The sequence below is a fragment of the Persicobacter diffluens genome, from assembly GCF_036244895.1.
In the GTDB taxonomy this organism is placed as follows: domain Bacteria; phylum Bacteroidota; class Bacteroidia; order Cytophagales; family Cyclobacteriaceae; genus Persicobacter; species Persicobacter diffluens.
This window is the reverse complement of the sequence record NZ_BQKE01000003.1, coordinates 461,374-692,059: the sequence shown is the minus strand read 5'-3', so window position 1 is coordinate 692,059 and position 230,686 is coordinate 461,374. Positions and strand designations below refer to the sequence as shown.

The window sequence follows — 230,686 nt, the reverse complement described above, 5'->3', positions numbered from 1 at the left end:
CCAAAATCCTTATATTTTCCGCTCATTTTTTCTGCATAAATCGCTAGCGTACTCATGGAAGCTAATAAGTTTCCGGTATGAATAACCAAAGCATATACTTCATCAATCCGGCGCTGTTTTGATTTTGGCTCCGTAAGCATTTGGTGAAATGCCACATTAAGTTTGCTCTGTGCCAACTGCACCTGCTTACGATCAAGCTTGTAAGTCTCCTGTGTTTCCCCTTGTAAAAAGCTTTTGGAAAAAGAAGCCAAATATTTTCTCATGGAAACCACCATGGCCTGAACATGACTGGACATGGACAATTTTTGAAAATTCGGCAGGACCAGATAATTAACCCCAAAGGCAATGACAGAGGCTATCAAGGTATCCCAGAAACGTACTCCTATGAGATGAAAGCTTTGCTCATCTACAAAGGAAAAAAGGATCAAAACGTAAGGAGTCAGGAACAAAACGCCAAAACCATAATTTTTTCCCAACCACATGAAGGAGCCCATTGACAAAATAGTCAGGCAAAGCAGCAATACGATGGGATTCCCTTCAAAAATAGTCAATAAGAGGGAAGCAATTCCACAGCCAAGAACCGTACCGGCAAACCGCTCAAAGGTTCGTTTTTTGGTCTCTGAAAAATTGGGTTTCATTATCACAATGACGGTCAACACCATCCAGTACAATTGTTCCATCCCTAAAAAGTGGCCCAATACCATACAGAAAAGCACTGCTACCGACAACCGAATAGCATGGCGAAAAAATGGAGAGTGAATATTCATTTCCGCCAGAAAACGATCACGCGGAGCGGAATCTGTAGCAAATTTCTTAAAATCAATAGCTTCTTTTTCCAAAGAAGTATCACCCGTGCTAATCCTGCAAATGCGATCCAAACGCCAATTTATTTCGCGAAGATTGCGAATAATATTTTTTGTCGCCACAAATTCCTCTACCGCCAGTTCCTCCAGATCGTTGAGTTTATGTCGATTTACTTCGTCAAAAATATGATCCAGACATTCATTCTTGTCCTGATATTTAGAAAAAGCCTTGCCCGCCGGAAGGAGGTCCCCCAATTGTTGCAGGCTTTGCGCATATTCATAAATCACCCCTTCAAGCTGACTCATGATTTTTGTGCCTACAAAGGTGGTATGCAATTTTTTCAAGTCAATATGGGTAGCGGACATCATCTCAAAAATGTCTACCAAATGCCAGAGTACCAACCCGAGTTTATGCCCTCTTTTTGTTCCACCCTTCAATCCTTTTCTTCGGTCCAATAATTCCGTTCGACAACGATTCAGGGCATTGATCACTTTAATTCTTTGATCTAAAATTTCCTGATCCTGCGCCGGCTCCTTCCCTAACTGGCTCGCCCGCAGCAATGCAAAGGAACTAAGGGTATCAAAAGCAGACTTTAAACTCTCCTCCGCTCCTCGATAACGCCCAAATCTACCCAAAACAATACAAATCAACCAATAAAATGTAGCACCGGCGATCATCCATTGGGTCCAGAATACCGTCCCCTCCACCGTTTTTCCTGTGGACATTATATAGCTCGCCCCTATTAACATGGCGTTTCCCATTACAGCATAGCGGTTGCCATATACCGCCATCATTGCCCAAATAAATGCCCCGAAAACCATCCAGATCACCAAAAACCAAAAGGAACTACTTAATAAACCGGTGATAAAAATGGTAATTCCTAATAAAAAGATATTGAGCGTCAGACCTAAAATACGCTCTTTAAAAATTCCAGGAGAATCCGATAGTCCCAACGCCAGCGCGCCCAAAGTAATGGGCACAGCGGTGTTCCAATCCGAGGAATAAAAGCCCCAAAATACTGGTAATACTGTCGCTAAAGTAATCCTAACTCCCAAAGCAAAATTACCCTTTTTCAGGGTATTCATATCCATAAAATTCCGCATAGGGCGCAAAAATACAAGTTATTGGACTATGAACAAATGGAATTGATCTTTACTACAGCAGCCCCTTTATCCCAATTTAATATGGAATTAGCCAAAATATTGAAGCAACTATATTCTGAATACATCCTGACTTAAAGCTTTGTATTAAAAAAGAGAGGATTACAAAAGATATTACATGCATTCGTCAAAACCAGGACAACAACGAAAACAGCAAAACGTTTTGAAAAAGAAATTAGATTGGCTTTAAAATGACAAAATTTTAGCCCGATATAATCCACCAAATTCAAACATTATGAAAACGAATAAAATCATTACTGCTTTTATTGTTAGCATTTCGGGGGCAGTGGCGGCAGTTACCGGGCTCATTATGCTGGTTAGTTGATTTTTTTAAAATTGACTAAAGCAATATCCGGAATTACTGAAGTTCCATTCCCCAAGGGTGCATCAATAATTAATTCGATGGCCAAAGGAGGTTCAGACGCGTCATTGGGAGACCCATAGCTCAGCCCATCATCCGTACCGGCATCGTAGGCATAAGCCACTACCGTTCTGTCTTCAATAAATTCCCCGGCGTTCACCAAATTAAGATTCACCACGGCCACATACCAATCCGGACTAGGTGCGATCATGGTGGCCAAGGTAACGTTGGGATAATTTTTTGAAATCGTAAATTCAACCGTAATCTCTCCTGTACCAGAGGATAGGCCACTTCCCAAAATCAACTCCTTTCCTTCTCCTGAATCAATACGATCATTTATTTCAGATTCCAGGGTGGAGGTCGCACCGGTTTCGGCCATGCTTTTTATGCCTGGGGAAGCCAGTGTTCCTATGGCGAAAAAATTGGTATTAGTGTTATGGGACCAACCCACTAAAGGAGAAAAATGTGCTCCTCCGGGGTAGTCGGTAGGATAATTGTCCGCAGACCAATTCATCGTAAAAGTGGCCTGATAGCGTGCTTCATCTTCAGGCAGACTGGGGTTATTATCCCCTTCGTCATCAGAGCTACAAGAAAAAATGCCTATAAATACGAACAGGCTCAGGAGGTTAATTATTCGGACCATCATAAGTTTGGTTTAAGCGCTAAAGGATATAACTATTTATTAATTCGGAATAACAACAGGGAAAGTTCTGAAAATATCGAAGATCTAAAGGGTGAAAAAAGAATAATTCACAACAATATCATACGCGGCTTGAATTTTCCGCCTTAGCAAATGACTTCCCTTTAAATCATTTTATTTTTGCATTTGAACCGCCTTCTGAACACTTCTGTCAAATTCCTTACCTAAAAAATCGTAAAAAATGCAGCCCCAACCTAAAATGAATACCACTAATTCGAGGGAAGGTCGGCTGATTTACACACAAAATTATGGTACCCCTGTTTAGGTAAGAGGGTGTTTATAAACCAAAATGCTCAGCGAAAATTTGATGATTGCAGCAGCGATAAAAGATTATTTTGAAAAAATAGCATCGCTAAAGTTGAGAAAATATCCCAATCGCTTCCAATAATTCGAATTTGCAGCCGGATGATGTGCTTTTAAACATCCTCCAAAGTGATGAAACCTGAATTCCTCAACGCTGACATGGGAAGATTATTCCTGTGAATTAGTTATCAACGCCTTACGCTTATTTTTGCTAATTTTCAACTGTACCCAATTTGATTAGGCTTATTCTCTCCTCCTTCCTCTGCTTCGCTGAAAAAACTCGAAAAAGTAAATTATGTCGTCACTTTTACCTGCCTTGTAGCTAAACAAGGATTTAAAACTGAATAATCCGACTTAAATTTTAGTGTTTTCGAACTTGGAAGATAATCGACCTTACATCATGAAGTTTGGTTAACACGCCAAAGCAGGGAGAACCTATAGATAATTTATTATACCACTGTCAACAACTGCCGTATACAAGCAAAAGATATCCCACTTCATGCCCCACCTTTTTCAGCACTACTTACTATCCTTTCAGGGATTAAAAAGAGAAATCTGGATACTCGCTGGAGTTTCCTTAATTAACCGTGCCGGTGCCATGGTTATCCCCTTTCTATCTTTATACCTCACCGAAAAAATGGGATTTACTTACGGGCAGGTGGGCTGGATCATGACCTCATTTGGAATAGGGTCTGTATTAGGGTCTTTGGTGGGAGGAAAAATGACCGACCAAATTGGCTTTTACCCCGTGATTCTCCTCAGTCTTTTTGGAGGAGGTATTGGCTTAATTTTCTTGAAAAACCTGGAAAGCCTTCCCTCACTGTGCCTGGGATTCTTTTTGGTGAGTTTCTTAACGGACCTGATTCGTCCGGCACTTTTTGTAGGCATAGATGCCTATAGCAGGAAGGAAAATAAAACCAGATCCATCACCTTAATCCGCCTGGCTATCAATTTAGGCTTTTCTATTGGCCCGGCAACTGGTGGCTTGCTGATCAGTCAATGGGGATATTCGACTTTATTTTGGGTGGACGGTATCAGTTGCATGCTGGCTGCCATGTATTTTGGGATTGCTCTTCAAACTAAAAAAGTAAGAAGTAATGCAAAATATGAAAAACAGGGAAGTGCTTCCCCTTACCGGGATCAGCCCTATTTGGTTTTTATGCTTTCACTCGCATTATTCAGCATTATTTTCATTCAATATTTCAGTACGGTCCCTTTATTTTACAGAGAAAATCACCTTTTTAGTGAAAAAACCATTGGTCTATTAATGTCCATGAACGGATTAATAATTTTTATTTTGGAGATGCCTTTGGTCAACGCACTGGAAAAGAATAAAAAGCTTTCCAAGCTACTGATTATGAATATTTCAGGCTTCATGGTGATCGGTAGTTTTCTGGTATTAATATTTGGACCCAATTTTGCCTGGCTAGCCGCAGGTATGGCATTATTAAGTATTGGAGAAATGCTCATGTTTCCATTCTCTAATGCGGTGGCCATGGAAAGGGCGGCAGGGAAAAAACAAGGAGAATATATGGCTTTATATGCCATTGCTTTTTCCTTTGCTCATTTATTCGGCCATAATTTGGGTTTGCAATCGATCAAACTTTTTGGATTTTATACCTCTTGGTGGATAATGGTTATTGGACTCCATATCAGTTTTGGACTACTCTACCTCTCCTTCAAAATGAATAAACGGCAGAAAAAAAAGCAGGGTACTCGACTGCCATCCAAACAAAAAAAGTTGCAAGAGCCCCCTAAAATAAACTCCCCTGAATAAAATTCAATTCAGGGTAATTCACTGGGTTCATCACTTCCGGACCCGCCGCATCCGAAGATTTCAAATTCAAAGCTACAGGATGAGCTCCCATTTTACCTTCATATGGTTTCATCATAGACTGAATGTTGGAATTGGAAAGGCTTTGGTCTAACCATGCTTTTGTTTGATCAAAAGGCAAGATGAGGGGCATCCTTTTTTTGGTGTTGTGAATATCTTCCATTAACTCATTAGCAGGAGTGGTAACGATGGAAAAAGTCACTGATAAATTATTCTCCTCGGAAAAGGGAGATTTCTGATAGATTCCACCAAAAGCAAAAATGGATTGGTCTTTACAATAAATGAAGTGAGGAAACTTCTTTTTACCGACCAATTTCCATTCAAAAAAACCTGTAGCAAATATTAAACAACGCTGTGGCCCTACCGAATCCCGAAATGATGCTTTTTCAAAAATAGATTCTGATCGGGCATTTAAGGTTTTTGACCTTATCGCTCGTGCATCCTCTGCCGATTTAACCCAGGAGGGAATCAATCCCCAGGCAGCAAGGTTTAATTTTGTTGGCGCTTCCGACAATGCTACCGGCAAATTGGGGAAACGAAAGCCGGAAACATGAAAAAGTTTGGGAAAATGAAGCCCCATGGGTATTTGTAGGTCAAATCGCTCACTAATCTGTTGAGCGGAGGCTTTTACATTAGCATGGAAACACATGAGCTATTTAAACTTTAGAGTAAAAATAAGTTCGAAATTTAATATGGCACGCCTCATGCAATATAAAAGAATACACACACTAATTAAAGTTTTTCAAAATTTGAGGCAAGAAATACATATTTATACAAAATCATGATAATTTTTTCTTATTTACAGCCAAAAAAAATACTTCGAAAAACAGAGACTTCAGCGACCCAAAAAACGTAATATAAGCAACAAACAACAACAATATATGCTAGATCAACAATCCAGATGTTCTGTAAAATTGCTGCTCGATCAAATAATCACAAAATATGAGAACTTAAAAGGTGAAATCAGTCATCAATCCAATTCCAGCGCTATTCGACTTAACCGAAAAGGAGAATCCGGACCGGGAATTGTAATTAATTTCACCGGAGACCTCAACTCCAGAATTGATACTGTTGAAATCAGTGGTCCAAGGGGTTTATTAATTAATGAGTTGAACATGATTAAGCGGAGCAAAAAATTTTGGCAATTTGAGGTCATTGACTATCATTTCAACGATACTTTATTCAGTCCTACAATCGATTTAGTCGTGCGGAAATGTCCCTAAGGGCATTGCCCCAAGCAAACATTAACCTACTCTTTAATAGCTACACCGCAAAAAGGAATATCCAATCGGTTAAAGAAATTGATTAACAAATATGCAGATATTTCAATTTTAAATAGGACAGTTTATATAAATAGTATTTTTTTACTTATAAATGTTTACCTGTCAATAAAGTCTCCTTAATTCGCTTCATATTTCGCATCACTACATGCCTTGGACAGGCAATATTCATTCTTTGAAAATCCATCCCCTCCTTCCCAAAGGAAGCGCCAACACTCAGCCCAACCCCAGCCTCAATGAGGGCTCTCCGAATGCTGGCCGGATTTCCGAATGCCTCAAAGTTAAACCATACCAAATAGCCTGCCTCGGGTCTCATTAACTTTAAATCTGGTATTTCGCGTTCCACATATTCCTCCATCTCTAATATGGTTCCCTCTAAATAAGCAGTCAAATCATTTAGCCAAGTCTCTCCCTCTTTATATGCCGCTATGGTAGCCTCAATCCCAAAAACATTTCCAATGAAAAGGTGAGTGGCCTCCAGCATTTTGTAAAATTGATGCCTGATTGAAGCATTAGCAATGACGGTATAAGCACAGGATAAACCGGCTAAATTGAAAGATTTACTCGCTGACATGGCCGTAATCGTTCTTTCTTTTAAAACTTCACTCACGCTGGCAGTGGGCACATGCTGGTTTCCCCAAAGGGTTAAATCAGCATGAATTTCATCAGAGACCACCAAAATATCATGCTTTTTGCAAATTTCCCCTAAACGGTTTAAACTGTTCTGATCCCACATTTTCCCGGAGGGATTATGAGGATTACACAAAAAAATGATTTTCGTTCGGGCTGTAATTTTACTTTCCAAATCCTGAAAATCCATACGATATTGATCATTTTCGAGGGTTAAAGGATTTTGAACCAATTTCCTGTTCAGCCCCTTCACCACATCGAAAAAAGGAAAATACACCGGAGGTTGAACAATGATTTCATCCTCAGGAACTGAAAAAGCTAAAGTGGCCACCACCAAAGCAGGTACGACTCCCGGAAGATTATGTATCCAATCGGTTTCAATTTTCCATTGGTGCCGGTTTAAATTCCAATTCACAATTGCCCTCTTAAATTCATCATCAGCGATGGGATAGCCATAAATAGGATGCGCAGCACGCTTCATCACCGCCTCCTGCACCTCCTTGGGGCAAGCAAAATCCATATCAGCCACCCAAAGCGGATCCACATCCTCTTTGCCAAAATAAGCTTTTCGCAATTCATATTTTACCGTTCGGGTATTGGAACGATCGATTTCCTGATCAAAAATGGCGCTGCCCATAATTTTTAGTTTTTGCTTATATTGAACAAAATAAATAATTTATCCTTATGAGAAAACTATATATACTATTTGCCTTGCTCGTTTCTTCCTTAAGTACGCTAGCACAGCAAGATGACATTATAAGGGTAATGAATCGCTGGCATCAGTATGCCAGGGAAGCCAATAGTGAAGGCTACTTCAAACTAATGAGTCCCAATAGCATCTTTATTGGAACAGATGCATCAGAACATTGGACCAAAGCCGATTTTAAGGAATTTGCCCAGCCCTATTTTGACCGTAAACAAGCCTGGGATTTCAAACCATTCGATCAACACGTCTTTTTCAGTAAAGACCAAAAAACTGCATGGATGGATGAAAAATTATATACCTGGATGGGCGTTTGCCGCGGATCGGCTGTATTGGAAAAATTAAATGGAGAATGGAAAATTGTCCATTATCATTTATCCGTCACCATCGCCAATGATTTGATTCAGGATTTCATTAACCTCATTAAAAAAGATCCTGATAATGCTTATCTTTTAACTGAGGGTAGTGACTGAGAGCGTGTCTAAAAAGCGAAAATTTGAATACTAACAAAAGCGATTTTGGCTAATTTCTCAACAATAGCAATGGTATCCTTTTCAAAATAATCGAGAATCGCTTCCAATAATTCGATTTTGCAGCCAGATGGTGCGCTTTTCAACACGCGCTAAGCGCACAGGCTGTACGCCTGATTTAAAATCTTCACGCGCTCCGATTCAATGTCAAAGGTCCTCCGGTATTTTTTCCACGATAGGTCCTTCTTCACCACCTTCCATCAATTTTACCAAAAGACTTGTTCCCGGAACCATTGAAATCAACATTTTAAAAATCACCATTAAAGGGACTGATAGCAACATACCCGTAATTCCCCATATGTATCCCCATAAAACCAGACCAAATATCACCGTCACGGTGTTTAAAGATAAACTTTCTCCCTGCATTCTTGGCTCCAATACATTTCCAAAAAAGAATTGAATGGCGATCAGGATGGAAGCAAAGAACACCAGGCTCAAAGTGGAATCAATTTGAACCAGCCCTAATAAAATCGGTGGAATGGTCGCGATTATGGAGCCAATTGAGGGAATGAAGTTGAGCACAAAAGCCAAAAATCCCCAAAAAACCGCAAAGTCTACCCCAAAAAACCACGATAACAAGCCCACACAAATCCCGGTGCACAAAGAAATTCCGGACTTTACTTTTATATAGGTCACAATAGATTTCTGTAAACGATCAAAGTTCTTAGCAAATACGCCATCATCATGCTTGTGTTCCTTCTCTGAGCTTTGCAATTTGTTTAAATAATTTTGATACTCAATGGAGCCCCCTAAAAGCGCCATCAGGTATAGAAGCGTCATCACAAAGGAAGAACCAAAATCCCCTACTGCTCCCAACAATACTTCCGCACTATTCCATATTTTTTCAAATGAAATCAGATTGGAAATTTCTTCAAAAATCGAACTCAAATCCAGCTCATTAATCCCGGGAAAGCGCTCAATTCCCCCAACAATACTATCGAGCTTGTCGCGAATTTGACGAAAGTATTTGGCCCTCTCCTGTCCAAATTGCTGACCGGTATTCACTACCACTGCTCCAAATGATCCCATTAATAAAATGAGCATTGTCAATATCAGGCTAATGGAAAGAAAAGTGGGGAATTTCCATTTACTGAAAAGATCCATCAAAGGCTGTAACAAAATCCCCAAAAACAACGCCATTGCCAGCGGAATAAAAAGAGAGGAAAGGCTACTAAGAACCACAGCGATTAAGACAATTGTAATAATCACCAAACAGTTACGAATAATCCGAAGGTTTTCTTCCATATATTTTTTAAATGAGCGGTCCATATATAACCTATACTCATCATACCAAATTTAATAATGTCCAAAAATTACTGCATATTTTCTAAAATACCTGCTATTTCCTGAAAAATCATAGCGTTCCATAGGCCGGATTATACATTCTTAAATGCTCGTTTAGCCACGAGGCGGAAAAATGAAGGAAATTTTTCTATTAACAGTTTTATCAAACGAAACCGTTGAATAAGGAGAAAGCAAGTTTACCCCAATTCGAACTAATATCAAGCAAGAAAACAACTATTAACAATGTGGTTATAAGCCACTTAGATTAAGGCAATTAATTTAGGGGTGAATACTTCGGGTTAACGGGAATCAAAATAAATATGGAATTATTAAACGCACCCTTTAGCTTCGAAATCAGAAAAGGGAAGCATCAATAAAAATTGAAATAAAAATGGCTTACCAACAAAAGATACTTGTTATCAATTAATTATAATCACCAAAATATTCAAACCCAGATTCTCCTTTGGCTTTATGCTTGTAAAAATGAAGTAATTGTACCCTATTTCGAGTTTATCCCAAAAAGCAGATGAATGAGAAAAAAACAAGCTTATCCAAATTTGGACTATTAAAATATAAGTAAAATCAACCTCAACCCCTTGCAAACAAACCTTTTAGGCGGTGAATTAAATATAGTAGTGAATAATTCGCCTTAAAGCAGGCTGTTAAATTAATGAAGCGCACAGGTGATTTTACCTGAATAAAAACCCGAAGCACACCCAAACCTGAGATTGCTTTTTGAATTTTGATATTTAACAGCCTGATTTAAAGAACCCCTTAATAATTATGCGGCTCCTTGTTCCCCTCCTGATCTTCCCAGACAGGTAAAGCTCTTTGCGGATCATTTTGCAGCGCATTACGGTAATAAGATTCGCGACCTTTTTGCTGTCTGATCCGTAATTCCTGATCTTTTACATAGCCATCGTTATACTTCATGATTAAAAACTCTCCCAGGGCTTTCCAGGAAGCCATCACCTGCTGCGCTTTCTCCTGAGTATAGGCTGTTAGCATTGCTATTGCTTCTTCCTGATTATTTTGTTGAATTAAGACTAGGGCCCGAGCTTCAAGGCCCAATTGCGACTTCAATAATTCGGTTTCCAATTTGCCCTGTTCCTTTTGAACATCCAGGATCATATCCTCATAACGTAAATTCACATAGTTTCCTACAAAATTAAAAACCCACCAGGCAGACTCCCAAGAAAATTTATTGATATCACCATTATTAAATGCTTCCGGCATCCTGGTTGATGCCACATATACCGGCAAATAAACATTGATATAATTATTATCTAAACCATACCACATAATTCCCCCTATTTCATTGGGCAGATGGCCTCTCGCTTGGGCAATAAAACTATAAGCCGTTACGGGTGTGGAAATCGGTCGCTCCCAGGAACAAGCCTGCCCATCCACTTCCCAGGTCATGGGTCGGGCATAATTTGGAGAACCATATGGCCCCGCGGCTACTCCTTTGCGCATATCCCAGGGGGTTCCTTCATAGTGGTCGCGCACCAGATGCTTTACATCTTCCAGACTAAGCGATTCATCAGGCTGAATCCAAAGCGGATAGGCCTGCGCTCCCTGAACCCCACGGCAATAATCGGTAGATAATTGGAGGGAGGGTGCTATACGATTATACAGGCTCCACACCCGACTTTCACAATACCTCAGCTTGGCCGGATTCACCGGATCAAAAGCGGTATTAAATTCAAAAGCTTTGCCCGCTTTCGGGTTAAAATAGCCTTTTTCAATCGCAAACTCGATAATGTCCGCTGAATACAAACAATTCTCGGGATCATCTAAAGGAAAGGTACCGATTCGACTGTGATTCGCATGCGCCAACACGGTCCCATCAGGAATGCGTTGTGCCACATACAAAGCGCCATCTTCCCCTTCCCCACGACCAATCATCTCCAATAACCAGGCTTCATTCGGATCAATAATACTAAAACTTTCTCCTTCGGAACCATAGCCGTATTGCGCAACCAGATCAATAATGACCTGCACCGCTTCTCGCGCCGTTTTGGCTCTACGCACTGCTTCCTCCATTAAATGCCAGTACTCTTGCGCCACCTTCTTATTGTGCAATTCATGACGCCCCCCAAAGGTCGTTTCACCAATGGCCACCTGGTATTCATTCATATGGTAACCTACTGCATGAAAACTATTTTTTGGTTGATGAATATTACATCGAACACCATTTGGCCATGAAATCAGTTCCAGACTATCTGACTCGCTCCATGTTCCGGCTTTATGAATGGGCAATACGGGAACATATTCCCCATCATTGGCATAAAAAAGCATGGTCGAGCCATCAGTGGAAGCCCCTTTTGTTACAATCAAATTGGTACATGCCCAAAGGGGTTTGATCCCCCCTAAAAAGCCGAGGATTAGAAAAAATAAAAAATTGAATTTGCTCATGAGAAAAACTTTAAAACTGTCCTCAAAATAAGCGGGTGGTTAAAAAAACGGGCAAACATTTGGCTTACTAAACAGATACATTTAGTAAAAGTATCGGATTCCTTAAAAATCGACTTGTTTTGAATAAAAGACATTTTCAGCCGATTTCCCACATATGGTCATTCATCAGATTTTCCCTTCCTTCACGGATAAAATTTATTTTTGTCGGCAGAGTTTTTATCTTCATGAAATACAAAACTTACACATGACGCTTTCTCGCTTCTTTTCCCTCCTTTTTTTATGCCTGACGCAATTCGCTTATGCTCAAAGTGGTAGAATGTCTAAAAAAGGGTATGCTTATCATACCTCCCCTCGCAGCCCATTTAAAATAAATCTTACTGTTGGCCTGAACACCTATTATGGAGAATTTGGAAAGCCTTATCAGCCTGCAGCCCAGAATAATTATTTGAATCCACGTTTAGGGGTAGGATTGGAATATGATATTTCCAATCGGTTCAACCTTCGGCTGGATGGAAGTTATTTCAATTTGCAATTAAGTCAAATCAATAATCAGGCAAATGAGATTAAAGTCAACACCAGTGGATGGGATGCCTGGGTGGGATTTAATCAACACATTTTCAATAATCTCCAACATCTAAAAAGCAGGCGCTATTTTAGTTTGTATTTTTTCGCCGGTATAGGTTATATGTCCTATACCCCGAAAAGGACGGTCAATGGGGAACAGGAAATTATCCGAAAGGAGGATGGTGCCCCGATTAATTTACCCGTGGGAACCATTATGTTTCCCCTCGGTGGAGGAATTACCTACAATATCAATGATATTTGGAAAATCAGTGGAGAGGCTGGTATTCGCATTTCAAGCACTGATCTCATTGATGGTCGAGAACAAGAAAGCAGATTACCAGATTTGCTCCTTCCACTCACCTTGAAAATCTCCTACCGCCTGCAAGGCCTTGGCAAGAGTGATTATTTGTACAAAAGGTACCGGCAGGACCGCCTCAATGGAAAATGACACGGCTATTTCACAAAATAACCAACAGACCATAAATAAGAAAGATCCAATTCCACTAAAGGTTATTTGTGATTGGAGTGCTTGTTTTGCGTTGGGCTACTTTTCTGAACAGTAGTAATGACTTCACATAGCAATATTTTTCCCTTCAAGCGTACGGCCCTGATCACTCGGCGAAAAATCATGAGTGTTGCTTTCGAGCGCATTTACCTCCACCTCTATTATACCATTTTTTCCGCTTTGCACTCCAATTGATCAAAACGCATTAATGGCAGCAGGCTTGTCGGTTTACCAGAATCGAACCCCCACTTGATCTTTTATTTCTTTTTTTAACAGGAATAAATGAAAATGGAGAGACCGAATAGTAATTAAAATGTTTTGAATGACCGACCTGGCTTATTATGGTAAAGCCCATTGAAAATGATGAGCATTTCAGGCCTTTGGCTTAAAATTCCACCCTTATAAAAACTCCATTTCGTTCTTATGCTTTCGTTCATATTCCTGCAGTTTTTTATTGAAAGCATTAACGGTTCCAATTCTCAAATCCAAAATCTTCGCCAATTTATCCTGGGTAATGTCAAACTTTGAGTTTACCACATAGGCAATGTAAAAGGCTTTTTGAATCGAAAATTTAACCCCCTGGAAAGCCGTATTGGTCGTTATTGATTCATTATAACCACACTTGGTACACCTCCGGGCAAATTTCTGACTGCCTTTAAAGAATTTTTCATTTCCACATTTTAGACATTCATATCCCTCGCTCCATTTAATGTTCTCCAAATGACGATAACAGGCCAGTTCATCCGGAAATAATTCCAAAAACTCTTCATACTCCAGTCGTTTGGCCTTTACCCGATTACTCCGCTCTTCTTTCCATTTCTTTTTCAACTTATAGTTATCGGTGTCAAGCAAGATATTCATTTGGTGGATTTGTTCAGCCTGCTTCGCCAACTCCTCATTGGCCAATTCTAGTTCATCCTGCTTTGCTTTAATCTCCGTCGTCCGTTCGGCCACCTTTTGTTCTAGCTCTTCATTTACCTTATTGGCCAATTTTATGTTTTCCTGTTGCTGCTGATTAAGTTCCTCCAGGGCAGCCGCCTTATCCATCTCTTCCTGATTTAACTTGATCAAAGCTTCCTTCTGGGCCAATTTGGCTAACCTCAAACGATCCCCTAAAGCCACAAATATCATGATCACGTGGAATAGGTAAGCAACCCTGAAAAAATAATGAGTATAGAAATTAAAGGGAATAATCCCGTTAACAACCCCTTCATTAATCAACAAACTTGCTCCCAAAATAAAGATACTGATCGCTAAAATTTTAAAAGCACTATTCGACCTCCTGAAGTTAACAATTGAGAATAACACCAGAATAAAGGGCGGAACCCAATCAAAGATATAGGACAATATTACCAGTGATTCCGCATAATTCGCGACAAGGAAAATCACGGTCCAAATCAATGAACCCATCCAAAAAAATCGCCAATAATTCTTAACAACCCCTTCCACCTTAAAAAAGTAAAGGTAAAATGCCCCGCCAATGATGATTCCAACATACTTGGCCATATTTAAGGAATAGACATTAAATATTGGGAACGAAGGCCAAAAATATTGAAAACCCAGCCCATCACGACTCGAAAAATAGATGCCGAGCATGATGATATAGCCTAAAAATAAAAGGTACAAACGCTCCCTTAAGCCAATGAAAGAAGCCAGACAATAAATAAATAAGAGAAAGAAAATTCCATAGTACCCTCCTAAAAACACATATTCTGAAACGGCCCTTTCCAAAAAACCTTCATAAGTTTTAATCGCAAAATGGGTATCCACCTGATAGGGGGAACTTATCTTTACGAAAATAACCTGGTTTTCTCCATTGGAAGCATTCAAAGGAAAAGTGAAATTTTTATACCCCATTTCCCGATCATGCCATTTGATGGAGGAACCCTCTTTAACCGAGGTATAGGAACCATCAGGAAAAACTTGATAAAATTCCAATTCATAAATATTATGATCGTGCATTTCCAAAATGCGTCCAACTCCTACATCATCAGGGAGTTTAATATTTAATTTTGCCCAATAATTAATACCGGTTCTAAACTGACGCTTAGCGAATTTTTCATAATCTGTGAAAATCAAATTATCCTCTCCTTCCAAAATATCGCTAATCGTCATTTCATTAGAGGCATCCAAAAAAACAGGGACATCTGCTAAATCATAAACGGTTCTTTTTGCCTCCGGTGAAGGAGCCAACCATTCCTCTTGATCCAATGACCAAAAATTCAAACTGGTAAAAAGCAAAAATATTAAACTCATTAATCTAAATATCAATATCATTTTTTAGCGACCCAAATTGGAATAATTCACCAAAACCTTGCCAGCAAAGAATTCCAGGGTTGCAATGCCTATTCTTTAAGATCCAAAACTAATGTAAAAACTGCATTTAGAAAACATTCGCCCGAGATCAAATGCATTCTTTACCGCTATATAATAAAATAGCACACCTAAATTTAAGAAGACTTCAACCTCAAGCTTATTGCAGCATATCTCAAAAAGCCACAAAACGCAAGGATAATACGCTGTATCGACTTTTTTCCTATTTTTTATCATCTACATTTTGAAAGACACTTCTCCGGTTATTAAAATTTGATTATGTTTGCGAAGCCTTTTAACCCCTTCACCACTATTGCTTAATGGATTTTTTACCCAAAACCATCCTAACCATCTGCTGCATAGGTATGCTAATGAGCATTATTGGCTGGTTCGGTCATTACCAAGTGGTGACTGAATTTCAAAAATCCGAAGAAATCGAAAACCTGGAAGTTGCTACTTTAGGTGAAGTGAAATTTTTGTCCCAAAAAATTGCCACCATTTATAAACAACATCCTTCCTTTGGCGGGAATAGTTATTGGCATTGGGAATTAGCCCTTGAGGATGATTGTAAATTACAGGAAATAAAAGCTTTCATGAGCCAACCTCAAAATTTGGAACAAGAAATAGAGGAGGCTTATGCGAGCATTCATCAACAAATCCTACCCCTGATCCCAAGAATTAACCAATTTTCAAAAGGAGAAATAGCCGCCTTCAATTATTATTTTTCATTGGAGATGAAAGGCATAGTTGAAAATTCTGAAGCTTATTGGTATGAATTAATAACCAAAAGATACGCCTCTGACTTTTCAATAACAAAACCACAAAACAGTACGGAAGGTAAAGGAATTTATGCATCGCAACGATACATTGCATTGGAAAATATCGAGCGGATTGAAAAATTCAAAGCTTATTTACAACAGGAAGATAAACTTCAAAAAGACATGGATTTAATTCAGCATCAAGAGGGTTTATGCTTTCCAAAAACTCAAAAAATACAACCCCTACAAAATCAAATCATTGAGGTATCCTCCTATGAAGTTACCGATCTATTCAAAGTGGATATCGCTTTTGTTACATCCGGAATGGCCAGGCGATACCGTTGCCAATACGCCTATGATGGAGAAAATTTTATTCTCCAGTCGCACAAAGAGCTTTTAGGAAATTCACCTGTTTTAAAAGCCAGTATTAAAAGCTAGTGTTAAAAGCTAGAGAGCACCTGGGTCGAAAATTTCGTCATTTGTACTTATCAAAAAGCTCATTTTCCCATAAAAGAATGGAAGCGAAGCCCTTCCTTAAGCCGGATTATTTATGCTTCAATCCTCTTTTAGCTGCAAGGCGGAAAAAATGAAGGAATAGTTTCCTATTTCAAGTTTTTTCCAACGAAACAGATGAATGAGGAGAAAGCAAGCTTACCCCAATTTGGGCCATACAAAAATCAGCAGATATAAATGTAGTGAGATGATAATAAGTCAGTTAAAGCAATTCACTAAGTCTAGCGGTAAATAATTCGGCTTAAGTCACTTAAGTCAGACCACATAATGTAGCGGTGAATATTTCGGCTTATAGGATAGTGTAAATAAAGCGGCCAATATCAGTCACTCCTTCAACAAATAATATTTCCACTTTTAAACCCAATCAAATAGATTTGATGGTTTTTTAAGCGTTTTTTATTATTTTTCGCCTTATTTTAGAGAATTACCTACACTTTTTTCAATCATGAAACTAGAAATATTGGACACCACCCTCCGAGATGGGGAACAAACGTCCGGAGTGGCCTATACGCCGGGAGAAAAGTTAACTATCGCCAAATTGCTGTTGGAAGAAGTTGGGGTGGATAGAATTGAAATTGCCTCCGCCCGTATTAGTGAAGGAGAAGCCATTGCGGTCACCAAAATTACAGAATGGGCTGCCAACAATGGCTATTCAGATCAAGTAGAAATTCTAGGTTTTATTGATGGTGGAAAGTCCCTGAACTGGATTCAAAATGCTGGAGGCCGGGTGATAAATTTACTTTGTAAAGGATCGCTTCACCACCTGAAAAATCAATTAAAAAAATCCATTTCCGAGCATATAGCAGATATAAAGCGGGAGGTCAAAGCTGCGGTAGAGGCCGATATGATTGTTAACCTTTACCTTGAGGATTGGTCGAACGGAATGAAAAATTCCCCGGACTATGTTTTTGAATTGATGGAGGCATTGCGGCATGAACCCATCAAAAGATTTATGTTACCGGACACCCTGGGTATTTTAAATCCCCTATTAATGGCAGAATATTTAACGGCTATGCAAAGCCGCTTTCCGGGAATTCATTTTGATTCTCATTGCCATAATGATTATGATTTAGCGGTAGGCAACACTTTTGCGGCGATCCAAAATGGTATTAATGGCCTGCACTGCACGGTAAACGGACTTGGAGAACGTACCGGAAATACACCCCTGGCTTCCATTATTGGTTTAAGGGATCACCTTGATTTTGAATGTAATGTTCAGGAAAAAAAACTGAATAAAATTTCTCAGATGGTCGCCGTTTTTAGTGGTATTGAAACCCCGCATAATCAGCCTTTAGTCGGAAAAAATGTATTTACCCAGGCTTGTGGGGTGCATGCGGACGGGGATGCCAAAGGGAATTTGTATAAAAACGAATTACTGCCTGAGAGATTTGGCCGGAAAATGGAGTATGCACTGGGCAAAACTTCCGGAAAGGCTTCCATTCAAAAAAATCTGGAGGATTTAGGCATCAGCCTTTCGTCCGAAAAAATGAATAAGGTAACCCGCCGGGTAGTGGAATTAGGAGATAAAAAATCCATCATTACCCAGGATGATTTGCCATATATTGTATCCGATGTTTTGGGTAATGGAGTGGAAGGCAAAGTAAAGATATTAAACTATTACTGTACCCTGGTTCACAATATGCACCCGGTCACGATGTTAAAAATTGAAATCGATGGCAAAGTATATGAAGAAACCGCCACAGGAGATGGTTTATATGATGCCTTTATGAATGCCGTTCGAAAAATCTACGAAGGCCTGAGCATTAACCTACCTATTCTGACTAATTATCGCATTCATATTCCACCAGGGGGAAATACTGATGCGCTGGTAGAAAACATTATTACCTGGTCCGATGGTAAAAAAGAATTTAAAACCAGAGGTTTGGAGGCGGATCAGCAGGCTGCGGCCATATCGGCAACCTTGAAAATGCTGAACAAAATCCATGGGGAGGATTTTAGTTTCTAGCGACCAGACCAAAGCTATTTAAAAAGCGAACAAAAAGATCCCACCTAATATATTTGTGAAAGCCCAGGAGATCATTTTACCTGGGCTTTTTTTTAAAATGAGTAATGGGTGCTTAAATTCAAATTATTCATACTTTAATCCTCATTTAGCCGCAAGGTGAGAAAAAGGAAGGACTGTTTACTATTTTTGAATTTTTTCCAGCGATGCTAAAAAATGAGGAGAAAGTTGGCTTACCCCAATTTGAACCGTTAAAAACCAAAGAAAAGCACCCTTAACAAATTGAGAACAGCCCCTTTGAGTCACCCCAATAAATTCAACAGCAAATAATTGGGTAAGCGCTTCCTTTAGCTGTAGTGCGGTAAAAATGAAGGAATTTTTGCTACTTCGATTTATCTCCAACCAGGCTGATCATACAGAGTAAGGAAACTAGCCTAAATTTGGCCTATTAAAACCCAAAACAAGCCTCTTTAGTAAAATTAACTAGCCTAACGGTGCAGAATTCGGCTTAAATAATAATTACAACAGTAGCTGGAATTCCGGATGTCGTAATCACCGCACGAAAAACCCATATTAGGATGTCATCATTATTACCTCAATAACCTAAATAATTTCCAAATACAGGAAGGAGATAAAACCGAGGAAAACATATTAAGAGAAATTTGGGGGCAAAATACAACCACCTGAGACCTCCATTATAAGCTAAGGAGCCTAGCTATATCAAAAACACAAGGACTATGCATTTAACAAAGTAACTAAATATTGAGCTATAAATATTTGACCAAATGTAACAGTTTCCAAGCCTCATTCTTAAGAACTAGCCATTATTCAATTTCTTAATAACGCACCAAAAGCTGCCCAAAAATGAGACTAACATTTTATATCTTTTTTTATTCATTCGATCAAATAAAGAGCAAAGCATTTACCCTTCGCTTGGAGATTAAAAAATCATAAGAGTCTTTTTTGGGTGGAATGAATTTTTACAACTATTTTCCCATTTTTTGTTACAACCGCCCCCGCAGAATTAAGGACTCTTTTTTCGAGAAAAATCCAAACAAAAAACGACAAAAAGGCCACCCAAACCAAATAAAGTTCGCTAGATTTTTAAAAGTGAAAACTTTTTAGTTAATATTGTTCCGAGACTCAAACAATTACTAAACTTATCCTACAATCATAACAGAAATTATTCCCGGGAATTTCTAACTGAATTGTAATTCGTTTTTTATAACTAACCTTTACTTTATGACGCATTCTTTAACGAAGAAAGTCGGTAGGTCTCTCCTGTTGACCTGTCTGATTTATGGTTGGATCTGGCAATGGGCCGCAGCCCAAACCACCGACTACGAGGCAAATCGATTAAGGGTGAAATTCACCGAGGCAGCCGTACAACAAATGGAAAACGCCCCTATGTCTTTTTCCACTGACGGCACAGTGTTAACCTCCATGCCGCAGGTTAATCATTTAAATCAACAATTTCTGGTAACGGATATGAAGCGGGTTTTCCCACATGCAGGAAAACATGAAGACCGCCACCGCAAACATGGCCTGCATTTATGGTACGAGATGGATGCAGGAACAGCCGTGAACCTGCAAGCTGTCAGTATAGCTTACCAGGAATTGGGAGATATCCAACTGGCAGAACCGGTTTACAAAAAGGTTTTACTGGATGAAGGAAAACCGGTATATCTAGAAGCAATGAAATCCGCTATGGCGGATAGTACAAACCTTCCGACTAATGACACCTACCTTCCCTATCAATGGCACTACGAAAATGATGGTAGCAGGCAAGGCGCCCTTGCTGGTGCAGACATCAATTTATTCAAAGCCTGGGAGGTGGAAACAGGGAAAAGTGAGGTCATCATTTCCATAGTGGATGGTGGTATAGATACCCAACACGAAGACCTGCTGGCTAATCTTTGGGTGAATGAACTGGAACTAAACGGCACCCCGGGAGTAGATGACGACAATAATGGTTATATCGATGATATTTACGGATATAATTTTGTGATGCGTACCGGAGAAGTTTCGGCCCATGACCACGGCACGCATGTAGCAGGAACGGTAGGAGCGGTGAATAATAATGGCATAGGCGTAGCTGGTGTGGCAGGTGGTAGTGGCCAGGGTGACGGCATCCGGCTGATGAGTGGTCAGGTATTCAGCAAGGAAGGCAGCGCGAGTAATTTTGCCGCAGCCATTGTTTACGGAGCAGATAACGGTGCGGTCATTTCCCAGAATTCCTGGGGGTATAGTTCCCCTAACTATTTTGACCAATCCGTTTTGGATGCCATCGATTATTTTATTGAGGAAGCGGGAATGTATCCTGGTAGCCCTATGCAGGGAGGTATCGTAATTTTCGCTGCGGGTAACTCTAACAGTGATGCTATCCGGTATCCGGGAGCCTACGAACCGGTATTAAGTGTGGGTTCCACCAATCCGGCTAATGAACGCGCGTGGTATTCCAATTTCGGCCCCTGGGTGGATGTGATGGCGCCGGGAGGAGAAACAGATTTTATGGAGGAAAATTGGGGAGGTGTGGTCAGCACCATGCCCAATAACACTTACGGTTACATGCAGGGAACTTCAATGGCCTGCCCGCATGTTTCGGGTATTGCAGGTCTAGTAGTTTCCGCCTACGGAGGACAAGGCTTTACCAATGAAGATTTAAAGAAAAGATTACTGAGCGCCTGTACATCCATTGATGAATATAATCCGGATTTCATCGGCGCCACAGGCCTCGGCCTGATGGATGCCTATGAGGCGGTACGAAAAGACGGTGGACTGGCTCCGGTAAAAATGGTGGATTTCAGCTTGGCAGAGATCGGGCAAAATCAGGCTCGGCTGAACTGGACTGTACCAGCAGATGAAGACGACGAAAAGCCAGCCGCCTACACCCTGTATTACAGTCTGGAAGCTTTTTCCGAAACGAGCAAGCAAACAGCCCGCCAGTTAGAAATTAAAAACGAATGGGCTGCCGGTGAATTGGTAAACAAGACGATCAGTGGTTTAATGGCGGATACATTGTACTACTTTGCCGGGGAAGCCACCGACCGTTGGGGAAACACCTCCCCCTTGTCTGCTGTAATCAGTGGCCGGACGACAGAAGGCGCCAAAATAGTACTCAACCCCTCCAGCCTGGACATTGAAGTGAACACGGAAGCCACTGACACTGAAAGCAGTACACTTTCCATTATAAATGAAGAGGCCGGAAATCTGAACTGGGAAATTTCCGCCAGAGCCACCTCCCATTATTACTCGTCTTCCGCTTTTCCCAATATCCCGGAGGCAGGCACGTCAACCTTTGATTACGGGAAGGTAACCATTATGGAAAAAGCAGCCGATAATGCTCCAGAGCGCCTGCTCGAAATCAGTAAAGCTCTCCCACATGCTACGGAAAACGGCACCATAGATTATGGTGATGGCCGGTATGCAGGCTTTTTCATTGGAGAATCGGATGTGGATCTGCCCCACTCTATGGCCACCAAATACATGATTACACAACCGGAAGGCTTTAACATTACCAATTTTCAGGTTTACCTGACCATTGACCCGGAATTCGGGCCGGTGGAAATTGAATTTTACCAGGGCGCGCAAATGAGCCGTGATAATTTAATTTATACGCACACCCATAAAGTCTATCAAAAATCCTCGGGATATCAACGTATCAGCTTGAACGAACAACTCTTCATTCCCTACGGAGAAACAGTTTGGGTGGCGGTGCATGTACCCGGAGGAAATGAGCGGCCTCTAGGCGTAATCCGTTCCCAGAATGAAAAATTTGCAGATTATACCCTGCTGAGTTTCGATGAAGGTAAAAAATGGGTGAAACTTGGGGACCTTTTCGGCTCAAACGCTTACGTCTGGGACATGTGGATAGAGCAAAAATCCCCACACTTTACCACCTACCTGCAATTTGATCCTGCTACCGGAACCACTGCCAGTAAAGACACCACAGAAATTGAATTCACGGCCAATGCTGCTGAATTAATCAACGGGACTTACCGTTCCAATATTGTTGTACACTCCAATGATGACCAATCCCTCAATACCCGCATTCCACTGAAAGTTACTGTAAAGGGGCAACAGCCGGAGATGTACACAGAAGAGTCCTATGATTTACCTAATGTTTTCGTTGGGGAAACGGGTACCATCCGTATTCCGGTTGAAAATCATGGTTTAGGTAATTTCTTAATTCAAGATATTATTTCCAGTCATCCTGCCATCACAGTGACGGATCGTCCCAGGTCCAGAATTTCAGCCCGATCGGTAGAGGAAATAGAATTGACCTTTGCACCAGAAACAGTCGGGAATGTCAATGCCACCATCAATCTGCAAGATAAAAATGGCAGCATGCATGCTTTTAGTGTCTTTGGGGTAGGAGTAGCGCCGGCAGAGATTTCAATTAATAATATTGAAAATGATTTGGGGCAAATATCCTTGGGCGAGCCGCTTTCTTCTGAGGTCATGCTGACCAATGTAGGAGAATATCCTTTAAGATATGCTTTCCCAAAATTCGTAGATAATCCGGAAGACTGGGTGAATAGTGCGGAGTTTTTACATCGTGCGGGCTATTCTTATAGCATCATTCAGGACCCTGAGGCCTATGAATTTGAGGATATTAGTACCACCGGTGAAGATGTCACGGACTATTTACAAGGTACAGGCTATAGAGGCATCTTCCATCAGGTAGATATTGGGTTTGGCTTCCCTTACTTCAATGAGTTCTATGAAAAGATTTATATTAGTAATCATGGTTTATTGTCTTTGGATGACAACTCCTCCTTCAATAAAACACCGATGGATTTCTTGGATACCTACAATCCTTCCGGGACAATAACCGCTTTAGGTTGGCGATATGATCTAGGGATAGGCGGGAAAGTTTATATGAAAAGAACCGCAGGTAAATTGGCGGTGCAATATTCAGATGTAATACGCTTTGGAGATACCACCAATGGCAAAACCACCTTCCAGATTATCCTGCATGATAACGGAAATATTGATTTCGTATATCAGGATTTCACCAATTACTCCAGCTACAATAGTGGGAGAGTATTCGTGGCGATTGAGAATTTCGATAAAACCGATGGATTGCTGATTCAGGATTTTAACAATAAAACCACCTTATTTGGTAAGGATCCATTTAAAATCGCCATCAAGAGTCCGGGTGTAGGATTAGTAAATCATGTAAGTACTGCACATGGTATTTTGCAACCAGGCGAATCGGTGAATGTAGAGGTCGGCATTACTTCTGAAGGCGTTGCCGAAGGATTGAGTTATGATGAAAGCCTGACCTTATTAACGAACGACCCTCAAAATACCATCAACTTCTTGCACTTTAAGTTCGATGTTGGCGGTGGTGGCGCTTATGGTTATGAAGTCAGCCATGAGGCTTTGGATTATGGCACCCTTTTCCGCAAAGCGAGCAGAAGAGAAATTGTGGCTTTGAAGAATACGGGGAATAAGCTTATCCATGTCAATGCCGCTACTTTTGAAGGGGATCGTTTCCATTTGACCAGGCCTTTTGAAGCGGTACAGATTGCGCCTCGCCAAATCACTTATTTTGAGATTGAGGCCGATACCGAGAGTCTTACTGATGGACTGGCACAAGACGCCCTGACGATTTCTTTGGGACAGGGAGAGGATATTGTTTTACCTCTTCAAGTGGAGGTAGTCGAAGGTCCTGCCATTGCGGTTAATCCTGGATCCTTCACCAAAACACTGACCGCCCAAGCACAGTCCACGGAGGAGCTGACCATTGAAAACAATGGCGGAGAGCCTTTGGAAATGTCCATCCACGGGCCCCTATGGGCGGAGGTGTCGGAAAAAGCGGCGATGGCCAACATTCCGGACTTTACCTACTCTTACCGTATTGGTGATGAAGAGGGAGGGCCTCAGTTTAAATGGGAGGATATGTCTGGAGCGGAATCTACGGATCTAGGTTTTATAGACTTTGAGTATTGGCACTCTATTGCCATGCCTTTCCCATTCGAATTCTATGGGGAACCACAGGATTCGCTACATTTCCATGTAGGTGGAGTTTTGACCTTTGATCATCAAAACAAGCACCAAACGCCTTTCCTCACCAACAAAGTATTGGGTACCGTGAAGGAAGAGGAGAATGTCGATAACCTGATCGCAGGGCTTTGGGCCGTGTATCAACCTGATTATTTCCTGCCACGACATAAGTCCGGATTGTTCCTAAAAACATTCGAGGATCGTATGGTGGCGGAGTATAGAAATTTTAATGGTCCGGGCTCTCCTGATCATAGTTTGCAAATCATTTTGTATAAAAATGGAAACATTAAAATGCAATACCGATTTGACGATTTCTATCACCTGACCAAGGCTGGAATTGTAGGGCTTGAAAATAAAGGATCTACATTGAGCACGCAGGTATATTATAATAGTACCGCCCTGCATGATAAGTCGGTGATCGAATACATCCCTACTTGGAAATATGAAATACCAGCTGGAGGAAGTAAAACTTTCTTGGTGGATTTCAATGCGAGCAGTTTGAAATCTTCTACGGTGGAAAGTAGCATTGTGATCAATAACAATACTGCTGATCAGCCTTATTTCACTGTTCCGCTTAACCTGACAGTGGAAGGAATGGCCGATTTGGCCTTCAACAAAGACGATTTGGAAATGGGCGAAATTTTGGCCTATGAGTCCTCTTTTGGTTTGGCCAAAGCCTATGAAGAGTTGATTACCATTACCAATTCAGGAGAGGCCGATGTAGAGATTTCTGGGATAACCCTCCAAAATGGCATGTCGGAATTAGTGATGGAATACTATAAACTAGTGGATCCATGGTGGGGTACTTGGGACTGGGTAAGTGTTGATCAGATGGAGTATCCTTTGAAGCTGGAACCGGGAGAAAATTTCGAATTTCGTCTGACGATTACTCCGGAAGTACGAGATTATCTGATGGAAGACGCTATCTTGATTTCCGGAACGGTAGAAAAATCGATTCCTTTCTCAGCGCATGCGGTGATGAAGCCTAATGCTGCAGTGGACTTCGAAGATTTACATCTGATGGCCAAAACCAAGGCGGAAACTTTCAGCTATGCCTTCAATATTTCCAATGCCGAAGGGATGTCTGCTTTGAATTATGATATTGAGATCAATTATGAAAGGGAGGCCGTCAGTACTGATGCTTTGCGCATGAATGTGAGCGAGGGTATGCCTGCGGCGATGGCAGCAGAAAAAGTGGAAGAACTTCAAGTACTTAGTGCTGCCCACATGAGGGAGAATACCTATAACAGAACGATGGAAATTGTGGAGGGTGCTAGCTGGGAAGATAATTTTGGATATGGTCCTGGCTATATTTTTACCTCAGCCACCAGATTCAATGCCGGGCAGGAAGGATTCAAACTTTCCCATTTTAGAACCTGGATGAATATGAAAGGCCTGACTTCCGCTTCTATCAATTATGAGATCCGGGTAGGTACGGAAGCCCTTTTTGGAACGACTGTGGTCGCTAAGGGTTCCTACCAATATGAGAATGAAGATATGCCGGAAAACGGACAGTTGGTGGATATCCCATTGGAAGAACCACTGGCCCTCTACCCCAATGAGGTTTTCTATATCATCATTGAGTATCCTTTTGGCATGTGGTTTCCACAGGGAACTTTCGTGACGGAAAGCCCGATCACCAATACCTTCTTTATGGGCTACAATGGAACCTATAATGATTTTACCGAGTATAATGGGAGCAAAGGATTTATGGTAATGGCTTTGGAAGAGGCATATGAGGACAATGCCTGGCTGAAAATATTGACACCAGCTAGCGGACAGGTAGTCGCAGATGATGCCCTGGAGGTAGCGTTGGAGCTGTATGCAGCGAATGCCCAATATGTCAATAATAATGCACGTATTACGGTGCGGACCAATGATCCGGAGAATATGACGCATCGGATGAATCTGCAAATGGCAATCAATCAGGCAGCGAAACTTCAACTGCGTAAAGATCAATTCTTGAAAGTCCATGAGATGGATACCCTGATGTTGTATTTCGATCTTTTTGATGAGGAGGATAGTGTGACTGTTCAGCTGAAAGAGGATTATCAATATGCGGAAGTAGCCATTTCAGAGGAAGATGAAACCGAGGTGGTATTGTCTTTTACCCCAGATTATGATGGTGCAGGCGTTCATGCTTTGGAAATTTATGCGGAAGATAAGCACGGCGTAGGCAGTGCGTATATGCTCGAGATTGAGGCCTTAAATGTCAATCGTGCACCGGTGGCTTTGGGGAATGAATATACGCTGGAAACTCGCATGAAGCAGCTAAATACGCTTCCTGTTTCGGAACTATTTGAAGATCCTGATGGTGATGAAATGACCTTTTCCGTGAGCCCTTCCCCGGAAATGAATGAGTTAGCCACCATTATGCTTTCTGCTAATTTGCAACAAATGCATATTGAAGTTAAAAAACCGGGAAATGCGGAAATAATGATTACTGCCAGGGATAGTCATGGAGATGAAACGGCCCAGTCATTCACCTTAAACTTTGATGTCCTCACCGGAATTAATAGCGGATTGGAGACGATCTTTAAAGCTTATCCGAATCCGGTAAGTCAAAAAGTTCGTTTCGAGTTTTTAAGCGAACAAAGCCAGATGGCTGCCCTTAAGATTTACAATCCGAATGGGCAAATTATCTACCAGCTTTCAGAAACAGCCATTTCTACTGGAAAACAAGATATTGATGTTGATTTAAGTCATCAGTCACCAGGTATTTATATCTACCAAATTTTACTAAAGGACGGTAACCGATATCAGGGAAAATTGATAAAAGAATAAATTAATCTTTAACAAATTAAAAATGCCGGCACGATGTCCGGCATTTTTTTTTAATTCTTCAACGATAGATTTAGAGTTACACCCTAAGCCAAATTATTCACCACTTGATTAAGTAACTTATCTTAAACGACCTATTTCAACCCTGATAAGCTTGTGTTCGCTCATTTATTAATATCCCAAATTTAGGCAAGCTAGCGATCTCCTCCTTCATTTGCTTCCTTGGGAAAAAAAAGGAACTATTCTTTCATTTTTCCTGCCTTACAGATTAAAGAGGATTTATGCAGAAACACTCGGGGCTAAGGAAATTGAAGATCAGGCTGTTGCGATTGCATTTACTGATGCTTCAATTACCCAAATACGGCAAAGCTTACCTTCTCCTCATACATTTGTTTCCCGCGCAAAAGCTTAAACGGTTAAAAACTCCTCCCTCCCATTCCCGCCTATTCGTTAAATAAGATTTCAAGTCTGCATAATTCCGTTTAAGTGTTTCTTAAGATTCCAACACCCCATCCTACTTCAATTCGACATAGGAAAGAACCTTTCTGCACACTATGAAAATGATTATGGTGATGAATGTCACTACCGGATTTTAATAATCATCCTCTAAAATTTCCTGAACTCTACCCACTTCACCCGTCTCCAGCATCACTTTAATGCCATGAGGATGCTGCGGGGATTTGGTTAAAAATCTTTTGATCACTCCTTCTGTTCTTTCCCCACTTCGCTGATTATGCTTTTCAACGATCGCCACATACATACCGATGGCCAAGTCTTTACGATTTTTTCCGTTCATTATTTTTGATTTTTAAATTCCCAGATTGAATTAAGTCTGAATCCGTTACACAGATCATTTTTTAATCCGGTATTTTTGAGACCTTTTCAGGACAAAAGTATTGATCTTCTAAAATATTTTTCAGCAGTTCCTGAAATTTTACGCCCATCGATGGCTTTTATTACAAAATTTCGAGGCAATTCCCTCCCCTTGAACGCCCTGCATTTTAACCGTGAGTTTCTATCCTTAAAAACCGCCTACTTTCCCATCCAAAATGAAATGTAAATAAACCGATTCATCGAATATAGAAATGTTAAAAAATACCTTCCATCTGAGGTAAACTCTTTATCAAACGGTCGTGAAATGACTTTTGTCATTTCGACCCATGACATTGTAACTATTTTGAGATTATTTGGACTATATTCCAATTTTTACCTAACTTTAATTAGAATAATTAAAAATAAAAACTAGGTTTGCATCATTACACCACTATTAAAAAGTAATGAGAAGTACTTTTGCATTTATATTTTTTATACTCTCCATTTCGGTATTCGCTCAAAAAAAAGCATGCCTTCATGGCATCATTTTAGACGATAAAAATCAACCTATTGTCGGGGCCACTATTCTGCAATCCGGGACCCAAAATGCCACCGCAACAGACCAAAAAGGTGAATTTGATTTACATTACATGGTGAATGCACCACATCAGGTCAGGGTATCTGCCATTGGCTACAAAACCCTTGAAAAAGAATTTGATACTCACCAACACCCCAAAGCCTGTCAGGAGTTTCAACTGACAGAAGATATCCTGGGCTTGGATCAAGTGGTAATCACTGCCACTAGAAATGAAATGAGCCGTAAAGAAGCGCCAGTGGTAGTCCAAATCACCGACAGCAGAACGCTGGAATCCGTTCAAGCCGTCTCATTAGTAGAGGGTTTGGCTTTTCAGCCAGGTCTAATGGTAGAAAATAACTGCCAGAATTGTGGTTTTACCGGAGTACGAATGAATGGTTTGGAAACCGCTTATACTCAAATTGTCATCGATGGAAGACCCATTTTTAGTGCTTTAAATGCAGTATATGGCCTGGAACAAATCCCTACTAATATGATTGAACGGGTGGAAGTAGTGCGGGGAGGAGGTTCTGCTCTCTACGGCGGAAATGCTATTGCGGGGACGATCAATGTCATTACCAAAAAACCCATGAGCAATGACGCAGAAGTGAGTACCAATCAGGCCATCAATGATGATGGCGCTAAAGATCAAAGTTATAGCTTTGGGGCCAACTTAATTAATAAAAATTATACCTCAGGCTTATCTTTTCAGGGGTTTCACCGGGAGCGAGAAAGCTGGGATGCAGATGGAGATGGCTTTACAGAAATTGGGGAACTGAATGCCACCGCCCTTCACCTCAAAGGATTTTATCAAGCATCTGACTACAGTAAAATCACCCTCAATGCTGGCTATACTTATGAAGACAGAAGAGGAGGAAATAAATTGGATCAACAAGCTCACGAAGCAGATATTACCGAGATGACCACCCATCACATCAAAAGTGCAGGCATCAACTTTGAGCAATTCACCAAAAATAGAAATCACAAATTTTCCGCCTATTATTCCCTACAACAGACCGACCGGGATTCTTATTATGGTGCAGGGCAAGACCCAAACGCTTATGGGTATACTGAGGGTTTCACGGGCGTAGGAGGTTTGCAATATGTGGGAAGTTTTGAACAATTTCTGGGAGGATCCGCCATATACACTTCGGGGGTAGAAGGCCAACAAGAAAGGCTGGAAGACAGAATGCCGGGCTACGACCGCCATATCGATCAGGAAATTCAACAAATTGGTTGGTATAATCAACTGGACTGGAAAGTAACGGATAAATTTAAGGTGAATGCCGGTTTACGTCTGGACGGCCATAGTGAAGTGAAAAACGCCATCATTAATCCCCGTTTAAGTTTTTTATATGAGGTGAATGAAAATCTCCAGGCGCGTATTGGCTATGCAAGAGGATTTCGCGGCCCTCAGGTTTTTGATGAAGATTTACACATTACCGCCGTGGGTGGAGACATGCAGCTCACCTACAATGCCGATAACCTGGAGGCAGAGACCTCCGATAGTTTTACGGCCTCCTTAGATTATAATTATAATTGGGGAGCGCATCAGTTAGGCCTCACTATCGATGCATTCTATACCGAGCATAATAATGCTTTCATCGTAGAAGCCAACGGGCATGATGAAAATGGGCACCAACTTTTTGAAAGAAGAAATGGTTCTGGAGCCACTATTAAGGGTATTTCTTTAGCTCCAAAATATGCTTATGGTTCAGAAGTATTGTTACAAGCCGGAATAACGTACCAACAATCATTTTACCATCAGGCAGTACAATGGGCAGAGGAAGAAAGCCTGCCGGGAGAAAAGCAATTTTTAAAAACGCCCAACCTTTACGGTTTTTATACCCTCTCTTATATGCCCAATGAAAAATTCACCCTCAACCTTTCCGGCAATTACACCGGGAAAATGTTGGTAGGACATTATGCCGGTTATATTGAGCAGGATCAGCTGGAAGAAGTGGAGGACTTTTTTACACAAAACATTAAATTATCCTATATATTCGAATTCAACAGCAGCAGGCTGACCCTGGAGGGTGGTGTCCAGAATATTTTTAACCAATTTCAAAATGATTTTGACCAGGGAGAAGACCGCGACGCTGGTTATGTCTACGGCCCACTAAAACCACGGACCTATTTTATTGGCTTGAGGTTTAATCTTTAACCCCAATATCCCATGCCTAGCGCGTGTTTAAAAGCCTCAATTCGCAGTGAAAATTTGAAGCAAAACAGAAGCGACAGCCGATTATTTAGAGAGAATAGCATCGCAATTATTGATAAATTATCCGAATCGCTTCCAATAATCCGAATTTGCAGCCGGATAGTACGCTTTTAAACAGGCCCTAATTCCCAGTTTAAATTCAATACATAAAAATTTGCAGCCTGATGGTGCGCTTTTCAACAGGCGCTAAAACCCAGTTTTGAATACCATTCAAGTTTCCCCTCGCAAAATCACCTGTTCATTCAAAATATTCAATGGCCTGATTAAAATAGTGGTCTGAAATAGAATATTACTACGCTATTGATTTGAAAATCATTAACTTAAACCCGATTCCTCAGCCTTTCTTAAGTAGATCTTAATCTTAGGCATTATTTTGGATAGTAAAATGTTAAGGGAGAAGTTGACGATGCCGGATGGCTTGTCATTTATCATTGAAGTATTCTTTTTATTAGGGATCTGTTAGAATTTTTAACCGGGAGATATGAAGTATTTAACCATTTTGATATGCCTCGCCATATCGGTAGCCATGACTGCCTGTGTAGAGCAAGAAATAGAACTTGTTTCTCCCCAAGTGCAGATCGAAAGTATTCATATTCCGGACTGGGTTTTAGATGTTGAAAATATCCGTCAACAAGCAACTCAATATGAGCTCAATGTTTTTGAGCATTTTCAACTAATTGGAACTTCCTCCATTATAAAGGATCAACAGCCATACCAAACTTTTACCGCGGTTTCTAATAATGAAATAGTGGTCATCATTTTTAATAAAAATAATCATAAACTTATTGCCATTGACAATACACACATTCCTCTTCAAACGGATTTTAATTATGAAGCGCAAAGTCAGAATTCGGAAAAAGTGGATGCGGTATGCATTGAAATTAGCGATATCGCAAAAGGAGCGATACAATTGACCTTTCGAGGGGCAAATTTTAAAAATCGCCACAATCTGTATATCAAAAATAAAATGGGCCAATTTCAGCTCATAGAAACGGATTTCAATTCTTTTTTAAAACCTTCTTTTCAAATGAAACCCTGGTTTAAGGAGTCTTATATTGTGATCGGAAATGAACAGACCCGGGTCTATGACCAGTGGGGAAACGTGCTGGCCAAAACACAGGAGGATCACTTTACCTGGGCGATAATTCAGGGGCGTTTACATACCCATTATGAGCCCATAAGCTTTAATAAGTATGTGCTGATCGGCAATGATTTAGATATTACCATTGAAAATCTTAAAACCGGAAAGACAGAAAAAATCATTCAGGTGAAAGATGAATTTAAAGGCGTGAAAATTCAAAAAACTCAACTTGAAAAAAAGACCAATCAGGTCGATATCTCCTATTTTGGAGTGGATCAGAAAGGGCTGCAATTTACTGCTACAATAGTTTTGAATCCATACAATAATCAGTACCGATTAGAATTATAATGAAAGTCGGGTAGTGAGAAAAAAGCCAACTTATACCAGTTAGGCCTTTAAAGAAATCAGCGATATAGCTCCTAATACCGCTATTTTCAGGATTTTAGATCCGTCACCGGAATATTGCGGTGAAAAATACTTGATAAAGACGCCCCTAATTTAAAGAGAATCAGAGCCGAGCAGTTACCTCCTCAAATTCTTACAAATTTCCGAGCCCAAAGAAGCATTAATCTAATCTACCATCTTTTTATTATGTAAGAAAATTCTATTTTTGCAATCAATAAGCGGGATTGTTCGGACTTTTGTCCAATTTAGTCTCGGGAATAAAAGATGATAAAAGATGAGTGTTGAAAAAGAATTAAAGGCCAGAAGTGAAGCCAAATGTGAATTATGTGGTAATCCACATGATCTAAATGTATTCCCGGTAGGACCGGACTCCGATGGAAGTGCAAACCAAAGCATTTATGCCTGTAATACCTGTGCCGAACAATTAAATGATCATAGTAAGATCGATCCTAACCACTGGAGATGTTTGAATGACAGTATGTGGAGCCCGACTCCTGCTGTTCAGGTGGTGGCCTACCGAATGCTACATTTGCTAAAAAATGAGGGTTGGCCTCAGGATTTAATCGACATGATGTACCTGGAGGAAGAAACCCGCGAATGGGCGGAGAAAGAAATGGAAATTGAAGATCCGGATGCAATAAAACATATTGATTCCAATGGTTCCGTTTTAGCTTCTGGAGATACCGTAGTTTTAATCAAAGACCTGAATGTAAAAGGCAGTAGTTTTGTGGCAAAAAGAGGAACGGCTGTTAGAAATATTTCTTTGGTTTGGGATAATGCAGAGCAAATTGAAGGGCGGGTGAATGGTCAGCAAATTGTTATTCTAACCAAATTTGTCAAGAAGCAAGGCTAAGGCAACACCGCTTTTTATGATATCGCCTCGATAAAATTTGAAATAAAATGGCCGATCTTTCAGAGCGTGTTTAAAAGCCAAAATTCGCAGCGTAAATTTGATTTATGCAGAAGCGATAAAGGATTATCTTGATAGTAAAGCCGTGCTATTGTTGAGATATTCTCCAAAATCACTTCCAATAATTCGAATTTGCAGCCGGATGGTGCGCTTTTGAACACGCTCCTATTAATCGGCCATTTTTCATTGCTTTTCAAAAAGCCCAAAAAGAAAATTTTGAAAAGTATCAAATGGTGTGGGATGATCGGTCCGCTGAAAACCTTTCACCATAAAATTACCTGGCACTAATGTTTCCATCTCCTGCTCTGTATACCGACTTACGGGAATACCACTACATTTTTCCGGTCCCTTGTCCGAAAAAGTTCCTAAAGAGAAATAGCCCCCGACCTTGATCAACGACTCCGCCAATGCCATATATTTCATTTTTTGTGATGCCTTTCCTAAAAAATGAAAGGTGGCCCGATCATGCCAAAAATCCACCGCAGGAATTTCTCCTAAATCCAACACATCAGATACGATCCAATTCACCTGAGCCGCCTGCCCCGCAAGCCGCTTCTTCGCCCGCTCGATGGCATTACTGGAAATATCTAAAACAGAGATATTGGTATAACCCATTTTCAAAAGGTGATCCACCAAAAAACTATCTCCTCCACCAATGTCTAATATGTGGGCCTCTTTATCCGTCACATATTTTTCAATCAATCGAAGGGACAAATGCGGTGTTTCCTGAAACCAACTCATTTGAGGAAGTGGTTTATCTGCATAAACTTTTTCCCAATGATCTTGAAAACGTTCGTCCATAAGTATCTAAATTTATTAATCACTAAATTAAACCCATAATAAATCGAAAATTTAATTATTTCAAGCTTCTCTTCCTTATTTAAGCTGTTCTTAAAAGTAAAAATTCATAATGAAAAATATAAATGCTGAAGTAATTCTGGACAGCCTTTTACAAAAAAGGAATGAAAATGGAAGAGCATAAAATATGGTAAACTCCTATGCGGTGAAGGAGCATGAAGTCAAATCAATAACGCTTATATCCTCGTGTAGACGCAAGGTGGGAAAAATGAAGGGATTTTGCTTAGCTGAGTTTTTACCAAATAGGGAGATGAATGAGGAGAAAACAGTCCCACCCCCATTTTGAGCGATTCCTCCACCAGCAATCACAACCGTATTAATCTGAACCCAAACCATCCAGCTAAATTCCGAATTATGGGAAGAGATTTTTGATTATTTCTCAAGCTAACGATACTATTCACTCAAAATAAGCGGACAGCGCTTTTGCTATTCTCAAAATTTTCGCTACTAATTTCAGCTTTTGTAAAACGCTCATAACAAGTAACAAAGAATACAAATGAATGGTATGTGAAAGAAATTAGCCATATCCATCATGGGAGCATATGTACGCAATTTCGGATTATCCTGAACGTATAGCATATCAAAGACGGAAAAAATAGCCGAAATAACCTCCCATCTTTTGTGTTTCTTTTATGTGATATGTTTTAGAGGAAATAATTCAAAATCGCTCCCGATATTTCAAATTTTCGCTGCGAATTTTGGCTTTTAAACACCCTATACATACAGCTAGACATTTTTGCCTAAAAACGTAAAAAGCGAATCAACAATAGTAACTTTGGGTTCCAACGCCAACAAAGATCTATGTTCAATTCGCTTCACAGCAAACTTACGCAAGAATTTCCAAAATGGGGTAAAGCTTGCTGGAAAAATGTACTCGCCCTAAGTTTAGGCATCATCCGAAAAGGAACCGTATGTCTTAATAAAGTGAAAGATTCCATCGGTAGCATTTTAGATAATCAGCGTACTTCCGCCTCTGGCCATTACAAACGCTTAACCCGCATATTTACGGAATATTCTGACACCAATTTATGGAGTGATCTATTGCAATTATCCGCCATGCATATGCACAAAGGTGGGGATTTTTTGATGGTCGATGGCACCAGCTGGACGCAAGGGGATCGTACTTTTCATTTCATGACCTTGGCCATTTTGTATAATGGAGTAGCGGTGCCGATCTATTTCATGAATCTGGAAAAGAAGGGCATCAGTAATCAGGAAGAAAGAATTCAGTTGCTTGAAGAGGCGTCAAAGTTATTCAATCTTGAAGGTAAAATTCTCTTGGCTGATCGTGAATATGCAGGACAGAAATTCATCAAATACCTTGAAGATAACGGCTTTAAATATGTGCTTCGGGTAAAAGAATGCAACTTTAAGACTCAGTGGAATGAAAAATCTATGACGAAAGCGCAAATGATTTCAAAAGTCACCAATAGTAAGGTGAAAGGTAAAACGATGTCCGCTAAAATGAAGTTTGAAGCTGGAGACAATTGCCGGATGGTCATCAAGAAAAGTGAAGATGCGGAAAAGGAACCTGTGATTTTCCTTTTGACAAACCTGTCTAAAAACGCATATAAAGTGGCTGAGGACTATCGGAAGCGATGGCAAATTGAGACATGTTTCAGACATTTGAAGACCAATGGTTTTGACCTTGAAAAAATGAATGTTCAGGGAGCAGATAGATGCCGGTTAATGATGGCTATTGTCGTTTTTGCATATTCGGTATCCATAGCTCATGGGTTAAAAAAGTACAAAAATGTTCGTCTGAAAACTTATGCCAATGGTAAAAGGTACAGATCCATTTCCGTTTTTCGAAAAGGAGTCGAATGCATCGCAGAAGCTGGTTACAGAATAGAAAATTGGGGCGAGTATATCCTGAATCACTTCTTGAGTCATGATCGGAAAATTTGCCCCAAATCAATAAATGTCTAGTTGTATGCACCCTATAAAAAAATAGGGGTTGATATTCCCCCTAAATAATTTCCTGTTCCATTAACCAAATCCGCACAAATGTAGTCCAATCTTCACCAAAATCATTCTCCTGCATTCCAAAACCATGTCCCCCACTTTGCATCTCGAAATATTCCACATCCACTCCTTGATTTTCGCAGGCCTCCATATACAAATCTGAGTTTTTGGAAATCACCGCCTTATCATCCTGCGCATGCACCAGAAAAGTTTTCGGAGTTCTTTCACTCACCCGCTTTTCCGCTGAATATTGCTTCAATAATTTTTTAGTCGGATTAGCGCCTAATAAATGCCATCGACTCCCCTTATGCGTAATGGCATCTTCCATAGAGATGACCGGGTAAACCAAAATAGAAAAATCCGGTGCAGGCTGCCCTGCTTCCAAAGGGGAAGAAAGACAGGCGGATAAATGTCCTCCAGCGGAAAAACCTATAACCCCTATTTTCTCCGTATTCAAGCCCAAATTTGAGCCCTGCTCCTTTAACCATTTCAAAGCAAACTGCCCATCCTCTACCGGAGCCAGCTGCGGATGGTCAAAAGGAGCAACCGGTAATCGGTATTCTAAAACAAAAGCCGAAAGCCCTAAACTGTTACACCATTTGGCGACTTGCCGTCCTTCTTTTTCAATAGCAAGCTTACCATAACCTCCACCGGGACAAATCAATACCGCCGGCAAATTAACACCCCCGGCCGGATAATACCAAAGACGTGCCTGCCCCACTTCATGTAACAAATCTGGTGGATTCATGATGGCCATTAAACCAGGGGAAGCCACCTCTACCTGTTGCTCTAAAGCAGAAATATTGTAAACTTTCGGGCCCTGGCAGGCCATCAAGGTCAAAAAAGAAAAAAAATAAAGCAATTTTCGCATGGGATTTCAATTCAGATAGCTAAAGTCAGATTAATCAGTACCTTAACAATTTCGCCATTAGATAAAAAAATGTAAGGATTAAATAGTAGTATTAATTGAAGCAAATTACTTCAGGAATTCGCTATAAAAAAAATAAATAGTCCAATAAAAACATAAAAAGGACTTAAATCACTCACAATACAAAAGGCATTGCTATCTTGCGATTAGATTAAGTACAAACATGCTAAAAACATCGAAAAAAGAACTCATCATTTTATTCCTGATAAGCTGCCCTATTTCCGCTTTGTGGACTATTTCCTTTTATCATCAAAAACCTATTTTTAGCCAATTTTTAATTTTCAGCGGACTAACGATATTAATCATGGCTATTGTCAGTCCCTTTAAGACCATTATAGACATTCTCAAATAAAATCAATCCTCTAATCTTAGAGGATTTTGTTTTTTCACTCAAATAAAATCCACGGAGCGAAAACCAGAACAGGTCTGTAAATAGAGCATAAAAAATGGTGTTAAGCATACAACCATTGTTTTTATAAAAAGCCCATATTATTTCATTTCATATTTTTTGAGGTGGATCCTTTTGAATTAGACCGGATTACTCATGCTTCAATCCTCTTTTAGCTGCTAGGCGGGAAAATGAAGGAATAGTTTCCTATTTTAAGTTTTTTCCAAAGAAGCAGATAAATAAGGAGAAAGCAAGCTTACCCAAATTTGGGCTATAAAAAAACTGTAGACAAGAATGTACTGATTTGATAATAGGTCAGTTAAAGGAAATTACTAAATCTAGCGCTGAATAATTCGGCTTAGGCAGCCTGCGAGCATTTAAGCCCGAGCAGATCTTCGGCACCCAAGCCTTTAATTTAATGCTGATATTAAATAATAGACGCAGGACGCCCTGTTCCTGAAGCGTTTGTTTTCAAAAGTAACAGAGATGATGCCGAATTTTAATTAATCATTTCCATTCGATAAAAACCGAAACAAAAAAATCAGGGACAGAATCGCTTTCTGTTCGCTATTTAAGCTGAATTTTCATGCTTAAATCTTCGTATAGCGGCAGGTAGGAAAATATAGGGATTTTCTCTATATCAGTTTCTTTCTATGGAGCAGATGAATAAGGAGAAAACAGACACACTCCAATTTGGACAATAAATAAATGGGCAAACACCACCTTATTGAACTGAAAATTAACCACCTAAACCCACCTGTAAATTTAGTAGTAAATATTCAGGCTTATTCTGTCCCCAAATAGCATCAAGGCAATATGGAATGATGAATGAAGTTATTTGTGCCCGGACAATCTTCTGTAAACTACCTCCTGACTATCACCCAAATGGTCAGGACCGAAATTACCTGGCGAGGGTGAAATTATGGCACAAAAAAAAGAGGCCTCAGCCTCTTTTAATTATACTTTTCGAACTACCTCTTCATAAGGTAGTCGGTGTCTTTTCCCCCAAATACCTTCAGGTTTTCCTTTTCCACAGGCAATGACCATCGTAACCTCATCGGATCCTTTCAGTTTCAATAATTTCTTCAACCTTTTACTATCAAAACCGCCTAATGGGCAGGTATCATATCCCTGTGCTTTCATCGCATACATAAAAGTCATGCTGGCCAAGGAATTCGAACCGTGAATGGTGGCATAGGTATCGCTCTTTCCCATTTCCCGAACCATAGGTTTGAAAAGTCCTACCGCAGCGCCCATCAATTTCCTCAGCCCTCCAATAATACCGAAATAGTCATTCCGATAAACCATCGGCATTAGTTTGCCATAATAATCCTTTACTTTTTGGAAAGCTTCAGAATCCTCTCCATACTCGGCTTTCAATTGATTAAAATTAAAAGCGGCCCGTTCTTTATATACATTGGCACGACCGACCACCACCACAAATTCAGAGGCGGTCTTTGCAGCAGATTGATTTAAACAGATCGGAGCCATGGCCGCGCGCATTTCATCCGACCGCACCCTTACAAATTCCCACATTTGCATATTGGAACTATTTGGAGAACGCAAAGCGGCTTTCAACGCATTTTCCACAATCTCCTCCGACATTTGATGATCGGTATCAAAAACACGAACAGATCTCCGCGCCTCAATAATTGTTTCAAAATCTGCCAAAGAAGCTACTGCTGCTATATCATTCATAATATTAGGTTTTATTTAATGCAAAGGTACATAAATATATCGCAAGCGATATGATTGAGGCGGTTTTTTGCTATCAATAAACTCTATATCGAAATTGAGTTCCGTTCCACGATTTGATTGACCACCAATTCCCCATGAATAATAGAATTTTCAATAAACCAGGTATTCGTTTTCATACCACCGCAAACTACTCCGGCGAGAAACAATCCAGCAACATTAGTCTCATTGGTACTAGGATTATAAATTGGAAAGCCCTCTTCGACCTGAACACCCAATTTTTTTAGAAATTTGAAATCAGGCTGATAGCCCGTCATGGCTAAAACGAAATCATTCTCAAGATGCCGTATGCTCCCATTTTCGTCTCTTAGGACAACTTCCTTTTCCTTCACCTCCATAAGCTCGGCATTAAAAAAAGCCTTAACACTGCCCTCCTTAATGCGATTTTCAATATCCGGCTTTACCCAATATTTTACCCGATCACTAATTTCATTTTCTTTGATAATGAGCGTCACCTCCGCCCCTTTACGATAGGTTTGTAAGGCAGCATCTATGGCAGAATTAGCAGCACCAATCACAGCCACCTTGGAAAAAGCGTACAAATGAGGATCATCATAATAATGTTTCACCTTGGGTAAATCCTCCCCCGGAATGTGCATTAAATTAGGAATATCAAAGAAGCCGGTGGCCACTACTATGTTCCGGCTAATGTAAACACTTTTCGAGGTCCTGATATGAAAATTGTTATCTTGTTTTTCACTGCCCAGCACCTGTTCAAATAGATGAATATCCAATTCCCAAAGCGTTTGTACCCTCCGATAATATTCTAAAGCCTCCGCTCTGGTGGGGCGGGGGTTATGAGAAACAAAAGGCACCCCCCCAATCTCCAGTTTCTCTGAAGTAGAAAAAAAAGTCATATGCTGAGGATAGTGGAAAAGCGAATTCACCAGACAACCCTTTTCTATAATCTTATATTTCAGTCCCGCTTTTTTTGCGGCAATACCGGTAGCAAGGCCTATAGGTCCTGCCCCAATGATGATTAAGTCGAACATAGTTAGATTTTAGTATTCAATAACGCTTTGTAGAGGTATAACGCAAGTATAAGGAAAACCTCAGGCTTCCGCACCCAATCAGCCCTATTTGAATCATTGCTTTTATAAATAACCCAATAGTCCAGTGCCGGTATCGGCAAAAAATTCCTTCTTTAATCCATAGGCATTATGTTAAATGCCCGATCATTACGACCACTTCAGGTGGTGGCAATCCAAAATAACCAATAACCGAATACCTCCCCTTTCTGTATTGCCTGATATACTAATTCACCCGCAAAAATTAGATCATTTGATTATTTCCCCAAGCTTCTTATGTTAACCCGGATTATTCACGCTTCCATCCTTGTTTAGCTGTAAGGCGGAAAAAATGAAGGAATAGTTTCCTATTTCGAGTTTTTTCCAACGAAACAGATGAATGAGGAGAAAGCAAGCTTACCCAAATTTGGGCTATTATAAATCAAAGAAAATAAATTTTAATGATTTGAATTTAAGTAACTTACGCATTGTTGCGTGAATTTAGCGGTGAATAATTCGGGTTAAGGCTCAACATAAGTGAGCTTGCCTTCCCTGCTAAAGCGGTTTCCTTGATCCAACTCAAAAAAACGAATCGTTTATGATCCAACCTGCTTTTTAAATTAGGAAACCTTCATAAAACTTACCGCAAAACACATAGTACCAGCTGGGGGACTCCATGCGCTCAGGGGTGTAGTTCAAGCGGGAATATTCGCTGGGTCTTGCAGACCTCTCGTATTCCTATTAATTAGCAAATGTTTTATTCCTTGATTGAAAATGATTGGTTCTATGAAGACAACAATCGGAAGATATTCTAAGAATGATTTTGCACCCCCATTTTGAATACCAATTAGGTAAGCAATCCCTATTATCACCCAAATGATAGAAGGCAGGTCAAAAGCAATTCTCGCCTTATTTCTTCTTAGAAGGACAAAAATTGCAGAATTGATTATCATGTTCAAAAGCCCAAATACAATGGCTGTAAAAACGGATAATACAATTCCTGATTTTCCAAGTTCTGACCAAGTTTGAGAATAAGGCAAAGATCTTAAAGTCTCAAATACCACAAAAGCAAGTATGGTTATCAGCCCTGTTTGTATAAAATAATATGCTTTTATTTTTAACTTCATTAATATTTGCTTACGGTAAATTGTATGGTGTTATAGCGGATTACGTGAGATTCTCTTGCATATAACCTCTAACGTTCGGGCGAGTGACAATGTTAAAATCTGCACAGAACCTGCTATGCACTATACAAAAATGATGAACTAAATCCCTTCGGGATAGCCCGTCACTAAAGATAGTCATCATACCGATTTTTATAAATTAATCCTTTCACATTTTTCACCTAAACAAAAAAAGATGAGAAAAAAGAAAGGATTAACCAGCGTAGAGCAGGCCATCATTGCTGTTCCGAAATGTGCAAATGTATGTAAGAAAAAGGCGACTCATGACAGTGCTACCCAGCCAAAGTGAAATCCTCTTTCATTACTAAATACTATCGGACAGGTGGTCAAAAAAAGACCATTACGATCACTGAGGTTGAATTCCTGAAAAGATTTTGTCAGCATATCCTGCCAAAGAGTTTTGTCAAAATCAGGTATTATGGAATTTATAACCCGATCACCAATCGCAATTTAAAACTGCAATTTCAGCCAGAGCAACATCCAGTCGAAAAGAAAATTCAGCAGCGCAATGAAACTGCAACGGAAGTGATCCATCGCATCGCAGGTAAAGATTTCAAAAAGTGTCCTCACTGCGAGCATGGTTAAATGATTATAGTTCGGGAGCTTCAAAGAATTCGTTCTCCGGCCATTGCTATCAGCACCTTGTTCTACAGGGCCTTGCAATAATTTTATATACCACGAAAAAAGCCGCATATTCATGTGGCCTGGAACCGAACACACCAAACCACAGAGATTCAGCTGAAAATCGGAAAATCATCATGGAAATCACCTTTTAGGAAGCCAATATTTGATGATCTTTGGCTTCAAATTTTTGTAAAAAAGGCTGAGGGATAAAGAAATCCTGGAGAAACTTACCGCAAAACACATAGCATCAGCTCGAGGGTTCCTTGCGCTCAGGGGTGTAGTTCAACCAGGAATATTCGCTGGGTCTTGCAGACCGATCGTATTCCTATTTATTATGAGAAGTTTTTTTTATTCAATTTGAGATTTTAAAGTATTTACTTTTTTAATCGCATTGTGTATATTCAGAGAATAGTCATGAATTAGCTGATATGTTTGTCTCTCATTCGTCAATACTTTAGCAAGTCGTATTTTATTAATTTGCTGTTTGGGGTCAAAAAAGTCTGAAACACTTTGGTAAAAATTTATGCTGTTTGAAGCAATTACATTATAATCATTACGAATAAGTTGTAATTCAGCATATATATCTTGAAATTTAGTAATGTCAACAATGTCAATCTTTTTATAGCTTTCCAAATTTGAAACCCATATTGTTTTATTGATGACATATCTTGAATTATCAAGGTCTGCTAAAGAATTCAAGGTCAAAAGTGTTTGATTAATCGTTGCTCTTATTGTTTTCCCAGCTTCATCAAGCCTATCCATTTGAAGCTTATTCTCGTGTAGTTTGTTTTCAATTATAAAATTGAAAGAATTATTTGCTAAATCTATTGTGTTTACGGTCGAATCAAGGTCTAAATTTATATCGGGAAACATTAAAACCATTAATTCAATTCCTTCAGTTCGAATAACACTTGATAATTGAATATTTATATTTAAGAAATTCTCAGTGTTTAATTTTAATTCATTAAGTGTTTTGAGGTTTTCATTTAGCTCTGAATTCAATTGATTTATAATCACAGCTTGTCTTTTTTTTGACATCTCTGAATATTTTAAACCAAACCCAAGTCCCATTAAGACTATGCCAAAAATAAAACCATATAATAAAATAAGTTTTAGAAAAGAAAATCCATCCTTCTTAGTCAAAGTTGGTATTATGCCCTTCTTAATTATAAATCTTAAAAGGAGAAAGACAACAAAAATGAAAAAACCTATTAATACTATAGGGTCTTCAAGATATGGAGCAATTTTTTCAAAGTTTATCATAATAATCCATTTTATGTGTTATTCATTTTGCAGCTAGGTACGATTTTAAAATTTTGCATAACGGCCTGCGGTATGAAATGTTGCGCATTTCGAAGCACAAACTTATCAGCCTGCTAAGTCGTTGATTAAATGTTAATTCGTTCAATTTTAGCACTATCCGCGCAATGTTTTATGACCGCTTGTTAGCCCCTGGCCTTTTTTACAAATCTCTATATAATTCATCAAACAGTTTATTCTCAATTCCATTTACAAAATCTTTTGCAGTAAAATTTCTTAAAATCAATTCTTTTAAATCTTTTCTGTTAAGCCTCATAAATATGTTTCTTTGCTTATCACCTTCAATTTCCACAAAGATTGACAACACAAATGAGTTAATATCAATTCTAATCGTGGCTATACTTTTATATAGTTCAAAAGCATATTTTTCAACTGCATCTCTAGTTTGAAACACATCAGAATCTTTTATTCGAATGTTTATTACAAAAAAAGCTTCTGAATAATCTCCAATTCTCAAATTATTAGTTAGTTCTCCATCAAGAAATGGCTTTGGTGCTATGGGATTCAGCTCATTGTATCCATTCTTAATCAATGCTATTTTTAATGTTTCTAATTCTCTCTTATAATCAATGTCAATTTCAGGCTTATTATTAGTGTCATTCTCGGACTCAACAATGTTCTCAAGTTCTTGAATTGAGAAACCATAAAATTCTGGAATGATGCTTATCAAATAATAGATGCTATAAATAAAAAGAGACGCGGTGCTAAGAAATGCGGATTTTTCGGTCAACCAAAAGCACCCAGTATCTAGTTTTGCTATCCATATTGGATATATGACAATAATGAAAATAGCAGTCAACAGAATCACATTTTGAATTAATCCATTATTCCTTATATATCTTAAATATTTTCTTAATCTGCCTTTATACGGATTGTACCTTTTCGAAAAAAGAGTCTTTATATAACCTTTATGGCTATACAAATCAAGGATGCTTTTTATAAAAACCAGTGAAAATATAATGTGAATAATCAGAAGCAATTTTGAATAATTTGAAAAATATTTCTGTGTGATTGAAATATAAATCATATATCCGAATCCATAAAACAAGAGTTTACTCAAGTTCGAATAATGCTTTAAAAACATATTTCGATTGTATTTAAACGAAGTAAATCCATTTTGTAGAATGAATGTACTTGCGGCAATCAACAATCCTAGTAAAGTCGCCACTAATCCTAGAAGAGTAGAAAAATATTCGCTATAATCTATGTTTATCTCAATGTTCATCATTGTCGTTGCGTCTTTGGCTTGGGGCTAACGATTGTATAAACTCAACTCCCATTGCGTATATCCCCCTTATTTACACAACCGTATTTGTATAAGGTATTTATTTACCAATATAATCATATTGACCGGCAAACTCACGAAATTTTGATTTTTTTAAGAATCACAATGTTTCAACTCCCCCCCTGCCTAGGGATTCAAAAGTGTGATAACTATTGTAAATAATCAAGCGCTCTGAATCTACTAAAAAAAGAAACCTACCCACTAGCAGTGAAGATAGGCTACTATTGACTACCCCATTACATCCAAGAAAGAAAATTAGGCTTTACTAGGAGTCGCTAATTCCAAAAAATCCAGCCTCCATAATGAAATTGTACTTTTCGCACTTTGAGCAAGGAATTATCCTGCAAGAGATTGATTCATTTGTTCACCCTACAACAAAACACAATTGCGTATATCCGCAGTATACGCCAACAAATTACAAATTTCACCCCCTGTCCCTAATGAGCCTAGGCCTAACCATCCAAGCTGAAGGTCAGCTCATCCAAAATTCACCATCAAATAGCGTCCATAGCGTTTTCACATCCATTTTAACCAATAGACCAGAATACCTATTAGAAGTGATTTATTCAAATATTATGCTAGCTCATCCTCAACCATATAGTACTGATAAATAAGCGAATTGCTACTCCTTTGAAATAATTCAAAAATTTAAAAAAACTCACGACTCCCACCCGAAACAATCTCCACCCCTGCAAGCTATTCCTATATGGCACTAAACAAGGGGCACAGAAATATCATCGAAAGACTGCTGAAGGCAGGAGCGAGCAAGAGTGAAATTGCACGAGCTTTGGGCGTGCACCGCAGTACGGTAACGCGGGAATTACAGCGGAATTCTAATCCGGGAGGCGGTTATGATGCGCAGGTGGCGCAAAGACTGGCTCGGGTGCGGAAGATTCTGGCAGTGCCTGGCACTAAAAATCCTATCCCGCTACGCCACCTGCGCGGAAAAACCTTAAAGCAGCAATTATACCATCGCCCCACTCCCTACCACCATTGGTTCACGTATTATCGGGTGATCGAATGGCCCTCTTACTTTTTAAAAAGCTATTTGCGGGTGCGAAGCGAATTTCCGGATGCCCATTGTGGGCTCTTTAATCGAAAAGTCACCAGGGGCAAATATTTCAAACCCCTGACCTTACTCACCTATTACCGCCCCCTCTTTGAATGGTATTGGGCCTTCCTGGATAAGGTGGCAGCCAATATGCAATTTGACCGACTGATGTCGGATATCCTCGCAGGTAAAATGCTGACGGCCGTACATTCCCTTGATACCAAACGGACTTCACTTGCTCTCGCAGGATAGCTATGTCCAAAATGGGCTAATCCCGCTTTTTTCCTGAAAATCTGGACGAATTTCTGCAAAAACTGACGCCTTCTACCACTTTTCAAGCTGGTCCATATTTATTCCTCATTCCCTCACTTTTTTGTGCCCGACAAAAGGGTCCATATTCGCTTTTTCCCATTTGTTGCGAATGCTCACGTGAAGGATTTTTTTTCAAAAAAAATGAATCGCACCCTTTACTTGTGCAAGAAGCATTGATTGCTGATGGACCTGTCTGTTGCTCAAAATGGGAATGGATAGTAGGAGAATCCGTTTTGCTTTCGCCTCTCCTATTATAAAATCTAATATTGACCCTAAAATGGTGTAGTGAAGGTAGCTCGCTATGCATTTTAACGCGTGTTAGCGTGAATTCAACTTTCAAATTGTATTAATTTAAATATAAAAATTAAGATAAACACTAAAAAGAAGAATCCAATAGTATTTATATACATCATTTTACTTGTTGAACTTTTTATCTTCACTATTGCCAAATAGCCAATCACAAATACTAAAAGGCAAATAATTAGTCCTCCTAATTCAAAAGTGAAAGGCAATACAAGGCTTGGAATTGCCAGAGCTAAAATTACAATTATTAAAGCGTTTTGAATTTTATCTTTTTGAGGTTTAGGGATATTTTTCAACACTACAATTCCGGCAATGAAAAATGGAGCACTTATTAGCAAGTCTATAAGTAAATAGAAATCCCCCCAGGCCAATGGTTTTATCCAAATGAATAAAATCAAAGAAAGTGTTGATAAAGAAAAACCTATGATATTTATCCAGCTTGAATATATTAATATTTTTTTCATATAAATTCACGCTAAGGATTAGTATAAATTTCGTAGCCGATTGAATGCCTCCTTCTTGTCGAACTATATGAATGATGTAGCGAGCTACATTCCTTGAAAACATCACTATACTGGCTATGAAATTTATACATTGTTATGTGGTATTTACATTTTGTATTCCATATAAAAGATTTCCTCTTTATCAGAATAGGGATCGATAATTAGACTAAATTCATTGGATTGAATATCACGAATAATCGCACCTGACAAATATAAATAATCATTCCCCTTGTTATCAAGAGCATCAATCTTATATCCAAAAATTCTAAAGCCTTCATCGGTTACATTACCAAACTGAGGATCAGCTTTCTTTAGATTTTCAATCAATTCATTCTTATCATATTCAACTACTCTTCTATCATTCAATAGAGGCAATAGATCATCATATTTATTTTCACGGATTATGTCGACTACTTTATTGAGAAATGGTACTCTTTTATCAACCACCTCAAGTTCCCATGTGCTAAACTCAAATTTCTTTTCACTGCCATCGGAAAACACAATTATTGGATTAATGTGAGTATACTCATTCCGTTTTTCCTTATTAAGATTTCTATAAAATCTGTATGCAATATTGGATGCTGCGAATTTAGGGTTATTAGTAAAGTGTTCAATAGCCTCACTATCAAATAGTCTTAGTTCGAAGTACTTTTTACTTTTTTCTCCTGTCAATACAGACATTCCAATCGAGTATTCGCATTTTCCGCCAAAGAAACCCAATACATCCTTGACCCCTGCATCTTCATCATCTGAAATGTCAACAAAATAAGATAGTAAGCTAGTTTTATATTCTCCATCTCTTCTGTTGCAATTTGAGAAAATTAGGCATGTCAACATTATTAAAATCAATATTCTCTTCATGTTACTTTGATACTATTATTCCACACAACGATTGTGTAAACTCAACTCCTATTGCGTATATCCCCCTTATATGCACAACCTTATTTGTATAAGTTAATTATGTGCTAATATAATCATATTCACCATTGATCTAAGGGACTTTTAATTCTTTTAAGATTCTTATTGGTTACGTGGGTGTATATTTCAGTAGTCTTGGGGGAATTATGGCCTAGCAGCTCTTGTATAAAACGAAGATCAGTACCTTGTTCTAACAGGTGAGTTGCAAAACTGTGCCGGAGGGTATGTGGAGTAGCCAGTGGGTTTATTTTAGCACTTTTTTTAGCCTTTCTGAAAATAGATTGGATGGAGGTGGCCGAATAAGGTTGTCCGTCCACCCCTTCAATTAACCATTCCGTGGGTTTATATTGCCTATAATACAGTCGGAGCATCAGAGGCATTATTTCAGACAGTATGGTATATCGATCTGTAATCTCCAACCAAATCAGCCCGCCCCTTGCAAGCGAAAAGGGCACCATTAAAATCAATAGGTAAATGGCCTCCTTTAAATCGGATAATCCGAGTATTAATCCTCATTCAGCTGAAAGGCCAGAAAAATGGAAAAATAATCCAGGTGAATTTTAATAACAGCCTTTCTTTTGCCTCATTATCTACTTAAAAGGCTGAGTACTCCCCTGCAAATAGGCCTATTGGTGTCTCCCATTTTTTGACCCATGTAGAAGACCACCGTTGAAAAAGACATTTTTCACTCCCTTATCGGGCTTAACGAAAATCAATCAAGCTTTTAACCCCTCTTTAATTCTTGAAGCTGATTTAAAAGCTACATTTGTTTAATATTATATTTATTCATTTGAGATTCTGCAGATCATATCATTTTATCATATTTTGGCTTGTCATGGCCATCCACCTGTTAAATATCAGTGTGGACGTTAATGATATGGATGAATTTTCGGCGGAAGTGATCTGGGGTCAAAAGGTTGAAAATCGGATCGAAAGTTTCGTCGAGCTGGCCATCAGTATGATTTATCCCGACTGGGCTATTGAAGATAGTCAGCAAGGAGAAGATGAATCAAGGATTGTTAGCCACCTGCATGGGCCTTCCATTTGTGATGCCCCCTCCATGATCTCTTTATCCTCTCAAAATAAATGGAGAGCGCATAGTTTTTCCGCTGAGCCTTTCCAATTTTATAACTCCACCTATTTGGAAGTCATTTCTCCTCCCCCCCAATCCTAGCATCCGCAATTGAATCAGACAGCTTTGCTCCTAAGCTTGTGCTATTAGGCGGCTTATTCTTACTTAAATCCTCTTTTAGCTGCATTGCGGAAAATTGACGGAATATTTTCTATTCTTAGTTTTTCCAATGAAACAGCTATAGGCGTATTTAAAAACAGACTATCCGGCTGCAAACTCAAGCTATCAGGCATGACTTTGGATAATTTTCCAGAGCATTTCTTGCTATGGCAGGAATGGAATCCTTTATCATCGCTGCCAAACATCAAAGTCCATAAATAAGGCTGGATGTAAAAAAGTGCTTTGAATGGCAACGGGAGCTCCTTTATTTCATAAGCAATATGCTGATTCAATTCCTCCACGGAGCCAGTAAAGATTATTAGAGACATCACCCGCTCTTGCTAATCTTTCTGATTTATTTCTCGCCTGTTTAAAATCCAGAGCGCATCAGGATTTTCAAATATTGCCTAAGTAATATTTGATGATTTGCGGCTATGCACCACTTTCTCCTGTAGGCTACGGATTTAAACGAGCGGATATTATTATTTTATTTATGGTGCTTTAGCAGATACTACAGCAATGAAAAAACTTTTCGCACTGCTGCTGGGGATGGGTACGTCCACTTTATTGTGGGCTCAAACAACTGACAAATTAACCCTTTCCATGGCCGCAATGGAGCAAATATTCCTAAAAAATAACCTGGAATTGCTCGCAGAGGAATACAATATCGAACTGGCAGAAGCGGAAATCATTCAAGCCCGGCTTTGGCCTAATCCTGAAGTTAATATCGAATGGGCCGTGTTTGATACTGATGATCGTGTTTGGTTCAGAAATGATAACGATGCACAACGTGTCGCAGAGATTAACCAGTTGATTGAAACGGCTGGAAAACGCAGGAAACGTGTAGAGGTGGAGCAAATTAACAAAGAAATCACTTCACTGGAATTTTATGAGGTATTGCGCTTATTAAAATCCGATTTGCGACAAAATATGGGAGAGTATTACTTCCTTCAAAGCAAATTAGACCGTTACCAACGAGGCATAGTTCCCTTGAAAAATCTGGTAAAAGTATATCAAAGCCAGTTTGAGAAGGGGAATATTGCACGCTCAGAGCTCACCAGGCTTAAAACCTTATTGATCAGCATGAATAAAAATATGCTGGCACTCAAACATGAACGCAATGAAGTAGCGGCCGAATTAAAAGATTTACTTAACATCAAAGAACATATAGCCATTCAGTTAGAGGGGAACTCCGATGCTATTTGGCTCAGCCGGGATATTAGCGGGCTTAATCCCTATGACTTTCTGGATGCTGCCCTTGAAAACCGACTTGATTTTAAAGCTGAACAGGCACGATTAAAACTCGCTGAGGCAGGCCTTAAACTAGCAAAATCAGAAGCCGTCCCCGACCTTTCTATTGGGGCACTTTACGATCGACGTGGAGCGGCCCAAAACGATTATTGGGGGTTATTGGTAGGTTTTGACATCCCTCTTTTTGATCGTAACCAGGGAGTTGTCAAGGCTTCGAAGGTAGAAATTTTACAAGCCCAAATCAGACAGGAGCAAAAGCAAACCGAAATTTCCAATGAAGTATTTCTGGCTTTTGAAAATTTAGTAGCCACCATGGAGGTGGCCGAGGAAACCGACCTGCAAATGCTCCAATACCTTGATGAAATGCTTGATGGTGCTTTGAAAAATTACCAAAGTCACCAACTCAGCCTGATTGAATTTATCGACTATTATGAGTCATTTCTGGAAGGCGTAGAAGAATGTCTGGACTTGCACAAGCAGGTGTATACGGATCTGGAAAAAATCAATTTCGCTATTGGCCAAAATTATTTCAATCTATACTAAGTCTATCATGAAATCATATCATCTCTATATTTTAAGCAGCCTGTTCTTTGCAATGGCCTGCAAGGGCTCAAAAGAGGATAAGCAGCCCGTACAATTACAAAGCTTGGCTCCACAGTTAAAAACCACTCAGGTGAAGCTGCAAATTCCGCAAACTTCAAACCACTTTACCGGTAAAGTGGAACCTTTGCCGGATCAGGAGCTGGAAATTCCTTCTATGTTTCCGGGCAAGGTGGAACAGGTAAATGTAAACGTGGGCGAACAGGTGGCCAAAGGTCAGGTGTTGGCCACTATTCGCTCCTCAGAAATGGCCGAACTGAGCAAAGATTTACTCTCGGCCCAATATGAAGTACGAAAAGAGGAAAAGGAATATGCCCTCACCAAAGATCTGTATGAAGCGGGAATGGCTTCAGAAAAAGATTTGATTGTCGCCGATGGCGAACTCAGATCAGCTCAGGCGGAAGTGCTACGCATGGAACAAATGCTGCAAATACTGGGTGATGCAGACGGGGGAATTCAAAAAATAAAAGCGCCAATTTCCGGCATCATTACCGAGCGCAATCTAAAACGCAATATGCTTATCGGGGAAGACTTTGACGCTCCGCTGTTTGTGGTGGCAGACCTGTCTGAGGTTTACGTAAGCCTTAATATTTACGAGTCCGACATTCGAAAAATTGCCCTGGGCCAGGAAGTAAAGCTATCCTCTATCTCCTACCCGGATGAAACCTTCACCGGGAAGATCTCCCAATTTGTCCGGGTACTGGATGAGGAGACCAAAGTGATGAAAGCCAAAGTAAAGTTAGAAAACGGGGACTTCTTGTTGATGCCTCAGATGTTTATGGATGCCTATGTGGTGCGAAAAGGGGACCAGCCACTGGCCACAGTCCCCTCCTCAGCGATTATCTTCGAAGATAACCAGCACTATGTCATTACCAAATCCGGAGCACAGTGCCAAAAACAGCCGGTGCAACTTTGGGGTGAACATCAAGACAAGGCCTTTATCCAAAGTGGCTTGCAGGCGGAAGAAGAAGTCGTGATTTCCTACCCTTTAATGGTCTATAATCACTTACTCAAGGAGGAAAAATTTGGCAACCAGTAAGCAATTATATCCATGCGAAAATTTGTAGAATTTATCATCTCATTTTCATTGAGCAATCGCTATCTGGTGTTCTTTATGACTGCCATATTGATAGCAGCAGGGGTAGTCAGCTACCTGAATACTCCTATTGAAGCCTTCCCCGATGTGACCAACCCCAAGATCCGTGTGATCGCACAATGGCCGGGAAGAAGTGCTGAGGAAATCGAAAAATTTGTCACTATCCCGGTAGAAATTGAAATGAATGCCGTACCGGGGAAAACAAACGTGCGTTCCATTTCTTTGTTTGGGTTGTCAGTGGTCACGGTAAGTTTCGGAGATGAAGCGGATGGCTTTCAGTGTTACCAGTGGGTCTTAAATCAAATCCAGAGTGTGGAGTTTCCCGAGGATGTGGATTTTGAGATCGAGCCACTTTCGGGTCCCACGGGTGAAATCTTTCGTTACACCCTTCAATCCGACCACAAAAGTTTACGGGAAATGAAAACCATACAGGACTGGACGGTTGAAAAATACTTAAGGTCCGTACCGGGAATAGCGGATATTGTCAGTTTTGGTGGCGAGGTAAAAGTATACGAAGTATCGCTAGACCCCCTCCGACTACAGCAATATGATATCACCGCTCTGGAGGTTTTTGAAGCGCTGGAAAACTCCAACGTTAATGTTGGGGGAGATGTGATTGAAAAGAACGGACAAGCCTATGTGGTTCGTGGCCTTGGTTTATTGGAAGACAGGCAGGAAATTGCCTCTATCATTGTGGATAATATCGATGACACACCTATCCTTTTACGTCAGGTAGCCACCGTTCAGGAAACACACAAGCCCCGATTGGGGATTGTCGGGCTTGATGATAAGCCGGATGTCGTACAGGGTATAGTGGTAATGCGACGCGGAGAAAACCCGAAACAGGTAATAGAAAACCTGAAGGCTAAAATCGACCAACTCAATATAATGCTGCAAAAGGAGGATGTGCAAATTGTACCGTATTATGATCGCTCGGACCTGATCTCCTATACCACTTCTACCGTAACCAAAAATTTAGCGGAAGGAATTTTCTTCGTAGTAATCTTTGTATTGCTCTTTATGGCGGACTGGCGTACCACGGCCATGGTAGTGATTATTATTCCGCTATCCCTGCTATTTGCATTTATCTGCATGCGGGCAAAAGGCATGTCAGCAAACTTACTCTCGATGGGCGCCATTGATTTTGGAATCATAATCGATGGCGCTGTGGTAATGGTGGAGGGACTGTTTGTCGTATTAGATAAAAAAGCCCACAAGTTGGGAATGGAGCGTTACAACCGCCTATCCAAGATGGGGCTGATCAAAAAAACAGGTTCAGAGCTTGGAAAGAACCTTTTTTCCAGCCAATTAATCACCATCCTGGCGCTGGTACCCATTTTCGCCTTTCAGGAAGTAGAGGGCAAAATGTTCTCTCCTTTGGCTTATACTTTTGGCTTTGCGCTTTTGGGCGCCATGATTCTTTCTCTGACGCTGGTGCCGGTGATGGCGAGCTTCTTGCTTAATAAAAATGTAAGGGAAAAAGATAACCTCTTTGTTCGCTTATTACAAAAAGGGGTGTATGGCACGTTTATGTGGGCCTATAGTCACAAAAAAGCGACCCTATCTATAGCCTCGGCCGCCTTATTATCTTCCCTCCTATTGGCCTCCAAAATGGGTACTGAATTCTTACCCCAACTCAATGAAGGAGCCATCTATGTACGTGCCTCAATGCCACTGAGTACAGGGCTGGGACAGTCCAATGAAATTACGCAAAAGATCCGGACGGACTTGCGCGCTTTTCCGGAGGTGAAGGCCGTCCTCTCGCAAACCGGACGCCCAAATGACGGAACGGACCCCACGGGCTTTTTCAATATAGAATTTCATGTGGAGTTACTTCCTGCTGAAGAGTGGCCACGCGACATTTCCAAAGAAGCACTCATTGAGCAGATGGAACAAACCCTGGCCTCCTATCAGGGTATAAATTTTAATTTCTCCCAACCCATCATGGACAATGTGGAGGAGGCGGTTTCCGGGGTAAAAGGTGCTCTGGCTTTAAAAATTTATCACCCGGATTTAGAAAAGCTGGAAGCCTATGCTGAGCAGGCTTACGGTGTGCTTAAAGAGGTAGAGGGCATTGAAGACCTGATGGTCGTTAAACTGATCGGTCAGCCGGAATTGCGCATCAAATTATTAGAAAATAAAATGGCGATGTATGGGGTCACTATTCAGGATGCTAACTCGGTTATTGAGATGGCCATAGGCGGGAAAGCAGCCACCCAGATGTATGAGGGCGAAAAACGCTTTGACATCCAACTGCGATACAAGGAAGAATACCGTCAGGATGCTGCCGCTATTGCGGATATGATGGTCCCCACGATTCAGGGGCAACAGGTTCGTCTGGGCGAGATTGCAGAGATTTCCCTAAGAACCGGTCCAGCCTTTATCCATCGCTCAGACATGGATCGTTTTATCGCCCTGACTTTTTCGGTCAGAGGGAGGGATCTTGGCGGTGCCATTGCCGATGCGCAAAATGCTTTTGAGGAGCAAATCAATTTGGAAGAAGGGATGCAAGTGGCCTGGAATGGGGAGTTTGAAAATCTGGAACGCGCTCAAAAAAGGCTGAAGCAGGTCGTACCTATCGTATTTCTTTTGATTTTCCTGATTCTGCTAAGCACTTTTAATAATAAGCTGGATGCCTCACTGGTGATGATGAACGTTCCCTTTGCACTGATTGGTGGCATTATTGGATTGCTTATTATGGGCGTAAACTTTAGCATTTCTGCCGGCGTGGGATTTATTGCCCTGTTCGGGATATGCGTTCAAAATGGCGTGATTTTATTAAGCAAATTCAAACAGAACCTCCGCGAGGGCATGGACCTGGATTGGGCCATTAAAGATGGGGTGAAAAGCAGAATCAGACCAGTACTCATGACTGCCACTACTGACTTTGTAGGCTTGATCCCGGCATCGCTTTCCGTAGGTATCGGATCAGAGTCTCAACGACCATTAGCCACCGTAATCGTTTGGGGGATTGTCTCCGCTACATTGCTGACATTGTTTGTCTTTCCAATCCTGTTTCAGCAGTTTTATAAACGGGCTTATCGGGAGCAATAATTTTATTAATAAATCACCCACCCAAATGAATGACTATTTGGGAAAACAGAAATAACTGAATATGATTGAAAACAGGTCGTTGAGCATTGGCAGCAAAACGACCTGTTTTTTTAAAGCCTGTTTAAAAGCCAAAACCAGCAGCGAAAATTTGATTAAGGCAAAAGCGATGCCCGGATATTTGGAGAGAATAGCATCGCTATTGTTGAGAAATTATCTAACATCGCTTCCAATAAGTCGAATTTGCAGCCGCATTCTGTGCTATTAAGCCAGGCTTGTAATTAGGGCAATATTCCTCAGCATGTCCCAAAGCCGAATGGCCATCCGTTTGAAAAAACCTAATGAAAAGGCTGTCAGCCAATCTCACTTCCATTACACAACGGCTTAGGCACTTCCCGGGCTACTGCTCTGCCAGATTGAATTCCAATTTTAATCACGCCCGGAAATCATTCCGATAAAAAATATAATTAATTATTTCTATATTCACATAATGGCAGATTCCAATAATTCCCTGAGAAATGGCCCAATGTTGGCGAGTTCGACCATAAAACCAATATGGAGGAAAGTTTTTACCTATGACTGGAAATTCGGCCTATTCTTGATACTGCTCATCTGCATCCCTCGTTTCTTTTTAGTGCTGATGGCTAATCAAACCGGAAACTATGGTCCTATTGGGGCCATCATGTTCGGCTCCGCATTGATCCCTTTTATTTTCCTTTCCGGAACAGGCAGAGCTGAAATTGGCATTAAAAGCCCCAAACGACCAAAAATCCTATTACTTGGGCTGATTGCCGGCATTATTTTTAGCCTTGTGCTGTATTATATCGGGAAAACCCTCTTTGATGGCTCCCTTCAAAATTGGTATGTATATATCGGCCAATCCTATAATATTCCGGAGCAAATCTCCGCGGATGATAAACGGATTTTATTCGGCATTATGGCCTCCACCGGGATGATCTTTAGTCCCATTGGAGAAGAATTATTTTTCAGAGGAATCGTCCACGGCACTTTTGCTCGCTCAGTGGGAGACAAAAAAGCGTCCAATATTGACAGCACTGCTTTTGCCCTTACTCATATCGCCCATTTTGGATTGGTCTACCATAATGGCCATTGGGACTTTTATTTCCTGCCCACCCTTTTGTGGGTTTGTAGTATGTTTTTGGTTAGCCGGCTTTTTTTCAAAATGAAGGAGTTATCAGGCTCCCTGCTGGCTGCCATTGTATGTCATGCCGGTTTTAATTTGGGGATGATTTATAGTATTTTTTATTTATTGTGATGCTTTTGGGAATAAGCAGCTTCTACAATACCCTGGGAAATATTTGTTAAAATCCGCCAAATTTAACGATTACCAAAATCAAAGCTAACCCACGGATCTATTTGAAATTTCATCCATTTTAGCTAAACCTATCTTCCACAAGGCAGGGACTCCTCTCTTTCCTGCTAAGAAATAATCCATTAAAACCAAATGGCTGTAAGGACTTCTCAAAGTAGGGAATCGTGGTTTCAAAACCGGGAACGGAGAAGAATTGAACTCAAACATTAACGACTATAAGGCTTAGTAAAGCTTTTAATATTGGAATTGACGCCTTAAATCATCCTTATCAATTAAAAATCAAAACCGGTTTTTCCCTTTCAGGTATAAATGATTTATTCTATCATTTTCCTCTTTAATTTTTTGTAAACCACCCTTTTGTTTAAGATCAAAATCATAATGTTCATTGGAGTCAGTAAAATGCATTAAATTACTTCCATACTTTCTTTGTATTTCCGCCATGGGGACATCAGTCTGAATTTCACTTCCATTAATGTCATAATAGGTGTACTTTTTTCCCTGCCGTGTCACAATCAATGATTTTTCCTTTTTCAATGGAAGATCGAGATCTTCATCATCTATAAAATCAATTTCGAAATAGGGAATATCTAAATACAAATGATCATATATGCATGGCAGGATCACTTGATTACTCGTAGACACAAGCCCGAATTTACCATTTTTGCGGACCGCACAAACCCCCTTCGCTGGCAATCCAACATATTCATACGCTATTGAAATCAACACCTTACCTTCAGGAGAAATTAAACCATATTTACCGTCTTTTTTAGCAAAATGACCCATAGGTCCATATTCCACCCAACCGGAAAGTCCATCATAGATGAGGGGAATGATAACATTGTTATCATCATCAATTGTACCTATTTTCCCACCCTGCTCCACGATATAAGTATTCTTATTGGGAAAAAAATTGTCATACCAAGTAGGATAAATAGCATCATACTCAAATGGAATTTTTAAACGTCCGTGCTTATCAAAAATCCCACATTTGCCCTCCAAATCAACAAAGACGTTATCATAAATATAGCTGTATTTAAATGGCTGAATGATTTGGTTTTCGGCCGTTAACATCCCATACTTCCCCGCTTTGGTGGCAATATATTTTTTTCCCCTGCCAGCGCCAGCATATAGGGTATCATAAAGGAAAGGAATCTGCTGATGACCTTCATAATCAATAAGGCCTTTCTTCTTAGCGGTATTGGTCACAATAATACTTCCCCCGCTTAGGTCATAATCAATAATGCGCTCCGATGATATGTTGTTTAATTGTTTATCAAATATCGAAACTTCACTTCCCTTTCGGACTAAAAAAATATTAGAATAGTTACTATAGTGATAGGGCCTTTCAATAAACTCATAAATCAGTGGTAGAACCACTGCTCCCTGATCGTTAATAATACCATATTTCCCATTTTTTCCCACAATGGCTTTACGGCCAAGACCGAAATTCTTTGCTTTATCAAATCTACCAAAAGGCACCACCTCATTTTGATGTTTATCCAAATAGGCAAATTCGGATTTTATCGAATCAGCATTAAAATTATTATTCCGTGCATTTTTTTGAAAATTCCTTTCAACCAAAATTGGTAAATCTTTACTATTTGCCGGTAGCCGGCTGGAATAGGAATCCGACAAAATACGATAATTACAATAACCTGATAGGGGGGATCCTGAAGGAGTAAAGCAAGTCCACTTCCCTCCTTTCCAGGCCGTAATCATTCCGTGCTTTCGCCAATGCTTCATTTCATCAAACTCAAATGGAATAATCGTTTCATTGAGGGCATTAATAACCCCATACTTCCCATTCTTTTTAAGGACAGCAATTCCCGGCGCATAAAAGTAAACAACTCTGGATATATAATCATATTCCAGGGGAATAACGAGCTCTCCTTTTCGGTTTATAAACCCCTGTTTATTCCCCTTAGCCACCGGGGCCAAAGCCGTGGAATGAGAAAAAACGCCAACATCATCATAAAGAAAAGGGATTATAATATTTTCATTTATATCGATAAAGCCCTCTTTATTCCCTTTTTTGGCGAGTATCATGCCTTCTTCATCCATTGGGTTAAGGAATTTATATTTATTCAATGGAATCACAATATCTCCGGATTGATCAATAAATCCCCATGAGTTATCATTGTAAATCCTTCGATATTCAAGATTCTTGAGGATAATCATTTTGCCAGTGCTATCCTGATCATACTCCACTTCCCGGATTTTGTATTTCCCCTCCTGAGCAAAAAGTGTAACAGCACTACCAGTAAAAAACCAAACGGCTAAAAAAAATCTCATCCAAATCATATATCAAAAAACATTGCCTGAATATAAAATAGCGATTACCGAAAATATTAACAAGAAACCAAAATTAATTATGAAAGTAGCAAAAAAGATTCAATTAGACTACCATTCGGTAAATTTGAGACATTTACGAAAGAATCACAGTACCAGAACCGTCCTAATTTGATTCACATAAAATAATATAGCAAATACTGTATTTCCCGATTTTTACAGTCTAAACCCACGGTCAGAATATTCCATGAATAAATACCATAAAGAAGCAAAACCACTGGCACATCTTTGACGCGAGATGAAGTGTTATCATTTATAAGGCAAACCCGAGACCGCCTGTCCGCTAAAACAACTATTCAGAATTTAAGCTGCCAATGGGAGGAACTTAATGTGGTCCATTATTCCTTTCGAAAAATTCAAAAGCTAAACCAATCCTTCAATTTTCTAACCACCGGAATTGATAATTTAAACTAAATAATTCCGGCTTAATGATGCAAGGCTTTCTGAAAACGCTTTTTTTTCTCTTCATAAATACGGACCCCTTCCTTCATATTGGCCAGCTTCTTTTCCGTTTTCTGAACGATGCGATCCATCGTAATTTTGATCAGATAAGGGAATATCAGTCCCAGATTCAGGGCATAAATCCCCACCAAAACACTGTAATTGCTGAAATGCCATAGCCCGGAGGCCAGCAGCAGACACAACAATATGGAAGGCCATGCCATAAGGCGAATGTTTTTCAGGGTCCACTCTGCAGCCTGAATTTTTACGGACAGGTCGTGTAAAACTTGTTCGACCGTTTGCAGATGTCTTTCTGCGGAATTATTCATCTATCTTTTTAATCGTTTTTTAAGGGTGGATTTCCATGACTTCCGTCTGCGCCAGACATACTCATAACCACCGGTAATGCACAAAACAACAAAAAATATACCTAACAGCGGGTTGACCAGGATCACCCATTTGGATAACAGGGGTCTGAATAGTCGCGCATTGTGCAATTCGAACATAAAATTCCACAGGGGCATGCGATATTCAGTGGCTATTTCGGCCGGCATCGGATATTCGGATTGTAAAAAAGGGTTCATGGGAAGTAGTCCCTGCCCATAGGCGGAAAGGTACGCTACCCCTTTGGGATCAATAAAGAACCCTGTAGTCATCAGGCGGTTAGGGCGGAAGTTCCAGTCCTCGGGATAAACGGGCTTTTGGGTGAGCAAATCCAGGGCAAAATCATCCCCCTGACGGACATTATGTAAACCATAAAAGGAACCCAGCAGGAAATCACCATCCCCTTTATAATCAAAAACAGTAGCGCCCATCGGGAAAATATGCGCCGGCCAGTACGCTTTTTCAAAAGGCTGCTGCCCCTCTGCCGGTCCCTGATACAAGCCTTTGCTGGTATCAATGATCAGTTCATCGGTCTCCGGAATATAAGTAGCATTCCGAATGCTGTGGTACCATGGATTCACCATGACGGTGGTTTGCAGCCAGTGCCCGCCCACCGCTTTGTCCATGAGTACCCCCAGTAAAGGCGGCCGCATGAACAGGCCGGTACCTCCGATGACCAAAAGGAAAAAGAGAGAGGCGAAACCAATTTGGTGATGATAGCGAATATTCCACGATAGCCAACGTTTTTGCCGGATTGAAAGCTTCACTTTGCGTTGCTTGATATAAAAAACCAGCAGAGCACCCAGCGTCAGAAAAATTAACAGCAAACCAATGACATCCACGACCAATCGTCCGCCGCTCCCCCACAACCAACCCGAATGCAAAGCAAAAAAGAAAGAGATGAGGTCCATTTCTTCCAAACCGGCCTGCGTTAACCTTCGTGGATGGAATGCTGTGGGTTGATCCAGGGGGGCTACCCACAAGCCCGATTTGGAAAATGCCAGCAATTCTCCTTTTCGCTGAAGAATTTTTACAAATTGTTCACGTGCATATTCTCCTGCTGCCAGGCGCTGCCATTTCTCCTGTTTTAAATCATACAACCAAAGCCCACCATAGGTGGCCGCCAATAGTTTTTGCTGATCGGGCAAAAGAAACAGATCATTGGTTTTTTTATAATATGGCGCAGGTTCAAATCCTTTGTCACTAGCATTTTGATAAGTGGCCCCACCATCCTGACTTTCCCAAATGCCTTGCTTACCGGCAAAGAAGAAATGCTTACCGGACAGAAATAATGCATCCGACAATACCCCCCTGTTCCAGTTTTGAGGAGTATATTCTTCCGGCACCCAATCCTTATGCACTGACAATTCCGCAATCAAATCCGGGTGATTCAATAAAATACCGGAGACACTCATCCAAAGGATGATAACAGACAAGGCCAGGCCTAAATACTTGTGCCACGCTTTGAACTGCTTATACAGTTTGCTGAAAAAACCTTTATTTCCCATTCCGCTATTTTGCCTGCAAAAAGACTGCCCCTTTTAGAGCCTGTTAGGGTTAAAATCAAAATAGACCTATTGATCCAATAATTGTCTTAGCTGCTGACGGGTTTTGGGAAACAGCATATTGTTTTCCAAATGCACATGCTGATGCAGATTGTCCTCAAAATCCTTTAACATCGCATAAGTCTGCTGATAAGTAGGACAGGCATCTTTGGGAGGAGTGTAGGCATTCGTAATACGGGAGATTTCCTTAAAACGGTTGCCTTCCCCATCATGCTCCTCTTCCATTTCCGCCAGTGGGCCGGACAAATCCTTTTGAGATAAAGTCTCCGCATCCGGATTTTCCGCTATCTCCCGCACAAAAGGAAACAGAATGATCTCCTCTTTTGCTAAATGAGCCGTCATTGCCTGAGCACATCCTTCAAAAAGGTTCTGAATTTCTGCAAGATGCGGCTCATGCTCACCGTGTACCTCTACGATCGTCTTTAATAAAGCCTGAATTTGCGGAATCTGTTGTCTGACATAGCGGTGATGAGTCTTCTCAATATAATCTGCCAGTAAATCCAAAGGCCAGCGGTCAAAATCTATCTGCTCTCCTTTTGGTGCACGCATTACCTCCGCCAATTGGCCCGTCAATTCCTCTTCTGAAACCCCGTCTCTTTGGCAGGCCTCCTTAATGGAAATATCGCCACCGCAGCAATAATCCATTTGAAAATTTTTAAATACCGCGGCCAGGCGATAGTCCTGAGCGACTAATTGTCCGATTTTTTGATTTGATAAACTGGCTTCCATGAGCTTATGATTTATAGTAAAAGACTTTTTTATCCTTTATAGGTTCAACCGATGACTGATATGGTTCAAAGATATACATCGCAAATAAAAGACCAAAAGATCTTTTATTATTTTTTAATTTTTTCCCCTACCTTTGAAAGCAAACAGCAAGCGCAATTATGTTTTCAAAAGCATGCAGTTACGGCATCAGAGCATTGGTATTCATTGCCTCGAAAAGTCAGCAGGGAGAACGCACCGGCTACAAAGAGATTGCCCGTGCCATCGAATCTCCGGAACCTTTTACCGCCAAAATTTTACAAAACCTGAGCCGGCAACGGCTGGTAGAATCTTTCAAAGGTCCCAAAGGCGGTTTCTTTCTGAACCAACAACAGCTGGAAACCAATCTTTACGAAATTGTGGAAATTATCGACGGCCCGCAGCTGATGCATGGCTGTGGCCTTGGTTTTGAAAAATGCTCAGATGAAAAGCCCTGTCCCCTGCATTTCCGCTATGAAAAAGTCCGGGCCTCCTTTACCTTCATGCTGGAAAATACGGATCTGAAAACCCTGAGCCAGGAAGGATTCTCTGAAAATTTCGATCCACTGAACAACGAGCAGAACTTTAAGTAAAACGGATTAATCAGCGAGGGATTAGGCTGTCGAATATATTGATCTTACGTAGGTGATTTTGAGATAAAAAACACCTGTATCGTTCGAAAAATGGGTTTTAAAAAATTAAAAAAACGATTTTCGACATGCCACCAATGGATATGGGCACCCACCTAAAAGGACGTCATAAAAGCATACCGAAGAACTTTATTACTTTATATAACTAATTTAAAATTACTATTTATTCTACCCATAACACTTTATATATTGCGTGAAATAAAGTAATAATGAAGAAAATATTTTTATCAATAACTGCACTGGCAGCTGCATTAACGGCTTGTACCTCCGAAATGGAACACCCCAACCCTGAAAATGGCATCACCTATTATATCCGGCTGGAACAAGAAAATTTCCTAAAAAACAATCAGTACCGCTTCAGTTATCCTGAGGAGGAAAGTGATGATCCGGAGGATTCCATCGTATACAACCGCGAATACCGTTATGATATTGAGCTCACTACGGAGAACGGTCGAACATTTCAATGGAATAATATGCAATATCTTTCCGGAAATACCGAAGACCATTTGGAGGGCTGGGGAATTCATTTGGATGAATCTCCTTTTACATCACCCATTACCCACCTGAAGGTGATCAAGGTGGCCGATACTTTATGGCATTATCCGAATCAGGAAATTGTTCCGGTGATTGATCAGGCAATTGCAGGGATACAGCCGCCAGTAAATGCTCCACAGTGGATTGACTTGTTGGTCGAAGAAGTGAATCATGAAGATGTCACTAATCAGGGGACAACAAAGTACTATTCAGTGGCTTCTGGTAAATAAGGAGAATTTTGGAGCCGGAAAATACCGGCATCTGTTAAAGAGCGTGTTTAAAAGCACACCATCCGGCTGCAAATTCGAATTATTGGAGGCGATTTTGGATAATTTCTCAAAAATAGCCATCCTATTCTCTCAAAATAATCCTGCATCACTTTGACGATAATCAATTTTTCGCTAGAAATCTTGTCTTTTAAACACACTCTTAAGCCGAATTATTCACCGCTAAATTTATTAACTGATCGCAAGTGGCTTAATTTCGGTTCATTATAATTAATTTTCTTTGATCTATAATAGCCCAAATTTGGGCAAGCTTACTTTCTTCTCATTCAACTGCTTCGTTGGGAAAAACTCGAAATAGGAAAAATTCCTTCATTTTTCCCGCCTTACAGCTATACGAGGATTTAAGCAAGAATAATCCGGCTTAAGATTCGGAGACAAAAACAAAAAAGCCGTGACCCTTTAGCAGGACCACGGCACAAACATCAAAGACAATTTTTTATCTCAACAAATTTTTTAAAACAAATCAGCATTTATTCTGCAGCAGAAAGCTTCTTTTCCAAACCGGCCAAGGCCGCAATCTGGTCCACCACCTGTAACTCACAACGTCCACCCTGCTCACGCGCAGCAACGAGCGTTTGTACAGCGGCTTTTTTCCAGCTGCCATTTTTCTTTACATTTTTATCCATGGCATCCAAACCTACCTGAGCTACTGCCGCCAACCGCTGAGACAAATCCGACACTTCCTTCAGTACCGGGTTCTTTTCAATCACCAACTGAAGGGCAGCATCATTGGATTTCCATAATTCCAGGTACTTTTGAATCTCCGCCGCATTGCCCTGCTTACCGGCCTGATAATCCTCCACCAAATAACGGAAAGCCAAAGCATCCGGCGCATCCGCCACACAAGCGTCCGCAAATTTTTGGAAAGAGAAATAGCTGTTGTACATGGTACCGCCCGGGTTACGGGTATAATTTTTTAATGGCGCGGCAACATTAATCAAATTCCATAGTGGCTGGGTATCCCCGTATCCGGAAAGCAATCTCACAATACCCTCGCGCCCTTTGACATGCTGCAAGCCAACAATTTCCAACTGATTACTTACGATCTCCAAACGACGGTACATGTCACGGACATCCCGCACCTCCGTAGCAGACCAAAGGCGCTCCGCAATGGCAGCAGTGCGTGGCCAAATTCGGCTATCCACCGTCACAGGCGTCACCAGCTCCGACCACATCGTCGCCTCTCCACCCAAAATCAAATCCTTCTCCTCCTGCTTCGTCAGTTGCAAAGGCATCACCCGATTCAGGTAATGGTCTTCCGCCTTCCATAATAAATCAATATAAAAACCATTTGACAATACCGTCGGGTAACCTTTTTGTACCGCTTCCACCAGGCTCTCACCCGGAGCCATTTGTTCATTTTCCCCTCTCCAGGAATGAATCACCGCCGTCGTTGGGATCGCAGGCTCCATAATCTCCTCCCAGCCCATCATTTTCTTTCCATTCTTCTCCAATATCGCCTGCACCTTCACATTGAAATAAGCCTGCAATTCATGGTTGTCTTTCAGCTCATGCTCCTTCATAAAAGCCTGGATATCCGCATTGGCTGTCCAGTGGTGTCCTTCATTTTCATCCCCACCAATGTGGAAATAAGCGTCCGGGAACAATGCCGCCATTTCTCCGAACAGCTCCTCCAGAAACGGATACAAATCCTCATTCGTCGGATCCAAAGTCGGGTCAAAAATACCGGCATTTACCTCTCGTTGATATTCCGTAATGCTTGGATCAGAACCAAACTCCGGAAATGCCGCTAAAATCGCGGTTGCATGTCCCGGCACATCAAACTCCGGCATCACACGAATACCTCTTGCAGCAGCATAAGCTACTATATCTTTAATTTCGGCTTGCGTATAAAATTCTCCATCCGATCCCTTCTCGGTCAACTCCGGAAATTTCTTCGACTCAATTCTCCATCCCTGATTATCCGACAGGTGGAAGTGCATCACATTCATTTTCACAAAAGCCATCCCATCCAGATTGCGCTTAATCACATCCACCGGAAGGAAATGGCGCGCTACATCAATCATTAGCCCACGCCATGGGAATCGCGGCGCATCCTCTATCGTCATGGTAGGGAAATAATACCCCTCGCCATCCGATTCCACCAATTGTAGTAGCGTCGCGTAGGCATGCATCGCACCAAAATCCGTTGCGGCCTTCACCTGAATTTGCTCAGGCGTAATAGTAATCGAATAGGATTCATCCTCTCCCAATTCCAATTTCCCGGCACGCCCCATACTTACCTGCATCGGGAAAGCGGCATCCGTTGTATTCGTCTCAATAAAATGCTGTGGAAACCAAAGGCCCGTACGAGCATCCAGTGCTCTTAAAAAACGACCCGAGGCCGCTGCCAGATGTTCATTAGCACCATTTACGCTCAACTTCAAATCAGAAGTCAGGCGGTATTTACCATTATTCAATTTTACCTCCTGCGGAAGCGGCATCACATCCACCGCAGACTGGGCAATAGCACTCCAAGAATAAAAAATACTCATAGCCATTACCATTAATAATTTTCCAAATCTCATATTGGGGCAATTAAGAATTAAAAAGTGTGTGTTTCACACAAAAATAAGATAAAAACTTAATTTTACTAAGCTCACCCCCATTTTCAAGAGTAGTTTTTAATAAAAATTGAAAATAAATTTATTTTTAATGATAAAGGTTATTTATTGAACCCATTTTATCACCCCTCTCAATAAATATTAAGCTTCCTTCACAGCCAACTGCCCCTAATCAGACTGCCCCAACCCTACATTACCCCCACATTATTATTAATACAGACCATGGATCAGAAAAATGGCCTCTCACTCTCCCACGCCGGTAAAGACACATCGCATGCGTCTTTATCCGGTGCATCTTTATCGCATGCGTCTTTATCAGGTACATCTTTATCCAATGCGTCTCCACTATACGTCTAGATCAACTGGCCATAGACCACCACAACACCAATAAGCCCGAAGTTATCTCACCAAACAGCCTTAACCATAGCCCCAAAAAGCAAAAATAAAGAGAAGCTATTTTATACGGGGCCTGCGCCACAGCGCACCGGGCTTTCGGCGGTCGCTTTTTCCGATAGGCACCATGGCACCATCCCGTGAGTATACCCTCGGAAAAGAGCTCCACAACCGGCTACGCCTCCGCCTCTATCCCTGGCCCGGGGGTTCGGTGGTAATGGTAAGTTCCAAAGTTATATTAAATACATCAGCCGCTTTAATTCCTTCAAAAAATCTAAGCGCATGTACCCACAGCAAGCTGATCCCGGCGATTCAACCCTTAGCTTAATTATACCCCGCTAAATTTATCACCTCTTACCAAGACACTTATCACCAGCTCAATAGAGGGGGCTACCTTAAATTTGTAATAGCCAAATTTAAGGTAGAATGCTTTCCTTTCATTCATATGCTTCATTGGAAAAAACTCGAAATGGGGAATTAATCCTTCATTTTTGCGCTCCTGCAGCTTAAGGAGAATTTAAGGATACATCATTCAGGTAATTCCCATTGGATATGGAAATCAGTCCCAGCATCTTGTAAAAAAATAATGCTAATCCGCCGTATAAATCACCCCTTTGAAGCTTACACTGCCTGGCCCGAGATGCCCGGCACTTATCCATTCACAATAGGTGACCACCCCCGCCTCCAATGCATTTGCAAGCATTTCCCGATGTTTTTGGGCAATTTGATTACGAATACCATTCTCGGAAAAATCAGCCATAGAAAGCCGATCGTCAATTTTTTGTAATTGTCGTTGCCTCACAGAAATGGCATCCATAAGCGGAACCAGTATATCTGCCTCTTCCGTGGCACTTAATTTCTGCCGCAACACTTCCAATGAGGCGGCAAGCACATCTCGCTCATTAATTAATACCTGTCTGACCTGCAATGCCTTTCGATTTTTAACGGAACCGGTCAGTTCTGCTGCGCGGAATTCATCAGCAAGCCGCGCAAAGCGATTAATTTTAAATTGTGCACGCTCTGTAGTATCGGCAAAGTAAGGGAAATTTAAAGGATTAAAGATATCGGCCAGGTCATACTGAATAAGGGTGGTCATTATCGCGGACTTTATTGTTGAAAGGGTGCTCACCTTGATTAATGAATTATTTGAATAAAAAGATTCAAACAATGGGGAAATTTTATCACTTATGTAAGAAAATGACCAACATATGTATCTTACTTATCAGGAACGTTGTAAGCTAGCCGCCTGGCATCATCTTGGAATGAGCAATGCCACCATTGCCCGCATGCTGAAGCGGCATCCGGCAACTATTGGGCGCGAGCTAAAGCGTAACCGGGTATTCGGAACCTATCAGGCCCGGCTGGCTCAGCGACGTTATGAATGCCGGAAAATTTTCGTTGGTACTAAAAGTTTTATGTGGTGTGGCTTTTTTCGAAATACCCCCTACCAGATGGATGCCTTCCAAAGGCGCATCACCCAATGGTTTTCAGATGCCTTCGATGACTATGCCCGCCTCCGGATGGACAATTGGGGAAAGGTCAACTTCAATTTAATTTGGCGGCATCAGGTCAGGATGATGAAAATAAAAGGACCTCTTTGGTACGGACAAATGGCACGGTGGATACATAACATATGGGATCTGGAAGAGGAAGCCATTCGTCGGCGGAAACAGGAAGAAGAGCAGGAATTGGCCGGGTATGAAAGCCTTTCCAAAATGATCGACGAAACCAAACAGGGCATCCGGGAACTCATTGAACAAATCGACAAAGCCCTATCCTCCTCCAAAACCACCGAAGACTCTCCTCTTCGGGCAGCTTAGTGTGCCCGATAATCCAATCTCCACCCAACAACAATCCTGACTGAAAGGATCCAGTATTCCAACAAAGCGTTTTCCTCCCGGGCAACGCTTTTTTTGTGCACTTTCTTTAATAATCCTAAAAAAAATAAAAGTTTCTTTCATCAAAAACCGCAGATGTAAAGGATTGCATTTGCTCACGTGCAAGGTTTTATTTCGAACACCAAAGAAAAAATATCCAAGGCGTTACTAAAGCCGGCGACATCTGAATGATTCCTAAACCCAATTGATCCATCCTTAATTCTTCGTTTAGCGGCAAGGCGAGAAAATGGAAGCATTAGCGTCTGATTGTAAAAACTTCCCAATGCAACAAACAGGAAAAACGCGAGCTCACCCACAATTCGGTAAAAAAATCGGAAAAACAAACCACAAAAAAATAAGCATTCGCCCATTGGTATCGCTAGCGAAAACTTGCAGTGAAAAATTCGGTTCAAAAGCAGAGACGTCCAATGCCCTGTTGCTTACTCAGATTAGCCATCAGATTATCAGAAAAATTCACTTACAAACATTCGATCAAAACAAAACACTTTGGAAAAGCTAATGAAAACAAAACGCATCCCAAAGCCAAATAGGCTATAGGATGCGTTTTTCAAATCCTTTTTTCATGCTTTCTATCCTTTATTGAGTTTGTTTCGGACAGTGTCCAGTTTCCCCTCAATTTCTTCTCTAAAAACTTTCCATTCCTCCTTTGCCTCATGCTGAATTTGTTCAAGATCTTTACTTAAATAGCGCTTCATTTCCTCAAGATCCAATATCACCTGCTCTGCTTCAGCTTTTACACTATCTGTTACCGGTTCCATTTTATCATCTGTTGCAGTGGCGCCATCAATGGGATGTTCCGCCAGCTGGCCCCCTTTCTCCTCTTTTCCCCCAATGTCCTGAGGGCTTTGTTTTTCGGTTTTGCTCCTGTAATATCTAATCCGGTTATCGATCTCCCCGAGGGTACGTTCAATCTCAGATTTCAATGCCTCTTTTTCCAACTCCGTTTTATCCTGCATAAATTGTTCACAAGATGCCACCAGCGCAATGATAATAGCCAAAAGAAATACAGAAAAGTTTTGATTGATTTTCATATAATGAATTATTTGTTTCTAACCTGATAGAGAAAAAACTATTCCATAGAGGCGGATTTGCCCTCCCTCTTCTCTTATAATGGCTTCCGGGAGCAATTCGCAGCATTACGATTTAATCTGGCTGGGGAATAAATTCCGCTATGGCGCCATCAGAATCCAAAATCGTGGAAATAATTCCCCATCGATTTTTAATAAACACACCAGACATGGCTGTTTTTTAAGCTCATCAGGACACAATTCCTCCTACTGCAGGAAGTTCCAAAAAGCATACTACACCCTTCAAATCATCAACGAATAAACTCCTTATGTATGGATCAATATCAACTTGATCTAAAAAAACTATCTCACAAAACATCTAACTACCTGATAAAATCTACAATCAAGAATAAACCGCACCACTATGCCCGATCATGGCTATTCTGTTTTCACACAACGGAATCCTATGTCCTGTTAATGAGTAGTTGAAGGCTCCACAGCATAAAAAACGTAATCAGACTAAAGCGAGTGTTTGGTATGCAACAACCCCAAAACAGGCAATTCAATGATTTAAAGGTTGGTGAAAAAACCGAAGCCACTGTATCTCAAAAACATAGAGAGCCCTTCAGGAAAGGACATTTGTATTATTCTACCCCAAATTATGAACGATTTTTCTCCAAAGCTTAGGTAAATTAATTAAGACAATCAGCATCATATCACCCTTAACCCCAATCAATTATAATTTTTTACGCAAAGATTTCAGACAAAAAAAGGGTGAAAGATGACTGAACGAATTTTCCAACCCAAAATTTACAAACATGTTAAATTTTATTTACCTAAAACACAGCCATCAAATGAAATTCAGATTTGACAGATGGAGTTTTATTGTTGCTTGTTTAACATTCTTCACCATTACCCTTTGCAATACCAGCAATGCGGAGCATATTCAGGTGAATAATGCTCAACAACTGGTGAATGCCTTAAAAAATGCTAATACCGGGGACGTCATCATTCTGGCCAGTGGCACCTATCTCACCAGCCCTACCACTTATTATTATCCTTTGGCGGGCTATTATGAACCCTTAGAAGGAGACATTGCCGGAAGAACGGCCTATTTCAGGGGAAGTCAGGATAATATTACTATTCGAAGTGCTGATCCTGCTCAGCCCGCCATACTTTCGGGAAATAACTGGAATGAGGAGGGTTACGTGCTGCACATCACCGGTAATAATTGGACGATCCAGGACCTCAAATTAACCAATGGTGCCAAAGGACTGATCCTGGACAACGCCAGTAACACACTCGTCCGAAATGTTGAGATCTATAATATCGGCCAGGAAGGATTGCACATCCGGGACCACTCCCACGATTGTGTGGTGGATAATGTACATATCCACGATGTAGGGAAAAAGAACGATGGTTTCGGAGAAGGTATTTATATTGGTTCAGACAATTCCGTATGGTATGAAGGAGATGGTACCGATACAGGAGAAAAAGGCAAGCGCTACCGTCGGGCATGTCACAACAATTGGATTAAAAACAGCACCTTTGGCCCAAACATAAGTGCCGAGCCCGTAGAAATAAAGGAAGGATCCGAAAATACGATAGTTGAAAACTGTATCATCAGGGGAAGCGGCATCTCCGGGGCCAATTTTGCGGATAGTCACCTGGATATAAAGGGCACTTTCACCCAGATCCGCTACAATCACTTTTATCAGGATGGTAATTACACCATAGACCAATCAATCATGGTGGTTCCCAGACAAAACGCAGGGGTGGAACAACAATATACGGCCCACGATAATTACATCTACGGCAATACCTTTGATTTAAATGATGACGGGGTAGAAATGGTGGTGGCCAATTCAGGTTCTGAAGCCATTTTCGCCTGGAATAATACCCGAATTCCTGCTTCAGGAGCAACCTATAATAGCCGGGTAGAAAATTACCATCCGGGAACCCTAAAAACCGGAACAGGAGCCAAAGGCAGTTCCTGCCACCTTGCGGTGCCGGAAAAATCCTATCAACTAGACGGAGGCGCCGGAAGTTTGTCTTTTGAAATCATCACAGAGGAGTCCTTTAGCGTAGGTACCAATCAAAATTGGGTATCTGCCAGTCGTTCAGGCAACATCATTACCCTCACCTACCAGGCCAATACCTCCGGTGGCGAAAGAGCTGGAGAAATCCAGATCAATGGTTGTCTGGATATCGAAATCGCTTTAACACAATCTACCGGAGAGGCCCCCTGCAGCCTGAAGCCTGAGAGCAGTACCCTCAGCTTTACGGCAATTTCGGGTACCGCCACCATACTGGTGGAAAGCTCAGAAAATTTTACCGTCAGTGATGATCAAAGCTGGATTACGGCTACCCAACAAGCCGGGGCGGTGGAAATTAGTGTTTTGGAAAATAACAACGCCGGTACTCGCTCCGGAACGGTTACACTTTCCGGCTGTGAAACGAAAACCATCACGGTAAGCCAGTCAGGTATTGAAAACAGTTGTTCACTGGTCCTCTCGAAAAACACACATCATTTCTCGGATCAAGCAGGAAGCGTTACCGTACAAGTCACCTCCAACGAAAGTTTTACGGCTAGTGCTGACCAAAGCTGGATAAGTACCAGCATCAGCGGTAATGATTTGATCGTGTCAGTTAGCCCCAATGAACAGAGTAGCAGCCGGAGTGGGACCATCACAGTGAATGGTTGCGAACAGCAAACTTTACAAATTACACAAGCGGGTAAACCCACAACGGGTAGTGGTGTGGTGATCGAAGTAGCGGAAGATGCCTACGTAAGGGAAGATAAGCCGACCAACAATTATGGCACTGCCACTTCCCTAAGGGCAGAGCAGTTGCCCGCTGAGGACCAGGAGATCTTCCTGAAATTTGATCTATCCGCTTATGCTTCCACAGACATCAGCCTCGCAAATTTACGGCTTTATCCTTATTCCGGCAGTGGAGCAACCAATAAATTATACATCGCGAATAACAGTGCATGGAGTGAGCAATCCATTAATTGGAATAACAAACCAGACTTCGGTTCTGCCATCAAATCCTGGTATGTGGATAACGATGACCAGTTTTTTTATATCGATATCACTTCTACGATAAAACAGTATGCGGGCCAGGACATTACGCTGGTCATCACAGGAGCGGCTCAGGACGATATCCGCTATAGGAGTAAAGAGGCAGGGGTCAATATCCCCATGCTATTATTAAACAATCCTCCGGAGGATTTTAACCAACTCAGAAAAGAAATTTCTCCAGTCCCCGCAGCCTTTCGTATATTCCCAAACCCCAACCGTACGCGCTACCTCAAAGTAGAGGGCGGGCAGGGAGAAATACGTATTTACAATCTTCAGGGAGTATTGGTTAATTCGGCTCATCAGTCAGTTATTGACATTTCCTCCCTGCCAGCAGGAGTTTATATCGTGCAGTCCGGCAGGGCTACAAAAAAGTTCATCCGCCAATAAGGAAAGGCGCTATTTATTAAGAAGTATGAGTACTCATTGACCTATAAGGAGGTGAAAGGATATTTCACCTCCTTTTTTATGAATTGATGCATGATCAAAAAATGTACAAATGATTTCCGGAATCAATCCAACAAGATCTCAGAAACCCTCCCCTTCTGAACGAAAGGCATCTCGCATTTCAGGCATCCACTGAATAATAGGATGATTAAGTATTAAAACCCTCTAATCTTGCACAAAACACGAAAGACCCCTATTTTAATGGGATATTAAAAATTGTGACTCAGATAGCGAAGCTGTGGCTGGGGAATGGGGAGGTATTGATCATAGGACGTTTTGATTGGCCATCGATCATTGGGATTGCTGATGTGCAATTATTGGGCTTCATTGAAAAACGGCACTACCATAAAATATGATTAAACTTTATAAAACCATTGATAACGAACTTCATTATTGGGAGACCTGGGATGATGAGAATAATTCTGCAATTATTCATTGGGGTAAAGTCGGATTCAGAGGGGAAGTAAAAGGAGTTAAATCAGGACTATTTTCAAATTTTCGGAAAGTTGTGCAAAAAGAGATTGATAAAAAAGTAAATGAAGGTTATATCCAATTTGAAGATTCTGATTTGACATTTATTGAGATTATCTATCCTATCGATGGAATGGGGACTGAGGAGGACTTAATTAAAAGACATTCTTTAGAAAGTAGGATAAATGAATTACTTGGCTGGACCGGATTAGGGCACGTTGACGGTGGAAGTATTGGTAGTGGAACTATGGAAGTTGGATGTGAAGTTGTCGATTTTGAAATAGCAAAAAGAGTGATTGAACAAGACTTGAAAGGTTCGGAATTTGAGGATTTTATGGAAATAAAGGCAATTGATTATGAACTTGAACCAGATATGATATTAGCTGAATTATTTGAAACAGTTCCTCGTGAAGTATTGAACGTAAATATCGTAGAACCAGAAAATATTGAAGAGAGAATTTCTGCAGTTGGAACTATTTGCACAAATATAATTGGAGTGAACGAAGCTTCGATTGAATTTATTCCCAATGACAATCCACCTGCAATGAGAGAAATCCTATCATGGATTTGGACTTTTAGACCTGACTTAGGTGCAGAAATTTTAAATTACGATATTGAACCTGAATTCATTAAACTGATTGAAAGTTATAAAACAGGAAATATGGATGAATTTTGGAAATATATAAAAGAAAAATAAACAACGAAAGCCCAACATTAGCTAATCTCCATCCATCGGTCGACACGCCCGCTGGTCGTATGTTAGCTATTACGTTGTGTTTAATTTTATAAGCGAAACCGTTTAAATATTAAAATGGATTTGGTAATTGAAGAGGACTTACATCCGATTTGGATGTATTTAATGGATGAAGAGAACGACAATAAAATCATATTGGACGGATTTACCTGCTCAAATGGGTCAGTTGTTAAAAATACATCTGATGTGAAATAGTTATGGGATATAAAAACGTATGTTTAAACTGTAAAAGAGTCGAAAACTTAGGGACTGATTTCAATAAGTTTAAAACAAGAAAGTGTCCAATTTCCGAAACAGATATGATTTTTGTTAACCAGAAATTCCGACCACCCAAAAAGACTGATAAAAAAGGTTGGCAACTTGCGGCGTTTCTAATTCACCATGGATTTGTTTTTCAGCGAATAACTGATGAAAATCAAGCTTACCTTTCTTATCCAAAAAGTATGGAAGAAGCAAAATTATTTGTAGAAAAATACAAACATAAAGTAAAAAAATAACATACACAACATTGGGCGTATTGCACAGTCGGGTGGAAAGTAACTCCTCTGCGACACTATGCCTGAGTCAGCCTAATTAAGAAAAATGAAAGTATTTCCAACCACAGAAAAAGAATTTATCTTAACCGATAATCAGGAGGAAACTTTGTACAGACTAAAAAGAAGAACAGATTACTCTAAAAATTTGACTTCTCAGTATACTGATAAGTCATTCCGAGGGGAAGTCAATGAAAATAGATTTAATATCATCTCATCTGCCATTGGAAGTGGTGCTTTCTGCATCTTGAAAGGTGAAATTTCTTCTAAAAAAGGGATTGTAAAAGTTGAAATTCATAAGATGTTTAAAGCTCTTTTGAGCGTGCTTCTTCTATTCCCCTTAATTGGGTTGATTGTGGAAATCCTCAATAGAAATGAAGACTTTTCTCCAATTTTCATTTTGATTGTAGTTATACAGTTTCTATTCATCAGATTCGGTTTCATTGAATTGGCATTTAGATCTCTATGTAAATCAAGTCTCAACAGATTACGAGATGTTTTGGATATTGAATGGAAAAAATAATAGACACAGTCGAGTAGCCCAAGGGAATTTCACCACTGATTGCTCACAAAACCGTACGCGCATTTCTCCATTCATACGACTCTTTTCATACAGACCTTTAATAGAAACTATAGCCCAGAGGCCAGTGATAGCATATTTGGAATAATCCCTCGCTAATCTTTTGAGCAAATTGGCCGCTTTTCGGCACCTGCTCTTTTTCTTCCCCAAACCTCGTCAGCCCTCAAAGTCCGAACTGCTTAATTGAATGCTGATTTTGCAAAGCGCCTACGATAACCTCCATGGAATTTAGGGGAAGGTTCTGGTGTTCCTCATATCGCTCGCTCTAACTAGAAGAGCAGAGTTTGTCGTAGGGTCACAGTCTCCTTTCTTTTTTTTGAGCTTGATAAGCTACCGCTTATGGCAATTTCAGTGCATACCTGACGGAAAACCACCCTTCGGCGGAGTTCAGGCCGAAGCCTTATGAATGCGAATGCTTCGGGGTCTTACCGCTGTGCTTAAGGAACTTGCACCCTATAGAATAATATTTTATATTTAAAAAGAAAAATGACGCCCATGTTGGGTATACACATCGGCTATAGCAAATTCGGGCTGACTTCTTATAAATGAAGAGATTGCAACTAAATAAAATTTGGCCTGTGGGACAAAGATTCGGTTTCTAAATCCCGAACTTGCCACAGGAAGGATCGTGGCACCTCATAATAATCAACATCATTTTGCTGTAATAAATTTGAAAGAACTATGAATTCATGAATGACGAAAAACAGCTTTGGAGAAAACGATGGCTTAGCGCTATCTGTAAATTAACTTCATTGGAACTTCAAAAGGCATCATGGCTGGATAAAGCAAATACAACAAATCCACATTGGTCATTCGTGGAATTTAATTGCTGTTATTTTGATGACCTAGGAATTGATAATGACTACGAATATCAATTAAAACAAGAGTGGATTACGAAAAATGAACTTGATACAATTCAACCTTGGCATGAACTACTCGACAGGTACACTCCACCAGCAAACGATCATTATGATGTTAAAGCCATTTTATTTGATAAGAAATGGCTGTCCATTATAGAAGAAGGAGTAAAGGTAAAAAATAAGTTAAGTAAGATAATAAGTAAAGAAGAGAATGAGATTTTGCTTGAGGAAATCGACCATACTCAATACTTATAATTAAAAATAATGAAAGCACAATATGGGGCTAAACCCCATCCCTTCTGCAACACCATGCCTAATTCGTCCCATACCAGAACCAAATACTAAAAACTACTTCAAATATTAAAGGAGCATCTGCAACGGTGTTCATGACGAATAAGGAAATAGCATTTTGGATGTGTCCACCTATAACAGCAGATAAAGTCGGTTGGTAAAAAATGTAATGAAATAATGGGATTGTCTCAGTAAAGATACCTTTATGAGACTTTGAAAGTCCTCGACAAGTTTAATATTTAATTCAAAGCGTTTCTATTTAAAAGACAAGGAATTAGTTCTTTCCTATCCGCATTCACCATAGCTGAGCATTAACTAGCAATCCTGCAACATGAAGAAAAGCATTCTCATTTGCAACTGGTCAGCAAGCTGAAATGATAATTTATGAGGGAGATACTCTTCAACTTCTTTCCTTGCCATTAGAAGAGTTTTTGGGAGAGAACGAAGAACGAGAAAAGAAATACCCATTTTTTAAACTAAGCTGTTCCACTGCTTTATGGAGAGGCTACCAGGGCCTTTGGAAGTTAGAAAATAATGAATTGTTTCTTATTGACGTGTTCCTGTGTGCAAGTAAAGAAAGAAGCCTATTCAGGGAACTTTTTGATTCCGAATCTCCAATAAGGGCGAACTGGTTTACAGGGGACTTATTTATCCAACATGGCAAGATGATCAAGTATCATCATTCAGGTTTTGAACGCTATTTTGAGGAAGAAACAAAAGTTAATATCGTTCAAGGATCCATAATGGAGATACAACATTTTGTCAACGGTTATCAAGCTAGCGACATGAACTTCCCAAGCAACCCTGATTCTATAATGGCAGAAGTTCATAACCAAATCAACTGGAAGGCCTTACCAAAACTGTCTAAGGATTATAAAGTGTTCGTTAACATCAAGATGGGTGTTACAGACAGCTTAACCATAATTCACAGTAAGGCTCCTGAACTTTATGTTCAGGAAGTTCAGAGCGTGCTAAATGAATTCCCCAAACTAAGGAAATTCTATTCAAGAGACGAACCATTGGAAGAGGAGTACACTTTCCCCGTGATTTTCAGCAATGCCCAACGAAAAAGATTCGCTCACTAACAAATGTAATGAACGAATGGGGTTGAATCGATCAGGAAAGTTTGGTGAGGGTTGGAATATAAGTCACATTTGTTAAATTTAAATCAAAGCGTGGCTATGTGCGAGACGAGCGGTTAGTGATTTTTAATCTCGCCTCACCATCACTGGTGGTTAGCATTCATTGTCTCAATGATATCGTTAGGCACATTTTTTTACCCGTATATCGGGACAATCCAGGATTAACTCAATTTTTCAACCAATGAGAACGCCTTTCTTTTTAATTTTTATGGTCTTTGGACTTCCTGTTTTCGGTCAGGATTCAAGTGAAAGTCGTCTTGATAAATATCTACAAAAGAAAGTAAGGAAGATGGGACTGATCGGGATGCAGGCTAGTTTTGTTACCGATACCTATATTTGGCAGGGGAACTATGGAATAAAGGATTACAAGACCAAAGTACCGGTCAATACAAATACGTTGTTCATGATTGCTTCTTGCTCAAAACCAGTCACTGCCATGGGCATTTTAAAATTACAGGATGCGGGGAAATTAAATCTCGATGACCCTATTAATCACCACCTTCCATTTCACGTAGCCAACCCCAATTTTCCAGATGAGATAATTACTATTCGTATGCTGCTTACTCATACGTCCTCTATAAGAGATAATTGGGAAATCCTAACACCACTCTATACCTTACCTGAAGGTGGGGATTCCTCATTACCACTTCTTAAATTCTTGCCAGAATATTTATTGGAGCGTGGAGAATGGTATGACCGGGAAAAAAATTACGGGAAAGACCAAGCAGGATTCTCCTTTCAATATTGCAACGTTGGTTACGCGCTACTCGGTCTCATCATTGAAGAAGTTACAGCCAAACCATTCAGTGAATTTATAAAGGAAGAAATTTTTATACCGCTAAAAATGGAGCAGGCATATTGGTTTTTGGCAGATATCCCACACCGAAACATTGCTCGTCCCCACGAAATGCCTAATAAGCAAACGGACTTTAAAGCACCGAAAGTACTGAATCACTACGGATACCCGGATTATCCGGATGGTCAAATACGTACAACTACTTCGGACTATAGTCGTTTCCTACAGGTATTTTTAAATGAAGGAGTCGTTAACGGTGAAAGATTTTTATCTAAGGCCGCAATCGATGATTTCCTGAAGGTACAATACCCTGAAAAATTCAAATATCAGGCGATTGCCTGGAACTATAATGAATTTGAAAACTGGATTTATTATTTGCTTATGCCCCGACTTCCGTCGCATACCGGAGCAGATCCCGGAGTAGCCACCGCGGTATCCTTTGATCCCGAAAATAAAATTGGGGCCATCATATTTACCAATTCTCCACCTCAGGGTTTTATCAATCAAAAACGTTTTTATCAGGAAGTTATGAAGAAACTACTTAAAGCGGCCAAGAGGCAGGTTAAGAAAGACAAACAAGCTAAAAAGCATGCTATAAAGTAAATGCCTCTGTCATTAAAGATAACGGAGGCAACCGCACACACCACCGTACAAACGGGAGCTTCGCCTTCCCTTCGATTACTTTAACCCGAATTATTCACGGCTAAATTACGCAACCCACCTTAACTGATTTATTATCAAATCAATACATTCATTACTGCTGATTTTTTTATCGCCCCAATTTGGGCAAGCTTACTTTCTACTCCTTCATCTGCTTCGCTGGAAAAATCTCGAAATAGGAGACTATTCCTTCATTTTCCGCGCCTTGCAGCTAAAAGAGGATTGAAGCATGAATAATGCGGGCCAATGAATATCTGGAGGAAATTGGAATTGCGGAAAGTATGGGCGCTGGATGACCGCCTTGGCCAATGATTTGTGAATAAGGAAATGATCATTTTAGGGGCACCACCTAAATAGAAAAAGTAAAAGAACAGCACCTTTCCCATGCTTTTGCAACCGGCTTAAATATTGACCAATTTCCATCGGATACGGCTAAATTATGGATCACAGGGCCAGAGTACGGAAAGGGGAAATCCTATTGCGCTGCGCATAGCGCAACGCACCGGCAGAGGGATGAAGGCATTGTTGAAGCTCTTTGGGGAGTGGCTAAAAGCGTAGCGCCACCACCCCAAAAGCGACTGCCGCCAGCCCGACCGACGTCAGGAGGGCTGCCCCAAAAAATTAAGCAACAACTATCCCTAAGTCGGATCAGGGCATCCCCCTTCTGCCATGAGCGGAATAGAGATCCGCCAGGTGGAAGAAATTTTTAAAGAGGGCGGTACCGAGGGTGCCGGATACTTCAGGATGAAATTGCACCCCATAAAGCGGACGGAAATGATGGGCCATCACCTCCACGGGATAATCCTTGCTGGAAGCGAGTTTTTGAAAACCGGCAGGCAGGCTGATGCCTTCACAATGATCCTCGGCCATATCAAATTGATAAGAAAAATGGGAGAGTAAAGCGTGATCATTATGACGACTAATGGTAGTATGATGCCGCTGAGGGGGTCCCTTAAAAATCTGACTTTTAAAAATCATCCCCATCATTTGGAAACCAAAACAGATGCCCAGGGTAGGCAGATCGGAGGTTTCCAGAAAGGCAAATTTTTCCAAAAAAGGCGTAGGATCTTCCTCGGTGAGCATGATCGGAGCCCCACTGATGACGAGAGTGTCATGTTCCGGCAGTTGATCTGCTTCAAAGGCTTCCATGGAAATGAGATAAATGCGGTTCCGAAATCGCCTAATTTCCCTGACAATATCCGGCACTTTATTGCTTCCGCAATCCACTAATACAACCATATCTTTTTATTCTGGCAACACTAAGAAGTAAAACTTATATGGGCGTCAGGAGTTCCCGTATGATGGAAATATAAAGCGCGATAATTGAAATTTTGAAACTAAACCGGGTATTTTCAGATTACATCCACCCAAACCATCATTTTTAACCCCTTTCTTTATGAATTTTTCAATTTGAAGCACTTCTCATTTCAGTATAATATTCTAAATTGAGCTTCCTATTTGAACCCCAAATTAAATACAACAGTATATGTATCATATTAAAGCATTCTTGTGCTGTCTGATGGCGAGCACTTTTTTGTTTGCCTGCAATGCAGAGAAAAAACAAGTTCAGCTAACTTCCCCTAACGGCAATATTGCCCTTGACTTCAAGCTTTCTGATAATGGCATACCTGAATATGCCGTGAAGATGAATGGCAGATCGGTGATTGCACCCTCCTCCTTGGGCTGGGAGCTAAAAAACGCTTCCCTGAGCCAGGGATTCAAAGTGGCCTCCATTGAAGAACGCTCTGTAGATGAAAAATGGCAAATGCCCTGGGGCGAGCGCAAAAAAATTGAAAATCATTACAACCAAAGCCAGATTGTACTCCAACAGGGCGAACAGAAAGTGACTTTAACTTTCCGGGCATTTGATGATGGGGTGGCTTTTCGTTATGAAATACCGGCCATGGCCGACTCCATTTTCCTGATGGAAGAAAAGACGCAATTCAATTTCGTGGAAGACATGCAAGCCTGGTGGATTCATGCGGATTATGATTCTTACGAACGCCTGTACCAAAACACCCCCTTATCCAAAGTACCGGACGCCAATACCCCGATCACCTTTGAGTCCGCAGACCAAAAAGTATTCGCTTCCATTCATGAAGCAGCTCTTACGGACTATGCCGGAATGACTTTAAAAAAGGAGGGCGATCTTGGCTTTAAAAGTGTATTAGTACCATGGCCGGACCAGGTGTTGGTACGCGCAAAAGGGGAATTAAAAAGTCCATGGAGAACCATTCAGTTAGCAGAAAAAGCCGGTGACCTGATCACTTCAGATATAATTCTGAACCTGAATGAGCCGAACAAAATTGCGGATACCGAGTGGATCAAACCCATGAAATACATTGGCGTTTGGTGGGGCATGCATATTGGGCATCAAACCTGGACGATGGGCGAACGCCATGGCGCTACCACGGAGCATGCGATTGATTATATCGACTTTGCGGCAAAGCATAATATTCCGGCAGTCCTTTTTGAAGGCTGGAACACGGGATGGGAAAACTGGGGAGCGAAGGATGCCTTCGATCACATTACGCCTTATGCGGATTTTGATTTGGATAAAGTTGCAGCTTATTGCAAGGAAAAAGGCATTGAGTTAATTATGCACAATGAAACCGGCGGAGACATCCCCTCTTATGAAGCGCTAATGGAAAAAGCATTCAGCACCTATCAGGAGTTGGGATCCAATGCGGTGAAGACCGGGTATGCCGGTGGTATTATCCCCAGAGGACAGTATCACCACGGACAGTATATGGTGAGACATTACCGCAAAGTGGTGGAGACTGCGGCGAAATACCACTTGATGATTGATGCCCATGAGCCTATAAAAGACACCGGAATTCGCAGAACCTGGCCGAATATGATGACCCGTGAGGGCGTAAGAGGAATGGAGTGGAATGGCTGGAGTGATGGAAACCCTCCTTCACACCATTTGATTATTCCGTTTACGCGCGGACTTTCTGGCCCGATTGATTATACACCGGGAATTTTCGACCTGAAATATGAGCGTTATGATAATCGTATTGCCTGGAACACGACAGCGGAGATTATGGATGAAGCGAGAATTAATACGACTTTGGCGAAGCAACTTGCGCTTTTCGTAACGCTATATTCTCCTTTACAAATGGCTTCTGACCTGATTGAGAACTATGAAGGTCATCCAGCATTTCAATTTATCCGAGATGTACCCTGCGACTGGGACGAGACCCACATCCTGGACGGCAAGATTGGGAAACATATGATCACTGCCCGCCGTGATGGAAATAACTGGTTCCTGGGCGGTGCTACTGATGAGGAGGCCAGAACTTTAACGGTTGATTTCAGCTTCCTGCCAAAAGGTAAAAAATATGACGCTACCTTGTATGCTGATTCGGAGGAAACGGAACTGAAGCATAATCCGGGAGCTTACCGGATTGAGAAAATTGAAGTGGATGCCAGCACCAAAATGAATATTCCTTGTGCGCAAAGCGGTGGATTTGCGATAAGTGTGTTTGAGAAGTAAGTATTGAATAAAAAAGAAAAGGCTGACTCCGGAAAAGGGGTCAGCCTTTTTTTGTACAACAATTTATATCCAACTATTTTTCAAACCATGCTTTCCCGGTCGAGGACCTAATTCAATACAAGAAAATTCATCAATAAGGTCACCCTAAAACTAAAATTCTTTGAATTTTATTATTTTCAAAAAACTTATTCAGTAATATTTTCAAGAATTAACATCCACTTGGATAACCTATTACGCAAAATAACTACCAAAAATTTGCCTACGACTGTTCAGCCAATGAATAAAAACTTCTGCTCTCCCTGATATGCTTTCCATAAGCCAAAAAATATTTATTCCGAATCAGTAAGGTACTCCTTAACAATCCTTCTAGGAGCCTGTCGGATTAATATCAATTTAGCTAATTCGACGAAATTTTATTTGGAACATCAGCTTACATTGGAGGTATACACTTTTTAAATCCTCTCTATATGGGATTTATAGCAGAATTGTCTTAGCCAAAAAATTGGCTGTTAGAATAATATTTTGTGATTCTAGTGAAATCACTTGTAATCCGACAGGCTCCTAGTCAAAAAACAGAAGCCTTCAGTCCTTAATCCTGATAAAAAGCTCCGTATTGAACTACACCAAGGAAATAGATTGTTTTAAAACCTACTTGACACCTCTCCAATAGCCAAAATACGAACGAGCAAACACGTCCTTTTTTTAACTAACAATTATCATAAAGTCACCTAAAACCAATAGGTGGATTATCCTGATAAAGGTGATTGTTTTCTTTGCGCTTTATCACCTGAACATCAATACCTTGTTTATAATTCGTCTAAATATCAGGCTAACCTATAAAGTCCAACGTTTTAAATTCCGCCAAACGAATCAAATGAATGATTTTTCTCGGGTTTTTCAGGCAATCACCAAACTTTTACTCACTTGAAGGATTAAATTAATATTAATACCAACCATTGGAAATTTGTTTTTCAGAGAAATTTCGCTAAATTAAAGAATGACGTTATCGAATTGATGACCCCATTTTTTTAATATAATTATCCAGACTAATATGAGATATTACGATGCCAACTCCATATTGGGAAGAGCTTTAGAATCCGAACCCAACGGAAGCCTAACGATCGATTTTTTAATGAAGCATCAGGCCAATATGGATCACATAAATGGCCGCATCCGATACTTAATGACCCTTATGGTCAATATGCAGGAAGATCCGGACTTTCCGATCATTGAATTTCAAATCAGAAAAGAAATTGGGATTTTAAAATCCTATATGTGCATGAATCATCTGGCTGAAGAAGCCTATAGCGTTTTAATAAATTAGGATTATAAGTATTGAGAACCGGCCAGAGTGCTGGTTTTTTCTTTTTCAAATTGGCTATTCCATGAAAATTGCCGAAATTTGCCCCCCATAAATTGAAGGCAATGTCGGAAAGCAAAAAAACCAGAATCAACAAATACCTCAGTGAAGTAGGCTACTGCTCCAGAAGGGCAGCGGATAAACTGCTGGAACAAGGTAAAATTACCATCAACGGAAAATTACCGGAACTAGGCACCAAAATTGGCCCAGAGGATGAGGTACGCGTAGAGGGCAAATTAATCTTTACGCCTAAGGAAAAGCCGGTTTATATTGCATTTCATAAACCTATCGGGATTGTATGCACTACGGATACCCGTGTGGAGAAGAATAATATTATTGACTATATCAATTATCCGAAACGCATCTTCCCCATTGGCCGCCTGGACAAACCATCGGAAGGCTTAATTTTCCTGACCAATGATGGGGATATTGTCAACAAAATTCTTCGTGCCCGAAACAACCACGAAAAAGAATACATTGTAACGGTGAACAAGCCTATTACCGATGAATTCATTCAAAAGATGAGTAATGGGGTGCCTATTTTGGATACGGTAACCCGAAAATGTAAGGTGACGAAGATCACCAAATTCAAATTCAAAATTATTCTCACGCAAGGCTTAAACCGACAAATTCGTCGTATGGCGGAATACTTAGGCTATGAGGTGACCAAACTCAAGCGAATACGCATCATGAATGTAAGCCTGGATGTTCCGGTGGGCAAATGGCGGGACTTGACCGCAGAAGAATTGAAAGAAATCAATCGACTGGTTTCTTCCTCTGCCAAAACACATGACGAATAAAAACAAAATTACAGAAAAGCCCCGACTCAAAAAGAGCCGGGGCTTTATAATAGCCATTTCTATATTTGGAAAGCCTTGCCGAGATTATTCACCGTTAAATCCGATGGCCCAACACTGGCAACTCAAAAACAACTCATTACAAGTGCTTTCCTTATGATCTTCAAAAGCCAAAACTGACTAAGCATACATAATTTGGGCCAGGGGGCTATTTCAATAAAGCCTGGTAAGCATCCTCCCAAATTTCAAAGGAAAAGGCCTTTCTCACTTTAAATAATTTAACTTCAATATCGCGGTTACACAAATTACCAATACTACCATGGTGAGTGTGTATCACCTCGGTGTCCGGACTATAATCTCCAGCCTCAATGACTTTCCCGATCTTGATATAGGCATCACGGAAGGGCAAGCCGGCCATCACTTCTTTATTCACCGTTTCCACCGAATACATATACTTATATTTATCATCATCGATGGCTTTATCATTCACCTTGATATTATCCATCATATAGCTGGCAATAGAAAGGCTGTCTTTCATCTGGAAGATCGCCGGCAATAAAACTTCTTTCAACAATTGAAATTCCCGATGATAACCGGAAGGCAAATTGGTGGTCAGCATCAACAATTGCTGTGGCAAATTCTGAATCTGATTCATCCGACCTCTCATAATTTCGAACACATCAGGATTCTTTTTATGAGGCATAATGGATGAACCGGTAGTTAAATGATCCGGGAAAGATAAAAATCCGAAGTTTTGGCTATTGTATAGACAAATATCCATTGCCCAACGGCCAAGTGTCTGCCCCATGGCGGCCATCGCGAAAGCCAGCGCCTGTTCGGACTTCCCTCTGGACATTTGTGCCGCGACCACATTGTAATGCATATTCTTAAATCCCAGCAATCGGGTAGTCATTTCCCTATCTATTGGAAAAGAAGAACCATAACCGGCCGCGGAACCCAGTGGATTTTGGTTAATAATTTCATAGGCCCCCTCCATCAACTTTAGGTCATCTATCAAAGATTCGGCATATGCAGAAAACCATAAACCGAAAGAAGAAGGCATCGCAACTTGTAGGTGAGTATAGCCTGGAATTAATACTTTCTTATGTTTATCCGACAGGTCCAGTAATTTAGTGATTAAATCTGTAGACAAAGTCACTAATTCCTTTACCTCCGCTCTCAGGAACATTTTCATATCCACCAAAACCTGATCGTTACGGGAACGTGCAGCGTGTACTTTCTTCCCCACTTCCCCGAGCGATTCCGTCAGCTGAAATTCTACCTGAGAGTGCACATCCTCTACGCCATCCTGAATGGTAAATTCTCCATTTTCAATTTGCTTATAAATCTCCTTAAGGCCTTTAGTAATCTCTGTACATTCTGCTTCCTCCACTAATCCCACTTTTGACAACATTTTTACATGAGCCATAGAACCTAAAACATCATAGGGCGCCAGGTGAATATCCAAATCACGATCCTGGCCGACTGTATAAGCATCAATAATATTTTCAACGGCCTTCCCGCCTTTATCCCATAATTTCATAATTTCTATATTTAAGCTGTATGAGGAATAGATAGGTTTTCTAAAAGTTTAATATATAAAGGAATAGCTTCTTTTATTTCAGATAGTAAAATATACTCATCTGCAGTATGTGAGCGACTGGACTTCCCCGGGCCCATTTTCAAAGAAGGACAGGAAAGCATCGCCTGGTCGGAAAGTGTGGGAGATCCGTAGTGATCTAAGCCCATGGACTTCCCCTTCTGGATTAAGGGATGATCCAAACTAATTTGAGAACTGTTCAGGTGATAGGATCGGGGATTAATCGTACCGACAATATTGGCCTTAACAATCTCCAATACCTCTTCATTCTGATAGCATTCATTAGTACGAATATCCACCACATAGGAACACTCATCCGGCACCACATTATGCTGGTAGCCTGCATTGATTTGTGTTACTGACATTTTCACAGGGCCTAATAAGTCTGATACCCGCTCAAACTGATGCGTGCGGAACCATTGAATATCATCCATGGCCTTATAAAGGGCATTTTCACCCTCTTCCCGGGCAGCATGACCCGCTTTTCCATGTGCAGTAATGTCCAGCACCATCAGGCCTTTTTCCGCAATGGCTAACTGCATCTCAGTGGGCTCGCCCACTATCGCACAATCGATTTTACCCAAAGTGGGCAACAAGTCCCGGATTCCATCTTTACCGCTGACCTCCTCCTCTGCTGTAATCGCCACGATTAACTGATAAGGCAATGTGGGCAATTGAGACAAATACGCGAAAGTTGCCAATAAGGAAACGGCCGAAGCCCCGGCATCATTGGAACCCAGGCCATACAGTACACCCTCCTCAATCGTTGGTTGAAATGGATCTTTAGTCCAGCCTTTATTCGGCTTTACGGTATCATGATGAGAATTTAATAATAATACCGGCGCTCCTTCAGGCGCGTTGCCTGCTGCAGCCCACACATTATTCTTATCTCTCTTTGGCGCCAAATCCAGCTCCGATAAAAACTTAAAAATCAGGTCTGCGGTCTTATCCTCCTCCCGGCTCAGGGATGGAGTGGCAATCAATTTCCGTAGCAAATCAATTGCCATATCGCTCCATTGTCCTATACTGCGCATAAAGTTGTTCCCTTTTTATCCAAAGCCGTCAGTTGATTCGCATGCGTAATCAACACTTTGGCGACCCCCTTGGATATTGCTAAAAATGCATTGTCTAATTTGGGAATCATCCCATCAAAAATAATTCCCTCGGCCTTTAAGCTTTGGTAAATGGGAGGATTAATCTGCTCAATCACCGAGGAATCATCCTCAGCATCTCTCAGTACTCCATTTTTCTCAAAACAATAGGCCAAAGTCACTTCAAAATGTTTGGAAAGCGCAATGGCTAATCCCGAGGCGATGGTATCCGCATTTGTATTCAAAATACTTCCTTGCTGATCATGAGTCAGTGGAGCCATGACCGGATTCACGCCCTGATTAATCAAGGAGGCCAGCACCTCCACATTAATATCGTCCGGATCAAAATCACCCACAAAGCCAAAATCAATCGGATCGGGATTTCGCTTTTTCGCCGGAATGACATTCATATCCGCACCCGTTAGTCCAATGGCATTACAGCCCAAAGTCTGCAATTCCGCCACAATATTTTTATTGATTAAACCACCATACACCATGGTAATCACCTTTAGCGTTTCTGCATCGGTTACTCGGCGGCCCTCAATCATTTGCGGATTAATGCCCAAAGACTTACTGATCTCTGAAGCAATCTTCCCACCACCATGCACCAATAGTTTATACCCAGGTAAAGTCGAAAAATCCTTCAACAACTGGCTTAACACCTCAGGATTATTCACCACATTCCCTCCGACTTTTACGATGGTCAGTTTCGTTTTCATTTTGCTCACAAGGCTTAAATGTTTTCCAATATTTTCTTCAATACAATGCCGGCAGAAAATAGTCTGTTTTCGGCTTCCTTAATCACCAGGCTATTGTCTATTACTTCATCCGAAGCAATCACATTTCTACGAATTGGAAGGCAGTGCATGAATTTACCGTTATCGGTCAGGGCCATTTTTTCGGCGGTCACCTGCCAGGACTCATCCTGAGAAAGTACCTGTCCATATTCTGTATAAGAGGACCAATTCTTCGCATAGATAAAATCAGCCCCTTCAAAGGCTTTATGCTGATCGTACTCCACCTTAGTCCCCTTTATTACTTCAGGGGCCAATTCATAACCTTCCGGATGTGTCACCACCAAATCCACCTCAGATTCCTGCATCCACTCCACAAAAGAGTTGGCCACCGCCTGAGGCAAAGCACGAGGATGTGGCGCCCAGGTCAACACTACCTTTGGACGCTCCTTCGTCTGGTGTTCCTTAATGGTAATGAGATCTGCAAAAGCCTGCAGCGGATGTCCGATGGCACTTTCCAGGCTGACTACCGGCACCGTTGCATATTCTACAAAAGCATTCAGAATTTTATCCTGATAGTCTGCCTGACGGTCCTTCAATTCAGCAAATGCCCGCACTGCCAGTACATCGCAATATTGGGACATGACCTGAATCGCATCTTTAATATGTTCCTGCGTATTACCATTCATCACCGCGCCGTCTACAAATTCCAGATTCCAGCCATCGCTGCCCACATTCATGACCATGGTTTCCATTCCCAATAACTGAGCCGCACGTTGCGTACTCATTCTTGTCCTGAGACTGGGGTTAAAGAAAACCAGTCCAAGGCATTTACCACTTCCTAATTTCCTAAACACCAATGGGTTTCTTTTTAAATACAGGGCCTCATCAATCCAGGTCTGCAAATTGGTAACGTCTTTTACGTTAGTGAATTTTGGTAATTTTGCCATAAAAAAAATGGTGAAAAATTAAACTTATATTAACTGCATCTCAAGAAGTACCGTTTGTAACTTCTCAACAAAAATATCCATGCTCTGCTTCCCCAGATTAAGGGTAGGCAGCAATCGTATTTGATTAGGATTAGCCGAAACACCTGTTAAAATATGATGTTCCATGGCCAGTGATTTACGCATATCTTTAATGGGGAAATCAAAATTTACCCCAAGCATAAAGCCTAAACCCTCTACGCTTTGAACAGCAGGAATCGCCTCTATCTGTTTTTTCCATTCCGCTCCTACCTCGGCCACATAAGGGATCAGTTCCTCCTCCTCTATCACTTCCAATACCGCCAAAGTAGCTGCACAGGCTAAGTGGTTTCCGCCAAAAGTAGTTCCTAATAATCCATAGGAAGCCTCAATCTTGGGGGAAATTAAAATTCCTCCCACCGGGAAACCGTTCCCCATGCCTTTTGCCATGGTTATGATATCGGCCTGCACGCCCTGATGCTGGTGCGCGAAAAACTTACCGCTTCTCCCAAAACCGGATTGAATTTCGTCCAAAATCAATAGGGCGCCATATTCATCACATAAAGCTCTTAATCCATGTAAAAATTCCGGAGAAGGCACATAAATCCCCCCTACTCCTCGAATTCCCTCAATAATTACCGCTGCCGTTTCTCCTTTTTTCAGCACATCTTCTACTGTACCCAACTGCTCCGGCTCCAGAATTTCAACCTGATGTCCCTGATTGAAAGGCGCCTGAATTTTGGGATTATCCGTTACGGCAACCGCGCCGGAAGTACGGCCATGGAACCCTTTTTTAAAGGAAATAATGCCCGCTTTACCGGTATGAAAAGAGGCCAGCTTCAGGGCATTTTCCACGGCTTCTGCTCCGGAATTACAGAAAAACAGGGCGTAATCCGGATAACCGGATAATGCGCCCAATTTGTTAGCCACTTCCTTTTGAATCGGTATCTGCACGCTATTGGAATAGTAGCCAATTTTGCGCATTTGATCCTGAAGACGGGACAAATAGTGCGGATGATTATGTCCGATGGAAATCACAGCATGCCCCCCATACAAATCATAATATGGATTATTATTCTCATCAAATACCCGACACATTTCCCCATGGGTCAGTGTAACAGGCATTAAAGGATATACATCAAATAAATTCATAATCACTAATTAAAACATGCTTGCTTTAAGCTGAATACCGGTATTCTCAGGAAGACCAAACATTAAATTCATGTTTTGTACCGCCTGTCCGGAAGCTCCTTTCAACAAATTATCAATACAAGAAGTGATTAATATTTTGCCATCTATCTTTTCTATACTCAGGATACATTTATTCGTATTTACGACTTCTTTTAAAGAAATTTTATGATCTACCACATGAGTAAAGGCTGCGTCAGCATAAAATTCCTCATATCTAGCCTTGACTTCTTCTAGTGTTAAATCACTTTTGAAATAAGCCGTTGCAAAAATTCCTCTGGCAAAATCACCTCTAATAGGCAAAAAGTTAATATCATGATCAAAACCATTACCCGCCTGCACCATACTTTCACCAATTTCCCCTAAATGCTGATGGGCAAAAGCCTTATAATGGGATACATTATTATTTCTCCAGGAGAAATGCGTAAAGGCGGTTGGATTCTGGCCTGCCCCTGTGGACCCGGTAATGGCATGAACATGCACATCATCCTGGATCAGTCCTGCCGCTGGCAATAAAGCCAGTTGAATGGCAGTAGCAAAACATCCCGGATTAGCGATATGATTAGCCCCTTTGATGGCATTTTTATTCAATTCCGGTAAGCCATAAATAAATACCCGATGATCAGAAGCCACAGACTTATCCTTCAAACGGTAATCATGGCTCAGGTCAATGACTTTAACAGAAGAGGAAAGAATGGTTTTATCAATAAATTCTCTTGACTTTCCGTGGCCCATGCAAAGAAAAAGCAAGTCCACATTGTCCTGATGCTGCGCCACAAATTCCTGGTCAAAATCACCAATCAGATCATGGTGAATTTCACTCACTTTCAGCCCTGCCTGAGAAGTAGACTGCACAAACTGGATTTGAATTTGAGGATGATGTACCAAAAGTCTCAATAATTCTCCGGCAGTATAACCTGCCCCACCGATAATTCCTACTTTAATCATGACTGCTTTTGCTTTTGAATAGCGTGAAAAATTTTGGTTTGGTTAGCTAAAATTTTGGTAAATCCCTTCACATCTTCCCCACTCCAGCTTAGGTTTTCCTCTCCGTATTTACCGAAGTCACTGCTCATTAAATCAAAATCTGAACTAATGCCTTCCACCTGGAAACGATAAGGCGCCAGCAGCACGGTAACCTTTCCGCTTACATTTTCCTGGGTTTCTGCTAAGAAAGTTTCAATGTTTCTCATCACCGGATCCAGAAACTGGCCTTCATGTACCAGCATACCATACCAGTTGGCCAACTGCTCCTTCCAGTATTGCTGCCATTTGGTTTGGGTGTGTTTCTCCAAGGCATGGTGCGCCTTAATCATAATCAGTGGTGCGGCAGCTTCAAAACCTACTCTGCCTTTAATCCCGATAATGGTATCTCCTACATGAATATCCCGGCCAATACCATAAGGGGCCGCAATAGCGGTTAATTTTTCAATATTGGTCACCGGGGAGGCTTTCTCGCCATTGACGGCCACCAACTCTCCTTTCTCAAATTCCAAAGTAACCGTTTCCTGCCCTTCTTTGCTTACAGGAGTAGGATAAGCTTCTTCCGGTAATGCCTGATGGGAAGTCAGGGTTTCTGCTCCCCCCACGCTGGTACCCCATAGCCCCTGATTGATGGAATATTGTGCTTTAGCCCATTCCTTCTCTACCCCAAACTGCGCCAAATAGTCAATTTCCTGCTGGCGGCTTAATTGCTGATCTCTAATAGGGGTAATGATTTTCACATCAGGACAAAGAATATGAAAAACTAAATCAAAACGTACCTGATCGTTTCCTGCACCAGTACTTCCATGGGCAATATGCGCTGCATCAATTTCTTTTGCATATTCCGCTATCGCCACTGCCTGAAATACTCGCTCGGCACTTACAGACAAAGGATAAGTATTATTTTTCAACACATTTCCGAAAACCAAATACTTCACACATTGCTGGTAAAAGGTCTCCACCTGATCCAAAGTTTTGTGAGAAGCTGCCCCCAGCCCCATGGCTTTCATTTCAATTTCCTGCAATTCTTCCGCGGAAAAACCACCGGTATTCACAATGGCGGTATGTACTTCCAAACCCAATTCATGGGTCAGGTATTTCACACAATAACTGGTATCAAGGCCTCCACTAAAGGCTAAAACGACTTTATCTTTCTTTGCTGACATTATATATACGCTTTAAAAAAATTCTACACTGCTTTTTTCCGTCCGGCCACCCGGATAATCTTATCTATGGCCTTTTGGACATTACTTTTGCTGTTCTTTTTCGGGTCAAACAACATTCCCGTACACAAGCACATTTTCTGCTCATTACGCTGAAGAATATCAAAATTCTTACAACTCTGACAGCCCTGCCAGAAGGTAGGGTCATCCGTGAGCTCGGAAAACGTCACGGGTTTATATCCCAAATCCGAATTTATTTTCATCACCGCTAAAGAGGTGGTAATTCCAAAAATCTTGGCATCTGGAAAAAGCTCCCTGGAAAGTTTAAAAACGGCCGACTTAATCTTTTTCCCCAGGCCATATTTACGGTAATCCGGCAATACGATCAGGCCCGAATTGGCCACGAACCGCTCATGCCCCCAGACCTCGATATAGCTAAATCCGGCTAGTTTATCTCCATCTAAAGCCAGTACCGCCCGCCCCCGACTCAATTTTTGCTCAATATATTCCTGAGAACGCGTGGCGATACCCGTTCCTCTTTGTTGAGCTGATTCGGCCAAAGCCTCGCAAATCTTCCCAGCCAGTACCATATGCTCGCTGGAGGCCTTTACTATTTTTATCCCTGTCATTTGAAATCAGAAATAAGACGTCAACCGAAAAAATCCGGTTAATTTCAGAATGTTATTAAAAATTTGGAATTGCCTACCCAGGGACACAAAAGAACATAGGATAACCCTCATGAAACGATTAAGAGTTTCCTTATTAAGCTCTAAAATTTCAGAGCCCCTTTTCGGTCATTCAATAAATTTGGGTATATATTTCGAAGAGATCAGAGCACGTAGCTCCGACATAAAAAAACACGCCCTAAGGGCGGCGGCGTCGCAAAACGCGTCGAACACAAATAGCCAAAGCTACTGAAGGCTCAGTGGCTAGCGTTAAAAGGGCGATATTTGTGTCTTTGATTTTCATTACACCTCAAAGGAAATTCAAAATCCTTAAAATAGCAAGCGATATTTATTTATTTTTCAATAAAGCTTTATCTCACTAATGAGATTCATAACAGCCTATTGAGCTATTGTTATTTTACTCCATTCTGACTAAGCATACTCCCTTTCCTTGAGGAAAGTATATTGAAAATTCCACCTTCGTGATGATATAAGTACGGAACCGCAAAATTTCAACATGACAAAAGTCATTCCTCTAGCTAACATTCATCAAATAAGATTTTAGGATTATTGGGTAAATTATAAATACGGTTTCCAAATCCCCCTGAGCCCATGAAAGATTTAACATTGTACCCTGCGCTTATTTTCTATAATGGAGAGAAGTTTCTTGATCAGGAAATTCTAACCTATGTAGAAAGTATTTTCCCACAATATAAAGCGGAAGATATCTCCCATAAAAAGTTAACAAAAGGGGAGATCGAACAGCTTTCTTTACATTTACATTTATCAATTTGGGAAATAATCAATAAGGATTCGGCCTATTACCGAATGTTTGCTGAACATATTGAAGAAATGTCACCAGAGGAAATTATTGACCTTATTTGCCGACACCCGGACTTGTTGAAATCCCCCATCATTATTACTCAACAAAGGTCCTTTATTGCCAAATTCCCCAGAGAAATACTGGAGTTGGCATTAATTTAAGAGCAATTTGAAATTCATAATTCAGGACACCAATCCTTGCCTGCATTTTAATATTATTAAAATAATATTATATTGGTTATAAATACCTGAATTATGAATTGCTCGTCTCCACATCCCCTCCTGCTTCTCCTGCTTCTCCCCTTTCTTGCTTCCTGCGATAAAATCAAGGAAAGAGCTTATGCGATATCTCCTGCAGACACCGTTAAGTTCGTAAAAGAGGATTGGGCATTGAAACTCACTTATTGTCAACCTACCAAAAAAGGGAGGTTAATCTTCGGTACAGAGGAAGAAGAAGCTTTGGTGCCTTATGGCAAAATTTGGCGCACCGGAGCAAATGATGCCTCCGAAATCACCACCAACAAGGATCTACTTATTTATAATGATACTTTAAAGCAGGGGCGATATTCCCTGTATACGATTCCTGAAAAAGATCACTGGACTATAGCCATCAATAAAAAAGTGGATTATTGGGGCATGTCTCCTTTCGGGGAAGTATACGAACCTGAATTGGATGTATTAAGATTTAAGGTGCCGGTGAAGCAAATAAAACCGATTATTGAACCGTTTACCATGGAATTGAACCAGAAGCCGGATGCTTTAATTTGGACTATGAAGTGGGATCAAACTGCGGTAGAAATTCCCCTGAATCTCAAACCATAATCGCAAGTTCCAATCGGATCTATTCCATAAACTACTTTATCTCATCAATGCCTTTGTGGAGGCATAGGCCTAAAACTTGTACCTTTTTAGCCTACATTTTACAGAAACCACCTATGGTATTGTAAAGATCATGCTCGAAGAAAATGAATACTTGTCGGATCCCTCGGTGGAAATAAAAGCGTGTTTAACAGTCAAAATTCGCAGCGAAAATTTGAAGTATTGAAGATGTGATAAAGGATTATTTTGAGAGAATGGCAGCGCTATTGTTAAGAAATTATCCAAAATCGCTTCCGTTAATTCGAATTTGCCGCCGGATGGTGCGCTTTTAACATGCTCTAATTTAGGAAACCCTGATTGACCTGTTTGTCCCCATTGAGCTAGCTCCGAAATGCCTGCTGTATTTATTTTCAATTAACAGGGTGATTCAATTTCCTTCTATAAAAGAATTGTATTCTATCAATTAATAAAAACCAACATAATACCTGGTCGATAAACTAACCCTTCGAAAAACAATAAGCCAAAATTGGTGATCCTCCTAAATCCTTTGCTGGTGACTACTTCGATCAACCTGCTGATGGAATTTTTGAATATCTTCCGCATTCCGCAAAGGAAACCAATGCTTATCTTCCACTAAAAACTTATTCCCCTGAAAAGTAGGAAGAAGCTGGTAACCTTTGGTAAGATAATTCGGATGATCATGGGCAAATATACAGGCCCTCGGCTTGGCAAATTCCTGTGCATATTGAGCAGTATGCATAGTACCGGATTGCAGCTCCGTTTCTATCACAATCACCCCATTACTCATTCCTGCCTGAATCCGATCCCTTTCTTTGAAATACTGCTTTTGAGGAACAGTACCTAAAGGATACTCGGAAAGCAGACAGCCGCCTTCCCTGGCAATTTTTTGAGCCAAAGGCGCATGCTCCGAAGGATAAACATTTAAAAGATCCGTGGGCAAAACGGCCACTGTCGGGGTGCCATATGAAAGGGCCATTCTATGCGCCATCGCATCACAGCCTTTTGCCAGGCCACTTACTATGGTATAATCATAAGCCTGGAGGAGATATTTCCCAATCAGTCGCTCCCCTACCTTCAGTCCGAATTCAGAAGGAGATCGGCTTCCAACAATGGCCATATGATTTCCCAAAAGTGCATCCAGATTACCCCTGGCATACAAAAACTCTGGGCTATCGGGTATTTTTCTTAATTGCGGTGGATAATAGGCATTTTGTTTTTGAATCAAATGTATGCCCGCAGCTTCTGATCGGTCCAGTATTTTATCAGAAAGGTCCAGCGCCTTTTGAATATCTGCCCTGGTAATGGATTTAATTCTACCGTTCTCACTTTTTAACTGGCTGATTAATTGAACATATGCCTGTTCATTAGGAAAATCAACCTCATACCGATCCATATATTGCTTAGCGGAACTAAGGGCTACTTTCCCAACGTTATTACACAAGGAGAGTACAAACAAATGATAATCGAAGTCTAACATTATCTTAATTAGATTGATTATAAATAATCAAAAACTGTATATTGCCAAAAATATTAATCAAGCTTACAAACTTCAAATGAAATTCCAAACATCCCAACGACCATTCATAGGTATTTTATTTTTTATACTTTATACCCTCGCTAATCAGTCCTTTGCGCAGCCTGCGGCCTACCAATGGTTCACCGCCAATGGCAAAAAAACTAACTTCAAAAAAGTACTGAAAGGGAGTGCTTCCGCAAGGGTGATTTTATTTGGAGAATTACATACAGATCCCATCTCACACTGGATGCAAAACCATTTAGCTCAGGGGCTTTATAGTCAAAATAAAAAACTGGATTTGGGTTTGGAGATGCTGGAAACGGACCAACAATTACTCGTGACAGAATATATGCAAGGCTTGATCAGCAAAAAGAATTTCAGTGATCAGGCCAGACTCTGGGGAAACCAGAGCACAGATTACCAACCCATCATGGATTGGGCGAAAGAAAACCATCTGGAAGTAGTGGCTACCAATATCCCGAGAAGATATGCCAATATCGTTTTCAAGCAGGGCCTGGATATACTGGCCTCCTTGCCTGCCCAGAGCCATGCTCTGATTGCTCCCCTGCCTATTCCGGTAGATACCACGCTTAGCCAATATCAAAAAATGCGGGCAATGATGGGAGGCCATGCAGGCGCTAATATCATCTATGCCCAGGCGGTAAAAGACGCCACCATGGCACACAATATTTTTCAGCATGTGCAATCGGATCGTCAATTCTTGCATTTACACGGAAGTTACCATTCCGATTTCCAACAAGGAATCCCCTGGTATTTAAGAAGAATACAGTCGGATCTGGCCATCATTACCATCGCCACAGTATATCAGGAGGAATTGGATCAATTGGAGGATAAACATCTGGGGCAAGCCGACTTTATTTTAGTAGTTCCTGCTGATATGACCCAAACCAATCGATAAAATGGGAAAAGAAGCAGTCCAAATATTTATTTTCAATCTGGAGACTCCTCAACGGGAAATCCTGGAGGAACTACGGTACCAAATCCTTTCCTGCCATCCGGAGATTACCGAAAAAATCGCTTATGGCATTCCCTTCTTCTATTTCAGGGGCCCGCTTTGCTACCTGAATCCTCACAAAAAAGACAGTGGCTGCGATATCGGTTTTTATTGGGGGAAATTTCTACCTGATGCCGCAGGTATATTAGAAGAAAAAAACCGGAAACAAGTCAGAACCATTAACATTAACGATTTTCAAAGCACGCAAAAAAAGGCGGTTGTGGAAACAATTCGCACAGCGATAAAATTCAATTCAGAAAGAAAAAACTAAGCCGAATAATCCATGCTTAAATCCACCTTGAGCTGCAGGGCGAGCAAAATGTAGGAGTAGCCCTATTTGAAGTTTTTTCCAAAGATGAAGACCGTAAAGAGAAATCAGGCTTAGCCCAATTGAGGCTAGTAAAAACCAATGAAAAGCACCTGTTACTAATTGACAATAAGAGGATTGGGCCGGTCTTATGTATTCTGTAGTGAATGATTCGGCTAAAAGCGCACAAAAAAGGCGATCTTTCTAAATCAGATCGCCTTTTTTTATGCTTTACAATAAAACCTACTTATCTACTCAAATCAAAACTCATCCCCACACCTGCCTGATAAAGGTTACCGTTGGTATAATCTCCTAACAAACGCGCCTGTACAGCCGCTCGTTTGCTAACTTTCCAGGAAGCAATCGCGATAAAGTTCGTCCAATCCCAAACTTCCAATCCCCAGTTATACTCCGGCTCTGAGGCCATCACCAGGGTTAAATTTTTTATATTAAAAGGAGCAATAAAAACAAAAGCCCATCCCAGCTGACTTACAGCAGCGCCTCTTTGGAGGACATCTCCGGTTTCTGGATCTGTTTTTACTGCCGTGGTAAAATTGTAACCCGAACCCACTGATGCCGCAAATAATAGATGATCATTGATGGGTAAATACAAATCCAAATACCCTACCAACGCATACTTCAAACCAAAGGACTCCTCCGCACGCAAATTCAAAGGATTATTTTTAAATTTATAGTTTTGCTGCATCCAGAAGCGGTAATTACCATCTCCATTAAACTCAGGAAAGGCATGATACATCATCGTAATCATACTCCAGTCTCCTAGTATTTCAGTTTCAAACTCTTCCTTTTCAAACTTTTCTATTGCGTCCTCCACCGTCTGACCTTTTGCCAAAAAGGGAAGTAAAATTATTACCAACAGTAAAACTTCTTTTTTCATTCCTTTGATTTCAAATTCAATCTTCAAAGGACATTTACCAAAAATTAAACCAAAAGCGTAAACTCATTATATTTTAATCTCGGAAGAAATGGAAATATCAGCCCCTGCAGTGGCCATTTCCGCCAAGGCACGCTCCCCATCTCCGGCATTTAAATTCACCGCACGCACTCCATCAGTCACTACCCTAACCTGATAGCCAAGGGATAAAGCATCCAGCACCGTAAACTTCACACAGTAGTCGGTAGCAAGCCCAAGCACGATTAATTCCTGAATATTTTTTATTTTTAAAAATTCATCCAATTCCGTCTGGTGACGTCGGCCATTGTCGAAAAAACCACTGTAGGAATCCACTTCAACGTCTTTTCCTTTCTGCACCACTATAGCGCGCTTGGCTATTTCTAAATCTTCAAAAAAAGCCGCCCCATGCGTTCCCTGCACACAATGATCCGGCCATAACACTTGTGGCATGCCATTCATAGTTATCATTTCCCCAATCTGCCTGCCTTCATGTTGAGAAGCAAAACTTTTATGGCCTGCAGGATGAAAATCCTGTGTAGCAAATATGGGAAGCCCTTTAGACATCAAATCCCTAACCACAGGTATAATCTCATTGGCTTTAGGAACAGCAAGTGCCCCACCTTCCAGAAAATCATATTGAAGATCTACAATTAATAATGCCCGCATGATAATTTATAATGATGTAACTTAATTTTACCGAATATGTACAATATTACAATAGAGAATGCATAATTTAGTTGATTCAATCATATGGTTCACTTCTGCCCCCTTCATGATAACCCATAATTCACTTAAATACAACGCCATTTTACTTCTTTGTCTGGTTTTACCTCATATTAGCTGGGCACAAACGAAAGAAAGGCCCAAGGTAGGGATTGTACTTTCAGGAGGTGGGGCAAAAGGCTTGGCCCATATCGGTGCCCTGAAGGTAATTGAGGAAATTGGGGTTCCAATAGATTATGTCGCCGGCAATTCCATGGGAAGCATCGTCGGTGCACTTTACGCTATGGGCTACTCTGCAGAAGAATTGGATTCCATTGCCAGACATACCCCCTGGGAAACCATATTGATAGATCAGATTGACCGGGCCAGCTTAAACCTGGAAGAGCGGGATAATTACTATAAGACTTTTTTGAGGTTAGACTTCGACAAAAAGGGCATCCATCTGCCCGGAGGCGTCGTGGAAGGCCATAATGTTACCAATTTATTGAATGAACTCTGTGCTCCGGCATTTAATTCCCCTAACTGGGATGACTTCCCCATTCCCTTTCGCTGCGTAGCCACAGATATTGTTACGGGAGAGGAAGTCATTTTTGATCACGGCTATCTTCCGGATGCTTTGAGAGCTAGTATGTCTATTCCCTCCGTTTTTGCCCCCATTGAAATTGAAGGGCGCTTACTTGTTGATGGGATGATCATTAATAATTATCCGGTAGATGTAGTCCGAAATATGGGTGCCGATATCATTATTGGTCTGGATGTGCATGGAGAACTGGCCCAGCAAAAAGACCTCAATTCCATGTTTGCCGTCCTTAATCAAACCATGTCTTTCTATGGAGAAGAAAATTACCGAAGAAATAAAGAACTCGTTGATCTTAGTATTCGACCGGATCTAAGCGGCTATTCCGCCGGAAGCTTCAGTGAAGTCGACACCCTTACTAAACTTGGGGAACTCGCTGCTCTGGAACACCGGGAAGCACTACAACTATTGGCAGATAGCTTGAATGCAAACCATAAAGCCTCAAAGAAAAAACGCCCTTTCCTGAAATCCAACGAATTAAGGATTTCCAAAGTAGATTATGTGGGCAGCAAGAACATTTCCAAGCGAAGAAAAAAAGAACGAAGCGCGGTACAGGAGGGTGACCCTCTGAACTTTGAAAATTTGAAAGAAACCGTAGACCGCATGTATGCCAGCCGCTTTTTCAAAAGTGTATCTTATGAAATCCTACCTTCCACAGACAGTTCACAAGTGGAAATTGCCTTCCGGGCAAAGGATCGAACACCGGGTAGCCTCGGAATAGGGCTCCATTATGATCCTGATTTCGGCCCCGGTATTTTGTTTCAGGGAAGTTATAACAACCTATTCACCAAGGACAGCCGCATGAATGCCAGTCTGAAAATTTCTAAAAACCTCCGGGTAAATGGAGATTATTGGTGGTATGGCAAAAACCGCATTGACTACTCTCTGGGAGTCGATTTCGATCAAATGAATTTCAACCAGCAGTTTGGCTTTACCGGCTTCAAGACAGAGCTCTACCTGCGTACTTTGACCGTCGACTATATGGCCCACACCAATCTGGGAAAAAGCTGGCTCATTAGTACAGGAATCGCTATGGATTACACCTTCCGAGACAGTGATTTTGAAAAAGAATTGAATTTAAAAGATTCCACTAATGGGTTTTACCTCGGGGCAAGGGTGGCTATTCTACGCGACAACCTGGACAAACCCTATTATCCACATAAAGGAGGGCGTTTCAAGGTCGATAGCCGTTTAGTGAAACATTTCGGCGAGATACCGCTCAACCTATTAATTAACATCAAGGGAACACGAGCTTTTCCCCTCTCCCCCCAATTTACCCTTTTAACCAAAGGAATGCTCCACATTAACTATGCCGACCAGCTGCCTGGCGCTTATTACGCCATTATGGGAGGAAGAGGTAATAATTATAAGCAGCCCGGAGTACATTCCTTTCATGGTTTTAAAATAGCCGAAATTACCGGCCCGAATGCCCTGTTAGGGAGTTTGGCTTTTCAATATGAAGTTTTAAAAGATCATTATTTACAGATGCATATGGATGCCGGAAAAGTGGAGGACAACCGCCGGAACCTCTTTACTTTCCATAATTGGGAATGGGGAGCTGCCCTTACCTACGGATATAATTCCTTCATAGGCCCTATTGAGCTGACCACCTCCTTTAATAGTAAAGATCAATTTTTACTATATCTGAATATTGGCTTTTGGATTTAATTTTCTGGAAAAGAATATTTTTTTTTAGGGGGACTGCTGCCGCCCAGGCGTCAGCACCGGGCTCGCGCGGCTCACCCCATCGGCCTTTTGGGCCGCTGTGGTTCAGACAAGCCCGCTTCATCCCTGCCCCAGGCGGGCGATGGCCCGCAAATATAACCACCTAATAGGCAACTCCTCCTTTTCTGCAAAAAAAAGGCTTCCTATTGGAAACCTTTAAGCCGAATAATTCCTGATTAAATCCTCGTTTGGCTGCTAAGCAGGAAAATGAAGAAATTTTGCCTATTTCGAATTTTTCCAAGAAGCAAACGAATGTGGAAGAGCAAGCCTACCCAAATTGGAGCTATTAAAAATCAAAGAACAAAACCTATAATAAACTGACGATAGAGGCCTTGCGATGGCTTGATGAATTTACCATCGAATCATTCGGCTTAAATAGCCGAACCCACAAATCATTTAATACAAAAATCCAACGCCTAAATGAAAACCCCAGTTTTGCAAATTAGAAATACGACTGGTTTCATAAGTTATAAAATTATATTTCACCTTAGCCGTAAAACCCCAGGTGGCGGAAAGCCCCAAAGGTACATATATACCTGCCTCAGGACTAAAGGTGAAATCCCAGGCCTCATCTCTCACTGCTAGTGAACCAATCTGAGTTTCCAATTCGGAGTACTGGACTCCTAAGCCCAAGCTCACGAAGGGCTCTACCGTCGCTTCCGGTAAAAAGAAATAACTGGCATGCGCCATTAAAGGCAAGGCGTATAGATAATCATATTTACGACCTGTTATCGCTCCGGGAGCAATTAATAATTCATAGGTAGATCGGTTAAATTCCGCATACTGGCCATACCAACCAAAGGAGCCTCCAATAGCAATATTATCATTAATAAAGCCGGCACCTGTAACGGATATGCCACGAAAAGAAGTGCGGGCAATGAATGCCTCCTGATCTCCTGTTGGAACGGTGATTACATAATCCATGGTCCAGAATGAACGCCTCACATTATAATCTCTAACTGCCGAATCTGGTATGGGAGCGTATTCTTGTCCAAAGGCGGTTACTGTAGTAATACACAGTATGATAAAAAGATAGAAGATGGTTTTCATGATTACTGATTTGGAGTGATTAAATAAGGAGACTGTACAAAAGACTGCTCAATCCCACCAAACAAACGATCTCTGTTCACATTATCACTACCGGAAACAATTCCATCCACCAAAGCCTGCCATCTGAAAAGTAAGGGGGGCACATCCTCCGGATCTAAATCTTCCGGATCAATATCGGGGTTTTCTTCCAGCCAATCCCGATAATCTTTTAAAGACTGTCCATCCACCACCTCAGTCAATAAGGTGCCCGTTTGATAAGAATAGGAATAAATATAGGATGGGTACCAAGGATAATAACCGCCCCAATAGCCTCCACCCCAACCAGGATAATACCACCCCCAATAACCAGGATATCCCGGACCCCACCACCAGCCAGGCACACCACCAATCACCTGATTATTCAGTGCTAGAAATACCAAATTCACTGCGAAAGACTCACTGGCATTTTCCATAATAAAGGTGGAATCCTTTTCCTCGTATCCAAGAGCCAAAAACTCCTGACGGGTAGCATCGATAATATCCTCAGAATACTCCTTAATAAATTCATCCCGCTTATCATCATCATCTTTAGAGCCCACATATTCCACAGTATCCCTCAAAATAAAATAGCGATACTGCGCATTTGGTTTACCATCAACATAAAACTCCTCATCATAATAGGTAATGGTAAGATCCAAATCATCGATAAATTGCGGCCCCCGATCTGGATAACAGGCTGCCAACAATAAAAGGCTTAATAGTATAAGCCTAAAGGGGGAAAAATTGATTTTCATCTTAATTGGTGATAGGTGAACGATTAGGTAATGCTAATTTTGGTTCAACACAAAACAGATTAGGCCATTCGCCGAATAAAACCCATTCTGGTTAAACTTACTGATTACTTCTCCATTATGTGCATTCATCTGCTGGTAGAAATAATTTGCCGCCTCTGGTTTAGCCCCCATATTTTCGGACTTTTTTGATTTTGCCTCTTGTGAGGTCTATTTTTCCATTATAAGTTTGTGTTAGCAAAGAACGATCGACGGCGATTAATTTACCGAAGGTTGTAATGAATTTGGAGTGTTGGGCCCATTCACATCCTCATTCAAATATCCCTCCCCATTTAGGGTCGGTATATTTGAGCAAAGAACTTCTCTCTGACTCATAATCCCCGAAAGTTGACTATGGGGTACTGTAAGTCTAAATTTCACCTTTCGCTCGTTTATTACTGTGCGTTCAATCAAATCATATTCCCACGCCTTCCAAAACAAATTGGGACTAAGATGAGCTATTGACCCATGTAATCTAACATTGTTATATTTTTCATAAAACACTTCTAACCTTTCTCTTAATTCCTCTAAGTTCCAAAATGGCGCTTGTCCCAAGCCCTTCTTAAGAATGCTATGAAAGCTTTCAATATGGCCATTCTCCTGGGGCGTATAAGGATGTGTAAAGGTTTGATGAATACTATTTTCCCTTAAAAATTCTTGAACGCTTTTAGCGCTAAATTGAGATCCATTATCATTCCTTAATTCAACATGAAGATCCTGTTTCAATAAGTCATTTGGTTGCAAATAATTATCTATTACCCTTTCCCAGGCTTTAATGACCATTTTTTGATCCATTTGATAGCCAACCGACCAATCTAATATTACTCTTGTAAATGTATCAATAATGCTTAATATATAAGCATGACGCCTATGCTCTGTTACCCAAACCATTTTAATATCCATTTCTAAAACCTGCAATGGGCGTTCTGGGCATACACAGCGATATTTGACGTAATTTTTATCACTAACCTTCCTTTTTTCCTGAAGTAAATCTGCGTCCTTCATCAAACGGAAAACCTTTTTATGATTAATATTATATCCTTCAAGCTTCAATTGACTGGTCATCATACGATAGCCATAATTAGTGATTGGATCTTCTTTTAAGCGCTTAATTTGCCCTATTACATCCTCATTGGGTACTACCGAATGCCCCTTTTGAGTTGTAGTAGTGGCTTTTCTGCCTATATGTTTACGATCTTTAATAGGCTGGTAATAGTATTTGTGTTTTGTTATTTGGGCAATCAAAATAGCTTTATCTCGTTTTAGCCCCAGACCAGTGTATTTTCGTGCTATTTCCGCCCTTTCGTCTGAGGATATTTCTTTTTTAGCAGCTCATCCTTCATTTTGGATTCAAGCTCCTTTTCAGCGATGATTTCCTTTAATAGGGCATTCTCTTTCTCAAGACGCTTTATCTCCTTTAATTGAGGTATAGTCATCCCGCGAGTGAAACCTGCCTCTCCCATGGTTTCATATTTTTTCACCCAATTTTTATAGGTGGCTGGATAAACTCCATACTTACTTAGAGTTTCTTCTACTCCTCTTTCCTCGCATTCTTTTAGAATAGCTAGCTTCTCTTCCTTGGTTCGTGTTACTCTTTTCATCGGATTTCAAATATTGTAAAAAAAAAATTAAGTCCGACTATTTATGGGGCGGAATCACCTCCTCATGTTCAAACAAGACAAGAACCTCCAGACCATCTGTTAGCGATACGTCAACAAGCCTTCTGTGATCGGAATGATACTCTAAAGATATTTGAGCTTTATACCCTTGAAGTGTAATTTCTTTTCTCATCATTGAATCATTTGATCTTCAATAATATTAAAAGGAAATTTGAAAACAATGTTACCTTTTTGGCAAAATTAATTAAAATCACGCACCCCACCTCCTAAGATTAAATGTAGGTTAACGGGATAAAATAGATTGTTTATATTATTATTCCAATTCCTAATTAAATAAAAAAAGGAAGATCATGCGATCTTCCTTTTAAATTATCCTGGCTTAACAATTTTATTTTCAGAATAATAGCCTTACCATTCCAAAAACAAAAATGAAAAAAAATTGGCTTATTTCATCAAGGCGATCAATTCGCCGTAAAAACCATCGATTTTTTCAACTGTTTCGGTACGAATACCGGTGTAATATTTTTTCTTACTTCCCTCAATATTTTTAGCGTTCACCTCATCAATTTTTTCCTGCTCCAAGTTCACCGCCTTTTCTACCAGGGATTCTACTTCAGCTTCATTTTTCTCTTCGATCAACAAATATAGCAATGCGTCACCTACAAACTCATTAGTTAAATAGTGTACTACTTTCTTTAAGTCTCTTTTACTTGCCATTTTTATTCAGATTTTGATTTGGCACAATATCATCAAAAAAAAAGAAATCCCTAGGGATTTCTAATTTATTACCTAAAATGATTTTTAAGCCATTCATTATTTTTGTCCAGTGTATCCATTTCTTTCTCCAATTCACTGGTGATCTGTTCTAGCTCCAATTTTTGCTTAATTTGGTTTAAGTCCTTTTGTAGGGAGTAATACCTTCGGTGTAAATCAATTAATTGATCCATCACTTCCTCTGAAATCCCATGGTGTTCCAATTGATCTATCAGGCGCTCATGGGCCACTTTTAATTTTTCAGATACTTGCTGTAATTCTTTTAGACGATCGAATAGCATGGCTTTTTTAATAAAAACCATACATCAACCCCATTGTTTTTAGCTATTTTGAAAACAATGCTGATAAATCCACCTGCTTACAAAAAGAAAACAGGGCAGGTGATATTAAAGTATGATTAATAACACCCTCTGACAATAAACTGGATTGCCAGAATATTTGCTTTTCTCCCTGATGATCTAGGCATACTACTACTTTATAAGGAGTAGATGATCTACCAGTCATCCAGGCATATTCGCCATTCAATACCTTGGCATCTTCAAACTTTAGTACGCTTCTAATCCCCCGAAATATTTCCAGATCATTCGTTGCGAACTGTTCACAAAACTGCACAAAGCCGATCGTATTGGCATCTTCATGCAAATCATTGATTTTATAATATTGCCTTTGGGCCGCTTTTACCGTTTCCTCGACCTCAATGGTGATCGTACCAAACTCTTCATTAGCTAACCACATCGTTTTGCTGACCATACGCTCCACGGTCCACATTTTTAGCAGGTCTTCTAAATGATCATCTATGGCTGGCATTCCCTCAAAGGCCACCGGACATACGAGTACATTTAATTTGGAGTCCAAATAAAGCATTCCTCTGCCTTCAGAAACGTATCCCAGCGAATGAAAACGAGAACCATCTTCAAATAAATGATCCTGCTGTTTATGGCCTAATTGCTCCTGAAGATCCTCAACGGAAGTATTATGTTCAATAATTTCCATTATATTTTATTGCATAATTTGAATTCAAAATGCCAAATTAAATTGGCATAATTAAATTTTTGCGCATTTTATACTATACCATCAAATGTAAGAAATTCTTCATTTCATCAACTTTTATCCAAAAATGCAAGCTTAAATACTAATTTACTTAAGGCGATTAACACAAATTTGGGCCACGGAAATATCCCATATATTACACCCTATTCTCTAAATCGGTTTTTTTGGCAATAAAACGTAAAATTAAATCGCCATATTTTTAGAGCGTAAAATCTGTTATTGAGGTATACTTTAAATTTTCAGTACACTGAAACCAGAGGTATGTTTTCCGTACTATTTATCGATTTACTCTTTAAAAGTCTATACAATTTAACCTCTCCCCCCAGCATATTTTGCAATGATCTTCAGACGCCATTAAAAAAATTTTAAAATATAGCGCTCACTGCCTCCTTTCTCGAAGAACAATTGGAAAAAGAAAAGCTAAGGCATTAAGACCTGAAAATTGATGCATAAACTATTTAAATCCTCTTTGTCTGACGATAAGATTACTCAGGCTCGTACGCTGTAGGAGAGCTTCCCAAAGAAAATATTATCGATAATACCAATGAAAAATATATTTGAAAACCTAGCTTTCAAAAGGTAGCAAACAATTATAATCGTTTTATTTTCAGTTATTTATAAGATTAATTCGGAATACAAGAATAAATACTTCTCTCCTTATCCGAAACAAATAATAGGTCATTCCCAAAAATTACTTAGACACTTCTCAAGAAAGAAAACAATTTAGCCATCAGCCGATCAAAATATCAGATCGGATAGCTTAAGGTATTCGGGGAAATTAGGAGTTAAAGAAATCGTAAAAAGTCAGGGCAAAAAGAATCCTTTGGAGGAGAAATGCTAAGTTTATTGAAGAATCACCCTTAAAAGACATGCTTTAACCCGGATTATCCATGCTTTAATCCTCGTTTAGCTGTAAGGCGGAAAAAATGATGGAATAGTTTACTATTTCGAATTTTTTCCAACTAAACAGATGAATGAGGAGAAAGCAAGCCTGCCCAAATTTGGGCTAATATAAATCAAAGAAAATAAATTGTAATGAACTGAAATTAAATTACTTGCAATCAGTTAATAAATATTGCGGTGAACAATTCGGGTTAACCGAAACCTAAAAGCCACTTGGGCACTCCCAAAAAAGAAATCCTAATTCACTATGAATCTGCGAAAGCACAATTGAGATAGAGCGCAAAACAACCGATAAATCCCTCTACATCAATCCTTTCCACACCCCAAAGAAATAAGTATTTCAATAATGATCGAAATCACAAAAACTAAAAACCTTATTTTTGTAAAATAATCAAAATAAAAACATTGATAATAAATTATTTTTTACTTCTTTTAAGGTATATATAAAATACTTTTACAAGGAGACTGATAATGCAATTAATAATTGCCGAAAAATTCATACGGGAGGTAAACCCAGATTTGAATATTCAAAAGGTGGAGAATCATCCTGTTTTTGAAGATTCTGCTTTGGTAACGGCATCTTCCTCCACAGGAGAGTCCTTGTTCATCCGAATTGCCTTCATTAATGAAACAGTTGCACTCATGTTAAAGAATCATCAGATTAAGGCTAAACCCATTGCACTATATCAATAATGCAAAGAAGACTTAAAAATCTAAAATCCGTGATGAATTTTGAAATATGGCAAAACTAACGGAAGGCAATTACCGAGTCTTCCTTACCTTATCTTAATATAAATCAATTCAACACTCCATGAATTTTGTGGTATTGTGAAAAAATGAAGGCACGTATTTTTACCTCTAAACACCAACGTACCAAGTCACCACCAGGAGCAACGAATCTCTCCTGTACCAAACATTCCATAAAATTTAGGGCTTTAACAAAACATAGAGGGAATTCATGATAGGAAATTTGTAGGAATGATACCTTTCCGTGGTCGTTTTAATTTTATCAATATAAGCTGGTATTTGGGGTACAATAAAAGACGCTCAATATATTCAGATGCAAATGACAATTTTGGTCTTCACGTGCCAATTACAAATATGAAAAAAGTCCAAAAGTAGGGGGGCTAAACCAAAGGCAAACTCTATTTATCAAAATCCACCCAAAATTCAGAGAGTAAATCATATATAATTTAATATAAATTTGCACAATACTCATAAGAAGCACTATGATCATAAAAAACAATCCGTTGTGTTCAGGTAAAAAATAAAGCGCCAGCCCTACCTTGCTGCTACAAATTAAAACATAATTAAATACTCATTTCTTTCTGATAACAGTAATGAAAATTAACACAAAGGTACTTTGCTTAATCATTTTAATATGTGCCACCAGCCTGACCGGAATTTGCCAAAACCACGGCCACAACTTGGCGAAAAAACTTAACCAAGCCCAAACAGAGCATGATTTTAAAAGACATATGATCAATTTTTATACAGGTTTCACCCATATTCCCTCCAAGCATTATTCGCATGTCCATGCGGAGGGGCTTTCAAATACAGGAAACTGGGTGCCTACCGTTGGATTAGACTATTTTTATAAACTGACCCACAGATTCAGTGTAGGAATAATGGCCGATATGGAAATTGACCAATATGAAATAGTCACCAAAGGACAAGAGGAAATCATAAGGGAAAATGTCATGATTATAGCATTGGTTGCCAAATTCGAAATCGTAAAAGGTCTAAATATATTAGCTGGACCAGGATACGAACGTATGTTTTCCACCGAAGGGGAAGACTTTTGTGTCTTAAAGGCCGGAGTTGAATACGAAATTGAATTTGGCGATAATTTTCAATTTGCCCCTTCCCTAGTATTTGATTATAAGGATGTTTATCAAACTGTATCTTATGGATTTAGTATAGGAAAAAAATTCTAATTACATCCATACACTTAAACAATAAATAAAAATAGCCCTTTTTCGTCTAAATCAAAAGGGGCTATAAAAGCCTGTCAGAGTTTTTGGTCAATTTGATATCAGCTGAATGGTAAGGATATTATCAATGAATGCTCCCAATTAATTACCCAGAAAATTACAATTACAAAGGAGCCTGCCCTTAAAACAAAACAAAAAAGTGATCTAATTGGCTCATCTTAACAAAAAAGTAACAGGGTCTAATTAAAAAATATCCCCCTATGAAACTATTGTCTTTACCCTCCCTAAATTCAATTGGTCGCCCCACCAGGACTCGAACCTGGATCTAAAGTTTAGGAAACTTCTATTCTATCCCTTGAACTATGGGGCGATATATTAATACAATAATACTATATTTTAGATGAAATATAATAACAAAAGGAAATAAAAAAATCTCTTACGGGCTATAAAAAACAAAAAAGGGAGCACGATGTCTCCCTTTTGGTTTTATGCAGAAATTTCTTCCTCCTGTATTTTTTCTTCTCCGATGAGCTCAATCACCTGAATGACATCTTCTTCCCGATGAACCTTATAAACGTGTTGATAGATTAGCGGGTCATTTTCATTCGGTGAGCCAAAAATCAGCCGAATGTTTTTATCATTGGTAAATCGAATCAGCTCTCTCAGGTAACGGTCAGATAACTTACCCACCTCATCAATCATACAGTGAATCAGGTAACGATCATCGGCGCGGAAAGCATTTTGCTTAAATACATTCAGCAGGGTAATATAAATCATCGCTTTCACCATCACGTCGGTTCCCTCAGATCCAACATTGGACAGACGCTCTACCCAACCGGTATCATTATTATTTTCCAGAACACGAAACCAAAGATCAAAAGTATCATGGATGGAGATCACCTTTTTGGTGGATTCATCAATGGCATTTTTAAGCTTGGTTAATAAACGAATAGATTCCTGAGAAACATTATTCGACAAACCCTTTTTGAAAATGCCGCTTTGCGCACCAAACTGATGGTCTTCACTCATCTTTTTAATCTTCCGCATCAGTTGAATTACACCAGCATTTTTCTCGCGGAAGTCCAGCTGAATACTTTTCACCACCCCAACGAAATTGGAGGACTCAAAATCGGCATTGATTTGTCGAATGACAGAGCTAATTTCTGTAGAGTGCGTACTGAAATCTTTTACCTCACGAGCGATATCGGTAATGGTATCCGCATGTAATTTCTCTAATTGTTTTTGCGCCAATTCTACCATATTGTTTTTTACAAATGGCTCCAAATGGTATTGCACAAAGTCACTATAATCCTGATCTCTTTCCATCTTTTTTGGAAAGTTCAGGAAATTATTAATGGAGAAATTACCAATAAACTTATTAATCGTCCTTTGCAATTGGGAGGTCTCCATAGTCAGTCTGCTAAAATGACTGTTCATCAAATGAATCCCCTCCTTCAGGTCGATTCCTTCCTCGGCGGTACCGCCCGGGTTTTCGATTTGCTGTTGGTATAGCTTATACACCGAATGCTCTCCGGACTTGAAATATTCAAAATCCTGAGACAATAAATTATCCAACTCCTTCTTGAGCTGTCGCTGTTGCCCCATTGCCAGTTGACGATCCTTCAGATCCCTTCGGTAACCGGCCTCCTGAAGACGAAATTGCTCATTAAGTTCCAGCAACCTTTCCTGTAAGGATTGGTATTTATCCTTATTCTCAGCCTCAGCATCAAAGTATTTTTCTTTGGAAAACTTGTAGCGATTTACTAAATCAATTGCATTATCATCCAGGGCCTTCAATTGGTCCTCAATTCCCTGCAATTGTTCTTCCAAATCACGTACCCTGCCTGGATCCATGCCCTTACCGGACATTTGATCTTCCCGGTCTTGCAACATTTGCAGGCGTTCCTTCTCCCACTCTTCACGCGCCATTGCAGCCCTTTTTTGAATTTCTGTCAAGGCGGCTTCTTTCTCCACCAACTGTGCCTCCCACTTTACTTTGAACTTCTGTTCAACAATACGGGTCTCATCAGTCAATTGAATGCGAAAATGCTGCTTTTGTTCTTCGGTAACCTTTAACTGTTGGTTCACCTCATCAATTTCTAAATGAAATTCATGAAGGTTTTCCTGATGTTGATTTTGCTCTTTTTCCTTTAACTCTTCCAGCTGAATACGGAGACCTTTAGCCTCAGTCTCACACTTATCGCGATCATAAGCCAGTTGCTCTAATCTAGACTGGAATTTTTTGACCGGACGTGAAATCTGATGCTGTAGATCAGCCATACCAGTCTCAAAAACCGAATGCAATTGGTTTTGTCTTGGCTTGATCTGCTCCAACTGCTTTTGAAGCCCTTTCAACTTTAATTGCAGGCGCTCCAAAGAATGCTTAGTCTCGGGCAAATGATCTAATTTCACGGAAAGCCCATAGAAATCAGTGCTATCTGTTTCCACCTTTGGGGACAAATCCTTGGCAAAAAGCAAATCATCACGAATCAGCTTACCAATATTTTGTTCCCAGCCTGGCAAAGCATCCTGCAAAAACTCTAAAAGCGAACCGGTATAAGATTCTATCTGGCTTTCCAATTGCTGGATATCCTCTTCCAATTGTGCCTGCTCCTGCTCCAGTTTCTTTTGATCCGATTTCAAAGAAGATTCCAAATGCCCCAAGCGCAATTCATACATCTCCTTCTTTGCCCGAATTTCCTGTTTCAGCAAATCCTCCTCATGCAACCAGCTTTGATTCTGCTGTTCCAAATCCGCCAATTTATGCTCAAGCTTCTTCCGGGCTTCGGATTTTTGAGGGCGTTTCTCCGCCTCTCGTAATCGGGCTTGTAAATCTGCCTGTTTGGATTTGTAGCGATTCAGCTGATCTTCCAAAGGAGCCACCTTAGACTGATAAGCCTCTGCAAGACGGTCTTTCTCCTCTGCTAATAATTCCTGCTCCTGACTTTTTTTATTAGAGAATTGCTCCTCAATCTGGTGCTTTTCCTCATTCAAGCCATTATCAAAGGCCATTTTGTCATTTTCCAGGCGAGCCAGCTTACTTTCATAAAAAACGGATACATCCGAAACCTGACGATTCGCATCCTCCAGTTCTCTTCTCAAACGCTGGTGCTTTTTCTCTAGTACCGGCTTATCCTTCACCTTGGCCAGAATTTGCTCGATATCCTTGTCAGCAAAGAACGCATGTAACTTTTCAGTCTCCTTCAGTTCATTTTTCAGAATGGCAATGGAGGACTTCAGCTCCGAGCTTTCCTGCTCAAAGTTGGATTGCAAATCAGCCACCTTTTGCTCCTCGGCCAATACCTCCTGCTCCATGACCATCAACTGTTCATCGATGGTATTCAGCCGGTCATTTATCCGATTAACTTCATGTCCTAATTTATTCGCATTCTGATTTAAAGAAAACTTCAACTCCTCTAAACCTCCATATTGCTCGATGATCGAAAGCGCAACCTCCTCCTGGGCCTGATAAGTTTCTAAATCTTTTAAATCATTACGAAACCTGGCCAACTGCCGCTCAATCACCGTCAGGTCAAGCGGCTTCACGGACTCATAAAATACCGCATCAATGATTGATTTCTTTATATAATTGGAATCCAGACGGGAAGAGCGGAAAATATTGGAAATAGCCAGCGGAATATTATTCGTCTTACGTTTAGCCAGCCCGGCATTTACGCGAAAAAGCGCAAATCGTCTCCAGACTTTTTCTGCTGCTGCACCATATAAAATCTGGCGCAGATGCCCTAAACGAGTAATTTCTTCTGGCAATATATTGACCCCGGTATCCTGGATTTTCTCCCAAACCTCTTGTTGCTCATTGGCCTGGTAGTTGGTAATGAACCAATCACGCTGGTAAGCCCCTTCCACAAAACGAACGTGCAGTCTTCCGTTTTTCTTATACAAAACCAAACAGTAGGGCCCAGCCTCATGATTCACCTCATAAATGATATAAGAATCCGAAGAAGTGAAATAATAATCCGAAAAGGCCTGTTGATCTTCACGAATTCCTAAATCTCTTTTTCGATCTGATGGATTATAAAAGAATAGAATAGCGCGCAGCACTGTGGTCTTTCCAAAACCATTAGAACCCACAAAGTGAATATTCCCATCCAAGGCAACCTCACTATACGCCACCGCAGCGCTATTGATAAATACCAGTTTATTTAGTTGCCTCCTCTTCATCGATATCAATCAGTTTGATTAGTTCCATTAAATAATTATAGGAAGACAGCACTTTATAATCCTCCCGCTCATCATCTTCACACTCAAAAAAGCCCCGATCCGTCATCAGCTTCACCACTCGTCTCACTTTATCGTAAAAGTTAGCTCCCTCCGGCGCAATGACCTTCAATTGATCACTTAAGTTGGTATCCACTTTACACTTTTGCTCCACTTCGGATATGGCAAAGCGGTAGCCTTCTCCAAATCCCTGAAAATAATCCGCAAAAAAGGCCAGAATATCAATAAACTTATAAAAGCGTTCCAACTTCTCTTCCAGGCTATACTTTTGTTCTACTCTGCTGAAATAGAAATAATTATTGCCGGCCTGTAATTGATAACCCAAAGCCTCAAAATATTGCTCAAAGTCCTCAAAATGCTCCTCTACTTTATTATAGATTTTTCGGAATTCCATCTTTGAGCTATTGGCGCTTAGAAAGCCTCCTTTACTCAAAAGATCAAAAACCGGAGCGATATATGGTTTTATTGTTTCCATTTTTCTCTTTTTATTTCCCCTGAAGTGCTTTTGATTTTGGATTAAATGGCAAAATCACCCCATAACGAATTTGCTGGTGCACATTCGTCATGCCGGTGAAATGCATCTGATCTTCATACATTAAAGCCAATTTACAGAAAACCTTTACCCGCTCCTGTAAGTCCACCTCCCGCTCAAAGGTATAGTCCACCACAAAATTGAAAAGGTCCTGCTCCCCTTCAAAGAAAGCCTGTTTGATTTTGGGATAGTTGATCCGCATTTCCTTAACTGCCGCAGTATCCAGTGCTTTTTTTGCAATAACACCAGCTCTGGAAGCATTCTGGCGTGCCCTATGACGCAATTTATTGGCAATTTTACTTACCAATGCCCCTCCGTCATCGGACCTCAGATAATCCAAAGAGGGCGGAGTTGATACAAATGGGCGCGGCGCAAAGAACAAACTTATTTGTTCATTGACCAACTGTTCCACATTCGTACGCTTCTCGAGCTCAAACAAATCCTTGAGCCTTTTAACTTCCTGTAGCTTCCGGTGAATAGCATGTTGCTCTTCAATGCGGTTCAGATATCCCACAATTTCCTGAGAAAGCTCTCGCAAATTCACTTTTGCTTCCCGCAAAAAATCATAACGTAATTCTATCGCCAAACGATTGAGCATTTCATCATTCGCCTCCTGGAAAAAAGTCCGATTTTCCAATAACTCCTCAATCGCACCAATCAGCGTACGTAGTTTTTTGGCCTTTTCGTTATGATCGTGAATCTTAATTTCCTTCACTTTAGGGTTCACCTCCGTCTTATAATCCATCTGGACCTGCTTGCCCAAATCGATTACATTCCGTTTCACCACCCGCCCGAGGCTGCTCATGGATTTTTTGACCTTATGCAAAAAGGCTTCTTTTCGTTTCCACAGTTGCTCTTCCTGAAAAAGGCGAATATTCAGTTCAATGGCACCTATGCGTTCGTCAATTTCATAATTCTGAATATCTTCATTCACCTCCATGAATCGCTCCAAAAAGGAAAGGATGCGATCATCCAGCAATACCCAGTCATCCTGACGAACCAAAATCTGTTTGGCAACCAATCGTTGCAGGAAACGCTCATCTCCTCCGACCAATTCGACCAAAAAATCGAATCGTGCTTGTTTCTGAAGGAAGAGGTGATTGATCACTTGTCGCTCCCTTTTCCCTCCAATATCCCGTAATAATTGATCTGCAGATTGAAATACTGGCACTTTATACTTTTAAATTTCCTGTCAAAATTATACTCAATACTAACAAATCTAAGCCAAAAATTTAGCCTGCACAATTTCGACCGATCTATTTTTACGACCGGAAAATGATCATTAAACCAAATAAACAATCAAAAATAAAATACGATAGGGAAAGTGATGGCTTGAGAGAAGACAAATAAGAAGGCCTTGTTGAGTGAAATGCCAAATTACCCGCTTATAACAGTTAAAAACTGAAAAAAGATATAAAAAACAAGCCTATTATCTTTTTCAAAAATAAGAAATACCTGAAACAAAATTACCGAACACACTCATTTCCAAACCTTCACCAAAACTTGCTATAGTAATCGGAAATCCCTAAAAGGAGAGGTTTGGTATGCTCCAGACACCTTTTCTTAACAAAATGCCCAAAAAGACGACCCACAACAGGAAAAACAGAATGCCTTTGAAAAATTCTGAAAGAGATTTTTCAATACCTTCACAAATTAATGACAGCATTAGGTTTCCTGACCTTTATCAAAAACAGGCAACGTTTAGCCAAAAATAAAACACATATTAAAGGGTAGCTATATTTTCAAAGAATCAAAACAACGATATCCCCTTTAATATCAAAGCTTTATCAAAAAGAAAGTATAATTATCCTTAGTAAACTTTTCGCAGGACTGTTCTATCCATTCCCCGATTTCTTTCATTGAACGACCTTTCTTAACCTTGGCTTTAAGAAGGCTTACATCAACACCTTCTAACACCCCATCTGAGGCCAACAGCATCACATCTCCTTCAGCAATCAGGCGAACCGCAGTATCCGCTTCTGTACGCTCCCCTTTCAGGGAAATACTTCGGGTAATGATATTCCTGCCAGGCCAATGCTTCGCCTCAATAGCTGAAATGACACCGGCGTCTACCAAATTCTGCACCATGGAATGATCCTTCGTGCGGTATTGTAACTGTCCGTTGAGGTCAAAATGAAACAAAGGTGAATCTCCTACCCAGGCGATTTGTGCCTCCAACCCATGGAATTGAACCATGACCACCGTGGTCGCCATCTGATCAATATTCTGATTTTCAAACTTTAGCCGCAAGGCCTTTTCAGAAGCAATAATCTTTTCATTCATTTCCTGAATGGTCCAGCTTTGGGCACTACTTTTCCACGCATTTAATAAATAATCCCCCACAAATTTAGAAGCCTGAGCACCATTGGAAGCCCCACCTACGCCATCACAAACAATGAAAATTTTCCCGTGAGCAGCCGTACCGGCTACCAAGTAGTCCTCATTATGCTGGCGGCGGCCTAATCCCGAAGCACTATACTCATTCAAACTCACAGCCTTTTGTCTTTCTGGCTTCTTCATCAAATTTAACAGTCGTATCCTCAATGTTCTGATTCCATGTTCCTATTAATAACTGAGAGAAAATAAGTTGGAATCCGCAATAAAAAGTCAATTATTAATCACCAAACTTTAATATAGCTCAAAATACAGGAAATTTTGCCCATTTCTAAGGAAAGGGCGTTTTTACCAAGGTTTTCTTTATCTTTGCATGCTATTCAACAAATCAAATGGAAAAGACCATGCAAAAAGGGAAACGCCCGATTACTGATTGGTTACCAATCACCAAAAAAGAGGCAGAAGCCAGAGGATGGGACGAAGTAGATGTTGTCCTGATTTCCGGAGATGCCTATGTCGATCACCCCTCCTTTGGGGCGGCTGTAATCGGACGAATGATTGAAGCGGAAGGATTACGCATCGCCATTGTCCCGCAGCCCAACTGGCAGGATGACCTGCGCGATTTTAAAAAATTCGGCAAACCCCGAATGTTTTTCGGTGTTACGGGGGGATGCATGGATCCGATGGTCAATCACTATACGGCCAATAAGAGAAGAAGATCCAATGATGCCTATACTCCGGGCGGTATGGCAGGCTTCCGGCCTGATTATGCCACATCGGTTTACTCCCGTATACTCAAAGACCTTTATCCGGATGTACCGGTTTTGATTGGAGGTATCGAGGCCTCCCTTCGACGAGTAACCCATTACGATTACTGGCAGGATCAATTATTACCCTCCATCATGGAGACTTCCAGTGCTGATTTGCTAGTATACGGAATGGGTGAGCAGCCTTTACGCGAAATCATCCGATTAGCCAAAAAAGGGGTGCCATTGTCCTCCATGCACAATATTCCACAGACTGCCATCATGAGACCGGTAGAAGAAAGCCTGCCGGTGGTCAAAAACTGGGAGGACTTGGAGTTACATTCGCATGAAAAATGTCTGGAAGACAAACTTGCCTATGCTGCAAACTTTAAGCACATTGAGCAGGAATCCAATAAATTATATGCCAAGCGTTTAGTACAGGGCATTGGCGAAAGAAATTTGGTCATCAACCCGCCTTATCAGACCATGACCGAAAAGGAAATGGACAAATCCTTTGATATGGCCTATACCCGACTGCCGCACCCCAAATATGACAAAAGGGGCGTAATTCCGGCTTGGGAAATGATCAAATTTTCCATCAATATGCACCGGGGTTGTTTCGGTGGATGTTCTTTCTGTACCATTTCTGCGCATCAGGGAAAATTCATTGCCAGCCGCAGTCAAAAGTCCATCATGAAAGAGGTGGAGCAGGTGGTGAATATGCCCGACTTTAAAGGCTATATTTCCGATTTGGGTGGCCCATCTGCCAATATGTATGGCATGAAAGGGATTGACCAGTCCATCTGTGACCGATGTGTGAGTCCTTCCTGTATTCACCCGGTGATCTGTAGTAATCTGGACACCAGCCACCGCAGCATGGTTGATCTGTTGAAGAAAGTGGATCATCATCCTGGAGTTAAAAAGGCATTCGTAGGTAGCGGCATTCGCTATGATATGCTGGTAAAAAGCTATAATAAAAAAGCGGACAACAGTATTGATGATTATCTGGATCAGGTGATTGGGCACCACGTTTCCGGCCGATTAAAAGTGGCTCCAGAACATACTTCCGATGAGACTTTGCGGATTATGCGAAAGCCAAGCTTTAAGCATTTCCATGAATTCAAAAAGAAATTTGATCACTACAATAAAAAGCACGGGCTTAAGCAACAATTAATCCCCTACTTCATCAGTTCCCATCCGGGAAGTACGGAGGAAGAGATGGCCAATCTGGCAGCAGAAACCAAGGACATGGGCTTTCAGCTGGAGCAGGTACAGGATTTCACCCCTACTCCGATGACGGTAGCTACTGTGGCCTATTATTCAGGCGTTCATCCTTACACCATGCGTCCGATATATACGGCGAAAAGTAAGCAGGAGAAATTGGCGCAGCACCAATTCTTTTTCTGGTACAAGAAGGAGAAAAGAGAAGCCATCCGTCGTAGGTTAAGAGAGTTGAAACGTGCAGACCTGGAAGAAATCTTAATGCGTGGTCCGGCAAAAAGTGATAAACCGAAAGACCGTAAGTCTGAAAAATCGGGTAATCAGCAACAGCAAAAAGTGCAAAATGGAAGAAAACGCAGCACTACAGGTAAAAGAGAAGGGAAGTCCAGGGTGAAGGAGCCACAAGGAAACAGCCGAGGTCAAAACCCAAGAAGTAAAAGACAAAAAAGAAGATAAATATAAAAGCAGCTCATTTACGAGCTGCTTTTTTTTATTTCAATATTAAGTCGGATTACTCCTGCTTCAATCTTCGTTTATCGGCAAAACGAGAAAAATGAAGGAACCATGCTCTATTTCATTTTTTCTAAAGAAGCAGGTGAATGAGGAAAAAGCAGGCTAGCCCCAATTGGGGCAATTAATATATCAGCAAGCAAACTTTATTTCACTGAAAATAAGTTATTTAATCTGACTTACTAAGAGCGTTTTAAAAGCCAAAATTCATAACGAAAATTTGAATATTGTAGAAGCATTCATTACCAGATTATTTTGAGAGAATTGGCGCGCTATCGCTGAGAAATTATCCTAAAATAGCTTCCAATAATTCAAATTTGCAGTCAGATGTTGCACTATTAAAACATGTGCTAAAATCAGTGTTGAATAATTCAGGCAAACAGATTATTAGGAATAACTTTCGGGCACCATTACTTTGGCCTGCTTTTGCCGGGAAGGGAAAAACCGGTATTTCAAAAATAAATAGATGAAATAAGAATTGGTCACCAAATACCTTTTCCACAGGCGCCTGGGCTCCAAATAAAATCGGTACACCCACTCAATTGAGAGGTTTCTTGCCCATTTAGGCAGGCGATTTTCCAAGCCGGCATAAGTCAGGAAGGCCTGCCCCACGCCCAGCATACAGGCATTAATTTTACCCTTGTGTGCCGCCATCCACTTCTCCTGTTTCGGACATCCTAAAGCTACAAAAAGTAAATCCGGATTCACTGCATTGATCTCATCGATGATGGCCGCTTCCTCTTCAGTCGATAACTTTCGAAAGGGAGGAGAAAAAGATCCGGCAATTTTCAGATCCGGTACGTGTACTGTTGCCTTTTTTCTTATGGCCTCCAGCACCTCATCGGTAGAACCATAGAAATAAACGGATTTCCCTCTTTTTTCAGCTTCCTCTAAAAGGGCTGGCACCAAATCCATTCCACAGACCCGTTGTTGGGGAATCTGATGAAAAACCTTGATGGACTTAGAAATGGGACCTCCGTCCGGAGCTGCCATATCGGCCTGATTCAGCACCTGATTAAATGCAGGATCCTTGTATGATTCCACGGCCATATGAGCATTGGTAAAACAGACATAGGAAGAGGCCTGATGTTCAGACAGGAAAAAAATCCGATCAATGAACTCCTGAAAATTCCCGGTAGAAATGAGGGAATTGAAAACGGAAACTTTTGACATAGGGTAATGTATTGTTTCCTTTTAAAACGCATTTTTATTCCCTTTTGCTTCCACCTTTCGGCATTTATTACCTCAGTTTATAGGATCAATCTCCGGATAACCATGTTCTCTACTTTCCATGCCGAAGAAATATTCCGCCGAAGAGCCGGAAGACCTTCCGGAAAAAGCACCCTCCCTTTGATAAGGTCTTAACTTAAATAAAGGCATTACCGCAAAAATGTGATCCAAAATCGCCGCCTGCACTTTTTCATAATACACCCAGTCCGGACGGTCAGCAAAACAATAAACCTCTACGGGAATACCAACAGCACTGGGCTCTCTTTCCCTCACCATGGAATATTCCGTATTGTAAACCTTAGGATGCGCTTTAAGATAGCATTCCAGATAAGTTCGGAAAAGGGTGAGATTCGTAACATAATTCGTAATGGGATCTTCCTCAACTCTACCAAACTGGTGAAGGTCCTCCTCTTCCGTCAGCCCCTCCAATAATGGTAGCCTGTTTTTTACCTGCTCCACTTCTGCAGGGGACAAAAAACGAATAGTATGTTGATCAATATGGAATTGTCTTTTAATTCTTCTGCTCCCGGTCTTTCTCATACCCTGCCAGTTCTTAAAAGATTCCCCCACCAGTTTATAGGTGGGAAAGGTCATGATGGTGAAATCCCAGTTTTGAACCTTTACTACATTCAGACTAATCTCCAGGACCTCCCCGTCCACCCCTTCCTTGGGGATTTCTATCCAGTCACCCACCTCCACTAAATGACCGTGCTGGATCACAATAGACGCATACAGCGACATAATGGTATCCCTGAAAGCTAAAAGGATGATCGCGGTAAAACCTGCCAGGGTTGACAGTAGAGCAAATGGAGATTCATTGATAATAATCGATAGCGACCATACCACCACTACTGTATAAAGAAAAAAACCAATTACTCCTATATAACCTCTTAAGGGAGATCGCTTCTCATTTGATTTCCGAGCATAAACATAATCGGCCAGTTCAAGAAAAACCAAGACCAATTTTGCCCCGAGGAAAAGAAGGATTACTAAAGCCGATTTTTCAATTAATAAATGAATTTTGTCTAGCAAGGAGGGTATACTTCCTACCAAAAAATAGACAATGAGCATGTTGGCAAAAAAGGAAATATACCGAAGTAATTTTAAATCGGTTATTTTATTAGGCAGCTCAGGATTCTGATTATAAATTAATCGGATTATTGGCCGAAGAATCAACCGTCGATTAAGTTCCCCTACGGCAAATGCCACGGTAAATATCAATAGCGTTGCCAATAATTGAAATCCCATCACTTGATGAAGGGACTCATCATTCAGCCAATAATGTAGAAAAGAGGAATCAATCAGGGCAAATAATTGAGGCATTAAATATTATTTTTCACCTCCTGTCACGGAAGTAGGTAAGAGATTTAGAAATCAAAAAACAGCTAAATCTCAGAAATAATTAATTCTCAGGACCAGCTGTTCTTCAATTCCTTTAAAGCAATTTTGCGACCAGTTTTAAAAAATTAAAACTATACCTCGGTGAAAATTTTGTTTAGCATTTTTAAGGTAATCAGATAGGTTGGGCGTACTCCAATCTCTCCTAATGGCCCACTGGCTAAGGTAGAGCCGGTATGCAGTGGATTATCCGAAGCATAATAGGCATAGCGCAACACTACATCTGAAGCGATGGTTCCCCTAATTTTTGAAGCGGCTTGTATCGCCTTTTGGTAATGTGCTCCCTCCATCTCCAAGCCAATGGCCTTCCAGGAAGAGTGACGGAAATAAGACAATACATCTTTATTCTGAAGGCTGGTACCCAAAACGGAAATCATCGGACCGGCATAAACATCCAGGCCTTCTCCATCAAAATCTTCTTTGCTAAGCGCATTTTCAAAAGGGTAATTATCGGCAGTACCTTCAAAAACATGGGCATTCGGGATCATAATATCTCCTTTGCCGCCAGTCAGAATACCTGCCTTTCCCATAATATTGACAGAACGGATATCCAATGGCACCACTTTTCCTTCATCTTTAAATGGTTTCAAAAGCTCATCCATGGTTTCAAAGGCTTGTTCGCCGAAGGCATAATCCATGATCAACAAAACAGGCGCTTTCTCAGACTTTTTCAGTGAAGGCTGCTGGATCTCGGCACTCATATCCTCCCATCGCAATTGCGCACAATCAAAAATCTGAACTCCGATATTCGTTCCGGACTGGTCCGGCACCGGAATAAATCCGTGATCCAATCCATAATCGGATACTTTCGCCTGCTTAGATTTTGAAGAGCTCTTGCTCAGCATTAAGGCTAATTCCTGAATGGATTTATGGGCATCGCCAGTCCCTTTTAAAGCAGGAGTTGCATACAGGCAGTTCATCACCGAATGTAAATTCGCGCTGATAATATGTATGGGACGATCCAACAGATTATTGTCCTGCAGGGTATATTTGATATGCTGAGCCCAACGGGAACCATACAAATGATGTCCAATACGCTCCCGCAAAGTTGGTGTAAAACTCACCTGACGCAATTTCAACCCTTTGGCTTCTTCAATAGCCTGCTTACCCAAGCCATAGATCACGCGGAAAAGCCCATTGTGGTCATCTGCCGTTTCTTCAAATCGTCCGAGCGCATCCTGCGTCTCCTGAAAAGGGCGCCCCACCATGCCGGACAAATAAGCCAGGGCTTTTTCTCGGTTTTCGGCATTCACTGTCACATCGCCAGTGGCAATTTCCTCCAGTTTTTCCCACTGCCGGGTCACCTGCCCTTTTTCATCCAGGGCATACTTTCTGATTTTTTCCGCCTCGATAAACAAGAAAGTCAGGTGGGTAAGAATATCATAAATTTCTGAACGACCACGGGTCACCTCAATGTACATGGTCTCCTTATCAATGCGAAAACAACGACGGCGGCGCTTGGATGGAATAATGGTTTCGAAATGAGAATCCGCATAGCCTTCCTCCGAAGTCAGTTTGATAAAACGGCATTCTTCAATTCCTTTTGGCAAACGTTCAATCACATATGCCAGACCATTGAGCTCAACCTTTTCCTCATCCGCAATGGAACCATAAATTTCCGGCCTTAAGGACAGCAATGCACTTCGAAGTGCTTCCCCCGATACGCCAAAGGGTTTATAAAAGCCCCGATTAAACAAGTGACGCATCATTACATACAGCTTTTCAATAGCTGCGCGAGATTCTTGAGCTCTAGTTCTGATCATATATAACAATTTAGTGTAAAGCTATTTTTTTGAGGACACTCTTAAAAAAGTTCCTAATGGTAATTCAGCGCCAGTGGTGGAAGGCACCACATTTTCACCAATTTCAATATCAATTTCGCCCTTGAAATGCATCCTGACAAGGTTACGCATAATCACAGCGGACAAGCCCATGGAATATAGGTTCAAAACCACAAAGAAATCTTGCTCCACAATTTCAGCGGTAGCCCGCACAATTTCATCTATTTGCTCTTCCAACACCCACTTTTCTCCTTTAGGGCCACGACCATAAGCTGGTGGATCCAGAATGACCCCATGATACTTGTTCCCTCTTCTCGCTTCCCGCTTCACAAAAGCCATGGCATCTTCCACAATCCAGCGCATTTCCGGTAGGTGCGGATTTTCCTGACGATTCTGATTCGCCCAGGTCACGGTCTTTTTTACAGAATCCAAATGGGAAACAAAACCTCCGGCAGCGGCGGCAGCTAAAGAAGCACCTCCGGTATAAGCAAAAAGATTCAGCACTTTGGGCTTGGCTTCCGCATGGTTTTTCACCGTTCGGTAAATATATTCCCAGTTATCGGACTGCTCCGGAAACAAACCCACATGCCCAAACTGGGTTAATTGTAATTTCATCTTGAAATGGAAATCCGAACCATCATAAGTTATCGGCCACTGATCACGAACGCCTTTTTTCAAATGCCACTGCCCCTTTTCGGAGGTTAGTTTTACATTGGGGGTTTTTACCCGAATATATTTAGCCTGATGACGCTTTTCCCACTCGCTTATGGGCAATTGCTTTTTCCAAACAGCCTGAGGTTCCGGACGCCACAACACTAAATTCCCAAAGCGCTCCAGCTTTTCAAAATCGCCGGAATCAATCAATTCATAATCTTTCCAATTTACCTTATTCAGTGAGTATATCGACATGCTGTTTTTCAATTTTCCTTTTCCCTGTATTCCAAAAAAGGGAACTATCAGCCCCCTCTACATTTTCCCTCAGGAATTTCTTCATAAATCTTGCACAAAGATAAGTATATATTTGAGGAAAAATACCATCAATCCCAATTTCAACGCTAAAGCAGCAAATATTTAACCTTACCGCACTTAATTTATAAATGGCTGGACAGGCCTTTCCATACCATTATAGTTAAAGCGGATTATCCATGCTTAAAACCTCGAATAGTGGAGATGGTGGAAAAAAGGAAGGAAAAGTTCCCATTGCGAGTTATTTCCAATGAAGCATATGAATGAGAAGAAAGCAAGATTACCCAAATTTGGCCGATAAAAAATTAAAGAAAAACAATTGTAATTGTTGATAATGAGAGCATTGCAAAAGATTAATGAATTCAGTGGTGAATAATACTGGTTAAGGGCGATATTTGACAATTGGAGGGATCAAAAGAAATATTGTGAAAACTACCTTGTAATGATAGCTCACCAGCAGTTACACTCCGAGCTTTTCGCCAATTGATCTGACCCGACAATTGATGTGGAAGGTTTTGCATAATCTAAGGCAATACTATTAAGGATAGTAGCCTAAAGAATAACGAAACACAACAATGAAGTAAAACCTGATATGGAGCCGGATCTATCCAATAATTTGTCCATTTGTAGTTTTATGAAAAGCCGTGTTTACGCTTACAAAGTACTATATTTGTAGCAATGAAAGGCGCTCTGCTATCAGTGGAGCAAAAATTAAGAAAAGATTCATGCCAATTGAGATAAATGCACCGACCAACGATCGGATAAAAAAGCTCCTGAAATTACAGACCAAATCCCGCGAGCGTAAAAAGCAGGGCCTATTTGTGACCGAAGGCACCAAAGAGATTTCCTTCGCCCTGCAGAAGGGATATGAGGTAACTGAAATTTTCTATTCCAAGGAAAAAACGCAGGAGGAGCATATCAAGGCATTGGAAAACCAATGTGAAGAGGCAGGCATCCATCCACTTTGGATCAGCTGCTCACAGGCCGTTTTTAATAAGATTGCCTATCGCGAGGGCACCAGCGAAATGGTCGCCATCATCAAAATGAAAGCCTACGATTTGCAGAACTTGCCATTAGGTGACAAGCCCTTGATAATGGTCTGCGAAGGCATGGAAAAGCCAGGCAATCTGGGCGCCCTGCTTCGCACGGCAGATGCGGCAGGTGCTTCAGCTGTAATTATGGCCGATGCCCAGGTGGATTTGTACAATCCGAATGCGATTCGGTCTTCGGTGGGCTGTATATTCTCCATGCCCGTAGCATTTGACACCTCTCAAAACGTCATTGACTTTCTCCGCGCCAAAGGCATCAAAATTTATGTGACGCATATAGAAGCGGCGGCTCCCTATTTTGAACAGGACTATACGGAAGCCTGCGCGATTATCGCTGGATCAGAAGCCTGGGGCGTAACCGACCTTTGGGCCAATGAATCAGACCAGAATATCGTGATTCCCATGCGTGGCATTAATGACAGCCTGAATGTTTCGGTAGCAGCCGCCATTGTCACTTTTGAGGCGGTTCGCCAACGGGATATGAAAAAATAATATTAAGCCAAAAGAGGAAGGCTTAAGCCGGAATACTCATGCTTAAATACTCGTTTAGCTGCAAGGAGGGAAAAATGAAGGAGTTTTTCCTGTTTCAGGTTTTTACCAACGAAGCAGATGTATTAAAAATAGCAAGCTTACAAAAATTTGAGTTTTTAAGAATTCATCAAAGCGAACTACAATGCACTGCAAATAAGACAATTGTGGTGAAAACTAGATTTAACGAAGAATAAGTGGGTTTAAGTCGGATTTTATCCTTCAATCCTCCTTTAGCAGCAAGGCGGAAAAAATGAAGGAATAGCCCCCTATTTCGAGTTTTTTCTCAACAAAGCAGATGAAGGAGGAGAAAGCAAGCTTGCCCAAATTTGGGCTATAAAAAATCAGTAGACATAAAAGCAGCGAATTGACAATAAGCGAGTTAAGGCAATTTACTAAATCTAGCGGTGAAGAATTCGGGTTAAGCTCACCTGCGCAAAGCCAATAAAAAAGAGGGACTTCTTACGAAATCCCTCTTTTTTTATAATTCAAATCCAACTTCAGCCATCCAGTACTTCAGCCGCTCTTCTAACTCAGCCTGCTGCTCCCTGGGAACATTTCGATCCTCCATCACCATTTCCACAAAAATATCATAGGTCACCGTTTCTTTCGGAATATCCCCACTTTTGATTAATCTTTTCAACTGGCGTACTTCTTTTTCCGCCACCTGGTTCAGTTTCTTCTCGGTCATTTTTAACGATTTGTAACAGTCAAAATTACGCATTTTGCCAATTTTTGGAATAATCAAGCGAAAAAATCAGCGAAATAAAAAGTTAACAATTTCTTAACATAGTAAAATATTTTCAAGAGATAAATCGCATTGAGAAATCATAAAAAAGCGGAGGCAGTTTTTTGATCTCATTTTCGAAATATTAAAAAATAAGGCCCTTTTTTTAATTAACAGCAAATCAGAAGACCAATGCAAAAAAACATTTTAAAAAAAAGTGTGGTATATTTGAAATGTAATCAATCACCATTCGGTTACGAATCAAACCTAAAGCGGCAGAGGAACACTTGGTATTAAGACCATTTCTTCTGACCAGACGCAAAATGAAATACCGGGTCTCCAATTTTGGATCCTGGATTTCAAATTGCAAATCGAGCATCAATCGGATACTCATTCGGAAGTCTTTTCCTTTTCACATCTGAATAAATAAGGCATTTCAGCCTGGCTGAAATTATTGATTTTGAAATTATCTCATATAGGAATAGTTTATTTTGGGTTCAGTAAGTAGTCCTCTTCCAATGTTGGAGAGGACCCTTTTTTTATAAGGACTTTTTATTTTAATGGCTCCCCACAAAACTTACAAAATTCCGCATCCAGATCATGTCCTTCCTTACTACAATTCTGACAAGCTTGTGTACTAATAACGGCACTTTTATCCTTAGAATTCCTCAACTCAACCGTCACAATTCCTGTCGGTACGGCAATAATGCCATAACCCAATACCATTAGAATAGTCGCAATAGATTGACCGATTACGGTCTGCGGTGCAATATCTCCATAACCTACCGTGGTCATGGTTACTACTGCCCAGTAAAAACTACGGGGAATACTGGTAAAGCCGTTTTTAGAGCCTTCCACCAAATACATCAGCGTACCCATAATCAGGGCGACAGCCAGCACAACCGAAACGAATACAATAATTTTAGCCCGACTGGCCCGAAGGGCATGGATCAGTTGTCTGGACTCTCCCAAATACCGGCCGAGCTTTAAAACCCGGAAAACCCGCAATAATCGGAAAGAACGGAATACCAGCAGGGATTGCGATCCGGCAATAAAGATACTTAAGAAGGTCGGTAAAATGGACAAAAGGTCAATGATCCCAAAAAAGGAGAATATATATTTGGTGGGCCGCCGGGTCAGCCATATCCGCAAGCCATACTCCATCGAAAACAAAAGGGTCATGGTCCATTCCAAAAAATACAGTAAATATTCAAAACGCGCATGGATAGATTCCACGGAATCAATACAAACAATGACGATACTAAGTAGTATCAACAACAACAACAGGACGTCAAATATTTTTCCTGCGGGAGTATCTGCCTCAAAGACAATCTCATGCATTCTGCGCTTAAAAGTTGAATTCATAAAAAAAGGAGTTAATCACCCCTCAATTTATTAATAATATTCAATTTTATCCTTAAGCCGGATTGTGCATGCTTAAATCCTCGTTTTGCTTCGAAGTGGGAAAAAGAAAGGAATTCTTCCTATTTCAGGTTTTTCTCAATGATGCTCATGAAATGTAGAGAAAGGGAGCTTGGTCAAATTTCAGCTTTTGAACAAACGGAAAAACCAACCACAAACCCGGGAAAATGAATCACTTAGCTCGTTCTGATTAATCTGCCTATAAATTAAATCAGGTTATCGCTCTTTTCTGCTGACCAGACTTTGCCATATAAATCGATACAAATAATCTCCTCCCCACAATCCACTACGCTGAAAAAGTACGATGATCACCCCACTGGTGATCAAAAACCACTCGGTAAAAAACAAACAGTCCGATAGCAAATTAGTCATTATTTTAAAAATTCAATCCGATGCTCCAACAAATAAATCTTTTGTGAGTTACGTCAGTTTTAAGGAAGGGTTACCGGATTTTGGTTTAATTTTAAACCTTAATTATTTATCCCCCTTATAAAATCATTTTTTCCCTTTTCCATCAGTTGGATCTAAGCTTTTTTCATAGCAATTATAAACTTCCGGCATCCAGGGTAAATTTATTTCTCCCCGAAATTCATACCCCAACTTCCGATAAAATGCATTGGCCCTGGCATTATTACTATAGGTATCCAGCCTGATGGAATTCAGTCCTCTTTCAACCGCCAATTGCTCAGCAAACTGCATCAACAAAAGTCCTGGTTTATGGACTCTGAAGGCGGGTAAACTCACCAATCGATGTACCGCCAAAAATTCCTCGCTTTGCCAATGAATTTTTTCATAGGGAGGAGTAGTGGTGGTATTCAATACCACTGAACCGGCATACTGTCCTTCTATTTCTAACACATAATAATCCCCTCTCTCCAAATCCGCCCGGATCATATCGACCGAAGGGTAATCCTGGTCAAGGGGCCATTGTTGAATATTTAACTTCAGCATTTCCCCTTTAATTTCTAATACAGATGAATTAATATGATATAGATCAGCTTGAACCGCTTTCCGCACCCCCATATTTTCTAAAAATTATTTCAGTAAAACGTATTTTTTTTAACAATAATGTGGAAAATCATGAAATTAAGTCCATAATTTTTCTTTTATTTCAAATCCAAATCATTTTGGACGTTCAAATATAAACTTTTTGGACAGATCTCTAATATGATTATTTTTTAGGTCTGCCCAATTTTTTTTTAATGCATTCGACAGTATGGAAAATTTTGTTTTTGTAGTTCCCCTCTTGGGAATTGTAGGCCTTATCTACACGGCTGTAAAATCAGCCTGGGTAAATAAGCAAGAATCAGGGGACGAGAAAATGACCGAACTTGCCTCTCATATTGCGGAGGGCGCCATGGCCTTCCTGAAAGCGGAATGGAAGGTGTTGACCTATTTCGCAATTATTGCCGGTCTCCTATTAGCCTATTCCGGCTATGCGGTAGAAACTTCAAGTCCTGTAATTGCCATTGCCTTTATCATTGGGGCGGTATTCTCAGCCTTCGCTGGATACATCGGCATGAAGGTGGCCACACAGGCCAATGTGAGAACCACACAGGCGGCGCGCACCTCGCTTTCCAAAGCGCTACAGGTAGCCTTTACCGGAGGTTCTGTTATGGGACTAGGCGTGGCCGGATTGGCGGTTTTAGGTCTTGGCGGATTATTCATTGTATTTTATTATATGTTCGTAGGAAAAGGCGGAGCAGTAAATGGTCTGGAAATGCAACAGGCCCTGGAAGTACTTTCCGGTTTTTCTTTGGGAGCAGAATCTATTGCCCTTTTCGCTCGTGTGGGTGGGGGAATTTATACTAAAGCAGCCGATGTGGGTGCTGATCTGGTAGGTAAAGTGGAAGCAGGTATTCCTGAGGATGATGTGAGAAACCCGGCTACCATTGCCGATAATGTGGGCGATAACGTGGGCGATGTAGCTGGTATGGGGGCTGACCTTTTCGGTTCTTATGTAGCCACTATTTTAGCCACGATGGTTTTGGGTAGAGAAATTGACTCTGCTGACCAGTTTGGGGGTATGGCACCAATTTTATTGCCTATGGTCATTGCCGGCTTGGGGATTATCTTCTCCATTATCGGTACCTGGTTTGTAAAGGTGAAAGATGATTCAGGAGATGTTCAAGCGGCATTAAATATCGGTAACTGGTCTTCGATTATCCTAACGGCTATAGCTTCTTTCTTCCTGGTAAAATGGATGATGCCCGCTACCATGGAAATCCGCGGGACGGAATTTACTTCCATGGATGTTTTCTATGCCATTGTGGTTGGATTGATCGTGGGGGCGTTGATGTCCATCATCACTGAATACTATACTGCCATGGGTAAAAAGCCTGTTAATTCGATTATTCACCAGTCATCTACCGGCCATGCCACAAACATTATCGGTGGACTTTCTGTAGGGATGCAATCTACTGCCATTCCAATGCTGGTATTGGCTACGGGTATTTATATGTCTTTCTACTTCGCCGGCCTTTATGGAGTAGCTATTGCGGCAGCCGGAATGATGGCCACCACTGCGATGCAATTGGCCATTGACGCTTTTGGACCAATCGCGGATAATGCTGGTGGTATTGCCGAAATGAGTGGTTTGCCGGAAATCGTTCGTGAAAGAACAGATAAACTGGATGCCGTAGGAAACACAACTGCAGCAACAGGTAAAGGCTTTGCCATTGCTTCCGCTGCTTTAACTTCCCTGGCCCTATTTGCTGCCTTTGTAGGATTAGCTGGAATTCATTCTATTGATATCTTCAAAGCACCGGTACTGGCCGGATTATTCGTTGGAGCGATGATTCCATTCCTTTTCTCTTCTATGGCAATTGCGGCAGTAGGTCGTGCGGCCATGGCCATGGTACAGGAAGTTCGTCGCCAGTTCAAAGAGATTCCGGGCATTATGGAATACAAGGCCAAGCCGGAATATGATAAGTGTGTCGCGATTTCTACTGATGCTTCTATTAAAGAGATGATTCCTCCGGGACTATTGGCTTTGATTGTTCCAATCCTGGTTGGCTTCACTTTCGGACCTGAAGTATTAGGTGGTTTATTGGCAGGTGTTACTGCATCAGGAGTACTAATGGGAATGTTCCAGAATAATGCCGGTGGCGCATGGGATAATGCCAAGAAGTCCTTTGAAAAAGGCGTTGATATTGATGGCGAAACGTATTACAAAGGTTCTGAGCCACACAAAGCCTCTGTTACAGGGGATACGGTAGGAGATCCATTCAAAGATACTTCCGGACCGTCTATGAATATTCTGATCAAATTGATGTCCATCGTTTCATTGGTGATTGCACCGATGATTGCCGAAGGAGACGCACACGGCCAGGCAGACATTCACGCTGAAAAAACACAAAGTTGTAAAAAAGCATGTGAAAAAACCTGTGACGGAAAAGCGGTTAGCTTTTTAGAGGAAGAGAAAAATTTGAAATAATTTCAAATTCAAACAAATAAATATCTAAATACCGCTAGTCTAATCTTAGGACTAGCGGTATTTTTTTGTCCTTTTTTTCTTAAAATCCTATGTGTTGATGAAATAGGAATAATCCTGATGAACAAATCTAATTTAGTACATTATCAATCAACCTCTAGGTATTGCCCCATTGCAAAATACTCCATTCCACCTAAAACACCATTAAACCCTGCTTATTTCTAATAATTCATTCAAAATCAATCCCATACCCCTAATCATCACTAGTTCTCCTTACAAATATACCGACTACCAAAAAGGTTATTCCATATCTTTTATCCTAAATCGACAAAATAAAACTGCGGATTTAGGATATGCTTTCCCCTTATATAAACGAAAGAGCAACCTAACAATCTAAATACTACAACCATGAAAAATTACATTAATTATTTGGTCGTAGCCCTCATCATCCTATGTGGTCACGGTCTGTTAAATCAAGTACAAGCCAAAACCACAACTTTCGAAATCGCCGGACAAGAAATAGAAATAGAACGGCTTTCCATCCGCTTCATCAATGACCAAATGGTCTGTAAAATCGAGGGAAGTGGCTGGGTGGCAACGCCTATTGAAGATCTTCCCGAAGAGATCATCTCCAAAGCCTGGGTCATTTATCAGACGGAAGAAAATAACGCCTGGAATGGTGGCATGGATGCCGACGAATGGGTCCGCCAGCAAGGGGAAGCCTATGCTTATTTACTCTGGCGATAAAAGACACTATTCATAATACCTATATGAGTGAGCACCCCTAGCCGAATTATTCCCCGCCAAATACATTGACTCAGCTCAAGAGGCTCAACCTCAGTTCATTTCAGGTGTTTCTCTTTGAGTATCAATAACCCAAATTTGGTTTAGAGCGTTTTGAAAAGCCGAAATTCGGAGCGAAAATTTGATGCTTGCAGAAGCGATACCCGATTATTTTGAGAGAATAGCATCGCTATTATTGAGAAATTATCCAAAATCGCTTCTAATAATTCAAATTTGCATCTGAATGGTGTGCTAATAAACATGCTCTTAGCTTGCTTTCTACTCCTTCAGCTGCTCCCTTGGGATAAAATGAAATAGCGAACTATTCCTTCATTTTCCCGCCTTGCAGTTAAAGGAGGATTAAAGCATGAATAATACGGGCTATGGGGTGCTTTTTTTTCGTCTAAAAATTATCCAAATTGCGCTTTCATTTTAACATACCTTATGAGAGCACTATTTTTACTATCCTTACTCCTATTCAGTTTTGCTTGTCAACCTGGCATTGACCAGACCGATGCACAAGAAAATGAAGTAACTTTTGACGTGAAAGACCACTACCAAAAGTCTACGCATTACATTACCATGAGAGATGGAGTTCGATTGTACACCACCGTCTATTCACCTAAAGACAATAGCCAAACCTACCCCATCATGATGATGCGCACCTGCTATTCTTCCCGTCCTTATGGGGAAAATGCCTATCGAAAAAGCCTGGGTCCCTCGACAAGCATGATGGAAGAAGGCTACATTTTTGTGTATCAGGACGTTCGTGGCCGCTATATGTCAGAAGGAACATTTGACAATATGCGCCCAATCGTACATCGGGAAGACGAGCAGGGAACCGATGAGGCTACCGATACCTTTGACACTATTGACTGGTTGGTGAAAAATATCCCTAACAATAATGGAAATGTAGGACAATGGGGGATCTCCTACCCGGGGCACTACACCACCGCTGGAGCGCTTAGTGGCCACCCTGCCTTAAAAACTTCTTCTCCTCAGGCATGTATTGCCGATTTCTATTTTGATGATTTCCACCATAGAGGGGCATACACCCTTTCTTATTGGGGGGCGACCCCCGTTTTTGGATACCAAAAAGAAGATACCACCCGCACGGCCTGGTACAGAGACTACATGGTCGATTACGGCACCTCAGATCTTTATGATTTCTTCCTAAAATTAGGCCCCCTAAAAAACAGCGCCAAGTACTATGGAGAGGATAACTTCTTTTGGCAAGATTTGTCCCAACATCCGGATTATGACGAATTCTGGCAAAAGCGAGATATTCTTCCACATTTGAAAGACATCAATCACGCCGTCATGGTAGTGGGAGGTTGGTTTGATGCAGAAGATCTTTACGGACCTTTGAAAACCTATTCCACCATTGAAGAAAATAATCCAAATATCTACAATACTTTAGTGATGGGCCCCTGGTCGCATGGGGATTGGTCCAGAAACAATAAAGAGCAGATAGTGGGCAATATCTCCTTTGGAGAAGGGGTGAACCAATTTTACCAAGATAGTATTGAGGCCCGTTTTTTCCGTCATTTCCTAAAAGAGGGAGGGGATGGAAAAACGAAACTTCCGGAAGCCTATGTTTTTGATACAGGGAAAAAAGCCTGGCGTACCTTTGATACCTGGCCTCCAAAAAATGCTAAGGAAAGCCAGTACTTCCTAGAAGAAAACGGACAACTTATGACTGAAAAACCTTCCGCAGCCAAAGGATTGGATGAATATATTTCTGACCCTTCTAAGCCCGTACCTTATTCGGAAAGAATCAAGGTCAGATTTACGCCTCGCCCTTATATGACCGATGACCAACGCTTCGCATCCAGACGTCCGGATGTTTTGGTATATGAAACCGAAGTTTTGGAAGAAGACGTTACCATGGTGGGAGACTTACTCGCCAAATTAAAAGTCTCTACCTCAGGGACCGATTCGGATTGGATTGTAAAATTGATTGATGTTTACCCCGACAGCACCCAGAATCAGGCTTCTACACCAAAACACATCAGTCTTGGAGGTTACCAGCAAATGGTCCGTTCTGAAATCATGAGAGGTAAATATCGGGAAAGCTTTTCAAAACCTGTTCCTTTTGTTCCGAACCAGATAACCGATGTTGACCTTCCCCTACAGGATGTTTTCCATACTTTTAAAAGAGGGCATCGCATCATGATCCAGATCCAAAGCAGTTGGTTCCCCTTATTTGATCGAAATCCTCAAACCTTTGTAGACAATATTTTCATGGCGGATGAAGCTGATTTCATTCTTGCTCATCAAAAGGTTTATCGAAATAAACAACATGCTTCCGCTATTCATTTTAAGGTGCTATAGCCAATAAAATAAATAAAAAAGGGGATCGATCATGATCCCCTTTTTTTTATTGAACAAATTTGGCCTAAACTTCTTCTTTTTCCTCCACTAATCCTTTTTGCTCTGCTCTAAATTGCATTGGCCAGCGATCGGTTTTCTTTTTAAAGAATTTACTGAAATGCGCCGGATCTGCAAAGCCCAAATCAAAGGCAATTTGCTTGACTGAATCTGTTGACCCTACAAGCAAACGCTTTGCCTCCAAAAGCAACCGCTGATGAATCACTTGTAAGGCGGAAAGCCCTGCTACTCGCTTACAGGATCGGTTCAATTGCTTTTCATGCAAGCCTAAATGTTCAGTATAGTCCACCACTAAATGCCAATGATGAAAATGCTCTTCCAGGGCATCCAAAAAAAGGCGGTAACGGGCGGAATAATTATCTTCTGGCTTAGAACGCCAGTCATTCTTTTCAGTCTCCTTGCGGTAAGCAAAAATCATGACCTGCTCCAGCATGGAAGCGACCATATCACGATGGTAAGGTGCCTCTGCATAATGATGCACTTCATGTTCTACATTACCAATAATCTGCGTTAGATAAGCCACCTCACGTGAATCCAGAAAATAATGCGGTTCAACGCTCCAGTCATTAAAATAGGAGTGATAAGTCTTCTGAAAGCCACAAAAAGAAAACAGATCCTCGGTAAAGGTCATGCCAACGCACTTCACCTCTGTCCCCATAGCCAAATTGAAATCATATTGATTATTGGGTCCCAATATGAAAAGCATATTGTCTTTTACGTCCACTGTCTTAAAATCAATCTGAACACTTCCGGTAACTTTCTCCAGAAGAATTACCATGTATTGAAATCGCTTGACAGGTTGATGTTTATAAAATTCACTATCGACTAAAAAGTGAAGCGGTTCAAAATTTAAAAATTTTTTCGGGTCTCTGTCCAGAAATTCAAACCCCTGTAAGTTCTTCACTTGTTCCATAATTGACTACACTTATTTCCGAGTGCAATAATAATTCTAATCGTTGTTTAATTTAGCAAATCACCACCTATTTGCAACAAATTATCCAACTATCCATCATATTTTTTTAAAATCAGCCTCCCACCTCTTTTTAGAAAGCAAAGCCTTAAAAAATGCAAATCCCAGAAAACTAATTTTTGCAAAATACAGCTTAATCTCTTTCTAATCGGTCAATGAGCGAAATTCACAAGACCTAAATATAACTTTCATTATTAAAAATGGATAATCCTTAAATCTTCAGTAATTTGATATCCACCTTGGGGTATATTATTTGATACCTCTTCACTGCAATGATGCAACCACAATTGCCCCAACTGAAAATCAGAAATACACTTGTCAATTTCAGCCCATGAAACATGTCCTCCACCCCCGACATCCAAATCATTACACTCAATGATCCCTACATCAGCTCCAGCGGACCATTCAATAAGCGCAGGATCCCAACGACAATCTCCTGAATAAAAAACAGATTTCCCCGACGGCAAATTAATTCGGTAGGCAAAAGCCTCCAAAGCAGAAGAATGGTCAACTTGCCAGCTTTGTAAAAGCCCAAAATTTGCTTCTAAATCAGCAGAAAAAGAAATGAACTGAAGTTTCAATCGATCGAGATATTTCGCGGACCCTGGATAAAGTACTTCCATCAACGCGAACAATTGATCTTTTAGTGCTGCAGGACCGAACAGTGTCAGTGGCCGATCTGAAAAATCACTCAATGCACGTGCAAGTAATAGAAAGGGAAGTCCACCGAAATGATCCCCGTGCAAATGAGAAATGATGATGGTGGAAATTTCTTCCTGACCGACTCCTAATTTCGTAAGTTGCAATAAGGTCGTTGCACCGCATTCCAATAGCATGCTTTCTTCCTCGGTCTCCAACAAAAAAGCAGAATGTGCCTTCCCGGATTCGTGAAAGGCATTTCCGCTTCCTAATATGGTTAACTGATCAGCCATTAAAATCCGCCAATTTTACCGATAGGCGCTGCCACCCTCCTCCGTTGACGACCGTTTCTACTCCGGCATTTTCTAAAATTCCTTTAGCAGTTTTGGCACGCTTTCCACTTTGACAATAAACCACAATCGCTTTATTTCTTGCTTTCAATTTATCCGCTTGGGATGCCAACAGATCCAGAGGAATGTTCATCGCTCCTTTCACATGTCCCTTGCGATATTCTGCCGCCGTTCTTACGTCTAAAAATAGGGCACCCTGCTCCTTTAGTTCCTTTACACCGGGACCTTTGCTACCAAACAATCCCTTCAAAAATCCAAACATACTTTTCTTTATTTAACTCCTCCCAAAGGTAACCCCTTCCTGCTTTTCCACCAACCCTGATCCGGGCAAAAAAATCTTTTCACCTTTGCATTAACCAACAATTGTTTCGATTTTAAAAGAAAAAATTGCCGAAAACTTTTTCTATCCCCCCACTCGAAGCGGGTGGCAGACAACTTTTTATCGCTGATATTCACGGCTGCTTTTATAGCCTGGAAAGCCTGTGGCAAAAACTAAGGGTAATTCCGAAAGATCAGGTGTTTTTTCTTGGAGACTATATTAACAAAGGCCCCCATAGTCGCAAAGTCATCAACTACATTCGGGAATTGCAACACCAATTCCCCTATATCTACGCGCTCATGGGCAATCATGAAGAAATGCTTTTACAAGCCGATCGCTCCGGCCTTGCTACCCGCACTACTTTTTGTGAACGCCTTAATTCCGGAGATTTATTAAACAGCCAGCAACAACTGGATCAGGAAATAAAACAGTGGATTCAAAATCTACCTTTATACTTTGAGACGGAACACTGGATGTGTAGTCATGCGGGCTTTGACCTCAGCAGTATCGAAAATTTATATTCCAATCAGCTGGCGATGCTGACCATCAGGAATTTTCCTTACCTAAGTACAACTGCCCGCAACAAAAAAATCATTCACGGGCATAACCCTTTTCCCTGGCAGGAAATTCAAGAAAAACTTGAAACGCATGCCTCCATCATGGGCATTGATAATGGCTGCGTATATGCGGGACAACGAGCTGGACATGGCCGCTTAATTTGCTATAACCTTACCGATCATGAACTTATTTCGCAGAAAAAAAGCATTCAGGACTTTTAAAGCTACCCCTGACAAAACCAAAGGCTTACAGTTGCTCATCAAGTCAATGGAAAAAATGTATCAGGAAATGCTGCGCTTTGAGCAGGACTACCTCTCAAAAGCAGAGGATGTTCACCCGGTACACGAGGCCTCCCGAAAAAACCTCCTGCATTACCTCTCCCTGCGCTCACAGGATGTGCGTGAAATGCAGGGGCAATTAGGTAATTTGGGCTTGTCCCGTTTAGGAAAAGCGGAATCTCATGTTTTGGCCTCCACCATCGCCATAATTAATAACCTTTGCCGGATGAACGGACAAGAAGACCTGATTCTTGCATCTCCGGAACTGAGCATAGCGGAAGGAAAAAAAACGCTACATCAACATACCGAAAGCTTGTTCGGACCAGCTTCTCCACATCGGCCGGTTTCTATTATGGTTACGCAGCCCACCGCTGCCGCAGAAACCTTCGCTTTAGCCAACCAAATGATCAAAAGCGGAATGAATGTAGCCCGGATAAACTGTGCGCATGACGGAGAAGAAATTTGGGCGCAATTAATTCAAAATGTAAAAAAAGCAGCGGAAAAAAATTTCAACCATTGCAAAGTTTTCATGGATTTAGCAGGGCCCAAATTACGTACAGGTGCGATCGCCAGAGGCAAAGAAGTATTCAAACTTAAAACAAAAAAAAGCGAAACTGGCCTCCTGATAGAGCCCTTGGAGGTACTATTGGTGGAGGAATTTCGGCATGAGCATCCGCAGGCACAAATTCCTCTTGGGGTTATTGTCCATGAATTAAAAAGTGGTCAGCGCATCACCTTTAAGGATTTTCGGGGAAGAAAGCGCTCCATGAAAATATTCAAAAATTCAGATGAGCAGGTGTACGGCTTACTGAAACGAAATACTTATATCTATAGCCAAATGCTAGTAAAAATTTGGGAGGAAAAATCCTTAATAAAAAGTATACATATCGGAAAAATCCCAGCACTGGAACAAAATATTCTGTTAGAAAAGGGGGATGAGCTAATCCTTCATCTTGAAGAAATAGCCGGTGCTCCAGCGCAAACAGATAGTCAGGGAAATTTGATTCATGCCGCCCATATCTCCTGCCCACTGCCCGAGCTTTATAAGGACGTAAAAAAAGGAGAGGCTGTGCTATTGGATGACGGAAAAATTGAAGCAGAGATACGCTCAGTGAGTAATACTAAGGGTGAAATACAACTACAAATCACCTATGCAGAAGAAGGAGGCGCTAAATTGAAAGCAGAAAAAGGCATCAATTTACCGGAAAGCGATTTACACCTCAACGGCCTCACCACCAAAGACCGGAAGGATTTGGAATTTATAGTTCAACATGCACAGGCAGTTAATTTTTCATTTGTAAATAATGCTCAGGATGTTAAAGATTTGATCGCTGAATTTAATCGTTTAGGAGCAGATGAAGATTTAGGCATTGTGTTAAAAATCGAAACTCAAAAAGCTTATCGTAATCTGCCTGCCATCCTGATGGAAGCCATGAAACGGAAGAATATAGGTGTGATGATTGCACGTGGAGACCTGGCCGTGGAGTGTGGATGGAAACATTTGGCGCAGGTGCAAGAAGAGATCACACGACTCTGTGCAGCCGCCCATGTGCCCATCATTTGGGCTACGCAGGTCCTGGAGACAGCCGCCAAAAAAGGCCGACCTTCCCGTGCTGAAATTTCGGATGCTGCCTTAGGACAACAAACCGAGTGTGTCATGCTTAACAAAGGTCCGTACATCATTGGAGCCATTCAAATTTTGGATGAAATCCTGACTTCCATGGCGGGCCGACAGGAGAAAAAAGCCCCTATGTTGCCTTTACTTAATTATTCCAAATGATTCAAAAAAAAGGTTCATCCTCAAATAAGATGAACCTTTCAAAAATGACTTAACCCATTATCTACCGCTGGTTTAGCCCCCATATTTTCGGACTTTTTTGATTTTGCCTCTTGTGAGGTCTATTTTTCCATTATAAGTTTGTGTTAGCAAAGAACGATCGACGGCGATTAATTTACCGAAGGTTGTAATGAATTTGGAGTGTTGGGCCCATTCACATCCTCATTCAAATATCCCTCCCCATTTAGGGTCGGTATATTTGAGCAAAGAACTTCTCTCTGACTCATAATCCCCGAAAGTTGACTATGGGGTACTGTAAGTCTAAATTTCACCTTTCGCTCGTTTATTACTGTGCGTTCAATCAAATCATATTCCCACGCCTTCCAAAACAAATTGGGACTAAGATGAGCTATTGACCCATGTAATCTAACATTGTTATATTTTTCATAAAACACTTCTAACCTTTCTCTTAATTCCTCTAAGTTCCAAAATGGCGCTTGTCCCAAGCCCTTCTTAAGAATGCTATGAAAGCTTTCAATATGGCCATTCTCCTGGGGCGTATAAGGATGTGTAAAGGTTTGATGAATACTATTTTCCCTTAAAAATTCTTGAACGCTTTTAGCGCTAAATTGAGATCCATTATCATTCCTTAATTCAACATGAAGATCCTGTTTCAATAAGTCATTTGGTTGCAAATAATTATCTATTACCCTTTCCCAGGCTTTAATGACCATTTTTTGATCCATTTGATAGCCAACCGACCAATCTAATATTACTCTTGTAAATGTATCAATAATGCTTAATATATAAGCATGACGCCTATGCTCTGTTACCCAAACCATTTTAATATCCATTTCTAAAACCTGCAATGGGCGTTCTGGGCATACACAGCGATATTTGACGTAATTTTTATCACTAACCTTCCTTTTTTCCTGAAGTAAATCTGCGTCCTTCATCAAACGGAAAACCTTTTTATGATTAATATTATATCCTTCAAGCTTCAATTGACTGGTCATCATACGATAGCCATAATTAGTGATTGGATCTTCTTTTAAGCGCTTAATTTGCCCTATTACATCCTCATTGGGTACTACCGAATGCCCCTTTTGAGTTGTAGTAGTGGCTTTTCTGCCTATATGTTTACGATCTTTAATAGGCTGGTAATAGTATTTGTGTTTTGTTATTTGGGCAATCAAAATAGCTTTATCTCGTTTTAGCCCCAGACCAGTGTATTTTCGTGCTATTTCCGCCCTTTCGTCTGAGGATATTTCTTTTTTAGCAGCTCATCCTTCATTTTGGATTCAAGCTCCTTTTCAGCGATGATTTCCTTTAATAGGGCATTCTCTTTCTCAAGACGCTTTATCTCCTTTAATTGAGGTATAGTCATCCCGCGAGTGAAACCTGCCTCTCCCATGGTTTCATATTTTTTCACCCAATTTTTATAGGTGGCTGGATAAACTCCATACTTACTTAGAGTTTCTTCTACTCCTCTTTCCTCGCATTCTTTTAGAATAGCTAGCTTCTCTTCCTTGGTTCGTGTTACTCTTTTCATCGGATTTCAAATATTGTAAAAAAAAAATTAAGTCCGACTATTTATGGGGCGGAATCACCGCTAGGAGCCTGTCGGATTATTATTGACTTCACAAAATTCACAAAATATTATTTTGGTCATTAATTGTGCATTGAAGTCAAACTAGCTCTAAAGGCTATATTTCGGGAATTGGAATATATTTTCTTCAATTGAAAATAGAGAAACCAAATAATATTTCGACTAATAGAATAAAATGGTATAAATCCGACAGGCTCCTAGGTTTAAAAAGTTACATTACAGCTCGCTACCCTGTCCTTTTGCGAATAGTTTTACTGATTTTACAAGGGGATAAATTGAGAGAGGCTTGCTGCTTTCACTTTCCGCTACTTCGTTGAAAACCTCGAATTAGGGCACTATTCTCCCATTTTTCACACCTTTTGCCATGCAGCTAAACGAGAAATTAAGCATTAGAGCATGTTCAAAAGCACACCAGCCGAATGCATATTTCAGCTTTTAACACACTCTTAAAAAAAATCAGCTTAACTACTCAGTAGAAACACCGGGCAATATCATGCCCGATCGTTTCCCTGACACATCATAAGCAATTAAAGCATATTTAAAAGCGCTCCATCCGGCAGCAAATTCGAATTATTGAAAGCGATTTTGAATAATTGCTCAACAATAGCGTTGCTATTCTCTCAAAATAATCGGGTACCGCTTCTACAATAATGAAATTTTCGCTGCGAATTTTGGCTTTAAACACGCTCTTAGACCTTGATATAAATCTTGGTCTTATTATCATACACACTGAAAAATTCCTGAAAACCATCCGGCATCATATCATAGTAACCTACCACTAATAAACCATGAGGCTTTAATGCTTTATAAAAATTCATCATCACCCGCTTTTTTAATGCTCCATCAAAATAAATCATCACATTCCGACAAAAAATAATGTCCAACTGTTCCGGAAAAGCATCCTTCACCAAATTATGCTCCCGAAAATCAATACCTTTTCTTAATCGATCTTTGACCATGAAACCTTCCTCCATCTCCTGCATAATGTTATCCCATCTTTCCCCGGGAAAGGTCTTGTCAAAATTGGCCTGATATTTCTTTGCTGGCGGCCCAAAATATCGGCCCGCCCTGGCCAAATTCAGGGCATTTTTGCTTAAATCTGTCGCTATTACCCTGGTCTTATAACCGAACATTAAGCTTTGAATTACATACAGCATCGAGTAAACTTCCTCTCCCGTCGAACAGCCTGCATGCCAAATCGATATAGTCTGATCTTTTTGGAAGTGGTCTCTTAAAGTAGCTCTAAGAAAAACCCAGACCTCCGGATTACGGAACATTTCAGTGAGGTTAACGGTCAAATCATCAATACAGGCCAGGAAAAAGGCCTTATCCCTTAAAACTGCTGCCCAAAGATCCAATAAGGAGTTCATTTGATGTTTACTAATCAAACGGCCAAAACCCCGCTTCAGGGATTTCAATTCATAATTAGTAAAATCAATTCCATAACGCGTTTTTATGGCCGTAGCCAAGGATTTAATTTCCTCATCCGAGATCTTATCTTTTGTATCTATACTCATTATGAAATAGCGCTAATGACAAAAGAGGGAATTTCCCTTAATTTAATATTATACTGTACCGCCCCTGCTAAATTCGCAGCTTTGGGCATTCCATAGACCACACAGGTTTCTTTACTTTGGGCAATGGTTAAACCGCCTGCATTTTTCACTTTCAACATCCCCTCTGCCCCATCTCGCCCCATACCGGTCATCAAAACCCCAATGCACTTAGCCCCAAAAATATTCACCGCTGATTCAAAAAGACCATCAATGGAGGGATCATTAAAAGCTTTAAACTTTCTCCTACTCCTACGAAACTTAATCTCTGACCCTATTTTGCGCAATACCGTATTATGCCCACCGGGTAACAGGTAAATTTTCCCTTTTTCTAAGCTGGTCCCTGAGGAGGCCAAAACCACCTCTTTATTATTCATCTCGTTCAGTCTGGCTGCAAAGGAAGGCACGAAGGAGGCTGGCATATGCTGGGTAATAATTACCGGCAATGGAAGATTTTCCGGCACGCGGGAAATAAATGATTCCACCGCCGATGGACCGCCGGTAGAAGCTCCCAACAAAATCACCTCATAAGCCAGAAATTGATCAAAAGTATGTGGTGCTGTATTTCTTTTTTGGTCCTTGTTTCCAAGCAAGGTGGCTATATCGGTCTCCTTGGCCGCATAAATCTTCTCAAACAAAGGAACTTTTATGGCCTTGATATCAGAGTTATGGCTAGGTGATTTATTCACATAATCATAGGCTCCACTTTCCAAAGCACCCAAAATAGGTCCCATATCCGAATTTCCTAATGCAGACAAAATGATAATCGGAACCGGCCAGGGACTCTGCATAATTTGATCCACGGCAAAGGGCCCATCATAATCTCCCATATTCATGTCCATCAATACCACATCCGGTCGCAGTTGCCGATTTTGGGAAATCGCCTCCTTGCCGTTATTGGCGGTTCCAACCACCAGAAAATCTTCGTTTTCCTCTAAAACATGGGCGATCAAATGCCGCATTATGCTGGAGTCATCAACAATCAGAATATTTATTTTAGGCTTTACCATATTCCACTCCGATCAGTAAAACATCATCTATTTGTTTTGAATCTCCCTTCCAGGCACTCCAATCTGCAATAAACTTTTGCTCTACTACTCCCATGCTTTCTCCGGCATATTGCTCCAATTTTTCAATAGTCCTCTTCCTGCCGAACTTACGATTACTCTCTTCTCCAAATTGGTCCAAAAGTCCATCAGAAAAAATGAAAACCCGATCCCCTGCTTCTAAATCAATATCGTGTGCTGTAAAGGAAGTACGATTCTTATATTGTGTTCCTCCTATGGGCATTTTATCCCCCCTGATGATTTCAATCTTGCCCTCCCTTTGTAAAAAAAGGGGCAAATGTGCTCCGCTAAATTGTAAATGGTGAGTTTTAGTATTCAATCGGCAAAGTGCAATATCAAGCCCATCATTAATGCGGATATCCTCCGATTCCTGCTTCAAATTATGGACAATATGCGCATGCAAATCATTGAGAATCTGATCTGTAGAATGGGTAACATCCGTACATAAATATTTCAAAATCACATTGGACATGATGGCCAACATAGCACCCGGCACCCCATGACCTGTACAGTCTACGGCAGCGAAATAGTGATATTCCTCCATTTGTAGGGACCAGGGAAAATCTCCACTCACCACATCTTTTGGCTGATAATAAATGAAGGAAGAGGGGAACATAGTTTTAAAATGAGCCGAATTAGTATTCAATGCCTGTTGAATATTATAACTGTATTGTATACTTTCTTTTATCTTGGAATTTTGAACCTCGAGGGTGGACTTCGTTTCTTCGAGTAATTTTAATAAGTTCGCCAGTTCCTCCTTCATTTCCCTTTCGCGAAAGGTAGCCGAAATCAAATGTTGATTAGTAGAACTTAGCTCTTCCATTCCAATTTCCAGCAGCTCGTTTTTCTTCCTCAAAGAGGCATTTTCTGCTTCCAAGCGCTTCAATTGCTCGGCCTGTGCATCATCCTTTCTCCGGCCTGCCTTATAATTATATTGAAAAAGCTCTAACTGATTCCTCAAAAAATTGATTTGAACCGGTTTAGACAAAAAAGCCCAAGGCAAGGTTCTCTTAGCGATTTTAAAAATATCCAGATGATTATGCGCCGTAATATACATGAAGGGTGTCTCAAATTTTTCCCTATAAAGAGACATCGCCTGAATACCATTTATGGAGCCCTTCAAATTGATATCCATGATAATTAAATCCGCCATTCTATTGACATTATCCAAATCAGCGATAAAATCATCTCCGGAAGGATAGGTCGCCACCACCTCATGCCCAGTACTGACTACCAGCTTTTTAAACATCTCCAAAGCCACTACGGAATCATCCACTAATACAATATTTAGCGGGCTTTGATAGTGATCCGCCTCCTGTGGACGGGGTTTTACCGAGGACTGAAGCCTATGCATGATTCGGTCATTCCCGGGCTGCTCAATGAAACGGACAATACTTTGCAAATACTTTTCGTCCAGACACCAAATAAACTCAGGAGACACCTCGCTCTTTCGAAGGGTCATGCTTACCCGAAAATATAGCAAATGGGAAAAAAGGCCGATTTTTTCATTCAAATAAGGATTAAGGTTTTCCTTACCGACTACTTTATGCTCGGGTACATATCCATGGATATTAAGCTTCAACAAATTGGAGAGCTGGGTTACAACAGAAGCTGAAATGATGTTGTCCAGTTCCAATAAAAAGGCTTTGCCCATGGCATAATATTCATCAGACTCTGGAGAGATCGTATCAGGTAGGGTCTGTTTTAAAAATTTATGTCGTTCCTTTTTATTCAAAATAAAGAAGCAAACCCCCTTCATCTCTCCCCTCAATTCGGTGGTCAGAATGGTGATTTCCCTGCCCTCCTTTTTACTGATGGGTAGATCTGCGGAAATTTGCTCAATGGAAAGATCAAAACCACGCAAAATCACCTGCTCCCCCACGAACATGGATAGGGCATCTGCAGCTTTGGCTAAACCGATATTGATCACCTCCCGGGCAACATCAAACTCTATTTGAGATAAATTCATGCTCTTGTCCTCGTCGTTTATTTCTTAATACTTTTCGAATAATATTGGGAATATCCAATACCAAACACACTTGCCCATTTCCCAGAATGGTCGCCCCACTAAAAAATGGCACCTCATCCAGAGGCTTAGAAAGGGTTTTCTCTACAATTTCTTTTTGCTGTAAAAGCTTATCCACGATAAAGCCCAGATAAGTCCCTTCATAGGAAATAACCAGGACCTCAATTTTTTGATCCGCTTTCAAAAGATCAAAGGACTGATGAAAATCAAAATGAGGATCCAGCATTTGTCCGTAATCAAAAAGATCCTGGAGAAAAAATACAAACATGGGTTTTTCCAAATAGTGGGAAATCAAACCCTTACTAATCTTATGAATATCTTTACGATATAAGGAAATCACCGCCTCCGTATAAGACAAAGGCACGGCATACTCTTGTTTCCCCATCTGAAAAAGCAAAGCCCCTTTCAAGGCCATGGAAGAGGGTAAGGCCAATTGCATCACGGACCCTTTCCCCACTTCTGACTTCACCACCACTCTGCCGCCTATAGACTCCGTTGCTTTTTTGACCACATCCATCCCCACTCCCCGACCAGAAACTTCTGTTACTTTTTCGGCATTGGAAAAACCGGCTTCAAAGATGAACTGCAATTTTTCTTCTTTAGTCAAATTTTTAGCATCATCGCGGGAAACCAACTTTCGTTCAATCGCTTTTTGAACAATCAGATTTTCATCAATTCCTTTCCCGTCGTCTATCACTTCAATGAATACCGTATCTTTTTCATTAAAAGCCCGGAGGGTCACATTCCCCTTAGGGGATTTTCCGGCTTTCGCCCGGGTTTCCGGCTCTTCAATCCCATGACTTACCGCATTTCGAACCAAATGCACCATGGAGTCACTAAGAATTTTCAAAATATTGCGATCAATCTCGATTTCTGTGCCCTCCAATATCAAATTGACTTCTTTATGTTCAATATTGGCTACATCCCGAATAATCCTATGAAATTTATTGAACATAAAACCGACCTGCACCAGCCGAATGCCCATAATACCATATTGAAGATCAGAGGTAATGCGGTGCAGGAGTGCCAGATCATTTCCACCCTGATCTTGGGCCATTTGACTCGCCGCTAAGCTGTCCTTTTCGATCAGTAATTCACCCACCAGGTTAATTAAACCATCTAATTTTTTGATGGGCACATTCACAAAGTCAGAAAAGGAAATATTCGAGACAGTTTCTGCTTCCTCCTGCAATGGCGTTGAAAAATGTTCCTGCTCCCCGCTGGCTGATATTGCAGGAACTTGTTCCTGTTCATTGGTTTCCTTTTCCGAAGAAATCTCTTCTTCGGCCTCTTCCTTTGAAGGACTTACTGGCTTTTCATTAGTTTGTGACGAACCGGAGACCGCTACTTTTTCCCCCATCAATTTATTGAAAGCTACCTGGAGCTTGGTCCTAATTCCTTTATAGCTCACCTGCTCCTCACTGTTCATGGCATTAATCAATTGCCCCAACTTATCCAGACCACGGTAAAGGTTAGAAAATAATTCCGTAGAAATTGAAAGCCGGTCTTTCTTTATTTCCCCGAAAATATCTTCCATAATGTGAGCCAATTCAGCCACTCCCTGCACCCCAAGTCCCATTGCATTTCCTTTCAGCGTATGCGTTATTCGGAAAATGGCATCTATGGCTTCCTGATCCTGAGCATTCGCTTCCAGTGCCGTAAACAGACGGTTCAATTCCTCATACTGTTCATGCGCTTCAGCCTGAAACATTTCCAGATACGCCTGTTCTTTATCTTTCATCAATTACTCAAATGCTTTAGCAGCAGAGGAAACAATCCCTTCTGCCGTAAATGGTTTGACGATATAATCTGTTGCTCCAAGGCTCAAGCCTTCCTGAATCACAGACTCCTGCCCCACCGCACTGATCATAATCACCTTCGCATCCAGATTTTCTTCGCTTTTTAAAACACGTAAAATATCAATCCCTATCATATCCGGGAGGATATTGTCCAGGGTGATTAATTCCGGCTTAAGCTCCATGGCCAGATCAATGGCCTTTTCTCCATTTTCAGCTTGACCGACAATGGTGTAACCTGCCGATTCTAAAGCATCACTGATTAATGATCGCATGTACATGGAATCATCAACTATCAATACAGATTTTGACATAATAATTTATTTGGTCAATATTGATTTAAGCCGAATTATTCACCGCTAAATAAAGTGATTCGACTTAAGTGATTTATTTTCATATTAATAAGATTACGATTACTGATTGGTTAATAGCCCCAATTTGGGGATGATTGCTTTCTGCTCATTCCCCTGCATCCTTGGAAAAAACTCGAAATAGGCATCTATTCCTTCCCTTTTCCTGCCTAGCAGCTAGGAGCGTCTATAAAAGCGCACCATCCGGCTGCAAATTCGAATTATTAGAAGCGATTCTGGATAATTTATCAACAATAGCGCAGCTATTCTCTCAAAATAATCGGGTATCGCCTTTGCAATAATCAAATTTTCGATACGAATTTTGTCTTTCTTGAATTCCAATTTTAAATCCCAGCATTCGAGGCATCATCGATTTCCAACATGGCGATGATATCCAGCAAAATGATCATCCGATCACCTACTTTTGCGATACCTCGAACACATTCTTCTTTCAAGCTGGAAAACTGCAACACCTCCTTGGAGTCATCGATATCCTCTGCTTCAATCGATAAGGTATTTGGAACTTCTTTCACCAAAACCCCTACTTTAAATTTCTCATTCTCAATGACCAGGGAATAATGCTCCTGCACCTTAACATCCACAATCCTGTCACTCAACTGAAATTTATGTTCCAAATCCATAATGGCAATCACGGATCCGCGAATGTTAGCGGCTCCCAAAATATAAGGTGGCGTATGGGGGACGTGCGCCAGGCGAGGGGTTAATACCACTTCCTTTACCTGATCAATCGGAAGGGCATATTCCTCTCCAGCCAATTTAAAAACAATCAGTTGAGAACGCTCCCCGCTATTTTGTTTCCCCTCTTTTTGCGGAGAGGAAGCCTCCTTCTTCAGTTCTTCCAAAGAGGAGGATAAGGCTTCCTGCTGACTACTCATGACTGACGCAATTTAAATTTAGAAACTCCCTCCAATAATTGATAGGCCACATCTGCGAGATCGGAACTGGTGGCGGACACTTCATCCATTCCCTGATTCAATTCCTGAGAGGAAGAGGCTATTTGTTCGGTTCCTGAAGCTGTTTCCTCAGATACCACGACCACCTTCTCAATATTCTTCACCGTGCCATTAATGGCCTCCTCCTGCACTGCGGCAGATTCTAAAATCTGCTTAGAAAGGCTCAAAGTCTCCACACTTGCCTGATCAATCTTACGGAAAACGGCCTCTGCCTCTCCCCCGGCTTTATTTCCATTTTTTACAGAAACTTCCATCCCTTCAATAGATTTGGAAGCTTGATTAATATCGTTTTGAACTTCCGAAATCACCTTTTCAATATCCTGCGCCGACTTTCTGGAATCCTCCGCTAACTTCCGAATCTCCTCCGCGACCACCGCAAACCCTCGGCCAGCCTCACCCGCCCGTGCAGCTTCTATCGCCGCATTTAAAGCCAGCAAATTGGTTTGAGAAGCAATATCCGTTATCACATTAAGCGTTCTTGCTATTTCTTCAGAGCGTTTATCCAAAACTTTGATGGATTCAGAAGTCACAGAAGCGGAGGACTGAATTTCTTTCATATTTTCCACTACCGCCTCAATGGTCGATACGCCCTCTTTACTATTCCGCTGTCCCTCTTCCGCTGACTTGTTAATAACATCTGCTTTCAGCGCGGTATCTTTGGCATTGGTCAATATCTTCTCAATCAGAGAACTGGCCTGATCAATTTGTTGGGCCTGATCCTGCACCCCTTCTGCCATCTGCTGTATAGCGGAAGCCATTTCCTGCGTAGAGCCTTTCATCTGCTCTCCTTTACCTGACATTTCCTTAGAAGAAGTAACCACTAAATTGGCTGACTCATTGATCTGCTGAATGAGTGTATTCAAATTAATCAGCGCCTCATTAAAGGCGATACCCATTTCTTTGAAGTCTCCATCCACCGCAAGTGCAAAGGATTTGGATAAATCTCCATTGGACATGGCCACGACCAGATCCCGAATTTCATTAAAGGGTCTAACAATATTGTCCATCAACTGATTCATGGAATCGGCCAGGACTTTATAATCTCCCTGTGCAGTGGGTACCTGTACCCTTGCGGAAAGGTCACCCTGCTCCCCGGCTACTTTCACGACTTCCTGAATAGCCGTGATCACGGTTTTCTGATCGGTGATATCATTAGCTATTTTAATGACCTTAAATACCTTTCCATTGGCATCTTTGACGGGCGTATAAGAGGCATTGATCCAAATCTGCTCACCGCTTTTGGTAAAACGTTCGAATTCCCCTGCCTTTACCTGCCCATCTGCCAGATCTCGCCACATATTTCGATACTCCTCTGAATTGACATAATGCTTGTCACAGAAGATTCGATGATGTTTTCCAACGATTTCCTCTACACTGTGATACCCCAAAGTGGCCACAAAATTATCATTGGCAGAAATAATGGTACCATCAGGCTTAAATTCAATCGAAGCCCAACCCGTATCTACCGCGGATTTCACCGCACTGGCCTGCGTGCGGCTATTCACCATTTCAGTCACCTCCGTGGCAATCTTTATAACCTTAAAAACTTTGCCCTCGTCATCTCTCACCGGTGTGTAAGAGGCGTTAATCCAAATTTCTGAGCCATCTTTTTTCAGTCTTAAAAATTCCCCCGAGTTTTGCTGGCCACTGGCCAAAGATGGCCAAAAGGCAGCATATTCCGGACTATTGGCATATTCAGGAGTACAAAAAATACGATGGTGTTGTCCCTGAATTTCCCGAAGATCATGATAACCCAGGCCTTTTAAAAAGTTATCATTAGCCGTTAATATGGTACCATCGGGTTCAAATTCGATTGAAGCCCAGCCGGCATTTACCGCAGCTTCGATGCTTCTGGCTTTCAGAATATTTGCTCTTTCCTGCGTGATATCTTTAATAAAAGCCGTGAACTCCACTTCTCCTCCAACCTCTACCCGGCTCAAAGCCAAATTCCCCCAAAATTTACTACCATCTTTCCGCTCCATTTCCATATCCCGGCCAATCCCTACCACCTTATTTTCGCCCGTACTGACATTATTCTCCACATAGTCATCATGATTGCCGCGATGTTTTAGAGGAACAATCATTTTCACATTTTGCCCCAACACTTCTTCTTCCCGATAACCAAACATCTTTACTGCTGCCGGATTAAAAAAGGTGATTTCTTTACGGGAATTTATAGAAATGATTGCGTCTATGGCCTGATCCAGCGTCCGTTTAATACGCTGACTCCCCCGCTCCACCTCTTCCTGAGTAGCCTGAATTTCCTCTAAATTTTGTCTTAATTCCTCCTCTTGCGCCCGAACATTCTCCAGTAATTTATTGGATTCATATTTTTCTTTGGTAATGTCAGACGCCAGTTTAATAATTTTTTGCACGCTACCGCTATCATCACGAACGGGGGTATAACTGGCCTGCAGCCAGATATCCTGTCCACTTTTATCCTTTCGCAAAAATTCTCCTACCTTCAATTGTCCTGATGCCAATTCCGGCCAAAAACGGGCATATTCTTCAGAGGTCACCACATTTTCCGGGCAAAATATTTTATGGTGCTGTCCTTGAATTTCAGCTAGTGAATAACCTACTGTCCTCAAAAAATTCTCATTGGCGTTCAAAATGTTGCCTTCCGTGTCAAACTCAATCATCGCCATCCCGGTATCCACAGCATGTTGAATCCCTCGTGAAAAAATCCGATCTTTCACCATATCGGTGATTTCGGAAGCCAACTTTACTACTTTTTTTACTTTACCCGTCGTATCTTTTATCGGGGCATAGGAGGCGTTAATCCAAACCTCACTTCCATCCTTCCTAATCCTTCTAAACTCGCCCGCATTTACTTTTCCCGCAGCCAAATCTACCCAAAACTGCTGATATTCGGCGGATTGCGCATAATGCTCTTCACAAAATATTCGATGATGCTTCCCCTTGATTTCGTCCAATCTGGCATAACCCAATGCCTTTAAAAAATTATCATTCGCCTTTAGAATGGTGCCGTCGGCGTCAAATTCGATATAGGCCCAGGCCAAATCGATGGCGGATTGTAGTCCATTCTCCTGAGTGGATTTTGTTCTGTTCGTAGTTTTGGTCGTTACCGTTGACATTTTGTTGGGTATTAAATGCTAATTCAATATTAATCACTCCTTCGCCAAAAAATGCTCTACCTTCATCAGTAGGGAATAACCCAAAAAATAAACCGCTTAAGAAGCCCCTAAAAACAAATGGGAATGCTTAAGCTTAAAAAAAATTGTGGACTACAACAGGACACCCCAAGAATAGGGTGTGCTGAGCCCATTAAAATATTCATCCAATAGCCTTTTCATCCAATAAAAAATTAGTTGAGCATAAATTAGCTATGTTAATGTCTCAAACATCTACATTATACAAATGTTCCTTTGGACCCTTAAAAAATTATTTTTTTTTAAAACAAGCGCATTAAACATATTTTCAACTTACTGATTTTCAGAACTTTAAATACCTAGGCGATGAATAAATTATTAGCTGCATCTTTAAAAAAACATAATTAACGGATTCAGAGCGAGTTTAAAAGCACGCCAGCCGGCTGTAAATTCTAATTATTGGAAGTGATTTTGGATAATTCCTCAACAATTAGAGATGCTATTCTCTCAAAATAATCGGATATCACTCCTGCAATATTCCAAGTTTTTGATACGAATTTTGGCTTTTAAACACGTTCCTAATCATGGATAGATCTTTTCCCAATTAAAATTTACTCCTCTTTAGGGGATCATAATTTGGGGTAAACTAATAATATAAGCCAATGCTATCCTATATATATTTTTATAAATTACCTCAAAGGTGATGAATTGAAAATTTACACTTGTTTCTCTCCACAAAAATACCTTAAAAGCTCAGGCACAAAAAAAAGAGCGATGAGCTCTTTCTTATATGCTAATACATGGTATTGGGGTTGGCCGATTCCTTGGGTATCTTTTGAATGGAATCCCAATGCTCGCAAATCTTGCCTTCTTCATCAAAGCGAAAAAAATCCATCGTTACATATTCTTCTCCATCCGGCCATTGCTGATGGGTATGCAGAGCCACCATATTCCCCTCAGCAACAGACCGAACAAACTCAATGGACTTATCCGGATACTCTTTTTGCATTCTTTCAAAATAGGCAATAAAACCTTCAGGCCCATTTTGCACATCCGGATTATGCTGAATGTATTCCGCTCCCACAAAGCGTTCCACAGCCTTTCTGGGCTCGCCTAAATACGCCATTTTATAAAAAGCAATGGCGTTTTTTTTGTTCTCTGTATTTAAACTCATGCGTAGAATTTTAGTCTGATACCTTAACACCGTATTCCACCAAATGTGTTTCCTTCCTGCTCCTTCTTTTGAAATGGGTTTACTATAAAATACGAAATTCAGCACGAAAACCTTAAGCCGCATTTTTCACCGCTTGAATTTATTGGTTAAACTCAAATCACTCCCCATCATATTTTCTTTGATTTTTAATCGCCCACTTTAAGATAAACGTACTTTCTTCTATTGCCCTGCTTCCTAAGAAAAAATCGAAATAGTAAAACTCTTTCACTTTTCCCGCCTTACAGCTAAGGGAAGATTGAAGAATGCATAATCCGGGATATGGTGCGGTGTATTTTTTACAGCTACTTTCCTTTTTCCAATTCTTGTTGATTCCTAAAAAGCCGCGGACTACAGCCATTCTTTTGCTTAAAGCAGCGATTAAAATGAGAGAGACTCTCAAAACCCGATTGAAAAGCAATATCTGCTATAGGAAGATCTGATTGTAAAAGAATCCTTTCTGCATGCGCCAAACGCATATTTTGGAGATAATGTATAAAAGTCTGATCAAATTGTTTTTTAAACCAGCGGCAAAAGGACGTTTTGGTCATCCCAATCATACCGGCTACTTCTTCCAGGCTAAAGGGTTTCCTGAATTCTGCTGCCAAAAAATCCTGAAGTTTTTGTGACCTACTATCCTTTAAAAAGGAAATCTCACTTGCACCTTCTGCCAATATTTGATAGGAGCCCTCCTTTAAATCCATTAAGAATGACCAAAAGGATAATAAAAAGCGATCAGAAGAGCGCCCCTCCCAATAGTCAAACTTTTCTTCCATTCCATGTACTTTTGACAGCTTTTTGCCAATACCAGAAGTCAGCCATTTAATCAAATGATAAAACTCCGGGATGGCCTGCAATGCTTTTGGGTCAAAATGAAACACCCAGGCCGCCACTCCCTCTCCCGAATGAGTAGATACCCATTGATGTGGAATATTCCCATTCACCAAAATAAAGTCTCCACTTTCAAAAGCTTCCACCTGATCCCCAACAAATCGTATTCCCTCCCCTTTTACAATAAAAGTCAATTCCCACTGCTGATGATAATGCCAATACGGCTCAAAATCAGCGGCTTCTACCTTAAACAAATGACAGGACTGGTAGTCAGAATACGGGGTGGCCTCATAAATGGCTCTCATATGTTATCTCCAATTAAACAACAAATATTTAATGAAGACAATATACGCATAGTCTATGATAATTATGCCCGATTTTTGAGCATCCGCATCCCTTAAATTTGTATTAATATTGATCGAATTTTAAAGGTACCCCAATGAAATACACACCAATACTCAGAGGTTTACTGGCCATCGCCAGTATTTTGATCACCAACTGCACCCCTATGGAAGAAGAAAAACAAAAGCAACAGCAATATCATAGTCAGCGGCTTCCATTTGGCAAAGTCCTACCGCAGGGTTGGATTAAGGCACAAATGGATCATGACCTGAAAGCCGGCTTCGTTGGCCACCTGGATGAACTGGTTCCTGATCTTATTAAAGAAGACGATATTTATGGTAAGGATCGATTAACCAAAAAAGTAAAATCAAAAGATGTCGGGGCGGTAAACTCTGAAGGAGAATGGGATGTCCAATTCCTGTGGTGGAATAGTGAAACCCAATCCAATTGGTGGGATGGCTACATCAGACATGCCTTAATGACGGATGACGCTGCAGCCATGGCTAAAGCCAAAACTTATGTGCAACAAAAACTAGCCACTCAGGATGCGGACGGTTATATCGGCATTTATGCGGATGACTTACGCTACAAACACCAAACAGAAAATGGAGAACTTTGGGCGCAGGCATCCCTCTTTCGCGGACTGCTGTCCTGGTATGAAGCCACTGGGGACGGATCCGTACTGGAAGCCGTACTGAAAGCAGTGGAAGTGACTATGGAAGCTTATCCGATCAATGCTTCCACTCCTTTTAAGACGGACAAACCTTTTGCAGGGGTGGGCCACGGACTTACCTTTACGGATGTTTGTGAGCAATTGTATCGGATTACCGGAGAAAAACGATACCGGGACTATGCGGTTTTTCTGTATCAGGATTATAACCAGCATGAAATGGCGGAAGAAGATGTATTAATGAAAAACCTGCAGGATCCGGCTTATAAATTCAAGGGACACGGCGTACACACTTATGAGCATTTGAGAGCACTGGCCACTACGGCAGAGCATACCCGCTCAGACCAATATAAAATTGCTTTGGAACATTACCTGGATAAGTTATCCCATGTGATCAGTCCCTCTGGAGGGCCGATCGGAGATGAGTGGATCTTCGGACGTACTGCCGATGCGGATAGCACAGGCTATGAATACTGCTCCTTACAGGAACTTCTGGACTCCTATGCCCTGCTTTTGGAATACAGTCAGGATGCCCGTTGGGCGGACAAGATGGAATGGCTGATTTTCAATGCCGCGCAGGGCGCTCGCCATCCGGAGCGTTCCAGTATAGCTTATTGCAAAAGTGACAATTCCTATTCCATGTGCGGCCACATTAACGATCCCCAATGTGAAGAAAGTAAAGAAAACCGCTATAAATATTCTCCGGTACATCAGGACATCGCGGTTTGCTGCGTTCCTAATGCCGGCAGAATATATCCCTATTACATAATGAATATGTGGGCGCAGGAAAAGGACCAATTGCAACTAAATCTTTATGGTGCTTCAGAACTGACTACCGAAATAGCAGATGCCCCTATTAAAATTCAGCAGCTTACAGATTATCCCTACACGACCACCATTCAGTTGAATATTAATAATCCCAAGGCTAAGGATTTTAACTTAAAATTCAGAGTACCCCAGTGGGCCGAAGCGGTATTGGTGAATGACAAGCAAGCATCTCTTCCATCTGATGGGTTCAAAACTATTCCCGTTAAAGGAACTGAAAAACAACTAAGCATCACTTTTGAGCAAACGGTAAATATTACTCCCTTCCATGAATCACATCTGGTAACATGTGGGCCATTATTATATGCTTTACCATTAGAAGGCAAATCGGATACCATCAAAAAATACACCTATAGAGATTTTTTTGACGAAAAGATCCCCTTCACCACAGATCCAAGAATAGCGTGGAAAATAGACCTCCATCAAACCATTGCTTTACCGGAAAATGGGAAATTAAAGGTGAAAATGAAATCCCCTGGTGGATCGCAAACAGCGGAGATGGTGCCCATAGCCAAAACAGTCTTAAGAAAGTCAGTATTTTAAGCCTGATTATTCACGCTTAAATTATGGTTTAGCTGCCAGGGGAAAAATGAAGGCATTATTTCTATTTCGTTTTTTTTCATGGCAGCAGATGAAGGAGGAGAAAGCTTGCTCTAAATTCGGGCTATTATAAATCAATGAAAGAAAATTATAATGACCTGAAAATAACCCATTTGAGTTCAGTTGATAAATCTAGTGGTGAATAATCCGGGCTAAGACAATGAGGAATTATTAGTCAAGAAAAAAAAGAGACATTGCGGTCTCTTTTTCCTTATTATATCAAAACATCAAAAATTATTCTTACGATAAAACCGCGGCTCCTCCAATGGACTGATACAAATTGATTCGGTTGACCAATCTTTCACAATCCAAATTTAAGCGATTAGTCTGTTCATTAAGTAACTGCATTTGCTTTTGAAGAAGTGTAAACATATTTTCATTACCTACCCGAAACTGAACCTGAGACAATTCATATGTTCTACCCAAATAACTTAATGCTTCCTCACTTTTTTCAATACGCTGATCCACCGTTTTCAAAGCCAATAAATTACCTTCCACTTCATCCAATGCCGTTAAATAAGACTTGGCATATAAGGTTACTGCCTGTTGTTGAAATTGATTTTGAATTTCAATGTTGGATTTAATTGCCCCCCAGGTAAAAATAGGACTCACCAATCCACCCCCTACGGTAAATAGAGGCGTTTTAATTAAATTTAATACTGGAATATTTCCCCAACCTCCATTAGAGGACAGGCTTAAGGAAGGCCAACGGGAGGCCTTCGTCATTTCCAGCTCATAAAAAGCCTTTTCAACCGCATATTGACTTACCATAATATCCGGTCGATTTACCAGATAGGATAATGGAATTTCTGAGGGTATCGCTTCCTCGACCTCCGGTAATGCGCTGGCTAATTCAATCACTCCCTGAGGGTAACGGCCTACCAAAAGTTCAATGGATCGCTTGACATCCTTTTCTGAATATTGAAGAATTAATAAATTTTCTTCATACTTTACTACTTGCGCTTGCAATTGTACCACATCAGATTCTTTGGCAGCCCCTACTTGTACCCGGAATGCATTAATCTCCTGCATTTGCTCCATGGCGCCAATCATTTCGGTGATCAAGCTTTATTGCAAATTCAGACAAATAGCTGTGTAATAAGCTTTCCCAACCGCTGCTGCAATGACTTGCTGCATTTTTTCCTGCGCATAGCTCTGCGCCAAAATATTGGTTTCTGCTCCTTTTTTTCCATAGCGCAATTTACCCCACAAATCAGCCTCCCAGGAGATAGAACCGAGTCCCAGGGCCGTATTGGCACTATTGACAAATTCACGGGAGTAATTGGCCATCCCACCAATAAGCGGCAACATGCGGGAACGGGCAATAGTTAAACCTTGCTGACTGGCCTCAACCCTACTCTGGGCAACTTGTAAATCAGCATTATAGATCAAAGTCTCCTTCACCAAATCAACCAATGCGGCGGTTTGCCATTCTGCGGCCCAACCCATTTCCAGTTCAGGGGAATCTGTTAATTCCTGAAAAATCCAATCCTGAGGAACCTGGACATTCTCCAATGCTGCATTACCGTCCACAATTTCTTCCTGTTGAGGAGCATTTTTCAGGTTAATGCAAGCCGAAAAACTCAATAGCAAAATAAGTACTCCGAAGTTTGATCCTTTCCTCATATTAATGCGCCTTTAAGATCAAATAATTCAATTTAGCAGAAAGACGGATCATCACTTTTCGAATGATGTAAAATGGCATCATATCATTGGTATAAACCGCCACAGCCCCATTAGCACCCATAGCCACTTGGCTATCATCCATGATTTTAAATCTGACAATGTACTTCCCCTGAGCCTGCGGAGCTTGATCTGCAGGGGGTAATACGCCTGATGGCAATAATTGGCCTCGGCTGGAAGCCCATACAATGGAACTAATTTCTGCGGGTACAATTTTCCCGGGTTGGCTTACAAAAGTTAATTCCGCTTCATTGCCTACCGCCATTTGATGCAATTCATTTTGATTGAAAGTAGCTACTACGGATTGATAGTCATCAATGATGGTCATTAAATCCTGTAAAGGAAGCGCCATTTGGCCAGGACGAACCTGTACATTGGCTATGGTTCCATCAATAGGAGCAGTCACGATCGTTTGATCCAGGTCAAACTGTGCTTTATCTAATTGTGCATAAAGTTCGGCTAAAGTCACCTGTTTACCTTCATGTTCCGCATTTAAATTGATCAATAAAGCGGACTCCTGAGCAAGCAATTGCGCCCATTGCGCCTCCAGGGTTTTAATATTATTCTCAGCCTGCTCTAAATCAAATCGATTTCCGGCGCCATGATTAACCAAATCATTAAATTGCTCTCTCCTGGTTCTGGCTAAATCTAATTGTGCTTTAACGGCTCGTTTATTCGCATGAATCCCCTGTAAGTTTTGCTTTTGGGATTTTAATGAGGCCTCCGCTTTTGCAATGGAAGCTTTTAAACCCGCCACTCGGGCAATAAAGGGATCTTGCTGGATGGTGAATAAAGTATCCCCTTTATGCACTTGCGCATACTCTTCCACCATTACGTTCTCCAACCGTCCACGAACCATGGTTTTCAGGGGAACCGTTTTGTTATAGACGCGCACATCCTCAGAGGAAGGTGCGACCACATTCATGACCAACATGACAATAGCGATCAGCACCACCGGAATGGCAAAAATGATCACTTTGGCGGTAGTGTTAAAAGGTAATAGTTTAAATTTAACAAATACCAACCAAATCAATAAACCATATATAATTAAAAATAAATCAATCATTGTAATAGCCCCACCTTTAAGCTTGTTCTAATTTTTCTTGTTCAGCAACATTTACCGGATTTTCACCATCGGTAATGCATACTTGTGCCGGCCCGCTGTAGGCCCATACCAATGCCATTGGCCACAGCATTCCTCCCATTACTAATGATAATAAACACATCATATGAATAGCGTCCTTTTGAGGGTGATTACGCTTTTTCGCCACCTGTTCCGGAATAACATGAATCTTCCAAAAGATCCACAAACCGATGGGAGGAACTATACACATTACTACCCAAACCATAACATCAGCCACAGCATTCACTTTATCGGGCGATATCATTGCTGCAGCTTCTTGTGGCACTGCCAAAAGCAAGAGCAAAAAACACAGAGATAATAAAATTTTTTTCATCATACAATAACTTGAATTTGAGGGCAGATTAAATAAATGCAAATTCAAGAAATCGTGAGCAGGGAGTATCAGATTGCTAATAATTGAACATTTCCATAAAATAGAATGGTAAACACTTCCGGATTAAACTAAGTAAGTGAAATCCCTCAGACGCGTTTTACACAAAATGATGATCTTTTGACCATCAATAATTCTAAAAAGACTATTTTCCTCTGATATGACACAAAAATAAGCAGTATTCCCTACACCTACTTAGGGTCTGCTGAAATAGTTCGAATTATCTAAAAACGACTGAAGATCAACTTATTAAATCACATTAAATCTCTTTTAGTGCAAGGGGAAATTTTGTAAATTGTCCTTTAAATAGCCCCAGGGCTCCTTTCCTACTTTTTTAGCTTGCACTATGATTAAGCATTCCCCTGATCAACTTGAGATTTCTGATTTTATGGACCCGTATTTGGGTGGCCTTAATCCCAATAATAGATGGATTATTATGGCCAAAGAAATTCCTTGGAGTCAATTAAAAAGGATCTATGAACGGAACATGTCCTTCGACAAAGGAGCTAGACCTAAACCAGCGCGTTTAGTGATTGGAGCCTTGATTATCAAACACAAATATAAGTTGTCTGATAGAGAAACAATTGAACAAATCAAAGAAAGTCCATATCTACAATACTTTGTTGGATTGCATAAATTTCAACATGATCAGGTATTCGATTCTTCATTATTTCCGACAATTAGAAAGCGTTTGACCATAAAAGACTTTAATGATTTAAGTCACTTACTCCAGAGTCATGACGTTAGTATTGATGAGCAAAGCGAACTTCGTGATGAAAAAAATGTAGAAAGTGATACAAAATATAAGAAGCCTGAAATTGAAAACTCGATATCAGTTGATGCTACTGTAGCGGTGCAAGAAATTCCTTATCCGACCGACCTGGCTTTGATCAATAAGGCTCGCATTGAATCAGAAAAAATCATCGATATATTATGGGAATTTGTTAAAACAGATGCTAAGAAACCTAGAAGCTATCGACAAAAAGCCCAAAAAGAATTTCTAGCGTTGACAAGAAAAAAGAAGAAAGGCGCCGATTTTTGGAGGGCTGCAAATCGAAAACAACTACAGTATCTTCATCGAAATATAGGGCATATTCATCGTCTATTAGACCAAATTAAGGTAGGTATTCCTTTGAATAAGCGTTTTTTGAAGCTATTGTATGTTATTCAAGAAGTGTATCGCCAACAAATGGAAATGATTGAAGAGAAGAAAAATACGGTTGGTTTCCGTATTGTAAACTTATATCAACCACATATTCGCCCCATCATAAGAGGGAAGTCTGGAGCGAATGTTGAATTTGGAGCTAAAATATCAATATCTATTGACCAAGGCTATTCTTATATTGACCATCATGATTTTGAAGCATACTATGAAGGGGAAGAGGAGATTATCAAAAAGCATATTGAAGCACATAAACTACGGCACCCTCACACTAAGCTAAATGGAATTGTTGGAGACAAAATTTATGGAAATCGAAATGCTAGAGAAGTTTATGATCAAAATGATATAACTTTCGTCGGCTCACCTCTTGGAGCTCCTCCTAAAGATCCTGAAAAAATTAAAGAGCGGGAAGAGAATAAGGTTATCCATCAAAAATTGAGGAGTCATGTAGAAGGAAAATTTGGACAAACTAAAAGGGGGTATGGATTGAATAATATTAAGGCACGAAGATCAGACACCACAAATTCATGGATTGGTGCCATCTTCTTTATTGCTAACCTTGAAAGATTCATGAAAGGAATCTTTTTTGACCTGTTTTTTAATATTTATAAATATGATTTATGGGCATTAGTTACATCAATCATCGAAGCTGGAATTGGTAAACCAAATTTCAAGAAAAATAAAGAGACCTTTTTAAGCAGACCCTACTTATGCAAAAGCGCCTTCTTTATTATGCGATTGTTCAAATTGTCTCAAAAAGACAATTCTCTTCTGTAACCTTTCCGAAATTGTATTGGTGTAATACCCACATTTTTTTTAAAGACGTTTGAAAAATGAGGTACAGATTGATAACCTACGAAAACTGCAATTTCTGCTACCGCTAGATCACTCGTTACCAGCAAGGACTTAGCCTTGCGAATTCTGGCTATTTTAATATGGTCATAAATACTATGGCCAAAATGACCTTTAAACAGATGATGCAATTTAGTTTTGGAAAACCCAATACGTCGACAAAGATCTTCCACCAATATGTTCTCATGCAGATTTTCATTGATATATACCTCTAAATCATTCAAAGCATTTTTGGTGGCGAGGCTGATCCCCTCCTCTCTCTGACCTTCTTCATCAAATTGCGCCAAAGCCCTGGTTAAAATCTCGGCCATAAGCATCAAAATCAACCCCTTATAGACCGGCTTTTGGATTTCCTGTGGAAAGGTACGCTGACGAATCGCATCGATATATTGAGAAAGACTATCTCCAAATTTAAATTTGTCTGCATAACTGTTACTTTCATAAAGCCTTTGTTTTGCATAGGGATTTTTGGTGAAAAAATCCGAAAAATTTCGTTCGAGCCAATCAATAGAAAGCCATATTTGAACCGAATGGTAGGTCTTGATTCCGCCCCATAAATAGTCGGACTTAATTTTTTTTTTACAATATTTGAAATCCGATGAAAAGAGTAACACGAACCAAGGAAGAGAAGCTAGCTATTCTAAAAGAATGCGAGGAAAGAGGAGTAGAAGAAACTCTAAGTAAGTATGGAGTTTATCCAGCCACCTATAAAAATTGGGTGAAAAAATATGAAACCATGGGAGAGGCAGGTTTCACTCGCGGGATGACTATACCTCAATTAAAGGAGATAAAGCGTCTTGAGAAAGAGAATGCCCTATTAAAGGAAATCATCGCTGAAAAGGAGCTTGAATCCAAAATGAAGGATGAGCTGCTAAAAAAGAAATATCCTCAGACGAAAGGGCGGAAATAGCACGAAAATACACTGGTCTGGGGCTAAAACGAGATAAAGCTATTTTGATTGCCCAAATAACAAAACACAAATACTATTACCAGCCTATTAAAGATCGTAAACATATAGGCAGAAAAGCCACTACTACAACTCAAAAGGGGCATTCGGTAGTACCCAATGAGGATGTAATAGGGCAAATTAAGCGCTTAAAAGAAGATCCAATCACTAATTATGGCTATCGTATGATGACCAGTCAATTGAAGCTTGAAGGATATAATATTAATCATAAAAAGGTTTTCCGTTTGATGAAGGACGCAGATTTACTTCAGGAAAAAAGGAAGGTTAGTGATAAAAATTACGTCAAATATCGCTGTGTATGCCCAGAACGCCCATTGCAGGTTTTAGAAATGGATATTAAAATGGTTTGGGTAACAGAGCATAGGCGTCATGCTTATATATTAAGCATTATTGATACATTTACAAGAGTAATATTAGATTGGTCGGTTGGCTATCAAATGGATCAAAAAATGGTCATTAAAGCCTGGGAAAGGGTAATAGATAATTATTTGCAACCAAATGACTTATTGAAACAGGATCTTCATGTTGAATTAAGGAATGATAATGGATCTCAATTTAGCGCTAAAAGCGTTCAAGAATTTTTAAGGGAAAATAGTATTCATCAAACCTTTACACATCCTTATACGCCCCAGGAGAATGGCCATATTGAAAGCTTTCATAGCATTCTTAAGAAGGGCTTGGGACAAGCGCCATTTTGGAACTTAGAGGAATTAAGAGAAAGGTTAGAAGTGTTTTATGAAAAATATAACAATGTTAGATTACATGGGTCAATAGCTCATCTTAGTCCCAATTTGTTTTGGAAGGCGTGGGAATATGATTTGATTGAACGCACAGTAATAAACGAGCGAAAGGTGAAATTTAGACTTACAGTACCCCATAGTCAACTTTCGGGGATTATGAGTCAGAGAGAAGTTCTTTGCTCAAATATACCGACCCTAAATGGGGAGGGATATTTGAATGAGGATGTGAATGGGCCCAACACTCCAAATTCATTACAACCTTCGGTAAATTAATCGCCGTCGATCGTTCTTTGCTAACACAAACTTATAATGGAAAAATAGACCTCACAAGAGGCAAAATCAAAAAAGTCCGAAAATATGGGGGCTAAACCAGTCTTGCCACTCCAAAAATTATGACGAAAGGATAAATCATCGGTATACAAAAACACCCCTCTCTCCGGAATTTCAAAATTAAAACCATCTCTCTCCAAGGAGATTTCATTAAACCCCAAAAAACTAAAATCAAGCAGTAGCCCCTGCTTTTGAGCACTACCCTTTTCCAAATAACTAAAATCCTCCCGTACATAAACATCAGAACTCCGGATCATCATGCCCTCCTCCAATACCCACAGGGACACCTCTCCTTTTACCAAAGAATGATCAACTTTTAATCGACGGAAAACACCATCGTAATGCATTCCAAGAAAATCTGCTGATTCCCTTAAAAAATTGGCTCTGCTTTCAATGGTAAAATAAACGGGATCTTTTTTTTCATATTCTAAGGAAAATAAGGGTGTTTTAGCAGCATATTGAATTTCTAATCAAAAAAAATAATTTTCTTACTAACTTTCGCCTTAAAGCTATAAAAAATAAGGATGTTTAAAGAAACATTGATCACCAATGATGCAGTGGTATTTGGAATACTACTGACCATACTTGCATTTGTATTTGAAACTTCCGGTAATAAAACCGGCGGCTGGAAAAAATTCTATACCATTTTCCCAGCTCTGCTGATGTGTTATTTGTTGCCCTCCATTCTGGCGACCATGAACATCATTTCTCCGGAAAAGTCGAATTTATACACCATGGCCAAGAATTATTTGCTACCGGCCTCCTTGGTGCTGATGACCCTGAGCATAGATCTGAAAAGTATCCTCAACCTGGGTTCTAAATCCATCATCATGTTCCTGACTGGTACTTTAGGCATCGTTATTGGAGGTCCACTGGCCATTTTACTCATTTCCATGGTGAATCCGGATGCCGTTGGTGGTGTTGGCCCACAGGAAGTCTGGAGAGGACTGGCCACCATTGCCGGTAGCTGGATTGGTGGAGGCGCCAATCAGACCGCCATGCTGGAAATTTACCAATATGACCAAAGCCTGTACTCCGGCATGGTAGCGGTAGACATCATTGTCGCCAATATCTGGATGGCCATCTTGTTGTTCTGCATCGGAAAATCTGAAGGCATTGACCGTTGGCTAAAAGCGGATAACCGTGCCATTGAAGACTTACGTGTGAAAGTTTCCAATTTTCAGGATTCCATTTCCAAAAACCCTACTTTTCAGGATTACATCAAATTACTGGGAGTGACCTTTGGCGCAGTGGGCCTGTCTCATTTCTTCGCCGATATCACAAGCAATTTCTTCACCAGCATAGTAGCAGAGCCTGAAAGCTCCGTGCTTTGTTCCGGATTTTTCTGGCTAGTGCTGTTCTCCACTACCATCGGGGTAATGTTGTCTTTTACCAAACAAAGGAACCTGGAAGGTGTGGGTGCTTCAAAATTTGGATCCGTCTGTATCTATATCTTAGTAGCGACCATTGGAATGAAGATGGATGTCACTAAAACCATGGACAATCCCTGGCTGCTGGCGATTGGTGGTCTATGGATGTTCATCCACGTGATGCTCATGCTGGGCGTGGCGAAAATCATACGGGCGCCGTTTTTCTTCCTGGCAGTGGGCAGTAAAGCCAATGTAGGTGGTGCCGCTTCAGCACCTGTTGTAGCCTCTGCCTTTCATCCGGCATTGGCACCGGTAGGCGTACTATTGGCTGTATTAGGCTATGCCGTGGGTACATATGGGGCCATGCTATGTGCTTACTTGATGAGTTTGGCTTAAAAGCCTGTTTTAAAGCGCACCATCCGGCTGAAAATTCGAATTTTGGCTTTAAAATACGCGCTAAACGGGAATTAAAAACGCCCACATTCAGAAAATGATTCATTATTTAATAAGCAGGGGTATGAAAATGCGCCTGCTTTTTTTTATCCATAAAAATGGATATCATTACTAAAGCTTATAACGAAGTCTATTTTTATATTCCAAAAGCTTCCCCATGAAAATAAATGATTTTGGCGTATTCCTACTTCTTTTTTGTGCCTCCTGCGATTTTGCTTACCTGAGCAAGCCACTACCCAGGCAGACCTACCCAAAAATTTCGGACCTGCTTCCTACCACAGATTTAAAGATGGATACCTGCTACCTCATGCGGGCATGGCACACCGTTAAAGCCATTGTTCCAATGGACTTGGCTGAAATCAGCCTGGAAAACAATACGGATGAATTTTATTCCTACCGAGAAGAAATCCCCAAAAGCCGGGATGGTTTTGAATTATATTTTGACCAACGACATTGGCTGACTTTAGATAAGGATGTGCATCCAATTCCCCCCCGTCCGGTTTATGTGGAAGGCCACGGGCCTCAACCTATTCGAGAGATTCCGGATATGATTATTGACGAGAAGGGCAATTGGATAGCGGGCGAACCACTTCCCCCATTACCGGAAACCATTATCGATGAGGCCGCTACCGCCGCGGTAAAACTGGCCTGGGAAAACAGAAAAAGAGATTATGTTCAAGCTATCCCTGTATTTATTGCCAATCCTACAGCAAATGATCTTTACCTGAGCGCACAGGATGGCCGTACCTTTCTGATTCAGGAAGCCCTCAATGAACAAGGGCAATGGCAACCGATTGGGTTTTGGCATTACAGTACTTGTGGCAACAGCTACCACAAATACCGTATTCCGTCAAGACATATGGCGGTGATCAAAGCTTTCAAATATAGCGGGGAATATAAAACTAAAATCCGTTTCAAATGGAAAAACGCTGATCAGGTGGTGTATTCCCAAGCCTTTGAGGGATCCATCAATAAAAGCCAGTTTACCGAAGAAGATCCTCTGTTTGAATGGCTAAGCCTGACCAAACAGCGAGACCCTAAACATTATGCAAAAATGTTTTTCAAAGCGCCATAAAAAAAGTCTGCCGGAAAGTACCGCGCAGACCTGGATATATAATCAAACTGTTAATCCGCCATTTTCACACGGACATTACCTTTGGGAAACTTCAAGGCGATCTCCACAGAAGTAGTCGGGCGTTGAGGCTTATGATGGCCGTGTCCTCCACAATGATGATGGACTGGTTCACAGTGATGTTTGCCTTTGCATTTCTTAGGTTTCTTTCCTTTCTTCTTATGATGATGCTTATGGCCACAGCAAGAATGCTGGTGGCTACAAGAATGTCGATTGGGACGACACTGGTGATCACCATGAGCATAAGTAGTCAAAGAAGTCAATACAAAAAATAAAATTGTTAAATATTTGGGTAATCTCATATCAAAATATGATTGGTACAAGCCATACATTTCAAGTATAATGCCAATTATTAAAAAAATTTTGCAATAAATCACTAAAGAAACTATAATTACTTTTTAATCAGCCTCTTGCCCTGTGAAATAAAATTTTAACGTCACGATATTATCAGATAATTCCCTTGTGATAGGCAACAAAAACCAAATTTCATTAAACACCCCATGTTTTTTCTGCGATATTCTTAGCCCGAATCAGAAATGCATAAATCCTCGTTTAGTGGCAAGACGGAAAAATCAAGGAGGAGATCGCTGTTGCGTATTTTTTTCTGACCAAGCAGATGAATGAGGAGCAAGCAAGCTTGCCCAAATTTGGGCTATTATAAATCAAAGAAAATAAATTGTAATGCCCTGAAATTAAATCACTTGCGATCAGTTGTTAAATATAGCGGTGAATAATTCGGGTTAACACTCAAAGCCTTTGGCAGAGGGATAGAGGTATTGTTGGAGCTCTTTTGGCCGTGGCTAAAGGCGTAGCGCCACCGGCCAAAAAGCGACTACCGAAAGCCCGACCGAAGCGTAGCGAAGGGCTGCCCCAAAAAGAACACCAATTAAAAAACATAAAAAAACTCCCCCCTATTCAGTCGGGAAATTGAACCAAAGAATAGGTTTTCTTTTTTAAGATTGCATACTACATTTTTTAGAAGATTAGCCTTATGCGACAACTCATTTTTATCATTTCCCTGATGGCCTTTTTGCTTGGTGCATCGAGTGCCAAGGCTCAACCTGCGGAAAGCCCCAACATTGTAATCATCGTGGCCGATGACCTGGGTTTCAATGATGTAGGATTCAACGGATCCACAGAAATCTATACCCCAACATTAGATCAATTGGCCGAGGATGGCGTCCGTTTTACCAATGGTTATGTCACGCATCCTTATTGCGGTCCCTCCCGCGCGGGCCTGATGACCGGACGGTACCAGGCACGCTTTGGTTTGGAAATCAACCTGACCAATTCTCCTTTCGATATTTATAACGGACTTCCCTTAACCGAAACCACCTTTGCCAGCAGGCTACAACAATCCGGCTACCGGACCGCCGCTATAGGCAAATGGCATTTGGGTGGAGCACCTAATTTTCATCCTAATAACAGAGGATTTGATTATTTCTACGGCTTCCTTTCCGGCGGGCATTCCTACTGGCCGGAAAGCGTAACCACCACTCACCCCTTAATACTGAAAAAAACAGGTAAACCTCATTATTCGGCAAATGAAGGCTGCTTTTGGCCATTATTGCGGAATAACAATACCGCTGAATTTGAGGAATATCTAACCACTGCCCTTAGTCGGGATGCTGCCCGATGGGTAAAGGAAGGGGAAGCCCCCTTTTGCCTGTACCTGGCCTATAATGCGCCCCACGCTCCATTGGAAGCGCCAAAAGCATTAATTGACAAATATGCACATATCGAAAATAAAGAAAGACGTATCTATGCCGCGATGATTGATGCCATGGATCAGGGCATCGGTATGGTGGTGGATGCCCTTCGGGAAAGTGGCAAGCTGGAGAATACCCTGATTTTCTTCATCTCAGATAATGGTGGAATTGTGAAAAAGGACCGGGATCCTTCAGAACCACGACAGGCACGACATGACTGGGGTGATAATAGTCCATATAAAGGAGGAAAAGGGTCTATGCTGGAAGGTGGCACTCATGTACCCTTTATTGCGCACTGGCCGGACGGACTACCAAAAGGAATAGTCTATGACCAACCGGTGATTTCTCTGGATATTACCACCACTGCAGTCATGCTTGGAGAGGGAGATCTCTCGGGACATGAAATGGAGGGAGTCAACCTGATTCCATTTGTAAATGGCAAAGACCGAAACCCGCCTCATGAAGCTTTATATTGGAGAATGGCAAGCGGCAGACAATGGGCCATCAGAACACCCACGGCCAAATATTTAAAACCAAGAGGGGAAACAGGTATTGAGGGCAATATGCTTTTTGATATGGTCAAAGACCCTTATGAAGACCAAAACATAATTAAAGAACAAGTGGAACTAAGAAGAGAACTGGCGGAACTCTGGAATAAATGGAATGCCCATAATGAACCGAATAAATATCTGCAGGCCGGAGCGTACCAAAAGAGGCGCTTACAATTTTATGAGCAAATGAGAAAAGAACTGGATGAAAAGGCTGCTCAGGAAAAGCCTTTGGTTATTCAATAATTCTTATCATTTTCGATATAAAAAAAGGAGCATTGTCCATTTGCCAAAGATGCTCCTTTATCATGGTTTAAATTTGTGCTTGAAACCAGGAGAAAAAAATTAATTTATGCCATTGAGAAGTCCCGGTTCGGGCAGGCTTAATTTCTCCCTATTCCATTATTCCCCTGTAAAGCGAGAAAATACCATCTCCTCTATTTTACCGCTTTGCAGACAAGTATCCGGGGAGCGCTAGACACGCTTAAAACGCCTCAGATATCCCAAAATAAAAGACGGCACCATCTTTTCCCTGAGCGTAATCAAATTTAAGATTCATCCGCTCGTAAGGCAACAATCGGTAACGAACCCCTAAAGCAATGGCCGGTAACCATTCCGCATCCTGGAAATTATAAGATTGCCCGCTGCCATTATTACTTCCGAAAACCTTACCCATGCTCAGGGCCCCAACAAAACCCAACTTATGGTTCATCCAGGGCGTTTCCTTACGAAATTCTGCCTCAGCGGTAATCAGGTTTCGGTCCATATATTTCCCCTGTTCATATCCTCTTTGAACTGCCGGACCTGATCGACCATAAGAAGACCAATAATTTCGGCTGGCAGATTCCGACACAAAACGACCAAATCCATGCACCGCCAAAACATTACTCACATTATCCCCCAAGGTAAAAAACTGACGATAATCCGCCGTATAAATATTGGTAGCATTCTCTCCCATCATCTGATCAATATTGGTCTTAAAGTACAGACCTGCATAAGGATAATAGATATTATCCCTGGAATCAAAAGTCACCGAGTACCGCAAACCATGGGCGCTCACCCAGTCTTCTGAAAAGCCGTTTCGTTGCAGAATGGCTCTTTCTTCTTCATTGCTACCTTCTACTTTTCGACCATTAAACAGATAACCAACCCCTACATACACTCTGGAAAAAACACGTCTTTCCACCATCAGGTTAGCCGAAAAAATTCCAGTGGCAGGATCAACACTCACCACCGGGCTCCCTACCTCCTGCGGATCCTCTAAAAGCAACATGGTAGAATTAATTTGTCCGTAAAAAGCCATAGCATTGATGCGCCAAAGGTCTTCCTTTAAATACAGACTTTGCTTAAAACCTCCCATCAGGCTTTTATTGGTGGTTCCGCTTATCGCAAATACGGTTGAACTTGGAGGTGACACCAAATCGTTTTTGTCCGGATAATAATTAAACATATTAATCAGCGAGATCCCCCATTTAGAGGTAGGGTCATAGAAGGGCATCGGTACAAAATTGTATTTTATTTTGCTCCGTTCCTTCACATCATCAAAAATCTGCTTTCCATTCTCATCTAGCACTACCTCCTGCTTTCGTTGCTTTTCTTCTTTTTTCGTCTGGCCTGTAACTTGCAGAGCTGTAAAAAGCGCAAGCAAAAGTAGTACTGAATATTTCTTCTTCATTTAGTATTTTCTAAGATTGATCTTTAATAATTTCATTTAATATAAAGCCTGATCAAAGAAAGCACCTTAACTTATCAGATGGTCGAAAATGTCTATTTTGACCATCATGATGGAGGGGATTTACTACCGATATAGCGATATGGGATAATCAAGGTCGCAATGTAATAGGAAGGAAATTAGCCGGTACTAAGCCGAAATATGCATGCCTAAGCCGGATTATTCAGGCTTAAATCCTCGTTTATATGCAAGGCGGAAAAATGAAGGAACAGTTTTTAATTTTGAATTTTCCCCAACAAAGCTGAGAAATCAGGAAATAGCTAGCTCAACCCAAATTGAACTATTAAAAAAGCAGCAAAACCAGTGGAAACAATCAGGCCACGAAGTCCTTGGAGTGAGACACAGACGCTCACAGTGAATTATTCGATTAGAAAAAGAAAAACCACATCATCATTCCGGCCAATCGGAGTAAAAGCAATTTCATTAAAATAAAAAAATTATCTCGCCCAATAGACTAAATTGGCGTCATCCCGACAGGCTCCTGAAACACTTGTATTTCTCTTCAAAGCAAACTTCGGCAAATCAATAATCTTTTTCGGCTCCAGATTGATTAAGCTTGATAGAGGTTGATAAATTCAATACAGTCAATAGAACAGATATGCTTCGAAAGCCTGGCCTTCTAAGTAAGATAATCTGTAAACTCTGCCTGACAATCCTCACACCGGTAAGCGGATTTTTGACCGGTTAATATAATCATTCCGGCCAGCATCATCAGAAAATTCAGCAATCTTCCGCCCTTTGGAGGTAAGTTCTCCACGCGTGTACTTTTACAATTTGGGCAACTTATCCGAGCGTCAGGGTGGGGATCTAAAAAAGCTAAAGCAGCTTCATAATCCACCTCCATCACCATTATGCGAATGCCTGCGCCCATCAATCCCGGATGACTAACCAAATTACTGACATGCTCATGATGTAAATCGCAGTAAATACCTGCTGCCTCCAGTCTGCTTTTGATCAGATGCGCCTCAACCGACTGATCGACGGTAACCAATTCCTTAAATCCTGCCATTATATTTCCTCTAATATTGAAGTTCCCCTTTCCTTTCCACCAAAAGTCCACTGCCACTTTTCAAACAGACGTATTTTACCATCCTTTAAAATTTCCGGCATGGAATGACAAACACCACTTTTAAGTTCCCCTTCCCTGTTCCTATGATGGTAAACCATTTCAATCCGCCCATCTTTATCGACCTTTCCCATTAAATGCCCCTCCAGTATGGCTCCGCCGGAGTAAGTTGCCCACAGCCGACTTCCCTCCTGTTGGTAGTGAAAGATCGTTTCGCCGGAAACCTCACCTGTATCTGAATTTTGCAGCGCTTTAAACTTTTTATTTTGATAATTAATCATAAACTCTCCATATAAAAAATAATTTAGTATAAATTTAAAATATAAAAAAATAAAATAGCATAATACTAATTAACAAAAAGGAATGATAGACAGCACGAAACTCCTGATATGATCGGATCAAAGAAATGCCCACCCGCTATTATTCCTACTCATACTTGGATATAAGTGAAATGGCTCACAGGTTCCTCCTGGCAGAAATGTACATTTAGCCCTCCAACTGGTAATTGCTTTGGAGTAAATAAAATTCAATGAATCTTCTGATGCTGATGAGGTGAAAACAAGCCTATCCGATTGCCATGTCAACTTTTTAGAAAATAAGGGAAACATTCCAAGGGAGGGCTATGCGATGCTCTCCAAATAAACCGGATACCCATGTATCAAACCTCCAGTTTATCTGAAAAATAAATACTAATAAACACCCGGCTAGTTTTTATCCAGTTGATTTTTCACCCTAAAACCAAAACCTCCGCAGCTCGAAGGCTGATTAAAACTGGATTATTAATGCTTAAATTCTCGTTCAGCTGCAAGGCAGGAAAAATGAAGGAATTTTTCCTACTTCAAGTTTTTTTCAACGAAACAGATGAATGAGGGGAAAGCAAGCTGGCTCAAATTTGTGCTATTATAAATCAAAGAAAATAAATTGTATTGAGCTGAAAATAAATCGCTTGCGATCGGTTAATAAATTTAGCGGTGAATCAATCGGGTTAAGTCTAGGGATGAATCATTCCGATTAATATTTTCTTACAGAATAAAACCAATTCAAAAAAAGTCCAAATATTAAATCGCCATCATCCAGCGTATGCAACCGTTATAGTTACCGTTAAAATCAGGATAAAGCGAATAAGTCCCTTTTTTTTGCCGAATTTCCACCCAACAGTCCAATTTAGTGATTTTTCAATCTATTCTTTATTCCTGATGTACATGCCCTTCTTTCTCAAGTTTGGATTCGTGTTGGTTTCACTAGCGCCCCGCTCTTCACCACCTAGTAGCCCAGTAAGGGTATCATGCATAACTGCAGAAATACGGCAAAAGCATCACTTGCAACATCTGCCAATTCCACCATGATAAAAAGAACTGATGAAAAGAGGTTCTCCCAACTAGCGCTAATTATCGGAATGAGGCAACCTGTTCTCTTTTTTGTAGCAGGGACGAAAAAAATTATAGAATTTTTCCTATTTCAAATATGCTAACGAAATAAATGAATGAGTAGAATTTAAGCTTCCCAAAATTGGGCGTAAAAAATTGTAAATCCCAAAAGACCCTTTCAGTGAAAATCTTTGTGTAGACTCCTGAATTTATCGGAGAATTACGGCTTAAATAACAGGAGAGGGACTAATTCGAGCTGACATCAAGCACCTTGAAGGGGTTGATAAATACCAGCAAGCATAATTCGGCTTAAACTACGATCTGTCCTTGAATAAAAATGAGCCTGTAATGAAAGATTTAAATCATCTGTGGAAGCTGGAGGCTAATAAAAGCCATGCTGAGCGCCAAAAAGAAATGAATCTCGAAACAAAAAAATTTCCTACTTCTTATTTAAAATCATGAAAAAAATAAGTAAAATACTATATATTATTACTATAGGCATAACACTTTATACCTGCCAGCCACGGCAAGATCAAACAGTAGAAAAAGTGGAATTCCCCTTCTTCCTACCAGATGAAAAGCCCGAGCAACCCTTAAGCGCGGCCGTAAAACGCAATTATGAAGCTTACGAGCACATCCGTCCAGAGGCCTCTACTCTTTACACCCAATTCAAATACACTGAACTAAAGGGCTTTGACTATAATGATGGGGATGGTACCATTACGCGCCGCGACCCCTCCAAAGTAATTTTTGAAAATGGAAAATACTATGTGTGGTACACAGGACGTAAGTCACCCGTAAAACCGGTGGGCATGAGTTGTGCTAAAGAAGCAACAGATGTAATTCCTTCTTCTGACTGGGACTTAGCTGATATTTGGTATGCAACCTCAGAGGATGGCTTCACCTGGGAAGAACAAGGCATTGCCGTAGCACGTCCATCAAAACCACAGCCGGGTTGGCGATCAGTTACCACAACAGATATATTAAAATGGAAAGGAAAATATTATTTATACTTTCAGGCATTTATGGAAGCAAGTGGATTGCGTGGTGATTTCTGCCCTGTATCCGTTGCATGGGCAGATTCGCCTGATGGTCCCTGGCACCACACCGGAGAGATCGTCATTCCTAACGGACCGGAAGGCTCCTGGGACCAATACTCCATCCATGACCCTTACCCATTGGTACACGATGGCAAAATCTACCTTTATTACAAAGGCGATTTCGATAAGCGTGAAGAATTTAAACCTTCCAAAATTCGCATGCAAGGCTTAGCCATTGCCGAAGATCCCTTAGGTCCATTCGAAAAGCATCCACTAAATCCTTTGATCAATTCCGGTCACGAAACGACGCTTTTCCCATTTAAAGAAGGGGTGGCTGCAATCGTCCAACGTGACGGTCAGGAACACAACACTATTCAATATGCCAAAGACTGGGTGAACTTTGATATCGCCTCCATCACTGAGATGCTTCCTGTTGCCGCAGGACCTTTTGTGCCGGATGCTTTTACCAACACCGATGATGGTCGCGGGATCACCTGGGGATTGTCACACGTGATCAATGCCGGAGGCAATTGGCGACACACCATTTTGGTGCGCTTTGACTGCGACCTCAGTCAGGACATTGATGATCAGGACATGAAAAATCACTACATCAATTACAGTCCTGAATATCTTTACAAGCATCGCCTCAACGGAAAACAGAAGAAAAGAATTCAACAACAGACGGCAGCACTTAAAAATTCAAAATGATGCCTGAAAATTTTCTTTATCGTAATAGGATAAGCATGCTGGCAGCCCTGTTTTTTGCCAGCTTGAGTTTGCAGTCGCTTAGCAGCATAAAAAATCTGGTCAATGCTTATTTCAGGCAAGTTGAACAAACGGACTATGGCACACAAAATGATAATCCACTGACTTATGACCTCTGTGGGCATTTGTGGAAAATTCAAGGCACGCTACCGGGAGGAGGCTTGGTAAAGACATTACCGGAGAAGTCCTTTCCGAAAACCATTATCTCTTACTCGCAGCGGATGAAAAGGTGGATCTGCCCTGACTAAAAGAAATTGGGAAGGAAGCCATCGACAAAAAAGAAAAGTATGGCCCACACAATTACTTCCGATATTTTGAAGGATTAAATGGAGAAAGAGGAGTAAAACAGGCTGATGAAAAACTGCCGACCGTCAAAGAATTCGATAAAAACTAGATTTTCATAGAAGACCACTAATTCAGAACTTGTTTGTCCCCCCAATTCCGGGTGGACAAACTTATTTTTCTTCGGTCAAATAGATACAAAACGAAAGAATATGAAAATTTTTTATTTTGGGATGACCTTATTTTTTCTCTCAGGCTTCTGTTCCTGCGAACAAAAATCCATCCCTACGAAAAAGGAGATCAAGCATTTTGAGGCCAACTGGGAATCTTTGAAGCAGTACGAATGCCCCAGTTGGTTTCAGGATGCCAAATTCGGAATTTATACCCACTGGGGCGTATATTCTGTTCCTCAGGCGGAAGGAAAAAGTGACTGGTACGGACACAATATGTACACCAGCTGGCATCCGAACAGCCGGTTCCATAAAGAAAAGTACGGAAAGCCGAATGAATTTGGCTATAAGGATTTCATCCCGATGTTTACCGCTGATAAATTTAATGCCGATGAGTGGGCCGATTTATTTAAAGAGGCGGGAGCTCAGTTTGCCGGCCCTGCCGGTGAGCATGCCGATGGATTTTCCATGTGGAAATCGAAGGTGAACCCCTGGAATGCTGCTGATATGGGACCTAAAATTGATGTGGTCGCCGCCCTTGAAAAAGCCATTCGCAAGCGGGACATGAAATATGTAGTGAGTTTGCATCACTCCTGGCTTTATGGATGGTACCCTACCGGGCAGGAAGGAACCGACTGTTTTGAGGAAGCCGGGGAAAAATCCCTGTATGGCAAAAAACTGCCGGCCTCTGCCTGGAAGGTGAAGGACTCCAAGGGATTTTACACCGTGGACCCGATGCCGGATCAGGACTTCGAAGATGTTTGGCTAGCAAAAGTAAAGGAAGTGGTGGACGGTTATTCCCCGGATTTGTTGTGGTTTGATAACCGGATCAAGATTCTTTCCGAGTCGGTACGTCAGGAAATGATGGCTTATGCCTATAATCATGCGGCAAAGAATGAACAGGAATTTGTACTGACTTTCAAGCAGCCGGACTTCCCATTAGGAACGGGAACCGTCGATTTGGAGCGTGCACGCATGCCTGAAATTTATCCGGATCCATGGCTGACGGATAATTCCATTTCGCCAAATACCTGGAGTTACTCCACCGACCTGAAATGCTATTCAGAAAACCGCCTGATTGATGACCTGGTAGATATTGTGAGTAAAAATGGTTGTCTGCTGCTGAATGTGGCCCCGCACCCTGATGGTAGCATTCCACAAGCGCAGCAGGATCGCCTTCGTGCAATGGGAAAATGGCTAAAACTCAATGGAGAAGCCATTTACAAAAGTCGACCGTGGTTTATTTATGGAGAAGGGCCAACCGAAACCAAAACCGGGCATTTGGCCGACCAGAAATTCAATGGATTTTCAGAGGAAGACATTCGGTTCACCACCCGTGACGGACAGCTTTATGCCATTGCTTTAGGCTGGCCGGAATCCGGTAAACTGCCCATCAAATCTTTAAGTAAAAACCTGTACAATGAGCAAATTAAGTCTGTAGAGCTAATTGGTCATACAGGAAAAATTAAATGGACAAGAACTGATCAGGCACTGGAAATCAAGCTTCCGGAAACAAAGCCCTGCGAGCATGCTTTTGTCTTCCAAATAAATATTTGATTTTTTATCGAAATCATTTATCATCGACAAAAAAACACCTACAAGAGTATAAAAAAAGAGGATGTTTAAAACCAAAAAAAGTAAATTTATTTAATAAATAAAATAATAAATTCAATGTTATTGAAAGAAAGTATCGCTTATAGTGGATATAACAAACAAAACATCTTCCAATAATTTGAATATACTTTCACATACTATGGTTTTATAGCGTGTTTAAAAGCCAAAATTCGAAGCGAAAATTTGATTATTGCAGAAGCGCTACCCGATTATTTAGAGAGAATAGTATCGCTATTGTTGAGAAATGATCCAAAATCGCCTCCAATAATTCGAATTTACAGCCGGAGGGATGCTTTTAAACACGCTCTATACTAAATTCTAAAATTATTCTTTCACAAAAGTTGTATGATAATGGATCCCATTCTGTTCAAACCATAAAATATAAACTCCTGTGGGGTAATGACTGATATTTAATTGCTGAACTTCTTTATTAGGAATTACATTATAGATTCCAAGGCGGTTACCCCTTTGATCAAAAATCTGTATTCGGCTATTTTCATCAGCTCCTCTAATGGATAATTGGTCGGAAGAAGGGTTTGGAAAAACAATTACTTCGCTAATCATTTGCTCACTTGCGGACAGCCGATTGTTCTGCCCTGGAAAAATTTCAATATGTGCCCATGGCAGCGTCGCATTGTAATAAATATAATAAAGCCCATCCACCTTTTCGACCAATGAATTTGACCAAAGATTCGTGTAATCTTCTCCATTAATAGTAATTTGCTCTGTATTCCAGGAGTTCAAATAAGCTATATCGGCCGTTACTGCCCAACAAAACTCCCCTATTCCATCATATTTAAAAGGTAAGCTAATCGGTTCCGCTTGCTCACAGGGGCTGGTTTTAGGAATAATTTGCAAAAAAGCCTCAGCAAAGTGGGTCGTATCCAGTGATTGCACCTTTACTTCCACCAATCCTTCTGCTAAAGCAAATACCCTCCCCTGCTGATCAATGGTGGCAATGGAGGAATCTGAGGTTGTCCATTGTACATTGCGCTGAGTACTATTGAACGGAGTAAATTCAATCGAAAAACTTCCCTGCTCGCCCACTTGTAATTCCATTGCATCCGGAAGCAAATGAAGCCCCATTAAAGGAACCTCTTCCACACCGGAAGGATATATCAAATGAGGATACTTTTGATAAAATGCTTGTGTCGCAACGGCTATATTTTCAAAAGTTCCGTGACCATCATTTTGTGGCGTTTTCCAGGCACAAACACCCCTGAAACCATTAAAATAGGCATTTTCATACATTTCCACCAGGCTTTGACATAAGAATTTATCACAAACATCATTCCCCTCTGCTTCCCCAACAATCACTGGTCGGTCGTTCACCTGATAAAATTCTACCGTTTTGGTAAAGGGAGAATCCAGCCACTCGGTCTGCCAGGGATACCAATGAAATTGATAAAAGTCTAAATAAGCAAGCTCATTGTCGATGCTGGAGGCCAGGGCTTCATCAGAAAACATATTCCCCTCATACTCTCCCCAACTATCGTAAATGGGTGAATTCCACTTCGGAGCAGCAGAGCCCGTGGTAACATAATGATTACTGTGCTCATGTATGGCAGCGGCCAGCATGGCATGCATTTTTTGAACGTCATAAAAGGATTGTGGCCCATGCTCTGTGTTCTCAAACATCCACTCCGGTTCATTACAAATTTCCCAGCCTAACAAATAAGGATTATCCTTATACCGATCGAGCAACACCACTAAAACATTGTCAATATAGCTTTGAATATTTTGCTCACTTTGAAGCCACTTGCGCCAATACTCATAAGTGGTATAACCTGCTTTAGTAATATCAAACGAAAACAATGCCGGGAGAACATATACTTTATTATCCTCTGACACCTTCATTAGGTGATCCATTCGGCTAAGAAAAGCCTCATCTACACCGGAAACATAGCCATTTTCATCTATAATAGGATCAAATTCTCCAGACATATGAATCCAAACCCGGGCCAAATTAATATGGGCTTCCTGGTAGCGGGCAAACTCCTGCTCCCACCATTGAGGGTTAAAATCATACCGACCAAAATCTCCAAATAAGTGCCAGGGAGTATTAATCCCATTAAACCAAATAGGATTTCCATCCACTGTAAATTGATTCTCGGAAATTGTTACCTTCTGAGCAAACAGCTGGTGCGTACAACAGAAAATAAAGCATATAAAAAATAATTTTTTCATATTTACTTGAAATTAATGAGTGAGAAATAATGGTTATGAAGCTGGAGCCCTGTTACACGTCCAAATGCTTGATCTAAATAAATGAACTTAAACAAAACCGCTCCATTTCCGGACTCAACACAACCAATCTTACCTTCGATAATTCAATAAAAAAAGAAGAAAGGAACGCCTAAAACCGACGTTCCTTAGCGTGTGTTTTAAAGCCTATATCCATATTAAAATTTGGATAATTGCAGCAATGATGAATGATTATCTGGACGAAATAGGACTGCTATTTTTTTTAAATAATCTAAACGCATCGACACAGTTCCCATTTAAATGCTTTGACTTCAAACACCCTCTTTTTCCTCTATTCCACAATTAAAGTTTTAACGACGATATCCCCATCTTGTAAAACTTTTACCACATACACGCCCGCAGAAAGCGTTTGCGTACTGATGGTCATTTGAGAAGAAGTCGCTGGATTTAAAGCTAATTGCTGCCTTCCACTCATATCATAAATTTTTATCCGGGCGCCCGGAGTCAAATTATCCAAATAAAATTGTCCTTTGGCCGGATTGGGAAATAGTGCTAAATCCTGTTGCTCGACGATTTCCCCAATCTCCCTATTATTTGTACCATGCACCTCCAAATGTGCCCAGGGAACCGTGGCAACATATCTGATATAATATTTACCCTCAATTTTATCCGGCATGGCATTAGACCAGGTATTGGTATAATCCACTCCATTAATTTCCACAATGGAAGTATTCCAGCAATTCAGATAGGAGATTTCATCAGTAGTTTCCCAGCACAATTCCCCCACTCCCTTATACACCAAACTTAAACTTACCGGAATTGTGGTATCACATCCTTCCAGCGAATCATCTTCTTCCACTAAAATGGTCATGCTGGCTTCTCCGGTTAATTCGCCATCGCTCACCACCAATTGTACTTCATACTCACCGGCCACCGTATATACATGGTCTACTAAAACACCCTGCCCATTCGTGCCATCGCCAAAATTCCATTGGTAAGTGAGTTCATCACCATTTGGATCTGAAGAAGCCGAGGCGTCAAAAGTAACGCTTAAAGGCGCCATACCTGATTCCGGGCTGGCAGAAAAAGCAGCCACCGGAGCCTCGTTACCGGGCGTTTTCACCTGAATGGAAAGAGCTGCAGTATCGGATAAACCAGCAATATCAGTGACGGTTAGGGTAGTCGTATAGGTTCCGGCCATTTCAAAAATATAGGATGGCGAAATTTCATTTGAGCTACCTCCATCCCCAAATTCCCAAAAATAAGTCAAAGAATCTCCCTCATTAGGATCATAGGACTCACTGCCATCAAACTGAACGGTTAAGGGGGCTTCTCCACTATCAATATCTGAGGACGCCACCGCTACAGGCTTTTGATTGATCCCGTCTCCCTCGCCGAAAAACTCACCGTAAGCGGCATTGGCCAAAGCGATATCCACCTGGCACCAGAACCGGTGATAGGTAGTGGTGAAATCCGTACCGGATTGATAAGCCGATTCCAAAGCTGCCCACTGTGGATCTTCTTTATAGCGGGAACGGATATCGATAAAAGTCACCCCATTCTCCAATACATCGCCATTAGGCATATTTCCACTAAAATCTTCGGGAATATACACTTCCTGTTCGAAGAATCGCTTATAATCTCCTCTGCTTTCCACTGTGGCGACACCTGTACCATCATAATACTCATTCCATAGGCGATCTAACAATTCTCTGGCTAATTCTTTCGCATCCACATTTAGAGTTTCATACTTCTCCGTAGCTGCGGCATAATATACCAAAGCACTTGCTAAACAACCGACCACTCCCACATCCGCATCAGTTTTATTCTCAATCACCACATGTAAGTTTTGATTGGCTCCCGGACTAGAGGCATTCCAGGCGTCCGGACTTCCGTTCCATGAAAGGGTGGAAGGCATCAGGTACTTGCCATCATCGGTCAATTCCACCTCTTTCAAAACCCAGGCTACCCACTTATCCAACACTGCTTTGGCGCGGGCATCATTACTGATATAATAATATTCGGCCAAACGTTGTACCGACCAGGCCTGCCAGCCAAACCAGGTATTACTGCCCGGATCATGATAAACCGGATGAGGGACGTAAGCCATGCCATAAAATGTAGGCGTACCAGCAGGATATGCGCTATAGTTCCCGTTATAACTATTGGTCGCTCCACCGGCGATAGCTCCCTCGGCAGACTGTAACCATTGATAAAATTCTAATTGACGCTCCAGACTCATAGACCAATCCGAAACTGCCGTTGGGGTAGCCGGCTTTAAAGGTTCAAACTCACTAAGGGCATAGGCCGCAATCGGGTTCTGATAGCCAAAATGATTATGGCTACAACCAATACGCCAGGCCCAATTTTGTGAAGCATCTGTTGGCCCACCCCAGGCATAGTACCAGGACATTAAATAATGGGCACTCTCACGTCCGGTGGCACCCGGAGACGTTGTATTTTGAACACCCATAGGTCTGAAATATTTATCAAACATCGCCAGTCTCAAAAAATCTCCCATCTTTTTGGTTTCCTCCAGCGGCAACACACTGGCAGGAGAAACGCCTTGCTCCTCCGCCCACTGGTATGCCCAGTAAATGGCCTGCACCGCCCGCGCATCGGCATCCGGCGCGTTGGTATATTTCCACTGTTTGGCAGGGGCCTGACTTTCTGAGGTGAATAAATTTAGATATCCGTATTGCCCTCCAAAACTATGATCATCCCAACATGGATGTGGTACAGTTTCCCAAACAGATTCCTGCTCCCCTCTCTGGAAAGTATTGATATAAGAAGGCGCACTTTTACCATCACCTTTATTTCCATAGCCATACCAATTGTCACTATCAATCAACCAGTGCATTCCATAAACTTCAGGACCATAGGCAGCGGTTAATTCTGCCGAAATGGGGTCCTGACCAACAGGCACTGAAGAGACCAGAGGAGAGGGATAATATTCCGGCTCTGGCCATTCGGCTGCGTAGGTAGCGGGGGAATTTGGATTATATCCCGCCGCGGTAGGTTGTAAGTCCTGGGTAGGAATAATATAATTTTCCATATTTTTCCAGGCGGCCTGTAATGGACCCCAGTCCCCGGTTAACCTACCATAATAAGCTTCCAGCCAAAACCAATAGGAATAGGTTTCACTCACTGTTTCATGCCCATAGTCCGGAGCTTCGCAAATGAGCGTTTCTATGGAGTGATAAGGCACCCCCTGAGGGCTAAAATAACCTTTGGAGGGATCATTTAAATTTTCCCGCAGCTTCATAAAGCGCTCCAGATAGGGGTTCGTTTCCACCTGGGCGTTAACCTGTACAAATGGCGACAGGAAAAACAATAAAATAATGACTAATTTTCTCATAATAATTTAAAAAAAATAGTAGGTAAATGAACACAACAACGCCTTGCTGTTGCGTATAAAGAATTATTAATTTGATTGTTATCTATCAATAAAAACCTGCTTCATTATTGGGGTAAAACGCCCGCCTAAAGCCTGATTAATAGCCAAAATCAGTAACGAAAATTTGATTATTTCAGAAGCGGTGCCAGATATTATTGAGAGAATAGCATCACTTTTGTGAAGAAATTATCCATAATCGCTTCCATTAATTCGAATTTGCAGCCGTAAGGTGTACTTTTAAACGCCCTTAATCCCAGTCTCAAATTCATAAATACAATTGGCCTAACAAATAGACCGATTATAGCACCAGCACCTGTTCCTGTATAAGGGATCCATCTTCGCAAATAATTCGCAACAAATAGCTTCCTGGATTCAAAAAGATTTCCATCAAATGGTGATCATAGAAAGTAATTTGAGGCTCCTCCACCAGTTTACCTGAGAAATCTACTATACGGAGATTTTTGATTTCTTTCCCTGTAATATTGAGCCGGATCTTCCCAAAAGAAGGATTAGGAAACACCACCATTTCCTCATCCGGAGCTAAAACAATTCTTTGACTGGAAGATGATTTGACCTCCAAATGCGCATATGGAACATCCCCTTCATACTCAATATAATATTTCCCATTTATTTTTTCCGGAAAAGCATTACTCCATTGATTGGTATAATCCTGCCCATTCACCTGAACTTTAACCATATTCCAGGAATTAATAAAAGCAATATCTTCTTCAATAAGCCAGCAGTAGTGGCCTGTGCCATCCTGCACCAAGGGAAGGATGGCATTTAACGGTTGTGCACACGAAGAGCCGGAACTCTGCCCCTTTTGCGTAATTTCCAATTGAACCGTATCGGTTTCATCAAAAACCGAAATATAAGCCCGCCGGCTGCTTTCCTCTTCATTAGGGGCCACCTTAAAAACCAGCTTATCTTCCGTAATACCTTCGGCCTGCAGCAAAATAATCCACTCATCCTCTACAAAGCTTTGCCAGCCACCCTCACACCAAACTATAGTTTCAAAAGTTCCCCCTTCTCCTTCCACCTCCAGCTGTTCTAATGCTAATTCCAGTCCGGTAGTTGGAAGGGCTCCCGAATCACTCTTTATTAAAGGAGCCAAATAGGGCCTGATTTTTTCCATCTTCCAGGAAACAATATCGCTCCAGTTATCTCCTAAAAGGCCTCCGGTATCTCCGGAATTTGGATTCCAGCACCAAAATGTCCAGGAATAATCCGCTGCCATATATTTCAAAAAAGCATCAAACCAAACCTCATCTGCCCCTCCGGCATCTCTGATTCCAAATTCCCCAACAAACAAAGGACTGATCCCCTCCGAATAAAGATAACCAAAGTGTTGTTCCCATACCTGTGGAAGATTTTCCGGAAATTCAGGAGCAGTGAACCAATCCTGCTGAAAAACAGTAGGGCCATACTCATGGGGAGCGTATACCAACTTTTCCGGATTCGAAAGCTGCACTGGAAAATCACGTACGCCCATTAAATTTCCTCCCCACCAATAAACATCCTCTCCATACTTTTCCACTCCTTCAATCATAATTAAAACATGAGGATTAACTTCCAGAATAGCATTACCACAGCGTTCAGCTGCCTTGTTCCAATCTGTCAGCGGATTGCCAGTTCCCCAGCTGGCTTCTCCATGGGGCTCATTGTTCAAATCCATAGCCACCACCGCATCATAGTCACGATAACGATCCGCCATAAACACCCAATCTGAAATCCACTGCGTTTCCGGGCAGTCTTCCGTATACCATAAAGTTTCATTCATATAGCCTCCGGGTTCCCTGGAATGATTATCCAAAATAATCTTTATATCATGCTCCTGACACCATTCCACCATGATATCCAATATTTCAATGGGTTTATTTAGTGTGGCCTCATAAGCATTCATTGGAGATACGCCCGTGTAGGCATCAACTCCAAAACTATTAATTTTAATGCTCGCTCCGGGCCGTAACATCGCATTACACCATGGAATGCGAATACAGTTAAACCCCTGATCTTTAATTTGGACTAGCATACTTTTTAAGTCTCTGGCCCAAAGACCATGAGGCACCAATTCCGTAGTCTCAAAACCAAACCAATTCACCCCGGTAAGCCGAACCAATTGACCATTTTCATCCTCTAATGCTCCGGCCCGGGAGTATAAATAATGCTGGGCCTGAGCGGTCTGAACAGTAAAAAACAGCAGGCATAAAATTATTTGCCAACGGCAATTTTTTCTAGCTATAAATAGAGAGTTGAGTTGTTTCATAATAGTAGTGGTTATACTATTTAATTTATATCACTCCCTCCATACAAAATTTCAATAATGATTCGAATTTTATCAATATTGCCGCCTGTTGTATTATTGTATCTCCCTTTGGATTATTGTCTTTTCCTACTCGTGGGGAGACAATTTGACTGGTATTTGGAGCCCTGTGCTCAATCAGTTGTTAAAATAAAATCCGGCATTGAAAGAATACCGGAACTAACACAAGTTTATGATCAAAGCAACTCATGACAATGGTACCAAAAAAATCTAAGAGCGGATTTGAAAGCCAAAATTCGCCGTGAAAAGTTGATTTTTGCAGATACGACACCCGATTTTTTTGAAGAATTATCCAAAATCGCTTTCGATAATTGAAATTTGCAGCCGGATGGTGTGCTTTTAAACATGCTCTCATATCTTGACTTCTATAAAGCAGATAACGTAATAATTCAATTCAAAAAATTGCTTTTATAGACAGTACCTAAATCACAGCCTAAAATTCAAATATAGCATGGGAGCCTGTCGCATTAAACAAAAAAATCAGCGGAAATCTGAAGGCTTGCCCCCGTAGCTGCTTTTAAAACATCTGGAAAAATAAGCAGGGTCAGCATAACCCACTTGAAAGGCTATTTCAGACACGGACAGGGAGGAATTTAGCAAAAGTTGTTTGGCTTTTTCCATCCGGACATTTCTGATTAACATACTTACAGATAATCCATTTTCTTTTTTCACTTTTTTATACAGTTGACTCCTGCTCAGATGAACCAATTCCGCTAATTTTTCAGGGTTAAAGGCTTCATCGGAGAGATGGTCTTCTATCAATTTATGAACCTCCTCCATAAATCTGGAAGGAAGAAATGTGGTTTGCTCCACCTGTTCCTTTTGGTTTTTTCTTTCCAGCAACAATTGATAAAGCAATAATTCCAACTCCAAAGAAGAGGAAGGATTAAGAACGAATTGCTCCGCTCCAATTTTTATGCCCTCCCAGACGAAACCTACATATTGCTGATCAGCAACAATCACTAGTGGGGAATGCCGGGTTAAAGCATCTTTTTTGAGTTTTTCCCCGATGGACAGTATCTCCGGACTTGGAAAAAAAACATAAAATAATATCACGATCGGCTTTTTCACTATCGCCCGTTGATATGCATCCTCATAACTGACCACTTCAAAATGGAAGACCTTTTTATTTGATAGAGGAAAAATCACCGCCTGTATTCGTTTTACATCGCCAACACATAAAACTTCCTGGGGAGCCTGAGGTAGTTCATTTTGGCACAAAGGTTCAAAGGATGGTCCTTTCCTATTGTGCCGTAAAGGGACCGCAAAAATAATGGATCCAAAGCTAACAGATGCTTTTCTAAGCAGGATTCCTGCTAAAATAAAAGCCAATAGCAGAAAAAGTAAAAGCCCGATGTAAACAATACCTCCACAATCACTGAACCAAATCCAGAAGTTACTGCTTTTCTCAAATAAATAAGTTCCTCCTACTATTGGCTTCCACCCACTTTGATGGGCGACCTGATATTGAAAAGTATAGACACCATTTTTTAAACCAGCATAGGTGATTTTTTGATTTCCAGAACCTATCCGCCAGGTGGAATCTACTCCGGTCATTTTATATCTAAAAACATGATTCGCACTTTTATCCGTTTGAATCCACTTCAATGAAAGTATAAGCTGATCATAATCCTCGGGAATCTTTGACCCAACGGATGTTTGCCCATGCGGCCTCTCCAGTATCATGCTTTTTTGCAGGCTGGGTGCACAAATTTCAATGCGCTCAATATGAAGGGCATTCTTTTGATCCAAATGAGCCTCATCAGGGAATAAATAAGACAGGCCCTGATTTCCCCCAAATACGAGGGTCCCGTCATTTAAGCTACAACAGGCGTTAAAATTAAGCTCATTAGGCCCCGAATTACCCCCTCTCACAAAAATATTTAAGGAATCCACAAATTGGTAAAATGCGCTTTGACTCGCTACCCAAAGACGCTGATCCTTTCCCTCCAAAATGCCAAAAACACCTCGATGAGGAAAATTAAGTTCAAATCTTTCCCACTTCAAACCCTCTTCCCCTGGGGCAAAATGATACAGGGCCTCTTCCGTCCCCAACCAACCCCTATTGGATTGATCAAAATAAATATTTCTAATATGCTGATTGACGGACAGACTATTTCCAACATTCCAATTCCGAAAGCGGGAATTTTGTAATAGACTCAGGCCTGAAACGCTTCCCAGCCATAAATCCTTTTTCCGATCTATGGCGAGTGTATAAATCCAATTATTGGCCAGTGAATGTAAAGGAGCTTCTCTTTGCTTTTCAAATAGGTGAACAGAGTCTTGCTGCGGGTTAAAATAAATGAGCCCCAGCCCATGAGCCGCCAACCAAAAGGCCCCCAAAGTGTCTTCCTGCATGGCGCGAATATCCACATTTCCCTCCACGCCAAGCTTGGCGGCCAGCTTTTGTTCAACAAATTTATCTTCCTCAGGCAAGTATTGTTGAAGCCCTCCTTCGCTGCTACAAACCCAATACCTCCCGATTTTATCTTGCTGAATACAATATACCGAGCCTTTTTTCAATGCACCTGACTCCTCAGAGGGTGAAAAAGAGCATTTTTCAAGCTGTGTTGGAGAAAAGCAGTCTATACCGCCATCATAATAACCCACCCACAATCGCTGAAGATCATCCTCATAAACTGCTGTAACGCTTTGCCCATCTGGCACTTTAGGCAGAGGATGAGCTAATTTCATGGAAGAGGCGGGTAGATACTTTATCCCTTTTTGATCCAATGCAAGCCATAAGCTCCCTGTTTGATCCTGATAACAAATTTTGACCGAGCTGAAGGCAGTGGAAGTCGACTCTGTAAAAAATTTTTGCCAGGACATCTCTTTATTGTTCAACTTACCCCAAAAAAAACCTATATCAGTTCCCAATAAAAGTGACTGCCCACTGCCTTTACCAAGCCAATCCAGGCGACCACAAGGGTCCTCGGAAAAAATATGCCGTTTAAAAACACGCGTATCCAAATCAAGCGCATAAAGCTCCCCGGACTCATCACCGATCCACAAACACCCCTCCTGCAGCAGGAGGTTATTAATCTTTCCCCATGCACCTTCAGGGCCATCTATTCGTTCCAGAAACTTAGAGGAAGCATTAAAATAATACAAGCCTTTACCGTAAATCCCCATCCATAAATTCCCCTCAATATCCGGCAGAATAACACCTATTTTCCGAGAAACTTTATTTCGATTAGCGAATGGTAAAATCTCATTCAGCGTGCTATCATTGGCCTCGAAATTATTCAGTAACCAATTTTCCAGCTGAGATTCACTTAAAAATTTTCTACCATCAAGCTGAGTGAGGGTAGTGTGCAATTTGGTTGAAAGTCCCTCAAAATATTCCCCTGAAGGGCGCTCAAAAAATATTTCCGTATCATGAAAATAACGCTGAAAATGAGCTTTCCCGAAAGGTAATTCATTTAATCCCATACTGGTCGCCACCCATAACTCCTGCTCTTTCCCCGCTGTGATACTAGTCACATGCGGATCAGACAAACTATTCGGATCATCTTCCCGGTGTAGAAATCGAATAAAATGTTCCTTTTTTGAATCGAAACAATTAAGACCATTATTTTTTGTGCCGATCCAAAGCCGACCAGCGCTATCTTCAAATAATGCGGTGATATAATTATCTGATAGCGAATTCGAATCTAAAGGCTGAGATCTGAAAACCTTAAAATCTGCCCCATCATATCTATTAAGGCCGTCAACAGTACCTATCCATACATATCCATCCTGACTTTGAATAATAAAGGTTACATGATTACTGGAAAGTCCGGATTGAGTGGTAATCCATTGATAAGGCAGTTCAAAATCCTGCCCAAAAGCAATTAAGGGAACGAAAAACGCAAAAAAACATATATAATACCGCATATTATTCATAAAAAAATGAACCATTACAGCAAAAAAATAAACTTTTTTAATCAAAAAAACTCAACCCAATATAATCACCTAATATCATAAAAAGCACACAAAAAATGTAAGTTAACATTTTAGGTGGTATAAAAAATATGATTTCTAGCCCATATGGAATGGAAAATTAAATCGGGTAATTCTTGCTTACCCCTTTGTTTAGCTGAGGGTGCAAAAATTGAAGGAATAGTCCCCAATTTTATATTTTTCCCAACGAAACAGATGAATGAGGAGAAAGTAAGCTGGCCCAAATTTGGGCGATTATCAAATCAGCAAACACAATCCTATTGAACTGAATTTAAATCACTTAAAAGGATTCTCTGAATTTTAGGGGAATAATTTGGGTCAAGCATGCTTTCCAGGCTATCAACCCGAAAAATAAGCTCTCCTTTGTAATTTGGACATAAAAAAAGCGCCTTCTAAAAGAAGACGCCTGATCTTTATCAAAATTACTATTATTATAAAGCCTCTTTCGGTTTATAAACCATAAAACCGGATGTAGTTGGATAAATTGAATTTCCTTTCAGCAACAAAGTGGTACCAAATTCATCCAAACCTTCAACTTTCACGGGCTCTGCCGGTTGCTTGGCCTGAGTGCTATTTGGATCCACCACTACCTTCACCCATTTCAATATCACCTGACCATTGAGTTCAAAAGCCTGTTCCATTTTGCAATCACTGTTCAAAACCTGGTCATACGGAGGTAATGTCCACTCATTATTAGCCCATAGCTTAGGGCCTTTGGAAGTATTCAACCACTGGCTTCCGTCCGCTGCGGCAACGATACCCGTTCCCATTCCATCGTCCACCTTTGTCCACTGATCAGCTCCTAATTTAAAGGAACCCAATCCATTGCCGAGATACACCTCCCCTGAAGCATCTTTAAAAAACTTACCATAAGCTCTCGCCAAAAACTTCACTTCATCACCATAATGTCTCCATGTTCCATTGTCATAGGAAGACAATCCTTTTCCATAAGTTAACCAAACTTTTCCATCGGCAGCCTTGGTGAAATCATGAATACGGAAGCTTGGTAAATCGCAGTTTTTCTTATCAAAATATTCGGCTTTTCCATCGGCATGCTTCACCATAACCCCTTTAGAAGTTCTAGCCCAAAATCCACCTCCCTGCATTGGGTAAACGTGTTTCAAGCCTTTCGCCAATTTGAGATCCAAGCCTTTTAGCTCATCTGTCATCTGACCATTGGAGAAACTATAAAGCCCTTTGTTGCTTCGGAACCATATTTTTCCTTCCTCATCAATCTCCCACTCCATTACGTGATCAATTGCTTCGGGAATGTCAAACTCCACAACCTCACCCTCTTTATGTTGTAGTAATTTATTGGCTTTATATTTCTTTTCAATGGTATAAACGAGCCCATTGACGGATTTCCCTTCTTCCCCCATCGCTTTCAATGCTGTCCAATCTTGCGCCTTTGAGTTGCTCTCCACTATTACTTCAAAACCAGCTTTCCCGGTGGTTACCGGGGAATAAAAAGTAGCCATTTGCTGACCGGAAATAACTGTCTCCACATCTGTTAAATGAGGGCCTTTAAAAATTGGGCTGGTATTTCCTTCCAGAAACCAGGGTTGCCCATTGGCATCCATGGCAATTTTTCTGACCTTATTTGCAGCCGCAGAGGTGAATAAACCCTCCGACACCTTAAACTTAGGATGATCACGTTTAAATTCTCCCTTAAATTGGTGAATGTACCAATTAGTAGCCACCCACACTTCTCCCTGCTTATTGGTTTTCATGGCTAAAATTCGTTCCCCTTCAGCAAAGGAAAATTCCTTTTTCCAACCGTCTTCATTGCCAGAATAAATGGAGGCTGTTGTAGCTCCCAAAAGCAAATTATCCTGGTAAGGCGTAATTTTTGAAATAGAAACCAAATCACCACCCAAAGCGGCAGAAAACTTATCCATCCCGCTTTTCTTTTTATTAGCATCTCCAGTGCTAAAGGCACTTTTAAATAATTTACCTTCCTTTAAATACACCAATTCAGAATTGAAATCGGTCTTATTTAAAGGGATTTTAGATTTTAGAATTCCATAGATCTTCCCATCGGAAGTCTGACATAATTGGGCAATCGCGCCCGCTGTTTCAACCAATCCTTTCGCTACATTCTCATAGTCATAGGAGTAAATCTTCGTATTTTCCCCATCGTAGAAAATCAACGCATTCCCGTAGACCAACCCTTGCTCCTTCCCATTTTTTTTGACCTGCTTATGATAGTGCTCGCCGGAAAGATATACCCCATCATTTACTGCCAATAGCCCCATGATATTCTTCATCAAAAAGCCATTTGCCAGGAATTTGTCCTCTTCAGTACTGGAAAATTCTTCATATTTCACTTTTCCTTCCGTATCCAGGGCTATGACAGACTCATTATCCGCAAGCCATACATTTCCATTCGGCGCAACAGAAACCATACTATTCCCCTCTCCTATCAAAGAGGCTGGCAATTTGGTGGTCTCCCCATTGGTATGTTTTAAAACATTACCATTTGAGGTAACAACAAATAAATCCCCATTTTGAGCAAATGCAGCATCGGAAAGCAAATCAAACTCCTCCAATGCTCGTTTTTGAGCTTTCCCATTCTCTAAATAGTAAGACTTGGAAATAACGGTCCAGGGAACATCATATGGACGCATCTTAAATTCTTGAGCATAGCTACTCCATGCAGCGAAAAGCATTACCGCTGCCATCATAAATCTTCTCATGTTGATTTATAGTAGGTTAAAATATGACCGCAATAATAGCAATATTATTTTAAAAAATATCATTTATAGGTTTAGGGTTTAAAAAAAATTCAGTTTATGGCAAAATTAAATCGCTAAATAAAAGTCAACAATATTAATCCTGAACTAAATCATCAAATTATCACTTATAAATTACTTACATTTCTATAAATACTGATATTTTATATTCGATGGAATTCTTTGATGTGTGTTAAATAGCAAAAATTCGTAGCGAAAATTTGAAGTATTGTCTGTAGAAGCGATAAAGGATTATTTTGAGAGAATTGTATCGCTATTGTTGAGAAATTATCCAAAATCGCTTTCATTAATTCGAATTTGCAATCGGATGGTACAGAACTATACATACCCCTAATAGTCAAAATTTAGGGTAAATTCAACTTCTCCTCCTCCATCTGCTTAACTTCAAAAAATCAGACTTGAAAACTATTCCTTCATTTTTCTCACCATCCAGCAAAAAAAGATTGAACATGAATAATTCGGGGCAATAAATGAAACGACCATTGGTAGCAGCCTACCTGTCCAACCATTGCTTAATTTTCACGACCTTATCTTTGGGAATAACTAATGGCGCCACCTCCTTCAAATTCGTCTTCACTACCCACTTACCAGAAAAATAGGGTTCTAATTTTTTGATGGCCTCCACATGAATCATTTGCTGGCGATTTACCCTAAAGAACAGTTCCGGGTCTAAATCCTCCTCCAATTTATCTAACCTGAAATCCACCTTAAAGACCTTACCCATAAATGTATGTGCATAAACCTGACGGTCCTCTACAGAGAAAAGCGCCACATCTTCCACCATCAGGACTTCTATCCCATCCACCTGGTTCAGTAATAACCTTTTTCGATAAGCTTTTTTGCGTTGTTGAAAATCAACCAGAAAATCCTGGAAAAGCCCACGATCCACCACTATTTGAGACTGCTCGAATTTTTCGACCCCTTTTTCTAATTCATTAATATCCAGCGGCTTCAAAATATAATCCAAACCATTGACTTGAAATGCCCTTACCGCATATTCATCAAATGCAGTTACAAATATCAATGGCACGTCGTGTTGAATTTTATCAATCGCTTCAAAACTAAGACCATCTGTTAACTGCACATCCACAAAAACCAAATCCGGTTCATGACCATTTTGAAAATACTCAATCGTTTCCTCCACGGATTGTAGGCAATCATCAATTTCCCATGCTGGACGTAATTGATTTATATATTGAACCAATAATCTTTGGGCAGGGATTTCGTCTTCAACTATTAAAATTTTCATTTCAAAAGAGGTAAGGTTACTTTAAAATCTTCCTTCGTTTCCAAGATAACAGGAATCTTTTCGGCATTCAAAAATTTATACCGATTGGTTAATGCTTCTAAACCGATTCCCATGGAGTATAACGTTTTTCCTTTTTGCAAATTATTACTAACCACCAAATCATTTTCCTTAAAGATCAGCTGAAGTTTAAGTGGTTTTTTAATAGTGGCCACATTATGTTTAATGGCATTTTCAAAAAGTATCTGCAAACTTAAAGGAGGAAGTTTTCCCTGCCAATTAGCGGAATGATCGTCTAGTTCAAATTGTAGGCCATCTCCTAGACGCACTAAATGCAAATCCAAAAACGCATGCGCCGCCTTCCACTCTTCCTCGAGGGTAACCAACGTTTTATCTTTACTTTGTAATACAAATCGATATACATGAGAAAGATTCAACGCAAAAGCCTTCGCCTCTTGAGGATTATAATCAATTTCAGAAATCAATACATTAAGACTATTGAATAAAAAATGAGGATTTAACTGGGCCTGCAACGCATTATATTCGGACTCCATTTTCTCCTTTTTCAAGGTCTCAAGACGCGTAATGGAGGCCTGCCAGTTATGAAGGAAATTTTGGGAGATCAAAAAACTCACAAAAAAGATGAGGACAAGGGAGCTAAAAATCCCAACAGTTATACTGAAAGCATTTAAGCGGAAAGGATTTTCAACATTCCGAATAAATCCGACCGTCACAATGGTGATATAAAAGAATGCCAGAATAATGATAAAAATCGTCATCAACTCCACCACCAAACGCCGGCTTTTTGAGTGCTCCCATGGCATCACTTTATTCCAATAAGCATCAATCCGCAGGGCGGTAATGGTCATCAGGTTAAACCAAATAAAATAAACATAGGAAAATGGATTACTGACAATACCCATAAAAGACAGCTTAGCCTCACTACTGGCAAATAACAAAACCGTCAATACCAGTGATAGCACTAGGCTCAAAATCAGCCAACCATTTTTCTTTCGATTTAAAATAAACATACGCTAAAGCTAACCATTGTAGAACAATTAAAAAAGGGGACTCAACCCAACGGCTTCCCCCCCTTTTTCTTTGTCTCTTTTTATTAAATTCACCTGAATTATTCACCACCCAATTCATTGATCCAACTAAAGGAGCTAACCTCAACTTGTCCCAGGTAGCTTTCTTTGAGTATCAATAGTCCCAATATGGGTAAGCTTGCTTCCTCTGCTTCAGGAGGGAAAAAGTTATTTCTTCCTTTTGCACATATTACCGCTAAAGAAGGGGCAGCAAGCAACAGTCGGGTTAAATCAAACCTAAAGATCGGATATAGTGCGTATATCTGACTTTCGCATTCAGCTTAGTTTGAATAAAATCCACCAAAGCCTGCTCAAAATAAAGCTGGGCATCAATCACTTCCAATACCGAAACCATTCCTTCCTGATACTGATCGTTCATGAGTTCAGCATTTTCCCGCGCCTGTTCCACGGAACTTTTGGCAAGATCCGTTTCATTCAAACTATTCCGCCAAGCCAACAGATTTTGCTCCTGCTCTAAGGCCATCAACTCATTGGTTCTGTCAAAGGCCAGCTGGCTATTTTCAATGTTCAGCTTGGCTGCTTCTTTTTCATGGCGCTTTTTTGAGCCCATGTATAGGGGCATGGAAAATTTCAAGCCGGCATTATAGTTAGTAACCGCATCTGGCTGTAAATTATAACCCGGTGCGCTGTACATCCCCACAAAGCGAGCATCCAGTTGCGGACGATAGGCTCCTTTGATAATTTTCAAATCCTGCTCGCTCTTGGCGATTTGCTTTTGAGCAATTAACAACTCTGCCCGAACGCGTTCGGCTTCGGCATCCGTCACCTCGAAATCCACTAACATAGAATCCGCTATGGGTAAATTTTCATCCAAAGCACGACCTAGTATCCGGTTCAGGGCCATTTTAGTGACATTGTAGCTATTTTCCGCCTGCACTACGGCTAAATCCGCCTTATTCATGCGCACCTGCGCCATCAAAAGATCATTTCGATTCGCTGTTCCGCTTTCCACACGATCTGATACCACATCAATCAATTCAGACATTCCGTCACGGTAATCCACCATGGCATGGTATACCTCTTTCTGCGCCACCGTCTGCCAGTATTGTAAATCAGTAGCCAAAATCACCTGGGTACGGGTCAGGGAAAACTGATCAGAGGCAATATTTTTATCCACCGAAGCCTTATTTTTTCTAGCTTTTAAGACCCCACCACCATAGATTTTCTGATTAGCATTTGCATAAGCACCATATTGATTATGCATTGCCCCCTGGATCTGCAAAGGGGTTTCGCCATCTCCAAGTCCAAATTCCGGTGGAATGGTCAACACCATCGGGTTGGCTACGTAGGTATAATCTCCATTGAGCATCACCGAGGGTAAAATATCGGAAATCGTTGCTCTGTAAGCTTCTTCCGCTATTTTTACCTGATTTTCTGCTATTTTGATCTGCTGCTCGTGCGCAATCGCCTCTTCTCTATAAGTTTCCAAAAGGGGATCCAGCTGCGCATGCGCCTGTGAAGCCAGCCCTAAAACCAGGGCCAGTCCACGCACTATATTATTGATTTTCATCTATTCCTCAATTTTCAAATTATAGAAAATGGCATAAAAGACCGGTACTGCCAAAAGCGTCAGGAAGGTGGCAAAACCCAGACCGAAAATAATTCCGGTGGCCATGGACCCAAATACGGAGTCAGGTAACAGCGGCACCATTCCGAACATGGTGGTAATGGCGGCCATCAATACCGGACGCATACGGGAAACTGCTGCAAAAACAATCGCCTCATACTGACTCTTACCTTCAGCGGTTTGAATATTGGCTTCATCCAACAGGACAATCACGTTTTTAATGATCATCCCCAAAAGTCCAATCCAACCGATAAAAGTCATAAAGTCAAAAGCTTTGCCGGTCAACACCAGGCCAAGCACCAAACCAATTAGAGAGAGCGGTAACATCACGACCACAATCATTGGCTGTCGATAATCTCCAAATAATGCGATGAGTATGGCGATAATCAATAGGAAAGCCAATGGAAAGAAGGTCACAATCGCTTCTACCGCTTCTCCCTGGTTTTTCTTTTCTGCATCCCACATGAAGCTATAGCCTTCCGGCAATTCCATCGCTTCAATCTGAGGCCCAACTTCTTTCCACAATTGTCCGGTAGTCACTCCGGGAACCGGATCGGCCAATACAGACATGGCACGACGTCGGTTATAAGTCTGAATTAAAGGATATTCAAAACCCAGGCTAAAGTCGGATACCACTTGTTGTAAGGGTACATTTTTCTGACCCGCCACCACTGGCATATTGGTTAGCTTATCCATATCCACCGATCCGCCATTAACATCTGCTTTTAACATGATCGGTTTCAAATCAATACCATCACGGAAGACGCCCACTCCCAGACCATCCCCCATCATCTGGAAAGAATTCGCCAGATTCGGACGGGTAACGGCTGTTCTTCCCGCTTTATTGGAAGAATACTCCGCCGTCCAGTTGGGAGCCATATTGAACCAGCTGGAGTGCACATGTCTGGATTTATCGCTGGAACGAACGATATCCTCTGCCACCTGCACTAGGGAATCCAACACCTGAATGTCCGGTCCCATAAAACGCGCCTCTACCTGTCCGTCCAGCGGAGACATGACAGAAAAGTAATTCGGCTTTATGAAAACATCAGGCCACAGATTAGATTTCTCTGCATCCATAATTTTCTTTACCGCATCTGCCGATTCAAAATCCTCAAACTCCACAATAAAGTGGGCATAATTAGACTGCGGTCCATAGGAAGAAGAGGCCAGGAAATATCTTGGAGGCGTCATCCCAATGGTGGTGGTGACATCCACTATGCCCTCCTGCTCCTTCAACCAGCCAAATATTTCATCCGCTTTCTCTTCGGTATAATCAATGCGAGTACCCTCCGGAAAGAACAAATCGATTCTCAATAGATTTTTCTCCAGGTCCGGCATAAAAATCACCGTCATAAAACGCATTCCAAAAATCGAAAAAGCGAAAAGGCCTACAATCACTGCCAGGCTCGAAAACTTCCTTTTTATGGCCACGGACAACAATTTCCGGAAGAGGCCATAGAACTTTCCACCATAAGGATCTTCCTGTTCGCCCGCTTTATCATTATCTTCTTTGATAAAGGTATCTAAAACCAGTGGCGTCTGCGTAAGGGCAAAAATCCAGCTTAAAGACAGGGAAATGGCCAATACCGAAAACAGGGAGGACAAATACTCTCCGGTAGAATCCGGAGAAATCCGAATCGGAAGGAAAGTCAAAATAGCAATAATCGTAGCCCCTAATAGTGGCCAAATCGAAGAAGCCACGGCCTTTTTAATGGCGTCAGCTTTTGACATGCCCTGCTTCATGGCCATCAATGCCGCCTCTACCACTACAATGGAGTTGTCTACCAACATCCCCATGGCAATAATTAAAGCTGCCAGGGAAACACGCTCCATATTCAGGCCCGTTGCCAGCATGATGATTAAAGTCCCTAGAATAGAGAAAATTAATCCTGAGCTTACCAGAATACCATTTTTCAAGCCAATGAAAAACAATAAAATCAATACTACGGTCCCCACTGAAGCCACCAGGTTGATCACGAAACCATCATTGGCTTCCTGCGACTCCGCCCCCTGATCATATATACTTTTCATTAAAAGTCCGGCAGGCAGATCCTGTTCTATTTCAGCCAAACGTGCTTTTACGTCTGCCGCCATGTCCACCACATTGGCACCTTCCACAGTAGAAATCGCAATACCAATGGCGGGTAGCCCCTGGATTTTCATCTTTGCCGTATAAGGCGTCACATAGCCCATTTCAATAGAAGCAAACTCCTTCAAACGAACCTGAGCACCATCCTGAGCCGTTACGATGAAATCTTCTAAAGCAGCCACTTCCGAAAAGTCCCCTCCGGTATGAATTCTGATTCGCTGTGTAGGCGTGTTCAAAAAGCCGGAATTCACCAACTTATTCTGCTGATTGAGCGCACCAATCACCGATTCTAAAGAAATTCCCAGCTCTGCCATGGTTGCATAGGACAAATTGATGTCCACACTTTCCATTGCTTTACCGAAAAGATTGACCTTGGCCACATTCGGCACTTTCAGGATCTCTTTTTTGATCTCATCCGCATATTTATTCAGCTCATGGTAAGTGAATCCATCTCCATAAAGACCGTAAAAAACACCCAATACATCAGCGAAATCATCATTTACCACGGAAGTATTCGCTCCGGCAGGTAGCTGTGCCTGAGCATCCCCTACCTTGCGGCGAAGCTTATCCCAGGTTTGTTGCAAATCCTGCTGCTTGGTGGTTTTCTTTAGAAAAACCATAATTCTGGAAACACCCGGACGAGAGTCGGACTTCACATAATCCAATTCGCCTAAAGACTGTATGGCTTCTTCCAGTTTATCCGTAACCTGCTCTTCTACCTCTTCTGCAGAAGCCCCCGGGTAGGTTGTCAATACCACCGCCTGCTTAATTGTAAAGGGCGCATCCTCCAACTTACCAATTTTCAGATAGGCGAAAATCCCTCCGAAAATCACCAAAGCCAGGGCAAACCAGCTAAAGGGCTTATTTTTTAATGTAAATGCTGTTAAATTCATGGCCTGATTATCTCATGGAAACATTGCGTACTTCTTCCTTCACCCGAACTTCCTGCCCTTCGTGCAAGTAAGTACCACCAGCGGAAACAATCCACTCGCTGTCCTGGGAAGCAGGCAACACATTTACCCAATCATTATTGGCCAGGTTTTTTACTTCCACCTGTACTTTTTCCAAATGTCCATTCTTCACACCCCAAACATATATTTCACCATTGGGTCTTCCCATCAAGGCCGTAGATGGTAACATAATACCGTTGGCATCGCCTTCTTTCAAATACACCGATACCTCCGCCGGCATCCCGCCAATTAAACCTTTTTCAGGCTGGTCAATTTCCAATATCATCGGATAGGCAAAGCGGATATGGTCCGGATCACGGCCAATTTCCTTGATGCGCGCATCAAAAGCCTTCTCAGGTAAACCTTCAAAGCTTACTGTCACTTTCTCGATCTGATCCTGGTTTAAAGCTAAAGCTTCAGGAATAGAGCAACGCACTTTCAGTTTAGAAAAATCAAGGAAGGTCACCACCTGCTGGCTGGCTGCTACATGCTCTCCTTTCTCCACATCCACCGTCTTCACGAATCCGCTAAATGGCGCGGAAATGCGCGTATCACGCAATGCATTTTTAGCATTATTCAGCTCCGCCTCGGCATTTTGAAATTGTGCGATGGCCAGATCATATTGTTGTTGGGAGATATTATTCTTTCCATGCAAACGCTCTGCGCGGTCCCGATCTGCCTTGCGCTGTTCGAAGCTCGCCTCGGCTTTGTTCAAATTAATTTTGAAATCCCGGGGATCAATTTGCCCCATAAAAGCGCCCTTTTTTAAATACTGTCCCTCTTCCAAATTGAACGCACTTAAAGGACCACTCACCCGAAAAGATAAAGCCACCTCTTTATTAGGGGCGGAAATTCCTGTATAAATATGTTTGCTGCCCTCCTGAACGGACTGCACTTTAATGGCTTTCACTAAAGCCGCCTTTTGGTTTTGAGTTTCATTCTCCTTTGATGAACACGCCGCCATCAAAAGTAAAACAGGCCACCAGTATAATCTCATCGCTAAAATTGGTTTTTCTAATGTATTCCAAAAATAGCGGACCACCTGCTCCATATAAATAAGCGCATACCTGAAACGGAAAGAATAAAGGCTCAAACGGCGAAACCATCAACTGAATCGGATGGGAGTAAAACCTGTTGAATAAAGAAAAAAGTATAAATAATTACTTTTGGCCATGCAAATTCTTCACCTTTTGTACCCTGTTCCGTACTTCCTGATCTTGCAGTGCTTGTTGATGAATAGCCTCTAAATTTGGCGTGACACTTTGACCCTTCGCCATGGTATTCACCTGCCATTTACTGTTTTGAATACCCGATCGAACACCGGAGCGAATGCCGTCTAATATGGGCAGCACACCATCAAACAAGGCTTCTTCTGATTCAAAAAATTCATAAAACAAGGGCAATTGCGCTACTTTATCCGAGGGAAGAGGCAAGCCCGTCAGGAATAAAAATTTCGCATGGTGAGTTCCTAATGCATGGATCACCTGCCCATACAAAGCATCTGGAATAGGCAATCCCATTCGGTTCAAAGGCATTCTTATTTCTATTCCTTTTAATGCCAGGTTAATATCTGAAACTATGGCTAAAAGTAATCCTCCTGCCCACAGATCACCATTAATTAAATTAATTACGGGAAGCGGGCTGGCCTGAATAGCTTCAAAAAGCTGAATCATTTCATTCTCCTGAACAAACTGCTCAAGATCCCCGAATTCCGTAAGATCATGACCTGAACACCAAACATCAATACCAGCATTGGCATATAGCACCACTGCGCGATCACCAGCCACCCTGGCTGATTTTAACAATGCCTTTAAACTATGACACATCTCGCGATTGAAAGCATTACGCTTTTCATCTCTTTGAAATTTAACCCAAAGGATTTCCTGCACTCGTTTTACCTGAAAAAATGTTGTTTCCATATCAATGAAGGGTACGACCCGCGAACCCTTTCAGACTACTATCTTTTTTCCCTAATTTAATAATTCATCATGCGCACATCGGATCGGAAAAGGATTTTCAACCAAACGCTCCGGGGAATTAAAATTTCTGAGCCTGGCGACAGCACCTGCCGTTCCGCCAATCCAATCCTGCGTTGGGGCCAATAAAAAAGAAGATACCGGAAATCCATTCTTAATAACATGTTCCACCCGATAAAACTGATCCAAGGTCACTCTTCGGGTATAATCCCGATAATCCATAATATTGGTAGCGGTTCGGGATTCAGGCACCACCGGTCCTTCACATTCCTGGCTCACCACTCCTGCTCCGCTATTGATATAGCCATAAGTGTCCGGACAATAATCCACATCAAACTCCTCTGTTCTGCCAGTGCTTGGATTATAACTGGCACGATAACAGGTACTGCCAAAGACGTGCATAAGCCCTAAAATATGGCCCATTTCATGTGCTAACCACTCGCCACCGGTAATCGGGCTATACTCTTCTGTTCCCAGAAAAACAAAAGGTAAACCTATGCCATACTCATAAGCAGCGAAATTATCATAATTGGGGTTTTGGTCAATCAAGTAAGCGTTACTAGTAAGCCCTGGCAGAGAAGCACTCAAAGTCTCAAACCTGGGAAATTCCCCCCAGGCCGTGGCCTGGTAAGAAGGATTATCGATAGGAATGGAGCCTATCCTAACGGTATTTTCAGCTCGTGCCTCCGCTGGCACATAGGAAAAATCAAGATTATTACTTTGAAACGACAATTGAAACTCTTCATAATCATTTTGCGACAGCTGATGAACAATAATGGTATCGATCACCAGTTGAACTCCCAGTTGGGTAAAATCCGGATTTTCATTTATAGCGGACGGATTATTAAAAATGGCATTTGTCTCTTCTACTATCCGCTTAATGCGATCCAAATCAAACTCAAAATCGGTATCATTCATGAAAAAATGAAAAGAAATCGGCACGTTATAATGATCCGCTTTTGGGGGAACTAAATTCCAAAACAAACTAGCCGGCCGGTTATACTGAGGAGGAAGTTCCGGATCCGGCGTCGGTTCCACCTTGGGGCTACAACCAAACCATATTCCCAGGAACAAAAAATAGAGCATCGCTTTCTGCATATTAAAATAGTCTTTAGGCTTCAGTTGGTTGTACGGAATTTATAGATAAAAAACATAAATTAGTAGTCTATTTGATATTTAGGCCTATTTATTAGATCAAAAAGAAGAATCGCTTACATTTTTCGACCAAAATGGACATTGCAGTAAAAAATATGGTATGCCCCAGATGCATTCAAAAAGTGGAGGAGATTTTTCTGGCGGAAAATCTAAAACCGGAATTCATCTCTCTTGGCTTGGTTAAATTAGCCACTTCTCCCTCAAAATCGGCCTTGGAAAGTTTAGACCGACATTTAAAAAAAGAAGGATTTGACCTTTTAACAGATCGTAATCGCCAACTGATTGATCGCATCAAAAGCCTTTTGGTGGAATGGATCGGAAATGAACAGCAGCAAAGCCAATCCCTTATGGAATATGTTCAGGAAAATCTGAATATGGAATACAGCGGACTGAGTAAGCTTTTCTCTCAGGTGGAAGGGAGGACGATTGAGCGTTATTTCATTAGCCTAAAAATGGAAAAAGCGAAAGAATGGCTGACTTATGGAGAATGGAGCGTTGGACAAATTGCGGATCGCCTTGCTTATCAAAATGCCCAACATTTTTCCAGAGCCTTTAAAAAGGAAACCGGCCTTTCGCCTACTGAATTTAGGAAATTACAATCCCCGGACCGAAAAGCCCTCGACCAATTATAGGTTGTTTTGATCCAACAAATGGTTCATCCGGAATCAAAAAATACTGCTACCTTTGAGGCAGGATAATCGGGAAGAACATGACTCAGAAGACCATAAAAATCGGTGGAATGAGCTGCGCGAATTGTGCCGCTAATATTGAAAAGACCCTGCAAGCCACTCATGGAATTGAAGAAGCTTCAGTAAATTTTGCCATGGAGACCGCACAGGTCGATTTTGATGAAAATAAGCTGGATGAAAAATCACTGCAGCAGGTTATTGAAAAACAAGGCTTCCGGATCATCCCCGAGGAGCGGCATATCGCGGCTCAAATCGAAGGAATGACCTGTGGTAGCTGTGTCGCAAATGTCGAAAAAGCAATCGCTGCCGTCGAAGGGGTGCAGGAGGTGGAAGTAAATTTACTTACCCAACAAGCCAAGATTGCCTTATCGCCTCAGGTAAAAATCAAAACCATCGAAAAAGCGGTAAAAGCGGCCGGTTTCAAAATGAATACCGAAAGCAAAGAATTAGAGCACATTTCCTATTACCATCGTTTTCTTGGAGCGGCTCTTTTTACCATTCCCTTATTAATCATCAGCATGGGGGAAATGTTGGGATTGCCCCTTCCGAAAAGCATCAGTGCCATGCACCACCCCTTAGCAAATGGGATTATTCAAATGGCGCTGACCACCGGTGCACTCTACTTCGGTCGGCAATTTTTCATCTCCGGCTTTCAAAAACTTTTTCATTTAAAACCGAATATGGACAGTCTGGTGGCCCTTGGCGCCGGCGCATCATTTTTGGTGAGTATTTTTGCCCTTATCTTTACGGCTTCAGGGGAGCTGCCTTCCCTCTATTTTGAATCCGCAGCCGTTATTGTCAGCCTGATATTAATGGGTAAATGGCTGGAAGAAAAAAGTAAAAAGGCCGCCTCCTCCGCCATTTCTGCCCTGCAACAATTACGCCCACAGGCCGCCATGCGATGGGAAAATGGTCAATGGAAAAAGGTCAACATTCAATCTTTGGAAAAAGGAGACCTCCTGCTCATCCGGCAGGGAGAAAAAATACCCGCAGATGGTAATATCATCAACGGACAGGTCGAAGTGGATGAGTCCATGTTGACTGGGGAGAGTAAAACTATTTTCAAAGAGGTAGGGGCCAACCTCATTGGAGGGACGCTTTGCGTTGATGGACATGCGGAATTTGAAATAAGTCAGGTGGGAGAAAATAGCAGATTGGCTCAAATCATCCGACTGGTTCAGGAAGCACAGGGACAAAAAGCACCCGTGGCCAAATTAGCAGATCAGATAGCGGGTGTCTTTGTTCCGATTGTAATAATTTTAGCCACGCTGGCTGCCCTTGCCTGGTGGATAGCCGGGAGCTATTTTGGTTATAACCTCCCGGAGGCTCCTGCTACTTTTGCCTTTCAAATTGGGGTAGCCATATTGGTGATAGCCTGCCCCTGTGCTTTAGGATTGGCCACCCCAACAGCCATTATGGTAGCGACAGGTCGAGCGGCTTATTGGGGAATTTTATATAAAGGTGGCGAAGCCCTGCAAAAGGGAGCGGAAATAGATTTTTTGTTGCTGGACAAAACCGGCACGCTTACAGAAGGAAAACCACAAGTTCGCCAGGTGAAAATCGCCCCGAACTTTCCCCCCAATCACTTTTGGGGACTGATCTATGCGCTGGAGCAAAATTCTATCCACCCTATTGCACAGGCCCTAATCACCAAAGCTGGCGAATTGGCGATTGAACCGCTGCCGGTACAGCATTTCCAAAATAAAATTGGTAGGGGCTTAAGCGGAGAATGGAACAATCAAAAAGTATTGTTGGGCAGCAAAGCAATGATGTTAGAGGCAGGCATTTCCATGCCCGCACTTCCGGAAACGGCAGGCACATTGATCTTTTTAGCCGTGGATGGAAAGCTGGCCGGACACCTTTTACTGGAAGATGCCATCCGTCCTGAAGCAAAAAAGGCCGTATTGGCCCTGCAACAGATGAATATTCAGACCGCCATGGCCAGTGGAGACCAAAACGAGGTGGTGAAGGCCATCAGTCAACAACTGAATATTTCCACCTTTAAAGGACAACTCAGCCCGGAAGGAAAGGCTGATTGGATAAAGGCATTACAGGCTTCGGGGAAAAAAGTCGCCATGGTGGGCGATGGTATTAATGATGCTCCCGCATTGGCGCAGGCAGATCTTGGTATTAGTCTGGCGGAAGCTAGTGAATCGGCCACGCATACGGCAGATGTTTTATTGATGAAAAACGATCTTTCGCATTTACTGGCTACCTTCAAAATGAGCCGGGCGAGTTTAAGCAATATCAAGATGAACCTATTCTGGGCATTTGCCTATAATGTAGTTTCCCTTCCTTTTGCCGCCGGCATCTTTTATTTATGGGGAGGCCCCTTGCTCAACCCGATGATTGCCGCGGCAGCCATGTCCATGAGTTCGGTCAGTGTGGTACTGAATGCGCTAAGGTTAAATTATATTAAAATGAGTAGGGTATCAAACCAAAATTATTAAAAATGCGACCATGCCTCTTTTGGGAGGAATCCCGAGTCAGGAGGCGTTTTTTTACCCTGATTTTTTTCAAACGATTGAAATGAAATCTATGGACATTATTATCCCCACCCTTCTCCCCTATTTAATCTGAATAGTCCGATTGAAATTAAAATTTCGCAAGAAAATCTTGCGCAAATCAACAAGTCCGCAAAAAAAGTCCGGTAGATCCCTTTAGCTTTAAATAGTTAAAGATCAAGCGAATTAAATACGAGCCCTCAATTTCCTTCTATTTTCTGTATCAAAAATCAATCTTATCCCAAAGAAGCATTGATCTGCATCATACTTCTGCTATCATTTTCGACGTAGTTTTGAAGTCTTAAAGAAAACAGCAAAATAATATAAAGTAGATGGACATTTTGGAATTATTAAAAGTGGACTATTTCGTCCTCTTTGTGGTCATTGCATTGGGAATGCTGCTGGGCCGGATTAAGATCAAGGGAATCTCCTTTGATGCCTCCGCAGTAATTTTCGTTGCTTTGGCTTTTGGACACTTTGGGTACACCATTCCGCCAATCTTCAAAAACCTGGGATTGATTTTATTCATTCTGACGATTGGTATTCAAGCCGGACCCGGATTTTTCGACTCCTTCAGAAGTCAGGGAGCAAAATTAATCGTTATTGCCATTACTATTGTGATTTCCGGAGGATTGGTAGCCGTTGGTTGTGCCTATGCTTTTGGAATTGATTTAGCGATGTCAGTCGGTATTTTGACCGGAGCATTAACCTCCACTCCTGGTTTGGCGGCTGCTATTGAAGCGACCAATGGTGCAGAAGCCTCCTCCATTGGTTACGGTATTGCTTATCCTTTCGGTGTTATCGGGGTAATTCTATTTTGTCGTTTATCTCCTAAATTTTTCCGTTTCGATGTGAAAAAAGAGGAGGAAAAATATTACGAAGAAGCGCGTTCTAACTTCCCAAAAATGGAAAACAAAAACTTTGTGGTAGAGAATGAGGGCGTTTTAGGAAAATCTATTCGTGAGTTGTTATTCAACAGAATGACAGGTGCAAACCTTTCCAGAATTTTACATGAAGGTGCGGCTTCTGTTCCTAATCCGGACACCAAATTGCAAAAAGGGGATGTAATTAAAGCAGTAGGAACTCCGGAAGCCCTAGAAAAAGTAGGAATGTTGATTGGTCCTCAAACCGAGACCAAAATTCCGCGCTCGGAAAGCTTTGATGCGGAATGGGTAACGGTGACTAATAAAAAGATCATCAACAAGGAATTGCGCTCATTGGATTTAGTGGAAAACTACAATACACGTATTACACGAATCCGTCGTGCTGGTGTGGATATGACACCAAACCCACACTCCAGATTGAAGTTTGGTGACCGTGTGATGGTAGTTTCCGGTAAAAATAACACGGAAGCAGCACACCGTTTATTAGGCAATGATACAAAGAGCCTTACAGTGGGAGATTTCTTCCCTGTTGCGGCCATTGCCGTACTTGGCGTATTGGTCGGTAAGATTTCTTTTGGTGGTTTCAGCCTTGGATTGACCGGTGGAGTACTAATGGTGGCGCTTTTGTTATCCTGGGTGGGCAAAACAGGGCCAATCCTTTGGAACATTGCAGGTCCTGCTAACGCATTTTTAAGAGAAATTGGATTATTATTCTTCCTGGCAGCAGTGGGTACCAGCGCTGGAACGAGTCTGGTCTCCACCATTCAGGAAAGTGGAATGACGCTCTTCTTCTCCGGTATGTTGGTCACCCTGATCCCTATGATTTTGGCCATTATTGTCGGTAGAATAATGAAGGTAAATTTCCTTTCTCTATTGGGTACCCTTACGGGTGGTATGACCTCTACCCCAGGTTTGTCTGCCGTGGATTCCATGACTGAAACCAACGCACCGTCTGTAGCTTATGCCACGGTATATCCATTCGCGATGGTAATTTTAGTAATCGTTGCACAAATCATTGGTACACTATACAAAATGGGTGGTTTCTAAAATCCACTGGTTTTCATAAATTCAAAAGCAAGCTTCCCATAACGGAAAGCTTGCTTTTTTTATTTGAGGTCTAATCTAATCTCCATTATGCTCGACTTCTTATATTTCACCGATCATAAGCACTGTAAAGGCTTTTTTATAAAAAGTTAGATCAGCCAATCAACTCCTTATATTTAATCATCAATCGTTTCTTTTTCATTTTTTCTTGATAAAAAACGAAACAAAAAATCAAGGCTTGTGATCAATATTGGCAGGACAAAGAACCTGCTGACGAAATCCATCAAGGCGACATTTGGAAAAGGCAGGTAACTGGTGAAATACTGTTAAAATGTCGCTGTAATGCCTTCTTGTCGCCAGCAGAACCTTTGTCTATCCGCCCATTGATCAAGGCCGGACTGTTGATGTGGAAGATTTTATACTATAAAATCAATACTGTAAAAGATAGTGATCTAACTCATAAACAAACGCTCAAATCAACCCTCATTGGGAACTAGATCATTCCTATAATTTATACTTTTATGAAAAAGCCGTGTAAGCACTGTAAAGGGAGGTACAACTTTTTGCACATTAACTTTGCTTGACTGATCCAAAGTCAAAAGCGTAGCCCCGCCTTAAAAATCTCTTTACTAAATATTTGGACAAATTCTCCTGTTTTCTTTTCTAAAATTTGTCCGAATTTGCTCTCTACTTATTCCTCTGCAACCTTGGAAAAAACGAAATAGGGGAAAATTCCTTCATTTTCCCGCCCTGCAATAAAATGAAGATTGAAATAGAAATAATTGGGGTTAATTTATACTAAACCCCATCACAATTCAAATCCTGTTTAGACATGGGATCATTGTTGGGAAAGCATTGATTAGAAGGCAATACCTCCGGCACATACCGACTCAAATTCGGATCATATAAGGCATTTTCGATGAAGTCTACCAAATTCTTTATTTCTGCCTCGGTCAAATTCAGGGGCTTAAAATCCTCTGCCAACCACTGCCCAGTAACTTCAGATTTTGCCGGAGTGGCCTGGTTTTTATAGCGGACAACTTCTTCCACAGAATGAAAACTACCTCCATGTCCATAGAAAGGGGAGTCTTTCAAATTATATAACTGAGGAGTTTTAAACTTATAATTATCTTCCGGGTTTTGGGTAAAGCCACCTCTTCCCAATTGGACATCTTCAGGAACTATACCCGCGCGTCCATTTTCAGGCATATCCGGCATGCCCAAAGCATGAAAACTCATCGAATTTAAAGCTGGCCCGGTATGGCAATTACTGCATGCTCCTTTTCCGAAAAAAACAATGGCGCCTTGCTTTTGCTCCACGGTCATGGCATTGCCCTGCCCTTTTAAATAATTTTGAAAGGGTGCCTGATTAGACAATACCGTCCGTTCAAAGGCTGCTATTGCCAAACCGGCGGTTTCAATATTACAGCGCTCCTCTTTGGGTAAATGTTGATAAATTTGATCAAACTCCGGCCCATAGGCAGCATCCTCCTGTACCCATTGGTCAATGGCCAAACGATGCACCGTCATTCCCGCAATAGCCTGTGTCTCTAGACCTTGAAAACCCAAATGATTTACTGCCTTGGGAGTACCTTCCGTCCATTGAGCTTCCGTCCCTTTATTTAAACCTCCGGCCCCAAACTGCCCATTCCATAATAGGTTCTCCTGATAGGCACCATTCAATATCGAAGGCGATTTTACCGGTTGTACATCCAGAGAATCTTCCGGAATATGGGGCATTGCAGCACGTCCCTCACCGGAAACGCCGAATCCTTCGCCCCCTTCTCCAATGCCCTGCATAAGTCCTGCCTGAAAACCGGCATCAGCATGATGGCAGGAAGCACAAGAATAGCCTCCTTTATTGTCCACAAATTTAGGCTTGGTGGCGATGGCGGTTTCATGAAACAACAATTTTCCCAAGGCTACCTTTTGAGCACTTAAGGGGTTATCCGGATCTTGTGGAATACTACTAAAATCTGTGCTTTCGGGGAGTTGAAAAAATGCCAGTCCCTTTCCCTGTCCTTTTTCCTCCAATAATTGTAATAACTCCTCATCGGCATTAAACTCCTTAGGGGTATCGATATCATTATTACAAGAAAATAATGACAAACCGCACATGAGTACTAAAATGTGTGTAATTTTATTCATATCAGTTTCCTTTCCCATTTAAGGGATTTTCCGCAATAATTGTTTGTCATCAATATGTTCAAACTTATTAAAGGAAGATTTTTCCTTCTAACAGCGCTACTTTTCTTACATATAAAATGTTCATTTCAAAAACATTTTTGCTTAACGAGAAAAACAGGTCACATCCCCGAAAGTAAAGGGGCCAAACCCTTTTGGAGGTCCCTGAATAAAGGAGGTCTGAAATAAACAAGCACAACGTTCCCTATCCTGATCTTCACCTTTCCATAAAGAGGGAATAATGGACGTTTGCAAATCCTGTATATGATTTGAAATTCGCAAAAAATACCCATTCCTATTTTGATCATATAGTACGATATAACCGCTATCATTAGAGATTGATTAACTCAACAAGCAGAAAAATGACCAGACTTAATAGGGTTTTCAGAATCCTACTGCACTAATAGAGATATAAAAGACCTAAAATTATATTTAAACAGCCCTATTTAGAGTGGAATAAGATTGTCTTACATTTGCAACTAATCCCCATCAGAATAGTAGTTAATGGTATCAAACGCTCAATTATAAACAGTATGAAAAATCTAAGTATATTCATCTTATTGGCCATGACGATGCTATGGACACCCGTCTTGGCCCAAGAGCAACAAGATAACAGCCAGCTGACCAAAAAGGAACAACGGAAACTGGCTAAGCAGCAAAAAAGAGAAGCCGAAGAATTATATGAGCAACAAATGGCCCTGGTGACCAAGAAAATGGTGGAAGGCAGTGCCTTTGTTTTAGAAGCCAATATGTTGTTTGATAAATATGGTGCTTCAGTGAATGTTAATAGCAATGTAAACTTTATTTCTATCGCGAATGGAAAAGGAGTAATGCAATTATCATTTAACAATGTGGCTGTTGGCCTTAATGGTATAGGCGGAGTAACCCTGGATGGTAAGGTTAATAATTATACATTCAAGGAAAACAAAAACGGAGGATATTCCGTGCGGTTTTCATTATTTGGTTCCGGCGGAAATTATGATGTCTCCATGTCAGTCATGCCCGGAGGGCAAGCTACTGCCACCATCCGAGGAAACTGGTCCAGAGAGTTAAAGTATCAGGGGAATTTAGTTCCTGTGGATCAAAGTAGAGTTTATAAAGGATTTTCAATGTTTGGCGGAAATTAGAAATTTTAAGCCAACAAAATGATTGAAATCAACTTAATCATACATATAGGTTAATGTTGGGAAGTGCCTGGTTTATCTTTTTAAACTGGGCACTTTTACTTTTCCATCCTTCCTAAAGAAGGATTGCTCAAACTTCCCCTTCAATCATGCTCATTTCACACAGCATGATATATGTAGCCACTTCTTTGATGAGTTCTTTCAAATTTCTTTAACCCGGACTAAATTCCCAAAAATATGGTGGGCTTCCCGATTCCAGTAAATATTGGCCCTCCCTCCTACTTAAAGAACGGAATAAGGCAAGCTTTCCATCATTCTTAAAGCGACCTGGCCCTTCCCCGAATAATACTAAAATTGAATTAGACCTCCTCCTTGGGGGCCAAAACCTCAGGTTCTTCCGTAGAAACCGGCCTCGTCTTTGAAGCTGCAAAAGAAAGAACTACGGCCAGCATTAATAAAAACGGAAAAGTCCAAGGGAAAAAGGACGCTTTAAAAAGGGGCACAAAGATCACAGGTGCGGCAGCACAGGCAAAAACCATTAAAGTAGACACCATGCTTTTGGCCGTCCCCATCTTCTCCGGGCCATAAATTTCAGCCCAATATGCCGTTCCACAAATACTACCAAAACTCAAAGTACCTCCCAAAATCAACAAGAAAAGAAATAGTACCCATTCCCCCTCAAACCAATGCAACAATATCATTCCCAAACTTAGCGGCAGCAAAAGAAAAGGGCTTATTTTACCTGCCGAAAACCGGTCTACCATTGGCCCGGCCATTAAAGAAATCACGATTCTAGCTACACCAAAGCCGGTAAAGCCCAGCGCATAATGCGTCACGGTCCATCCTTTGATATTCAGCAAAGCATGGTGATGGATCATTACCCCGGCCGCTAAAAATGGGGTAAAAACAAAGAGCAATCCCCAGATCCAAAAAGAGCCGGAAGTCAAAAGCGTTTTTACAAATTGCCGGGACTTTTCTTCCCCTTTTTTCAGGGCAGTTTTTGCAAAAGCAGGTTCCTTACCCACTAAAAGAAAGGAGGATAGCGGAAAAATAATGCCTTCAAAAATAGCCAGCCAATACCAAAGCGTTTTCCAGGGTAAATATTGTAATAAAGCGACCAAAAATATAGGCGCCAGTATCTCCCCTACCGACATCCCCAAGGCAGCTACAGCAAGTGCCTTTCCCCGATTATGATGAAAATACTTGCCCATGGCGGCTGCACCTGCCAGGGGCATCATGCCCTGACCACTTAAACGCAAACCTGCCAAGCCGATCAATAGCATCCAGGGTTGGTGGATGTGAGCCATCCAGATACAGCATAGCGCGCACAATAGCCCATTAAAGTATCCGTATTTCCGCACATCGACCTGATCCACTATTGGCCCAATAAAAGAAAGCATTAATCCTCCAAAAAAAGAAGCCAGCGCATAATAATAGGAAAAACCATCATGACTGATTCCTACTCGCTCCATAAAAAAAGGAATAAACAAGCTTAGAAAAAAGCTTTGCCCGATGGAGGAGAAGAAATAGTGATTGGCACCAAAGGTAAGGGTGGCCGGATGGCTTTTAATTAGCTGAAGGTAATTGTTTTTCATATGCGCCTTTTAAAAAGCTGCAAAGAAACAAAATCATGCTGCTGAGCACAAATCATGCATCAGATAGTTTTATCATTTTTGATAATAGGGGGATAGCAAGGGAAAAAGAAGGAATTGAATACGTAAATTTGTAAATGATCAGCTGTTCATTATTAACCCAAATGATGCATGCTTAACCCGGATTATTCATGCTTCAATCCTCTATTAGCTGCAAGGCGGGAAAAATGAAGGAATAGTCTCCTATTTCGAGTTTTTTCCAACGAAGCAGATGAATGAGGAGAAAGCAAGCTTGCCCAAATTTGGGCTATTAAAAAATCTGCAAAAACGAATCTATTGAGTTGATAATAAATCAGTTAAGGTGATTTACTTAATTTAGCGGTGAATAATTTGGGTTAAATCCACGTTAAGCTGCAAGCCGGGAAAAATAAAGGAATATTTCCTATTTCACTTTTTTTCATCGAAGCAGATGAATGAGAAGAAAGCAAGCGAAGCCCAAATTTGGGCTATTAAAAATTCAGCATAACAAACTGAAACTCTCTGGCAAAAGGGTCTTTGTGATTACCCACTAAATTTAGCGGTGAATAAACCGGCTTAAAACTTGATCGCAAAACCAATTTTAAAACCATTTCTTTGCACATCATAGGGTTGATCCAAATAGTTCAACCGGTGCCAATATTCAACAAAGAAAATACGAAAGATATTTTCCAGTCCATAACCGAAACTCAGGTAGGGAATATTCGGGTCGAGCGTATTGAAAAGTGCATCTGTCCCCTCGGCAGCATCTGAACCCAGGATATAATCCTGATTAAATTGTCTGCTCTCTTCTGATAAGCCTCCCCATACGATATTCGCCTCCACAATCAGTCGGGCCTTTGTTTTTTCATTTAACCACCGAAGCCCAGGCACCCTTCCCATAATGGTGCCATTAAAGAAGTGCCTCAGCGTCAGGCTTCCCCAATAATCACTCACAAACTCAAAGGCATTCATCATTTGATTGGTGCCGGCCAAATGCAATAATCCTCCATTTCCCTGATGCACCTGTAAAAATGGATATGGCAATGCATTGAAAACTTTCCCAAACTGAAGGCGGTAAGAAGTTTCACCCAGCAAGAGCAGGGGAGAATTGGTATTTCGAATGTCCAGAATCAATCGATGATAAGGCAATATCGTAGACTGGTAGTTCGCCCTTCCATGAGCATAATCTAAACGCAAGACCGGAAATCGCTGAGCACCACTCCGGAAAAGCCGAAAATTTTTATTGGTCACACTTTTATCATCATAAGTCCACCGAAGCCCCAGCGCAAGTTCATTACTAAACATTGGATCCAGCGTATGCTCGCTGGACATTTCGTTGGAAATATCCGCCTGCTCATAATTATAATGTCGAAGGTTGGCGAAAAGAATCCAGTCTCGACTAAAGCGATAGGAATAATTAAGATCAAATTTTTCATAATAGAAAGGGTTTCTCCTTGCCAAATCTCCCCACTGCAAAAAGCGCAAGGTAAATTCATCGGGATCGCGAGCGAAGGAAGTCGTCGCCAGTGGCATCAGGTCATTCACATATTGAAGGCCTAAAATATGATAGTGTTCCTTATGGAAGATATACTTAGTGTCTAAAAGCGTTTTGAATCGCTGGTCTCTAAATCCATAAGCACCATAGGCCCGAAAATACCATTGCTCGGTTCCCATCATTGATCTGCCGCCAACCCCTAAACGAAGCCCCTCCAAATTATTATATAAACCAAATCCTAAAAAATGGCCGACATCATATTTTGGCCCGTCAAAAAATCCGGAGGAGAAAGCATTCACTGATTTGGCCACCAGCCCTATACGAGATCCTCTTTCCAATTCCTCAATAGCCTGAAAATGGTGATTAAACTTTTGGGTGATCAACTCTGAGGTGGTATCCAACACGATATTCTCCCCCACCTCCATCACTTCAATGCTATCGAGATTTTTTGGCAAATGGTGCATGGCCTCCTGATCCTGTATGGAAAAGTTCATCATAATTTTAGGCACCATGGGAATACCCGCAATACGTTCCTGATAATTGGTGGTACTGCTTTGATAGTACCCTAATTCATTTTTTTGAAAGGTTTGACTAAAGAAAAAACCCTCTAAAAAGTTGATGCCGGAGGTATTAGGTAGTTTCATCTCCACCTTCATTAAGGCATAATTCTGTTGATTGATCCATAAATACCCTTCGAAGAAAATCCCACTTTTCACCTTGGGTTCAAACAGGATTTTATAGCTTAATTCCTCCGCCACCACCGCTGTGGAATCAACCAGCCACATATCATAATGCAGCCGCCAAAAATCGGATAAGGGGGAACTAATGGCTTTATCCAGCACAATAATCGAATTTTGAAACAGATTATCAATCCGATAGCGTTGATCTCCCAAAACGGACCCGAAGATACTTTCCGCATCAAAGCCCAAACCATTTCTTCGATAAGCTACATTCTCCTCCAAAATATTGCCACTCCCCATTCCCTTTCGAATTGTCTGCCCTTCTCCGGCAAATACCGGTATGGGAATCTGTCCTTTAGCGCTACTTTTGGGAGCTTCGTAATACTTCTCCAATATCCTTTTAGCCTCCTTACTCATGGACTGATACACGGGCCAATCGTCCAAATCCTTCATATAGAGCAATGTCTGCACATAACGATTGGCCTCCCAGCCATCCTGAAAACGCTGGTGATTTTGAGCCGATCGCGCTCGACATTGTCGAATAATATCAAAGGCCGGATTCTCCTCCGCTTCAAAGACAAGCTCTTCCAACTGCTGCTGCTCAAAATCTAAACGTACCAAAATGAAATCATTGTGATTTGCCCCTAAAGGAATTTTCACTGATTTGTAGCCAACAAAACTAACCGAGAGGGTATCCGGTAGAGCGGTGAGCGGCACTTCAAAGCTAAATTCCCCATTTACCCCGGATTCTGTCCCCAGCAGGGGATTTCCCAGAAAAAAAACAGAGGCAAAAGGTACCACTTCATCGGATTCAGACTCTTGAATTCTGCCATAAATTTCCACGCCTTTTTGAGCAGCTAAAGGAAATGGCAGCCAGCAAAAAATTCCAAAAATTATCAGTATTTGCTTCAAGTGATGCGTAGGTCTTGTATTTAGAGCGTGTTTAAAGCCAAAATCGTTTCCAATAATTCGATTTCGCAGCCGGATGATGTGCTTTTAAACATGCGCTAGGCTCTACATAATTGTACTTCAATCATAAGCCTTCCTTGATAATACAGGAAGGCCTCCCCTTTTGATTCGCTTTTAACAAAAAAAAACCTGTCCCATTGACAGGACAGGTTTGAACACTCCATTTTTAGGAGCATTAATCTCTATTTCCTAAAAATCTTAATAACATCAAGAAAAGATTAATAAAGTCAAGATATAAAGACAAAGCACCCAAAATGGCTACCTTTCCAACTTGCTCCTCGCCCATTCGCATCGCATCGCCGGCAATCATCTTCAACTTTTGCGTATCATAGGCTACCAGGCCAGTGAAAATCAATACCCCAACAGCCGAGATAATCAACCCCATCATACTGCTGCCAATAAAAATATTCACCACAGAGGCCAAAATGATCCCGATAAGCCCCATCATTAAAATGCTACCCCAGCTGGAAAGGTCTTTCTTTGTAACGTAACCATAAACACTCATTAGTCCGAAAGTACCAGCGGTAACGAAAAAGGTAGACGCAATGGAAGGCAGCTCATAAACCAAAAAGATACTACTCAGGGTAATACCATTCAGTGCAGCATACAGCAAAAATAACCCTTTGGCCGTTGTGGAGGACATTTTATTAATAGCACCTGAAATTGCGAAAACCAGACCAAGTTCAGCCAATAATAAAATCCAAATGGTCATGGAATTAGAATAGAGAAGCGTATGCATAGCATCGGAGCCAGCCACAAAGTAGGCCAGCACTGCTGTCAACACCAATCCCATAGACATCCAAAGGTAAACCTTCTGCATAAAAGCCTTGGTAGCATCGACTACCCTTGATTGGGAAAAGGAACCACCACCTCTTTGGTGATGAATATTCCAATTTGAATTTTCCATTATATAAATATTTAATTTGTTGCTACAACATTACATTTGACAATAATACAAAAGTGTCAGAATTCTTAGCGAGAAAAATTTAAATAATTCTCCCAATAAGCATTCCAAAATCAAAATGAGCCAATTTTCACGTCAAAATGGCATATATCTCTGTGTTTAGATACATGCTAATTTTACGAATTTCCCCAAATAGGGGTTCCTGAAGCAGAATATTTCCACATTAAACTTTCATTAGACACAATCTGCTCAAAGATCGTTTAAAAGCGCACCATCCGGCTGCAAATTCGAATAATTGGAAGCGAATTTTGGCATTTCAACACGCTCTTAAGTTGTTAGGTGAGGGAATCAGGTCACTACCGAAGGCCATTCGAAATAGAATTTGTCGGCAAAGGGTCATCTTTTAAAATTTAAATCAACTCTTGTTGGAACAATTCAAAACTTATGTGATCTTCATTGCTGGAATTAATTTTCACCAAATCAAACAACCCTAACTTATGAAAAAATTACTTTTTTTCTTCAGCCTGGTATTGTTATCGCTGAATGCTCAAGCTCAAGCTCAAATTCAAACTCCCCAGCCTTCTCCTGCGGCTGAGTTACATCAAACGGTCGGCTTGACGAAAGTAGTTGTCAAATATTCACGCCCTAGCGCAAAAGATAGAGCCATTTTCGGCGAGCTAGTGCCTTATAACGAACTATGGCGATTAGGCGCAAATGCCTCCACAAAAATTTCCTTTGATAAAGATGTTGAAATTAACGGCAATGCCGTACCGAAGGGGGAATATGCTTTATATGCCATTCCCCAAAAAGATAAATGGACTTTGGTAGTGCATAAAAACCTGAAGCATTGGGGCACGGGTTATGGCAAAGAAAAATACAAGCAGGAAGAGGACTTGTTCCGCGTGGACATCCCAGTGAAATCCGCTCAGCCTCACACGGAATCATTCACAATTGAGTTTGCTAATTTTCAGAATGACGGTGCAGACCTTACCTTTGCCTGGGCTGAAACCGTGGCCACTGCCAGTATAAAAGTTAAAACAGAGGAACAAGTGGAAGCCTCCATTGCTAAGGCATTTGATCCTAAGAGCAAGGCCAATGATTATTTTAATGCATCTCGTTTTTACTACGAATCCGACAAAGACCTGAATCAGGCTGCAAGCTGGATGGCGGAGGCCGTTACACTTAGACCAGAAGCCTACTGGTACCATGCATTAAATGCAAAAATTTTAGCGAAATTAGGGAAAAATGCTGAAGCCAAGAAAGCTGCTGAAAAATCCATTGAACTGGCTGAAAAAGCGGGGAATCAGGATTACGTTCGAATGAATACTGAATTGATCAATTCCTTATAAATTGACCCGAATAATACATAATTCAATCCTCGTTTAGTTTCAATACAGGATAGAGGAAGGAATTTTTCCTGTTTTGATTTTTTCTAAATGATGCTAATGTATGAGGAGAAGGTAAACTTAGCCAAAATTGGGCTGTTAAATATCAACGAAAAATACCTTTAATGAATGGATAATGCCCACCTTGGGTTGTGTCCATAAATTTAAGGATGAATATATCGGGTTAATGATCAACCAAAGAAATATTGGGAGCCAAAACGGCTCCCATTTTATTTACTTGTTGAAGGGCAGGAGATCGCACTTTTTGATTACACCCGAATTATTCATGCTTATTGAAAGCGTAAGCTTTTCAAGGCAATCGGTTTAAAATATAAAGACGATATTATCCTGATCCATTTCATATTTAAAACAGAAGTCTTTTTTGGCTAATTCCATCAATTCTGATTCACTGTAATCCTTTGTCGTCAGGATTTGCCTTTTGCATTTGGGGCAAACCCCCTTCCCGCAATTTCGGAATTCCTCCCAAAAATCACATTTTTCACATTTGCAATTTCTTAACTCAACTCCATTTTCATCATAGAGAATTTTGGATCTTGAATCATAAATCATATTTCTCAGAATTTTTTAAAGGGTTCTATTTAAAATAAGAAATTCCGAGGACTAGATCCATTTAACTCGCTAATTTTTAAACATTTAAATTAGACGTTAGCACAAGGAACAAAAATGCAACACTTTGATTATTTGAGTTATTTTTTGTAGTTTAATTACAACAAAAGAAGCACCAATGAACAATAAGAAGAAAAAAAAGCATGTGGACGCTACGGAAGAAAAGCAAGTGATGAAATTGTTACAAATGCAGAAGATGAACCAGTTAGTTCATCAGACTTTGGAAGATTATAAGAATCAGGGCGAAGGTCCTTGGATGATAAAAATAAAGGCAGAAAAAAAAACGACCACCAAATCTTCCTCAACGGATAAGCCGAAACCTTAATTCGAATAAAGTGCCTTACCACTTAAACAATCCACATCTTCACTCATATGTAGCCTATTCCATATAGCTGTACATTATAAATCGCTCAATTTTGGGAGCGTTTAGCGCGAATTTAAAAGCATGCCATCCGGCCGCAAATTCGAATCCAGGTTTCTCAACAAAAGCGATGCTAATCGCACAAAATAATCAGTTATTGCTCCTGCAAGATCAAATTTTCGCTGCGAATTTTGGCTTATAAACATGCGCGTCGTTCCCTGCAAATTAGCCCGAATTATTCACCGATAGACTTAGTGAGTCGCTGTAAATAGCTATATTTCGGGTTTTTTGGATTAGTTTTGTCGAATTATCAATAGCTCAAATTTGGGTGTACTTTCATTCTAGGCATTCATCTGCTTCGTTGGGAAAAACTCGAAATAGGGAACTGCACTTTCATTTTTCACACCTTGCCGCTAATGGAGGATTTAAGCCGAATTATTCACCGCTATATTTATTAACTGAGCGCAATAAATTTAATTTCAGCTCATTACAATTTATTCTCTTTGATTTATAATAGCCCAACTTTGGAAAGACTTGCTTTCTCCTCATTCGCCTGTTTCGTTGGAAAAAACTCGAAATAGGAAAAATTCCTTCATTTTTTCCGCCTTACAGCTAAACGAGGATTTAAGCAAGAAAAATCCGGGTAAAGCCTGCATAAGTCGCGTAAAGTAAGCATAATTTGGCACAAGGATTTTAAACTAGATGCCCACTCAACTTTTCTTTCAGTACTTTAGGACTGAAAGGTTTTGTCATAAAGTCATTCATCCCAATATTAAACACCCGATCTCTAACATCTGAAAGGGCATCCGCAGTAAGGGCAATTATGGGCGTTTTGGCATCAAATTGCCGAATCCTCAGGGTGGCTTCATAACCATCCATTACAGGCATACTCAGGTCCATGAAAATAATATCGAAGGCATCCAGGGCTGCAATATCAACCGCCTGCCTACCATTATTAGCCACCGTAACCATCGCTCCTTCATTTTCCAATAATCGTTTAGCCACTTTGATATTCATGGGGTTATCATCCACTAACAATACCCGAAACTCCTTCGGCAATTGCTTTAAATCATCATGAGCCATGTTATAAGAAAGGCAACCTCCTTGCTTCGCTTTCAGAATTTCTAATTCAAAATAAAAATTGGAGCCTCTTGCTGGCTGACTTTTAATTTTAATTTCTCCACCCAATAAGCCCACCAGCTTCTGAGTAATGGACAAACCCAGACCTGTCCCCCCAAATTTTCTGGTGGTGGTATTATCTGCCTGGCTAAAAGAATCAAAAACACGAAGAATGGCCTCATGCTCGATCCCGATGCCGGTATCGATAAATTCAAACAGCACCAGTGCTTTATCTTTAAAATCTTTAAGGAGAGAGGCCTTAAAAATTACGCCACCAGTGTCCGTAAATTTAATCGCGTTACCCAAGAGATTATTGAAAATCTGAGATAAACGCGTAGGATCACTAATCACCCTTTGCGGTAAGGCGGCATCCATCACCCCTTTTAAATAAATCCCCTTATCCTCCGCGCGAAACTTCATGACCTGCAACACTTCCTGTAGTAAGGCCGGGAAATCAAAGGCAATCTGCTCGAGCTCAATCTTATTGGCCTGAATTTTATTAAAATCCAGTATATCATTCACCAGAGATAATAAATTATTCGCTGCAAAATTCAGAGAGTGCAGATAATCTAATTGATGGGGCTGTGGCTGCTCCTGAAGCAGGATATTCACAAAGCCAATCACTGCATTTAAAGGCGTCCGGATTTCATGACTCATGGTGGACAGAAACTGGCTCTGGGCCTGATTCGCCAATTCCGCCTCTTCTTTCGCTTTTGAAAGCTCTTCTTCCTTTTCTTTCAAAGGCGTAACATCCGTATTTGCTCCAACGATCCGAACCACTTTATTGGCCTTTTCATCCCTGACGGCAATGATTCGGGTCAATACATACCTCAGAGCGCCATTTTCCAATCGATATTGAAATAATCCTTCCCCTTTCTCCTGTTCACCCTTCGACAAACTTTCAATCATCGATAAAAAATTCCTTTTGTGCTCGTCTAAGACAAAGGTGCTCCACTTTAAAGCGGAGGGTTTCATCCTTGGAAAAGGAATACCGATCAATTCCTGCGCTCTTTGACTGAAAAAGATGGTATCATTTTCCAAATCCCAATCCCAAAAACCATCATTGGAAGCGGAAAGGACCAGCCGTAATTGTTTGGTAGCAAATTGACTATCCTGCTCCGCCTGTATCAGTCCGGTGATATCAATCCCAAAGCCAATCATATACTTCAAATCACCATTGGCACTGAAAACAGGCAGCATTCGACGTAAAATGGCCTCTTTGACCTCCAGTCCATTTCGTTTAATTTCAGTAATTTCCCGAATCTCACCGCTAGCCTTTATTTCCTCAAATAATTCTTGACGAGTTAAAGCTAAATCAGAGGAAATTCCTTTCATTCGACAATAATCAAAATCATTCTTTCCAATAATCCATTGACGGATATTTTTATCTTTTATCGCCTTAGGGTTAACAAAAAGGTATTCATGAAACTCATTAAACACCACCAAATCCGTAGGAATTTCATTAAAAATATCTTCGAAAAAAGCTTTCTGATTTCTTAAATCAGACTCCATATTTTTGAGAGCGCTTATATCTTTCCCATAAATTGTCAGCAGGTATTCCTGCTCATGATTGTGAAAGGAAAGCTGATACGTTTTTTCTCTGGAGACCACCTGTAATTGTACTGTGCGTTTTTCGGAAAGCACTTCCTCACAAACCAATTGCCATGCTTCTATTACCTTTCCACCCTCCGACATCTTTAAGCCATGTAGCATATCCGTACTGGCCGGATTGGCATAAGCAATCATGCCGGACTGGTCCACAATCACTAAGGGGTCAGGAGAATTATTACTAATTTTAGATAATTGAATAACTCGTTTTTCAATTTCTTTTGATTTATACTGCTGATAATGCAATTGATACAAATTGCCAATCTGAAAAATTAGGGATTCCAATAATAAAAGGGAAGGCTTCGGTATTTTCACAGAGGAATTAAAAAACACCGCCCCCACAATTTTCCCATCAGCATAAATGGGAAAACGCATTATGCTTGGGTTCAGGGCTTCCGCCGGAGCCATTTCTTTATTCTCCCAAACCATCCACAACACTGTACTCCTGAGGTTGGATTCATTAACCCAATCATTTTGTTTAAAAAAATGACGGCACAGCCTTCCATTGGAGTGATCTACTAGATAAAAGGCCAACAGTTCCAGCTCAGGTAACACCTCCGAAATCACCTGTTGAAAATTATATGATAAATCCTCCTCATTTTGAGAGCGCTGTAATTTTAAAAAAGGTCCGGTGAATGATCGGTTCATGAACTAAAACATTAAAATAAAATTTGCGTTTTTTGACACAAAAATTTCGCAATATCCTTCTATCAAAGCTAAAGGAAGTACATGGGGTAGGCTATACTTAAGTAGACGTAAAAACAGGGAAAGGTATAGCATTAAAAAAATAAATAATTGAGAAAACATACATTAATATCAGGAAAAGGCCTTCCTATAATACCATAAAAAAAGGCCTACCTTCTTCCTTTTAATCCCAATACCCCCATAAGCCCCCGGCTAAGTTCTCTGATCACAGTTCTGCCCATTTGACGCACAAAAGTATTCTTAGATAAACTTTCCAGTAAAGAGTCACTGGCAGGGTTCCGTTGCGCTTTAGGGGAATTCGGTTTTGGAACATCCTCTTCCTCCACCATTCTTCTATTTAACATTTCAAAGGCACTATCCCGATCAATGGCCTTTTGATATTTGGGCATCAATTCGGACCGGGAAAGTTGTTTTGCTAATTCAGGATCGGACAAAACACCCATTCGAGAACGAGGAGCAAGCAAATAAGTCGCCACCAGTGGGGTGGGAATTCCCTTTTCATTCAGACAGGTGAATAAGGCCTCACCAATTCCCAGAGAAGTTAAAGCTTCCTCCGTCTTATAAAAATCAGATAAGGGAAAATTTTCAGCGACCAATTTAATCGCTTTGCGATCTTTGGCCGTCACCGCACGAAGTGCATGCTGCACCCTTAAACCCAATTGACCCAATATTGGATTTGGAATATCATCAGGTGCCTGGGTACAAAAGAAAAGCCCAACCCCTTTAGATCGGATTAATTTAACAATGATTTCGAGCTGATCCACCAGTGCATCGGAGGCTTCCCGAAATAGCAAATGTGCCTCATCTATAAAAATGACTAATTTGGGTCGATCCGCATCACCCTGTTCCGGCAAACTTTCATATAATTCCACCAAAAGGCTTAACATAAAAGAGGAAAACAAGGCAGGCCTGTCCTGAATATCGGTTAACCGCATGATCGAAATGAAAGCCTTTTGGTTTTGATCCAAGCGCATCAAATCATCTATTTCAAAAGAAGGCTCTCCAAAAAACTGTTCTGCCCCCTGCTGTTCTAATGCAATAATTTTACGCTGAATCGCCCCCACTGAGGCGGAAGATACCCGGCCGTAACTGCTTTCAAATTCTTGCTTTCCGTCCTCCATGATGAAACGAAGCGCCTTTTTCAAGTCCTTTAAATCCACTAGTGGAATCGCCTCATCATCCAAATACTTAAACAAAACTGCCAAAACCCCCGATTGCGTCTCATTCAAATCTAACACTTTAGATAGGAGGATGGGACCGAATTCCGTAATGGTGGCCCGAAGCGGTATGCCATAATCATTAGAAAGGCTCATCAATTCCACCGGGAAAGATTTCGGCACGAAGGGAATTCCAATATGCTGTTGCCGCTCCTCAATCTTGGGGTGACGACTCCCAGAAGCGGCCAGGCCGGATAAATCCCCTTTTAAGTCCATTAGCAATACCGGCACCTGATGATCCGATAGTCCTTCGGCCAGTACCTGTATGGTCTTGGTTTTCCCGGTTCCCGTGGCCCCGGCCACCAATCCATGCCGATTTAGTGTCGCCAGGGGAATATTGACCCGGCATTCCCCTATCGGCTTACCGTCCAAAATCCCACAACCCAAAGGGAAACTTTCTCCTTCAAATTGATAAGCATTACTGATCTCCTCTGTAAACTTTTGCGCACGCATAGCTTTTCCTTTTCTTCCAATAACTCCCTACTGCCAAAGGCGTTAAAAAAAAGCAGCGATTTTGTGTAAAACCGCTGCTTGGAATTTGTATAGGATGGTTTTTGAGTAGACCCCATAATAAAATGATCAAATCAGCTGATTGGGGGAACTTAAGCCGGATGATTCATGCTAAAATCCTTGCTTAGCGGCTAGGCGGGAAGAATGAAGGCATTTTTCCTATTTCATTTTTTTCAAACGAAACAGATGAATGAGGAGAAAGCAAGCTTAGCCAATTTGGAATAATAGAAATAGCAAACACCACCATAATACATTAATGAAGCGCTGCTGATGAATTTCCTATAATCCTACCAGTGAATAATTTGGCTTAATCCCATTTCAGGCGAAATCCGGCATCTATTAACTCATTGGCTTTTTCCTGAGATTGCACCGCATAATTAAAACCGGAACGAATCCCATAAGCCCCATAATTGCCCTTGATATCAAGGGCTAAAATACCCACCTGCAAATATTCCATATCGCGATGGTTTTGATGTTTTTTCATTATTCGATCAATGGCTTCCTCCGCCGCAGCTTGTGGATTATAGCCCTGTCGCATTAACTCCACCACTACCGTTGCAGCTGCCGTTCGAATTACAGCCTCCCCTAATCCGGTGGCCACTGCCCCGCCAACTTCCCCATCAATAAAAAGCCCACCCCCAATAATGGGAGAATCACCCACGCGCCCGTGCATTTTCCAGGCCGCACCGCTAGTGGTACAGGAACCCGCAATATATCCCGCCTCATCCAGCGCCAACATGCCGATGGTATCATGGTTTTCAAAGTTGATCACCGGATGGTATTTACTCTCCTCCATCCATTTCTTCCAATCTGACTCTGATTCTTTCGTCAATAAATCCTCATGCGGGAAGCCTTGATCTATGGCAAAACGATAGGCACCTTCCCCCACAATCATCACATGTGGTGTTTCCTCCATCACTTTTCTGGCCACGCTAATCGGATGCTTAATATTTTGCAAAAAAGCGACAGATCCACATTCGGATCGGTGATCCATAATACAGGCATCCAGGGTCACATTGCCGTCACGGTCAGGAAAACCACCATATCCTACGGATCTTACCGTGGGATCCGCTTCGGGAACTTTCACCCCTATTTCAACCGCGTCCAATGCGCTACCCTGCTTTGAAAGCACTTCCCAGGCAGCCTCATTAGCCTCGATTCCATGATTCCAGGTACTGATAACTAAAGGCTTTTTGCCTTTCCCGGCCTTTGGTTTGGCCGCCTTGGCCATTGTTTTAAATCCAAAAGTTGAAACCAGGCCTGTCGCCAGGGCTGATTTTTTTATAAAAGATCTTCTTCCCTTTTCCATAAAAAATAAAATTACTCGTCGAATGTATATACCAATACCAAAATACCTGCTAGTAAATGGCATACAAGTGGGTTACAAAACCATTTATTTAATTTTATACAAAAAATAAGGGCAGGTAGGAAAAACTACCTGCCCTTATTTGGCCATCACGGGAATTCAAGAGGTCGACAAAATACCGGACTTGGCCATTTTATGCTTCTCCATTGCTTCCCTTTCTTTTTCGGATCTTAACCAATAGCAGCTCCCCTCTACCACAAAAAGCGGCGTTTTGATTAATGATGGGTGATGATGCAAAATTTTTAATATGGTGGAAACTTTTAAGTCCTCCTTATCTTGCAATCTTTTTTTAAAATTTGGATAAAAAGTAGACTGCACATTCACCAAATCCACCAGCTGCTTCCCCCAGCTTGCCGCAATATTTTTAAAAGTATCCATCCCTGGTTTACACAAGGAAATATCTATATGACGCAGACCCACAGCTTCCTTTTCCAGCTGATGAACCATCTCCCGATCCCCATAGTTCTTTCCGTTGTAATAAACTACCGGGCTGTCAACTCCCTTTTGCATTGGTATGGAATTTAGGTGCAGTATTAAGTTCTCAAGGCTTAAAACCTTACTTAAATATGCGAAATAATCCACTATTTATCAATGATTTAGCTCATCATTCCATCAATGTCCCTTTTTTGGGTTAAAGAAGGAGGACATCCTTTCTTCCAGCGCAATTTTGGCTTCAGGAGCCGGGGTCAAAGAAGGCTGTCCCGGAAAATCCTCCACATGAATGGTGGTGGTTGGGAAAGCCATTCTGATACCTAAATGTTCGGCGAGTTTAATAATTTCCAAATTTATTTCATGCCTTGCTCTTAATTCCTCTCCCCAATCTGGCACTTTAAAGAATATATAAAAAAGAATATCAAGAGAATGCGCCCCATAAGCATTGAAATATACATGATAATAATCCTTTCTGGTATCCGGATGGACCTGCACTATTTTGCGTAATCCTTCAACAAAGACTTCCATGGCCTCTGCTGAGGTATCATAGGTCACGGAAATCATCGTGCGATAGCGGCGGAAAGATCGCATTCCCATATTGTCGACGGTCATATCGGCGATTTGACCATTGGGAATGGTGGTTACGGAATTATGAAAAGTACGAATTCTGGTAGAGCGGAAACCAACCTCCTCCACAGTGCCATCAAAGCCACTTCCCGTCACCCAATCCCCAATTTGAAAAGGGCGGTCCACAAAAATCATCAGGGAGCCAAACAAATTCTTGATCGTATCCTGAGCCGCTAAAGCGAAAGCCAGACCTCCAATCGAAATACCGGCCAACAAGGTAGTGATGTCATAATCCAGGTTTTGCAACACAAATAAGATCCCGACAATCACCACAATGACCTTCATGAATCTGCGCATCAGGGGCACCAATTGATCATCAAGGGTAGATTCCGTTTTGGAGGCCAGGTGGGCAAAATAGTCCCCTAACAAGTCAACAATCCGATATATCACAATCACTAAAAACAACGGCTGCATTATTTTTAAAGCGATCATCAACAGGGATTGGAAACGTGCCGGAAGCTGTAAAATCGGCAACATAATCCGCAACATCGTCATGACCATAAACCAGGAAAAAGGCCTGGCCATGGGGAGAATAAATGCATCAATGGTTTTGTATAATTTCAATTTTCGAAACAAAACGACTAACACCCTATCCGTTATAAAAATCATGAATCGATAAAAAAGAACTCCGATCAGAAACAAGGCAATTATCGCTATCCACTGCCAATAATAGAGGCCGAAAAGTTTATTATCCCCTAAACCCTGTAAAAGGTTCAGTAAACGGTCCATTCCATAAGGATAAACCTGCTGGTGAATACCAGGAATAGCATAAACGGTTTCCTTTGAATAAACCCACTGCCCATTAATCCGCTCCAGGTAAATCTGCGGGTACTCTTTACTTACATGATAAATATGGTCTCTGGTGGTACTGTCCTCGAAATATTCCGGATGATCAGGAATTTTGCGAATGGAGAAATAAACCCCTAAGCCGTCATATATCTGTTTCAACTGAATCGCTCGTTTCCCTCTTTTTTTCAACGACATTCCCTCAATAGGTGCCAAAGCGACGGCAGAAGAATCCCGAGAAAAATGTTCATCCTGTAAATAATACAGGTGCGTACTGATACAGGCGCGGGGTGATTTCAATCCCGATTCCGGGGCTTGATCCAATAGCTGAGCTTGTCCGGCAATACTATTTAAAAATAAAAGAAGCAATAAAAATAAACGAGGCAACATAAATTTCAATTGGGTTAAGGCAAAATAAAGTGCAAATATCTAAAAATTGGGCATAAAAAAGCCTGAAAACATTAAGATTCTCAGGCTTGGTCTCGCTATTCTATATTTTTTAGTACCTTCTTCCTCCAGGCCCCGCTTTGATATTTTTAATGACTTTCAAAAGCACCTCCATACATGTTTCCAACTTCTTCTCATCAATATCACGGAAAGAATACTGTGAAGTAGCTTCAAAAACATCCGCTAATGGCTCCTGCAGTTCACTTCCCTGCTGGGTCAGGTAGACCAGCTTGGAACGTTTGTCCTGCTGATTGGGAACACGTACCACCAGGTTTTGCTTTTGGAGATTATCAATCAAACTGGTGATACTCGCCCGATTTTTCATCAAACGATCGGCCAGTTTTTGTTGAGATTGACCATCTTGTTCCCAAAGCAATTTCATCAAACTCCATTGCTCTCGCGTAATATTATAACCCGCACGATGAAATTGATTGTCTAACAGATAATTGGTCAATCTGGCCACTTGCCCGATATGCAAGCCTAAATCGTTGCGTAGATCTACCACAGTTTGATTCATGACGTCAGTATTAGGTACCATATATAATCTTTAAAAAAAATCTTTATCCAGCCATTCAAAAGTTTGTTAGTCTTAAAAATGACAAATGTCATAAAGGAAAATGTGCCGGATGATAAAAAATATGTTTTAAGAAATCGCAATAACGGAAACTGCACGACTCCAATTCGAACTGTTTAATATGCTATTGGTCTTTGCCTGTAATTTAAAGGATTCTTTATTTAAAACCTCAGTTAATTCATTTATATAATCATTTTTCTTCTTTTTATTATAGGCCAAATTATTTAAGTATAATTTTAACACGTAAATATCCTGCCATTTCCCTAATAATTTCGCAGTTTCTCCTATTATTTTATTAGAATAATCAAAATAGCTACCCGGGATTATTTGATTAATATACAACATCATTTTAACGCACTTGCGCAACTCGTGCCATTGAACAACAGGGGCATTGATTAAAATATTAATCTTTAGGACCAGTTTTCGTATCGCAAAAATAACTGAACTGGGTTGTAGTTCCTGATGTTTAAATTGCTCACTCCAATAGGCCCAATTAAAGATAGTAGAATCGATTAAATGCTTCCTTAAGCTTCGTAAATAAGTTGGACTGACTTGCATCTGCATTAAATCTCTTTCAAGCCACTTAGAAAAATAACCATATTGATCCAGCAGTTGCAGGCTTACCTGCCCATCTCGAATTTCGCCCAATTGAGCATATAAGGGCTTAATTTCCATCCATGGTTTATTAGGGATATTTTGTGATAGTGCCACCTGTAATAAAAACCAATATGCCTTTTCCTGCTTAATCAATACCCTAAAATCATGAATATCTTTCTGTTTCCAATTAGAGATCGGCTTTTTTAAAGAAGTCGCTATTTTAAGCAGGTGGTGATTTAATTTTTCAAAAAGCAGGTGATGATCCATATTTCAAGATTCAATTAATTCTATAGGCAAAAATGTTATATCGTATTAAAACCAGATTAAAATAGTTTCACAAAACTACAAGTATACACACGGATATTCTCATGGTTAATCATGACAAAAATCAATTAGAACACATATCAGCTTTAAATAAAAAGCCTTACCTTTCTGAATAAAAACGAACCACTATGAAAAAGTTTTATTTGGCGCTAATCTTATGCTTATTTGGTTTCCTTTTTGGTTGCCAGGAAGAAAAAAAAGAAAGCACAAAACAGGTAGCCACCGCTACCGTCTATTTTGGGGATGAATTTGAAATAAAGGAAGCCCAAAGCCCTGAGCAATTGGTGCAATTACTGGAGGGAAAAGACTCTGTTGAAGTGCAGCTTTCCGGAGAGATTTTGGAAGTTTGCCAAAAGAAGGGCTGCTGGATGACCCTGCCTTTGGGGGAGGAGAATCTCCTGGTCCGGTTTAAGGATTATGGTTTTTTTGTACCTAAAGATGCCGCCGGTAAACAAACCAATATGAAGGGCATTGCCAGAAAGCAAGTCATCGATGTGGCCACCTTGCAGCATTATGCTGAAGATGCGGGCAAAAGTGCGGAAGAAATTGCCGCTATTACCGAAGATCAGGTAAAATATACCTTTGAGGCTTCCGGAGTGACCATTCAATAATGGCTATGAAAAAAATTATCGCGCTATTGCTTTGGTTCACCTGCGTGATGGTGGCCTGTGAAAGTGGTAAAGAAAAATCCGAAAGACGCTCAGATCCCAGTCGATATCCTAATGGAGGCTCAGAACTCGCCTGGTTAATGCGGGATCTGACCGACAGCCTGGAAATTATGCGAGCTTCCCTTTTGCAGGGGAAAACCGTTAATTTCGACTTACCTATTGACCATTTGCTCTCGGCCGTGCCAACGGAAGAGGGAAAAACTGATGATCCCCATTATCAGGAAATGGCCAAAGAATTTCAACGCTATTTAAAGGAACAGCCGATTGCGATAACACAGGAGCAAAAGGACTATTTTGATGGCCTGGTCAACCGATGCGCCTCTTGCCATCAAAAGCTCTGCCCGGGGCCTTTGCAAAAAATCAACAAGCTTAAATTGCCTTAGTGCGTGATTTAAACCGCACCATCCGACTGCAATTTAAAATTTATAGAAACGATTTTGGGTAATTTCGCCACATTAGCGCGGCTAATCTCTCAAAATAATCGGGTATGGCTTCTGTAATCACCAAATTTTCGTTAAAAATTTTGACTTTTTAACGCACTCTCAAAAAATGCATTAATAGACGCTTACCAATTGTTTAAGTATAAAATCAAATCGCTTCTCTACTGTAGGGAAGCGATTTTTTGTGCTCTTTTATTGGAAATTAAAAAAACATAAGTACCTTTAGACCGACCGGTCGGTTTATAAATGAAGATCGTGGAAAAAGACAATAGAAAAAATATCATTCAAACGGCCATTGGCTTATTTGAGAAGAAAGGATTGGCGGAGGTATCGCTGAATGAAGTCATCAAAACCAGTGGCTTATCCAAGGGTACCTTTTACCATTATTTCAAAAATAAGGAAGAGCTTACCGAGGCTTGTTTACTGGATTTCTGGGAAAAACAGGCCGAAGGCTGGCAGAATTTCCCCTTTGAAAGTATAAGTGTGAAAGAAGCCATGGATTTCCTGAAAGGAGAATATGTCCGGTTTTTTAGAGACTATAACAACAAGGAAGACAAAAGCTTTGAGTTTTATTCCAACACCCTGTTTTCGGCTCAAAAATATCCGCAGGTACATTATACCATCAAAAAATTTTTTGCGGACTATATCAAGGGCTTCACCACCACAATAGAAAGAGATCAGCAGCAAGGCATTTTGCGCAACGATATCCCGGCCGGGATCATGGCGCATCAGATTCTGTCTACGACCGAAGGCTTTGCCATCATTGCGGCCAATGATTTTTATGAAGAACCGGCCAGTCTTCTCGAAAGTATATTTGAAAATTTATATAAAAGCATGACCCATGAAAATTAAGCAGTTTATTCTTACAGCTTTACTGATTTGCTGCGCTTCCCTCGCCATCGCTCAGGATGCAAAGGAAATCATTCAAAAAATGCAGGATCAGCAAAGGGGGCAAAGTTCCTATAGTAATATTACCATGAAGGTTGTTCGCCCCACCTGGAGCCGAACC

General features: G+C 41.0%; 170 protein-coding genes, 1 tRNA gene and 1 pseudogene (2 of these 172 running past the window's edge). 67 read left to right on the top strand and 105 right to left on the bottom strand.

All coding sequences use genetic code 11. The annotated features are described in order from the left end of the window. Both AAA970_RS22065 and AAA970_RS22060 read right to left on the bottom strand, forming a co-directional pair. On the bottom strand, positions 1-1,907 hold the 5' portion of the coding sequence (locus AAA970_RS22065; protein ID WP_338239042.1) for an FUSC family protein. 298 nt of this gene lie to the left of the window's left edge; the window shows 1,907 of its 2,205 coding nt (coding positions 1-1,907); the start codon lies at positions 1,905-1,907; its stop codon lies beyond the left edge, outside the window. A gap of 374 nt (positions 1,908-2,281) precedes the next feature. After that, complete coding sequence (locus AAA970_RS22060; protein ID WP_338239041.1) at positions 2,282-2,971, bottom strand: spondin domain-containing protein; 690 nt, start codon at positions 2,969-2,971, stop codon at positions 2,282-2,284. An 856-nt stretch (positions 2,972-3,827) separates the two neighbouring features. On the opposite strand from AAA970_RS22060, the gene AAA970_RS22055 reads away from it, so the two are divergent. Further along, a complete protein-coding gene (locus tag AAA970_RS22055; protein WP_338239040.1) occupies positions 3,828-5,105 on the top strand; it encodes an MFS transporter in 1,278 nt (425 codons plus the stop codon). On the opposite strand, the gene AAA970_RS22050 is transcribed toward AAA970_RS22055, so the two are convergent. Continuing rightward, positions 5,083-5,811 (bottom strand): SOS response-associated peptidase, encoded by a 729-nt coding sequence (locus tag AAA970_RS22050; protein WP_338239039.1) that lies wholly within the window; start codon positions 5,809-5,811, stop codon positions 5,083-5,085. The genes AAA970_RS22055 and AAA970_RS22050 overlap by 23 nt on opposite strands. A 232-nt stretch (positions 5,812-6,043) precedes the next feature. On the opposite strand from AAA970_RS22050, the gene AAA970_RS22045 reads away from it, so the two are divergent. Continuing rightward, the gene (locus AAA970_RS22045; RefSeq protein WP_338239038.1) at positions 6,044-6,385 is read left to right on the top strand and encodes a hypothetical protein; all 342 of its coding nucleotides are present in this window, start codon (positions 6,044-6,046) and stop codon (positions 6,383-6,385) included. Positions 6,386-6,530: 145 nt separating this feature from the next. Here AAA970_RS22045 and AAA970_RS22040 read toward each other — a convergent pair whose 3' ends face one another. Next, positions 6,531-7,709 carry a MalY/PatB family protein gene (locus tag AAA970_RS22040; protein WP_338239037.1) on the bottom strand — a complete coding sequence of 393 codons (1,179 nt, stop codon included), beginning with the start codon at positions 7,707-7,709 and terminating at the stop codon, positions 6,531-6,533. A 47-nt stretch (positions 7,710-7,756) separates the two neighbouring features. On the opposite strand from AAA970_RS22040, the gene AAA970_RS22035 reads away from it, so the two are divergent. Continuing rightward, positions 7,757-8,248, top strand: a complete 492-nt coding sequence (locus AAA970_RS22035) for a nuclear transport factor 2 family protein (RefSeq protein WP_338239036.1) — start codon at positions 7,757-7,759, stop codon at positions 8,246-8,248. A gap of 204 nt (positions 8,249-8,452) precedes the next feature. Here AAA970_RS22035 and AAA970_RS22030 read toward each other — a convergent pair whose 3' ends face one another. Next, entirely contained in the window at positions 8,453-9,550 is a 1,098-nt protein-coding gene (locus AAA970_RS22030; protein WP_338239035.1) for an AI-2E family transporter, read from the bottom strand. A gap of 813 nt (positions 9,551-10,363) precedes the next feature. Beyond that, a complete protein-coding gene (locus AAA970_RS22025; protein WP_338239034.1) occupies positions 10,364-12,007 on the bottom strand; it encodes a dipeptidase in 1,644 nt (547 codons plus the stop codon). Positions 12,008-12,251: 244 nt separating this feature from the next. Here AAA970_RS22025 and AAA970_RS22020 point away from each other — a divergent pair, with 244 nt between their 5' ends. Continuing rightward, positions 12,252-13,019, top strand: coding sequence for a hypothetical protein (locus tag AAA970_RS22020; RefSeq protein WP_338239033.1), 768 nt, complete (start codon positions 12,252-12,254; stop codon positions 13,017-13,019). A 456-nt stretch (positions 13,020-13,475) separates the two neighbouring features. Here the strand turns inward: AAA970_RS22020 and AAA970_RS22015 are convergent, their stop codons facing one another. After that, positions 13,476-15,332: a 7TM diverse intracellular signaling domain-containing protein gene (locus AAA970_RS22015; RefSeq protein WP_338239032.1), complete on the bottom strand. Its 1,857-nt coding sequence runs from the start codon at positions 15,330-15,332 to the stop codon at positions 13,476-13,478. Positions 15,333-15,709: 377 nt separating this feature from the next. On the opposite strand from AAA970_RS22015, the gene AAA970_RS22010 reads away from it, so the two are divergent. The 3 genes from AAA970_RS22010 to AAA970_RS22000 all read left to right on the top strand — a co-directional run bounded on the left by AAA970_RS22010 (position 15,710) and on the right by AAA970_RS22000 (position 27,419). After that, a complete protein-coding gene (locus AAA970_RS22010; protein WP_338239031.1) occupies positions 15,710-16,585 on the top strand; it encodes a hypothetical protein in 876 nt (291 codons plus the stop codon). Between the two features lie 520 nt (positions 16,586-17,105). Beyond that, the gene (locus tag AAA970_RS22005; protein WP_338239030.1) at positions 17,106-18,626 is read left to right on the top strand and encodes an alpha-isopropylmalate synthase regulatory domain-containing protein; all 1,521 of its coding nucleotides are present in this window, start codon (positions 17,106-17,108) and stop codon (positions 18,624-18,626) included. A gap of 1,239 nt (positions 18,627-19,865) precedes the next feature. After that, a complete protein-coding gene (locus AAA970_RS22000; RefSeq protein ID WP_338239029.1) occupies positions 19,866-27,419 on the top strand; it encodes a S8 family serine peptidase in 7,554 nt (2,517 codons plus the stop codon). A gap of 589 nt (positions 27,420-28,008) precedes the next feature. On the opposite strand, the gene AAA970_RS21995 is transcribed toward AAA970_RS22000, so the two are convergent. Further along, positions 28,009-28,212 (bottom strand): YwbE family protein, encoded by a 204-nt coding sequence (locus AAA970_RS21995; protein WP_338239028.1) that lies wholly within the window; start codon positions 28,210-28,212, stop codon positions 28,009-28,011. Between the two features lie 481 nt (positions 28,213-28,693). On the opposite strand from AAA970_RS21995, the gene AAA970_RS21990 reads away from it, so the two are divergent. The 3 genes from AAA970_RS21990 to AAA970_RS21980 all read left to right on the top strand — a co-directional run bounded on the left by AAA970_RS21990 (position 28,694) and on the right by AAA970_RS21980 (position 33,363). Next, on the top strand, positions 28,694-30,967 hold the full coding sequence (locus AAA970_RS21990) for a TonB-dependent receptor (protein WP_338239026.1): 2,274 nt from the start codon (positions 28,694-28,696) through the stop codon (positions 30,965-30,967). A 538-nt stretch (positions 30,968-31,505) separates the two neighbouring features. Continuing rightward, positions 31,506-32,453, top strand: coding sequence for a hypothetical protein (locus tag AAA970_RS21985; protein WP_338239025.1), 948 nt, complete (start codon positions 31,506-31,508; stop codon positions 32,451-32,453). A gap of 331 nt (positions 32,454-32,784) precedes the next feature. After that, complete coding sequence (locus AAA970_RS21980; RefSeq protein WP_338239024.1) at positions 32,785-33,363, top strand: PhnA domain-containing protein; 579 nt, start codon at positions 32,785-32,787, stop codon at positions 33,361-33,363. Positions 33,364-33,603: 240 nt separating this feature from the next. Here AAA970_RS21980 and AAA970_RS21975 read toward each other — a convergent pair whose 3' ends face one another. Beyond that, complete coding sequence (locus tag AAA970_RS21975; RefSeq protein WP_338239023.1) at positions 33,604-34,221, bottom strand: class I SAM-dependent methyltransferase; 618 nt, start codon at positions 34,219-34,221, stop codon at positions 33,604-33,606. 858 nt (positions 34,222-35,079) lie between these two features. Between AAA970_RS21975 and AAA970_RS21970 the strand changes: the two genes are divergently transcribed. Further along, positions 35,080-36,207, top strand: coding sequence for a transposase (locus AAA970_RS21970; RefSeq protein WP_338236619.1), 1,128 nt, complete (start codon positions 35,080-35,082; stop codon positions 36,205-36,207). A gap of 40 nt (positions 36,208-36,247) precedes the next feature. Here AAA970_RS21970 and AAA970_RS21965 read toward each other — a convergent pair whose 3' ends face one another. The 4 genes from AAA970_RS21965 to AAA970_RS21950 form a co-directional block, all read right to left on the bottom strand. Continuing rightward, positions 36,248-37,114 carry an alpha/beta hydrolase gene (locus AAA970_RS21965; protein WP_338239022.1) on the bottom strand — a complete coding sequence of 289 codons (867 nt, stop codon included), beginning with the start codon at positions 37,112-37,114 and terminating at the stop codon, positions 36,248-36,250. 1,402 nt (positions 37,115-38,516) lie between these two features. Further along, positions 38,517-39,257 carry a nitroreductase family protein gene (locus AAA970_RS21960; RefSeq protein ID WP_060689158.1) on the bottom strand — a complete coding sequence of 247 codons (741 nt, stop codon included), beginning with the start codon at positions 39,255-39,257 and terminating at the stop codon, positions 38,517-38,519. Between the two features lie 83 nt (positions 39,258-39,340). Further along, positions 39,341-40,306, bottom strand: a complete 966-nt coding sequence (locus AAA970_RS21955; RefSeq protein WP_338239021.1) for a YpdA family putative bacillithiol disulfide reductase — start codon at positions 40,304-40,306, stop codon at positions 39,341-39,343. Between the two features lie 710 nt (positions 40,307-41,016). Continuing rightward, positions 41,017-41,448 carry a hypothetical protein gene (locus AAA970_RS21950; protein WP_338239020.1) on the bottom strand — a complete coding sequence of 144 codons (432 nt, stop codon included), beginning with the start codon at positions 41,446-41,448 and terminating at the stop codon, positions 41,017-41,019. A 339-nt stretch (positions 41,449-41,787) separates the two neighbouring features. Between AAA970_RS21950 and AAA970_RS21945 the strand changes: the two are divergent. Further along, positions 41,788-42,171: pseudogene (locus AAA970_RS21945) on the top strand (transposase); the annotation flags it as partial. Positions 42,172-42,477: 306 nt separating this feature from the next. Here AAA970_RS21945 and AAA970_RS21940 read toward each other — a convergent pair. Together AAA970_RS21940 and AAA970_RS21935 are read right to left on the bottom strand one after the other, a co-directional pair. Then, positions 42,478-43,392, bottom strand: coding sequence for a hypothetical protein (locus AAA970_RS21940; protein ID WP_338239018.1), 915 nt, complete (start codon positions 43,390-43,392; stop codon positions 42,478-42,480). A 199-nt stretch (positions 43,393-43,591) separates the two neighbouring features. Continuing rightward, on the bottom strand, positions 43,592-44,119 hold the full coding sequence (locus tag AAA970_RS21935) for a hypothetical protein (RefSeq protein WP_338239017.1): 528 nt from the start codon (positions 44,117-44,119) through the stop codon (positions 43,592-43,594). A gap of 1,321 nt (positions 44,120-45,440) precedes the next feature. Between AAA970_RS21935 and AAA970_RS21930 the strand changes: the two genes are divergently transcribed. Further along, a complete protein-coding gene (locus AAA970_RS21930; RefSeq protein ID WP_338239016.1) occupies positions 45,441-46,037 on the top strand; it encodes a helix-turn-helix domain-containing protein in 597 nt (198 codons plus the stop codon). Positions 46,038-46,426: 389 nt separating this feature from the next. On the opposite strand, the gene AAA970_RS21925 is transcribed toward AAA970_RS21930, so the two are convergent. The 3 genes from AAA970_RS21925 to AAA970_RS21915 form a co-directional block, all read right to left on the bottom strand. After that, entirely contained in the window at positions 46,427-46,864 is a 438-nt protein-coding gene (locus AAA970_RS21925; protein WP_338239015.1) for a hypothetical protein, read from the bottom strand. Positions 46,865-47,008: 144 nt separating this feature from the next. Beyond that, positions 47,009-47,764, bottom strand: a complete 756-nt coding sequence (locus AAA970_RS21920; RefSeq protein WP_338239014.1) for a hypothetical protein — start codon at positions 47,762-47,764, stop codon at positions 47,009-47,011. A 119-nt stretch (positions 47,765-47,883) separates the two neighbouring features. Then, positions 47,884-48,192: a tyrosine-type recombinase/integrase gene (locus AAA970_RS21915; RefSeq protein WP_338239013.1), complete on the bottom strand. Its 309-nt coding sequence runs from the start codon at positions 48,190-48,192 to the stop codon at positions 47,884-47,886. A 464-nt stretch (positions 48,193-48,656) separates the two neighbouring features. Between AAA970_RS21915 and AAA970_RS21910 the strand changes: the two genes are divergently transcribed. Next, complete coding sequence (locus AAA970_RS21910) at positions 48,657-48,995, top strand: hypothetical protein (protein WP_338239012.1); 339 nt, start codon at positions 48,657-48,659, stop codon at positions 48,993-48,995. A 59-nt stretch (positions 48,996-49,054) separates the two neighbouring features. Here the strand turns inward: AAA970_RS21910 and AAA970_RS21905 are convergent, their stop codons facing one another. Further along, on the bottom strand, positions 49,055-49,354 hold the full coding sequence (locus AAA970_RS21905; RefSeq protein ID WP_338239011.1) for a hypothetical protein: 300 nt from the start codon (positions 49,352-49,354) through the stop codon (positions 49,055-49,057). A 217-nt stretch (positions 49,355-49,571) separates the two neighbouring features. On the opposite strand from AAA970_RS21905, the gene AAA970_RS21900 reads away from it, so the two are divergent. The 4 genes from AAA970_RS21900 (at position 49,572) to AAA970_RS21885 (ending at position 56,326) form a co-directional block, all read left to right on the top strand. Further along, entirely contained in the window at positions 49,572-50,846 is a 1,275-nt protein-coding gene (locus tag AAA970_RS21900; protein WP_338239010.1) for a TolC family protein, read from the top strand. A 7-nt stretch (positions 50,847-50,853) separates the two neighbouring features. Further along, the gene (locus AAA970_RS21895; protein ID WP_338239009.1) at positions 50,854-51,942 is read left to right on the top strand and encodes an efflux RND transporter periplasmic adaptor subunit; all 1,089 of its coding nucleotides are present in this window, start codon (positions 50,854-50,856) and stop codon (positions 51,940-51,942) included. Between the two features lie 12 nt (positions 51,943-51,954). Then, positions 51,955-55,053, top strand: coding sequence for an efflux RND transporter permease subunit (locus tag AAA970_RS21890; protein ID WP_338239008.1), 3,099 nt, complete (start codon positions 51,955-51,957; stop codon positions 55,051-55,053). A gap of 487 nt (positions 55,054-55,540) precedes the next feature. Further along, positions 55,541-56,326 carry a CPBP family intramembrane glutamic endopeptidase gene (locus AAA970_RS21885; RefSeq protein WP_338239007.1) on the top strand — a complete coding sequence of 262 codons (786 nt, stop codon included), beginning with the start codon at positions 55,541-55,543 and terminating at the stop codon, positions 56,324-56,326. A 336-nt stretch (positions 56,327-56,662) separates the two neighbouring features. Here the strand turns inward: AAA970_RS21885 and AAA970_RS21880 are convergent, their stop codons facing one another. The 4 genes from AAA970_RS21880 to ric all read right to left on the bottom strand — a co-directional run bounded on the left by AAA970_RS21880 (position 56,663) and on the right by ric (position 61,851). Further along, positions 56,663-58,675: a WG repeat-containing protein gene (locus AAA970_RS21880; RefSeq protein WP_338239006.1), complete on the bottom strand. Its 2,013-nt coding sequence runs from the start codon at positions 58,673-58,675 to the stop codon at positions 56,663-56,665. A gap of 482 nt (positions 58,676-59,157) precedes the next feature. Continuing rightward, positions 59,158-59,502, bottom strand: a complete 345-nt coding sequence (locus tag AAA970_RS21875) for a hypothetical protein (RefSeq protein WP_338239005.1) — start codon at positions 59,500-59,502, stop codon at positions 59,158-59,160. Then, on the bottom strand, positions 59,503-61,065 hold the full coding sequence (locus AAA970_RS21870; RefSeq protein ID WP_338239004.1) for a PepSY domain-containing protein: 1,563 nt from the start codon (positions 61,063-61,065) through the stop codon (positions 59,503-59,505). It abuts the gene before it with no gap. A 66-nt stretch (positions 61,066-61,131) separates the two neighbouring features. Then, positions 61,132-61,851 carry an iron-sulfur cluster repair di-iron protein gene (gene ric / locus AAA970_RS21865; protein ID WP_338239002.1) on the bottom strand — a complete coding sequence of 240 codons (720 nt, stop codon included), beginning with the start codon at positions 61,849-61,851 and terminating at the stop codon, positions 61,132-61,134. A 158-nt stretch (positions 61,852-62,009) separates the two neighbouring features. Here ric and AAA970_RS21860 point away from each other — a divergent pair, with 158 nt between their 5' ends. Together AAA970_RS21860 and AAA970_RS21855 are read left to right on the top strand one after the other, a co-directional pair. Further along, positions 62,010-62,459: an RrF2 family transcriptional regulator gene (locus tag AAA970_RS21860; RefSeq protein ID WP_338239001.1), complete on the top strand. Its 450-nt coding sequence runs from the start codon at positions 62,010-62,012 to the stop codon at positions 62,457-62,459. A 266-nt stretch (positions 62,460-62,725) separates the two neighbouring features. Next, positions 62,726-63,280, top strand: a complete 555-nt coding sequence (locus tag AAA970_RS21855; RefSeq protein WP_338239000.1) for a hypothetical protein — start codon at positions 62,726-62,728, stop codon at positions 63,278-63,280. Between the two features lie 527 nt (positions 63,281-63,807). Here AAA970_RS21855 and AAA970_RS21850 read toward each other — a convergent pair. Beyond that, a complete protein-coding gene (locus AAA970_RS21850; protein WP_338238999.1) occupies positions 63,808-65,832 on the bottom strand; it encodes a beta-N-acetylhexosaminidase in 2,025 nt (674 codons plus the stop codon). 291 nt (positions 65,833-66,123) lie between these two features. Between AAA970_RS21850 and AAA970_RS27850 the strand changes: the two genes are divergently transcribed. Next, complete coding sequence (locus tag AAA970_RS27850) at positions 66,124-66,258, top strand: pentapeptide repeat-containing protein (RefSeq protein WP_420916741.1); 135 nt, start codon at positions 66,124-66,126, stop codon at positions 66,256-66,258. Between the two features lie 625 nt (positions 66,259-66,883). On the opposite strand, the gene AAA970_RS21845 is transcribed toward AAA970_RS27850, so the two are convergent. After that, on the bottom strand, positions 66,884-67,390 hold the full coding sequence (locus AAA970_RS21845) for a hypothetical protein (protein WP_060689115.1): 507 nt from the start codon (positions 67,388-67,390) through the stop codon (positions 66,884-66,886). A gap of 112 nt (positions 67,391-67,502) precedes the next feature. On the opposite strand from AAA970_RS21845, the gene AAA970_RS21840 reads away from it, so the two are divergent. After that, on the top strand, positions 67,503-68,114 hold the full coding sequence (locus tag AAA970_RS21840; RefSeq protein WP_338238998.1) for a helix-turn-helix domain-containing protein: 612 nt from the start codon (positions 67,503-67,505) through the stop codon (positions 68,112-68,114). 304 nt (positions 68,115-68,418) lie between these two features. Then, positions 68,419-68,691, top strand: coding sequence for a hypothetical protein (locus tag AAA970_RS21835; RefSeq protein ID WP_338238997.1), 273 nt, complete (start codon positions 68,419-68,421; stop codon positions 68,689-68,691). Between the two features lie 70 nt (positions 68,692-68,761). Here AAA970_RS21835 and AAA970_RS21830 read toward each other — a convergent pair whose 3' ends face one another. Next, positions 68,762-69,223 carry a hypothetical protein gene (locus tag AAA970_RS21830; RefSeq protein WP_338238996.1) on the bottom strand — a complete coding sequence of 154 codons (462 nt, stop codon included), beginning with the start codon at positions 69,221-69,223 and terminating at the stop codon, positions 68,762-68,764. Positions 69,224-70,053: 830 nt separating this feature from the next. Between AAA970_RS21830 and AAA970_RS21825 the strand changes: the two genes are divergently transcribed. From AAA970_RS21825 to AAA970_RS21795, 7 genes are all read left to right on the top strand, one after another. Next, a complete protein-coding gene (locus tag AAA970_RS21825; protein WP_338238995.1) occupies positions 70,054-72,669 on the top strand; it encodes a CBM96 family carbohydrate-binding protein in 2,616 nt (871 codons plus the stop codon). A gap of 409 nt (positions 72,670-73,078) precedes the next feature. Then, positions 73,079-73,894 carry a hypothetical protein gene (locus tag AAA970_RS21820; protein WP_338238993.1) on the top strand — a complete coding sequence of 272 codons (816 nt, stop codon included), beginning with the start codon at positions 73,079-73,081 and terminating at the stop codon, positions 73,892-73,894. A gap of 254 nt (positions 73,895-74,148) precedes the next feature. Then, positions 74,149-74,448, top strand: a complete 300-nt coding sequence (locus tag AAA970_RS21815) for a hypothetical protein (protein ID WP_338238992.1) — start codon at positions 74,149-74,151, stop codon at positions 74,446-74,448. Positions 74,449-74,533: 85 nt separating this feature from the next. Continuing rightward, entirely contained in the window at positions 74,534-75,007 is a 474-nt protein-coding gene (locus tag AAA970_RS21810; protein ID WP_338238991.1) for a hypothetical protein, read from the top strand. A gap of 746 nt (positions 75,008-75,753) precedes the next feature. Then, entirely contained in the window at positions 75,754-76,179 is a 426-nt protein-coding gene (locus AAA970_RS21805) for a hypothetical protein (protein ID WP_338238990.1), read from the top strand. Between the two features lie 449 nt (positions 76,180-76,628). Further along, positions 76,629-77,300, top strand: a complete 672-nt coding sequence (locus AAA970_RS21800; RefSeq protein ID WP_338238989.1) for a hypothetical protein — start codon at positions 76,629-76,631, stop codon at positions 77,298-77,300. A gap of 238 nt (positions 77,301-77,538) precedes the next feature. Continuing rightward, entirely contained in the window at positions 77,539-78,756 is a 1,218-nt protein-coding gene (locus tag AAA970_RS21795) for a serine hydrolase domain-containing protein (RefSeq protein WP_338238988.1), read from the top strand. A 705-nt stretch (positions 78,757-79,461) separates the two neighbouring features. On the opposite strand, the gene AAA970_RS21790 is transcribed toward AAA970_RS21795, so the two are convergent. After that, positions 79,462-80,052, bottom strand: coding sequence for a type 1 glutamine amidotransferase (locus tag AAA970_RS21790; RefSeq protein ID WP_338238987.1), 591 nt, complete (start codon positions 80,050-80,052; stop codon positions 79,462-79,464). Positions 80,053-80,299: 247 nt separating this feature from the next. Here AAA970_RS21790 and AAA970_RS21785 point away from each other — a divergent pair, with 247 nt between their 5' ends. The 3 genes from AAA970_RS21785 (at position 80,300) to rluF (ending at position 84,472) form a co-directional block, all read left to right on the top strand. Continuing rightward, complete coding sequence (locus AAA970_RS21785; protein ID WP_338238986.1) at positions 80,300-82,312, top strand: glycoside hydrolase family 97 protein; 2,013 nt, start codon at positions 80,300-80,302, stop codon at positions 82,310-82,312. 1,051 nt (positions 82,313-83,363) lie between these two features. Next, a complete protein-coding gene (locus tag AAA970_RS21780) occupies positions 83,364-83,636 on the top strand; it encodes a hypothetical protein (protein ID WP_338238985.1) in 273 nt (90 codons plus the stop codon). Between the two features lie 101 nt (positions 83,637-83,737). Next, positions 83,738-84,472, top strand: a complete 735-nt coding sequence (gene rluF, locus AAA970_RS21775; RefSeq protein ID WP_338238984.1) for a 23S rRNA pseudouridine(2604) synthase RluF — start codon at positions 83,738-83,740, stop codon at positions 84,470-84,472. Positions 84,473-84,677: 205 nt separating this feature from the next. Here the strand turns inward: rluF and argH are convergent, their stop codons facing one another. From argH to AAA970_RS21735, 8 genes are read right to left on the bottom strand one after another with little or no spacing between them, the layout of a single operon-like run. Further along, a complete protein-coding gene (gene argH / locus AAA970_RS21770; RefSeq protein WP_338238983.1) occupies positions 84,678-86,012 on the bottom strand; it encodes an argininosuccinate lyase in 1,335 nt (444 codons plus the stop codon). An 11-nt stretch (positions 86,013-86,023) separates the two neighbouring features. Next, positions 86,024-87,103 (bottom strand): M20 family metallo-hydrolase, encoded by a 1,080-nt coding sequence (locus AAA970_RS21765; protein WP_338238982.1) that lies wholly within the window; start codon positions 87,101-87,103, stop codon positions 86,024-86,026. Continuing rightward, complete coding sequence (argB, locus tag AAA970_RS21760; protein WP_338238981.1) at positions 87,091-87,879, bottom strand: acetylglutamate kinase; 789 nt, start codon at positions 87,877-87,879, stop codon at positions 87,091-87,093. Before argB ends, AAA970_RS21765 begins: the two co-directional genes overlap by 13 nt. A 14-nt stretch (positions 87,880-87,893) precedes the next feature. Continuing rightward, on the bottom strand, positions 87,894-88,844 hold the full coding sequence (locus AAA970_RS21755; RefSeq protein ID WP_338238980.1) for an N-acetylornithine carbamoyltransferase: 951 nt from the start codon (positions 88,842-88,844) through the stop codon (positions 87,894-87,896). 24 nt (positions 88,845-88,868) lie between these two features. Then, positions 88,869-90,011, bottom strand: a complete 1,143-nt coding sequence (locus AAA970_RS21750) for an aspartate aminotransferase family protein (protein ID WP_338238979.1) — start codon at positions 90,009-90,011, stop codon at positions 88,869-88,871. Positions 90,012-90,020: 9 nt separating this feature from the next. Then, positions 90,021-90,995 carry an N-acetyl-gamma-glutamyl-phosphate reductase gene (gene argC, locus AAA970_RS21745; RefSeq protein WP_338238978.1) on the bottom strand — a complete coding sequence of 325 codons (975 nt, stop codon included), beginning with the start codon at positions 90,993-90,995 and terminating at the stop codon, positions 90,021-90,023. Further along, on the bottom strand, positions 90,992-92,197 hold the full coding sequence (gene argG / locus AAA970_RS21740; protein WP_338238977.1) for an argininosuccinate synthase: 1,206 nt from the start codon (positions 92,195-92,197) through the stop codon (positions 90,992-90,994). The genes argC and argG overlap by 4 nt, the downstream gene beginning before the upstream one ends. A 23-nt stretch (positions 92,198-92,220) precedes the next feature. Beyond that, on the bottom strand, positions 92,221-92,823 hold the full coding sequence (locus tag AAA970_RS21735) for a GNAT family N-acetyltransferase (protein WP_338238976.1): 603 nt from the start codon (positions 92,821-92,823) through the stop codon (positions 92,221-92,223). A gap of 648 nt (positions 92,824-93,471) precedes the next feature. Here AAA970_RS21735 and AAA970_RS21730 point away from each other — a divergent pair. Then, entirely contained in the window at positions 93,472-93,843 is a 372-nt protein-coding gene (locus AAA970_RS21730) for an ArsC/Spx/MgsR family protein (protein WP_060689100.1), read from the top strand. Between the two features lie 93 nt (positions 93,844-93,936). After that, entirely contained in the window at positions 93,937-94,503 is a 567-nt protein-coding gene (locus tag AAA970_RS21725) for a DUF2911 domain-containing protein (RefSeq protein WP_338238975.1), read from the top strand. 535 nt (positions 94,504-95,038) lie between these two features. Here the strand turns inward: AAA970_RS21725 and AAA970_RS21720 are convergent. Further along, positions 95,039-95,998 (bottom strand): DNA-processing protein DprA, encoded by a 960-nt coding sequence (locus AAA970_RS21720; protein WP_338238974.1) that lies wholly within the window; start codon positions 95,996-95,998, stop codon positions 95,039-95,041. A gap of 76 nt (positions 95,999-96,074) precedes the next feature. Here AAA970_RS21720 and AAA970_RS21715 point away from each other — a divergent pair, with 76 nt between their 5' ends. Next, the gene (locus AAA970_RS21715; protein ID WP_338238973.1) at positions 96,075-96,956 is read left to right on the top strand and encodes a ChaN family lipoprotein; all 882 of its coding nucleotides are present in this window, start codon (positions 96,075-96,077) and stop codon (positions 96,954-96,956) included. A gap of 1 nt (position 96,957) precedes the next feature. Continuing rightward, entirely contained in the window at positions 96,958-97,323 is a 366-nt protein-coding gene (locus tag AAA970_RS21710) for a DUF1801 domain-containing protein (RefSeq protein WP_338238972.1), read from the top strand. Between the two features lie 283 nt (positions 97,324-97,606). Here AAA970_RS21710 and AAA970_RS21705 read toward each other — a convergent pair whose 3' ends face one another. Together AAA970_RS21705 and pncA are read right to left on the bottom strand one after the other, a co-directional pair. Then, on the bottom strand, positions 97,607-98,257 hold the full coding sequence (locus AAA970_RS21705) for a hypothetical protein (protein ID WP_338238971.1): 651 nt from the start codon (positions 98,255-98,257) through the stop codon (positions 97,607-97,609). A 66-nt stretch (positions 98,258-98,323) separates the two neighbouring features. Continuing rightward, positions 98,324-98,941, bottom strand: coding sequence for a bifunctional nicotinamidase/pyrazinamidase (pncA, locus tag AAA970_RS21700; RefSeq protein WP_338238970.1), 618 nt, complete (start codon positions 98,939-98,941; stop codon positions 98,324-98,326). A 106-nt stretch (positions 98,942-99,047) separates the two neighbouring features. On the opposite strand from pncA, the gene AAA970_RS21695 reads away from it, so the two are divergent. Next, positions 99,048-101,243, top strand: a complete 2,196-nt coding sequence (locus AAA970_RS21695; protein ID WP_338238969.1) for a patatin-like phospholipase family protein — start codon at positions 99,048-99,050, stop codon at positions 101,241-101,243. A gap of 453 nt (positions 101,244-101,696) precedes the next feature. On the opposite strand, the gene AAA970_RS21690 is transcribed toward AAA970_RS21695, so the two are convergent. The 7 genes from AAA970_RS21690 to AAA970_RS21660 form a co-directional block, all read right to left on the bottom strand. Continuing rightward, a complete protein-coding gene (locus AAA970_RS21690; protein ID WP_338238968.1) occupies positions 101,697-102,350 on the bottom strand; it encodes a hypothetical protein in 654 nt (217 codons plus the stop codon). A 2-nt stretch (positions 102,351-102,352) separates the two neighbouring features. Then, positions 102,353-103,123: a DUF4136 domain-containing protein gene (locus AAA970_RS21685; RefSeq protein ID WP_338238966.1), complete on the bottom strand. Its 771-nt coding sequence runs from the start codon at positions 103,121-103,123 to the stop codon at positions 102,353-102,355. 255 nt (positions 103,124-103,378) lie between these two features. Next, entirely contained in the window at positions 103,379-104,431 is a 1,053-nt protein-coding gene (locus tag AAA970_RS21680) for an IS3 family transposase (RefSeq protein WP_338237706.1), read from the bottom strand. Positions 104,432-104,448: 17 nt separating this feature from the next. Beyond that, positions 104,449-104,760, bottom strand: coding sequence for a transposase (locus tag AAA970_RS21675; protein ID WP_053404356.1), 312 nt, complete (start codon positions 104,758-104,760; stop codon positions 104,449-104,451). Between the two features lie 462 nt (positions 104,761-105,222). Then, a complete protein-coding gene (locus tag AAA970_RS21670) occupies positions 105,223-105,495 on the bottom strand; it encodes a hypothetical protein (protein ID WP_060689086.1) in 273 nt (90 codons plus the stop codon). 68 nt (positions 105,496-105,563) lie between these two features. Next, positions 105,564-105,854, bottom strand: a complete 291-nt coding sequence (locus AAA970_RS21665) for a hypothetical protein (RefSeq protein ID WP_060689085.1) — start codon at positions 105,852-105,854, stop codon at positions 105,564-105,566. 22 nt (positions 105,855-105,876) lie between these two features. Continuing rightward, positions 105,877-106,545, bottom strand: coding sequence for a hypothetical protein (locus AAA970_RS21660; RefSeq protein WP_338238965.1), 669 nt, complete (start codon positions 106,543-106,545; stop codon positions 105,877-105,879). 1,431 nt (positions 106,546-107,976) lie between these two features. Here AAA970_RS21660 and AAA970_RS21655 point away from each other — a divergent pair. After that, positions 107,977-108,198, top strand: a complete 222-nt coding sequence (locus AAA970_RS21655) for a hypothetical protein (protein WP_338238964.1) — start codon at positions 107,977-107,979, stop codon at positions 108,196-108,198. 647 nt (positions 108,199-108,845) lie between these two features. Then, positions 108,846-109,442, top strand: coding sequence for a hypothetical protein (locus AAA970_RS21650; protein WP_338238963.1), 597 nt, complete (start codon positions 108,846-108,848; stop codon positions 109,440-109,442). A 292-nt stretch (positions 109,443-109,734) separates the two neighbouring features. Here the strand turns inward: AAA970_RS21650 and AAA970_RS21645 are convergent. The 5 genes from AAA970_RS21645 to AAA970_RS21625 all read right to left on the bottom strand — a co-directional run bounded on the left by AAA970_RS21645 (position 109,735) and on the right by AAA970_RS21625 (position 116,730). Continuing rightward, a tRNA-Arg gene (locus AAA970_RS21645) sits at positions 109,735-109,809 on the bottom strand. Between the two features lie 116 nt (positions 109,810-109,925). Continuing rightward, positions 109,926-113,621, bottom strand: coding sequence for an ATP-binding protein (locus tag AAA970_RS21640; protein WP_338238962.1), 3,696 nt, complete (start codon positions 113,619-113,621; stop codon positions 109,926-109,928). Beyond that, a complete protein-coding gene (locus AAA970_RS21635; protein WP_060689077.1) occupies positions 113,599-114,153 on the bottom strand; it encodes a condensin complex protein MksE in 555 nt (184 codons plus the stop codon). The genes AAA970_RS21640 and AAA970_RS21635 overlap by 23 nt, the downstream gene beginning before the upstream one ends. A 10-nt stretch (positions 114,154-114,163) precedes the next feature. Continuing rightward, positions 114,164-115,381, bottom strand: a complete 1,218-nt coding sequence (locus tag AAA970_RS21630; protein WP_338238961.1) for a hypothetical protein — start codon at positions 115,379-115,381, stop codon at positions 114,164-114,166. 605 nt (positions 115,382-115,986) lie between these two features. Continuing rightward, a complete protein-coding gene (locus tag AAA970_RS21625; RefSeq protein WP_338238960.1) occupies positions 115,987-116,730 on the bottom strand; it encodes a PP2C family protein-serine/threonine phosphatase in 744 nt (247 codons plus the stop codon). 206 nt (positions 116,731-116,936) lie between these two features. Between AAA970_RS21625 and AAA970_RS21620 the strand changes: the two genes are divergently transcribed. Then, a complete protein-coding gene (locus tag AAA970_RS21620) occupies positions 116,937-118,967 on the top strand; it encodes a YgiQ family radical SAM protein (RefSeq protein ID WP_338238959.1) in 2,031 nt (676 codons plus the stop codon). Between the two features lie 441 nt (positions 118,968-119,408). Here the strand turns inward: AAA970_RS21620 and AAA970_RS21615 are convergent, their stop codons facing one another. The 4 genes from AAA970_RS21615 to AAA970_RS21600 form a co-directional block, all read right to left on the bottom strand. Further along, positions 119,409-120,194, bottom strand: a complete 786-nt coding sequence (locus AAA970_RS21615) for a WecB/TagA/CpsF family glycosyltransferase (protein WP_338238958.1) — start codon at positions 120,192-120,194, stop codon at positions 119,409-119,411. Positions 120,195-120,266: 72 nt separating this feature from the next. Then, positions 120,267-121,574, bottom strand: coding sequence for a mechanosensitive ion channel family protein (locus tag AAA970_RS21610; RefSeq protein WP_338238957.1), 1,308 nt, complete (start codon positions 121,572-121,574; stop codon positions 120,267-120,269). Positions 121,575-121,723: 149 nt separating this feature from the next. Beyond that, on the bottom strand, positions 121,724-123,412 hold the full coding sequence (locus AAA970_RS21605) for a DUF6909 family protein (protein WP_060689072.1): 1,689 nt from the start codon (positions 123,410-123,412) through the stop codon (positions 121,724-121,726). Positions 123,413-123,433: 21 nt separating this feature from the next. Continuing rightward, positions 123,434-124,339: a class I SAM-dependent methyltransferase gene (locus AAA970_RS21600; RefSeq protein WP_060689071.1), complete on the bottom strand. Its 906-nt coding sequence runs from the start codon at positions 124,337-124,339 to the stop codon at positions 123,434-123,436. A 782-nt stretch (positions 124,340-125,121) separates the two neighbouring features. On the opposite strand from AAA970_RS21600, the gene AAA970_RS21595 reads away from it, so the two are divergent. Continuing rightward, positions 125,122-125,937, top strand: coding sequence for a TrmH family RNA methyltransferase (locus tag AAA970_RS21595; RefSeq protein ID WP_338238956.1), 816 nt, complete (start codon positions 125,122-125,124; stop codon positions 125,935-125,937). Between the two features lie 517 nt (positions 125,938-126,454). Here the strand turns inward: AAA970_RS21595 and AAA970_RS21590 are convergent. From AAA970_RS21590 to AAA970_RS21575, 4 genes are all read right to left on the bottom strand, one after another. Next, the gene (locus AAA970_RS21590; RefSeq protein WP_338238955.1) at positions 126,455-126,664 is read right to left on the bottom strand and encodes a hypothetical protein; all 210 of its coding nucleotides are present in this window, start codon (positions 126,662-126,664) and stop codon (positions 126,455-126,457) included. Positions 126,665-127,252: 588 nt separating this feature from the next. Further along, the gene (locus AAA970_RS21585) at positions 127,253-128,065 is read right to left on the bottom strand and encodes an ion transporter (protein ID WP_338238954.1); all 813 of its coding nucleotides are present in this window, start codon (positions 128,063-128,065) and stop codon (positions 127,253-127,255) included. 273 nt (positions 128,066-128,338) lie between these two features. Next, positions 128,339-128,494, bottom strand: coding sequence for a hypothetical protein (locus tag AAA970_RS21580; protein WP_338238953.1), 156 nt, complete (start codon positions 128,492-128,494; stop codon positions 128,339-128,341). Between the two features lie 123 nt (positions 128,495-128,617). Continuing rightward, positions 128,618-129,073: a GNAT family N-acetyltransferase gene (locus AAA970_RS21575; RefSeq protein ID WP_338238952.1), complete on the bottom strand. Its 456-nt coding sequence runs from the start codon at positions 129,071-129,073 to the stop codon at positions 128,618-128,620. A gap of 265 nt (positions 129,074-129,338) precedes the next feature. Between AAA970_RS21575 and AAA970_RS21570 the strand changes: the two genes are divergently transcribed. From AAA970_RS21570 to AAA970_RS21560, 3 genes are all read left to right on the top strand, one after another. Next, positions 129,339-131,558 (top strand): sodium-translocating pyrophosphatase, encoded by a 2,220-nt coding sequence (locus AAA970_RS21570; RefSeq protein ID WP_338238951.1) that lies wholly within the window; start codon positions 129,339-129,341, stop codon positions 131,556-131,558. A 405-nt stretch (positions 131,559-131,963) separates the two neighbouring features. Beyond that, the gene (locus AAA970_RS21565) at positions 131,964-132,302 is read left to right on the top strand and encodes a hypothetical protein (RefSeq protein WP_338238950.1); all 339 of its coding nucleotides are present in this window, start codon (positions 131,964-131,966) and stop codon (positions 132,300-132,302) included. 480 nt (positions 132,303-132,782) lie between these two features. After that, complete coding sequence (locus tag AAA970_RS21560; RefSeq protein ID WP_338238949.1) at positions 132,783-134,672, top strand: CocE/NonD family hydrolase; 1,890 nt, start codon at positions 132,783-132,785, stop codon at positions 134,670-134,672. A gap of 64 nt (positions 134,673-134,736) precedes the next feature. Here AAA970_RS21560 and AAA970_RS21555 read toward each other — a convergent pair whose 3' ends face one another. The 3 genes from AAA970_RS21555 to AAA970_RS21545 form a co-directional block, all read right to left on the bottom strand. Beyond that, positions 134,737-135,642: a helix-turn-helix domain-containing protein gene (locus tag AAA970_RS21555; protein ID WP_338238948.1), complete on the bottom strand. Its 906-nt coding sequence runs from the start codon at positions 135,640-135,642 to the stop codon at positions 134,737-134,739. Between the two features lie 251 nt (positions 135,643-135,893). Next, positions 135,894-136,631 carry an MBL fold metallo-hydrolase gene (locus tag AAA970_RS21550; RefSeq protein ID WP_338238947.1) on the bottom strand — a complete coding sequence of 246 codons (738 nt, stop codon included), beginning with the start codon at positions 136,629-136,631 and terminating at the stop codon, positions 135,894-135,896. Further along, positions 136,624-136,950: a rhodanese-like domain-containing protein gene (locus AAA970_RS21545; protein ID WP_060689059.1), complete on the bottom strand. Its 327-nt coding sequence runs from the start codon at positions 136,948-136,950 to the stop codon at positions 136,624-136,626. Before AAA970_RS21545 ends, AAA970_RS21550 begins: the two co-directional genes overlap by 8 nt. Positions 136,951-137,075: 125 nt before the next feature. On the opposite strand from AAA970_RS21545, the gene AAA970_RS21540 reads away from it, so the two are divergent. After that, complete coding sequence (locus tag AAA970_RS21540; RefSeq protein ID WP_338238946.1) at positions 137,076-137,786, top strand: metallophosphoesterase family protein; 711 nt, start codon at positions 137,076-137,078, stop codon at positions 137,784-137,786. Further along, entirely contained in the window at positions 137,746-139,623 is a 1,878-nt protein-coding gene (locus tag AAA970_RS21535) for a pyruvate kinase (RefSeq protein WP_338238945.1), read from the top strand. The genes AAA970_RS21540 and AAA970_RS21535 overlap by 41 nt, the downstream gene beginning before the upstream one ends. Positions 139,624-139,790: 167 nt before the next feature. On the opposite strand, the gene AAA970_RS21530 is transcribed toward AAA970_RS21535, so the two are convergent. From AAA970_RS21530 to AAA970_RS21480, 11 genes are all read right to left on the bottom strand, one after another. Next, a complete protein-coding gene (locus AAA970_RS21530; RefSeq protein ID WP_338237706.1) occupies positions 139,791-140,843 on the bottom strand; it encodes an IS3 family transposase in 1,053 nt (350 codons plus the stop codon). A gap of 17 nt (positions 140,844-140,860) precedes the next feature. Next, positions 140,861-141,172 carry a transposase gene (locus tag AAA970_RS21525; RefSeq protein ID WP_053404356.1) on the bottom strand — a complete coding sequence of 104 codons (312 nt, stop codon included), beginning with the start codon at positions 141,170-141,172 and terminating at the stop codon, positions 140,861-140,863. Positions 141,173-141,918: 746 nt separating this feature from the next. Further along, positions 141,919-142,746, bottom strand: a complete 828-nt coding sequence (locus AAA970_RS21520; RefSeq protein ID WP_338238944.1) for a CheR family methyltransferase — start codon at positions 142,744-142,746, stop codon at positions 141,919-141,921. Then, positions 142,746-143,792 carry a chemotaxis-specific protein-glutamate methyltransferase CheB gene (gene cheB / locus AAA970_RS21515; RefSeq protein WP_338238943.1) on the bottom strand — a complete coding sequence of 349 codons (1,047 nt, stop codon included), beginning with the start codon at positions 143,790-143,792 and terminating at the stop codon, positions 142,746-142,748. The genes AAA970_RS21520 and cheB overlap by 1 nt, the downstream gene beginning before the upstream one ends. Then, positions 143,779-145,818, bottom strand: coding sequence for a SpoIIE family protein phosphatase (locus AAA970_RS21510; RefSeq protein ID WP_338238941.1), 2,040 nt, complete (start codon positions 145,816-145,818; stop codon positions 143,779-143,781). The genes cheB and AAA970_RS21510 overlap by 14 nt, the downstream gene beginning before the upstream one ends. Continuing rightward, positions 145,793-147,616 (bottom strand): chemotaxis protein CheA, encoded by a 1,824-nt coding sequence (locus AAA970_RS21505; protein ID WP_338238940.1) that lies wholly within the window; start codon positions 147,614-147,616, stop codon positions 145,793-145,795. The genes AAA970_RS21510 and AAA970_RS21505 overlap by 26 nt, the downstream gene beginning before the upstream one ends. 3 nt (positions 147,617-147,619) lie before the next feature. Beyond that, on the bottom strand, positions 147,620-147,985 hold the full coding sequence (locus AAA970_RS21500; protein WP_060689051.1) for a response regulator: 366 nt from the start codon (positions 147,983-147,985) through the stop codon (positions 147,620-147,622). A gap of 380 nt (positions 147,986-148,365) precedes the next feature. Then, positions 148,366-148,917 (bottom strand): chemotaxis protein CheW, encoded by a 552-nt coding sequence (locus AAA970_RS21495; protein WP_338238939.1) that lies wholly within the window; start codon positions 148,915-148,917, stop codon positions 148,366-148,368. After that, entirely contained in the window at positions 148,914-152,093 is a 3,180-nt protein-coding gene (locus AAA970_RS21490; RefSeq protein WP_338238938.1) for a PAS domain S-box protein, read from the bottom strand. The genes AAA970_RS21495 and AAA970_RS21490 overlap by 4 nt, the downstream gene beginning before the upstream one ends. 808 nt (positions 152,094-152,901) lie before the next feature. After that, complete coding sequence (locus tag AAA970_RS21485) at positions 152,902-153,282, bottom strand: nuclear transport factor 2 family protein (RefSeq protein WP_338238937.1); 381 nt, start codon at positions 153,280-153,282, stop codon at positions 152,902-152,904. 341 nt (positions 153,283-153,623) lie between these two features. Next, on the bottom strand, positions 153,624-154,454 hold the full coding sequence (locus AAA970_RS21480; protein WP_338238936.1) for a helix-turn-helix domain-containing protein: 831 nt from the start codon (positions 154,452-154,454) through the stop codon (positions 153,624-153,626). A 134-nt stretch (positions 154,455-154,588) separates the two neighbouring features. On the opposite strand from AAA970_RS21480, the gene AAA970_RS21475 reads away from it, so the two are divergent. Next, positions 154,589-156,529: a beta-L-arabinofuranosidase domain-containing protein gene (locus AAA970_RS21475; RefSeq protein ID WP_338238935.1), complete on the top strand. Its 1,941-nt coding sequence runs from the start codon at positions 154,589-154,591 to the stop codon at positions 156,527-156,529. A gap of 297 nt (positions 156,530-156,826) precedes the next feature. Here AAA970_RS21475 and AAA970_RS21470 read toward each other — a convergent pair whose 3' ends face one another. From AAA970_RS21470 to AAA970_RS21455, 4 genes are read right to left on the bottom strand one after another with little or no spacing between them, the layout of a single operon-like run. Beyond that, complete coding sequence (locus tag AAA970_RS21470) at positions 156,827-157,651, bottom strand: TolC family protein (protein WP_338238934.1); 825 nt, start codon at positions 157,649-157,651, stop codon at positions 156,827-156,829. Positions 157,652-157,654: 3 nt separating this feature from the next. Next, positions 157,655-158,212, bottom strand: a complete 558-nt coding sequence (locus tag AAA970_RS21465) for a TolC family protein (RefSeq protein WP_338238933.1) — start codon at positions 158,210-158,212, stop codon at positions 157,655-157,657. A 1-nt stretch (position 158,213) separates the two neighbouring features. Continuing rightward, positions 158,214-159,335, bottom strand: a complete 1,122-nt coding sequence (locus tag AAA970_RS21460; RefSeq protein ID WP_338238932.1) for an HlyD family secretion protein — start codon at positions 159,333-159,335, stop codon at positions 158,214-158,216. 16 nt (positions 159,336-159,351) lie between these two features. Continuing rightward, positions 159,352-159,729, bottom strand: a complete 378-nt coding sequence (locus AAA970_RS21455; RefSeq protein WP_338238931.1) for a DUF3302 domain-containing protein — start codon at positions 159,727-159,729, stop codon at positions 159,352-159,354. Between the two features lie 400 nt (positions 159,730-160,129). Between AAA970_RS21455 and AAA970_RS21450 the strand changes: the two genes are divergently transcribed. After that, entirely contained in the window at positions 160,130-161,722 is a 1,593-nt protein-coding gene (locus tag AAA970_RS21450; protein ID WP_338238930.1) for an IS5 family transposase, read from the top strand. Here AAA970_RS21450 and AAA970_RS21445 read toward each other — a convergent pair. Beyond that, entirely contained in the window at positions 161,698-162,108 is a 411-nt protein-coding gene (locus AAA970_RS21445; protein WP_338238929.1) for a helix-turn-helix transcriptional regulator, read from the bottom strand. The genes AAA970_RS21450 and AAA970_RS21445 overlap by 25 nt on opposite strands. A 287-nt stretch (positions 162,109-162,395) precedes the next feature. On the opposite strand from AAA970_RS21445, the gene AAA970_RS21440 reads away from it, so the two are divergent. Continuing rightward, the gene (locus tag AAA970_RS21440; protein WP_053404356.1) at positions 162,396-162,707 is read left to right on the top strand and encodes a transposase; all 312 of its coding nucleotides are present in this window, start codon (positions 162,396-162,398) and stop codon (positions 162,705-162,707) included. Then, positions 162,680-163,777 (top strand): IS3 family transposase, encoded by a 1,098-nt coding sequence (locus tag AAA970_RS21435; protein ID WP_338237710.1) that lies wholly within the window; start codon positions 162,680-162,682, stop codon positions 163,775-163,777. Before AAA970_RS21440 ends, AAA970_RS21435 begins: the two co-directional genes overlap by 28 nt. Positions 163,778-163,797: 20 nt before the next feature. Here AAA970_RS21435 and AAA970_RS21430 read toward each other — a convergent pair whose 3' ends face one another. Further along, on the bottom strand, positions 163,798-164,181 hold the full coding sequence (locus tag AAA970_RS21430) for a hypothetical protein (RefSeq protein WP_338238928.1): 384 nt from the start codon (positions 164,179-164,181) through the stop codon (positions 163,798-163,800). Positions 164,182-164,358: 177 nt separating this feature from the next. Here AAA970_RS21430 and AAA970_RS21425 point away from each other — a divergent pair, with 177 nt between their 5' ends. Next, positions 164,359-165,600 carry a DUF819 family protein gene (locus AAA970_RS21425; protein WP_338238927.1) on the top strand — a complete coding sequence of 414 codons (1,242 nt, stop codon included), beginning with the start codon at positions 164,359-164,361 and terminating at the stop codon, positions 165,598-165,600. Between the two features lie 214 nt (positions 165,601-165,814). Further along, complete coding sequence (locus AAA970_RS21420; RefSeq protein WP_338238926.1) at positions 165,815-166,732, top strand: hypothetical protein; 918 nt, start codon at positions 165,815-165,817, stop codon at positions 166,730-166,732. A gap of 50 nt (positions 166,733-166,782) precedes the next feature. On the opposite strand, the gene AAA970_RS21415 is transcribed toward AAA970_RS21420, so the two are convergent. Beyond that, the gene (locus AAA970_RS21415; RefSeq protein WP_338238925.1) at positions 166,783-167,091 is read right to left on the bottom strand and encodes a hypothetical protein; all 309 of its coding nucleotides are present in this window, start codon (positions 167,089-167,091) and stop codon (positions 166,783-166,785) included. A gap of 689 nt (positions 167,092-167,780) precedes the next feature. On the opposite strand from AAA970_RS21415, the gene AAA970_RS21410 reads away from it, so the two are divergent. Beyond that, positions 167,781-169,292: a sulfatase family protein gene (locus AAA970_RS21410; protein ID WP_338238924.1), complete on the top strand. Its 1,512-nt coding sequence runs from the start codon at positions 167,781-167,783 to the stop codon at positions 169,290-169,292. A 238-nt stretch (positions 169,293-169,530) separates the two neighbouring features. On the opposite strand, the gene AAA970_RS21405 is transcribed toward AAA970_RS21410, so the two are convergent. From AAA970_RS21405 to AAA970_RS21395, 3 genes are all read right to left on the bottom strand, one after another. After that, entirely contained in the window at positions 169,531-170,721 is a 1,191-nt protein-coding gene (locus AAA970_RS21405; RefSeq protein WP_338238923.1) for a BamA/TamA family outer membrane protein, read from the bottom strand. Positions 170,722-171,397: 676 nt separating this feature from the next. Next, positions 171,398-171,787 (bottom strand): putative signal transducing protein, encoded by a 390-nt coding sequence (locus AAA970_RS21400; protein ID WP_338238922.1) that lies wholly within the window; start codon positions 171,785-171,787, stop codon positions 171,398-171,400. After that, positions 171,787-172,125, bottom strand: coding sequence for an avidin-fold protein (locus tag AAA970_RS21395; protein WP_338238921.1), 339 nt, complete (start codon positions 172,123-172,125; stop codon positions 171,787-171,789). Before AAA970_RS21395 ends, AAA970_RS21400 begins: the two co-directional genes overlap by 1 nt. Positions 172,126-173,669: 1,544 nt before the next feature. Here AAA970_RS21395 and AAA970_RS21390 point away from each other — a divergent pair. From AAA970_RS21390 to AAA970_RS21380, 3 genes are all read left to right on the top strand, one after another. Further along, complete coding sequence (locus AAA970_RS21390; protein WP_338238920.1) at positions 173,670-174,959, top strand: glycoside hydrolase family 117 protein; 1,290 nt, start codon at positions 173,670-173,672, stop codon at positions 174,957-174,959. Continuing rightward, positions 174,956-175,264, top strand: coding sequence for a hypothetical protein (locus tag AAA970_RS21385; RefSeq protein ID WP_338238919.1), 309 nt, complete (start codon positions 174,956-174,958; stop codon positions 175,262-175,264). The genes AAA970_RS21390 and AAA970_RS21385 overlap by 4 nt, the downstream gene beginning before the upstream one ends. 246 nt (positions 175,265-175,510) lie before the next feature. Beyond that, on the top strand, positions 175,511-177,025 hold the full coding sequence (locus tag AAA970_RS21380) for an alpha-L-fucosidase (protein ID WP_338238918.1): 1,515 nt from the start codon (positions 175,511-175,513) through the stop codon (positions 177,023-177,025). Between the two features lie 381 nt (positions 177,026-177,406). Here the strand turns inward: AAA970_RS21380 and AAA970_RS21375 are convergent, their stop codons facing one another. The 12 genes from AAA970_RS21375 to AAA970_RS21320 form a co-directional block, all read right to left on the bottom strand. Then, complete coding sequence (locus AAA970_RS21375) at positions 177,407-179,269, bottom strand: Ig-like domain-containing protein (protein WP_338238917.1); 1,863 nt, start codon at positions 179,267-179,269, stop codon at positions 177,407-177,409. A 349-nt stretch (positions 179,270-179,618) separates the two neighbouring features. Further along, a complete protein-coding gene (locus tag AAA970_RS21370) occupies positions 179,619-182,645 on the bottom strand; it encodes a glycoside hydrolase family 48 protein (RefSeq protein WP_338238916.1) in 3,027 nt (1,008 codons plus the stop codon). A 337-nt stretch (positions 182,646-182,982) separates the two neighbouring features. After that, positions 182,983-184,950 carry a cellulase family glycosylhydrolase gene (locus AAA970_RS21365; protein ID WP_338238915.1) on the bottom strand — a complete coding sequence of 656 codons (1,968 nt, stop codon included), beginning with the start codon at positions 184,948-184,950 and terminating at the stop codon, positions 182,983-182,985. Positions 184,951-185,487: 537 nt separating this feature from the next. Further along, the gene (locus AAA970_RS21360; protein ID WP_338238914.1) at positions 185,488-188,883 is read right to left on the bottom strand and encodes a two-component regulator propeller domain-containing protein; all 3,396 of its coding nucleotides are present in this window, start codon (positions 188,881-188,883) and stop codon (positions 185,488-185,490) included. 497 nt (positions 188,884-189,380) lie between these two features. Then, complete coding sequence (locus AAA970_RS21355; protein ID WP_338238913.1) at positions 189,381-191,645, bottom strand: ligand-binding sensor domain-containing protein; 2,265 nt, start codon at positions 191,643-191,645, stop codon at positions 189,381-189,383. A gap of 550 nt (positions 191,646-192,195) precedes the next feature. After that, positions 192,196-192,951 carry a LytR/AlgR family response regulator transcription factor gene (locus tag AAA970_RS21350; protein WP_338238912.1) on the bottom strand — a complete coding sequence of 252 codons (756 nt, stop codon included), beginning with the start codon at positions 192,949-192,951 and terminating at the stop codon, positions 192,196-192,198. Next, positions 192,948-193,931, bottom strand: coding sequence for a sensor histidine kinase (locus tag AAA970_RS21345; protein ID WP_338239116.1), 984 nt, complete (start codon positions 193,929-193,931; stop codon positions 192,948-192,950). Before AAA970_RS21345 ends, AAA970_RS21350 begins: the two co-directional genes overlap by 4 nt. A 331-nt stretch (positions 193,932-194,262) precedes the next feature. Beyond that, positions 194,263-195,567: a TolC family protein gene (locus AAA970_RS21340; protein WP_338238911.1), complete on the bottom strand. Its 1,305-nt coding sequence runs from the start codon at positions 195,565-195,567 to the stop codon at positions 194,263-194,265. After that, complete coding sequence (locus AAA970_RS21335; RefSeq protein ID WP_338238910.1) at positions 195,568-198,609, bottom strand: efflux RND transporter permease subunit; 3,042 nt, start codon at positions 198,607-198,609, stop codon at positions 195,568-195,570. Between the two features lie 7 nt (positions 198,610-198,616). Further along, positions 198,617-199,663 carry an efflux RND transporter periplasmic adaptor subunit gene (locus AAA970_RS21330; RefSeq protein ID WP_338238909.1) on the bottom strand — a complete coding sequence of 349 codons (1,047 nt, stop codon included), beginning with the start codon at positions 199,661-199,663 and terminating at the stop codon, positions 198,617-198,619. A 163-nt stretch (positions 199,664-199,826) separates the two neighbouring features. Further along, positions 199,827-200,585, bottom strand: a complete 759-nt coding sequence (locus tag AAA970_RS21325) for an enoyl-CoA hydratase/isomerase family protein (RefSeq protein ID WP_338238908.1) — start codon at positions 200,583-200,585, stop codon at positions 199,827-199,829. A 51-nt stretch (positions 200,586-200,636) separates the two neighbouring features. Next, entirely contained in the window at positions 200,637-201,740 is a 1,104-nt protein-coding gene (locus AAA970_RS21320) for a M43 family zinc metalloprotease (RefSeq protein ID WP_338238907.1), read from the bottom strand. Between the two features lie 131 nt (positions 201,741-201,871). On the opposite strand from AAA970_RS21320, the gene AAA970_RS21315 reads away from it, so the two are divergent. From AAA970_RS21315 to AAA970_RS21305, 3 genes are all read left to right on the top strand, one after another. Next, positions 201,872-202,429 carry a helix-turn-helix domain-containing protein gene (locus AAA970_RS21315; protein ID WP_338238906.1) on the top strand — a complete coding sequence of 186 codons (558 nt, stop codon included), beginning with the start codon at positions 201,872-201,874 and terminating at the stop codon, positions 202,427-202,429. Between the two features lie 77 nt (positions 202,430-202,506). Next, entirely contained in the window at positions 202,507-204,936 is a 2,430-nt protein-coding gene (locus AAA970_RS21310) for a heavy metal translocating P-type ATPase (RefSeq protein WP_338238905.1), read from the top strand. Positions 204,937-205,322: 386 nt separating this feature from the next. Further along, entirely contained in the window at positions 205,323-206,921 is a 1,599-nt protein-coding gene (locus AAA970_RS21305; RefSeq protein ID WP_338238904.1) for an aspartate:alanine exchanger family transporter, read from the top strand. A 795-nt stretch (positions 206,922-207,716) separates the two neighbouring features. On the opposite strand, the gene AAA970_RS21300 is transcribed toward AAA970_RS21305, so the two are convergent. Then, the gene (locus tag AAA970_RS21300; protein WP_338238903.1) at positions 207,717-209,066 is read right to left on the bottom strand and encodes a cytochrome-c peroxidase; all 1,350 of its coding nucleotides are present in this window, start codon (positions 209,064-209,066) and stop codon (positions 207,717-207,719) included. 569 nt (positions 209,067-209,635) lie between these two features. Between AAA970_RS21300 and AAA970_RS21295 the strand changes: the two genes are divergently transcribed. After that, on the top strand, positions 209,636-210,229 hold the full coding sequence (locus tag AAA970_RS21295) for a DUF4251 domain-containing protein (RefSeq protein ID WP_338238902.1): 594 nt from the start codon (positions 209,636-209,638) through the stop codon (positions 210,227-210,229). A 356-nt stretch (positions 210,230-210,585) separates the two neighbouring features. On the opposite strand, the gene AAA970_RS21290 is transcribed toward AAA970_RS21295, so the two are convergent. The 3 genes from AAA970_RS21290 to AAA970_RS21280 all read right to left on the bottom strand — a co-directional run bounded on the left by AAA970_RS21290 (position 210,586) and on the right by AAA970_RS21280 (position 215,887). Next, positions 210,586-211,821 carry an MFS transporter gene (locus AAA970_RS21290; protein WP_338238900.1) on the bottom strand — a complete coding sequence of 412 codons (1,236 nt, stop codon included), beginning with the start codon at positions 211,819-211,821 and terminating at the stop codon, positions 210,586-210,588. Between the two features lie 591 nt (positions 211,822-212,412). Continuing rightward, complete coding sequence (locus AAA970_RS21285; RefSeq protein ID WP_338238899.1) at positions 212,413-214,854, bottom strand: DUF5686 family protein; 2,442 nt, start codon at positions 214,852-214,854, stop codon at positions 212,413-212,415. A 301-nt stretch (positions 214,855-215,155) separates the two neighbouring features. Continuing rightward, the gene (locus AAA970_RS21280) at positions 215,156-215,887 is read right to left on the bottom strand and encodes a Bax inhibitor-1/YccA family protein (protein WP_420916739.1); all 732 of its coding nucleotides are present in this window, start codon (positions 215,885-215,887) and stop codon (positions 215,156-215,158) included. A 494-nt stretch (positions 215,888-216,381) separates the two neighbouring features. On the opposite strand from AAA970_RS21280, the gene AAA970_RS21275 reads away from it, so the two are divergent. Continuing rightward, entirely contained in the window at positions 216,382-217,233 is an 852-nt protein-coding gene (locus AAA970_RS21275) for a DUF2911 domain-containing protein (RefSeq protein WP_338238898.1), read from the top strand. A gap of 781 nt (positions 217,234-218,014) precedes the next feature. After that, on the top strand, positions 218,015-218,221 hold the full coding sequence (locus AAA970_RS21270) for a hypothetical protein (protein ID WP_338238897.1): 207 nt from the start codon (positions 218,015-218,017) through the stop codon (positions 218,219-218,221). Between the two features lie 729 nt (positions 218,222-218,950). Here the strand turns inward: AAA970_RS21270 and AAA970_RS21265 are convergent. The 7 genes from AAA970_RS21265 to AAA970_RS21235 form a co-directional block, all read right to left on the bottom strand. Beyond that, on the bottom strand, positions 218,951-221,632 hold the full coding sequence (locus AAA970_RS21265) for a response regulator (protein ID WP_338238896.1): 2,682 nt from the start codon (positions 221,630-221,632) through the stop codon (positions 218,951-218,953). Positions 221,633-221,838: 206 nt separating this feature from the next. Then, positions 221,839-223,359, bottom strand: coding sequence for a helicase HerA-like domain-containing protein (locus tag AAA970_RS21260; protein ID WP_338238895.1), 1,521 nt, complete (start codon positions 223,357-223,359; stop codon positions 221,839-221,841). A 364-nt stretch (positions 223,360-223,723) separates the two neighbouring features. Next, complete coding sequence (locus AAA970_RS21255; protein ID WP_338238894.1) at positions 223,724-224,725, bottom strand: isoaspartyl peptidase/L-asparaginase family protein; 1,002 nt, start codon at positions 224,723-224,725, stop codon at positions 223,724-223,726. A gap of 156 nt (positions 224,726-224,881) precedes the next feature. Continuing rightward, positions 224,882-225,292: a hypothetical protein gene (locus tag AAA970_RS21250; RefSeq protein WP_060688997.1), complete on the bottom strand. Its 411-nt coding sequence runs from the start codon at positions 225,290-225,292 to the stop codon at positions 224,882-224,884. A 102-nt stretch (positions 225,293-225,394) separates the two neighbouring features. Further along, positions 225,395-227,017, bottom strand: coding sequence for a mechanosensitive ion channel family protein (locus AAA970_RS21245; RefSeq protein WP_338238893.1), 1,623 nt, complete (start codon positions 227,015-227,017; stop codon positions 225,395-225,397). A gap of 109 nt (positions 227,018-227,126) precedes the next feature. Beyond that, positions 227,127-227,591 carry a MarR family transcriptional regulator gene (locus AAA970_RS21240; RefSeq protein ID WP_060688995.1) on the bottom strand — a complete coding sequence of 155 codons (465 nt, stop codon included), beginning with the start codon at positions 227,589-227,591 and terminating at the stop codon, positions 227,127-227,129. A gap of 126 nt (positions 227,592-227,717) precedes the next feature. Continuing rightward, positions 227,718-228,512 (bottom strand): CHAD domain-containing protein, encoded by a 795-nt coding sequence (locus tag AAA970_RS21235; RefSeq protein ID WP_338238892.1) that lies wholly within the window; start codon positions 228,510-228,512, stop codon positions 227,718-227,720. A gap of 185 nt (positions 228,513-228,697) precedes the next feature. Here AAA970_RS21235 and AAA970_RS21230 point away from each other — a divergent pair, with 185 nt between their 5' ends. The 4 genes from AAA970_RS21230 to AAA970_RS21215 all read left to right on the top strand — a co-directional run. Further along, positions 228,698-229,180: a DUF4920 domain-containing protein gene (locus tag AAA970_RS21230; RefSeq protein WP_338238891.1), complete on the top strand. Its 483-nt coding sequence runs from the start codon at positions 228,698-228,700 to the stop codon at positions 229,178-229,180. Positions 229,181-229,185: 5 nt separating this feature from the next. Then, the gene (locus tag AAA970_RS21225) at positions 229,186-229,620 is read left to right on the top strand and encodes a hypothetical protein (protein ID WP_338238890.1); all 435 of its coding nucleotides are present in this window, start codon (positions 229,186-229,188) and stop codon (positions 229,618-229,620) included. 303 nt (positions 229,621-229,923) lie between these two features. Beyond that, positions 229,924-230,529, top strand: a complete 606-nt coding sequence (locus tag AAA970_RS21220; protein WP_338238889.1) for a TetR/AcrR family transcriptional regulator — start codon at positions 229,924-229,926, stop codon at positions 230,527-230,529. Then, a protein-coding gene (locus AAA970_RS21215) for an outer membrane lipoprotein-sorting protein (RefSeq protein WP_338238888.1) crosses the window boundary here: on the top strand, positions 230,519-230,686 show its 5' end (the start). 588 nt of this gene lie beyond the right edge of the window; the window shows 168 of its 756 coding nt (coding positions 1-168); it begins with the start codon at positions 230,519-230,521; its stop codon lies off the right edge, out of view. Before AAA970_RS21220 ends, AAA970_RS21215 begins: the two co-directional genes overlap by 11 nt.

Coding starts and splice junctions, on each gene's coding strand:
- AAA970_RS21910 (WP_338239012.1), top strand. CDS start 48,657: ATGGCCATCCACCTGTTAAATATCAGTGTGGACGTTAATGATATGGAT.
- AAA970_RS21280 (WP_420916739.1), bottom strand. CDS start 215,887: ATGGAAAATTCAAATTGGAATATTCATCACCAAAGAGGTGGTGGTTCC.
- AAA970_RS21675 (WP_053404356.1), bottom strand. CDS start 104,760: ATGAAAAGAGTAACACGAACCAAGGAAGAGAAGCTAGCTATTCTAAAA.
- AAA970_RS21615 (WP_338238958.1), bottom strand. CDS start 120,194: ATGTCAAAAGTTTCCGTTTTCAATTCCCTCATTTCTACCGGGAATTTT.
- AAA970_RS21610 (WP_338238957.1), bottom strand. CDS start 121,574: ATGCCTCAATTATTTGCCCTGATTGATTCCTCTTTTCTACATTATTGG.
- AAA970_RS21400 (WP_338238922.1), bottom strand. CDS start 171,787: ATGGCAGGATTTAAGGAATTGGTTACCGTCGATCAGTCGGTTGAGGCG.
- AAA970_RS21245 (WP_338238893.1), bottom strand. CDS start 227,017: ATGTTGCCTCGTTTATTTTTATTGCTTCTTTTATTTTTAAATAGTATT.
- AAA970_RS21825 (WP_338238995.1), top strand. CDS start 70,054: ATGAAATTCAGATTTGACAGATGGAGTTTTATTGTTGCTTGTTTAACA.
- AAA970_RS22025 (WP_338239034.1), bottom strand. CDS start 12,007: ATGAGCAAATTCAATTTTTTATTTTTTCTAATCCTCGGCTTTTTAGGG.
- AAA970_RS21490 (WP_338238938.1), bottom strand. CDS start 152,093: ATGTCAACGGTAACGACCAAAACTACGAACAGAACAAAATCCACTCAG.
- AAA970_RS21365 (WP_338238915.1), bottom strand. CDS start 184,950: ATGAAACAACTCAACTCTCTATTTATAGCTAGAAAAAATTGCCGTTGG.
- AAA970_RS21495 (WP_338238939.1), bottom strand. CDS start 148,917: ATGAGTAGTCAGCAGGAAGCCTTATCCTCCTCTTTGGAAGAACTGAAG.
- AAA970_RS21510 (WP_338238941.1), bottom strand. CDS start 145,818: ATGAATTTATCTCAAATAGAGTTTGATGTTGCCCGGGAGGTGATCAAT.
- AAA970_RS21500 (WP_060689051.1), bottom strand. CDS start 147,985: ATGTCAAAATCTGTATTGATAGTTGATGATTCCATGTACATGCGATCA.
- AAA970_RS21575 (WP_338238952.1), bottom strand. CDS start 129,073: ATGCTGAAGTTAAATATTCAACAATGGCCCCTTGACCAGGATTACCCT.
- rluF (WP_338238984.1), top strand. CDS start 83,738: ATGTCGGAAAGCAAAAAAACCAGAATCAACAAATACCTCAGTGAAGTA.
- AAA970_RS21570 (WP_338238951.1), top strand. CDS start 129,339: ATGGAAAATTTTGTTTTTGTAGTTCCCCTCTTGGGAATTGTAGGCCTT.
- AAA970_RS21560 (WP_338238949.1), top strand. CDS start 132,783: ATGAGAGCACTATTTTTACTATCCTTACTCCTATTCAGTTTTGCTTGT.
- AAA970_RS22015 (WP_338239032.1), bottom strand. CDS start 15,332: ATGAGTTTAATATTTTTGCTTTTTACCAGTTTGAATTTTTGGTCATTG.
- AAA970_RS21230 (WP_338238891.1), top strand. CDS start 228,698: ATGAAAAAGTTTTATTTGGCGCTAATCTTATGCTTATTTGGTTTCCTT.
- AAA970_RS21550 (WP_338238947.1), bottom strand. CDS start 136,631: ATGGCTGATCAGTTAACCATATTAGGAAGCGGAAATGCCTTTCACGAA.
- AAA970_RS21805 (WP_338238990.1), top strand. CDS start 75,754: ATGAATGACGAAAAACAGCTTTGGAGAAAACGATGGCTTAGCGCTATC.
- AAA970_RS21395 (WP_338238921.1), bottom strand. CDS start 172,125: ATGATTAATTATCAAAATAAAAAGTTTAAAGCGCTGCAAAATTCAGAT.
- AAA970_RS21970 (WP_338236619.1), top strand. CDS start 35,080: ATGTTCAATTCGCTTCACAGCAAACTTACGCAAGAATTTCCAAAATGG.
- AAA970_RS21755 (WP_338238980.1), bottom strand. CDS start 88,844: ATGGCAAAATTACCAAAATTCACTAACGTAAAAGACGTTACCAATTTG.
- AAA970_RS21605 (WP_060689072.1), bottom strand. CDS start 123,412: ATGATCAGAACTAGAGCTCAAGAATCTCGCGCAGCTATTGAAAAGCTG.
- AAA970_RS21525 (WP_053404356.1), bottom strand. CDS start 141,172: ATGAAAAGAGTAACACGAACCAAGGAAGAGAAGCTAGCTATTCTAAAA.
- AAA970_RS21450 (WP_338238930.1), top strand. CDS start 160,130: ATGATTAAGCATTCCCCTGATCAACTTGAGATTTCTGATTTTATGGAC.
- AAA970_RS21275 (WP_338238898.1), top strand. CDS start 216,382: ATGAAAAAATTACTTTTTTTCTTCAGCCTGGTATTGTTATCGCTGAAT.
- AAA970_RS21820 (WP_338238993.1), top strand. CDS start 73,079: ATGATTAAACTTTATAAAACCATTGATAACGAACTTCATTATTGGGAG.
- AAA970_RS21250 (WP_060688997.1), bottom strand. CDS start 225,292: ATGCAAAAGGGAGTTGACAGCCCGGTAGTTTATTACAACGGAAAGAAC.
- AAA970_RS22000 (WP_338239029.1), top strand. CDS start 19,866: ATGACGCATTCTTTAACGAAGAAAGTCGGTAGGTCTCTCCTGTTGACC.
- argB (WP_338238981.1), bottom strand. CDS start 87,879: ATGAAAACGAAACTGACCATCGTAAAAGTCGGAGGGAATGTGGTGAAT.
- AAA970_RS21685 (WP_338238966.1), bottom strand. CDS start 103,123: ATGAAAATCAATTTTTCCCCCTTTAGGCTTATACTATTAAGCCTTTTA.
- AAA970_RS21340 (WP_338238911.1), bottom strand. CDS start 195,567: ATGAAAATCAATAATATAGTGCGTGGACTGGCCCTGGTTTTAGGGCTG.
- AAA970_RS21440 (WP_053404356.1), top strand. CDS start 162,396: ATGAAAAGAGTAACACGAACCAAGGAAGAGAAGCTAGCTATTCTAAAA.
- AAA970_RS21665 (WP_060689085.1), bottom strand. CDS start 105,854: ATGGTTTTTATTAAAAAAGCCATGCTATTCGATCGTCTAAAAGAATTA.
- AAA970_RS21430 (WP_338238928.1), bottom strand. CDS start 164,181: ATGCATTACGATGGTGTTTTCCGTCGATTAAAAGTTGATCATTCTTTG.
- AAA970_RS21265 (WP_338238896.1), bottom strand. CDS start 221,632: ATGAACCGATCATTCACCGGACCTTTTTTAAAATTACAGCGCTCTCAA.
- AAA970_RS21535 (WP_338238945.1), top strand. CDS start 137,746: ATGAACTTATTTCGCAGAAAAAAAGCATTCAGGACTTTTAAAGCTACC.
- AAA970_RS21330 (WP_338238909.1), bottom strand. CDS start 199,663: ATGAGATTATACTGGTGGCCTGTTTTACTTTTGATGGCGGCGTGTTCA.
- AAA970_RS21795 (WP_338238988.1), top strand. CDS start 77,539: ATGAGAACGCCTTTCTTTTTAATTTTTATGGTCTTTGGACTTCCTGTT.
- AAA970_RS21690 (WP_338238968.1), bottom strand. CDS start 102,350: ATGAAAACCATCTTCTATCTTTTTATCATACTGTGTATTACTACAGTA.
- AAA970_RS21225 (WP_338238890.1), top strand. CDS start 229,186: ATGAAAAAAATTATCGCGCTATTGCTTTGGTTCACCTGCGTGATGGTG.
- AAA970_RS21895 (WP_338239009.1), top strand. CDS start 50,854: ATGAAATCATATCATCTCTATATTTTAAGCAGCCTGTTCTTTGCAATG.
- AAA970_RS21955 (WP_338239021.1), bottom strand. CDS start 40,306: ATGTTCGACTTAATCATCATTGGGGCAGGACCTATAGGCCTTGCTACC.
- AAA970_RS22045 (WP_338239038.1), top strand. CDS start 6,044: ATGCTAGATCAACAATCCAGATGTTCTGTAAAATTGCTGCTCGATCAA.
- AAA970_RS21890 (WP_338239008.1), top strand. CDS start 51,955: ATGCGAAAATTTGTAGAATTTATCATCTCATTTTCATTGAGCAATCGC.
- AAA970_RS21940 (WP_338239018.1), bottom strand. CDS start 43,392: ATGATAAACTTTGAAAAAATTGCTCCATATCTTGAAGACCCTATAGTA.
- AAA970_RS22010 (WP_338239031.1), top strand. CDS start 15,710: ATGGATTTTTTACCCAAAACCATCCTAACCATCTGCTGCATAGGTATG.
- AAA970_RS21695 (WP_338238969.1), top strand. CDS start 99,048: ATGATAACCCATAATTCACTTAAATACAACGCCATTTTACTTCTTTGT.
- AAA970_RS22055 (WP_338239040.1), top strand. CDS start 3,828: ATGCCCCACCTTTTTCAGCACTACTTACTATCCTTTCAGGGATTAAAA.
- AAA970_RS21840 (WP_338238998.1), top strand. CDS start 67,503: ATGTATCTTACTTATCAGGAACGTTGTAAGCTAGCCGCCTGGCATCAT.
- cheB (WP_338238943.1), bottom strand. CDS start 143,792: ATGGTAAAGCCTAAAATAAATATTCTGATTGTTGATGACTCCAGCATA.
- argG (WP_338238977.1), bottom strand. CDS start 92,197: ATGTCAGCAAAGAAAGATAAAGTCGTTTTAGCCTTTAGTGGAGGCCTT.
- AAA970_RS21335 (WP_338238910.1), bottom strand. CDS start 198,609: ATGAATTTAACAGCATTTACATTAAAAAATAAGCCCTTTAGCTGGTTT.
- AAA970_RS21590 (WP_338238955.1), bottom strand. CDS start 126,664: ATGACCGAGAAGAAACTGAACCAGGTGGCGGAAAAAGAAGTACGCCAG.
- AAA970_RS21785 (WP_338238986.1), top strand. CDS start 80,300: ATGTATCATATTAAAGCATTCTTGTGCTGTCTGATGGCGAGCACTTTT.
- AAA970_RS21565 (WP_338238950.1), top strand. CDS start 131,964: ATGAAAAATTACATTAATTATTTGGTCGTAGCCCTCATCATCCTATGT.
- AAA970_RS21830 (WP_338238996.1), bottom strand. CDS start 69,223: ATGAAAATCAATCAAAACTTTTCTGTATTTCTTTTGGCTATTATCATT.
- AAA970_RS21260 (WP_338238895.1), bottom strand. CDS start 223,359: ATGCGTGCGCAAAAGTTTACAGAGGAGATCAGTAATGCTTATCAATTT.
- AAA970_RS21950 (WP_338239020.1), bottom strand. CDS start 41,448: ATGAAGTTAAAAATAAAAGCATATTATTTTATACAAACAGGGCTGATA.
- AAA970_RS22060 (WP_338239041.1), bottom strand. CDS start 2,971: ATGATGGTCCGAATAATTAACCTCCTGAGCCTGTTCGTATTTATAGGC.
- AAA970_RS21375 (WP_338238917.1), bottom strand. CDS start 179,269: ATGAAAAAATTATTTTTTATATGCTTTATTTTCTGTTGTACGCACCAG.
- AAA970_RS21620 (WP_338238959.1), top strand. CDS start 116,937: ATGGAAAAGACCATGCAAAAAGGGAAACGCCCGATTACTGATTGGTTA.
- AAA970_RS21880 (WP_338239006.1), bottom strand. CDS start 58,675: ATGAGATTTTTTTTAGCCGTTTGGTTTTTTACTGGTAGTGCTGTTACA.
- AAA970_RS21405 (WP_338238923.1), bottom strand. CDS start 170,721: ATGAAGAAGAAATATTCAGTACTACTTTTGCTTGCGCTTTTTACAGCT.
- argH (WP_338238983.1), bottom strand. CDS start 86,012: ATGAAATTATGGGATAAAGGCGGGAAGGCCGTTGAAAATATTATTGAT.
- AAA970_RS21320 (WP_338238907.1), bottom strand. CDS start 201,740: ATGCAGAAAGCGATGCTCTATTTTTTGTTCCTGGGAATATGGTTTGGT.
- AAA970_RS21870 (WP_338239004.1), bottom strand. CDS start 61,065: ATGGGAAATAAAGGTTTTTTCAGCAAACTGTATAAGCAGTTCAAAGCG.
- AAA970_RS22040 (WP_338239037.1), bottom strand. CDS start 7,709: ATGGGCAGCGCCATTTTTGATCAGGAAATCGATCGTTCCAATACCCGA.
- AAA970_RS22035 (WP_338239036.1), top strand. CDS start 7,757: ATGAGAAAACTATATATACTATTTGCCTTGCTCGTTTCTTCCTTAAGT.
- pncA (WP_338238970.1), bottom strand. CDS start 98,941: ATGCGGGCATTATTAATTGTAGATCTTCAATATGATTTTCTGGAAGGT.
- AAA970_RS21720 (WP_338238974.1), bottom strand. CDS start 95,998: ATGTTAGACTTCGATTATCATTTGTTTGTACTCTCCTTGTGTAATAAC.
- AAA970_RS21850 (WP_338238999.1), bottom strand. CDS start 65,832: ATGAGTATTTTTTATTCTTGGAGTGCTATTGCCCAGTCTGCGGTGGAT.
- AAA970_RS21965 (WP_338239022.1), bottom strand. CDS start 37,114: ATGCGAAAATTGCTTTATTTTTTTTCTTTTTTGACCTTGATGGCCTGC.
- AAA970_RS21920 (WP_338239014.1), bottom strand. CDS start 47,764: ATGAAGAGAATATTGATTTTAATAATGTTGACATGCCTAATTTTCTCA.
- AAA970_RS21505 (WP_338238940.1), bottom strand. CDS start 147,616: ATGAAAGATAAAGAACAGGCGTATCTGGAAATGTTTCAGGCTGAAGCG.
- AAA970_RS21595 (WP_338238956.1), top strand. CDS start 125,122: ATGCCAATTGAGATAAATGCACCGACCAACGATCGGATAAAAAAGCTC.
- AAA970_RS21485 (WP_338238937.1), bottom strand. CDS start 153,282: ATGAGTTTAAATACAGAGAACAAAAAAAACGCCATTGCTTTTTATAAA.
- AAA970_RS21930 (WP_338239016.1), top strand. CDS start 45,441: ATGGCACTAAACAAGGGGCACAGAAATATCATCGAAAGACTGCTGAAG.
- AAA970_RS21290 (WP_338238900.1), bottom strand. CDS start 211,821: ATGAAAAACAATTACCTTCAGCTAATTAAAAGCCATCCGGCCACCCTT.
- AAA970_RS21300 (WP_338238903.1), bottom strand. CDS start 209,066: ATGAATAAAATTACACACATTTTAGTACTCATGTGCGGTTTGTCATTA.
- argC (WP_338238978.1), bottom strand. CDS start 90,995: ATGATTAAAGTAGGAATTATCGGTGGGGCAGGTTATACTGCCGGAGAA.
- AAA970_RS21580 (WP_338238953.1), bottom strand. CDS start 128,494: ATGACTAATTTGCTATCGGACTGTTTGTTTTTTACCGAGTGGTTTTTG.
- AAA970_RS21220 (WP_338238889.1), top strand. CDS start 229,924: ATGAAGATCGTGGAAAAAGACAATAGAAAAAATATCATTCAAACGGCC.
- AAA970_RS21455 (WP_338238931.1), bottom strand. CDS start 159,729: ATGATGAAAAAAATTTTATTATCTCTGTGTTTTTTGCTCTTGCTTTTG.
- AAA970_RS21270 (WP_338238897.1), top strand. CDS start 218,015: ATGAACAATAAGAAGAAAAAAAAGCATGTGGACGCTACGGAAGAAAAG.
- AAA970_RS27850 (WP_420916741.1), top strand. CDS start 66,124: ATGGATCAGAAAAATGGCCTCTCACTCTCCCACGCCGGTAAAGACACA.
- AAA970_RS21765 (WP_338238982.1), bottom strand. CDS start 87,103: ATGCGCAGTATAGGACAATGGAGCGATATGGCAATTGATTTGCTACGG.
- AAA970_RS22020 (WP_338239033.1), top strand. CDS start 12,252: ATGACGCTTTCTCGCTTCTTTTCCCTCCTTTTTTTATGCCTGACGCAA.
- AAA970_RS21990 (WP_338239026.1), top strand. CDS start 28,694: ATGAGAAGTACTTTTGCATTTATATTTTTTATACTCTCCATTTCGGTA.
- AAA970_RS21725 (WP_338238975.1), top strand. CDS start 93,937: ATGAATTGCTCGTCTCCACATCCCCTCCTGCTTCTCCTGCTTCTCCCC.
- AAA970_RS21460 (WP_338238932.1), bottom strand. CDS start 159,335: ATGATTGATTTATTTTTAATTATATATGGTTTATTGATTTGGTTGGTA.
- AAA970_RS22005 (WP_338239030.1), top strand. CDS start 17,106: ATGAAACTAGAAATATTGGACACCACCCTCCGAGATGGGGAACAAACG.
- AAA970_RS21445 (WP_338238929.1), bottom strand. CDS start 162,108: ATGGCCGAGATTTTAACCAGGGCTTTGGCGCAATTTGATGAAGAAGGT.
- AAA970_RS21380 (WP_338238918.1), top strand. CDS start 175,511: ATGAAAATTTTTTATTTTGGGATGACCTTATTTTTTCTCTCAGGCTTC.
- AAA970_RS21815 (WP_338238992.1), top strand. CDS start 74,149: ATGGGATATAAAAACGTATGTTTAAACTGTAAAAGAGTCGAAAACTTA.
- AAA970_RS21860 (WP_338239001.1), top strand. CDS start 62,010: ATGTTTTCAAAAGCATGCAGTTACGGCATCAGAGCATTGGTATTCATT.
- AAA970_RS21735 (WP_338238976.1), bottom strand. CDS start 92,823: ATGACAGGGATAAAAATAGTAAAGGCCTCCAGCGAGCATATGGTACTG.
- AAA970_RS21600 (WP_060689071.1), bottom strand. CDS start 124,339: ATGTCGATATACTCACTGAATAAGGTAAATTGGAAAGATTATGAATTG.
- AAA970_RS21350 (WP_338238912.1), bottom strand. CDS start 192,951: ATGAAAATTTTAATAGTTGAAGACGAAATCCCTGCCCAAAGATTATTG.
- AAA970_RS21835 (WP_338238997.1), top strand. CDS start 68,419: ATGGAAGCATTAGCGTCTGATTGTAAAAACTTCCCAATGCAACAAACA.
- AAA970_RS21305 (WP_338238904.1), top strand. CDS start 205,323: ATGGACATTTTGGAATTATTAAAAGTGGACTATTTCGTCCTCTTTGTG.
- AAA970_RS21995 (WP_338239028.1), bottom strand. CDS start 28,212: ATGAACGGAAAAAATCGTAAAGACTTGGCCATCGGTATGTATGTGGCG.
- AAA970_RS21985 (WP_338239025.1), top strand. CDS start 31,506: ATGAAGTATTTAACCATTTTGATATGCCTCGCCATATCGGTAGCCATG.
- AAA970_RS21790 (WP_338238987.1), bottom strand. CDS start 80,052: ATGGTTGTATTAGTGGATTGCGGAAGCAATAAAGTGCCGGATATTGTC.
- AAA970_RS21355 (WP_338238913.1), bottom strand. CDS start 191,645: ATGAGAAGATTTATGATGGCAGCGGTAATGCTTTTCGCTGCATGGAGT.
- AAA970_RS21315 (WP_338238906.1), top strand. CDS start 201,872: ATGGACATTGCAGTAAAAAATATGGTATGCCCCAGATGCATTCAAAAA.
- AAA970_RS21520 (WP_338238944.1), bottom strand. CDS start 142,746: ATGAGTATAGATACAAAAGATAAGATCTCGGATGAGGAAATTAAATCC.
- AAA970_RS21295 (WP_338238902.1), top strand. CDS start 209,636: ATGAAAAATCTAAGTATATTCATCTTATTGGCCATGACGATGCTATGG.
- AAA970_RS21875 (WP_338239005.1), bottom strand. CDS start 59,502: ATGAATAATTCCGCAGAAAGACATCTGCAAACGGTCGAACAAGTTTTA.
- AAA970_RS21585 (WP_338238954.1), bottom strand. CDS start 128,065: ATGAATTCAACTTTTAAGCGCAGAATGCATGAGATTGTCTTTGAGGCA.
- AAA970_RS21640 (WP_338238962.1), bottom strand. CDS start 113,621: ATGAAGAGGAGGCAACTAAATAAACTGGTATTTATCAATAGCGCTGCG.
- AAA970_RS21670 (WP_060689086.1), bottom strand. CDS start 105,495: ATGGCAAGTAAAAGAGACTTAAAGAAAGTAGTACACTATTTAACTAAT.
- AAA970_RS22030 (WP_338239035.1), bottom strand. CDS start 9,550: ATGGAAGAAAACCTTCGGATTATTCGTAACTGTTTGGTGATTATTACA.
- AAA970_RS21655 (WP_338238964.1), top strand. CDS start 107,977: ATGCAATTAATAATTGCCGAAAAATTCATACGGGAGGTAAACCCAGAT.
- AAA970_RS21660 (WP_338238965.1), bottom strand. CDS start 106,545: ATGGAAATTATTGAACATAATACTTCCGTTGAGGATCTTCAGGAGCAA.
- AAA970_RS21425 (WP_338238927.1), top strand. CDS start 164,359: ATGTTTAAAGAAACATTGATCACCAATGATGCAGTGGTATTTGGAATA.
- AAA970_RS21705 (WP_338238971.1), bottom strand. CDS start 98,257: ATGAAAAAAGAAGTTTTACTGTTGGTAATAATTTTACTTCCCTTTTTG.
- AAA970_RS21650 (WP_338238963.1), top strand. CDS start 108,846: ATGAAAATTAACACAAAGGTACTTTGCTTAATCATTTTAATATGTGCC.
- AAA970_RS21370 (WP_338238916.1), bottom strand. CDS start 182,645: ATGAGAAAATTAGTCATTATTTTATTGTTTTTCCTGTCGCCATTTGTA.
- AAA970_RS21390 (WP_338238920.1), top strand. CDS start 173,670: ATGAAAAAAATAAGTAAAATACTATATATTATTACTATAGGCATAACA.
- AAA970_RS22050 (WP_338239039.1), bottom strand. CDS start 5,811: ATGTGTTTCCATGCTAATGTAAAAGCCTCCGCTCAACAGATTAGTGAG.
- AAA970_RS21360 (WP_338238914.1), bottom strand. CDS start 188,883: ATGCGGTATTATATATGTTTTTTTGCGTTTTTCGTTCCCTTAATTGCT.
- AAA970_RS21980 (WP_338239024.1), top strand. CDS start 32,785: ATGAGTGTTGAAAAAGAATTAAAGGCCAGAAGTGAAGCCAAATGTGAA.
- AAA970_RS21465 (WP_338238933.1), bottom strand. CDS start 158,212: ATGAGGAAAGGATCAAACTTCGGAGTACTTATTTTGCTATTGAGTTTT.
- AAA970_RS21385 (WP_338238919.1), top strand. CDS start 174,956: ATGATGCCTGAAAATTTTCTTTATCGTAATAGGATAAGCATGCTGGCA.
- AAA970_RS21710 (WP_338238972.1), top strand. CDS start 96,958: ATGGGAAAAGAAGCAGTCCAAATATTTATTTTCAATCTGGAGACTCCT.
- AAA970_RS21545 (WP_060689059.1), bottom strand. CDS start 136,950: ATGTTTGGATTTTTGAAGGGATTGTTTGGTAGCAAAGGTCCCGGTGTA.
- AAA970_RS21415 (WP_338238925.1), bottom strand. CDS start 167,091: ATGAGATTACCCAAATATTTAACAATTTTATTTTTTGTATTGACTTCT.
- AAA970_RS21975 (WP_338239023.1), bottom strand. CDS start 34,221: ATGGACGAACGTTTTCAAGATCATTGGGAAAAAGTTTATGCAGATAAA.
- AAA970_RS21635 (WP_060689077.1), bottom strand. CDS start 114,153: ATGGAAACAATAAAACCATATATCGCTCCGGTTTTTGATCTTTTGAGT.
- ric (WP_338239002.1), bottom strand. CDS start 61,851: ATGGAAGCCAGTTTATCAAATCAAAAAATCGGACAATTAGTCGCTCAG.
- AAA970_RS21715 (WP_338238973.1), top strand. CDS start 96,075: ATGAAATTCCAAACATCCCAACGACCATTCATAGGTATTTTATTTTTT.
- AAA970_RS21240 (WP_060688995.1), bottom strand. CDS start 227,591: ATGAATCAAACTGTGGTAGATCTACGCAACGATTTAGGCTTGCATATC.
- AAA970_RS21420 (WP_338238926.1), top strand. CDS start 165,815: ATGAAAATAAATGATTTTGGCGTATTCCTACTTCTTTTTTGTGCCTCC.
- AAA970_RS21845 (WP_060689115.1), bottom strand. CDS start 67,390: ATGACCACCCTTATTCAGTATGACCTGGCCGATATCTTTAATCCTTTA.
- AAA970_RS21855 (WP_338239000.1), top strand. CDS start 62,726: ATGAAGAAAATATTTTTATCAATAACTGCACTGGCAGCTGCATTAACG.
- AAA970_RS21235 (WP_338238892.1), bottom strand. CDS start 228,512: ATGGATCATCACCTGCTTTTTGAAAAATTAAATCACCACCTGCTTAAA.
- AAA970_RS21410 (WP_338238924.1), top strand. CDS start 167,781: ATGCGACAACTCATTTTTATCATTTCCCTGATGGCCTTTTTGCTTGGT.
- AAA970_RS21480 (WP_338238936.1), bottom strand. CDS start 154,454: ATGAGAGCCATTTATGAGGCCACCCCGTATTCTGACTACCAGTCCTGT.
- AAA970_RS21625 (WP_338238960.1), bottom strand. CDS start 116,730: ATGAAGAAGCCAGAAAGACAAAAGGCTGTGAGTTTGAATGAGTATAGT.
- AAA970_RS21475 (WP_338238935.1), top strand. CDS start 154,589: ATGAAATACACACCAATACTCAGAGGTTTACTGGCCATCGCCAGTATT.
- AAA970_RS21925 (WP_338239015.1), bottom strand. CDS start 46,864: ATGAAAAAAATATTAATATATTCAAGCTGGATAAATATCATAGGTTTT.
- AAA970_RS21915 (WP_338239013.1), bottom strand. CDS start 48,192: ATGCTCCGACTGTATTATAGGCAATATAAACCCACGGAATGGTTAATT.
- AAA970_RS21255 (WP_338238894.1), bottom strand. CDS start 224,725: ATGGAAAAGGGAAGAAGATCTTTTATAAAAAAATCAGCCCTGGCGACA.
- AAA970_RS21780 (WP_338238985.1), top strand. CDS start 83,364: ATGAGATATTACGATGCCAACTCCATATTGGGAAGAGCTTTAGAATCC.
- AAA970_RS21750 (WP_338238979.1), bottom strand. CDS start 90,011: ATGAATTTATTTGATGTATATCCTTTAATGCCTGTTACACTGACCCAT.
- AAA970_RS21730 (WP_060689100.1), top strand. CDS start 93,472: ATGAAAGATTTAACATTGTACCCTGCGCTTATTTTCTATAATGGAGAG.
- AAA970_RS21885 (WP_338239007.1), top strand. CDS start 55,541: ATGGCAGATTCCAATAATTCCCTGAGAAATGGCCCAATGTTGGCGAGT.
- AAA970_RS21960 (WP_060689158.1), bottom strand. CDS start 39,257: ATGAATGATATAGCAGCAGTAGCTTCTTTGGCAGATTTTGAAACAATT.
- AAA970_RS21310 (WP_338238905.1), top strand. CDS start 202,507: ATGACTCAGAAGACCATAAAAATCGGTGGAATGAGCTGCGCGAATTGT.
- AAA970_RS21325 (WP_338238908.1), bottom strand. CDS start 200,585: ATGGAAACAACATTTTTTCAGGTAAAACGAGTGCAGGAAATCCTTTGG.
- AAA970_RS21810 (WP_338238991.1), top strand. CDS start 74,534: ATGAAAGTATTTCCAACCACAGAAAAAGAATTTATCTTAACCGATAAT.
- AAA970_RS21900 (WP_338239010.1), top strand. CDS start 49,572: ATGAAAAAACTTTTCGCACTGCTGCTGGGGATGGGTACGTCCACTTTA.
- AAA970_RS21555 (WP_338238948.1), bottom strand. CDS start 135,642: ATGGAACAAGTGAAGAACTTACAGGGGTTTGAATTTCTGGACAGAGAC.